This is a genomic window from Azospirillum agricola (assembly GCF_017876095.1).
In the GTDB taxonomy this organism is placed as follows: Bacteria; Pseudomonadota; Alphaproteobacteria; order Azospirillales; family Azospirillaceae; genus Azospirillum; species Azospirillum agricola.
The window spans coordinates 173,015-356,510 of the sequence record NZ_JAGINM010000007.1 but is presented as its reverse complement, the minus strand read 5'-3'; the positions used below and the strand labels follow the sequence as shown (position 1 = coordinate 356,510).

The following is a 183,496-nucleotide window of genomic DNA, read 5'->3' as shown; positions in this document are numbered from 1 at the left end:
TCTCGCGCAGATCCTCACCTGCGCGCCGCTCCGATGTCCCTGCTGTCGGTGCTGGCTCGTCCCGCACCGGCGGGAGTAGAACTGCCAAAGTAGTGCTAGCAGGACGCGGAAAAAGGGCTGTTCCTGGCAGGTCGGTCGTGATTCCCTTGGGTCGTTGAGAACGCGGCCTGTGAGGGGATGATGCGGGGTTCGGACGAACGCAGCGAGAGTCTGTTCAGCTACGTGAGCTGCGAGGCTCGGGTTCCGGCCGATCATCCGTTGCGGGCGATCCGGGCCATCGTGGACGAGGCGCTGGAGGTGATGTCGCCGGCATTCGAGGGGCTGTACTCCAAGATCGGGCGGCCGTCGATCCCGCCGGAAAAGCTGCTGCGGGCTTTGCTGCTCCAGGCCTTCCACTCGGTGCGCTCGGAACGCCAGCTTATGGAGCAGCTCGACTACAACCTGCTGTTCCGCTGGTTCGTCGGTTTGTCGATGGACGCCCCGGTGTGGGATGTTACCGTGTTCACCAAGAACCGCGAGCGCCTCCTGGCCGGCGATGTGGCGGCCAAGTTCCTGGCCACCGTGCTGGGCCAGCCGAAGGTCAAGGCGCTGCTGTCGGACGAGCATTTCTCGGTGGACGGCACGCTGATCGAAGCCTGGGCCTCGGTGAAGAGTTTCCGGCCCAAGGACGGCAGCGGCGAGCCGCCGGGGCCGGGGCGCAACGGCGACCGCGACTTCCATGGTGAGAAGCGGTCCAACGAGACCCATGCGTCGACCAGCGATCCCGAGGCCCGGCTGTACCGCAAGGGCAACCGGCGAAGCTCGCCTTCATGGGCCATGCGTTGATGGAGAACCGCCACGCCCTGGTGGTGGATGTCCGGCTCACCGCGGCCACCGGTCTGGCTGAACGCGAAGCGGCGGTTTCTTCCATGGTCGAGGCCATCCCCGGCCGCCACCGCATCACGGTGGGCGCCGACAAGGCTTACGATACCAAGGATTTCGTGGCGAACATGCGCGAGTTGGGCGCGGCCCCCCCATGTCGCGCAGAACACGAGCAACCGCCGTTCGGCGATCGATGGCCGGACCACCCATCACCCCGGCTACGCCGTCAGCCTAAGAATTCGCAAACGGATCGAGGAGGTCTTCGGCTGGATCAAGGGAGCCGGCTTGCGCAAAACGCGCCATCGCGGCACCGCCCACGTCGGTTGGATGTTCACCCTGACCGCCACCGCCTACAACCTGATCCGCCTGCCCAAGCTGCTGGCGGCGGCATAATCACGCCCGGAGTCCGCCTGAACGGCAGTTCCGGGAGCCTTGGAGCGCGAAAAGGCGCTCCATTCTGATAAAAACGGCCGTCGCAAACGCCATTTTCAAGCCTTAGCGGTGGAAAAGGCCAGAATATGTTCGTTTTTCCGCAGCCTGTTAAGGCTGTCGGCAACGCGGATCGGCATGGCGCAGCCGGATCAGGTCCGCCGTGGTCAACAGACGCTCGTCTATCCGGTGCAGCGATAGACCTGATTGCCGGCCGCGCGCAGGGCCTGGACGGCGCGATAGAGGGCGTCCGCCTCACGCTGGGGCTGCACCGGCCGGTGGCGCGCGGAACGCGGCGGATCGCCCAGTCCAGGCGAAGCTGCCGGTCGCGCCAGCGGCGTGACAGGGTGCCGGGCTGGACGGGCGTGGCTCACGCCCTCCCCTCGACGCTGGCGCCGAGCTGGGCGCGGACGGCAGCGATGGCCGTGGCTGGGATCTCGCAGTCCGGGCTGTCGGGCGGATCGCCCCAGAAGCTGTTCCAGCCCAGGCGGCCCCGGCTGAACCACTGGTCGAGCTGCTGGGCGAAGTCGCGGATTCGCATCGGGTGCAGGCGGGGGCAGCGCTCCGCGAGGATGGCTTCGATGGCCGCCCTCGACGGGGGGTACGCGCCCATCGTCGCCGGCTCCGGTGAACGTCCGCAGGCCTTGATCCGCGAATCGGGGACCGGCGGCATGGGCTCGTCCGTCCAGCGCTCCTGTGCCAGCCAGGTCGCCGGGTTGCAGGGCCGGGGTGCCTCTGGATGGGCCAGCCGCTCGCGGTAGCGGATCGCCCCGGCCAGCAGATCCTCCCGCGTCGCTCCACGCTTTCGGGCGGCGCGGTAGGCCCGCTCGGCGGCGGGCCGGCCGACCCGGTGCGGGTAGCGGCCGTACCACTCGGCGAAATCCGCCGCCAGCGACGACCGGTCGAGCGGCGGATCGTCCGGCGGCGGGGGGCTTTGGGGGGATTCTTGTCTTTCTGTAATCTGGATTCTGGAGTCTGTCGCGCGCAGAGGGCGTGACGTCACGGCCGGCGACGCGGCCTTCCCCGGTTCCCCGGCGGCGGTCTTGCGGGCGCGGTGGTCGCGCATCCGCTCGGCCCCGCTGTGGTCGCTCTTGAACTGGCGCTTGTCCCAGGCGCTGAGGCGGTCGCCGTCCAGCGTGACGCCCTGCATCGCGGCGCGGATCGCCGCGACGGCCGCCGCCGGCAGATCGAGCGCCGCGCCGATCAGGCGGTCGCTCCACCCCAGCAGCGTGCCGCGCGGCTCGATGCCCGAGGCGTGGCACAGCATGGCGGCCCAGACCGCCAGCACGGCGAACACCGGCTGGCCGCTGTCGGCGGCGACCAGCCGCCATTTCGGGTCCATGGTGGTCTCGTTGTAGAGGCGAACCCATCTCATGGCGCGCCCTCCCCCCACCAGCGGTCGGCCGATTCGGGCGATGGTCGCGCGGGGCCGTCGCGCGGAGTCGCGCGTGTCGGGCTGCGGTCTTGCGGTGCTCATGGCGCATACCTGTCCTATCCCCGGCGGCGGTCGGGCCAGCCGGCGGTGAAGCCGTTCCCTGCGGGCGCACGGGCGCGGCTTCACCGCCAGCGCGGTGAGGAACTGACATGGGCGAGGTCGAGCAAGCCGGCGCCGTTGTCCGCCTCGTCCAATGGAACCTGGAGGAGGCGCGGGCCGCCGAAAGCAGGGCTGCGCGGACGGCACTGCCCAAGCTTCACAAGCGCCTGCTTGAAACCGCCCACATGCATCGGGAGTGCGCCGAGTTGGCGCGAAAGGAGCTGCTGTGAAGAAGCCCACCGTCACCCTCACCCTTGCCGACTTCCTCGCCGGTCCCGGCGGCGATCTGCTCCACCGGCTTGGCCTCCCCTCCGACCGGCTGGCCAACTGCACCGGTTGGGCTGCCCTGCGGTCGCTGGCGGTGGCCCACAACGACAAGATGGACGGCGAGCTGTGGGATGTCGCCGAACAGCTCAACGTCGTGCTGTCCACCGGAGAGCGCGTGGTCTTGCACGCCCTGCTGGCGGCGCTCGATTTCAGCAATCTTGCCGACAAGCTGACCGGTGACGAAGGCGCTTGGCGCCTGCTTGATTTCGCCCACGGCGCCCACCGCGACGCCGTTGCGGCCGCGATCCTCCGCCAGGACTGAGGGGCTGGTCATGGCCCAAGCGTGGACCGGCCCCATCCCTCTTACCCGCTGCCAGTTGGAGGCGCTACAGGTCCTGCATGAACTGGTCGACGTGCAGGGCCTGCAGCCGACGTACCTGGAAATCGGCTGCGAGCTGGAGTTGGTTGGGAAAAGCGGCGTCAGCAGAGTGCTGCGCAGCCTGGAGGAAAAGGGCTGGATCGAACTGGCTGTCCGCCCGCCACGGATCCGCCTCCTTCTGCCGCCGCCCATGTTGCCGGACGTCGGCCTGGAGTTCGTGGGCCGGTTCGATGATGGCGCGCTTCAGGCCGCGTATCAGGCCAGCCTGACCGAGGGGGCGTGAGGAGGTGGCCACACTGCGCATAGCGGCCGATCCAGCGGTTTGCGAGAGCCTTTATGGGCTGGACCGCTCCGTCCGCGTGGCGACCGCCGCCACGCTGCTGGACGCGGATGAGAGCCACATCCGACAGCTCCTCCGAGAGGGGGAACTGGAAGGCCACCGACTCGGCAAGCGCGGCGTGCGCATTTCCGTGGCCTCGATCGAGGCTTACCGGCAGCGCGGCATCATCCAGCCGGCGACGAAGCGGTCGGCGCCGAAGGCTGCCAAGCCGGCGCCGGTGACGGCAGCCCATCGGGAAGCCCTTGCCGCCTTGCGGGAAATGGGGGTCCTGGCGCAGCCTGCGGTGACGAAACCCACAACGCGGCGGCGAGGATGACCGTTTACCTGAACAAGGCGCGTGGACGCTGGATGTACAACTTCGTCCGGAATGGCCAGCGGCATGCCGGCTATTGCGTCGATCCAGCGTCCGGCGAGCCGGCGAAAACCAAGACCGAGGCGAAGCGCATCGAGGAGGCGCTGAAGGTCGAGGCGTCCAAGGAGCAGCCGCGGGCACTTCCGCCCGGCGCCTGCACGCTGGCCCAGACCTTTGCCGCCTTCGCAACGCGCAAGCGTGGCGGGAAGAACTGGTCGAACGAAGCGGCCTACATTCGCGAGATGCTGACGTGGTTCGGCGCCGATGCCCCGGTGTCGGACCTCACCGAACAGCACATCTGGGAATACGTGGCGTGGTCGCGCGAGCAACCGGTCATGATCTATGTCGGCGGCTCGAAGAAGCGGGACCCCAACGCGGATCCGGCGGACCTGTACCGGCCCAGCAACCGGAAGCGCAAGGACTCGACCATCAACCGCTACCTCATCTGTCTCGGCGAAGCCCTGGGCTTGGCGCATGGGTTGAAGGACTCGGGCGGACGCCCGCTCCTCGCCGAGTTGCCCAAGGTTCCCCGGCTGGCCGAGCCGGAACACCTGCCCCGCCCCGTCTCCGACGACGACCTCCGGGCAATCATCGAGCGGGTTCCCCAGCACCTTGCCGACGGCGTCGTGCTGGCCCGCCTGATGGGCTTCCGGAAGGGCGAGGTGTTCAGCCTCACGATCGAGCAAATCGATTTCCAGAACCGCGGTGTCTGGCTGGAGGCCAGTTCCACGAAGGCCAACCGTGCCGAGTTCGTCACGGCCGGCACGGAAGCCATGGAGGTCTTGATCCGACTCGTCACCCAGGCGCGCGACTGGAAGCAGCGGCACCTTCTCACCTACCAGCGCGGGGAGAAGGGGAAGCGCCAGCCGGTGAAGAACCCGAAGCGGGCTTGGCAGACCGCCATGAAGGCCCTGGGGTTGCAGTATCGCTTCCACGACACCAAAGCGAGCTACGTGACCGCCGTGGCGCATGTAGCGACGGCGGCCGTCACCCAGCAGCTTGCCCGGCATCGGAGTTACGAGACCACCAAGCGATACCTGCGGGTGGCCGATGAAGCGGCCCGCAACGCGGTCGAGGCGATCCCGATGAAGGCGTTCGCCAACCCGGCAACCCCACGGACTCGCAAACAGGAGTCGCAAACAGCCACCGCCGATGCCTCGCCATCCACCCCGGAACAGGGCAAAGAAAAAGCCCTGGAACCGTTGGGTTCCAAGGCTTTTCCGATCCGTCCGGAACTGGTCGGAGCGACAGGATTTGAACCTGCGACCCCCAGACCCCCAGTCTGATGCGCTACCAGGCTGCGCTACGCTCCGTCAAACAAACCGCAGTATTCCTGTGGCTTGGTTCCGAACGGTTTGACCAGGAAGCTTTCCTGGTCGTGGCGGAGGGGATGGGATTCGAACCCACGATACGGTTTAACCCGTATGACGGTTTAGCAAACCGTTGCCTTCAGCCACTCGGCCACCCCTCCAACCCGGTCCGCATCCTTGCGGTGCGGCTGGCGTGGGTGGGTTTCTAGCGGCCCGACCGGCCCCTTGTCAACGCTTACAAACCATAAATTCAAAAGATTAGAACAGCCAAGAAAGTGAGATAAATCTGTATAAAATTTTAGTCATTTTTTAATCTCCACGGGCTAGAATGGAAGCATGAGCAACGAACCCTTCGGGTGAACCGCCTCACCCGCCTGCCGCGGAGGACACCATGACCCTGTCACGCCGGTGCGCCGAAACGCTGATCGATCTCGTCGAAATCAAGTTGAGTTGCCTGGAGGTCACCGACCGCGAGGACATGCGGGAAAAGGAACTCCTGATGCGTTGCGTGCAGGAATTGAACGCGGAACTTCGGGGCGAGAACGGAAGCGCCGCCGCCCTGGCCGCGCCCAAGCGCCGCGGCCGTCGGCCCAAACACCTGCAACTGCATGAACTGCACGCCGCCTGACCCGTCCGGCGCTCCGGACCGGCGGCCGATGATCCACCTCGGCAGGCCCGAAGGTCAGGGAGAGGCCGCCGCTACCACCGGCTGCGGCTGAGCGGCCGGCGCCTCGCGCGGCAGGAGCAGGGTGAAGCGGGTCCCCTGCCCCGGCCAGGAGCGCACCGACACAGTGCCCCCCAGCGGCCCGGTGACCGTGTTGAACACGATGTGCAGGCCGAGCCCCGAACCGCCCTGCCCGCGCTTGGTGGTGAAGAAGGGGTCGAACACCCTCGACAGATGCTCCGGCTCGATTCCGGCGCCGTCGTCCATGAAGTCGATCCGCACCCGGTCCGGGCCATCCGCCTGCCCGGCGATTCGGATCGTTCCCGTTCCGCCGTCGCCATAGGCGTGGACGATGGCGTTGATCACCAGATTGGTCAGAACCTGACCGAGCGCGCCGGGAAAGCTGTCCATCATCAGATCCTCGGTGCACTCGACCGTCACGGTCAGCCGGGTCCGCTTCAACCGGGGACGCAGCGAGAACAGGATCTCCGCGATGTAGCCGCGCAGGTCGAAGACCCGGCGGTCGCCGGAAGACTGGTCGACCGCCACCTGCTTGAAGCTCTGGACCAGCGAGGCGGCGCGGTCGATGTTCGCCATCATCAGCCGGGCGCTCTCGCCCAGCCCGTCGAGGAAATCGGTGAAATCGGATCGGCGCAGCGTCCCGCAGGTGAAGCGGTCCCGCAGCATCTGCGCCTGCTCGCCGATGTGGCTGGCGGCGGTCAGGGCGATGCCGATCGGGGTGTTGATCTCATGCGCCACACCGGCGACCAGTTGGCCCAGCGACGCCATCGTCTCGGCCTGGATCAGACTCTCCTGGGCGGCCCGCAGGTCGGTCAGCGCCCGCTCGGCATCCTCACGCGCGCGAATCGAGGAAGCCTCCGCCGTCTTGCGGTCGGTGATGTCATACAGCCAGGTCAGCAGCGCCGACTCGCCGTCCAACTCGATCATGTTCCAGGAGGACAGCACCCAGACCACGGCACCGTCCGGCCGGCGGAAGCGGATCTCGGCGTCACGGAACGGCCCCTCGCGGTCGAATCGGGCGATCAGCGCCGCGCGGTCGGACGGGTCGGCGTAAAGATCCGGGATCGGCGTCCGCATCAGTTCGGCACGGTCGCGACCCAGCAGATGAACGGACTGGGCATTGCAGAACAGCCAGCGCCCATCGCGGGTCGTCAGGTTCAGGCCGATGGGCGCCGCCTCCATGATCTTCAGCAGCCTCTCCTCGCTGGCGCGCAGGCGCTCGCTCTGCCGCCGCGATTCGGTGATGTCGCTCATGATCCCGGCGTAGCGGACCGCGCGCGCCTCGCCGTCACGAAAGGCCCGGCCCTTGGCGGCGATCCAGATCCAGCCGCCGCTTTCGTGCCGCATGCGGTATTCGTAGGCGTAGCTGCTGGTCTCGCCGCCGAGATGGGCGGCGATGTGGGCGAGAACCCGCTCGCGGTCGTCGGGGTGCAGACGCCGTTCCCAGAAATCGGCGGGCATCGGCGGGACATCGGCATAGCCGAGCATCGCGGGGAAGGTGTCCGACCACCAGCAGGTGCCGGCCACCAGATCGGCGTCCCAAACCGCCGCTCCGGTCGCCTCCAGCGCCATCTCCAGCCGCTCGCCGATGATACCGCGATGGACGGCGGCCTCGCGTTCGAGCAGCGCGCTGCCGGTGGAACGGTGTCCATGGCGCTGCCCCCGCCGCCAGCCCAGCGCGGCTCCCGAAACAGCGCCGAGGAGCATGCCGACGCCCAGCGCCGCCAGCGCGACGATCACCCCCTCGTCCGTCATGGCCCCTCCCCATCCGAGAGATAGTGGCCACAGCAGTCCGGAAAATCCAATCCCGCCGTTTGGCCGGACGGAATGCCCGCCCCAAGAAAAAAGCCTCTCCCGCGACGGGAGAGGCTTTCTCACAGGCTTGGCCGGACGGCGCGTGGCGTCGGCGGCGTCAGCCCTTCAGCTTGGCGGTCAGGATTTCGTTGACCAGGGCGGGATTCGCCTTGCCCTGGGTCGCCTTCATGACCTGGCCGACGAAGAAGCCGAACAGCTTGTCCTTGCCGCCGCGGAACTCGGCCACCTTGTCGGCGTTGGCGGCCATCACCGTGTCGATGGCGCCCTCGATGGCGCCGGTGTCGGTGACCTGCCGCAGCCCCTTCTTCTCGACGATGTCGGCGGCCTTTTCACCAGTCTCGAACATCGCCTCGAACACCTCCTTGGCGATGCGGCCGGAGATGGTGTTGTCGGCGATCAGGTCGATCAGGCCGCCGAGATTCTCGGCGCTGACCGGGCTGTCCTCGATCTCCTTGCCAGCCTTGTTCAGATAGCCGAACAGCTCGCCGGTGACCCAATTGGAGGCCAGTTTCGGGTCACGCCCCTTGGCGACCGCCTCGAAGTAATCGGCCTTGGCGCGTTCCGACACCAGCACGCCGGCGTCGTACACCGACAGCTTGTAGTCGTCGATGAAGCGCGCCTTCTTCTCGTCGGGCAACTCCGGCAAGGTGTTCCTGATCGCCTCGACCCAGTCGGCCTCCAGTTCAAGCGGCAGCAGGTCGGGGTCGGGGAAGTAGCGGTAGTCGTGCGCCTCCTCCTTCGACCGCATCGAGCGGGTCACGAACTTGGTCGTGTCCCACAGGCGGGTCTCCTGCTTGATCGTGCCGCCCTCCTCGATCACCTCGATCTGACGGCGCGCCTCGTACTCGATGGCGGCCTGGACGAAGCGGATGGAGTTGACGTTCTTGATCTCGCAGCGCGTGCCGAAGGGCGCGCCCGGCTTGCGCACCGACACGTTCACGTCGCAGCGCATGGAGCCCTCCTCCATGTTGCCGTCGCAGGTGCCGAGGTAGCGCAGGATCGAACGCAGCTTGCGCAGGTAGGCGCCGGCCTCCTCCGAGGTGCGCATGTCGGGTTCCGACACGATCTCCATCAGGGCGACGCCCGACCGGTTGAGGTCGATGTAGGTCTTGGCCGGGTGCTGGTCGTGCAGGGACTTGCCCGCGTCCTGCTCCAGATGCAGGCGGGTGATGCCGACGGTGCGGCTGGTGCCGTCGGGCAGGTCCAGCACGATCTCGCCGGTGCCGACGATCGGCTGGAGGAACTGGCTGATCTGGTAGCCCTGCGGCAGGTCGGCGTAGAAGTAGTTCTTGCGGTCGAACACCGAGTGCAGGTTGATCTGCGCTTTCAGTCCCAGCCCGGTGCGGACCGCCTGCTCGACGCAATACTCGTTGATGACCGGCAGCATGCCGGGGAACGCGGCGTCGACGAAGCTGACCTGGCTGTTGGGGGCCGCCCCGAACTCGGTGGCGGAGCCGGAAAACAGCTTCGCGTTCGAAATCACCTGGGCATGCACCTCAAGCCCGATCACGATTTCCCAATCGCCCGTTTCACCCTGGATGTACGACATCGTTCCGCTCTTCGACGTTCTGGCGCGGGGACGGCCGGACGGCGCCCGGCAGTCCCTTGGAATCCCACTCTTCTTCTAACGCCCTTTGCGCGGCGGCGCACGCTTTATCACGCCGGCCGGACGCTACCCCCATTGCGCGACAGCCCCGGAGACCTCCGTTAACCATCAGGCAAGCTTTCACCGCCACGCTGGACCCAGCAGCAAGGAGGTTCGGTCATGGCGGTGAAGACGGCGGCACGGACGGCGGCACGGTGGCTCGGCCTGGGCGCCCTGCTGACGATGGGCGCCGCCACGCACGGCTTCGCCGCCGACACGCCGGCCGCCATGGCGGTGGCGCACCCCGCCCCCCCGCCCGCCGCCGAGCGCGTTGCCAGCGAGTTCCCGGACGCGGCCCTCAGCCGCTCCGAGCAGGGCGGCGCCACCGTGCTGCGGGTCGACGGAATCATCACCGCCGGAGTCGAGCAGCGCTTCGCCGAAACCCTGCGCGGCCTGCCGGCCGGACGTCCGCTGGTGGTCGAACTGTCCAGCCCGGGCGGCTTCACCTCGGCCGGCTACAGGATGATCGACGCGGTGCTGGCCGAGCGGCAGTCGGGGCGCTCCATCGCCACGCGGGTGCGCGGCGGCGAATCCTGCGAGAGCATGTGCGTCGGCCTCTACCTCGCCGGCTATCCGCGCTACGCGGCGCCCAGCGCGGAGTTCATGGTGCACGCCCCGCGCATGGCGGAGAACGGCCGGATGACCATGCGCTCGACACAGACGATGGTGCAGCGGCTGGTGTCGCTCGGCGCCTCGCCGGTGTGGGTCGAACGGGTCAAGGCGGCCGGCGGCTTCTCCGGCACCCTCGACTACCGCGAGAAGGCCGACCGGCTGACCGCCGACGGCGCCAACATCGTCACCGAACTGACCCGCTGACACCGGCCGGAAGGGCCGCGCCCGCTCACGCCGCCGCGACCGCCTCCGGTGAGCGGCCGACGAGCCGCTCGTAGACCTGCGGATCGGTCGCCCCCTCCGTCCCGAACACCAGCACCCGCGCGTCGGGCGCCAGCCCGAGCGCGTGACGGACATCCTCGTGCGCGGCGGCGCAGAGCAGGCCGGCCAGACCGGCCACCCCCGATTCCCCGGCGACGATCGCCCGCCCGCCATGCTCGCCGTCGGCCAGCTTGCGCATGGTGCGGACGGCACCTTCGTCCGGAATGGTCAGGAAATCGTCGGCCCCGCGTTCCAGGATCGCCCAGGCCAACAGCGAGACCTCGCCGCAGGCCAGACCGGCCATGACGGTGTCGAGCCCGCCCTTTGACCGGGCCGGACGCCCCGCCAGCGCGCTCTGATACAGGCAATCGGCGTTGTGGGGCTCGACCACGACGAGGCGCGGGCGCTGGCGGCCCAGGCTCTCCCACAGATGGGCGCAGACGGCGGCGGGCAGACTGCCGACCCCGCCCTGGACGAAGACATGGGTCGGCCGCTCGCTGGCGGGAAGCTGCGAGAGCGCCTCCTCCACCATCACGCTGTAGCCCTGCATGACGTCGCGCGGGATGTCCATGTAGCCGGTGTAGGAGGTGTCGGACACCACGAACCAGCCGTTCGCCGCCGCGTCGGCCGCCGCGCGCCGCACCGCGTCGTCATAGGGGCCGTCCACCACCACCACCTTCGCGCCATAGGCGGCGATGGCCTCGCGCCGCCCGGCCGAACAGGCGGCGGGGACATAGATCACGCAGTTGCAGCCGAACACCTGGGCGCCCCAGGCGACCGAGCGGCCATGGTTGCCGTCGGTCGCCGTGGTCACGGTCAAGGCGCGCGTCACCTTGGCGTAGCGCCCGACCACCAGATCGAGCGCCGTCACCGGCACGCCGGGAACCCGCGCCGTCACCTCGCGCGCCATCAGCCGCAGCACGGCGTAGGCCCCGCCCAGCGCCTTGAAACTGCCGAGCGCGAAGCGGCCGCTTTCGTCCTTGTACCAGAGCCGGTCGATCCCGGCCTCGCGCGCCAGACCGGGCAGCGAGCGCAGCGGCGTCGGCGCGTAGCCGGGCCAGGCGCCGATCTCGGCCATCGCCTCATCGAAGGCGGCGCGGCTCAGGATCGCGCGTTCCGAGGGGCCGTAGGCACGCTCACGGTCGGCGTTGGGGTTGGAAACCAGGCGGGGGATGCAGGACGACAGGGCTTCGGGCATCGATTCGCTCTCCGGGCCGCCGGTTCGAAAACCTGCGGCCACGAGACCAGAAGCCACCGCCACCCGTCAAGACGGGTCGCGCGACGCAGACGTCGAACGCCGAGGACAAAGGGTCGCAAGGACCGGCCGCGCTCCACGAAAGGAACGGCTCAACGCTTCCACTCGCGGCTGGACTTGATGAAATCGGTCAGCGTCACGCCGATCTTGTCGTCGATGATCGCCACCTCGCCGCGGGCCACCAGCACGCCTTCCACATAGACGTCGGTCGGGTCCTTGAGCTGCCGGTCCAGTTCCACGACGGCGCCGCGGCCCAGCTTCAGCAGGTCGCGGACGCGGAGCATGGCTGTGCCGATCACGACCTTGATCTCCACCGGCGCGTCGCCGATGGCGAAGGACCCCGGATCCCCGTCGTTGGGGTCGGGGGCGCCGAGCAGGTCGTCGATGTTGGCCATGGAACGGTCCTCCGCCGCGCGAGCGGGCGCGGTCCTGTGACGAGCCCGCCACCCTACACCCGGCGGCGGCGGTGGGGCAACGCCGTCCCAACCGCGGCCTTGCGACAAGAATGGGCTTCCCCCACACTGGCGGCCACCGGGGCGGCGCCCACCCGTCCCTCCACGCGCGTTCCGTTGGCGAAACGACCGCGCCGGCCACCAGGGACTCTCCAAAGGGGAGCAGCGTCACGCCATGACCGACCAGACCACAACGCCCACAACCAGGACGCCCCTGCCCGCAACGCCGCTGGTCGATGCCGGCTGGCTGAAGGCCAAGCTCGGCACCCCCGGCCTCGTCGTGCTCGATGTCCGCACGCCGCCGGCCGGCGGCTTCGTTCCGGGATCGCTCCATTCCGACTACGCAACGGCCGGCTGGCGCGCCACCATCGGCGCCGGCCCCGGCATGCTGCCGGACGAGGCGGCGCTGGAACGGATGATCGGCGGGCTGGGCATCGGCAACGCCGACCATGTGGTGCTGGTCGCGGCCGGCGCGAACGCCGCCGACATGGGCAACGCCACCCGGGTCTACTGGACGTTCCGGACGCTGGGCCACGACGCCGTGTCGGTGCTCGACGGCGGCTTCAAGGCGTGGACCGCCGCCGGCAACCCGGTGGAGGCCGAGCCGGCGACCCGTCCGGCGACGACCTTCACCGCCGCCCCGCGTGGCGACCTGCGCGCCACCCTGCCCCAGGTCGAGGCCGCCGTCGCCGCCGGCACCACGCCGCTGCACGACGCCCGATCGGCCGAGCAGTTCGCCGGCAAGGCGAAGAGCCCGCAGGCGCGCGCCGCCGGCACCTTGCCCGGCGCGGTCAACATCGACAACGGCGCCTTCTATTCCGGAACCGACGGGCGCTTCGTGCCGGCCAGCACGGTGCGGGCGCTGGCCGACGAGGCCGGGCTGGGGTTGGACAACGCGCCGATCACCTTCTGCAACACCGGCCACCTTGCCTCGGTGTCGTGGTTCGCGCTGAGCGAGATCGCCGGCGTGGCCGGCGTGCGGCTCTACGACGGCTCCATGTCGGAGTGGAGCGCCGATCCGGCCCGGCCGCTCAAGAACGCCGGCTGACTCCTCACGCGGCGCGGCGGCGGCGCAGACGGGACAGGTCGGAGCGCCGCACCAGACCGAGCGCCAGCGCCGCGACCGCGTAGGCCACAATCCCGGCCACGGCCAGCAGCGCCAGCCCCGCCAGCCGCTCGAACAGGCCGTGCGCCGTCAGCCAGGGCGACAGCCGCTCCTGCACCAGCCACAGCACGCCCGCCATGACGGCGGCGGCGGCGGCCATGCGCGGCAGGTTGCGGAGCAGCCGCGCGTCGGCCTTGAACAGCCCGCGCCGGGTCAGCAGCCAGGCGAGCAACCCGGCGTTGACCCAGGCACCGACCGAGGTCGCCACCGCCAGCCCGACCTGAGCCAACGGGCCCATCAGCGCCAGCTTCAGCGCGACGTTGACCGCGACGGCGGCGAGCGCCACCCGCACCGGCGTCGCCGTGTCGTGGCGGGCGTAGAAGCCGCTGACGAGGCTGCGGATCACCACGAAGGCCGGCAGGCCGAGCGCGTAGGCCTGCAAGGTCGCGGCCGAGGCCGCCGCGTCGCTCGGCCCGAAGGCGCCGTGCTGGAACAGCACCGCGACGATCGGCAGCCCGGCGACCAGGAAGGCGACGGCGGCCGGCAGCGTCAGCACCAGCGAGAACTCGACCGCGCGGTTCTGGCTGTCGACCGCGCCGGCCTCGTCGCCGCCCTTGATGCGCTTGGCCATTTCCGGCAGCAGGACGGTGCCGACGGCGATGCCGATGACCCCCAGCGGCAGCTGGTTCAGCCGGTCGGCGTAATAGAGATAGGACACCGCCCCGGTCGGCAGGGCGGACGCGATCAGCGTGTCGGCGAACAGGCTGATCTGCGTCAGCCCCGACCCCAGCGCCGCCGGCCCCAGCACCGTCAGGAATCGCTTCACGTCGGCCGACCAGCGCGGCCGCGCCAGCCGCAGCCCCATCCCGGCCTTGCGCGCGTCCCAGGCCAGATAGGCGAACTGCGCGACGCCCGAGACGAAGACGCCCCAGGACAGCGCGTGCCCGGCGCTCGGCATCAGCGGGGTCGCCAGCACCAGCGCCGCGATCAGGCACAGGTTCATGACGATCGGCGCGGCGGCGGCGGCGCCGAAGCGGCTCATGCTGTTCAGCACCCCGCCATAGAGCGAGACCAGCGAGATGAACAGCAGGTAGGGGAAGGTGATGCTGGTGAACAGCACGGCCAGCCGGAACTTCTCCGGTTCGTCGGCGAATCCGGGGGCGAAGACCGTCATGAATTGTGGCATCACCGCCAGCACCGCCAGCAGGAACAGCAGCTGCACGACCAGCAGCAGCGCCATCACCTCCTCGGCGAAACGCTTGGCCGCCCCCTGCCCGTCCTGCACCAGCTTGGCCGAGAAGAGCGGCACGAAGGCCGAGTTGAAGGCCCCCTCGGCGAACAACGCGCGGAAGTGATTCGGCAGCCGGAAAGCGACGAAGAAGGCGTCGGCGACCGGACCGGCACCGAGCAGCGACGCGGTCAGCACGTCGCGCAGGAAGCCCAGCACCCGGCTGGCCAGCGTCAGGCCGCCGACGGACAGAATGTGACGGAACACGATTTCAGGGACCTTCGAGAAAAAACGCGGCCGGGAAAAACGCAGCGGCATCCTGGCGGCACCGCCGCTATCGTCATAGGATCACCGCCCTGTCCCGTCCAGCACAACGGATCCCGACCGATGCCGCAGTCCCACCCCCTGGCCCTGACCTACCTGGAAGCCGGCGAAGCCAACGGCGGCACGCCGCTCCTGGTCCTGCACGGCCTGTTCGGGTCGGCCCGCAACTGGCAGACGCTGGCCCGCCGCTTCGCCGAATCGCACCGGGTCTACGCGCTCGACCTGCGCAACCACGGCGGCGCGCCGTGGGCCGACGCCATGACCTACGAGGCGATGGCCGACGACGTGCTGCGCTTCCTCGACGACCGCGGATTCGCGCGGGCCGCCGTGGTCGGCCACTCGATGGGCGGCAAGGCGGCGATGACGCTGGCGCTGCGCCACCCCGGCCGGGTCGAGCGGCTGGTCGTCGCGGACATCGCGCCGGTCGCCTACAGCCACACCCACGCCCCCTTCGTCGCCGCCATGAAGGCCGCCAAGCTGGAAGGGCACAGCCGCCGGCAGGAGATCGAGGCGCAGCTGGTGGACGCCGTGCCGGAGGCGCCGCTGCGGTCCTTCCTGATGCAGAACCTCGTGCTGGAGGAGGGGAAGTTCGCGTGGCGGATCAACCTCGACGCCATCGGCAACGCGATGGGCGATCTGATCGGCTACCCGGACCTCGGCGACGCCCGGTACGACGGCCCCACCCTGTTCGTCGGCGGCACGAAGTCCGACTACATCCTGCCGGAGCATCACGAGGCCATCCGCCACCGCTTCCCCAAGGCCGAGATCGCCATGATCGAGGGCGCCGGCCACTGGCTGCACGCCGAACGGCCGGAGGAGTTCGCCCGGCTGGTCGAAGCCTTCGTCTGACGCGGCTTTCGTCCGAATAGGCGCTTTGGCGGAGAGATCCTCGCCCAAGCAGACCTTGCATCCCCCGGACTCCGGGGCTATCAAGCCAGCGCGCCCCAAAACGCGGCCCGAACCAACAGCGCGGCCGCTTTTTTCGCGAAGGATCGACCGACCATGAGCGCCATCACCGAGATTCACGCCCGCGAGATTCTGGACAGCCGCGGCAACCCGACCGTCGAAGTGGACGTCGCGCTGGAAAGCGGCGCCTTCGGCCGCGCCGCCGTCCCCTCGGGCGCCTCCACCGGCGCCCACGAGGCGGTCGAGCTGCGCGACGGCGACAAGGGCCGCTACGGCGGCAAGGGCGTGCTTAAGGCCGTCGAGGCGGTCAACGGTGAGCTGTACGACGCCCTCGCCGGCCTCGACGCCGCCGACCAGCGCGCCATCGACCTCGCCATGATCGAGGTGGACGGCACCGCGAACAAGGCCCGCCTCGGCGCCAACGCCATCCTCGGCGTGTCGCTGGCGGTCGCCAAGGCCTCGGCCGAGGAAGCCGGCCTGCCGCTCTACCGTTACGTCGGCGGCGCCTTCGCGTCGCTGCTGCCGGTGCCGATGATGAACATCATCAACGGCGGCGCCCACGCCGACAACCCGATCGACATCCAGGAATTCATGATCATGCCGGTGGGTGCGGAGACCGGCGCCGACGCCATCCGCATGGGCGCCGAGATCTTCCAGTCGCTGAAGAAGAAGCTGAAGGACGCCGGCCACAACACCAACGTCGGCGACGAGGGCGGCTTCGCCCCCAACATCGGCTCGACCGACGAGGCGCTCGGCTTCGTCATGAAGGCGATCGAGGCCGCCGGCTACAAGCCGGGCGACGACGTCATGCTGGCGCTCGACGCCGCCTCGACCGAGTTCTTCAAGAACGGCAAGTACGAGCTGGCCGGCGAGGGCAAGTCCCTGTCGCCGGAGCAGATGGTCGCCTACTGGTCCGATCTGGTCGGCCGCTACCCGATCATCTCGATCGAGGACGGCATGTCCGAGGACGACTGGGAAGGCTGGAAGGCGCTGACCGAGGCGATCGGCAAGAAGGTGCAGCTGGTCGGCGACGACCTGTTCGTCACCAACCCGGCGCGTCTGGCCGACGGCATCAGGAAGGGGGTCGCCAACTCCATCCTGGTGAAGGTCAACCAGATCGGCACCCTGTCGGAGACGCTGGAAGCCGTCGACATGGCGCACAAGGCCGGCTACACCGCCGTCCTGTCGCACCGTTCGGGCGAGACCGAGGACAGCACCATCGCCGATCTCGCCGTCGCCACCAACTGCGGCCAGATCAAGACCGGCTCGCTGAGCCGTTCGGACCGTCTCGCCAAGTACAACCAGCTGATCCGCATCGAGGAGCAGCTCGGCGTCGCCGCCCGCTTCGCCGGCCGCGGCATCCTGAAGGCGTAAGGTCTGGGGTGTGAGTGTGTGAAAAAGCCCCTCTCCGGTCCGCCGGAGAGGGGCTTTCTCGTTGGGCTTGCCGTGCGGTCCTTATTGCTCGTCCGCCAGCGCGCCGAGCATCTTGCGGATCGCCGTCATCTGGAAACCGCCCTTGCGGGCGAAGTCGTAGCCGGTGTAGGCAAACCAGTCCCAGCAGGCCTTGGGGTTGGAACTCGGCTTGGCCGTCGAATCGATCTGCGGGTAGAGCACGACGAGGTTGTTCACGTCGGCCCAGCGGTTGTAGTCGGTCTTGGTGGCGAAATGGTCGCCGATCAGGTTGGCCGGCATCTGGCAGCCGTGGAAGGCGACGTGGATTTTGCAGGTCTGGCCCTGCTGGCAGGCCTCGGGCACGTAGATGTAGCCGCTGGTCGCCATGCCGGTGCGGCTGGTGTCGCCGACGAACGGCGTCTGGTCGAACAACGCCACCTTCTTCGCCGCCTCGGGCGCGTTCGGCGTCCTGGTGTCCGGGTAGAGGTGCTTCAGGATGTCGCCGGCCTGATCATACTGGCAGTCGTTGATGTATTCGCTCTTCTGCCCTTCCTTCGGGATGAAGTCGCAGGCCGCGCCATAGCCGTCGGTGATGTAGGCGTGGGCCGCCTTGGGCAGCTTCACGTACTTGACGTTGGCGTCCGGCACGCCGACCGCCTTGTAGAACTGCGCCGTCGCCTCGGCGACCGGGCGGGTGACGGTCTTGTCGTTGTCGCCGTTGAACAGGTAGATGCGCGACTGGGCGAGGTTGGCCAGCGGGTCGATGTCCTTGGCCTTCTCGCGCGCCTGGGCGTTGGCGACCAGCGCCGGCACGTCGGGGGCGCCGAGCGAGGTGTCCATGCAGCGCTTCAGCGCGACGACGGCCGGGGCCAGCCCGCCGGGCGACACCTCGGCGCAGGCGTAGGGGCCGCCGGCGACGATGCCGGCGCCCTTCACGATGTCGGAATAGGCGACCTGGAACTGGCCGGCCATGTAGGCGCCCGACGAGATGCCCGACACCGTCGTCTGCGACAGGTCGATCTTCAGCTTCAGCTTCGCCAGGGAAAGCTCGGCCGCCTGGGCCGGCTGGACGGCGACCGGTTGAACGGCGAATACCAGCAGGCCGGCGACGGCCAAGCCGGACAAGAATCTTGCGCGTGTCGTCATGGGATTACCTCTGCCCTGCCAAGGTTTTCAACATCGCGTTGATCGCGGCGATCTGCGCCCCGCTCCTGGTCGCGTAATCCTGCCCCGTGGTGCCGCGCCAATCCCAGCAGCCGAGCGGATTTCCGGGTCGCCCCTCCGCCATCTGCGGGTACAGCACGATCAGATTGTTGTTGGCCGCCCATTGGTTGTAGCCGGCGACGGTGGTGACGGCGTCGCCGACGCTGGCGACCGACTGGCGGCAGCCGTGGAAGACGACATGAACCGCGCAGACCGCCCCGCCCGCGCAGGCCGGCGGCACATGGACATAGCCGGTGTCGGCCAGCCCGCTGCGGTCCGATCCGTCCGGCCCAAGGAAGGGGCTCTGGTCGAAGGGGACGGCCGCGCGCGGTTCGGAAACCGGCGGGTTGAGCCCGCCATAGACGTGCGAGAGGATCTGCCCGGCCTGGTCGTAGGTGCCGCAGGCGTTGACGTAGGGTGGCCGGTTGGCGTTGCAGTCGTTCGGCCCGCCGGAGGCGATGAAGCCGTGCCCGGCCTCGATCCCCTTCTCGTAGCGGATCTGGTTCGCCGGCACCTTAGCGGCGCGGTAGAAATCCTGCACCGCGTCGACCGCCGCCGTGCTGACGATCATGTCGTTGCGGCCGCTGAACAGGTAGACGCGCGCCGATTTCACGCCCTCCAGCGGATCGATCCGGCCCAGCCCGGCCAGCGGAACCGCCTGTTCGTACAGGGCCTGGGCCTGCGGCCAGAAGCCGTTCGCCTGCATGCAGGCGGCCGCCAGCAGCGGATTCTCCGCCGCGCACAGATAGGCGCCACCGGCCACCACCCCGACGCCGATCACCGAGGCGGAGTTCGCGACATGGAACTGCGTCGCCATGAACCCACCGGCCGACAGGCCCGACACCGAGGTCTTGGCCAGATCCACCCGGAAGGAGCCGAGCGGCGCGGGCTTGGCCGGCTGGGCAATGCCCGCGCCGGTCATGGCGAGAACGGCCATGACAACCAGAAACCACAGGATTGGCCGCTTGTGCGCCATAATCACGTATTCCCGCCACCCATTGCGCAGCGGAACGTAGCAAGATGACTGAAAAAGTCTACCTTAAAGAGATTTGTCCTGGGGGATAAATGAGCTTTGCGTGCCAATGAATGAAACCGCTCTCCACAGGGAGTGCGGTCATGAAAAAGGGCCGGCGAAGGCTTCTCCTCCACCGGCCCATTTCCCGCGGCCGAACGACCGCCAACACATCAGGAGCGCAGATACTCCAGGACCGTTTCCGGCGAGGACACGGTGTAGGGATCGCCGTTCTCGCCCGCGTCGTTGATGCCCGGTTCCTCGAACCACTTCTCGATGACGCCGTCCTTGACGACCATCGCGTAGCGCCAGGACCGCTGGCCGAAGCCGACGTGATCCTTGTTGATCAGCATGCCCATGCGACGGGTGAAGTGGCCCGAACCGTCGGGGATCAGCTTCACCTTCTTCAGGTTCAGGCTCTTGCCCCACTGGAACATGACGAAGGCGTCATTGACGCTGAGGCAATAGACCTCGTCGATGCCGAGATCCTTGAACTCCTCGTACATCCGCTCGAAGGCCGGGCATTGCTCGTTCGAGCAGGTCGGGGTGAAGGCGCCGGGCAGCGAGAACACCACGACGCGCTTGCCGGCGAACAGATCGTCGCTCGTCACATCCTGCCAGCGGAACGGATTCGGCCCGCCGACGCTCTCGTCGCGCACGCGGGTCTTGAACACGACCGAGGGAACCTTGCGCCCTTCCATGCTTCGTCTCCGACTCTCTCAAGATGGCGATGGCCGGCCGGGCGGTGCACGGCCGACGAGATGAAAACCGAAAGGCACGATACCCGTTTCGCACCTGTGCTCCAACCAGGGAGGCCCGCCTGCGCGGATCCGTCCCTCCATGCCGTCCCTCCTGCGGAATCCTCCCCGGACGCGCCCGGACTCCCGCTCCGGCGCCCCGCTCCTGTGGGATTAAGTGGTAAGTCCCGGTGGCAATCTTGTGACGGGCACTCTTCTTAAGGGTGCGTTTACCAAGATGGCGTCTTCTGTCCCTCGCCTGCATCCAGTGGGCACTGCGCCAAACGGTGACAATTGGAGGGCTCTTCATGCCTGCTACCGAAAAGACGACTTCGCGATCGACGGCTGACAAGGCCAAGAAGGAATCGATTTTCAATCGCCGTTATTTCTCAAGGATACTTGTTAGTGCCTTTGTCTTCAGCGCCGCCATCAATCTTCTGATGCTGGCGATGCCGCTCTATTCGTTGCAGGTGTTCAGCCGGGCGATCCCGTCGGGGAATTACGACACCTTGATCATGCTGACGGTCATCGTCGTCATTGCCCTGACGCTCAGCGCCGGATTGGAGATGGTCCGCTCCCGCCTGCTGGCCCGCGCCGGCAACGCGCTGGAGGTCAAGTGGCGCCGCCGCCTGACCGCCGAGGCGCTCGACTCCGCCGGCCGCGGCCGACCGGACTCGGCGCCGCTCGCCGACCTCATGGAGGTCAAGGGCGCCCTGTCCCGCCCCAGCCTGCCGGCCCTGATGGATCTGCCCTGGGCGCCGCTCTACGTGCTGGGCATCTACGTCATCCACCCGATGCTGGCCGCCATCCTGGTCGTCTCGATGCTGCTGATGGCGCTGATGGGCTGGATCGCCCATGTCGCGGTCAAGAGCTTCGCCGAGGACGGCAAGCAGCCCTCCAGCCGTGCCCAGAAGCTGTTCGACGCCCTGCTGACCAAGTCCGACACGGTGCGCGGCCTGCGCATGGGCGGTTCGGCCATGGATTCGGTGTCCCGCGACTTCCTGACCTCCAGCGCGCTCCAGGGTCTGGCGCATGAGCGGTCCGCCGCCATCGGCGCCGCCACCAAGTGGCTGCGCATGGTGCTCCAGATCGCCGTCACCGCCACCGGCGCCTGGCTGGTCATCGAGCAGCACCTGTCCTTCGGCGGCATGATCGCCACCTCGATGCTGGTCGGCCGCGGCCTCGCCCCGATCGAGCAGACCGCCGGCGCCTGGGGTGCCCTGATCCGCTCCTACCAGGCCACCAGCCGCCTGCTGCCGCTGCTGAAGCGCCTGTCCCGTGAGCCGGAGCGTCCCGCCGTGCCGGTCGAGAACGAGCGCCTCGTCGTCGAGAACCTGCTGTTCGTCTCCCCCCGCGATCAGAAGCCGGTGCTGCGCAGCGTGTCCCTGACGGTCGAGCCGGGCGAGACCATCTGCGTCGCCGGTCCGAACCGGGCGGGCAAGTCGATCCTGGCCCGCCTGCTGGCCGGCGTCGCCATCCCCTCGGCCGGCACCGTGCGCCTCGGCGGCCTGTCCGTCGCCACCTTGAGCCCCGAGACTCCCGAGCAGGGCATCGGCTACCTGCCCCAGCACGTCGACCTGCTGCCCGGCAGCATCGCCGACAACATCGCCCGCTTCGCCACCGCCAGCCGCGAGCAGGTCGAGGCCGCCGCCAAGGCCGTCGGCATCCACGAGTGGATCGAGACGCTGCCCGCCGGCTACGACACCGACGTCGCCGACCCGCTGTTCCCGATGACCGGCGCCTCGGCCCGCATGATCGGTCTGGCCCGCGCCGGCTTCGGCCAGCCGCCCCTGCTGGTCCTCGACGAGCCGGCCGCCGGCCTGGACGAGCTGGGCATGAAGTCGGTCCGCGAGTTCATCGCCGCCGCCAAGAAGCGCGGCGCCACCACCATCGTCTGCACCCATTCCCCGGCCTTCGTCGACCTGTCCGACCGCACCTACGTGCTGAAGAACGGCATGGCCATGGAGTTGCCGCGTCAGGACCAGCAGGCGCAGCAGGGCGTGAACTTCGCCCGTCTCCGCAACCTCGGCCCCGCGCCGGTCGGTGCGGCCATGGGGGCCGCCGGCTGAGCCGGCACCCCTTCCCCGCCCCAAGCCCCCTCCGGACGCCGAGCACAAGGATAGCGACATGACCACCCTGACCACGACCTTCCCGACCCCGCTCCAGCCGAACCAGACGCCGCACCAGCCGGAATCGAACCAGTCGAAGCCAACCCGCAAGTCGATGCAGATCACCTCGCTCCACGCGCTGCGGTCGATGGTGCCGGAGACCAGCATCGGCGGCCTGCTGACCGGCGGCTTCCTGGTCCTGGCGGTCGGTCTGGGCGGCATGACCGGCTGGGCGGCGATCGCTCCCCTGCACAGCGCCATCTCGGCGACCGGCGCGCTCGCCCCGGAGACCGGCCGCAAGGTCGTGAAGCACACCGAGGGCGGCCAGATCGGCGAGATCCTGGTCAAGGAAGGCGACCGGGTGAAGGCCGGCCAGGTCCTGATGCGGCTGGACAGCACCGAGGCGTTCACCCGCCTGGAGATGCTGAACGCCTCCTGGCTCGACACGCTGGCGCTGGAGGCCCGCCTCTCGGCCGAGCTGTTCGAGAAGGGCGCCATCGAGTGGCCGAAGGACCTGCTGGACCGCCGCGCCGGCACCCCCGCCGTCGACACCTCGATGCGCAACCAGGACACCCTGTTCCAGGTCCGCCGCTCGCAGCTCGAGACCGAGGCCAAGCTGAGCCAGGAGCGCGTCGCCTCGCTGGGCGACGAGGTCCGCAGCCTGGAACAGCAGCGCCAGTTCCTCGCCCGCGAGCTGAAGCTGTCCGAGGAGGACATGCGGATCACCCAGGGCCTGCTCGACCGCGGCAACGCCACCCGCACCAAGATGGTCGAGCAGCAGAAGGAGAACGCGCAGCTCCACTCCCGCGGCCATGAGCTGGAGGCCCGCATCTCGCAGGCCCGTCAGGCCGCCGTCGACGCCCAGGGCGATCTGGTGCGCCGCCGCAGCGACTTCCGCGAGAAGGTGCTGGTCGATCTGGAGAAGGCCCGCGGCGACGTGCAGAAGTACGCCGAGCAGATCCGCGACGCCCGCAACCGCCTCGACAACCGCGCCATCAAGGCCCCGGACGACGGCAACGTCGTGATGTACGGCCACCCGGCCGTCGGCGGCACCATCGCGGCCAACGAGCCGATCCTCGACATCGTTCCCGACAACCAGGCCCTGCTGGCCGAGATCAAGGTCCAGCCGAAGGACGTCAAGTCGCTGGCGGTCGATCTGCCGGTGAAGATCCAGCTCACCGCCTACGACAGCCGCGTCGTCGGTTCGCTCGACGGCACGGTGTCCTACGTCTCGGCCGACCGCGTGACCGATCCGATGACCCGGCAGGAGCATTATCTGGCCCGCGTCCGCCTGAAGGACTCCGACACCCATCAGGTCCACAACCTGAAGATCAAGGCCGGCATGCCGGTGGAGGCCCGCATCGTCCTGGCCCCGCGCACCCCGCTCGACTACCTGATCCAGCCGCTGAAGCAGTCCTACGTGAAGGCTTTCATCCAGGAATGATCCGGCGGTCCCCGTCCGCGGACGGGGGAGACGAGGAACGGCCATCGACCACAAAAAAGCCCCCCGTCCAGCCGGACGCGGGGCTTTTTTCTTACGCTTGAGCCAGTTTGCGCAAGTCCGCCTGGCCGCCCCTCAGCTGCGGCCCGGCTGGAGGTTCGGCTTGGGCGGAACGGACATGGGGGTCGGCAGCGGCTCCGGCATGGGGATGGCCTCGGTGGCGGCCTTGCGCTGGCGCGACGCCTCGCGGTCCTTCGCCAGCCGGTCCATCTCGGTCTGGCGCTGCGCCTCGGTGGTCAGGTCGGTCGGGCGCGGCGGAACCGTTCCGAGATTCGGATAGTCGGTGCGCTCGCCGGTCATCGCGCGGATGGGCGACGGATTGTCGCTGACCGGCGAGGGTTCGCCGGTGACGGAGCCGAGCAGGCCGGTGTCGAGCGCCCGCTCGCTGCATGCTGCAACGCCCAAAACCATAGGCGTAGCAACGAAAACCGCTCCCAACACGCGCCGAACCGCCGTGGTTTCGCGTCCACCCTTGGCCATCGCCCGCCCCTTGTCGCTTGCCGCATCGCCGCTCTTGTGCGGCGACGCGTGAAATGAAATCTTCACAGCAGCGGTGTATGAGGACTCTCACAACTTTCGCGCACCGCATCGCCGGGACGGCCGTCGCAGGTCGGTCCGGCGATTCTGGTACCGCTCCGCCTGTTGTATAGCCGCCCGCTCGCCCCTCCTGAAGCGCAAAACTCGCTTAAGACAAGAAGGACCGAACCCATGGCCGAGAATCAGGCCCCCGACGTCAAGCTTCCCGATCCGGTCGAGATGTCCCGCGCGATGTCCCGCATCGCCGAACAGAGCCAGCGGCTTGTCTCCGAGTTCCTGTCGCGTCAGGCCGCCGATGGCATCGGCTCCAAGAATGCCGGTCCGGATCCCATGGGCGTCGGCCACGCCTTCCTCGAGATGACCACCCGCATGATGGCCGACCCGGCCAAGCTGATGCAGGCGCAGATGTCGCTGTGGCAGGATTACCTGACGCTGTGGCAGCGTACGACGCAGCGCTTCTTCGGCCAGGACACCCAGCCGGTCATCGCCCCGGCCAAGGACGACCGCCGCTTCAAGGATTCGGCCTGGGACGAGAACACCCTGTTCGACTTCATCAAGCAGTCCTACCTGCTGAGCGCCCGGTGGATGCAGTCCACGGTGAACCAGGTGGACGGGCTCGACGACCACACCGCCAAGAAGGTGGATTTCTACACCCGCCAGTTCGTCGACGCGATGGCGCCCTCCAACTTCGTCATGACGAACCCGGAGGTTCTGCGCGCGACCATCGAGAGCGGCGGCGAGAATCTGGTCAAGGGCCTGGAGCATCTGCTGAAGGATCTGGAGCGCGGCAAGGGCGAGCTGCGCATCTCGATGACCGATTACGACGCCTTCCAGCTCGGCAAGAACATCGCGGTGACGCCGGGCAAGGTGGTCTTCCAGACCAGCCTGATGCAGCTGATCCAGTACACGCCGACCACGCCGGACGTGAACAAGCGCCCGCTGATGATCGTGCCGCCCTGGATCAACAAGTACTACATCCTCGACCTGCGCGAGAAGAACAGCTTCATCAAGTGGGCGGTCGACCAGGGCCACACCGTCTTCGTCCTGTCCTGGGTCAACCCGGACGAGACCTTGGCGGCCAAGGGCTTCGAGGACTACATGTTCGAGGGCCCGCTGGCCGCGCTCGACGCCATCAAGCAGGCGACCGGCGAGGACGACGTCAACGCCATCGGCTATTGCCTGGGTGGCACGCTGCTCGCCTCGACGCTCGCCTACATGGCGGTCAAGAAGGACAACCGCATCAAGTCGGTCACCTTCTTCACCACCATGCTGGACTTCACCGAGGCCGGCGAGCTGTCGATCTTCATCGACGAGGAGCAGCTGACCTACATCGAAGGCCAGATGGCCGAGCAGGGCTATCTCGACGGCGCCAAGATGGCGACCACCTTCAACATGCTGCGGGCCAACGACCTGATCTGGTCGTTCGTGGTGAACAACTACCTGCTGGGCAAGGATCCGTTCCCGTTCGACCTGCTCTACTGGAACGGCGACAGCACCCGCATGCCGGCGGCGATGCACAGCTTCTACCTGCGCAACATGTACCAGAAGAACCAGCTGGTGCAGCCGGGCGCGGTGACACTGGGCGGCGTGCCGATCGACCTGACCAAGGTCAAGGTCCCGACGATGTTCCTGTCGGCCCGCGAGGACCACATCGCGCCCTGGAAGAGCACCTACGCCGGCGCGCAGCAGTTCACCGGCCCGGTGAAGTTCGTGCTGGGCGCCTCGGGCCACATCGCCGGCGTCGTCAACCCGCCGGCGGCCAACAAGTACGGCTACTGGACCAACGACAAGCTGCCCAAGTCGCCCGACGAGTGGCTGGAGACGGCGACCCAGACCCCCGGTTCCTGGTGGACCGAGTGGAACCGCTGGGTGTCGGGCTTCGCCGACGGCAAGGTTCCCGCCCGCCAGCCCGGCGACGGCAAGCTGGCCGTGATCGAGGACGCGCCCGGCAGCTACGCCAAGGTCAAGAACGACTGAGGCTGACGCAGGTCCCTTCGCAGCCCCTCTCCCCTTGCGGGAGAGGGGCTGGTGTGAGGCGCGCGCACGGGCGGGGATCGCTCACAGGACGCGGTTTCTCGCCCGCTTGCCGCCCCCCTTCCTCCGGCAGGGTGCGTATCGCCGTTCCCGTCAGCCGCCGGCCGGTGCAAGGGCCGGTTCGACGCGGAGGGCATCCAGTTCGGTCCCGGACATGGCGGGGAAGCCGACCCCGTCCGGAGCGAGTGCCCAGCGGATGGCTTCGCCCAGCCGCTCCAGCGCCTCCCGGCTTTCGCGAAGCTCCTGCCCATGCGCCTGGAACTCGTGGGTCATGTGCTCCCAGACATCCAGGCGCATCCGCGCGCCCTGGTCGCGGGCCTCCCGCGCGAAGTCGCGGATCATGTCGACGAGGATCTCCTTGCCGCCAGCCTGAAGGTAAAGCGGCGCCAGCCCCCGCAAATCCTGGTGGATGGGGGAGAGTTCGACGTCGCCGAAGCCGCCCCCGCCCTTCAGCCAGTCCGCGAAACACAGGGTCATGTAGCCCTGCACGAGATCGTAGCGGTCGTTGCCGAACTGGCTGGCGCCGCGCCGTCCGACATCGGTCCACGGGCTGAGGCCGATCCCGATCGCCGGCTGCGGCAAGCCTGCCGCGCGCAACCCGACCAGCGTCATCAAGGTCAGGTGGCCGCCCGCGGAATCCCCGCACACAACGAGGCGGGACGGCTGGACGCCTTCGGAAAGCAGGAAACGGTAGGCCGCCAGCCCGTCCTCGATCTGCGCCGGATGCGGATGCTCGGGAGTCAGGCGGTAGTCGGGGGCGAAGACGGGGAACCCCAGCGTGTCGGCCAGCATGGCGATGAACCGGCGCGTCACGTCGGCGTAGAAGCTGTACCCGCCGCCATGGAAGTGCAGCAGCGTGGCCTCCCCCTTGCGGACGCGCGGGATGAACCAGTCGCCGCGTGGCTCGCCGGGACGGCTCGGATGGACATCCACGTCGGGAACACGGTCCAGGACGTGAACCAGGCTGTCGAAATAGGCGCGGGCTTCGGCGATGTCGCGAAGCGCGAAGGCGTGGTTGAACTGCGCCCGCCAGAACAGGTTGCTGATCTCGAACAGAGGACTCCATTCCGGCACCAGCGGCCTGCCGAGGGCGCGGCGGGCCAGCACATGGGCGGAAAGCAGGCTGATGGTGGCGAGGCTGCGGACTTTGTGGCGCAGGCGCCCCTGAAGTATCGTCTTGGCCATGTTCGGCTCCAGTGGTCGGATGACCACTTCTCCCTGGAGCCAGACCCGCCATATAGAACGGAAACGTCACCGGCGATGCCGCCCGCTGCCTCTCTGTCCGCTGCCTCCGCCCGCCTGCTGCTGCCCCGCCCTTCGCTCGCCGCCGGCATCTTCGCCGGTGTGGCGCGCGACACGCGCGCATCCACGCTGTCGGACGACCAGCGCTTCAACCATTACCCGGCGACGCCGATGTCGATGGTCTCGCTGATCTTCGAAGGCACGCTCCACATGGTGGAGGAGCACGGAGACGGCACCCCGCCGACCCTCGGCCCGCCCCTGCCGAGTCTGGTCCTGTCCGAACCGCAGCGCCACCCCGTCTCAAGCTGGTCGCCCGGACCGGTCCACGCCCTGTCGGTCGCCTTCTACCCGGAAGCCCTGGGTTCCCTTATCGGAATCGACGCCGAACGCCTCGTCGGCCGGGTCCTGCCGCTGGAGGGGGCCGTCGCCGGTCCGCTGCTGGCGGCTTTCCAGACCCTTCTCGGGATGGAGACGGACGTCGCGGCCTTCCATCGGCTGGAGGATCTGCTGGAGCCGCTGTGGTCCGATTCGCGTCCACATGGCAACGGACGGGCACCGCTGATGGCGGACTGGCTGCGCTCGCTGGCGGTGAGGGCGGCGCTGTCCGGTGCCGGCCGGGGCGTGCGGCAGGCCCAGCGCCGCATCAAGGGGTGGACCGGCCTGAGCCGTCGCGAGCTTCAGCTTTTCGCGCGTGTCGAGGAGGTGGCCGTCCACGCCGCACGGAACCGCGAGGCCGGGACGCTCGACCTCGCGGCGCTTGCCAACGATCTGGGGTTTTCCGACCAATCGCACATGGGCCGGGAGGTCCGCCGGCTCACCGGCCTCTCTCCGGGAAAGCTGACCGACCTCATGGCCACCCACGAGTCCTTCTGGCTCTACCGGCTGCTCGGCGAGAGCTTCGGGTGACGCGATCACACCCCCGGCGGGGTGATGCGCCAGATCGCCGCCGGATTCTGCGGATCGAGCCAGACATGCTGGAACTTGCCGATCCAGGTGAAGCGATGGCCGCTGAACAGATCCTCCACCTGGACATGGGCGCCGTCCGGCAGGCCCAGTTCCCACAGCGGCACCTCGATGGTCCCGCCATGGGCGTTGTGCGGATCGAGGTTGACCGCGATCAGAATCACGTTGTCCTTCGCCGCCGTCATCTTGCCGTAGAGCAGGATGTTGTCGTCGTAGGCGTTGTAGAACTTCAAGTTCGTGAAGCCGTGCAGCGCCGGGTTCTCCCGGCGGATGCGGTTGATCGCCGTCACGTAGTCGCGGATGTTGCCCGGCCGGTTCCAGTCCCAGTGGCGGATCTCGTACTTCTCTGAGTGGTTGTATTCCTGCTTGCCGGGATAGGCCTCCGCCTCGCACAGCAGATAGGGGCCGTAGAGCCCATAGACGCCGGCCAGCGTCGCCGCCAGCACCGCGCGGGACATATGGGCTGGGCGCCCGCCCTCGGTCAGGATCGGTGGCAGGATGTCCGGCGTGTTGGCGAAGAAGTTCGGCCGCATGTACTCCTTGGACGGCCCCTGGGTCAGCTCCGTCAGGTACTCCGTCAACTCCGCCTTGGTGTTGCGCCAGGTGAAGTAGCTGTAGGACTGGGTGTAGCCGACCTTGGCCAGCCGCTGCATCAGCTTGGGCCGGGTGAAGGCCTCGGCCAGGAACAGGGCGTCGGGGTAGCGGTCCTGCACCTCGCGGATCATCCATTCCCAGAAGGGGAAGGGTTTGGTGTGCGGGTTGTCGACGCGGAAGATGCGCACCCCCTCGCGGCACCACAGCAGCACGACGTCGCGCAGCGCGTACCACAGGTCCGGATAGGATTCGCGGTAGAAGCTGACGTTGACGATGTCCTGGTACTTCTTCGGCGGATTCTCGGCGTAGCGGATGGTGCCGTCCGGGCGCCAGTAGAACCAGTGCGGGTGCTCCTTCACCCAGGGGTGATCGGGAGAGCACTGCACCGCGAAGTCGAGCGCGATCTCCAGCCCATGCCGCTTGGCCTCGCGGACCAGCCGGCGGAAGCCCTCGAAATCGCCGATCGTCGGGTCGATGGCGTCGTGCCCGCCCTCCTCCGCGCCAATGGCGTAGGGCACGCCGGGATCGTCCGGACCGGGGTTCAGCGTGTTGTTCCTGCCCTTGCGGAAGGCCCGGCCGATCGGGTGGATCGGCGGGAAATACAGCACGTCGAAGCCCATGTCGCGGACCATCGGCAGCAGGGTCACGACGTCGTCGAAGGTTCCCGGCCGCGACGGATCCGGCGAGGCCGAGCGCGGGAAGATCTCGAACCAGGCCGAGAAGGCCCCGGCGGTGCGGTCGACATAGACCTCCAGCTCGCGCACGTAGCGCGACTTGTATTGCCGCTCGCCATAGCGCGCCATCGCCTGGCGCGGCTCGTCGGACAGCGCGTAGGCGACCAGCTCCGGTCCGGAGAGCCGCTGCATGCGGTCGACCACCACCCGCAGCGCGGCGCGGCCCTCGGCCTCGTTCAGCGTGATCGAATGCTCGATGAAGCGGCGGCCCTCGACCAGTTCCAGATCGACGTTCAGGCCGGCGTCGACCTTCTTCTTGAAATCGGCCCGCCAGCTTTCCCACACGTCGCGCCAAGCCTCGATGCTGTAGACATAGCGGGTGTTGCGGGTCAGCGGCACCCGGCCGACCCAGCGGTCGTTCTCGTGCAGGCGCATCGGAGCCTCGCGCCACTCCGTCTCGTCCACCGGCTTGTAGGTGACGACGGCGGCGAGCACGAAGGTGCCGTCGGTGAAGATGTCCGCCCACACCTCCATCAGGTCGCCGACCACGCGCTTCACCGCGAATCGGCCGCCGTCCAGCTCCGGATAGACGTTCTCGATCGTCATCCGGCCGGCGGCGATCCGGTCCATCCAGCCGCGTTCCTCGACGTCGTGCAGTTCGACGGGGCGCGCCTGCGCCGGCTGGGCGCGGAAGACACGCAGTTCCAGCGGGCGCAGGTTCAGCGGCGCGCCGGGCTCAAAGGGCAGCGGCGCGGCCTCGGGCGTCACGTCCTCGAAATCGCGGAAGCCGCCGCCGGTCGCCGCCAGCAGCGGACCGGGGTCGATGGCGTGCGGCCGGTTCTCGTCGGGGTTCAGCAGCAGAATGGCGGCCCCGTCCGGGCCGTCGGGGGCGGCGCCGTCCACCGTGCGCAGCAGGCCAAGCACCGGGCTGTGGGGTGCCGTGATCCGGCGCTGCGGCCCCTCGACGTTCAACGCCGGGGCCGCCGCCTTCATGGCGTTCACGGCACCGATGAAGCCGGTGAGATCCAGCTTCGGCTGCTCCCAGTCGGCCGGGCTGCTGTTCACCACGTCGAGCTTGCGGGTGAAGCCGTACTCGAAGCCGACCGGCATCATGATCCCGGTGGAGAAGCTGGCGGCGAACAGGTAGTGCATCTTCAGCTGGGCGGCGAGCCGGACATGGTCCTGGCTGCCGACCTCGGCGGCGAGCCGGTCGGTGTCGTGGCTCTCCGGGAAGGCGACCGACGGGGCGATCCAGCGGAACGCCTCATACTGGTCGAGCAGCCAGTCGGCCTTGAAGTCCCACCATTTGGCGCTGTTGAACAGGAAGTCGAAGCCGGCGCCGCACAGGTCGCGCACCTGCTCCACCGTGCAGCCCAGCGTCTCGGCGAAGAACTTGACCTCCGGGTTCCAGGAGCGGGCGGCGTCGATCAGGCTGCGCCACACCTCGGCCGGGACCTGATAGGCGGCGTCGCAGCGGAAGCCCTTCACGCCCAAGCCGATGCAATGGCGCAGATAGCCGCTCCAATACTCGACCAGCCCGGCGCGCGCCTCGGGCTTGCCGTAATCCAGCGTGGCGAGGTCGCCCCACACCGTCACCCGGCTGGTGTCGGCGGGATCGACGGCGCCGGGGCTGTGCAGGTCGCCGTCGGGCCCGCGCAGGTACCAGTCGGGATGCTGCCCGACCAGCAGCGCGTCGCGCGCGGTGTGGTTGATCACCAGATCCATCATCACCGACTGGCCGTGCTCGGCCGCCTGCCGGATGAAGCCGCGCAGCAACTCGTCATCGCTCTCGGTGGCGCCGCCGCGCAAGGCCTCGTGCAGCCGGTACGGGTCCTTGACCGCGTAGAGGCTGCCGGAGAATCCCGGCTGGTGGATCGGGTTCAGGAACACCCAGTCGAAGCCCATCCCCTGGATGCGCGGCAGATGGCCCGCCCAATCGCGCACCGGGCCGACCAGGGTCGGAAACAGGTTGTAGATGCGCGGTCCGGTCTCGGTCATGGAATCCCCTCGCGGATTGCCGCCGGTTTCGACCGTTGACAGTCCGCGCAACCCCATGTGGGATCGTCCCCATGTAGGATCGTCGTTGGACGGCAACCCGGCACCGGCGCGTGGCCCTCGCGGCTCAACCCCCGGGATCACGGAAGGTTCCCCGCCGTTCCTTACTCTGGAACACTCTCCCACTCCCGACAAGGACCCGCCATGGCCGACAAGCCCGCCAAAATCCAGAAAATCCGCCTCGACAAGCTGGATCAGACGGACACCCGGATCGACTCGGCCGAGGAGTACGAGAACCGGCTCGGCAAGCTCCAGAAGGAGCTGCTGCACATCCAGCAGACCTATTGGCACGAGAAGCGCCGCGCCATCGTCGTCTTCGAGGGCTGGGACGCCGGCGGCAAGGGCGGGGCCATCCGCCGGATGACCGAGCCGCTCGACCCGCGCGGCTTCCATGTCTGGCCGATCGCCGCCCCGACGGCGGAGGAGCAGAGCAAGCACTATCTCTACCGCTTCTGGACCAAGCTGCCGGCCGGGGGCACCTTCGCCATCTTCGACCGCTCCTGGTACGGCCGCGTGCTGGTCGAGCGGGTCGAGGGTCTGGCGACCAAGGAGCAGTGGAAACGCGCCTATGACGAGATCAACGAGTTCGAGCGGCTGCTGACCGACGACGGCGTGCGCATCGTCAAGCTGTTCCTGCACATCACGCCGGAGGAGCAGCTGGAGCGCTTCCGCGAACGGCTGAACAACCCCTACAAGCGCTGGAAGCTGACCGAGGAGGATCTGCGCAACCGCTCCAAATGGGACGACTACGTCAAGGCGACGGAGACGATGTTCGACAAGACCTCCACCCCGAACGCGCCCTGGACCGCGATCCCGGCGAACTCGAAATGGTTCGCGCGGCTGGCGGTGCTGGAGACCGTCACCAAGGCGCTGAAGGAGGGTGTGGACGTCAGCCCGCCGCCGATGAACGGCAACGTCGCCCGGATCGCGGCCAAGGTGCTGGGCGTGGAAACACCGCAGGGGGGCTGACGGGCGGCATCCCGCTCAATCCCGCCCCCACAGCCCCCGCTCCCCCAGATCCTCGCCGCGCTGGCGCTCCAGCGCCTGGGAGTAGCGGCGGAGCGCGTAGGACTCGGTCACGTAGCCGACGACGCGACGGTCGCCGGGGGCGGCCAGCACCGGCAGCGCCTCGACCTCCGCCGCGCAGAAGCGCCGCAGGGCGGTGCGCGCGTCGTCGCCGGGAAACAGGCCGAGGTCGGGATGACGCGCCAGATCCGCGACGGTCATGTCCTCGGCCGTGGCGTCCAGCTCCGGGTCGTGGGCCGCCGCCATGTCGATGATCCCGGCGTAGAACCCCTGCCCATCGACCGCGAACAGGATCTTCGAGGATCCCAGCGGGTGCAGCCGGCGCAGCGCGGCGACGCTGTGGCTGGCCAGCACCGTCTTGACGTCGCTGCGCATCAGCCGGACCACCGTCAACTCCGACAGCCAGCCGACGTCGTAGGCGCCACGGATCGGCACGCCGCGCAGGTGGAAGCGCCATGTGGCGAAGGAATAGCCGAAGGCGTGGCGGACGACGACGGTCGACACCACCACCCCGATCAGCACGCCGGACGCCGCCCACAGATCCTGCGTCGTCTCCAGCACCAGCAGAACCATGGTCACCGGCGCGCCGATCACCCCCGCCGCCACCGACCCCATGCCGACCAGCAGCAGCAGGCCGCGGTCCACGCCCAGACCCGGCGCCACCGTCTCGGCAAGGATCGCCAGCAGTCCGCCGAACAGCCCGCCGAGAAACAGCGAGGCGCTGAACAGCCCGCCACGGAACCCCGACCCAAGCGACAGCGCCGACGCCAGGATCTTCGCCACCAGCGTCAGCAGCAGGGCGAGCGCGCCGCCGGCCAGTTCCGGCGGCACGGCGCCCGGCCCGCTGCCCATCACCGCCGGCACCGCCAGCGCCAGCCCGCCGACGCCGAGGCCGCCCAGCGCCGGACCGAGCCAGCGCGGCACCTTCAGCCGGCGGAACGCCCATTCCGCGAAGGTCACCGCCTGCATGGCCAGGATGCTGAGCCAGCCGGCGAGGAAGCCGACCACGCCGCAGACCGCGTAATCCCAGCCCGCCACCACCACCGGCCGGCCGAGCGCCAGCGGAACCTCCGCGTCGGTCAGCAGCCCGGACGCCGCCACCGCCAGCACTGCCGCCGCTCCGACCGGGGCCAGCGCCGCCAGCGTGTAGCCGCCCAGCACCAGCTCGAAGGCGTAGAAGGCGCCGGCCAGCGGCGCGTGGTAGGCCGCCGCGATGGCGGCGGCCGCGCCGCAGCCCACCGTCGTCCGCAGATCCGCCCGCCGCAGCCGCAGCCGCTGCCCGACCGCCGAGGCCAGCCCGGCGCCGGCCTGGGTGTAGGCGGCCTCCATCCCGACCGAGGCGCCCGATCCGTTGGACAGGGTGGTCGTCACGGTCAGGCGCAAACTGTCGATCAGCGACATCTTGCCGCCGTAGAGCGCGTTGGCCTCCACCGCGTCAACGATGTCGCGCGGGCGCCAGCGGCGGATGAGCGTCACCAGAATTCCCAGCAGCAGGCCGCCCAGCGCCGGCACCGCCATCGCCCGCATGGGATCGAGCGCCGCCTGCCCCAGCTTTTCCCCCTCCGGCAGACCGAAGACGAGCGCCTGCAAAGCGATGACGCCCTCGTGCAGCGTTCCCACCGCGAGACCGATGACGCCGCCGAGCAGGGCCGACAGGAGGACGACCGCCAGCGCGCTGTCGCGCACGCTCCACCGCGCCAGCGAGGCCGGTTTGGGATCGAGGGTGGCGCAGAGGTCGGTTCCGGCGCGGGCGCCCTGCTCCATACCGCTCTCGAGGGCGCCGCTTTCCAGGGATGAGGCGTTGTCCGGCATACACCGGACATGGCGCTGCCCGGCGTTTCGTCAACCAATACGGTGGGAGAGCAGCCGTCAGGGCTTGGCCGGCGCGGAAGTGGCAGCCGGAGGTGTCTCCGGTGCCGGAGCGGGCGCCGCGGCGGGCGCGGCCGAAGCCGGAGCGGAGGATGCCGCTGCCGGTGCCGGTGCCGCCGCGGCGGTTCCCGCCTTGCGCAGCACCTGGGCCAGATTGTCGCGGACCTTGTCGGCCAGCGCGACGTCGGGCTCGCCCGCCTCGTGGAACAGCACGGTGAACAGGCGCCCCTGCGACAGCAGGAAGGTCAGCGAGACGTGCAGCGTCCCCTGCGGCATCGCGCAATCGACCGCGCCCGTGCGCAGGGTGACGGTTCCCGCCTGTTCGCTGGCGTTGAGCGAAATGGTGCCGGTGCCCTCGCAACGGCTCTTCATCGCCTCGGCGAAGGCGCCGGACAGTTCGTCCAGCTTGGCCCCGTCGCCGACCACGCGCTCGCGGATGCCGCCGACGATCGGGCCGAAACGCCACGCCACGTCGGCCGGGCGCTGGTCGGCCGGCACCTTGTCCATCGGCACCAGTTCGGCGTCGCGCACCCCGGCGGAGGCGAGCAGGCTGGCCAGCCCCTCCGGCAGGCGCGCCTGCGGCGGGACCGGCGGCTTCGTGCCGGTGGAGGTCTTGATCGGCGGCACGTTGCCGCCCTTGTCGACGCAGGTCTTCAGATCGGTCAGCACCTTCTTGGTGCCCTTCAGCGCGAAGGCGATGCGGTCGGACGCCGAGGCGACCACCAGCTCCTTGCCGTTCATCAGCGCGGTGACCAGCTCCTCGTCCTTGCCGTTGGAGACGACCAGCATGTCGGGCTGCGGCGCGATGGCGACGCGCTCGCGCTTCAGCTTGCCGTCGACCTCGACCTTGACCGGCCATTTCTCGCCGGGCGGAAGCTGGGCGCCGGGGATGCCGATGCCGATGTTGGTCTCGCCCTTCTGGCTCCGGGCGATCATCAGCACATGGCCCGAGGTGAAGCCGCCCTCGACCACGCAATAGGCGAACTTGCCGTCCTTGTCCTTGGCGGCGCCCCCCTCCCAGCCGTCCTCGAGCTCGGCCGGGCCGTCCTTGGGCGGCGCGGGCCTCGCCGGGGCGTTCGGCTGGCCGGCCGGGGCGCCGGATGGGCCAACCACCTCGGTCTCGGGCGCCGGAACGCCGTAATAGGCGGCGGGCGGCAGCGTCGGCTCGACCGGCACCAGCTCCGCCACCTGCACGCCCGCCGCCGACGGCACCGCCACGGAGAGAAGAAGAAGCGCGGAGAGCGGAGCGGCGAAACGGGCGGTCATGACGAGGTAATCCATAAGTCCGTTGTGGGCGCGAAGCTATCCGCGACCGCGCCGGTCCGCAAGGGCAACCGAGCCCCCCGACCGCAAAGGTCATACGCCGAAGAAGGCGTCGTGCAGCACCGCCTCCGTCAGGCTGGCGGACGGCCCGTCCCGGACGACCCTGCCCAGCCGCAGCAGCACGGCGCGCGGGGCGGCGGACAGGGCGCGGACGGCGCTCTGCTCGGCCAGCAGAACGGCGGTGCCCGACGCCGCTATGGCGCGGACGGCGGCGAAGACCTCGTCGGCCAGCTTGGGCGACAGGCCGAGCGAGGGCTCGTCGAGCAACAGCAGGCGCGGCCGCCCCATCATCGCCCGGCCAAGGCTGAGCATCTGCTGCTGGCCGCCGGACAGTCGCCACGCGCCCTCCCCGCTCTTGCGGGCGAGATCGGGGAAGAGGGCGAAGATCCGCTCGACATCGCGGGCGCGCTCGCGGCGGTCGTCGAGCCCGGCGACCTCCAGATTGTCGCGCACGCTCATGCCGGCGAAGACCCGCCGCCCCTCCGGCACGTAACCCAGCCCGAGCCGCACCCGCCGTTCGGTCGCCAGCCCGGCGAGGTCGATGCCGTCGAAGCGCACGCCTCCCCGCGCCGGCTCTCGCGTCGGAACGAGGCCGAGCAACGCCTTCAGCAGCGTCGACTTGCCGGCTCCGTTGGCGCCCAGCAGCGCCACCGTCTCGCCCGCCGCAACCGACAGCGAGACGGCCTCCAGCGCCGTGGCGCCGCCATAGGCGACGGACAGCCCCTCGACCGACAGCAGCGCGGTCATGGCGCTCCCCCGCCGAGATAGGCGGCGACCACGGCGGCGTCGCTCCGCACGCCCTCCGGCGGCCCTTCGTACAGCGTCCGCCCGCGGTCCAGGCAGACGACCCAGCCGGCCAGCGGCAGCAGGAATCCCATGTCATGCTCCACCACCAGCAAGGCCACGCCCTCCGCCGCCAGGGCGCGGAGGCGGGCGGCGAGATCGGCCTTCTCGGAATCGGTCAGCCCGGCCGCCGGCTCGTCGAGCAGCAGCACCGCCGGGCGCCGGGCCAGCGCCCGCGCCAACTCCACCCGCCGCCTCGACGCCGCCGGCAGATCGCGACACGGCCGTGCCGCAAGCTCGCCCACCCCCATGCGGTCGAGCGCCCAGCGGGCGTGCGACTCCGCCGCCGCGAGGTCGCGGTCGGACGCCAGCCGGGCGGCGGCCACCGCCTCCAGGGCCGTGGAGCCGTCCGGCAGGGCCGCCGCCTGGAAGCTGCGGGCCAGACCGGCGCGGGCCAGCCGGTCCGGGCGCGCGCCGGTGAGGGCTTGGCCGGCCAGCCATACCGTGCCGGCGTCGGGGCGCTCCAACCCGGAAATCAGGTTGATCAGCGTCGTCTTGCCCGACCCGTTGGGGCCGATCAGGCCGGTGATGGTGCCGGCCCGCAGGGTCAGCGACACGCCCTGCACCGCGTGGACGCCGCCGAAAGCCTTCGACAGCCCTTCGACCGACAGCGCCTCCCCGTCGCGCTTGCGACCGGGCGGGGGCTCCGTCGCGTCGGGGACGGGACGGGCACGGCGCGGGAACAGCCGCTCCAGCAGGCCGGTCAGCCCGTCGGGCGCCAGCAGGATGGTCAGCAGCAGCGCCGCGCCATAGACGATCAGGTAGCTGCGCTCCAGCGCGCGGAACCATTCCGGCAGATGGACCAGCAGCACGGCGCCCAGCACCGCGCCGGCCATCCGCCCGCGCCCGCCGACCACCGCGATGGTGAGGATGGAGACCATCACCGGGAACTCCAGCACCTCGGGCGACACCACCCGCTGGGTGTGCACGGCAAGCGCCCCGGCAGCACCGGCGAACAGCGCGCTGACGGCGAAGGCGGTCAACCGCAGCCGCCCGACGTCGAGGCCGAGCGTGGACGCCGCCATCGGGTCGTCGCGCACCAGCGTCAGCGCCCGTCCCAGCCGCCCGCGCGCCAGCCCCCAGCCGACGGCACCGCCCACCGCCACCATGGACCAGACCAGCGCCGCCATCGGCAACCCGCGCGGCACCGCCCAGCCGAACAGCACCACCCCCGGCACGCCGGGCAGCCCGTTGGCGCCGCCGGTCAACTCCGGTGCGTTGACCGCGAGCAGATGCAGGACCTGGGCGATGCCCAGCGTCGCCAGCGCGAAGTAATGCGATTCCAGCCGCAGCACCGCCAGCCCGACCGGCAGAGCCACCAGCAGAGGCACCAGCAGGGACAGCGGAAAGGTGACGGAAAAGCCCAGCCCGTAGCGGCTGCCGAGAATCCCGGTGACATAGGCGCCCAGCCCGAAGAAGGCACCCTGGGCGAGCGACAGCGCCCCGCCCAGCCCGAACAGGATCTGGAAGCCGAAGGCGGCCAGCGCGTACACCCCGGCGACGGTCAGCACCCGCAGCCCGTAGGGCGAGGCGAAGCCGACCGCGTGGACGAGCAGCGCCAGCGCGGCGAGGGCGAGGACGGCGTCGGCCAAGCGTCCGGAAAGCGAGGCGCGCATCTAGCGCTCCCTCCCCGCCCGGCTGCGTCCTCCCCCTCTCCCCCCCGGGGAGAGGGTCGGGGTGAGGGGGATGCGTGGCGTGGATTGTCGGGCCGGCGGGAACGTCGCGATCCATCCCGCAAGGACACCCCATGCCCCCCCCTCACCCCAGCCCTCTCCCCGGGGGGGAGAGGGGGCCGGTTCGCGGGGAAAAATCATGCCCAAATCGGCCTCACGCACGGCGGCGCACCGCTTCGCCGAACAGCCCTTGCGGACGGACCACCAGGATCACCAGCAGCGTCGCGTACAGCGCGCCCAGCGCCGCCGGGTAGGACAGCACCGACGACACCCCGACCTCGAACAGCGCGATCAGCAGCGCGCCGGCCACCGCCCCCGGCACCGAGCCCCAGCCGCCGACCGTCACCGCGATGTAGGCCTTCAGGATCAGATCGCCGCCCGCCGTCGGCGTGACGAAATAGCGGTTGGCGAGCAGCAGCCCGGCCGCCCCGGCGCAGGCCGCCCCGATGGCGAAGGTGGTGAGGATCATCGCCGTCACCGGCACGCCGCAGGCCCGCGCCATCTCCGGATCCTGCGCGGTGGCGCGCAGCCGCCGGCCGAGCTGCGTCCGCCCGAACACCCATTGCTGGGCACCGATCAGCAGGGCGGCGACGGCGACGATGGCGACCGACTGCTCAGCCACCGCGACCCCGCCGATCCGCCAGATGCCGTCGCCGAACAGCGGCGGCGCCACGCGCGGTTCCGGCCCGAACAGCACGGAGGCGCCATTCTGCAAAATGATGCCCACGGCGATGGTGCTGATGAACACCGACACCGGCGGGCGCCGACGCAGCGGCAGATAGGCCGCCGCCGCCAGCAGCAACCCCAGCCCGGCCATCAGCGCCAGCACCACCGGCAGCAGCACGATTCCCGGCAGCGGGATCAGCGGCGCCAGCGCCACCGCCAGCAGGCCGCCGGCCATCACCAGATCGCCCTGCGCGAAGTTCACCGCCGAGGTGGCGTTCAGCACCAGCACGAAGCCGAGCGCCACCAGCGCGTAGGCCGCCCCCAGCGCCACCCCGTTCAGCAGGAGCTGAAGCGCCGTCGCCACCCTACTTCACCACGCCCGCCACGTCGTCGTAGCGCTTGACCAGCGCCGGCACGCGGCTGGTGCCGTCGTAGCAGACGATCACCGCGGAATGGGCCATGTTGCCCTTGCCGTCCGACTTGTAGGTCATGGCGAGGCCGGCGTGGCTGCCGCCGGCCAATGCCTTGCGGATGTCGTCGGCTGTCGTCGCACCGTCCCGCACCGCCGCCAGCACCATCCTCATCCCGTCATACTGGCCGAGCGCGAAGGCGTCCGGCTCCTTGCCGAAGGCGGCGCGGTAGGAGGCGGTGAAGGCGTCCATCCCCGGCGACCCGCCGGAGATCGGCGACGCGGCGGTCTCCGCGCAGACTCCCTTCAGCTCGACCGGCTCCAGCAGCGCCGCCGTGCTCGGCTGGTGCATGGCGGAACCGGCGACGATGGGCAGGGTGACGCCGCTCGCCGCCGCCTGCTTCAGCAGCAGCGCGGTCGGCCCGGAATGCAGGTGCAGCACCAGCACGTCCGGCTTGGCGGCGAGCGCCTTGGTCAGCACCGGCAGCAGATCCTTGGCGGCCGGATCGACGCCCTCCTCGAACACCAGTTCCGCCCCCAGCGCCTTGAAGGCCGGCTCCAGATGGGCCTTGCCGCTCTGGCCGTAGGCGGTGGTCTGGTAGATCAGCGCCGGGCGCTTGCGGCCCAGTTCCTCCACCACGTAGCGGGCGTGGGCGGTCTTGGTCACGGCGTCGCCGGGGAAGAAGCGGAAGACCCAGGGGTTACCCTGCTCGGTGATCGAGGCGGTGCCCGACACGGTGACCAGCGGAAGCTTCAGCTCGGCCGCCAGCGGCAGCATCGCCAGCATCTGGGTGCCCAGCATGCTCGCCGCCACGGCGCCGACGTTGCCGTTGCCGGCCGCCCGCTCCAGCGCCGTGACCGCCGCCTCCGGCGAGGTGCCGGTGTCGATGACCTCGGTCTTCGCAGCCGCCTCCGTCAACGCCAGCACGGCGCCGTTGCGCTGGCTGGTGCCCTCCAGCGACAGGAAGCCGGTCAGCGGGACCAGCACCGGAAAGGACAGCGTCTCGGCCCGCGCCGGTAGCGCCGCCAGGAAACCGAGAGCAAGGAAAGCCGCGCGCCGCATGACCGAAAAACTCCTCCTGCACCGACGGGCGTGCCGGCGGGAGGAAGGCTGAACGGGACAACGGGGAGGCCGGTCGGAAGAAGGCCGGTCGGCCGGGTCGTTGGCGCGCTCGGCTCCCTTCGCCGGCATGACCCGGATCAGGTTCGATGGGTGTGGTCTCAGCCCGCCGTCAGACGGGCACCCCAGCCGTGAACGAGGGGCGAGAGTGTCGCCGCCCTCCCCGTCCTGTCAAGCGGTCCTGTCAGGCGCCGCGCCGCCGGTCCTTCATGGTTTCACGATGCAGGATGTAGAGCCCGCTGCCGATGATCACCATCGCGCCAGCCAGCACCGGCACGGTCGGCAGGTCGCCGAACACCAGATAGCCGAACAGGCTCGCCCAGACCATGCCGGTGTACTCGAAGGGCGCCACCACCGAGGGCGGCGCGCGGCGGAAGGCCTGGGTCATCAGCACCTGCGCCACCGCGCCCAACGCGCCGACCGTCGCCATCAGCCCCAGTTCCGTCGCCGAGGGCGGGATCCAGACGGGAACCGCCAGCACGCCGCTGACCACCGTCGTCGTCATCAGCAGGTAGATGACGATGGAGGCGGCGGTCTCGGTCCGCGACAGCCCGCGCACCGCCAGCGCCGCCAGCGCGTAGAACAGGGCGGCGCACAGCCCGACCAGCACCGGGACGACCGGCGCCCCGGTCGAGGGCTGGGCCATCACCACCACGCCGCCGAAGCCCACCAGCACCGCCGCCCAGCGCCGCCAGCCCACCGCCTCGCCCAGCAGCGGCCCCGACAGGGCGGTGATGAACAACGGCCCGGCGAAGCTGAGCACATAGACCTCGGCCAGCGGCAGATGCTTGAAGGCGTAGAAGAAGCAGCCCATCGACAGCAGCCCGGCGAAGGCCCGCCAGACATGCCCCCAGGGCCGCCGGGTCCTCAGCGCCGCCAGCCCGCCGCCGCGCGCCATCGTGTAGCCGCCGACCAGCAGCAGCGCCACAGCCGAACGCACGAACATCAACTGCGGCACCGGGTAGCTGGCCGACAGGAATTTGATGAGCGTGTCCATCGCCGCGAACAGCAGGATCGTCACCAGGAAGCAGCCGACGGCGTAGGGAACCGAATCGGCCTCGGCGGGCACCAGCTCGGCGCGTTTGACGGCTTCGGTCATCGATGGACTCGGCGGATGTGGGGAGATCGAAAGCTGCCCACATTATAGGCAAGCCGCATCGTCGCCCAATGCCGCAACCGCAGGTCAGCCCAGCGTCGCTCCCAGCCCCGTCAAGCCCGGCTTGTCACACCCGCTTGGCGATCAGCGGGCCGCGCGGCGGCGCGGTGTCGGCCACGGTGACGGCGCGCCGCAGGCGCGCCGCCGCCTCGTCGGCCTGCGCCTCCGTCCGCGCGTGGAGAATGGCGAGCGGCTGCGCGCTCGGCCCGCCCCCCGGCCCGACCTCCGTCCCCAGCCCGGCGACCGAATCGAGGCCGACCGCGAAGTCGATGGCGTCGGTCACCTTGGTGCGCCCGCCGCCCAACGCCACCACGGCCATGCCGACGGCCCGCGTGTCGATGGCCGCCACCCGCCCCGCCCGTTCGGCGAAGACCGGGCGCACCACCGGGGCGCGGTCGAGATGACGGTCCGGCCGCTCCAGCAGATCCGACGGCCCGCCCAGCGCCTGGACCATGCGGGCGAAGCGTTCGGCGGCGCGGCCGTCGCGCACGGAACGGTCGGCCAGCGCCCGGCCCGCCGCCGCGTCAGGCGCCAGCTTGGCCAGCGCCAGCAGCTCGCCGGCCAGCGCCACCGTCACCTCGTAGAGGCGCGGCTCGGCCGGCTCGCCGCGCAGGATGGCGAGGCACTCGCGCATCTCCAGCGCGTTGCCGGCACTGCGCCCCAGCACCTCGTTCATGTCGGTCAGCAGGGCCACCGCCGGCAGCTCGGCACCGACCGAGACGGTGACGATGCTCTCGGCCAGCGCCTCGGCGTCCTCGAACCGCTGCATGAAGGCGCCGGAGCCGAACTTCACGTCCATCACCAGCGCGTCGAGCCCGGCGGCGAGCTTCTTCGACAGGATCGAGGCGGTGATCAGGTCGAGCGATTCGACCGTCGCCGTCACGTCGCGGATGGCGTAGAGCCGCCGGTCGGCCGGGGCGATGTCGTCGGTGGCGCCGATCACGGCGCAGCCGACCTCCCTCACCACCCGGCGCAGCAGTTCGTTGTCGGGCTTGGCCCGGTAGCCGGGGATCGCCTCGAACTTGTCGAGCGTGCCGCCGGTGTGTCCCAGCCCACGCCCCGACACCATCGGCACGAATCCGCCGCAGGCCGCCAGCATCGGCGCCAGGATCAGGCTGACCTTGTCGCCGACCCCGCCGGTCGAATGCTTGTCGATCACCGGGCCGGGCAGGTTCAGCGAGCGCCATTCCATGACGGTGCCCGAATCGCGCATGGCGCGGGTCAGGGCGACGCGCTCGCCCAGATCCATGCCACGGAAGAACACCGCCATGGCGAAGGCCGCCGCCTGGCTTTCCGTCACCGACCCGTCGGTGATTCCGCGCACGAAGGCGGCGACGGTGGCGGCGTCGAGCGCCTGCCCGTCGCGCTTGGCCCGGACGATTTCCTGCGGCAGCATCGCTCAGTAACCCGCCACCGCCGCCGGGGCCACGCCATGGCCGGCCTCGGCCAGCAGAGCGTCGAGCAGGCTCGACGCGCCGAAGCGGAAGGTCTTCGGCGTCGCCCAGCCCTCCCCCAGGATCCCGTCGGCCAGCGCCAGGAACAGCGCCGCCCCGGCGGCGTCGCGGATGCCGCCGGCCGCCTTGAAGCCGACCTCCTTGCCCGATTCGTAGATGCTGTCGAGAATCACCGCCGCCGCCTCCGGCGTCGCCGCCGGCTGGGTCTTGCCGGTCGAGGTCTTCAGGAAGTCCGCCCCCGCCGCGATGGCGTCGCGCGCCGCCCAGGCCAGCAGGTCGGCGTCGGGGAAAGCCCCCGATTCGAGGATGACCTTCATCAGCGCTGCGCTGCCGCAGGCCTCGCGGCAGGCCTTCACCACGTTCATCGGCTGGGTGCGGGCGCCGTCGATGAAGGCGCGGTAGGGCAGCACCACGTCGATCTCGTCGGCCCCGTCGGCGACGGCGCGGCGTGCCTCGGCGGCGACCGCGGCGGCGTCGGCCTCGCCGGTCGGGAAATTGACCACGGTGGCGACCTTCACCGGGGTGCCCTCCAGCGCCTTGCGCGCGGTCGCGACGAAGCGCGGCCAGACGCAGACGGCGGCGACCGGCCCGACGGGGGTGACGGCGCGGGCGCACAGCGCCTCGACCGTGCGGTCGCTGTCGTCGCCGTTCAGGCTGGTGAGGTCGAGCATCCCGATGGCCCGGCGCGCCGTGGCGGCGTCGGACGGGGCGTTGGCGCAGGCGTCGAGCGCGCTTTGCAGGTCGGCAGGCAGCTTCATGACCGGGACCCGTCCTTTTCATGCAGGCGTTCAAGGAAACCGACCAGCAGCCGCTCCAGGTCGGAGGCGGCGGCCGAGGCGGCGCTCAGGGTCTGGTGATGGTCGACCGGGCCGTCGCCCAGCCCCACCCCCAGGTTGGTGATCACCGCGCAGCCGGCGACCCGCAGGCCGCAATGCCGCGCGACGATGCATTCGGGAACCGTCGACATGCCGACCGCGTCGGCGCCCAGCCGCTGCATCATCCGCACCTCGGCCGGAGTCTCGAAGGAAGGGCCGGGATAGGCGGCGTAGACCCCCTCCGCCAGATCGAGGCCGAGCGTGCCGGCCACGTCCCTCAGCAGGGCGCGGAGCTGTGGATCCCAGGCGTCGGTCATGCTGGGGAAGCGGTCGCCGAACGCCTCGTCGTTGGGGCCGGTCAGCGGATTGGCGCCCAGCAGGTTCAGATGGTCGCTGATGGCCATCAGCCGGCCCGGCCCGACATCGGTCCGCAGGGAACCGGCGGCGGCGGTCAGAACCAGCGTGTCGCAGCCGGCGAGCTTCAGCGCGCGGATCGCCGTCTTCAAGGCGTCGAAGCCATTGCCCTCGTAGGCGTGGACACGCCCCTGCATGCAGGCGACCTCGACTCCGCCGAGCGTGCCGACGACCAGCCGCCCGGCATGGCCGGCGACGCTGGGGACCGGAAAGCCGGCAATCTCGGTGTAGGGGATGGCGACGGAGCCGGCGATCCGGTCGGCGATGCCGCCCAGGCCGGACCCCAGCACGATGCCGACCCGCGGCCGGCGGCCGGAGGCGCGGTGGAGGATGTCCGCGGCGGCGCGGGCAGCGGTCATGATCGGCACTCCGGTCAGAAGGCTAAATTGGTGGGGCCGAACGAATGCGGCAACAGCGCCTCCAAAGTAAAGCTTCGGCGCAGACCAGCCGGGTCGCCGACATGGATCGGCGTGTCGGGAGCGGCGAACTCGCGGATGCGCTGCCGGCAACCGCCGCAGGGCGTGCAGAGTTCGTTGCCCGGTTCACCGCCGACCACGGCGATGGCGGCGATGCGCCGGTCGCCCGCCGCGACCATGGCGCCGATGGCCGACGCCTCGGCGCACTGCCCCTGCGGGTAGGCGGCGTTCTCGACGTTGGCGCCGACGAAGATGCGCCCCGACTCGCCACGGATGGCGGCGCCGACCTTGAAGTTGGAATAAGGGGCGTGGGCGTTGGCCCGCACCGCGCGGGCCGCCGCCATCAACTCATCGAAACCGTCCGCCATGGCTTCAGCGCTCCTTGACGTAGGGGATGCCGCTCGCCTTGGGGGCGATCGCCTTGCCGACGAAGCCCGCCAGCAGAAGCACGGTCAGAAGATAGGGAATGGCCTGGATGAATTGGACGGGAATAACGCCGATCCCCGGCAGGGGCACCCCTTGCAGCCGAACCTGCACCGCGTCGGTGAAGGCGAAGAGCAGGCAGGCGAACAGCGCCGGCCCCGGCCGCCATTTGCCGAAGATCAGCGCCGCCAGCGCCAGATAGCCCTTGCCCGCCGTCATGTCGCGAACGAAGCCCGCCCCGTGCCCGGTCGACAGATAGGCGCCGGCCATCCCGGTCAGCACCCCCGTCACGATCAGGGCCTGATAGCGCAGCCGCGTGACGGAAATGCCGGCGGTCTCGACCGCCGCCGGATTCTCGCCCACCGCCCGCAGCCGCAGCCCGAATCGCGAGCGGTACAGCACCCAGTGGGTCGCCGCCACCAGCGCCAGCGTCACCCAGATCAGGATGTTGGTGCCGTCGATCAGCTCGCGCCAGACGGCGCCCAGGACGGGAACGCCGGACAGCGCCTCCCCGCCCGGCAGTTCGACCGACGGCAGCCGCGCCGAGGAGGGCAGCTGCGGCGTCTGCCCGCCCTGCTGGAACCAGGCGTAGGCGAGCGACGGCGCCAGCCCGGCGACCAGGATGTTGATCGCCATGCCCGACACCACCTGGTTGCCATGGTGCGTGACGCAGGCGAAGCCGTGGACCAGCGCCAGCGCCACCCCGGCGGCGATGGCGGCCAGAAGGCCGAGCCAGGGGTTGCCGGTGGCCGAGGCGGCGGCGGCGGCGAAGAAGGCGCCGGCCAGCATCTTGCCCTCCAGCCCGATGTCCACCACCCCGGCCCGCTCGCAATAGAGCCCGGCGAAGGCCGCCAGCACCAGCGGGGTCGCCACCCGGATGGTGGCGCCGAGCAGTTGCAGGACCAGCAGGAGCGCGTCCTCCATGGCTCAGCCCCTTCCCGAATCGGCGGCGGGCGTGGCGCGGCGGCGGAACAGCGCCTCGATCGGCTGCTTGAACAGATTCTCCATGGCCCCGGCGAACAGGATGACGAGGCCCTGGATGACCATCACCAGCTCGCGGTTGATGGTCGGGTATTCGAAGGAGACCTGCCCGCCGCCCTGGGCCAGCACGCCGAACAGCAGCGCCGCCAGCACGATCCCGACCGGGTGGTTGCGCCCCATCAGCGCCACCGCGATGCCGACGAAGCCGACCCCGCCGGTGAAGTTCAGGATGATGCGGTGCTGCACGCCGAGGATCTCGTTGACGCCGACGAAGCCGGCGAGCGCGCCCGACAGCAGCATGGCGATGACGATGTTGCGCGACGGCGAGATGCCGGCGTAGACCGCCGCCCGCTCGTTGCGTCCGACGGTGCGCAGTTCGTAGCCCCAGCGGGTGTGGCGCAGGAAGATCTGGAACAGGACGCAGCAGGCCAGCGCCCACAGGAAGGACAGGTTCAGCGGCGAGGCCGGGATGGTCACGCCGACCCAGCCGAGCGCCCGCTCCATCGAGGGCAGCCACAGGCCGGGGTCGAACTCGCGGGTTTCCGGCGACTGGCTGCCCGGCCGGATCAGCACGTCGACCAGCAGCCAGGTCATCAGCGAGGCGGCGATGAAGTTGAACATGATCGTCGTGATGACGATGTGGCTGCCGCGCCTGGCCTGGAGCCACGCCGGCACGAAGGCCCAGGCCGCCCCGAACAGCGCCGAGGCGAGGATCGCCAGCAGAGCCACCACCGGCCAGGGCCAGCCGGTCAGCGCCAGAGCCACCAGGCCGGCGCCCAGGCCGCCGAGATAGGCCTGCCCCTCGCCACCGATGTTGAACAGCCCGCAATGGAAGGCGATGGCGACCGCCAGCCCGGTGAAGATGTAGTCGGTCGCGTAATAGAGCGTGTAGCCGATGGCCTCGGGGTAGCCGAGCGCCTCCGACAGCATCAGCGCCAGCACGTCGACCGGGTTCTCGCCGATGACCAGGATCACCAGCCCCGACAGCGCGAAGGCGACGGCGAGGTTCAGAATCGGCAGCAGCGCGTACCCGACCCAGCCCGGCACGGCGCCCGGCTGCCCCCATCCCGACCCGCTCGACCGCATGGCACCCCCGGACGTGAATCGCCGCCTTCGATCTTTAACCGCTGGCGTGCCGGATCACCAAGGAATTTCCGAGCCTTGGGAGACTGGGACGCGCGTCCGCCGAATCAGTCGGACGGCTTGTCGTCGATGTGGATCACCCCACCGCAATGCTTGCAATGGATGGCGTCGAAATCATGCCGGCTCAGCCCGCAGGCCGGGCATTCGACATGGGCCTTGTTGGGCCGGAACAGGCTCTGGGCGAATTTGAGGAAAAGCCCGACGCCCAGCAGCATGATCACCACCGACATCAGCCGGCCATGGGTGCCGACCAGCGTGATGTCGCCGAATCCGGTGGTCGTCAGCGTCGTCACGGTGAAGTACATGGCGTCGATGTAGGAGAGGATGCGGTCGTTCCGCCCGATCTGCGTGACGTACACGAAGGCGGACACCACGAAGACGAAGACGACGAGATTGACCACCGCCAGCATCATCTCGCCGCGCTCGGCGACCCAGCGGTTTCCCCGCCGCAGGTTGCGCAGCAGGGCGTAGGAGCGCAGCAGGCGCATCGCCCGCAGAACCCGGAGGAACGCATAGTCGGAGGTGAAGATCGGGGCGAGCATCGACAGGATCACGACCACGTCGGCCAGGGTCCAGACGCTCAGGAAGAAGCGCCGCCGGTTTCGCGCGACCCAGCCGCGCGCCAGCATATCCGTCAGAAGAAGGAAACCGAGGACGTAGTCGATCCAGAGAATCCAGCCCGACGGCGGCAGGAAGGTGGTGAAGAGGAAGAACAGCACCGTGGCGAGATCGAATCCCGCCATTCCCATGCGGAAACTGGTGTGGGCCTCGTAGAGGAAGCGGATTTTGGCCCGCAGCGACTTCAGCTTGAGAAGCCGATCGGTGTCCGACAGTGCGCCGGCTTCATCGGACATGCCCGCCCCCACAAAGCCCTTTCCAGCCGGCCCTCAGGACATGCGCGGAAACCGCGGCTCCGCCCGCTCGACACCGTTCACGCCCGTGCTCGGCACGGGCATCCACGGGCAAACCTCAAGCACCCACGTCATGATCGGGACAAGCCCGATCATGACGTGGGAAGGCGAATTGGCGGCCGTTCCGCCTCAAACCTCGGCGGAACCACCCGAAAGCCCGATCACTCCGGCGTGGAGGCCTCGCCATCGGCTTCCGGTGTGCCCATCATCGCGTCGGCGACGAGACCGGCGTTGCCGCGGATCTTCGCCTCGATGGCGTCGGCCATCTCGGGGTTGTTGCGCAGGAAGGTCTTTGCGTTCTCGCGGCCCTGGCCGATGCGCGTGCCCTCGTAGCTGAACCAGGCGCCCGACTTGTCCACCACGCCGGCCTGGATGCCGAGGTCGAGCAGTTCGCCCACCTTCGACACGCCCTCGCCATACATGATGTCGAACTCGACCACGCGGAACGGCGGGGCCATCTTGTTCTTCACCACCTTCACGCGGGTCTGGTTGCCGACCACGGTGTCGCGGTCCTTGATGGCGCCGATGCGGCGAATGTCGAGACGGACCGACGCGTAGAACTTCAGCGCGTTGCCGCCCGTCGTCGTCTCCGGGTTGCCGAACATCACGCCGATCTTCAAGCGGATCTGGTTGATGAAGATGACGAGGCAGTTCGACTTGGAGATCGAGCCGGTCAGCTTGCGCAGCGCCTGGCTCATCAGGCGGGCGTGCAGGCCGACGTGGCTGTCGCCCATCTCGCCTTCCAGCTCGGCGCGCGGCACCAGGGCCGCAACCGAATCGACCACCAGCACGTCGATGGCGCCGGAGCGCACCAGCGTGTCGGCGATCTCCAGCGCCTGCTCGCCGGCGTCGGGCTGCGAGATCAGCAGCTCGTCGATGTTGACGCCAAGCTTGCGGGCGTAGGACGGGTCGAGCGCGTGCTCGGCGTCGACGAAGGCGCAGGTTCCGCCGGCCTTCTGGGCCTGGGCGATGGCGTGCAGAGCCAGCGTGGTCTTGCCCGAGCTTTCCGGCCCGTAGATTTCGATGATGCGGCCCTTGGGCAGGCCGCCGATGCCCAGCGCGATGTCGAGGCCGAGGGAGCCGGTGGACACCACCTCCGTGTCGACCAGGTTCTCGCGGGCGCCGAGCTTCATGATCGAGCCCTTGCCGAACGCGCGTTCGATCTGGCTCAGAGCGGCGTCGAGCGCCTTCTGCTTGTCCATGGAATCCTTCTCGACCAAACGAAGCTGTGCGGACGACATGCCCGGTACCTCTCTCTTAGACCACAGGGTCAGCACTCTTGCAACGAGGCTGAATGTACTCTCTTCGTTCCCATTTGCAAGGGCCGATGTTCTCCTGACGTTCTCAAAAAGAGGCCGGGCGGAGACGAGCCGAAAACGATCACGCGCGGCGTCACCGGCCGTCGCGGATGACCTCCTTGACCTTGGAGGCAAGCTGCTTGAGGGAGAAGGGCTTGGGCAGGAAATGCGCGACATCGACGCCGTCGACATCGCCCAGCCGGTCCTCCGCATAGCCGGAAATGAAGATCACCCGCATCTCCGGCCGCAGCCGGCGGACATGGCGGGCCAGCGTCGGGCCGTCCATCTGCGGCATCACCACGTCGGTGATCAGCAGGTCGATGCGGGCGCCGTCGCTCTCGATCTGCTGCAACGCGGCCTCGCCGTTCTTGGCCTCCAGCACCTGATAGCCCTTGTTGCGCAGCGCGCGGGCGGAGAAGACGCGGACGGCGTCCTCGTCCTCGACCAGCAGGATGACGCCGGAGCCGGTCAGGTCGCTGCCGCGCCGCTCGCGCGGCTCGGCGGTGTCGACCGGCCGCACCTCGCCCTGGTGGCGGGGCAGCAGGATGGTGAAGGTCGTCCCCTCCCCCACCGCCGAATCGACCAGCACGAAGCCGCCGGTCTGCCGGACGATTCCGTACACGGTGGACAGCCCCAGCCCTGTGCCCGACCCGACCTCCTTGGTCGTGTAGAAGGGCTCGAAGATGCGTTGCAGATTCTCGCGCGCGATGCCGCAGCCGGTGTCGATCACCTCGATCGAGACGTAGGAGCCGGCGGGAACCGTCTCGTGCTCGCGCCGCTCGGGCTGGGCCAGGCTGTGGTTGGAGGTCACCACGGTCAGCCGCCCGCCGCCGCCCATCGCGTCGCGCGCGTTGACGACGAGGTTGATGATGACCTGCTCCAGCTGGTTCTGGTCCACCTTGACGAGGCCGAGGTCCCGCCCGTGGATCATCTTCAGCTCGATGTTCTCGCCGATCAGCCGGCGCAGCAGGTTGGCCAGCTCGGCCAGCACGTCGGTGACGTTGATGACGCGCGGCTGCAAGGTCTGCTGGCGCGAGAAGGCGAGGAGCTGGCGGACCAGATTGGCGGCGCGGTTGGCGTTCTGCTTGATCTGCACGATGTCGCTGAAGGACTGGTCGCCCGGCTTGTGGCGCAGCAGCAGCAGGTCGCAGAAGCCGATCATCGCGGTCAGCAGGTTGTTGAAGTCGTGCGCCACGCCGCCGGCGAGCTGGCCGACCGCCTGCATCTTCTGCGACTGGGCGAACTGGGCCTCCAGGCTCTTGCGCTCGGTCATGTCGATGAAATGCAGGATCAGCCCGGCGGCGCTCCCACCGCCGACACCGCCCAGGCGGCGGGCGTAGAGCTGAGCCGTCAGTTCCCGGCCGCCGGACAGGCGGACCTCCAGCGGAGCCGCCGGATCGTCGCCGCCCTGCACCGAGGCGAGCCGCGTCGCCACCGCCTCGCGCTCCGCCGGAACGATCAGCTCGGCCATCGGGCGGCCGATCACGCTGCCCGCCTCGCTGCCGATCAGGCCGAGGAAGGCCTGGTTGCATTCGGTCAGCCGCCCTTCCTCGTCGACCAGGGCGATGCCGATCGGCGCGTCCTCGAAGAAGCGCTGGAAGCGCTGTTCGGACAGGCGCAGGGCCTCCCGCCATTCATGCTCCGGCGTCAGGTCGCGCACGACGGAGCGGGTGTGGATCGATCCGCCGTCGTCCGCCACCACCACGCTCTGCGCCACCGAGGCCTGGAAGCGGCGCCCCTGGAAGCCGCGCATGCCGAGTTCACCGCGCTGCTCGGGCCCGCTCCCCTCGAACAGGTCGTAGGGCGCCGCCCCCTCCGGCGGCTCCTCCAGGATGTCGTGCAGCCGCCGGTCGCCGTCGGTCAGGTCGCCCGGTTCGCCGCCCAGCCATTTCGCCAGCGTGGCGTTGACGAACAGGAATTGCCCGTCCTGATCGACCGAGAAGAAGCCGACCGGCGCGTGCTCCATGAAGTCGGCGAGCTTCGACTGCTCGCGCAGCATCACCTGCTCCAGCTCGCGCCGCGCCGTGATGTCCTCGACCCGCCAATGGACGGAGCCGGGGAAGCCCTCGACCGGCTGCCCCTGCACCCGGCGCCATTCCGGGGGGCGCCCGTCCGGCCCCGGCACCGCCAGCTCGGCCGAGGCGGCGGCCCCGGCGTGCACGCGGTCGCGCAGCCGGCTGAACTCGCGGGCGCTGTCGGGATCGGCGGCGAACTGGCGCTCCAGCGCGTCGATCGGACGCTCGCCGGTCCGCTGGCCCGTCAGTTCCCGGAAGGCGGCGTTGACGAAGACGACCTTGCCGCGCTCGTCGCACAGGAGCTGGCCGGCCGGCAAGCCTTCCAGCGCGTTGCCGAGCAGCGCGCCGACCCGCGCCGAGCGGCGGGCCACGGTGAAGACCCGGCCGATCAGCAGCCCCACGCCCGCCGCCGCCGCGACGGCGCCGGCCCAGGTGACCGGCTCGCGGTCGATCAGCAGCCCGGCCGCCAGCGCCGCCAGTCCGGCCGGGGCCAGACCGTAATAGAGCAGGGCCGTCGCCAGCGCGCCGGAGGGCCGGTCCGGCGTGGCCCGGCCGCGGGCGGAACCGAGAAGGGAAGATGCGTCGTCCACCAAAACTCCAACGAACCGGACCGTCGAAGGGGAGGCCGGTTGCGCAGCGTGTCAGTTGCGCATCGCCCGCCCCTTCAGCTTGAAGACATAGGTAATGACTTCGGCGACCGCCCGATAGTGCTCGGAAGGAACCTCCTCGTCGATATCGCAAGCGGCATAGAGCGCACGGGCGAGGGGAGGATTCTCGATCACCGGAACCTTGTTGGCCTCGGCGATCTCGCGGATCTTGAAGGCGACCTGATCGACGCCCTTGGCCAGCACCATCGGCGCGCCCATCTGGGCCGGGTCGTATTTCAGCGCCACCGCGAAGTGGGTCGGGTTGGTCACCACCACGTCGGCGCCGGGCACCGCCGCCATCATGCGCTTGCGGGCGCGCTCGAACCGGATCTGGCGGATGCGGCCCTTGACGTGCGGATCGCCTTCGGACTGCTTGTGCTCGTCTTTTACCTCCTGCTTCGTCATCTTCATCTTCTTGTCGAACTGCATCCTTTGCCAGATGAAGTCGCCGCCGGCGATGAAGGTCAGCACCACCAGAACCCCGATCAGCAGACGGTAGGCCAGCCCGTCGATGTGCTGGAGCAGGGCCATCATCTCGATGCCGATGTAGTTCTCGATGCCCTTGAACATCGGTTGCAGCGCAAGATAGGCGACCCCGCCGACCACCGCCAGCTTGGCCAGACTCTTCGCCAGCTCGACGAGCTGGTTGGCCTTGAACATGTTGGCGATGCCGGGCAGCGGGTTCAGCTTCCCGAACTTCGGGGCGATGAGCTGCCAGGAGATATGGAAGCCGGTCTGCCCGATGGTCGACATCACCCCGGCGACCACGAAGAGCAGGATGGGGAGCCACAGCGCCCACAGGGAATCCATCATCGCCCGGTACAGCAGGGCGCCGACTCCGGCCCGGTCGAAGGTGATCTGGTCGAGATTCTCGAAATAATAGTTCAGGCGAAGGAACATGCCCTTCAGGGTGCCCGGCAGGATCGACACCAGCACGATCGTCATGGCGGCGACCATCAGCCAGTTCGCCACCTCGCGCGTCATCGCGTAGTTGCCCTGCTTGTGGGCCTCGTCGAGCTTCTTTTGTGTCGGGTCCTCTGTTTTGGAGGACTCGTCCGCATCTTCCGACACCGGCTTCTCCCTTGTCGGTCAGCGGGCCGTCACAGCGGCCGCAGGAAATCCACGAAGGTCGACTCGAAACGCGACAACCAGAACATCATCATCGCCGCCAGCGTCAAGGCGAACATCAGCAGGCCCAGCAGCACCTGGATCGAGGTGAAGAGCTGGAACACCTGGACCTGCGGCGCCAGCTTGTTCAGCAGCCCGAGCGCCAGGGCGAAGAGCAGGCCGATGATCAGGAAGGGCGCCGCCATCTGGGCGCCCAGCAGGAAGGTCTTCGACACCAGCTGCCCGATCACGTTCGCCATGTCGTCGATCGGAATCGCCGCCCCCGGCGCGAAGGTGGTGTAGCTGTCGACCACCGCCATGATCAGCAGATGATGCAGGTCGGTGACGAACAACAGCAGCAATCCCAGCCATCCCATCAGCGCGCCGGGCAGCGAGCCGCTGGTCGCCATTGCCGGATTGAAGATCTGGGCGTTGGACAGGCCGCTTTCCAGCGCGACGATGGTGCCGGCGACCTCCAGCGCCCCCATCAGCAGCCGCCCGACGGTGCCCAGGAAGATGCCGACGGTCATCTCCCCCATCACCAGCACGACGAGTTGGAAGGGGTTGTCCGGCATCGGAGGCAGCTGCGGCCGCAGGACCGGGGCGACGACCACGCTGATCGCCAGCGCGAGCAGGAGCCGCGTGCGCGCGGTCACGAAGGCGTCGCCCACCGTCGGCATGACGGTGAAGGCGGTGCCGACCCGGGCGAAGACGATCATCCAGACGAAGAGCTGCTCGCCGACCAGTTGCTGAAGGGCGTTCATCCGCCGGACGGCGCCGCGCCGGGGGTGAGGCCGGTGCCGGGCGTGAAGGGCGCGCCGCCGTTCTGGCCGGCGCCGACGCCGATGGCGACGATGCGGTCGGCGATCTCATGCTGGAAGAATTCGCTCAACTCGCCCAGCATGAAGGGCATCAGCAGGATCGACAGGGCGAAGACCACCAGCAGCTTCGGCACCATCGCCAGGGTCTGCTCGCTGATCTGGGTGACGGCCTGGAACACCGAGATCACCGTGCCGAGCAGCATCATGATGATGAGAATCGGTCCGGCCACGATCACCAGGGTGATGATCGAGGTGCGGCAGAGCTCGATGACTTCGGTTTCGTTCATGACGCGCGCCGGAGGCCGATGGGAAGGCCGGGACGGCCGTCACATCGGCATGCGAAGGATTTCCTGATAGGCGTTCAACACCTTGTCGCGCACCGCCGTCACGGTCTGGAGGGTGACTTCGGCGTTGGTGACCGCCTGGACCACGTCGTTCAGGTCGGCCTTGCCGATCGCGGCCTGCGCCGACATGGTCTCGCTTTTCTGCATCGTGCCGATGGCGCTGTGGGCCGCCTGCTCCAGCACCTCGCCGAAGGACGCGCCCTCGGTGGGTCCCAGGGCCTTCGGTCCGGTCGCGCGGGCGGCGGTGTTGGCATAGGCGGTGGCGGCACTCAGCGGGTTGACCATGATGGCGGTTCCGTAGTCTGGCGTTTACCGGTCCCGCGCGTCAGGTGCGCAGGATTTCGATGGTGCGCGTCAGCATCTGGCGCGCGGTGTCGATGGCGGACAGGTTGGCCTCGTAGCTGCGCTGGGCCTCGCGCATGTCCATCGCCTCGATCACGGAACTGACGTTGGGCAGCAAAACATAGCCGTCGGCGTCGGCCGAGGGGTGCGACGGATCGTAGCGGCGCTGGAAGTCGCCCTTGTCGACGTCGATCTTGCCGACGCGGACCTTCTCGACGTCCATCGTGCGGTCCAGCACATTCTGGAAGGTCACGACCTTGCGGCGGTAGGGAAGATCGCCCGGCGTCTCCGCCGTGGTGTTGGCGTTGGCCAGATTCTCCGAAATGACCTTCAGGCGCGTGCCCTGCGCCTTCATGCCCGAGGCGGAGACCGCCATCGATTGGTAGAGATCCATGCCGTACCCTCCTCAAACCTCAAACCCGCCCGCCGCAGCCGGGCCGGACACCCGTCAGCCGCCGGTGCGGATCGCCGACTTGATCATCATCACCTGCTTCTTATACAGGTTGGTCATGGTCTGATAATCCATCGAATTCTGGCTCATCCGCATCATCTGGTCTTCGAGGATGACGTTGTTGCCGTCCGGCGCCGTCTCGTAGGGATCGCGGACCTTCTGCTCCTGCGCCATGCCGCCGGGACCGCGCGTGCCGGCCAGATGCGAGGCGTTGGTCGCCGTCGGCGTCAGGCGGCGGCTGTCGCTCAGCGCGTCGCGGAAGGTGAAGGATTTCAGATCCTTGGTCTTGTATTCCGGGGTGTCGGCGTTGGCGATGTTCTGCGAGATGACCTCCTGGCGCTGGGTCAGCCAGTCCATCCTGCGCGACATCAGCTTGAAGAGGCCGAGATTTCCGAGGTCCATGGCCCACGTTCCGGATGAGGACGCCGTCCCGTCCGCGCCAGGATTGGGCGGATGAACCACGTCTCCAGCATGGTCGTCCTTTTGCGTTAACGAAAGATGAATCGGGCCGGTCGAACGCCCCGATGTACGGCCCGGCGGGGGCTCCGCGCGGAGGCCGGGGCGGACGTCGCGGGGTGCGGCGAACGCCCCGCCTTTACACTTCGTTAAGCCTGCCGGTCCAGGATGCCGGCATCGCCCGAGCCGAGCGCTCGGGGGCGTCGCTCCAGACTTTCCGGCAGGTATCCCCGCGTGCCCGCGCCTCCGCCCCAGACCGACCGCCCGCCCCCCCAGACGGATCGACCGGCGGACCGGCCGGCCGGCCGGGATCGGACCGCCCGCCGCCCGGTGGCGGTGGCGCTGAAATACGAGCTGGGCACCCAGTCGCTGCCGCGCATCGTCGCCACCGGAAAGGGCACGGTCGCCGAGCAGATCCTGGAGCTGGCCTTCGCCAACGGCGTGAAGGTGCGCGAGGACGCCGATCTGGTCGAGGTGCTGTCCGCCATCGAGGTCGACAGCGACATCCCGGTCGAGGCCATCGCCGCCGTCGCCGAAATCCTCGCCCATGTCTACCGCGCCAACGGCACCCTGCCGCCGGCGCCGACCGACGACGCCGACGAGGAGGCCAGCGTCCCTTGACCGAACCGTCCGCCCCTCTCCCCCTTCCCCCTCCCCCATCCGCCGCCGGCATCGCGGCGCTGGCCGACGCCCTGGCCGAAGCCCGCCGGGAGGCCGACTCCGGCGTGCTCATCGATCTGGCCGGCCTGGAGGAGCGGGTCGCCACCCTGTGCGCCGCCGCCGAGTCCCTGCCCCGCGCCGAGGCGCAGGCGCTGCTCGGTCCGCTGGGCGATCTGGTGGCGGCGCTCGATCCGCTGGCCGCCGCGCTGAGGACCCAGCACGCCACCCGCGACGCGGCGCTGGACGGGCGCGACGATCCGCACACCGCCCGCCAGCGCGCCGCCGCCGCCTATGGGCGCGGCCCGGCCACGCACTCCGCCGCGCACTCCGCCACCCCGCCCTCCCCCGTGTCCGACGACGAGCCGACCTGAGCCATGGATCTCGACCAGTACATCAAGTTCGTGATGGCGCTCCTGTTCGTCGTCCTGCTGATCGTCGCGGTGGCGTGGCTGATGCGGCGGATCGGACTCGGCGGCGTCACCGCCGGAACGATGCGCCACCGCCGCCTCGGCGTCGTCGAGGTGATGGCGCTGGACGCCAAGCGCCGGTTGGTTCTGGTCCGCCGCGACGACCGCGAGCACCTGATCCTGCTGAGCGCCACCGGCGACCTCGTGGTGGAAAGCGCGCCGGCCGCCGATTTCCACAGCACGCTGAGCGCGGCGGCGGCCCAGCCGGCCCCGCTCCCTCCGCGCGGCGGGGAGTCCGCGCCGTGAGCGCCCGCCGCCTTCTCGCCGCCGTGGCGCTGGCGCTGCTGGTCGGCGTCACCGCCGGGCTGTGCGCCGGGCCGGCGCTGGCCCAGAGCCTGACCTTCGACCTGGGCGACGCGGGCGGCACCGCGACCGGCCGCATCGTCCAGATGGTGGCGCTGATCACGGTGCTGTCGCTGGCCCCGTCGATCCTGATCATGATGACGGCCTTCACCCGCATCGTCATCGTGCTGTCCTTCCTGCGCAACGCGCTGGGCGTGCAGCAGGTGCCGCCGACGACGGTGATGATGTCGCTGGCGCTGTTCCTGACCTTCTTCGTCATGGCCCCGGTCTTCGAGCGCTCCTACACCCAGGGCATCCAGCCTCTGATCAACCAGGAGATCGACGAGGTCGAGGCGTTCCGCCGCACCGTCGGCCCCCTGCGCGAATTCATGCTGAATCACACCGGCGAGAAGGACCTGCGCCTGTTCATGGACATGGCGCGGCTCCAGAACGTGCAGGAGCCGGCCGACACCCCGCTGCATGTGCTGGTCCCGGCCTTCATGATCTCGGAGATCAAGCGCGGGTTCGAGATCGGCTTCCTGCTGTTCCTGCCCTTCCTGATCATCGACATGGTGGTGTCGTCGATCCTGATGGCGATGGGCATGATGATGCTGCCGCCGACCATGGTGGCGATTCCGTTCAAGATCATCTTCTTCGTTCTGGTCGACGGCTGGTACCTGATCGCCGGGTCGCTCGCCCGCAGTTTCGGGACGCTCTGAACCCGCCCGAACGGGGATTCCGCGCACTTCGTCGCAGCCGGCCGCCGGGAAGGGCGGGCTTCAAGGCCGCACTGGCGTTGCAGCGCGGAAACGCGTATGAGGGTGGCCATGGTCGCCGACACGCCGGATGGTTTTCCACGGCATCGGTCCCTTGGCTGAGGCATCGCCGTCCCACTCTCGGACCCTTTTCGGACCCTGCTCCATCCATGTCAGACACGACTTTGAAGGCCGCGACGCCCGACACGGGCAAGCTCGCGGGTCTCACGTTCGGTGCGCTCGGCGTCGTGTACGGCGACATCGGGACGAGCCCGCTCTACACGCTCAGGGAATGCTTCGGCGGCGAGCATGGCCTGCCGCTCACCCCCGCCAACATCATGGGCATCATGTCGCTGGTGTTCTGGGCGCTGGTCATCGTGGTGACGGTCAAATACGTGATCTTCGTCATGCGCGCCGACAACAAGGGCGAGGGCGGCATCCTGTCGCTGCTGGCGCTGGCCAGCACCCGGCGACCCGATTCCTCGGGCAAGCTGACGCTGCTGACGGCGCTCGGCCTGTTCGGCGCCTCGCTCTTCTACGGCGACGGCATGATCACGCCGGCGATGTCGGTGCTGTCGGCGGTGGAGGGGCTGGAGGTCGCGGAGCCGGCGCTGGGATCGGCGGTGGTGCCGGTGACGGTCGCCATCCTGATCGCGCTCTTCGCCATCCAGAGCCACGGCACCTCGCGGGTCGGCAGCCTGTTCGGCCCGATCATGCTGGCCTGGTTCACCACGCTCGGCATCCTCGGCCTGATCGAGGTGGTGCGGGAGCCGGCGATCCTGGTCGCCTTCGACCCGCGCTACGCCGCCAGCTTCTTCCTGGAGAACGGCACCGCCGGCTTCCTGGTGCTGGGGGCGGTGGTGCTGGCCGTGACCGGCGGCGAAGCGCTCTACGCCGACATGGGCCATTTCGGCCGGCGTCCCATCCAGATCGCCTGGCTGTTCATCGTCCTGCCGGCGCTCCTGCTGAACTATCTGGGCCAGTGCGCCCTGCTGCTGAGCGATCCCTCCGCGGTGCGCAGCCCCTTCTACCTGCTGGCGCCCGACTGGGGCCTCTACCCGATGATCGGGCTGTCGACCATGGCGGCGGTCATCGCCAGCCAGGCGGTGATCTCCGGCGTCTTCTCCCTGACCCGGCAGGCGGTGCAGCTCGGCCTGTGCCCGCGGCTGGACATCCGCCACACCTCCAACGAGGAGGAGGGGCAGATCTACATCCCGCGCGCCAACTGGGGCCTGTGCTTCGCGGTGATCGGGCTGGTCGTGGTCTTCCAGTCGTCGAGCCGGCTGGCCTCGGCCTACGGCATCGCCGTCACCGGCGACATGATCATCACCACCCTGCTCGCCCTGGTCGTCGCCCACCGCCGCTGGAACTGGAGCCTGCCGCTCTGCCTCGCCGTCGGCGGCGGCTTCCTGATGGTCGACCTGTCCTTCTTCGCCGCCAACGCGGTCAAGATCCCGCATGGCGGCTGGGTGCCGCTGGCCATCGCCGTGGTGACGGTCGGGCTGATGGCGACGTGGCGGCGTGGCCGCGCGGTGCTGAGCATCCGGCTGGCCGAGGAATCGCTGCCGCTCGACGCCTTCATCCGGCGGCAGGCCAAATCCACCGACATCCACCGGGTGAAGGGCACGGCGGTCTTCATGACTTCCAGTTCCAACACGGTGCCGATCGCCCTGCTGCACAACCTGAAGCACAATCAGGTGATGCACGAGCGCGTCGTCTTCGTGACCGTGGTGGTCGACGACGTGCCGCGCGTGCCGGCCAAGGACCGCGTGCTGGTCGAGGGGCTGGCGGAGGGCTTCTACCGCATCACCGTCCGCTACGGCTTCTCCCAGGAACCGAACATCCCGAAGGCGCTGCGCCTGTGCAAGGCGTTCGGGCTGGAGTTCGACGTGATGGCGACCTCCTTCTTCCTCGGGCGCGAGACGCTGATCCCGCAGATGAACTCGCAGATGGCGCTGTGGCGCGAGAAGCTGTTCGTCGTCATGTCCCGCACCTCGGTCAGCGCCACCGACTTCTTCAAGCTGCCGCCCAACCGCGTGGTCGAACTGGGCACCCAGGTCCAGCTCTGAACGGCGGCCGGGCCGCTACGCCAAATTGGCTACCACCTCAAGAACGAAGAGAATCGGCGCTTCAGCGCCGATTTCCGTGATCTGATTTCGGCGTCCCTCCGTAAATGTGATGTGTCTGCCAAGAGCAGACTCCAAATGCATGAGGGATCGCTATGAAGAAGGCTGCGACCGTGGCCCTCGCCACTCTTCTTTTTGCCGGCTCCGCTTTTGCGGCGATGGAAAAGACTGTCGGCGGGGCTCCTATGTATCCCACCAAGACCATTGTCGAGAACGCATCCCAGTCGAAGGACCACACCACGCTGGTTGCGGCCGTGAAGGCCGCCGGTCTGGTCGACACCCTCAACGGCAAGGGGCCCTTCACCGTCTTCGCCCCCACCAACGCCGCCTTCGACGCCCTGCCCAAGGGCACGGTGGACACGCTGCTGAAGCCGGAGAACAAGGGCCAGCTCACCAAGATCCTCACCTACCACGTCGTCCCCGGCACCCTGCGCGCCAAGGACCTCGCCGCCGACATCAAGAAGGGCAACGGCAAGGCGATGCTGAAGACGGTGGAGGGCGAGCAGATCACCGTCATGGAGCAGGGCGGCAAGGTCATGATCGCCGACGCGGCCGGCAACAAGGCCACCGTCACCATCGCCGACGTCGATCAGTCGAACGGCGTGGTCCATGTCATCGACAAGGTCCTGCTGCCGAAGTGACGGCGCGGTAACGGGGACTTTCGCGCCCCCCTTGCCCCAACCCCTCTCCCTCAGGGAGAGGGGTTTTTTCAGCTCGTCGGCTTGGCGGCGGTCTGTTTGCCGCGGTAGTTCTTCAGGAATTTCTGGAACATGTCGACCTCGGCCACCCGGCTGCGGATGGTGCTGACGTCGATCAGCCCCAGCGCCTGCTCCGGCCGGGTCAGCACGCGGAAGGCGTCCTCGTTGGGACCGCCCTTCATCGCCGGCTCGAAATCCTTGCGCATCTGGCTCAGTCCGGTGCCGTCGCCGGCCAGCGCCAGCGCCACGGCCCGGTTCAGCACGAGCTGCGAGGCGCCGGGGTCGAGAATCTGCCCGGCCGGCGGCGGCGGGCCGATCACCTTGTTCAGCGCCAGCGCGGCGGCGTCCCATTTCTGGCCGCGCCACGCGATGTCCACCCGCAGCAGGTTGGCGTTGGTGCTGTCGTCCTCGGCCAGCAGGCGCAACGCCTCGTCGCCGCGGTTCAGCTCGGCCATCGCCTTGGCCTGCATCAGCCGGCGTTCCGCCATCAGGTCGGCCGGGATGCCCGGCACGTTGGACAGCTCCAGCGCCTTCAGCGCCTCCTCCGGCTTGTTGTCGAGCAGCCGGATCGACGCCAGCCGCGTGCCGATGCGCGCCTTGTCCTGGCCGGCCAGCCGGTATTCGACCTGATGCTGCAACAGGTCGGCGGCGCGGTTCAGGAGGTCGACGGCGATCAGCCGCTCGGCGAGCTGGCGGATGATCTCGTCGCCGGCCTCGCCCACCGGGGTCAGCTCGCGGAACTGGTCGTAGAGCTGAAGCGCCTCCAGCGTCGGCAGCCGGGCGGCGCCGTCCTTGTAGAGGTCGGCGAAGATGCGCGACATGTCCTTGGTGATCGCCTCGGCGCGCGGGGTGTCGGCGACCAGGGCCGCCGTCTCCTTCATCGTGTTGAAGCCCTCGGCGTATTTGCCGCCGGCGATCAGCACCTCGCCCATGCGCGAGCGGATCTGCATCTCCAGGTCGTCGCCGCGCCAGGTGAAGGTCAGGCCGGCGAGCTGCTCGGCGGCGGCGGTCGGCGACATCCGGCCCTCCGCCAGCTCCAGGTTGGTCAGGGCCAGCCCGGCCTTGGCGCGGTAGAGCCGGTCGAGGCTCTGGTAGGATTGCTGGAGCTGCTCGCGGGCGCGGTCGGTCTCGCCGGTCTGGGCGTAGTAGAGGCCGCGCAGATACTGCACGTCCGGCCGTTCCTCGGCCTCCGGGCCGCTGCGCTCCAGCACGCGATCGATCAGGCGCTTGGCGTTGGTCGGATCCTGGGTCTCCAGCGCCGCCTCGGCCGCCCTCAGCCCGAGCTTGCCGATCATCGGGTCGGGATAGGAGTTCAGGATCCCCGAGGTCGCCTTGAAGCCGGCCATCGCCGCCGGCCAGTCGCGCTTCTCCGCCGCGATGGCGGCACGCCACAGCGCGGCCTCCGGGTTGCCGGCGAGGCTGGGCACGGTCAGGTCGGCCTCGCCGCCGGCGAGATCGCCGGTCAGCACGCGGGCCGCGCCGCGCAGGGCGCGGAACTCCGGCCAACCCTCCAGGTCGGGCTGGCCCTGCTGGAGCACGTCGAGCATGCCCAGCGTCTCCTGCCCGAAGCCGTTGGCGAAGTAGAAGCGCGCGAGGTCGAGCTGCGCCTTCGGCCGTTCCGATTCCGGAGCGTTGACGACGGCGAGCTGAAGCTCCTGCCGCGAATCGGTGTAATGGTCGAGGTCGCCGTGCTTCCAGGCCGGCAGGTTGAACAGCCGGCGCCCCTGGAGCTGCGGCTCCGCCACGCCCCTGGCGGACGAGGATCCGCCCGGCGAGCCACCCGTCCCCTGGGCCGTCGGCGACGGCTGCGGCATCTGCGGGAAGGGCGCGGCGGGCTGGCCGGCGGCCGGGTTGCCGGCGTCGGCGGCCGGCGACATGTGCAGCCCGCCGGCGGAGGTCAGCTCCACCCCTTCCTTCACCGGGCGGACGGTGACGTTGTCGGAGATCGGCCGCACCACCACGCCCTGGTAGGAAGGCATGACCTCCAGGTCCGGGTAGCGCCGGGACTCGGCCACGCCCAGGCCGGGGCCGGGCAGCGGCACCACCTGCACGCGGTCGCCGACGTCGGGGTCGGAGATCTGAACGACGTTCGCCGCGTCGGGCGCCCGCACCAGCAGCCGCGCGCCGAGCAGAAAGTCCGGCTCCGCATCGATCCGCAGGTCGTTGGCGCCGCTCATGTTCACCGGCCGGGCGGAGGATGTGACCGTCCAGGTCGTGCCCTTCCGTTCCACCGTCGGCCAGACCATCGGACCGATCTTGGTGCGGAAGGCGGTGCCGCCGGTCGCCGGGACCGGCTCGATCCGGCCCATCAACTCGGAACCCGGCCCGGAAACCTTCCCCGCCCCGATGGGCATCGGCCGGTCGAAGACGATGTAGAGCTGACCCGCGCGCGGGTAGACGGCGATCGACGCCGGGCCGCCCGTCTCGAAGGTCAGGGTCGGCCCCTTCGGGCCGGGCGCGGGCTGCGGCTTCGCCTCCTCCGCCGGAGGGGAGGCCGCCGAGGCGGTGGCCGCGTTGGACGCCACCGCCGAGCTGCCCGACCGCGCCGAGGCCACCGTCGGCGGCTCCTTGGGCGGCGGCGCCATCGGCGCGGCCGGAGCCGGGGGGGCCGGAACCGGAGCGGCTGCCGGCGGCGCGCCGGGGGATTGCGCCGGAACCGGATCGGGGCGCACCGTGGTGATGGTGCCGGCCGGGGTTTCGGCGACCGGCCCCTTGCGGGTCCCGGCGTTCAGCACGTCGAGGACGACGCTGCGGCCGGACTTGGAATCCCTGACCTCGGAATCCTGCGGCACCACGAAGGTGACGGCCAGCGCGCCGTTGGGCTGACGGAACTGCTCGATGTTGCGGACGTTGCGCAGGCTGGCCCTCGCCGCCTGCGCCAGATCGGCCGAGCCGCCCTTGTCGAAGGTCACGGTGACGGCGGCGCCGTCGCGCTTCACCGAATACTCGACCGGAGCCGGCCAGTCGAAGGTCACGCGGCTGGCTTCGGGCTGGTCGGCCACCCGCACCCCGACCCGGCCCGCCGACGCGACCGGCTTGTCGGGAGCGGGCTGGGTGGCGGCAGACCGGGTGGCGGCAGGCTGGGTGGCGGCGGGCTTGCCGTCGGCAGCCGGAGCCGACGCGGACGGAGCCGGCTGGCTGGTCGCGGCGGCGGCAGCCGGCGACAGGTCGACGGCGACCGACCGGCCGTTGCGGAAGCTCTTCAGCGTGACCGGACGCTTCAGGTCGAAGACGACGGTCTTGCCGTCCGCCTCCACCCGGCCGCCCGACAGGTAGTCGGGCAAGGCCGACACCGCGCGGTCGAGCGGGGCGTCGATCGGCTGGTCGAAGGCGATGAGCAGCCGGCCGTCCTCGACCCGCGCGCTGTATCCCACCGCCGTCGGCCAGTCGAAGACCATCCGGCCGAAATCCTTGTGGGCGGCGGCACGCACCGGAACGCTGGCGGCACCGGCGGAGGCGACCGGCACGGCCAGCAGCGCCACCGCAGCCGCAAAGCCGCAGAGCCAACGCCGTGTCCCGTATCCCGTCCGCCCCGTCACCTCAATCCGCTCCTTCCTCACGCACCACGATGTCCACCCGGACGCGCCCTCCGGCGGTTCCTGCGCCCGCCGCGCCTGGCGACGACGGCGTCTCCATCACCGCGCGGGCCACCAGATCGCGCTGGTAGCCGGTTTCCCGCAGGGCGGCGGACACCGCCACCGCGCGGGTCAGCGCCCGCTCCCAGGCGACACCGCCGGCCGGATCCTCGCGCTCGGCATGGCCGACCACCTCGATCCGGTTGCCGATGCGGCCGACCACGGCGCCCAGCAGAAACAGGATGCGCCGCCCCGGATCGGTGAAGAGGGCTCCCGTCTCGTCGAACATGCTCTCGCCCGGCAGACCGATGACCACCCGGTCGTCCTCCCGGCGGACCTCCACCGCAGCCAGTTCGGCGTTCGCCCCGATCTGGCCGCGCAGCAGCGCGCCCAGATAACCGAGGTCGATGGCCGCCCGCGCCTCCACCGCCTGCGCGTTGAAGGCCGCCCGCGGCTCGGCGGGCCGGTCCGACGGCGCCGTCGCGGTGGAACGCGCGGCGGGGATCGTCTCCGACAGCCCCTGGGTCAGCCGCACCCAACGCTGCGTTTCCGGCTCGCTCATCGAATACATCAGAACGAAGAAGGCGAGCATCAAGGAAATCAGGTCGGTGAAGCTGATCAGCCACATCGTCTTGCGATGCCCGCCCGGATCGTCCCCGACCCTCCCCGACCCGCCGACGCGCGGCACCCGGATCATGGCCGTCCTCCGCCCGGTTTCCCGGCCGCGGGAAGGCCGGCCGGTGCCGACGCGGCGCCCTTCCCGGCCGACGGCTCGTCGGACAGCCTCAGGGTGAACAACAGCCGGACGCCGCCAGGGTCACCACGCTCGATGCCGATCGTGACGTTTTGCGGCGGGGCGCCGCCGGCGATCAGCGCGCGGGCCAGCACGCCGCCGCGCGCCACCGGACCCGGCGGCTGGCTGGGCGTGCCGGTCGGGCCGATGCCGAGCAGCGCGTCCAGCTCCATCCGCTCGCCCTGCCGGGACTCCCGCAACGCGTCGACGACCCGGTCGATCAGCCCCTGGCGGTCCGGCCGCAGGGCCATGGTCCCGGCGACGAACAGGTCGTCGGCCGACAGCCGCACCTCCAGCAGGCGGCCGGGCGCCACCCTCTCGACCTTGGCGACGGCGACGGCGGTGGCGAACAGGGTGCCGACGCTGTCCAGCCGCTGCACCGCGAAGACAGTGCCGACCCGCGAGGCCACCGTCTCAGTTCCCTCGCGCAGGCGGGGATCGACCACGAAATCCGAAAAGCTCCTCTCCAGCGAGGCGGCGACCGCCTTGACCTTCCGCACCGTCTGCACCGACTGGGCGTTCAGCACGATGAAGAAGACCAGCAGCAGCAGGAACAGCGACAGCAGCAGCACGATGCTGCCGTTGTTGGGGTTGACGTGGGTGGCCGGACGGGCGCTCAGCAGGCTCCCGGGCGCGCCGGACCCGACGCGCGGGAGGGAGGGACCGGCGGAACCGGAACTGGGCTTGCCGGCCAGCATGGCGTCAATCGAAGCTCGCCAGCAGGCGGTCGATCTCGTCCTGGTCCATGGCGTTGCCCGGAAGCTGCGGGCCGTGCAGCAGCTTCTGGTCGGCCTCGGCGGAGTCGGCGGGAGCGGGGGCGGAACCCGCAACCGCCGGCTCCGGGTTGGCGGCGGCCTCCTCGGCGGCCAGCTTGGCCAGACGGGGGGCGTGGTTCTGGCGCACCTCGTTGCCGAAGGCGGCGACGATCATGTCGACCTTCGCCTCGATGTGCTTGAGGGTGCGAACCACCTTGGTGATCCGCTGCCCGGTGATGTCCTGGAAGTTGCAGGCCTCGTAGATCTTGGTGATCTGGTCGTTCAGCTTGGCGCCCGTCCCGGCGTCGGTCTGGCCGGCCACCGCGCCGATGGCGTCGCAGGCGTCGAAGATCGCGAAGGTCGCCTTTTCGGTGGCGCCCACCACCGCGTCCAGCTCGTCGGTCGCGCTGCGGATGTGCTCGTCGCGGATTTCCTCGGGCTGGAGCGCCGCAAGCTCCTGCTTGGCGTTCTCGATGAACCTGGCGAGGTCGACGACCTCCTTGTAGAGCCGCAGGTCGGTGGCCGAGATGTCGCCGTCCATGCTGCCGAGGATCGAGCGGACGATGTCCGTCACCTCGTCGCGCGTCAGGGGCTGGGCGGCTTCGGCGAAGGCGGCGTCGATGCGCTGTCTCAGGAGCTTCTGCTCCATCACGGACGACTGGGCGGAGAAGGTCATTGGCGTGTCCAGCGAGAGGGCGTGCCGGCGACGGTCACGATCGATTGATGCCGGAACCTCCCGAGTGCCGATCCGGAGCCGGAACTCCCGCGTTCCGACCGCACCCGTTCCGACCAGACCGGCGCTCACCGCCCCAGGATTCGTTCAAGCCATCTTAACCTAGATTGTGTCGGTTAAGAGGCCGTAAAGACGATGACGGGCAAGCAACAGAGGCGTGGATGAGTGTGGCACCGCCGCAACAGAGATCGCGGAGGGATGGCTTACAGCAGGCCGACGGTGATCGGCGCGCCGACCAGCGTGGCGGCGACCAGGATCAGCACGGTGACGGCGATCATCTTCTCCGTCGCCGACCAGCGCTGCCAGTCCTTCTTGAAGCTCTTCAGTTCGTCGGCCATGGTAATCCACCGCTTTGGCTAACAATCTAGATACCCGACAAAAATGCGCGCCGACCAGTTGATCTATGGTTAACGCGCAGCATAGGGTGAATCATTCCATCCACTGGCACAGAAATGCCACAGTCCCGCCCCTTGCCGGTGATACCAGCCAAAAGTCGGTAAAATCAGGTGGGTTTTCCATTCTCTGGCTGGACAAGAACGGCCACGCGCCCGGCTTGCCCCGAAAGGCATCTTTCGCCTACGGATGGCATTGCTTAGATACCACTCTCAAGGTCAAGCCGGAGGGAAGCGTCGATGGATGGCCAGCGTGTGGAAAGCCGGAACGGCAGCGGTCTGAAGATCGGGTTGGCGCTGGGCAGCGGCGCCGCGCGCGGCTGGGCGCACATCGGCGTCCTGCGCGCCCTGGAGGAGAGCGGGATCGAGCCCGACATCATCTGCGGCACGTCGATCGGCGCGGCGGTCGGGGCCGCCTACCTGACCGACCAGCTCGACGAGTTGCAGGCCTGGGCGCAGAAGATGGGCTGGCTCGGCATGCTGGGGATCATCGACCTGACCTTCCGGCGCGGTGGCCTCGTGGCGTCGGAGAAGGCGTTCGAGCGCTTCCACAACGAGCGCACCGACGTGCGGATCGAGGATCTGCCCCTGTCCTTCGCCTCGGTCGCCACCGACCTGTCGACGGGGCGCGAGATCTGGCTGCGCGACGGGCCGCTGCTGCCGGCGGTGCTCGCCTCGGCGGCGATGCCCGGCCTGTTCCCGGCGGTGCGGCACGAGGGGCGCTGGCTGGTCGACGGGGCGCTGGTCAATCCGGTGCCGGTGTCGCTGTGCCGGGCGCTGGGCGCCGACGTGGTCGTCGCGGTGAATCTGAACAGCGAGCTGTCGCCGCTCGGCCGCCCCAACGCCAAGGCGGAGGCCCGGCGCGAGCCGGTGACCGCCGGGGGCGACGCCATCTCCCCGACCTTCTCTCAGCTGACCGGGCAGATCTCCACATGGCTGGGGCGCAAGCCGAACCGGCGCACCCGCTTCCTGGCCGACCAGCTCGACCATTCCCGCGCCCAGGTCCCCAACGCGCTGGAGGTCATGGCCGGGTCGATCGACATCATGCAGGACCGCATCACCCGCTCGCGCCTGGCCGGCGAGCCGCCGGACGTGCTGATCGCCCCGCGCCTGGCCCACATCGGCATCCTGGAGTTCGACCGCGCCGCCGAGGCGGTGGAGATCGGCTACGCCGCCGCGTCGATGCTGCGGCCCTCCATCGAGTTGGCGCTGCGGCGGGCCTGATCGCCGCAGGAATTTTCGCGCACGCGCGTATCATCCGGTTTGGATGGATCCGCCGATCCGACCTTCCGCCCCCAAGCCCCCTCAAGCCCCCTCAAGACAAGGAACCCGCGCCGATGAGCGACGACGAGGCGGCCGCCAGCAGCGCCGCCGACATCCCCTCCTTCATCTCCGCACTCCTGACGTCGGGCACCGCCCATTGGGGGGCCGGCAACACGGTGCTGGGCAGCGCCTCGGTGGGCGGGGCGGTCGTTGTCACCTACGCCTTCATGACCAGCTCACGGCAGGCGTCGAGCGCCGACGCGACCGGCTTCGCGGCGATGAGCGCCACCCAACAGGCCGCCGTCCGGCAGGCGCTGGCGACCTGGAGCGCCGTCGCCAACGTCACCTTCGTCGAGACGACCGACGTCGCCGGCGCGACCATCACCTTCGCCACCAACCGGCAGCGCGGCCAGTCGGCCGCCTACACCTACTACCCCTCCACCAGTTCCACCGGCGGCGCCGTCTTCGTCGCGAACGACAGCGCCACCAACGCCAACCCGACGATCGCCAGCTACGGCTTCCTGACGCTGGTCCACGAGATCGGCCACGCGCTGGGCCTCAAGCACCCCGGCAACTACAACGCCGGCTTTTCGAACGGCGAGGACGGCCCCTACCTCTCCGCCGCCGAGGACAATTACGCCTTCACCGTAATGTCCTACCACAACAACGCGGCGCTGCCGTCGGGTGTCTATCCGACCGGTCCCGGCATCTACGACACCGCCGCGATCCAGTACCTGTACGGCGCCAACATGGCCGCGGCGCCCGGCAACGACAGCTACACGCTCGCCTCCAGCGCCTACGTCACGCTGTGGGATCCCAACGGCGTCAACACGCTGAACGGCGCCGCCCAGAACGCCGCGCTATCCATCGACCTGCGCGAGGGAACCTTCAGCAGCGTGGGCGGCGTGCTGTCGGTCGGGCTGGCCTACGGCACCCGCATCCAGAAGGCCGTCGGGGGAACCGGCAACGACAGCTTCACCGTCAACAGCCTGGGCAACCGCATCGATGGCGGGGCCGGCGACGACACCGTTTATCTCAGCGGCACGCGCGACCAGTACAGCATCCGGCTGACCTCGACGGGCGCCTATGTCGTCAGCGGGGTCGAGGGCAACGACGTCCTGACCGGCATCGAGCATCTCCGCTTCTCGGACAGCGGCATCGCGCTGACCGCCGCTGCCGCCGGCGGCTTCGACGCGCTGCGCTACCTGGCGTCCAACGCCGACCTGATGACCGCTTACGGCACCGACACCACGGCCGCCACCAACCATTACGTCGAACTGGGCGTCGTCGAGAGGCGCAGCCTGACCGGCTTCGACCCCTACAATTACCTCGCCGGCTACCACGACCTGATGGACGCGTTCGGCAGCGACGCCTCGGCGGCCACGCGCCATTACATCCAGCGCGGCCGCGCGGAGGGGCGCAGCGCCACGCTCTTCGACACGCTGTCCTACGAGGCCAGCAACCCCGACCTGATCCGCGCCTTCGGCACCGACACCGAGGCGGTCGAGCTGCATTACCTGACCTCCGGCCGCTATGAGGGGCGTTCGCTGGCCTCCTTCGACGCCGCGGCCTATCTGGCCAGCTACGCCGACCTGCGCTCCGCCTTCGGCAGCGACCTGACGGCGGCGACGCGCCACTATGTCCAGCACGGCTACGCGGAGGGCCGGACCGTCATCGCCTGACCGGCCATGGATACGGCCACCGCCCTCAGGCCGCCGGCCACATCCAGGTCAGCTCGTGCTTGTTGTGGTGGAGGTGCAGCACCCGCCCGCCGGGGATGGCGGCGAAGGCGCGCGCCGTCTCGTGATCGGTGTCGGCCTGGAACTTCAGGGTGCAGACGAAGCGCTTGGCCAAGCCGCTGTCCATCCAGTCGCGCACGAGCCGCAGCAGCCGCGTCGGGTAGCAGATCACGTCGCAGCACAGCCAGTCCACCGGCCCGACATCCTGAGGCTTCAGTCCGAAGGCGCTCTCCTGGCGGATCTCGACGCGCGGCAACCGGGCGATGGCCGGATCGAGCGGCGCCTTGTCGACGCTGACCACCGAGGCCCCCAGCTCGTGCAGCACCCAGGTCCAGCCGCCGGGGCAGGCGCCGAGGTCGAGGCAGCGGTCGCCCGGCCCCGGCTGCTCGCCGAACAGGGTCAGCGCCTCCCACAGCTTGAGATAGGCGCGGTTGGGCGGGGCGGTCCGGTTCTCGACGAAGGGCACCTCGCCGTGCCGGAAGGGGCTGGAGCAGCGCGCCGCCGCGACGATGGTGCTTTCGTCCAGCAGCGTCCAGGAGCCCAGCGGCGCCGTCGGCAACGGTGACGGGAAGACCACCGGCTTGGCCGAGACGTGCGGCAGGTTGTCCTGGATCAGCGCGGCGCGGCGGTGGTGGCGCTGCGACCACAGCGCCCAGTTCCGCTGGATGCCGCGTAGCGCCTTGGCGCCGCCCTTGATGGAGCCGATCTCGATCCGCACCGGATCGAACCAGATGTTCTGCGCCCAGGCGGCGGGCCGCGCCGGACCGTCGGCGAAGACCAGCCGGCCGTCCACCAAGGCGACGTCGCCCAGTTCCGCCACCAGATCGTCGACGAATCCGTCGGGCGCCAGATAGACCGTCTGCCCCAGGGGGGCAATGGACGGGCTGGCCGAAGGAAGGGCGGAGTCGGGCGCGGTGTCGGGAGTGTCTTGCATGCCCACGGGCTACCGCCGCCGCGCCGCGATTGCAAGCGCAAGAGAGAGGCGGCGCCACCGCCCACCCGTCCGATGGAGGTTGTGACAAAGGAGCGCACTCCGAAAGCGTGTGAGAGGCGTTCGCAATTGGTCGATTGACAACGATTCGCAGTATCAGTACATCTGAGCGCAGGAAACGACCCGCCGACAGCGGCGCCCGCCAAGGCGCCGCCCCGTCAACGACCGGTGCTGAGGGCTTATGTACGTTTGCATCTGCCACGCGTTGAACGACAAGAAAGTCAAGGCGGCCCTCAGCAACGGCGCAAAGACTCCCGCTTCTGTTTTTCGTCACTACGAATGCCAGGTCCAGTGCGGCAAATGCGTGCCGATGATGCGCGCGATGGCCAACGATCACCGCACCGCCCCCGCCAGCCATTGCGGCGCCTGCTCCGACCAGCACGATCACCATCACGACCATGCCCCGGTCAATGGTGATCTGGTTCCCGCCTATGGCGTCGCCGCGGAATAAACACCCCCTCCCCGTTCCCGTGCTTTTCACCCGTTCGTTCGGTTTCCAAGGCGCCTCGACTTTGAAAAGGAGAGGCCGGCTTCGCCTTTCGGCTGCGGCAAAATGGTCGCTGTCTATGATTTTTGGTTGGATTGACTAAAGCCCGGCCCTGAGGCACAAAACCTTCAACAAACGATAATCAAAACGTCAGGCGAATGGCGTACCAAGAGCCATACAAAACATGGACCGGGTAAAAAAAGCCGGCCAATGAGGAAACGCACATCAACCAAGAAGAACTCTTTGGGTTCGGGCTTTGCTTATCCCCTTCAAGGGATAGGCAGCCCGGCCGGCTTTCTTTTGGGCATAACGGCCATCCCCCATCGGGGATGTCCCCCCTGCGCTTCCGGCGCGTTTCTGCCGGACGCCAGCGTGGCTATGGTGCCGACCGGTTCACCCGACGAGTGTCACCGTTCAGGGAGAAGTTCATGAGCAGCCGCGAACGGCAAGCCTTCGACGCGCTCAGCCGCGATCTGGTCCTGCACGCCGCCGACCGCATGGAACGCCTGCGCTCCACCGTCGAACGCGCCGAGATCGAGGGGCGGGAAATGTGGGAGCGCACGCTCGACAGCCTGCGCGGGCTTCGCAACCGCGCCTCCGGCCACATCGAGGCCGCCCGCCGGGCCGATGACGACGCCTGGCCCTTCGCCCGTGCCCGCGCCGACCAGGCGATGCGGGAGCTGATGCACGCGCTCGACGACATCGACGGCCGTCTCCAAAGACTGGCCGCGTAGGAACTGGTTGCATCGCCACGGAAAGCGGGCCGGATCGGACAGCCGATCCGGCCCGCTTGTTCTCAGGCTCAGGTTTGTTCTCAGGCTCAGTTGACCTTCATCGGCACCCGGCGCTCGACCAGGGCCGAGGTCACCTCCTTGGCCTTGACCGGGTCCATCGCCGCCAGGATCGGCGCCGTCTTCTGTTCCTTCATCCGCTGGATGACCCCCAGCAGCACGGGCATGTCCAGTTCCTCGAAGATGCGGGCGGCCTCCTTGGGCTTCATCGTCTCGTAGATCTTCACGAGGCTCTCAAGCTGCGCCGACTGCTTCTCGTCGCCCTGGTTCATCAGCTTCTGGATGTCGGTGCGGACCTTCTCCATCTCCGCCACCTTCTGGTCGATCCGCTTCTCGGCGGCGGCCAGCAGGGCCTCGCGCTGCTCCATCTCCTTGGTGCGCTGTTCGATCTCGGCGCGGCGCTCGGCGAAATGCTTCAGCAGCTCCTGGTTGTCAATCGGGCCAAGCGGGGCCAGCGGCGCCATGCCGGCGGCGGGCGGCGGCGCCGGGTTCGAGCCGCCCTGGGCCGGCGGGCCGTCCTTCGGCGGGTTCGGGACGCTGGCCGTCTGGGGCGCGCCGGCCGGCTTGGTCGTCGCGGCGGGCGGCTTGGCCGGCGGGTTCTCGGCCAGCGACACCGGGAACTCCGGCAGCCGCACGTCGCGCGCGACGAGGCGCCACAGATCGCCGACCCGGACACCGAGCATCAGGACCGCGACGAAGATGGTCAGCGGCAGCAGGCGGAAACGGATCGCCTTCATGCGCGCGCGCAGACGCTCCCCGAGCGGACGCCGGACCGCCGCAGCCTTGCGTGGCTTCCCCTTCGCCTTGCTCTTGGCTCCGGCGCGGGGCGCGGTACGGGCGGCAGCGGCAGCGGCAGCGGCGGGCTGGCCGGACGGCTGGGCGGCGGCCGGCGGATTCGCCACGGAGGCGGAAACCCGCACCCCGGTCGGCGCGGCGCCGGCCGGCCGGATCACCACCCGTTCCTCCGCCCGCGCCGCGGTCGCGCCCGGCTGGGCCGTCGATTTCGCGGCCAGTTGGGCGGCGAACTCCGCGATGATCTTCTGCGCGTCGCTCATCCGATCCCCCTACCGGCGTTCTCGATCGCCTGGAGCAGTTCACGTTCGGCCCGCGACAGGCTCTCCCCGTCGCGGGTTATCGGGTCGCGGGCCAAGGGTTGCGGCTCGCGCGGTTCCGGGGCCACGGCGCGGCGCGGCGCAAGATCCAGCCGGACCGGCGGCGGCGCGTCGTCATGGTCGTCGTCGTGCGAGTCGAGCGGCACCGGGCGGGCCAGCTGGCGCGGGGCGAGCGCCGGCTTGACCGGGGTGCGCGCCATCGGGCCGCGCGCCGCCCCAGGACGCCCCTGGTCGCGCCCGCTGTCGCGCTCGGCGACGTTGCCCAGCCGGGTGGCCAGCGTGTCGGCGGCCTCGATCATGAAGTGCAGCTCGTCGCGCAGGGCCTGCGCCTTGGCGACGGTGCGCTGGAGATCCTCGCCGGTGTCGGCGGCGGTCTTCTTCAGCCCGCGCACGCCGGTGTCGGCCTTGGCCATCGCGTCGTTCAGCCCCTGGATCAGTTCGGCCATCTCGCCGCGGCTCTCGCGCAGCTTGACGATCTGCTTGTTGAGGATGATCGCGTAGGCGATCGTCGCCGCCAGCAGGCCGACGATGACCAGATCCAGGATCAGGGAGATCATTGGACTCACAGCCGCATGACCTCCTGTTTGGGAAGTTCCTTTTCCAGCCGCACCGCGATGTGGCCGCCCTTGCGGCCCATGCGGCCCTGGAACATCGAGACGTCGCCGCAGCGCAGCTCGATGGCGCCGTCGGGCGTGGCGTTCAGCAGGATGCGGGTGCCGACGCGCCAGTTCAGCACGTCGTGCAGCGTCATCGTCACCTCGTCGAGCACGGCCGACAGATCGACGTCCGTCACCATCAGCTCCGACGCCAAGTGGGTTTCCCAGATCGAGTCACGGCCGAACTTCTCGCCCATGAACATCTGGAGCAGCAGTTCGCGGACCGGCTCCAGCGTCGCGTAGGGGATCATCAGCTCCAGCCGGCCGCCGCGATCCTCCATGTCGATGCGCAGCTTGACCAGCACCGCCGCGTTGGCGGGGCGCGCGATGGTGGCGAAGCGCGGGTTGGTCTCCAGCCGGTCGAAGCGGAAGGTCACCGGCGACAGCGGGTCGAAGGCGGCGGAGAGGTCGGACAGCACCACATGGACCATGCGCTCGACAAGGTTGCGCTCGATGGTGGTGTAGGGGCGGCCCTCGATGCGCATCGCGGCCGTGCCGCGCCGGCCGCCGAGCAGCACGTCGACGATCGAGTATATCAGCGCCGAGTCCACGACCATCAGGCCGTAATTGTCCCATTCCTCCGCCTTGAAGACCGAAAGCATCGCCGGCAGCGGGATGGAGTTCAGGTAGTCGCCGAAACGCACCGAGGAAATCTGGTCGAGGCTGACCTCGACATTGTCGGAGGTGAAGTTGCGCAAGCTTGTCGACATCATGCGGACGAGGCGGTCGAAGACCACCTCCAGCATGGGCAGGCGTTCGTAGTTGACCAGCGCCGAGTTGACCAGCGCCATGATGCCGGAGTTGTCGCCGTCTCCGGCCCCGCCCTGGTCGAAGCCGAGCAGGCTGTCGATCTCGTCCTGGTTCAGGACGCGGGTGGACCCGCCGCCGCCGCCCATGTCGCCGACGTCGCCGCTGTCCTCCGCCAGCGCCGCCCATTCGGCGGCAAGGCGTTCCTCTTCGCTCAGCTCCTCGGTGTCGCTCATGGCCCGCGTCCCCGCCGTTACTGGACCAGCATTTCTTTGAACAGCACGTCCTTCACCTTCACCGGATGGGCGGCGGCGGTGATGCGCATCAGCAGCTCCTGCCGCAGACGGTACATGCCGGCCGACCCGCGCAGATCCTCCAGCCGCAACTCGCGCAGGTAAACCTGGAAATTGTCGATGATGCGCGGCAGCACATGTTCAACCGCCGAGACGTCCTCCGGTTTCGACAGCTGGATCGAAATCTTGATCTTCAGGAAGGCGGGCCGCTTGCCGGCGCTGTTCAGGTTCACCAGCATGTCGGGCAGGTCGTAGAAGACCGGGGCCGCGTGCGGGTCGGGCTGCGCGGGTTCGGCGGGGTGCGCCTCCTCCGCGTGCTCCTCGGTCTTGCCGAGCAGACTGTCCAGCAGGCCGGAGAAATACACCCCCGCCCCGGCGCCGATCAGCAGCACCAGCGGGAGAATGACGAACAGCACCAGCTTCTTGCCGCTGAATTTCTTTCGCGGCAGTCCGTCGGTCGAAAGTTCGCCGGCATCGGCTTCGGCGGCCATGGGGATCCTGGGTGGCTTCGGGGGCGGGGAGGATCCCGCCGACCGGCCAAAGTTATCTTTGGGATAGTTAATAAGTCCTTTCGACACCCCTGCGGGGCATCTCCCCGCAAGGAATTCAGCGGCTCTGTGCCCGAAACGGCACGCTTTTTGATTGGTGGCGCCCGGACCTCCGTGTCCGGAAAACGGGATGGGCTCAGGCCGCCGGCTTTCCAGGATCGTCATGCCCGTGCTTGTCGTGGGCAAAACCGCCGGCGCGTGCGCGTGCTCGCGGATGACGGCCCGGCTCAAGGCCGGGCATGACGATCCCGGAAGGGAAAGCAGGCACCCTCCCCCGACGCCCGGATTCCGTCCTCACACCCGCATGGCCCGGCGCCATGGCGGGAACGGGAGAGTCTTGCCCGGCGGAACCCGGCAGGAACGGTCCCGCCCCGGCAGTTTCTGCCCGGCATCCCCTGCCCCGCCCGGCCGGAACGCCATCGCCTTGCCGGGAATCCAGGGAAACTGCCGTCTCCGCAAGGTTGGCACGCTGCCTGCAATACCCCTTTTCGCCGGTCGGATGTCGGCCCGACCCCGTGTGAAGGATGAGGCAAGATGGAAAATTCGATCTACGTCGCTCTGTCGCGCCAGCTCACCCTGCGGCGGCAGCTTGATGTGACGTCGAACAACATCGCGAACATGAACACGACCGGCTACAAGAACCAGCGCATGCTGTTCACCGAGTTCATGGAAAAGCCGGCTCTCCACGAGCGCGTCAGCTTCGTCCAGGACCGTGCCGTGGTCCGCGATCTCTCGGTCGGGGCGATGACCCAGACCGGAAACCCGATGGATCTGGCGCTGACCGGCAACGGATACTTCACCGTCGATACCGCCAGCGGCCCGCGCTACACCCGCGCCGGCAACTTCCGCCTGAACGACCAGCGCCAGATGGTCGACGGCGGCGGCCTGCCGGTGCTGGCCGACAACGGCCAGCCCATCGTGCTGCCCGCCGGCACCTCGGACGTGAAGGTCAGCGGCGACGGCACCGTCTCCACCGAACTCGGCCCGGTCGGCAAGCTGAACATCGTCACCTTCAAGAACGAGCAGCTGATGACCGAAGTCGGCTCCGGCCTCTACGTCTCCGACGAGGAGCCGCAGCCGGCCCCGGCGGACACCAAGGTGGCACAAGGCTTGCTTGAGGGTAGCAACGTGAAGCCCGTCGTGGAGATGACGCAGATGATCGAGGTCCAGCGCAGCTACATGTCGGCGCAGCGCGTCATCGACAACGAGCACGAGCGCATCCGCTCGATGATCCAGAAGCTGGGCCGCTCGGCCTGAGCCCCGCCCGAAGACGAGAGGAAACAGACCCATGCGCAGCCTCGCCATCGGCGCCACCGGCATGATCGCCCAGCAGCTCAACGTCGAGACGATCTCGAACAACATCGCGAACGCCACGACCACCGGCTTCAAGAAGCAGCGGGCCGAGTTCCAGGATCTGCTCTACCAGAATTTCCGCCGCATCGGCTCGACCTCCTCGGACGCCGGCACCGTCGTGCCGACCGGCGTGCAGATCGGCGCCGGCGTCCGCGTCGCCGCCGTGGCCCGCGTGCTGGAACAGGGCAACCTGAACATCACCGACAACAAGCTGGACGTCGCCATCAACGGCTCGGGTTATTTCCAGGTGACGCTGCCCAGCGGCGACACCAGCTACACCCGCGCCGGCAACTTCAAGCTGTCGCCCGAGGGCGTGGTCGTCACCGCCGACGGCTACCCGATCCAGCCGAACATCACCATCCCGAACAACGCCGTCGACGTGGCGATCAACCCGTCGGGCGAGGTGCTGGTGAAGCTGGACGGCCAGACCGCCACGCAGAATGTCGGCCAGATCCAGCTCGCCACCTTCGCCAACGCCGCCGGCCTGGAGGCCATCGGCGACAATCTGTTCCTGGAAACGGGCGCCTCGGGCCAGGCGGTCACCGCCAACCCCGGCAACCCCGGCTTCGGCCGGCTGACCCAGGGGGCGCTGGAGACCTCCAACGTCAACGTGGTGCAGGAAATCACGACGCTGATCACCGCGCAGCGGGCGTACGAGATGAACTCCAAGATCATCAAGACGACCGACGAGATGATGCAGCAAGCCAGCCAGATGAAGTAACGCCGCCAGCCAGTTCCCTCGTCTGGCCCTCCTGTTCCGGGAACCGCCGCCATGAAGCGCACCCTCTCCATCCTCCTCCTCGGCACCGCCCTGCTGGCCGCCCCCGGCGCCGCATTCGCGGCCACCATGGGAGCCCCCGCCATGGGAGCCCCCGCCGGCGCCGGGCCGGACACGCCGCCGCCGTCCGTGGTCTACGGCACCCCGCATGTGGAGGCCGTCCTGTCCGACGCGCTGTCCCGTGTGGTGACGGTCGGCCGGTTGCAGATGGAACTGGACAGCCGCGCCATCGAACTGCGCGCGCCCCAGGGCGCCGGCGGCCTCACGGTGGAGAACCTCTATTACAACCCGGTGCAGGGCCGTTTCGCGGCGGAGATCGTGGTGTCGAACACCCAGCCGGCGGTTCGCCTGCCGGTCGCCGGCCGCGCCTTCGGCGTGGTCCAGGTGCCGGTGCTGGCCCGCCGGGTGGTCCCCGGCGACGTCATCGGCCCGGGCGACGTCGACTGGCAGGACGTCCGCGCCGACCAGACCAGCAGCGACACCGCCGCCACCGACGCCCAGCTCATCGGCATGACGCCCCGGCGCGGCGTCCCGACCAACCAGCCGGTGCGGCTGCGCGACCTCCAGTCGCCGCGCATGATCGACAAGGGCGCGCTCGTCACCATCACGCTGGCGACCGAGAGCATGTCGCTGACCACCCAGGGCAAGGCCCTCCAGGACGGCGGCCGCGGCGAAGTGATCCGCGTCGTCAACACCCAGTCCAACCGCATCGTCGAAGCGACGGTCGCGGGTCACAATCTCGTCGCCGTGGCAAAGCCCGGCACCATCGCGAAGTAAGGAGAAAGCTCCCATGCCCGCCATCCAGACCGCCGCCGGGACCGTCACCAAGGCCGCCTTCCGCTTCGCGATGATCGCCGCCGCCGCCGCTTCGCTGACCGCCTGCAACGCCGCCTCGCGCATCAGCGACATCGGCAAGGCGCCGGAACTGAGCCAGATCCAGGACCCGCAGGCCAAGCCGGGCTACCAGCCGGTCAGCCTGCCGATGCCGACCCCGCTGCCGACCGAGCGCAACCCGAATTCACTGTGGCGGACCGGCGCCAAGGCCTTCTTCAAGGATCAGCGCGCGGGCAAGGTCGGCGACCTGCTGACGGTCAACATCTCCATCGACGACCAGGCCAAGCTGGCCAACGAGAGCAAGCGGTCGCGCGCCAACGGCGAGAAGGCCGGCATGCCCAACCTGTTCGGGCTGGAGGCCGGCACGCTGAGCCGCGTCCTGCCGGCCGGCGCCAGCGCCTCCAACCTCGTCGACCTGAACAGCAGCACGACGAACGACGGCAAGGGCTCGGTGGACCGCAACGAGAAGATCGAACTGAAGGTGGCGGCTCTGATCACGCAGACCCTGCCCAACGGCAACCTCGTCATCCAGGGCCGCCAGGAAGTGCGCGTGAACTACGAGGTGCGCGACCTCCAGATCACCGGCGTGATCCGGCCCGAGGACATCACCGCCCAAAACACCGTCAGCTACGAAAAGATCGCCGAGGCCCGCATCTCCTACGGCGGCCGCGGCCAGATCACCGACGTGCAGCAGCCGCGCTACGGCCAGCAGCTCTTCGACATCATCATGCCGTTCTGACGACGCTCAGGCGTCGAATCGGGAATTTTCCCAATGGAACCAACCAGGAAGGAGGCTTCGGCCTCCTTCCTGCCGTTGCAAGCCGGTCCCAGGCGCTTCCTGATCCCCAGCCATTTTCGAGCGCTGCAAAATATTCCGTGCAACAGGGACGCGACAAGGCATCCCTTGCCGTTTCGCGTCCTGTTCCCGGCAGTTCCTGCCGATAAGGAAAACTCCGCGCGCAGGGCCGGGGCTGGTGCGATCGGAAGAGAATTCGGTTGATGGGCGGTTCACCCGGCCTTGCGGATGGCCCCGCTGAAACAGGGAAGGTCGGCCAGCACGAGACCGGCCGAAGCGTCCGGCAGTTCCTGCATCCGCGTCGCGGCGGCGATCGTCACGCAGGCGGTCGTCACGGAGGCCGTGGCCCTGGGCTTTCGCACGGAGAAGACGGCAGGCCATCACAGGTTAATGACGGATCCCGCAACTCGTGGTCTTTCACACAAGCCGAAGCTCCCAGGCTTTGAGCACTCCCGCGCGCTCAATGACGGATGAGGCCAAGCCGTGAAGTCACTGAAGGGTACGACCGTTCTGGTCCTTGAGCACAACGCGATTTTGCGTCTTGGCGTCGAAGCATTGATCGAGTCGTGGGAAGCCGAGGTTGTTTCCGGGGACAACTTCGAAGATATTCTTAAGGTTGTGGAGGAGGCGCATCTGCGCCCGTCCGTTATGCTGCTTCCGCCGACGGACCACCAAGTCACAGCCGACCGGCTGGCACGCCGTTTGGAGACCGATCTTGGATACCGGGTTCCCTGGATTGGGATCACCGCGGATTTCAGCCTGCTGCAACGCTGGCGGGCTGGGGAGTTCGGTGGAACGCTTCTGGAAATGCCCTGCTCACCGGAGACGCTGCACGCGGCGTTGCTGGATGCGCTGCGAAAAGAATGATGGCCCAAGTGGTCCGCACCACCTCGCCGCGGCGCCACATCGTACAGCAACCGGACAATGGTGGTGTCCCGCACCCGGAACAATAGCGCGCCCAGGGAAAAGGTGGGTTGACACGCGAAGTGGCGGGAGTTCGATACTCCCGCCAAATCAAGCGCTAAGCCTTTGATATTTTGGTGATCCGGGTGGGATTCGAACCCACGGCCACATGATTAAAAGTCACGTGCTCTACCAACTGAGCTACCGGATCGGAACTCATGCGAGACGGGAAAACCGGAAGAAAACCGGCCTCCCGCTCGGGTGGGCGCACCATAGGGAGACGCGCCGGGAAGGTCAACCATCGTGTTCACGATGGCATTCAAGAAATCGGCGCGCTCCGGCAAACCGACCGAACAACCTCACGAAAGAGTCTGGACCTTGCTGGAATCGCCGTCGCTCCCGGCATCCAGAGCGAAACGCTGGGTCAGACGTTCGGCCACGCGCGGCGAGACGAAATGGCGGATGTCGCCGCCCAGACGCCCGATCTCCTTCACGAAGCGTGAGGAGATGAACTGGTGCTTTTCCGACGACATCAGGAAGATCGTCTCGACCTTCGGATTCAGCCGCGCGTTCATCCCCGCCATCTGGAACTCGTACTCGAAGTCCGAGACGGCGCGCAGGCCCCGGATTATGACGCTGGCGTTCATTTCGATGGCGAAATGCATCAGCAGCGTATCGAAGGCACGGACCTCGATGCTGGCGCCGTGGTTCACACCCGCCACATCCTCCCGCACCATCTCCACCCGCTCGTCGGTCGAGTAGAGGGGGCCCTTGCCGGCGTTGCGGGCGACGCCGATGATCAGGTGATCGACCTGACGGGCCGCCCGCTGGATGATGTCCATGTGGCCGTTGGTGATCGGGTCGAAGGTGCCGGGATAGACACCGACCCGACGCTTGCCGCTGGTCTCGGACACGCTGCTCACCATGGGAGTTCCCCTCTCCGCCCTGCCGTTACTCGTTCGATTCACCGGCGGAACCGCCGGCGCCGTCGGTCTGACCATCCGGAGCGCCATCCATCGACGCGTCGATGTCGCCGCCCTGGCCGTTCTCCGCCTCGTCCTCGGCGATGGAGGCCACAGACACCACCCGCTCCTCCGCCCCCACGCGGAACAGCGTGACGCCCAGCGTCTTTCGGCCCGCCACCCGCACGTCGTGCAGCGGCATGCGGATCACCTGACCGCCGTTGGTCACCATCATCACCTGATGGCTCGCCTCCACCGGGAAGGTGGCGACGATCGAGCCGTTGCGCTCGCCCATCTCCATGTTCCAGATGCCCTGGCCGCCACGGCCGGCCACCCGGTATTCGTAGGAGGAGGAGCGCTTGCCGTACCCCTTGTCCGACACGGTCAGGATGTACTGCTCGCGCCGCTTCAACTCCTCATAGCGCTCCGGCGACAGGGTGACCGCCTCGGCCGAAACCTCCTCGGCCTCGGGGGCCGCCTCGCCCTCCATCTCGACGCCTTCCTCGCGGCGCATCTTGAAGAAGGCGGCGCGCTCCTCCGCCGACGCCTCGACGTGGTCGAGCATCGACATGGAGACGACCTCGTCCCCGTCGGCCAGCTTGATGCCGCGCACGCCGGTCGAGGTGCGGCCGGCGAAAACGCGCACGTCGTCGACCTGGAAGCGGATGCATTTGCCGCCGCTGGTCGCCAGCAGCACGTCGTCGGTCTCGGAGCAGGTGCGCACCGCGATCAGCCGTTCGCCCTCCTCCTCCAGCTTCATGGCGATCAGGCCGTTGGAGCGGATGTTGGCGAAGTCGGACATGCGGTTGCGCCGCACGTTGCCCCTCGACGTCGCGAAGACGACGTGCAGGTCGGCCCAGGTCGCCTCGTCCTCGGGCAGCGGCAGCACGGTGGTGATGGTCTCGCCGTCGATCAGCGGCAGCAAATTCACGAAGGCCTTGCCGCGCGCCTGCGGGTTGCCGAGCGGCAGCCGGTAGACCTTCAGCTTGTAGACCATGCCGCGGTTCGAGAAGAGCAGCAGCGGCGTGTGGGTGTTGGCGACGAACAGGTCGCTGACCGCGTCCTCCGCCTTCATCGACATGCCGGCCCGGCCCTTGCCGCCGCGCTTCTGCGACCGGTAGGTCGAGAGCGGCACCCGCTTCACGTAGCCCGACTGGCTGACGGTGACGACCATGTCCTCGCGCTGGATCAGGTCCTCGATGTCGGCCTCGAACTCCAGCTCCTGGATCTCGGTGCGGCGCGGGTTGCCGAAGCGCTCCTTCATCTCGACGAGTTCGTCGCGCAGGATGCCCAGCAGCTTCGGCCGGTTGGCGAGCGTCGCCAGGAAATCGGCGATCTGGTCGGTGACGTCCGTCAGTTCGGCGCCGATCTTGTCGCGCTCCAGCCCGGTCAGCCGGTGCAGGCGCAGATCGAGGATGGCGCGGGCCTGCTGGTCGGACAGGCGGTAGGTGCCTTGCTCGCTGACGCCGCGGCCCGGCTCGTCGATCAGCTCGATCAGCGGGCCGACGTCGTGCACCGGCCACTCGCGCTCCATGATGGTCTCGCGCGCCCACACCGGATCGGGGGCGCTGCGGATCAGCTGGATCATCGCGTCGAGGTTGGCGACGGCGACGGCGAGGCCGACCAAGGTGTGCGCCCGCTCGCGCGCCTTGCCCAGCAGGAACTCGGTCCGCCGGGTGATGACCTGCTCGCGGAACTGGACGAAGGCCTCGATGATCTGCTTGAGATTCAACAGTTCGGGGCGCCCGCCGCGCAGCGCCAGCATGTTGACGCCGAACGAGGTCTGGAGCTGGGTGTGGCGGAACAGCTGGGCCAGCACCACCTCGGGCACCGCGTCGCGCTTCAGCTCGACCACCACGCGCACGCCGTCGCGGTCGGATTCGTCGCGCAGGTCGGCGATGCCCTCGATGGTCTTGTCGTTGACGACCTCGCCGATGCGCTCCATCAGCTTGGCCTTGTTGACCTGATAGGGAATCTCGGTGGCGACGATGGCGAAGCGGTCCTTGCGGATCTCCTCGATGTCGGTCTTCGCGCGCAGCACGACCGAGCCGCGCCCGGTCTGCAAGCCCGAACGGCTGCCCGAACGGCCGAGGATCAGGCCGCCCGTCGGAAAGTCGGGACCGGGCACATGCTCCATCAGCTCGTCGAGCGTGATGTCGTTGTCGTCGATGTAGGCGCAGCAGGCGTCGATCACCTCGCCCAGATTGTGGGGCGGGATGTTGGTCGCCATGCCGACGGCGATGCCGCCGGCGCCGTTGACCAGGATGTTGGGGAAGCGCGCCGGGACGACCGTCGGCTCGCGGCCCGAATCGTCGTAGCTCGCCTGGAAGTCGATGGTGTCCTTGTCGATGTCGTCGAGCAGCGCCTCGGCCGACTTGGCGAGCCGCGCCTCGGTGTAGCGCATCGCCGCCGCCGGGTCGCCGTCCATCGAGCCGAAGTTGCCCTGGCCGTCGATCAGCGGCAGCCGCATCGAGAAGTCCTGCGCCATGCGGACCATGGCGTCGTAGATCGCGCTGTCGCCGTGCGGGTGGTATTTACCCATCACGTCGCCGACGATGCGCGCCGACTTCTTGTAGGGCTTGGTCGAGTCGTACCCGCCCTCCTTCATCGCGTAGAGGATGCGCCGATGAACCGGCTTCAGCCCGTCGCGGACGTCGGGCAGAGCGCGGCTCACGATCACGCTCATCGCGTAGTCGAGATACGATTTCCGCATCTCGTCTTCGATGTTGATCGGCGCGATGTCGGAGGCGGGAGGAAGGGGCGCGTTGCTCAAGCAGGGACACTCATTCTTCGGTCGGCGCCGCCGCGGGACCGCGATGGCGCTGGCCCTGCGGGCCGAAGGTTAACACCTGGAAATATACCAGCTTTCGCATATGCACACAACGCCTGGGGCCGTTTTCCGGCGCCGGGGAGCACCCCGGCCGGTCAGCGGCGGCTCAGATGCGCGAAGCGCAGCGAAAGAACGCTGACGGATACCACACTGGCGATCAGAATGCCCTCGAAAAGCCCGCGCGCGCCCCGATCCAGCCCGAACACGAGCAGGGCGGACACGGGAATCATCACCACGGCGTAGGACACGAAATGCAGCGCCGTCGGCACCCAGGCGTCGTGACGGCCGCGCAGCGCGTTGGCCATCACCGTCTGCCCGCCGTCGGCGATCAGGATCCAGGCGCCGAAGGCGATCAGCGGCGCCACGGCGGCCAGCAGGTTCTCGTCGGTGGTGTAGATGGCGCCGATGGTCTCGGGCAGCAGCCGGTAGAGCACGCCGACCACCGCCAGGATGGCGCTGGTGACGGCCAGACCGGTCCAGCCGGCCATCGCCATGTCGCGGCGGTCGCCTTGCCCGTAGGCGACACCGACCCGAACCGCCGTCGCCGAGGCCAGCCCGACCGCCGCCATGAAGGGCAGCGCGATCAGGTTCAGCCCGACCGTGTAGGCGCCGAGCGCGAGCGGCGAGATCATGCCGGCGAACAGCCCGAGCGCCGCGAAGGCGCCGCTCTCGACGCCGATGCTGGTCCCGGCGGCGTAGCCGAGATGACGCTGTTTCGCCGCGCCCGACCACCAGTCCTTCACCGGAACGCGGACGTGCCAGCGGGCGTGGTCGCTCATCCACCAGGCGTAGGCGACCAGCCCGATCCCCATCGCCCAGCGCACGGCCGTTGTCGCCCAGGCCGACCCGACCGCCCCCATGGCGGGAAAGCCGAGATGCCCCCAGACCAGCGCCCAGGCCAACAGCCCGTTGACGATGTTGCCCAGCACCATCGCCACCATGCCGGGGATCGGCCGCTTGATGCCCTCCAGGAAGAAGCCGGTGGTGATGTAGAGCATCATCCCCGGCGAGCCGAGCCCGAGCACGGCGAGCACGGCCCCGCCGCCCCGCGCCAGATCCTCGGTCTGGCCGCCCAGCCGGAACAGCGGCGCCCCCAGCAGCGAGATCAGCGCGAAGAGCACGCCCAGCAGCAGGGCGTAGGGAATCGAGCGGCGCCACGCCCGCCCGCACTCCGCCTCGTTCCCGGCGCCCAGCGCGTGGGCGGTGATCATCACCGTGCCCATCAGCAGCCCGACGCCGGTGCCGACCATGATGTTGGCCGGCAGATGCGCCAACCCGTAATAGGCCAGCTCCTGCGCGGCGTAGCGGCCGACGATCGCGGTGTCGACCGCCATCATCACCATCAGCCCGGCGCGCGAGACGATGACCGGGGCCGCCAGCCGCAGCAGTTCGCCGACATGGCCGCGCAGGCGCTCGGACTGGGACAGGGCGACGGAGGTCATGATGGTCACACGCGGTCTGTTGACGGGTGGCGGCTGAACGGGCGGTGATCGAAAACTGGGCAGGCTGTCGAAAAGCCGGTCATCTTGACCGCCCGGCGTACCGCGTCAAGAGCGCTGAGCCGCACCGAATGGACGGTTGCGCTCCACGCATGGCGCCGTGGAACCAAGCCCGTCCGCGCGCCGTTGAACAGACGAACCCCCTGCCCGCTCCATCCGCTCGCAAAGGAGACGACCATGCCCCGTGCAACGACCCGTGCGATTCAGCTTCCCGTGCGTGAGGTGGTGCTCATCAGCTTCGTCGTCGCCTTCGCGGCCCTGCTCACGGGCTGCAACACCGTCGAGGGGGCCGGGCAGGACATCAAGGCCGGCGGGCGGGCGATCGAACGTTCCGCCGAGTGAACGGCTCCGGCGATCGCGTTGGATGACCGCCAGAACCGAGCCGACCAGAGCCAGAGCCAAGGAGAGACAGCCCATGCCCGACCCGCAGAAGCCGGCCAACCCCGGCGAGATCCCGGCGCCGGCCACCCCGTCCACGCCGCAGCCCGATCGGCCGACAACCCCCGAGCCCTATCCGGTGCCACCCAACCCGGATGTCCCCCCGGAAATGCCGCCGCCGGCCGACGAGCCGATGCCCGGCATGCCGAACCCGACCACCGCGTGAGAAGCACCCCGCCCCTCCCTGACGAACGTTGGGGAGGGGCGAATTCCAAAACAAACCTCGACATGAACAAGTATTGATGTCACAGAAAAATCACAGATAGCCTATTTCTCAAGAGAAATAATTTCGAATTCAGAACCATTTTAATATCACAGATCATTAAAAATGGGTTGATATGTGATATTACTCAAATGCCGAGAGTATTGCCTCCTTTTCCTATTTCTCCCTCCCCCTCGATTGCGGTTAATATTCCGTTAACGCAATCGAGGAGACGCGCTATGTCGACCTTCTGGGGAAAAGCCACCAACGACACCATCACCGGCACGGCGAACGGCGACCTCATCCACGGAATGGATGGTCATGACCGACTCGATGGCGGTGCCGGCAACGATCTGATGTATGGCGAGCGCGGCAACGATTCGCTGATCGGCGGCCTCGGCAACGACTCGCTGCACGGCGGCGACGGCAACGACTGGCTGGGCGACCCCTACGGCAACGAAGCCGGCGACGACATGATGTGGGGCGACCAGGGCAACGACCAGCTGTTCGGCGGGGCGGGCAACGACTGGCTCGACGGCGGCATCATGAACGACACCATCAAGGGCGGCCGCGGCAACGACACCATGATCGGCGGCGCCGGCGACGACTACCTGATCGACACGCTGCGCGACGACGGCAGCGACGTGTTCCAGCCCGGCACCGGCAACGACACGATGGTCAGCTACATGGACGGCACGCTCGACCGCTTCATCATGGAACAGGCAGCCGGCGGCTTCGGCAACGACCAGATCCAGTATTTCGAGAAGGGGATCGACCGCATCGAGTTCAGCGGCTACACCGCGTCGCAGATGACCATGACGACGTCCGGAAGCTCGACGATCTTCTCCTTCTACGACGGCTCGCATCTGACCGTGGACCAGACCGGCTTGTCCGCCGGGCATGACTTCTTCTTCGTGTAGTCCAAAGGCAACCTGACGGCGGGAGGCGGAGGGCGATGGCCCATCCTCCGCCTCCCGCCTCTCTTTGGGAGACCTCCTTCGGAGTGGCACGGCCAACCTCCCGCCTCCGCTGTTGCCTAGTCCAAGCGGACCCCCAATCCGCGCGCCACCAGCAGCGAGGCCCGATCCCATGAACCGCTCCCCGAAACGCTCCGTCCTCACCCTTCTGTCGGCCGGCGCGGTGCTGGCGCTGGGCGCCTGCGCCCAGACCGGCCCGGCGACGACGGCGCAGGACGTCTCCACCCTGTCGCCCCTGCAACTGGTCGGGCTGAGCGTGCAGTCGGCCGACGGGACGCGCACGCTGGGCAGCGTCGACGATCTCGTGGTGACTCCGGACAACCGGATCCAGCAGGTCATCGTCGGCACGGGCTCGCCGATGTACCCGACCGCGCGCAAGACCACGGTCAACACCGCCGATCTGCGCTACGCCCCCAACCGGCAGGCGGTGATCCTCGTCGGCATGACGCCCACCCAGTTCGCCGCCCTGCCGATGACCGACAGCACCGACCGCATGATCTCCATGGGCAGCGGCACCGCCACGGGCAACCCGTACCTGCCGCGAACGGGGCTGGAGCCGACCAACTGGACCGGCGCCACCACCCTCCCCCGTTGACCTCGTCCCGCCGCCCGCCTCAGCCGTCGCCGCGCAGCACCGTGCAGCTCAGCGCCAGCACCTCGGCCGCCTTGTCGAGATCGTCGGCGCGCACCAGCACGTAGTCGGTGTCGTAGGTCGACATTGCGAAGATCGGCACATGCGCCTGCGCCAGCGGCACGGCGATGCGCGCCAGGACACCGAACAGCGAGACGTCGAGCGGGCCTTCGACCTTGAAGGCCCGCCAGCCGCGTTCGGCCTTCACGTCCTCCGGCACGCGGTCCTCGCGGCAGAGGATCGACAGCCCTTCCCCCGTCCGCGTCGCCCCGACCAGCGGGTCGCTCCAGTCGAGCCAGGAGGGCAGCCCCTGGCCCGGCGGCACCTGCGCCACCGCCAGCCGGCCGGGCAACACCGAGAGGGTCAGCCCGCCGTGGTCGCGCGGCGCCAGCGCGGCGGTCAGCGTCGCCTCGTCCACCTCGAAGGGCTTCAGGATGCGTTGGGCACGGGCGGCCAGCGACGGCACATCCGACCGCAGCGCGCGGCCCAGCATCTCCGCCGCGGTCGCGCGCAGATCGCCGTCCTGGTCGGCGAGATCGACGACCGCCTGCAAGGCGCTGGTCTGGACGATGCGGCTCGGGCTGTTCTCGAACCAGTCGGCCAGCAGGATGGCGGCGCGGTGGCGCTGCCCGCCGTCCAGCGTCAGGCGCGGCAGGATCCGCGCGATGTGCCAGCGCACCTCGGCCTGCTCGATGGCGACGGCGTCGGTCAGCAGAGGCTCGGCGTAGGGATCGAGCCACGCCCCGTTGCCGCGCGACATCCGCTCCAGCGAATCCGCCGCGCGCATGCGCACGCTGGGATCGCCGTCGAACAGACAGGCGAACAGTTCCGGCAGCTTGGCCGGATTGGCCGCGACGTCCGCCGCGACGGAGGGGGCGTCGCCCTCCACCCGGCGGTCGCCTCGGGCAAGACGGGCGGCGATGGACAGACGGGCCTCCATCGGCACACGGCCGCCCACCCTAACCTTCCCCCGCCGGGCGGGGTGGGAGCATCGCGGCCCGAACCGGAACCATCATCCTATCGCCGCCCCGGCAGATGGCGGCCGAAGCGCGAGCCCGCCTTCAGCGCGGTCGGGCGCGGCGGCGGGGGTGGAGGCGGCGGGGGCGGCGTGTCGGCGCGCGGGACGCCGCCGCCGGCCGCCATCTCGGCCAGATCCTTGACCAGCTTCTGGACGCTGCGGACGCGGGCCTGCGGATCGGGCCATTCGCGGCTGTAGACCAGCTTGTGGTCGGGCCGCAGCTTCATCAGCGTCAGGTGGCCGGCGATGTAGGTCAGCAGCTTGGCCGGCTCGGCGAAGACATTGTCGTGGAAGGTCAGCACCAGCCCCTTCGGCCCGGCGTCGACCCGCTCGACGTTGGCCTGCTTGCACAGCCGCTTGATGGTGACGACGTCGAGCAGGTTGTCGACCTCCTCCGGCAGCTTGCCGAAGCGGTCGATCAGTTCCGCCGCGAAGCCGTCGACCTCGGCGCGGTCCACCAGATCGGCGATGCGGCGGTAGAGCGACAGCCGCACCGTCAGGTCGGGCACATAGCTTTCCGGGATCAGCACCGGCGTGCCGAGGTTGATCTGCGGCACCCACTCCTGCGCGGCCGCCGCCGCGATGGCGCCCTCCTGCATGGCGGCCCGCGCGTTGGCGACCGCCTCCTCCAGCATCTGCTGGTACAGTTCGACGCCGACCTCGCGCACCTGCCCCGACTGTTCCTCGCCCAGCAGGTTGCCGGCGCCCCGGATGTCCATGTCGTGGCTGGCGAGCTGGAAGCCGGCTCCCAGGCTGTCGAGCGTCTCGATGACGTGAAGCCGCTGCTGCGCCGTCGCGTTCAGCGGTTTGTTGGCGGCGTAGGTCAGGTAGGCGTAACCGCGCTTCTTCGAGCGGCCGACGCGTCCCCGGATCTGGTAGAGCTGGGCCAGCCCGAACAGGTCGGCGCGGTGGACGATCAGCGTGTTGGCGTTGGGGATGTCCAGCCCGCTCTCGATGATGTTGGTGGCGAGCAGCAGGTCGAACTTGCCTTCGTCGAAGGCGGTCATCACGTCTTCCAGCTCGCTGGCCGCCATCTGGCCGTGCGCCATGACCATCTTGACCTCGGGCACCAGCTCGCGCACCCGCTCGGCGACGCGGGCCAGATCCTCGATGCGCGGGCAGACGTAGAAGGTCTGGCCGCCCCGGTAATGCTCGCGCAGGATCGCCTCGCGGATCACCACCCCGTCATAGGGCAGCACGAAGGTCCGCACCGCCAGACGGTCGACCGGCGGTGTCGCGATCAGCGACAGCTCGCGCACGCCCGACAGCGCCATTTGCAGCGTGCGCGGAATCGGCGTCGCGGTCAGCGTCAGGACATGGATGTCGGCGCGCAGTTCCTTCAGGCGCTCCTTCTGCTTGACGCCGAAATGCTGCTCCTCGTCGACGATCACCATGCCGAGCCGCTTGAAGTCGAGCGTCTTGGCCAGCAGCGCGTGGGTGCCGACGACGATGTCGGCGGTGCCCTCGGCCAGTTCCTTCTTGACCAGCGTCTGCTCGCGCGCCGTCACCATGCGGGAAAGCTGCACCACCCGCACCGGCAGCCCGTTGAACCGGGTGGCGAAGGTCTTGAAATGCTGGCGCGCCAGCAGCGTCGTCGGCACCACGACGGCGACCTGCTTGCCGCTCATCGCCACCATGAAGGCGGCGCGCAGCGCCACCTCGGTCTTGCCGAAGCCGACGTCGCCGCAGACCAGACGGTCCATCGGCCGGCCGCTGCCGAGATCGGTGAAGATGTCCTCGATCGCCTTCAACTGGTCGTCGGTCTCGGGGTATGGGAAGCGCGCCGCGAACTCCTGATAGACGCCCTCCGGGGTCAGCACCGGGTCGGCCTTCTTCAGCATGCGCTCGGCGGCGATCTTCAGCAGGGCTTCCGCCATGTCCTTCAGGCGCTTCTTGACCCGCGCCTTGCGGCCCTGCCAGCCGGCGCCGCCCAGCTTGTCGAGCTGGACGTTGGCGTCCTCCGAGCCGTAGCGCGACAGCACCTCGATGTTCTCGACCGGGACGTAGAGCTTGTCGCCGCCCTCGTAGACGATGCGCAGGCAGTCGTGCGGCGCGCCGGTGACCTCCAGAGTCTCCAGCCCGTCGTAACGGCCGATGCCGTGGTCCATGTGGACGACGACGTCGCCCTCGTGCAGCGCCGAATGCTCGGCGATGAAGTTGGCGGCCTTGCGCTTCTTCTTGGCCGGACGGACGAGGCGGTCGCCGAGGATGTCCTGCTCGGTGATCACCGCCAGATCGGCCGCGGTGAAGCCATGCTCCATCCCCAGCACGATGGTGCCGATCACGCCACGGTCGAAGCGGCGGACATCCTCCATGCTGTCGGCCGGCTCCAGCCCCGGAATGCCGTGGTCGGCCAGCACGTTGGACAGTCGGTCGCGCGAACCGGCCGAATAGCCGGCGACCAGAACCCGCCGCCCGTCGGCGCGCAGAGCCCGGATGTGGTCCTTCACCGCGTCGAAGACGTTGACGTCGGGGCGGTTGCGCTCCTCGGCGAAGTCGTGGCCGCGCTTGCCGCCCGCGTCAACCGTGCCCTTGATGCCCGGCGGCGTGGCGAAGACCTGCAACTGCGCCACCGCCCGCTGGCTCAGCAGCACGTCCCAGCTTCCGGAATCGAGGAACAGCGAGCGGACCGGCACCGGCTTGTAGACCGGCGCGCCCGTCCGCTTCTCGATCGCCATCATCCCTTCGCGGGAGCTGTGGAAATCCTCGATCTGGGTGAGGCGGGCGTCGCGCGCCTCCACCGCCTGATGGTCGAGGCTGACGATGCCGCGCGGCAGGTAGTCGAAGACCGTGTCCATGCTTTCGTGGAACAGCGGCAGCCAATGCTCCATCCCACCATAGGAGCGCCCGGCGGAGATCGCCTCGTAGAGCGGATCGTCATTGGTGACCGCCCCGAACAGCTCGCGGTAGCCGGAGCGGAAGCGGGCGATCCCGGCCTCGTCGAGGAAGACCTCCGACATCGGCTTCAGCTCGACCTTGTCGCGCTTCTCGGTGGTGCGCTGGCTCATCGGGTCGAAGGCGCGCACCCCCTCCAGCTCGTCGCCGAACAGGTCGAGGCGCAGCGGCTCGTCGGTGCCGGGCGGGAACAGGTCGACGATGCCGCCGCGGATGGCGAACTCGCCCGGCTCGCGCACCGTCTGGGCGCGGGTGTAGCCGTTGCCGGCAAGGTAGCGCTGGAGCTTCTCCAGGTCGATGCGGTCGCGCAACTTGGCCTGGAAGGTCGCGTCCTTGAAGGCGGAGCGGGGCGGCACCTTCTGCACCGCCGCGTTGACCGTGGTCAGCACCAGCAGCGGCGCCAGCCCGTCGCGGTGGCCGGCCGCCGCCTGCCGGGCGATCAGCCGGGTGAGCGCGTCGATCCGCTTGGCGACGATGCCGCCGTTGGGCGACACCCGGTCGTAGGGCAGGCAGTCCCAGGCCGGGAGCGTCAGCACCTCCAGCCCCGGCGCGAAGAAGGCCAGCGCCTCGGCCAGCAGGGCGGCGCGCGTGTCGTCGAGCGCAACGTGCAGCAGCCCGTAGGCCCCGGCTTTCTTCGCAAGCTCGGCGAGGACGCGGGCGTCCTGCCCTTCCGGCGCGCCGCCGATCAGGAGACGGCCGGCGCGGCCGGGCTGGAGATCGAAACTGACCAAGGGACATGCCTTCGCGAACGGGTGGGACGGGCGCCCCGGAGCGTCAGGAACCCTGGCGCGGGGTGTAGCGGAACGCGGTCAACAGCCGCATGACGTCGTTGTCATGCTCGGCCGGCACCGGCTCGCGCCCGGACATCCAGTTGTAGAGATCGGGATCGCTCAGTTCCAGCAGAGCCTCGTAACGGTCGAGCATGCCACTGTCGAAGCCGCCGACATGGGCGTCGGCGAAGCTGCCGATCAGCAGATCCATCTCGCGCATGCCGCGATGCCAGGAACGGAAGCGCAGCCGCTTGCGGCGGTCGTCGATGGATTCGCCGGTGGATTTCACGGCGGATGGCGCCGTCTGGTCAGCGTGCTCGGTCATCGTCTCTCAACATCGAAAGCCCCTCGGCCACCGGCGGAGGGGGAACCATTCAGGAACCCCATCCTGCACGGGCGGCATCGGGGATGCAACCGCTCGCGCGCGGCTTGACCGAAGGGCCATTCCGACCATATAGGAAGCGACCCCGGCGGGGACGACCCCGCCGCCCAAAAGGGGAGATCACGCGCGGGGACGGCCCTGCCTTCCGACCAGAAGGAGGCGCCGTCATGGCGTGGATCGTACTTGCGTTGGCCGGCCTGCTGGAAATCGGCTGGGCCATCGGCCTCAAGCACACCGAAGGCTTCACCCGCCTGTGGCCCAGCGTCTGGACCGCGGCGGCCATGCTGGGCAGCATCGGCCTGCTCGGCGTCGCCCTGAAGACGCTGCCGCTCGGCACCGCCTACGCCGTATGGACCGGGATCGGCACGGTCGGCACCGCCATCCTCGGCATGGCGCTGTTCGGCGAACCGGCGGGTGCGGCGCGCCTGCTCTGCATCGCCGCCATCATCGGCGGAATTGCCGGACTGAAGCTGCTGCACGGCTGAAAACCGTGCAAAGCAACCGCTCTCTCACTTCATCCGTCATGCCCGGCCTTGTGCCGGATCTCCACGCGCAACCTTGAAGCACGCACGTGGATGCCCGTGCCAGGCACGGGCATGACGGAAAACAGGAGCGTCACCTCAGGGGGCCTCGACCACCTCGAAATCATGGGTGATCGTCGCGGTCTGCCCGAGCATGATCGAGGCCGAGCAGTATTTCTCCGCCGACAGGGCGATGGCGCGCCCCACCTTCGCCGGGTCGAGATTGCGGCCGGTCACCGTGAAATGCATGTGGATCCTGGTGAAGACCTTCGGATCGGTGTCGGCGCGCTCGGCCTCGATGGCGGCAACGCAGTCGGTGATGGCCTGACGGCCCTTCTCCAGGATCATCACCACGTCGAAGCAGGAGCAGCCGCCCATGCCGATCAGCAGCATCTCCATCGGGCGGACGCCCAGATTGCGGCCCCCGGCCTCCGGCGCGCCGTCCATCACCACCGCGTGGCCGCTGCCGGATTCGCCGACGAACATCTTGCCGTCCACCCAGGTGACGCGCGCCTTCATGACCCTGCTCTCCGCAAACCGGTTGTCGTTCCGGCTGCGAAGCTAGGCGCCCGGCCGCATCGGCGCAAGCGCGGCGCCGCTGCGGCCGTGCTTTCCCCTTGCCGCTCCGTGAGTGCCGGTATATTCCAAACGGTAGGGTCCGCTGGCCCCACCCGCACCCCTGCCCTTTCCCGAACGGAGGAGCACCGATGCGCCGCATCCTGTCCGCAGCGTCCCTCGCCCTGCCGCTGGCCGCCGCCACGCTCGGCCCCGGTTCCGCGCATGCGCAGGATGACAGCTTCACCGAGCGGGCGGTCGTCTCCTGCCTAAGCGGGGCCACGGTCAGCGGGCTGACCTCGGGGCTGGTGCTGATGCCGCTGGTCAACAGCGGGGTCGGCACCTCCGTCGCGGTGTCCGCCGTCGCGCTGTCCGCCGGGGTCGGCTGCGGCGCCGGTCTGGCCTTCACCACAGCCTCCACCGGCTACAGCTGGGTCTACCGCAACGTGACCAAGGCGCCGGCCGAAGCGACCTCGGCACCATCCCCCGCCATGCGCGAGCGCACCGCACCGAACCCCATGCTGCACGCCGCGCGGTGACGCTCGCCGACGTGGTAGGACGCCCACCCCATCGGTGAATCCGGAAGAGTTCGGAACCGATCAACCGATTCGTTGCGTTCCCCGGTGCAGTTCCAGCCTGTTCCGGAGACCGTGCCATGCCCCGCCCCGCCATCGACCGTCCGGCCCTCGCCGTCCTGCTGCTGACGGGACTTCTGGCAAGCGCCACCCTGTCCCCCGCCCACGCCAATACCGGCGGCGAAAACGGCGCCAGCGGCCTGCCGGCCGATTTCCCGACCCTGTCGAGCGAACCGGTGCTCGCCCAGCGCCAGGCGATGGGGTGCAGCGTGGTCGGTTTGGGGCTGACCGGTCTGGCGCTGGCGTCGGGGGTGGCCGGAACCGGCGGCGTGGGCGGGCCGGTGGTCGGCCAGATCCTCACCTATTTCGGCGCCGGCTGCACCATGGGTGTCTTCATCGCCACCGCCTTCCCGACGGGCGACGTGGGCGGGACCACCACGCCGGCCCAGGCGCGGCCCGTGGTTCCGCAGCCCGACCCGGCGGTGCAGAAACTCCGCCTCCGGCTGGAGGCGGCGGCGCTCATCCCATGATGGTGCGCCGCTCGTTCGACGCCGGGGGAGACGGCGGGGAGGACGGCGGCGGGGCGGCACCGGGGCCGGGAGCGGTTGGAGCGGAGCCGGCAGGCTCCTGCCACCACCAGCCCTCGGTCAGCCACGACCACGTCGCGGAATAGCCGCTCCAGAACCAATCCGCCCAACCCTGCCCCGGACGCAGACCGTCGAGCGTGCGGTCGCTCCACTCCTTGACCGGCTTCAGCCATTCCTCGGCGGTGTCGAGCCGCCTGCCGAGCTTTTCCAGATCGGCCTTCTGCTCGGCGATCTGGGCCGAGATCTGCTCTTGCAGGCCGATCAGCCGGTCCATGAAACCGCCGGGCCTGTCACCCTCGGCGGCGGCGCCGCGCAGGCCGGCGATGTCGTCGCGCAGGGCGCCGATCGCCGATTCCAACGCCTGCTGCCGCTCCGCGACGCCCCGCGCGGCGGCGCTCTCCTCGACCCGCTTGCGGATGTCGGCCAGCGCCGCATCCATCTTGTCGAGCCGCTCGCGCAACGCTTCACCCACCGGATCGGCGGCCGCCGGCGACACGGCGGGAACCGCCGGGGAGGGCGCCGGGGGCAGCGGGTCGGCGGCGACCGGCCGCAGCAGATCGGCGAAGACGTAGCCGCTGCGGCCATCCTCGCGCGTCACCGCGTACCAGGGCGCGTCGGCGACCTTGCCCGTCACCTTCAGCCGCACCCCGGACTCGATCAGGGCGATGCGGGCGCCCTGCTGGCTCGGCTGCTGGCGCAGGTTGGTGCGGCCGACCGTCACGTAATCGCCGGAGACCGGCTGGAGCTGCACGGCTGCGGGCCGCGCCGTCTGCGCCGCCGTTTGGGCCGAAACGGGGCCGGACGCCCCGCCCAGCCCGATCGCCAGGGCCAGGGCGGCAACCCGCAAGCGGGGAGACGGAACAGAATGGCTCATCGGGCGTCCGCTTCCTCGCTCACAAAATCCGCCTCGCGCATCAGGCGGTCGATCTCGGCCTCCTCCTTCAGCAACTGGCGGTCCAGTTCGCCGTTGACCGGCCGGCTGCTCCACAGCGCGTCGGCGTAGAAGGTGTCGTACCAGTCCTGCAACGCGTTCACGCCGATGTCCAGCGCCACGCTGCCCATCAGCGTGGCGGCGACCACCGCCGAGGTGAGAGAAAACGGCCCCATCTGCGTGCGTTCCCTTCCCTGCGGCGGTCAGTAGGTTTCGACGGCGAGGTCGCCGGTCTCGCTGAGCAGCCGCTCCAGCGCCGGCTGCCCGAAGCGGTAGAACAGCACCGGCGTGGTCAGCGTGTCCAGCATGGTCGAACTGATCAGCCCGCCGAAGATCACCAGCGCCACCGGATGCAGGATTTCTCCGCCCGGCGCGTCCGACACGATCAGCAGCGGGATCAGCGCCAGCCCGGCCGACAGGGCCGTCATCATCACCGGCATCAGCCGCTCGTCGCAGCCCCGCACCACCAACTCGCGGCCCGCCGGCATGTTGTCGTGCAGGGCGAGATTGATGAAGTGGCTGATCTTGAGCACGCCGTTGCGCACGGCGACGCCGGCCACGGCGATGAAGCCGATCATGGCGGCGAGACTCAGATCCTCGCCGAACATCCACAGGGCGGCGACGCTGCCGATCAGCGCCAGCGGGATGTTGCCCATGACGATGGCGGTGAACACCACCGAGCGGTAGCGCTGGTACAGCACCAGGAAGATCATCGCCGCCGACAGCAGAGCCAGCCCGGCCATGACTCCCCGGCTGTCCTCCTCCTGGCGGAAGCTGCCCTCCAGGTTGGTGGTGTAGCCCTGGGGCAGCGGCGTCGCCGCGATGGCCGCGCGCATCTTCGCCACGATGGCCGAGAGGTCCGACCCGTCGGTGTTGGCGGTGACGGCGATGCGGCGCAGCCCGTTCTCGCGCAGGATCTGGTTGGGGCCGTCGGTGTTGACCACCGCCGCGATGGAGGAGAGCGGCACGTAGCCGGCCGGCGTCTCCATGCGGAGCTGCGACAGCGCCTCCATCGAGCGGTCGGCGTCGGCCAGCTTGATCAGCACGTCGAAGCGCTTGCCGTCGTCGATCACCTGCGACACCACCCGCCCGTTGGACAGGCTCTCCAGCGCCTGGGTCATCGCCGCGGGGGTCACGCCGAACAGCTTGGCCCGGGCGTAATCCATGGTGATGCGGATCTGGGGCACGCGCACCTGCTGCTCGACCATCAGATCGACCAGACCGGGGACCTCCTTGAAGCGCTGGTGGAAGGTCTCGGCCAGCACCCGCAGCGTGCCCAGGTCGTCGCCGTAGATCTTCAGCACGATGGCGCCGCGCACGCCGTTCTGGGCGACCTGCATGCGCGAGGTCAGGAACTGGGTGACGGTCAGGTCGACCGGCAGGATCGACAGGCGGTGGCGCAGATCCTCGATGATCTCGGCCCGGCTGCGCGCGCCGAGCGCGATGCGGACCGGGAACTCGCTGGCGCTCACCGGATCGGCGTCCTCGTCGTTCTCGTTCCGCCCGGTGCGCCGCGAGACGCTGACCACCTCCGGCACCTGGAGGATCAGCCGCTCCGCCATCTGGCCGATGCGCACCGAATCGTTCAGCGAGATGCCCGGCTTGTTGAGAAGCTGCACATAGAGCGTCCCTTCGTTGAAGGGCGGCAGGAAGGAGCGCGGCAGGAAGGGCATCGACAGGGCGGCCAGCGCCACCAGACCGGCGGCGATCCCCATCAGCAGCTTCTGGTGATCCAGCGCCCAGCCGAGCGCCCGGCGGTTGGCCGCCTTCATCGCCAGCACCGGCTTGCCGTGGTAGGAGTCGCCGAGGGACTTCATCCCCGGCAGGAAGTAGGAGCACAGCACCGGCGTCAGCGTCATCGACACGACGAGGCTGGCGAAGATCGAGATGATGTAGGCCAGACCCAGCGGGCCGAACAGGCGGCCCTGCTCGCCCGGCATGGCGAACAGCGGCAGGAAGACCAGCAGGATGATCATCGTCGCGTAGACGATGCCAGACCGCACCTCCTGCGAGGCGTCGGCGATCACCGTCAGCGACGGGCGCGGCAGCGGGCGCTGCCGGTTCTCGCTCAGCCGGCGCAGGATGTTCTCGACGTTGACCACCGAATCGTCGACGAGCTGGCCGATGCCGATGGCGATGCCGCCCAGCGTCATGGTGTTGATGGTGGCGCCGAGCAGATGGAAGGTGATGACCGTCACCAGCAGCGAGACCGGGATCGACAGCATGGCGATCACCGTGGTCTGCACGTTCATCAGGAAGGCGGCCAGCACGATGATGACGATGATGATGGCGTCGCGCAGCACATGCTTGACGGTGTCGATGGAGTCGGTGACCAGCTCCGCCTGGCTGTAGGAGATCTGGTCGGCCCGCACCCCGCGCGGCAGGCTGGGCCCCAGCGTCTTCATCAGCGCCTCGACCGCGGCGGCGGTGTCCACCGTGTTGGCGCTGGGATGCTTCAACACCGACAGAAGCACCGCCGGGCGCCCGTTGAAGGCGCCGTCGCCGCGCTTCACCTTCGGCGCGAAGCCGACCTCGCCGAGCTGGCTCAGCACCACCGGCCGGTCCTCGCGGTAGGCGACGACGAGGCTGCGGATGTCCTCCAGGCTGCGGCTGCGGCTGACGTTGCGGATGATGACTTCGGAGTTGTGCAGGTCGTTGAAGCCGCCGCTGCTGTTGGCGCCGAAGGCGTTCAGGGCCTGCTCGACCTTGGCGATGCTGATGTCCAGCGTCCGCATCGCGCCCAGGTCGGGGGTGAAGCGGAACTGCCGGACGTCGCCGCCCACCGTGTAGACCTGCGACACGCCCTCCACCGCCATCAGCCGGGGGCGGATGGTCCAGTCGGCCAGTTCGCGCAACGCCATCAGGTCGCCGGATTCGGTGGTCAGCGCGATCTGGAGGATCAGGCCGGCGACCGACGACATCGGCGCCATCTGCGGCGTCAGCCCTTCCGGCAGCCGGTCGCGCGCCATGGCGATGCGCTCGCCGACGAGCTGGCGGTTGCGGTAGGGGTCGGTCCCCCACTGGAATTCGGCGTAGATCAGCGAGAAGCCGGGGCTCGACACGCTGCGCACGCGCGACACGCCGGGCATTCCGTTCAGCAGCGTCTCCAGCGGGAAAGTGACGAGCTGCTCGACCTCCTCGGGCGCCAGGCCGCCGGCCTCGGTCACCACGGTGACGACCGGCTGGTGCAGTTCCGGCAGCAGCGCCACCGGCATGTCGCGGCCGATCAGGACGCCCCAGACACTCAGGAGCGCGGTCAGGACGAGCACCGGAACGCGGTGGCGGAGGCAGAAACCGACGAGCGCCTGGAACATGGATGATCCGCCCCGTCAGGCCGCGCCGGCAATCGCCGAAGGCGCGGTCCGCCGGCGACGGCCGCGCCACGCGAGCCCGGCGATGCCGGCCAGGGCGGCGGTGCCGAGCGCCAGCCACAGGGGCCGCAAACGCCCTTCGGAATGGGCCGGCGCGGGCGGTGGCGTCACCACCAGTTCCGCCGCCGTCTGGCCGGCGCCGAGCGCGCTCCGGACCGAGACGGTCAGCGGCGTGTGGCCGATCGCCGGCAGGAAGGGTCCGGCGCGGTAGAGGCCGGGGGCGGTCTCGGTCAGGGTCAGATCGATCTTCGGCCCCTTGACCGTCACCTGCCCGCCCGGCACCGGGGCGTTGTCGCCGAGCCGGTCGAGGAAGGCGTAGAGCTGCTGGTTCGCCGCGATCAGGACGATCCCGACGGACCCGACCGAGACGGCGACCCGGGGCGCCTCCCGCTCCTCCGTCGCGCCCGCCCGCGCCTCGACCGCCGGAAGGGAGGCCACGAGGGCCAGGGCCGCCAGCGCGTGCGGAGCGAAGCGGCGGATGCGGCCGGAAACAATGCGAGCCATGGCGTTCCTCCTCCCTGTCCTGTCGGTCATTGCAGTTGAACCAGAAGCCGCGTGCCGCGCGTGACGATCTGCGCGCCGGGCGACAGCCCGGCGGTGACCAGCACGCTGCGGCCGTCGATGGCCTCGGTCTTCACGGTGCGCGGCACGAAGATCTCCGGCGCCACATGCTCCCAGACCTCCTCCAGGCCGCTGGCGCCGACCACCACCGAATCATGCGGGATGATGATGCCGGCGCGGGATTTCTGGGTGCTGCGGATGGCGACGGTCACCGGGCGGCCGACCCGCAGCCCCTCGATGGGCTTCTCGATGCGGAACATCAGCGGCACCGCCTGCTGCTGCATGGCGAGGCCGCTGCCGACGAAACCGATGTCGAGCGCCTGCCCCTCCGGCGTCAGCGCCACGGCGGCGTCGACGGCGGCGGCGGTCTTGGCGACGTCGGGATCGGCGGCGATGGCTTCGATCCACAAGCGGTTGGGGTTGACGATCTCGAAGATCTTCTCGCCGGGATGGACGATGCGCCCGTTGATCGCGTTGGAGACCGAGATCACCCCGTCGGTCGAGGCGCGCAGCGCCTCCTGCGTCTGCAACATCGGCAGCAGCGCGGCGCGCTCGCGGCGCAGCCCCTCCAGCCGCATCTCCGACTGGATCACCTTGCCGTCGCGGAAGGGCACGAACCAGAACTGCTTCATCAGTTCCAGATTCTCCGCGGTGATGCGGATCTCGTTGGTCAGCCGCGCCACCTCGCGCCGCACCTGGGTGCGGTCGACGACGCCGACGGCGGGCGTGACGTAGCCGAGGATCTGGCCCTGCTTGACCTCCTCGCCCAGCACCGGCAGGCCGGTCTTGGGCGGCTCGATGCGGCCGATGAGGCTGGCCTCGACGTCGCCATGGGCGTTGGGATCGGGAACGATGCGGCCCGGCAGGCGGGCCGACAGCGCGGCCTCCCCGGTTTCCACCTTCTGCGTGCGCAGATCGAACAGCCGCTGCAACGGCTTGGGCACGAAGAAGGAGCCGTCCGGCCGCCGCCGCGCCTTGTCGAGCACGAGGTCGGCGAAGAGCTTCGGATCGAGCGGGGCCGCCTCCGGCTCGGCCGCCGCCAGGGCCGGCGGCGGCCGGACGTCAACGGGAACCGGAGGCAGGGCCGAAGCGCTGCCCCCCTGCGCGGGCGGCGCCGGCTGCGGCGGCGGAACCGTCTGGGAGGCGGGTTGCGCGGCCGGCGGCTGGGGAAGCGGCGGCTGCGGAAGCGGCGCCGCATTCATCCGCGGCCCACCGATGCGGCCATCCATTCCAGGCGGATCGGGTTCGCTGACTCCGGGGATGGCCACCGGGGTCCCGTTCGCGCCGAAGACGTAGGCCACCTCCCAGGCGAACTGGTTGACCGTCTGCCCGGCGGAGCGGACCGGACCGGCGATCATGCCGGGCACGCCCGCCAGCGCGGACGCGCCGCTCGCGGCGAATCCGACGCCGGTGTCGACGGCTTTCAAGGCCGCCCGCTGAAGCTCGTCGAGGACGCCGGCGGTCTCCGCCGGCTCCGGAAGCGTCCGGCCGCCCGACAGGACCGTCGGATCGGCGTCGTCGACAGCCGGACGCGACCACCAGGCGGCCTGAACGGCATCGGCGCATGTCAGCGCCGTCAATGCCACGGTCACCCGCAAGGCCGCTCGTCTCAACCGCATCGCACGGGGTCTCCCTGGCGTCCCGCCGGCGTCGCACGCGCCGGCCCATCGGCTTCATCCCGAAGGATTAATCCTTCGGGGAAAGCATGCACGGATAATCATTGATAGGAAAGATCGGAATAGTCATGGAAAAGGCCGGCGAACACTTGATCACAGGTCGTTATCGCCGGAAACCATCGAGCCGCGGCAAGTGACGTGCCGACTCTATTGTTGATCGCCACCATAAGGTGCACCCGGCGTGGCGACGCCGGCGCACTGGGCCTCGCGGATGCGGGTGTAGAGGCCGCGCTCCAACGCGTAGGCGTCGAGGTTGGGATCGCCGACGAAGCCCTCGATGAAGCCGTCGTCCAGGTAGCGCACCATGCCGTCGCCGGTCCGGTACACCATGTAGGTGGACAGCCCGAGCGCCGAATAGGTGCCGACCATCGTGGCCGACCGCCCCAGCAGATCGCGCCCGGTCGTCGGCCCCAGGAAGGGCAGCACCATGTAGGGTCCCGACCTCAGCCCCCAGTGGCACAGGACGTTGCCGAGATCGTCCTGCCGGCTTTTCAGCGCGAAGCGCGAGGCGGCGACGTCGTACCAGCCGCCCAGCCCGACCGTCGTGTTGACGAGGAAGCGGCCCGCCGATGTCCCGGCGTTGGGAAAATCGGCGCGCAAGGTGCTGCTGATTGCGGTCCAGGGCTCCCGCAGATTGGCGAAGACGTTGGAGATGCCGGCCCGCGTGCCGGCCGGAAGACCGCTGGCGTAGGCCTGCCGCAACGGCTCCAGCGCGCTGGAATTGAACCCGTTGTTGAAGGCGAACACCGCGCGGTTGTAGCCCTCCCACGGATCGAAGGCCGTCAGGTCGAGCGCCGCCGCGGGGCGGGCGGCCATGAGGCCCGCCGCGAGCGGCGCCAGCAACGGGACGGCGAGAGCCAGTGCGCGAACAGCCTTCATGCCCGGTCCCCCCGACAATCCGTCCGGCGCGGAATCCGCCGGAACGCAACGCACCGCGACTTTACCGGCTTCGCGCGCCGCGCGAAAGCCGGTCGCTCAAAAGTCATACACGCATCGTTGGACGTCCAGCCGGTTGCGGGGGTAGAGTGCGTTTTCCGTCCCTGCCCTCCCCCCGCGCGCCCGACGGCGCGCATCGAGGGCGCACCGGAAGGGCGCACGCGAAGACCCGCCATGCTGACGATTCCCGGATACATCGTTCGCCTTCTGGCGGCCATGCTCGTCATCTTCGGCACCTACAACCCCTCGGGCTATTCCTATTACCACTGGCTCCAGGTCGATTTCGGCGACTGGGCGTTCAAGCTGTTCGTCGGACTGCTGCTGATGGTCACCATCTATCTCCAGGCCAACGCCCTGTGGCGGTCGATGCGGCTGGTCGGCAGCGTCTCGCTGACCCTGGTCATCGTCACCGCGGTCTGGTTCGCCTCCGACCTCGGGCTGATCGACCTCAGCGACGGCACGGAACTGACGCTGGCGATCCAGATCGGCCTCACCGCCCTGCTCGGCACCGGCTTCAGCTGGTCGCACATCCGCTACCGCCTGAGCGGCCAGGTGGATTCGGAGAACATCACGCAATGAGCATCGCCCCTGCGCACACGCCCGACCGGATCGGCCGGGCATGAAGGGGCTGGGCCTCGTCACACGGGCGCTGAGCTGCTTCCTGCTGGTCTTCGCGACCTGGAACCCGCTCGGCTACTCCTACATCCACTGGCTGTTCAGCGCCGACGGCTCCCACCTGTCCGCCAAGGCGCTGGCCGGCGCCTTCCTGCTCGGCTGCTACATCGTCTATCTGCGGGTGACGTGGCTGGCCCTGCGGGTGTGGCGGACGCTGGTGATCCTCGGCGTCATGCTGACCGGCTATCTGGCGATGCGGCGCGCCGGGATGCTCGACCCCGACGCGCCCTTCTGGTCCAGCTACGTCGTGCTGATCCTCACCGGAACGGTGCTGACCATCGGAATCTGCTGGGCGCACGTCAAGCGGCGGATGACCGGGCAGTCCCAGGTGCTCAGCCCGCCGCCCTGACGGCCATCCTCCCGAGGGAGCCCGGAGCGCCCCCGGCGGGGCGCTCCCCGTGGGTCAGCCGGCGACCGCCCCGGTCACCACCGGCGTCACGGACTTCAGGTTGTCACGGTACTCGGTGCGCTCCGGAACCCGGTCCACCGCCCGCTGGAACATCTCGCGCGCGTCGGCCTGCTTGCCCTGGTCGCGCAGCAGCTTGCCCCAGGCGTTGTAGAGGTCGGCGAAGTTCGGGTCGGCCTGCTCGGCGCGGCGGAACATCGTCACCGCCTCTTCCGGACGGCCGGTGGCGGCCAACGACACGCCCCACTGGGTGTAGGCGTGCGGGTAGCGGGTGCGCTTCTCGGCATCGGCGGCGAGAACCTCCTTGTACTTGCCGATGGCCTCCTCATGCTTGCCCAGCGCGGCCAGAGCCAGCCCGGTGTTGTAGATCGGGTTGACGAAATCCGCGCGCATCAGCTTGGCTTCGTTGAACTTTTCGATCGCCTCCTCCGGCTTGCCCTGTTGCAGCAGGACCAGACCGTTCAGGTTGACGGCCCAATGGCGGTCCTCCTTGGGCATGACGATCATGCAGTTGCGCAGTTCGCGCAGCGTGTCGGCGTAGTCCTTGCCGCCGGCGTCGCGCGTCGTCTCGTAGTAATAGGAGGCGACGATGTAGGGATCGATGAAGCGCGCCACGTCGATGGCGATCGGACGGATCAGCTCCTCCGGGCGCGGCCCCTGGGCGGACACCGAGATGGCCCGGCCCTTCTTGCGGTCCTCGCCGCGCACGGTGAACTCGTAGCCATGCTCCAGCTTCACCACCTCGCCGCCGAAGGTGTAGGTGACGAGGCCCATGATCTCCTGCGTCGCCTTGATCGGCTTGAGGAACTCGAACTGCTCGGCGACGACCTTGACCGCGGTCTCGTCGTCGGTCAGCCCGACCTTCTGCTGCTCCTTGGCGGTGCGGGCGGCGCGGTTGACGGCGCGGACCTCGCTGGCAAGGCGGGAGGCGACCACCTTGGGCGTGAAGCCCTCCTCCTCCACCGAAACGGGAACGTCGATCTCACGAAAGAGAATTGCGCTCCCCTCGAAAAAAACCGAATAGCCGAGCAGCGCCGAGAGCGCGAACACAGGCAAGGTCAAAATCCCGAAATCCATCGCCAACCCCCAGCCGGACAGTTGTTTTCAACATTAGCGTGAAATCGGACTCTGAATTGCCCGTCACGCTTCCCCGAATCTTGCAGAACGCTCAGCAAAACTACCGCTGTTCCTGGCCTCTGTCGATAACGCTCCGTTCCGGACAGTTCAGATTCAAACCATCGCCCGTCACGACCCCTTGGTCCGGCCGGTGAAGCCGTGCTGGCCGTTGCTGCCGGTCGGCGGCGACCGGCGGCGACGCCGGAACAGGCCGAGCACCCCGTAACGAAACTCCTGCAACAATAGAATCGCAACCGCGATGGACCAGAAATTCAGCCGGTTGAGCAGCCACAGCCCGGCATGGGCGGCGTAGACGGTCAGCCCGGCGGCCAGCACCGCCATCAGCAGGTCGAGCAGGAAGGCCAGCAGCATCGGGCCGCGCATCCCCGACGCCACCGTCAGGCCGACATCGACGGCGAACAGGGTGCCGACCAGCATCGCCACGACGCCGTAGTTCAGGCGGGCGTCGTCGGTCAGCAGAACCTCGAACAGCCGGTGGGGCGCGTCGCCCATCCGCTGCGCGACCAGTTCGGCGAACTCGACGATCGACAGGTCCCAGGGCCCGCCGTCGGCGAAGATGGCGGCGAAGGTGAGGCTGCCCGGCTGCCACAGCGCCGCCAGCATGCAGGCGCCCAGCGCCAGGCCGCAGAAGGTCGCCAGCGCCGGCCGCCAGGACCCGTAGGGGTGGTGCAGGTGGGCCGCGTCGCTGATGCGGACCCACAGCGAAAAAGGCAGCACCAGCGCCACCGGCAGCGCCAGAAGAAGAAAAACCGATTGCAGAAGAGACAAGACGTCCATGCGGCCCGGTCCGGTCGAGCGTCAGGAAAAGCGGCCGAGAACGCGACGCCGCCGGGGCGCCGCCGGACTCAGACCTCGACGTTCTTGTACCAGCGCTTGGAACGCAGCAGGCCGGCGCGGCGCGGCTCGTAACCGTTGTCGATCATGATGCGCTTGACCTGCCGCTTGGACTCCTCCTCGCCGATGGCGTCGTTGGAGAAGTCGCGCAGGATGGCGGAGGTTTGCAGGAACTGGTCCTTGCTGATCTTGCCCTTCTTGCCGGCATGGCGGTCGAGGACCTGGCGGATGCGCAGCCCGGTCTCGCTCTCGAAGACGAAATCCTCGTCGGCCGCCACCGTGCGCAGCAGGCCGCGGGCGTCGTCGAGCGACAGCTCGTAGCGGGTCACGCCCTCTTCCAGGATGCGCCGTTCCGTTTCACGGCTGATGAACTTGCTGGTCAGACCGTTGAGCTTGACGAGATCGGCAAAGCGCTTGCGCGCGTCGTCGTTGGCGGACATGGAGCTTCCTTGCAGAAACGAAAACCGACGGAACGATAAGAAACGAACTCGACGGTCGGCGTGGTCGCCTCGCGGCCCCTACCCCCTCCGACGTACCTCATTTACCTTCGGCACTCATTGACCTGTCAAGGCATGAGAGGCCCGCAAAGGCATGAAAGGCTGTGAGATCTTCACGTCGGAACGGGAGAACGGCGGCCTTGCGGCCAAGCCCGCGTCCGGACACCGGGGCAGGCCCCCGCGAGGGGATCCCCCGCCGGTCGGCCGGACGCTCTGCAAGCGGTCGGAAACGGTCAGGCCGCCTCGCGCGCCAGACGGCGGGCGTTGGCACGGACCTTGCGGTAGGCCGGGTTGATGCCGGCGGCGGTCAGGGTGGCGGCGGCCTCGACCAGACGCAGGCTGGCGTGGATTCCGGCGTCCACCGCCTCGGCGATGGCGCGCTGCTGGATGCCGGCGAGGTCGGCCGGCGAGCGGCAGGCGCTGAGCCCCCCGAACACCGCGGTCGCCGCCTGCGCCTGCTTGGCCAGCATCGTCATCCAGGCGTTGGAGAATTCACCGAGCCCGGTGGCGACGGCGTGGAAGGCCTCGACCGAGGCCTCCACCTTCTCCGACCCCATGCGGATGAACTCCGGGTTGGCGAAGTCGATCGGGTTTCCTATGGCGGCCGCCATCATGGCGGTGCGGTAGCCGATGGTCTGCGCGGCGGCGACCCCCATCTCGCCGCTGCGCATGCCCGTCTTGGCGAGGTGACCGGCCACGGCGCACAGGCGCTCCGCGGGATGATCCTTGCCGGTTCTGTAGACTGCCATTCCTCAACACCTCGCTGGATATCGTTGCCGGAGCCTCAACGCTGCACTGCAACATAGGTTCCGGCACGATCTTTACGCCTCGGCGAGCGCGCGGTCGAGATCTTCCACGATGTCCTGCGGATCCTCCAGCCCGACCGACAGGCGCAGCAGGCCCGGCAGGATCTTCGCCGACGCCTTCTCCTCGTCGGTCAGCTTGCAGTGGGTGGTGGTCGCCGGATGGGTGACGAGGCTCTTCGAATCGCCGAGATTGTTGGAGATCATCACCATGCGCAGGCCGTTCAGCGTGTTGAACGCCTCGGCCTTGCCGCCCTTCAGGAAGATCGACAGCATGTTGCCGCCGCCGGTCATCTGCTTGCGCACCAGATCGTGCTGCGGGTGGCTGGCGAGCAGCGGGTAGAGCACGCGCTCCACCTTCGGGTGCGTCTCCAGGAACTGGGCGACCTGGAAGGCGGCGGCCGACTGCGCCTGGACCCGCAGCTCCAGCGTCTCCATCCCCTTCAGCAGCAGCCAGGCGTTGAAGGGCGACAACGTCGGCCCGGTGTGGCGCAGGAAGGGGTGGATGACCTCGGCGCCGTATTTGGCATCCTTGGCCAGGATGACGCCGCCCAGGCAGCGGCCCTGCCCGTCGATGTGCTTGGTCGCCGAATAGATGACGACATCGGCGCCGAACTCGAACGGGCGCTGGAGAACCGGGGTGGCGAAGGCGTTGTCGACCACCACCACGGCGCCGGCCTTGTGCGCCAGATCGCAGACGGCGGCGAGGTCGACGACCTCCAGCCCCGGATTCGACGGGGTTTCCAGGAACACCGCCTTGGCCGGCCTGGACAGCGCCTCCTCCCAGGCCGACAGGTCGGTGCCGTCGACGAACACCGCCTCGATGCCGAAGCGCGGGCAGAGTTCCTTGACGATCCAGTAGCAGGAGATGAACAGCGAACGCGGCGCGACCACACGGTCGCCGGCGCGCAGGCCGCTCATCAGCGCCCCATGCACGGCCGCCATGCCGCTGGCGGTGGCGCAGGCCCAGCCGGCGCCCTCGTACTCGGCCAGCCGGTCCTCGAACATCGCGGTGGTCGGGTTGCGGAAACGGCCGTAGACGTGGCGGGCGCCGTCGTTGGCGAAGGCGTGCTCCGCCTCCTCGGCCGAGCCGTAGACGAAACCGGAGGTCTGGTACAGGGCCTCGCAGGTCTCGTCGAAGGACGAGCGGCGGGTGCCGCCATGGACCAGCTTGGACCGGGGCCGCAGCCCCGAGACGTTCGGATTGCGATGATCGGTGCGCGACACGACGCGACTCTCCCCTCGAATGCCGCCGGTGGGGCGAAGCCGGCCACAAACGAAAAAACGCCCCGACCGATCGGGTCGAGGCGCGGACGCGGCTCGGACCTTTTTAGCGGATTGTTTTACGTGGCCCGCAAGCCGGTCGACCAAATCACCACGTGAATCCGCTTGTACGTCCGGCGGCGGCGACCGTCAAGGGCGTTCAGGATGATGGGCCGGGGCGCTTCGTCCATAAGTCGGATATGCACAGTCTTTTTGATGTGGATACTGACGATCCGGCACCCCAGCAGCCGCCGGTGGCCCCCGTGGCCCCCGGCCTTTCCGGAGACCCTCGCGAGACCATGGCAGTGATCAGACCCACGATGGACCAGCGCCCTTCGCCACCTCGCCCCGCCGGCCTTGGCCGGGGGCGCACCGCCCTGCTCACCGGCGCGGCGATGCTGGGCTTCGCCGCCAACTCCATCCTCTGCCGGCTGGCCCTGATCCAGACGACGATCGACCCCGCCGTCTTCACGGCCGTCCGAATCGCCGCCCGCGCCGCGGCGGTCCAGCTCAGCGTTCCGGTCATCACCGTGCTGGGCGCCGCCGCGACGCTGGGCGAGGGAATCGGTCTGGTCCTGGCCGTATCGTCGGCCGCCGTGCTCGGGGGAATCGCCCTGGTCATCGCCGGCCGCCGCCGCGTCTGACGGCGGGAGGCGCGCCGGTCACGCCTGCGCGTCCCCCGGCTCCCGCTTCAGGAAGCCCTTGAGGTCGGCGACGCTCGCCCCGCCCAGTCCCTGCGCCAGCCCGCCGAACACCGCCGCCCCGCCGGCCACCAGCAGCGCCAGGGCGCCGAATCGCACGAGCGTCGCCGGGTGGGCGAGCCACGGCGCCAGCACGGCGCCGCCCGCCGCCAGCGCCACCCCCATGCCCGCCGCCGCCGCGACGATTCGCGGAGTCCGCCGGATCAGCCGCTCGTCGAGCGCCAGCCGGCCACGCCGGTGCAGCGCCAGCGCCAGCAGCCCGACGTCCAGCCAGGCCGTCAGCCCGGTGGCGAGCGCGATGCCGACATGCCCGAGCGCCGGCAGCAGCGCCAGCGCCAGCAGCGCGGTGGCGACCGTCACCACGATGGCGACGCGCACCGGGGTCGCGGTGTCGTGGCGGGCGAAGAAGGCGGCGTTCAGCGACTTCACGATCACATAGGCCGGGATGCCGACCGCGTAGGCGGCGAGCGCCAGCGCGGTCGCGTGCGTCTCCGCCGGTCCGAAGGCGCCGCGCTCGAACAGCACGGCGACGATCGGGCCGCCCGACACCCCGAGCGCCACCGCCGCCGGCAGGCCGACCAGCAGACTGAACTCCAGGGCGCGGCTCAGGTAATGGCGCACCATCCGCTCGTCGCCGGCCGCCGCATGGCGGGCCAGCACCGGCAGCAGCGCGGTGCCGATGGCGATGCCGATGACGCCGAGCGGCATCTGGTTCAGCCGGTCGGCGTAATAGAGGAAGGACACCGCCCCGGACGGCAGCAGGGAGGCCAGCACGATGTTGAGGAACAGGTTGATCTGCATGACCCCGGCCCCCAGCGCCCCCGGCCCGATCAGCCGGAACAGCCGCCGCATCCCCTCGCTGATCCGGGGCGCCCGCAGCCGCAGCACGACGCCGGCGGCGCGGCAGGCCCAGGCCATCCAGACGAGTTGGACCACGCCCGACAGCGTGACCGCCGCCGCCATCGCCGTCCCCGGCTCCAGCCCCATCCGGGGGGCGACCAGCAGGGCGGCGACCAGCGTCAGGTTGAAGGCGATGGGCGCCGCCGCGAAGGGACCGAAACGGTCCAGCGCGTTGAGGATCCCCCCGAGCAGGGCGACCAGCGAGATCAGCATCAGATAGGGAAAGGTCAGCCGCGCCATGTCGACCGCCAACGCGAACTTCGCCGGCTCGTCGCCGAAGCCGGGCGCCAGCCCGTGCATCAGCCAGGGCATCGCGGCGATGGCGGCCAGCGTGAAGGGCAGCAGCGCCGCGATCAGCACGGCCAGCGCCTCCTCGGCGAAGCGGACGGCGGCGCGGCGCCCGCGCGTCTGGAGTTCCGCCGCGAAGAGCGGGACGAAGGCAACCCCGAACGCCCCCTCGGCGAACAGGCGGCGGAACAGGTTGGGCAGCTTGAGCGCGACGAAGAAGGCGTCGGCCACCGGCCCCGCCCCGAGCACCGACGCGGTCAGGATGTCGCGGGCGAAGCCGGCGAGCCGGCTCAGCAGGGTCAGGCCGCCGACGGTGGCGATGGCGCGGGCGAAGCTCATGCGGCGCGGTATAGCGGGCTCGCCGGGCCCGGCAAAGCCCTCCTTTCGCCCGACTTGCGCGGAAGTGGAAAATATCCCGGACGGCGCCACCCTGGAACGAGTATGGGCGTTGCTTCGGCACGTCCATTGCTGCATGCTGGCCGCCGTTCGCCAACCTGCCGTCCCGGTTCCGGTGACGGCGATGGCCGCTTCGGATCGCGCTTGCCGGCGGGAGAGGGTGTGAGACGGGCTGTCAGGTTCCTGCTGAAGATCGAAGGCCGGCTCGTCCTGCCGGCGCTCGCGGTGGCGCTGGGACTCGCCGCCCTGTGGTGGATCCTCATCGACCGAATCGGCCGCGAGGAGCGGCTGCTCGACCTGACCGCCCGGCAGAAGACCACCGTCATGGCCCGGCTGGTCGAGGAGCACGCGGTCGCCACCTTCCGCCGGGTGGACGATCTGCTGTTCGATCTGGTGGCCCACGCCGACCAGAACCGCGCGATGCAGCTCCCTTCCCGCCGCGCCTTCGAGGAGGGGCTGGTGATGGGCGTGCGCGTCTACGACGCCAAAGGGCTGCTGACCATGGAGTCGGGCCGCTCGGCCTTCCGCGCCGCGATCACCGGACGGGACGAGTTCGAGACGCAGCGGGCATCGGGACGGCGCCGGGTGGTCATCGGCACGCCCTATCTGGCGCCCGACAGCAACGACCTGCTGATCCCCGTCTCGCGCCGCCTGGAAACCCCGTCCGGCGCCTTCGCCGGCGTCGCGGTGGCCGACGTCCCGGTGGCGGCCTTCCTGCATTTCTACCGCGTGCTCGGCCTGCCGGCGGAGGCGAGCGTGGCGCTGCTGCGCACCGACGGAACCATGCTCGCCCGCCACGACATGGCCGAGCAGGTGGCCGGACGCGGCTTCGCCTCCGATTCCTGGCGCCGCATGGTCAGCCGGCCGGACGGCAATCTGCGGACGGTCAGCAGCCTGGACGGGGTGGAGCGCATCCTCGCCCACCGCAGCGCGCAGGACTACGCGCTGGTCGCCGTCGTCGGCGAATCCGTGGAATCGGTGTTCGGCCCCTGGCGTGACAACGCGCGGCTCTACATCGGCTGGGCCATCGCCACCACGGCGGTCATCCTGCTGTTCACCGCCGGCTTCGTGATCGAGCTGCAATGGCGCCGCCGCGCCGACCGCGCGCTGCGCATCCGCGACCGCGCCATCGCCTGGAGCGGCGACGGCGTCCTGATCGCCGACGCCACCCGGCCGGGCATGCCCATCGTCTACGGCAACCCGGCGCTGGAGCGGCTGATGGGGCTGGCCCATCACAGCCTTCCCGGCCATGGCGCGCTGTGGGCGCTGGAGCGGGCGGTCGCCGACCCGGCGCTGCTGGCCCCCCTGCGCGACGCCATCCTCGTCGGGCGCGACGCCCGCGTCGAGTTCGAACGGCCCGGCGGTCCGGGAGGCGCGCGCGTCTGCCTGGAGCTGCGCGCCTCGCCGGTGCGCGACGACGACGGCCGGCTGGTCAACCTGATCGCCACCGTGCGCGACATCTCCGAGCACAAGCGGGCGCAGGACGCGTTGAGCGAGGCGCGGCGCGAGGCCGACCGCGCCAACATCGCCAAGTCCAAGTTCCTGGCCGCCGCCAGCCACGACCTGCGCCAGCCGGTGCAGTCGCTGATGCTGCTGATGGAGGTGCTGTCGGTCCGCGCCGCCGACGCGGCGACCCGCAACGTGCTGAACACCATGGACCGGGCGCTGGGCGCCCTGAAGATGCTGCTGGACGGGCTGCTCGACGTCTCGCGGCTGGAGGCGGGGGCGGTGACCCCGGCGCCGGAGGTCTTCGCCGTCGCCGACCTGCTGGAGCGGGTCTCGGCCAACAGCCGGCCGGTCGCCATCCGCAAGGGGCTGCTGTTCCACATCGTCCCTTGCCACGCCCACGTCCGCAGCGACCCGATGCTGCTCGGCCGCATTCTCCAGAATTTGGCGGAGAACGCCCTGCGCTACACCGACCGGGGCCGCATCCTGATCGGCTGCCGCCGGCGCGGCGGCGTCCTGCGGATCGAGGTGTGGGACACCGGCATCGGCATCCCGCCCGACCAGCAGGAGGACATCTTCCAGGAGTTCGTGCAGGTCGGCAACGCCGGCCGCAACCGCGACCAGGGGCTGGGGCTCGGGCTGGCGGTGGTGCGCCGTCTGTCGGCGATGCTCGGCCATCCGGTGAGCCTGCGCTCGGTTCCGGGCCGGGGCTCCGTCTTCATGGTCGAGGTGCCGCTGGCCGACGCGCCCCGCACGGTCTCCGAACGGGACGCCGACCCGCCGGAGCCGCCGCCCGCCGCCACCGTGCTGGTGGTCGAGGATGACGAGATCGTCCGCGAGGGCCTGCGGGCGATGCTGGCCGCGTGGGGATACCGGGTGCTGGCCGCCGAATCCTGCGCCGAGGCGCTGGAACTAGTCCGCCATGGCCCGCCACCCGACGTGATCGTCGCCGATTACCGGCTGCGCGACGGCCGCACGGGAACCGAGGCGATCCGCGAGATCCGTCTGGCGCTCGGCCGCATCCTGCCGGGAATCCTGGTGACCGGCGACACCGCCCCCGCCCGCGCGCAGGAGGCCGAGGCCGGCGATTTCCAGGTCATGCACAAGCCGGTGATGGCCGGCGACCTGCAACGGGCCGTCGCCGAGGCGATGGAGCCGCTCCGCCGGAACGGCCCGCGCCCGGTCTGACCCTGCATCCGGTTCCTACTCCGCGCCGGGAGCCCGCCGGGGCAGACGCAGGGTGAAGACGGCGCCCTCCCCCGGAGCGCTGCGCACCGTCAACTGCCCGCCCAGCGTCTGCGTCGCCAGGTTGTAGGCGATGTGCAGCCCGAGCCCGACACAGCCCGCGTGCCGGGCGGTGGTGAAGAACGGGTCGTAGATCTTGGGCAGGTCGCCGTCGAGGATCCCCTGCCCGTCGTCGGCGTGCACCACCTCGATCCAGTCGTCGTCGATGGCCCGGATGTCGATGGCGATGCGGCCGCTCCGCTCCGGCCGGAAGGCATGGGTCAGGGCGTTGCGCACCAGATGGGTCAGCACGCGGGCGAAGGCGCCGGGATAGCTTTCCAGTTGCAGCGCCTCCGGGCAGGTCAGCACCACCCGGTGACCGGAGGAGCCGATCTGCGTGTGCAGGCTCAGCAGCACGTCCTCGGTGTATTCGCGCAGGTAGAAGGTGCGGCGCTCGTCGCCGGTCTGGTCGGCGGACACTTGCTTGAACATGTGGACGAGCGCCGCGATGCGCTCGGTGTTGCCGACCAGGAGCTGCCCCGCCTCCTGCGCCACCTCCAGGAAGCCGGAGAGCGCCGAGCGGGTCAGCGCGTTGGCGCCGAACTGGCGGCGGACATCCTCGGCCCGGCTCAGCAGATGCGAGGCGGTGGTCAGGGCGACGCCGACCGGCCCGTTCACCTCGTGCGCCACCCCGGCGACGAGCTGGCCGAGCGATGCCATCTTCTCCGTCTGCACCAGGCTGTCCTGCGCGGCCTGGAGTTCGCCATAGGCCTGCTCGATCCGGGTCTTGGCGGCGCGCAGCGCCTCGGCCGCCTGCGCCCGCTCGGTGGTGTCGAGCATCACGCCGAACACATGGGTCAGCCGTCCGTCGAGGTCGAAGCGCGGCGCGCAGGAGGAGGAGACGTAGCGGACGTCGCCGGCCCGGTCGATCACCCGGTACTCGACATAGACGCGCCGGGAGTTGCCGATGACGCTTTCCAGCATGTTGCCGAACGAGCGCCGGTCGTCCGGATGCAGGATGCCCAGCAGATTGTCGAAGGTCGGCAGGAAATCGCGCGGATCCTGGCCGCAGACGTCGAACGCCTCGGCGTTCCACACGAGATCGCCGCTGTGGATCCCGTATTCCCAATAGCCGAGATGGCCGGTGCGGTAGGCCTCCTCCAGCCGCTGCTTGGCCGCTTCGAGCTGGGCGGCGGCCTCCGCCCGCTCCGTGCTGTCCATCAGCACGCCGAAGACATGGGTCAGCCGCCCGTCGCGGTCAAAGCGCGGCGCGCAGGAGGAGGAGACACAGCGGGTCCGCCCCTCCCCGTCCCGCACGCGGTATTCGGCGTAGACGCGGACCGGATGCCCGACGACGCCCTCCAGCATGTTGCCGAAGGACAGCCGGTCGTCCGGGTGGAGGATGTCCAGCAGGGCGTCGAAGCCGGCGTCGAAGCGGTCCCGCCCATGGCCGAGCACGGCGAGGGCGGTGTCGTCCAGCAGCAGCGCGCCGGACTGGATGCCATATTCCCAATAGCCCAGCTTGGCGGTCCGGCAGGCCTCCTCCAGCCGGGCCGTCGCCAGTTCCAGGCCATGCTCGGTGCGCCGCTGGTCGGTGACGTCCTGGAGGATGGCGATCCAGGGCGGACCGCCGACGCGGACCGACAGGTCGCGCTCGCGCCCATCGCGCGCGGTCAGGCGAAGCTCGCGCGCCTCGCCCGGCCGGGCCTCGTCCAGCGCGTCGGCAAGGCCATCGGCCGTCCGGTAGAGCGCGGCGAAGAGACGGTTGCCGCGCAGCCGGCCGGCGGAGTCGCGCCGCAGGGCCGGCAGTGGCAGCGCATCGAACAGCGCGGCGTCCGTCGCCTCCGGCTCAGCGCCCGCCTCCGCCGAATCACCCGCCACCGCCATCGCCGTCTCCGCGCGCGTCTGCCGCATCATCCGCCCCGTCAGCAGATTAGACGAGCACCCCGCCCGCGCCTACGCCGAATTGTAAGCGCCCGCTCAGGGAATGAGCGCGTCGAGATCGAAATCCCGCGCGAAAGCGACCATCGCGCCGCAGGCGGCGGTCGAGTTCACCCGCAGCACGCCGTTACCGACCACGGTCGGGAACTTGCTCTTCTGAAGGACCTGCTGCGCCTTTTCCAGGTCGGCGACGCGGACCACCATCCCGGCGAGGAAGGGGCGCGGAGTCGCGAAGGCCGGGTCGCTGGTCCAGGCCCAGTGCAGGCGGTCGGGGGAGGCCACCAGCAGCGGCACGTTGCCGGTGTCCACCACGCGGGCCGACCCGCGCTCGACGACCGGGGCGCCGAACAGACGGGCGTAGGCCCCGGCCGTCGCGTCCGGATCGTCGGCGGCGACCACGAGGGCGGCCAGCCCGGTGGCGCCGTTGGCGTGGTCCAGGCTGTCGGGCCGCCAGACGATGTCGGGGGTGTGATGCTGGCACAGGAAGACGCGCCCGCCGGGGGTGGCCCGCGGGTCGATCTGGGTGATGGTGAAGCGGGCGGCGCGGGCGCCGCCGGGCAGTTCGACCGGACGGCCGAAATCGACCGCCTCCTCCGCCGAAAAGCCGGCGGCGGCAAGCGGATCGCGGGCGGCGCGCGCGTCGGCGGTCTTCAGCGCCACGGCGGCGATGCCCTCGCGCTTCAGAAGGAAATCGGCGTAATGGGCGTTGGCCGGACGCTTTTCCTCGATGCCCAGCAGCTCGACATAGGTGTCGTCCCGGAACATCAGGGTGTGGTTGGCCGATTTCAGCTCGGTGTGATGGCCGCGCGGCGTCACGGTGAAGCCGAGCCGGCCGTAGGCGTCGCGCGCCGCGTCGAGATCGCGGACGGCGACGACCAGATGATCCAGTCCGGTGATTCCGTTGATGCTCATGGCGGCCCCGCTTCCTGGCTTGTCCTTGGTCGGGTCAGCGATAGAGCAGCCGTCCCGCCCCGGCAAGAGGCTTCGGAGCGCCGGGCGACGGGCCGGGAGACACTCCCCGGCCCGCCTCGATCACCCCTGGCGGATCACAGCGCCTGCTCAAGCTCCGGCACCGCCTTGAAGAGGTCGGCGACGAGGCCGTAATCGGCGACCTGGAAGATGGGCGCTTCCTCGTCCTTGTTGATGGCGACGATGACCTTGCTGTCCTTCATGCCGGCGAGGTGCTGGATGGCACCGGAAATGCCGACGGCGATGTACAGCTCGGGCGCCACGATCTTGCCGGTTTGCCCGACTTGGTAATCGTTCGGCACGAAGCCCGCGTCCACGGCGGCGCGCGAGGCGCCGACGGCGGCGCCCAGCTTGTCGGCCAGCGCCTCCAGCAGCGGGAAGTTCTCGCCCGACTGCATGCCGCGCCCGCCCGACACCACCACGCGGGCGGCGGTCAGCTCGGGACGCTCCGACTTGGTCAGCTCGGCCGAGACGAAACGCGACAGGCCGGCGGCCCCGGCGCCCGACACCGGCTCGACCGACGCCGAACCGCCGGTCGCGGCGGCGGTCTCGAAGGCGGTGGTCCGCACGGTGACGACCTTCACCGCGTCCTTCGACTGGACGGTGGCGATGGCGTTGCCGGCGTAGATCGGCCGCTCGAACGTGTCGGCCGAGACCACCCCGGTGATGTCCGAGATGGCGGCGACGTCGAGCAGGGCCGCGACGCGCGGAGCCAAGTTCTTGCCCACCGAGGTGGCGCCGGCCAGCACATGGCCGTAGCCGCCCTTGGCGGTGGCGACGACCAGCGGGGCGACGTCCTCGGGGAGTTGGTGCTCGTAAGCCGAATCGTCGGCCAGCAGGACCTTGGCGACGCCGGCGACCTTGGAGGCGGCCTCGGCGGCGGCCTGGGCCCCCTTGCCGGCGACCAGGACGTGGATGTCGCCGCCGATCGTGCCGGCGGCGGTGACGGCGTTCAGCGTGGCGGGCTTGAGCGTCGCGTTGTCGTGTTCGGCGACGACGAGAATGTTGGCCATGGTCAGATCATCCCCTCTCAGATCACCCGGGCTTCGGTCTTCAGCTTGTCGACCAGGGTCGCCACGTCGGCCACCTTGACGCCGGCCTTGCGCCTGGCCGGCTCGACCACCGTCAGCGTCGTCAGGCGCGGGGCGACATCGACGCCCAGGCTGTCCGGGGTGACGGTCTCCAGCGGCTTCTTCTTCGCCTTCATGATGTTGGGCAGCGAGGCGTAGCGCGGCTCGTTCAGCCGCAGGTCGGCGGTCACGATGGCCGGCAGCGTGAGGTCCACCGTCTCCAGCCCGCCGTCGATCTCGCGGGTCACCGCGACCGAGCCCTCGCCCGGCACGACCTTCGAGGCGAAGGTGCCCTGGCCCCAGCCGAGCAGCGCCGCCAGCATCTGGCCGGTCTGGTTGCAGTCGTCGTCGATCGCCTGCTTGCCGAGGATGACCAGCTGCGGCCCTTCCTTCTCGACCAGCGCCTTGAGCACCTTGGCGACGGCCAGCGGCTGGGTCTCGGCGTCGGTCTGCACCAGGATGGCGCGGTCGGCCCCCATGGCGAGCGCGGTGCGCAGCGTCTCCTGCGCCTGGGCCGGGCCGACCGACACGGCGACGATCTCGCTCGCCTTGCCGGCTTCCTTGAGGCGAACCGCTTCCTCGACGGCGATCTCGTCGAAGGGGTTCATGCTCATCTTCACGTTGGCGGTCTCGACGCCGCTGCCGTCCGCCTTCACGCGGATCTTGACGTTGTAGTCGACCACCCGCTTAACGGGCACCAGGATCCTCATGGCGCGCTCTCCTTCCTTGGATTGTTTTTTCGTATCGTACTGGCCGTATCGCACTGGTCAGGCGGCGGCGGACAGCGGCTGTCCGCGCCACGCGGCGACGGATTCGGGCATCGGCGGCGATTCGCCCGTCTCGCCCACGGCGGCCATCACCTCGGCCGGCGGCACGATGCGGCCACGCGCCAGGAAGGCGCCCTGCACCACCGCCAGCGCGGCGGTGCCGGAGGCGGTCTCCATGCGATGCTCGATGAAGATGTACTTGTCGTCCCAGCACAGGACGCGGGTGAGCAGGGTGAAGCGCTGGAACGGCTTCAGCGACCGGCGGAAACGGACGTTCGCGGCGCCGACCACCGGCTGCCAGCGGTTGCGCAGGACCGCGCGCCCCAGCCCGCCCCGGATGACCAGATCCGTCCGCCCGAGATCCATCAGGCTGAAATAGCGGGCGTTGGTCATGTGCATGTTGAGGTCGAGGTCGGTCGGCCAGACCCGGAACCTCAGCGGCACCTCGTCCAGAAGCCCCGTCCGGCGGCCACGCAGGACCGCGACCAGCGCTCCCGCCACCACGGCGACCAAGCGGAAGATCAGGTTCATGCCCGTCCTCCGCGCGTCGTCCGTTGTTTCATCATGCTCCGTTCCTCCCCCGGTGTCGGCCGACGACCGGGCGGCGCGGCGCCGTCCCGGTTCAGGCGTCCTTGGCGGCCTTGCGCTCCGCCAGGATGGTGGTGACTTGGTCCTCGATCTCCTTCAACTCCGCGACGGTGGTTTCCAGATCCTCGCGCTGCTGCGCCAGATCCTTCAACCGCTTCTGCACCCGCTTCAGCAGCGTCTTCTGCTGCTCGACGCCGCCGTCGACGTTGTAGAGGTCGAGGTATTCGCGGATTTCCGCCAGAGAGAAGCCAAGCCGCTTGCCGCGCAGGATCAGCTTCAGCCGGGCGCGGTCGCGCTTGGTGTAGACCCGGTTGTTGCCGACACGGTTGGGCGCCAGCAACCCCTTGACCTCGTAGAAGCGGAGAGCCCGCGGGGTGATTCCCAGCTCTTCCGCAAGCTGGTTGACCGTGTAGAGCTGTTCCATCCCTGGAATGACCTTTTTGTTCACGCCCGCCATGCCTGGGCCGCCACTGGGCCGCCACGCTTGGACCGGCTTCCGGCCGGTCCGCCGTTCGTAACACAGGCGCCGCGGCGTGATAAGGCTTCCCTTTACGTCTCCGTCAACAGGATGACTTGGCGTCAACCTACGGTCTTACCGGCCGCCTCGGCCACAAGCTCCTTCTTCGACAGCTTGCCGACGGCGGTCTTCGGCAACTCGGCGCGGAACTCGATGGCGGTCGGCATCTCGATGCGCGAGATCTTGTCGCGCAGGAAATCCTTGAGCTGCTCGGCCGTCAGTTCGGCCCCCGGCTTCAACTGGACGAAGGCCTTCGGCGTCTGGCCGCGATACTCGTCGGCCAAGCCGATGACGCAGACGGCGACCACGTCGGGGTGCTGGTAGATCGCCTCCTCGATCATGCGCGGATACACGTTGTAGCCGCTGCAAATGATGAGATCCTTCAACCGGTCGAGCAGAAAGACGTAACCGTCCCCGTCCATCGTCCCGACGTCGCCGGTGAACAGGAAGCCGTCGACGATGGTTCGGTCGGTCTCCTCGGCGCGGCCCCAATAGCCGGCCATGACGTTCGGCCCGGAGATCGCGACCTGCCCCTTCTCGCCAACGCCGAGCACCCGGGAGGGATCCTCCAGCCCGCGGATCTCGATGGTGATGCCCGGCAGCGGCAGGCCGATGGACCCCTCCTTGTTGGTGCCGGTCAGCGGGTTGGCGGCGCAGACCGGCGAGGCCTCCGACAGGCCGTAGCCCTCGATCAGCACGCAGCCGGTCGCCTGCTCGAACTGGCGCTTCAGTTCCATCGGCAGCGGCGCCCCGCCGGAGATGCAGTAGCGGATCGAGGTCAGTGCGTAGCGCCCGACCTGCGGGTGGCTCAGCAGCGCCTTGTACATGGTGGGCACGCCGGGCACGAGGGTCGGCTTGCGCCTGGCGATGGTCTTCAGCACCTGCTCGGTCTCGAAGCGCGGCAGCATGACCAGCTCCGCCCCGGCCGCCAGCCCCATGTTGAGGATCACCGTCATGGCGAAGACGTGGAAGAAGGGCAGCACCGCCAGCATCCGCTCCTGCCCCAGCGCCATGCCGGGGAACCACGCCGCCACCTGCCGGGCGTTGGCCAGCAGATTGTGATGGGTCAGCATGGCGCCCTTGGGCACGCCGGTGGTGCCGCCGGTGTATTGCAGCACGGCGACGTCGCGCAGCGCGTCGATGCGCACCGGCCTCACCGCGCCGTCGTTGGCGAGCAGCGCGTCGAAATCGACGTGGCGCCGGTCCCAGGCGATGGGAGCGACCTCGCTGCGCTTCAGCACGCGGAACAGCACGCCCTTGACCGTCGGCAGGATGGTCGGCATGCGGCAGACGACGACGGTCTTCAGCCGGGTGCGCTCCAGCATCAGGGCGACGCGCGGGTAGATCTGCTTCAGATCGAGCGTGACCATGATGTCGGTCTGCGAATCCTCGATCTGATGCTCCAGCTCGCGCTCGACGTAGAGCGGGTTGTAGTTCACCACCGTGCCGCCGGCCTTCAGCACCCCGTAATAGGCGATCACGTAGGTCGGCGAGTTCGGCAGGCACAGCCCGACCCGCACGCCCGAGCCGACGCCCATGTCCTGGAAGCCGCGCGCGGCGCGGTTCACCAGTTCCAGCACCTCGGCGTAGCTGTAGCGCCGCCCGAGGAAATCCAGGCAGGGCCGGTCGGCGTAGCGCTTGGCGGCGTCCTCGAAGAGCTGGTGCAGCGGGGTCGGCGCAAAGCTCTGGTCCCAGGCGATGTCGGCTGGATAATGGGCGAGCCACGGGCGGTTCACCGTGGCTCCGGAGGCAAACAGGTCGGTGGATGGGACGGATTGCGCAAGCGGTTCGGGCATCGGTTTCGCTCCCCTTGGCGACGGACGGTTCCCGGATCGTCGCCGCGTCGGTTGTCCCGCCGGCCGCCTGGAACGCTTTCGTTATGACATTGACGTATACGTAAACTTTGCCTACTGTCAAGAGCAGTCGCACGGACAATTTCGGAAGGAAGCTTTCATGGTCGACGACATCCTGAACGAGATGCGCAACCGCGCCACGACGCTGCGCAGCCTGAACGCCTCGGTGCGCTTCCTGCTGGGCAAGGACGGCCAGGTGATCCGGGTGGACGCCCGCACCAACCCGGTGAGCATCACCCAGGACGACGCCGAGGCCGACTGCACCATCCGCATCTCGCCGGAGAATCTGGCCAAGCTGATCGACGGCCGCCTGAACCCGATGCTGGCCTTCACCATGGGCAAGCTGAAGGTCGAGGGCTCGATGGGCATCGCCATGAAGCTGGCCCAGCTCCTCGACGAATAAGCGGCCGCCAAGAGCCGCTTTCGACACCCGTTCCAGACACCGGCCAGACATTGGGAGGAAACCATGACGACGATCGCGCGCCGCGCCACCCTGACGGCCGCCCTGCTGCTGCCGCTGCTGTCCGCCGCCCCCCTGGCCGGCGCCAGCGCCGCCGGGGCGGCCCGGAGCCAGACCTACCAGATCCTGATGGGCGAGGACCCCATCGGCACCGAACAGGTGACGGTGGAGCCGCAGGGCGACCGCACCAGGGTGACGGTCACCGCGACCACGCGGGTGAAGGTGCTGTTCGTCAACTTCCGCTACGACCACAAGCGGGAGGAACTGTGGAAGGGCAACGCGCTGGAGTCGATGCGCGCCACCACCGACGACGACGGCACGCCCCATTCCCTGGAGATGGTCCGCAAGGGCAATGGCTTCGCCCTGACCGTCGACGGCAAGACATCGGAGCTTCCGGCCGGCGCCCTGCCCCTGACCCTGTGGACCCCGGAGGTGTTGAAGCACCCGCAACTGATCTCCGTCATCGACGGGGCGCCCTACGGCGTGAGGACGCGGGCGGTCGGGAGCGAGACCGTCGAGGCCGGCGGCCGCAAGGTCGAGGCCCAGCATCACCGCATCGAAGGCGACGTCGAGCGCGACCTGTGGTTCGCCGCCGACGGGACGCTGCTGAAGACGCGCTTCAAACGCAGCGGCTATGATATCACCTACGTTCTGAAGTGATTTCCCATGAGGACGTGATGCCCATCTTCGTGTTCCCCGACGATCCGATCTGGAACGAGGAGGCCGACGCCGTTGAATTCGCGGTCGAGGTCGGGGAATACCAGGGCCGCGTCCTCGTGACCCGCCGCGTGCTCCAGGGCATCGTCGGCCACCGCCCGCAGCCGGACGAGGCGGTCCAGCAGGTCTGCATGAACCGTCAGCTGTTCGATCGAGCCGTCGAGCAGCGCATCACCGATCGCAAGCTCGACCCCGACGCCAACGTCCACCTGACCGGCCGGGACATCGCGCGGGCGGCGCGGTAAGGCTTTCCCGCTCGGCCCGGCTGAACTTGCCCGTGGGCAAAACACGCCGGGGCGGACGGCCGCCCGGCGTGGCGGGATCCGCAGGATACGGCTGGTTTCCAAAAAGGGAGGCGTGGCTTGCTTCTTGCTTGCGGTCGATGGCAATGGCGCACGCCGCAGAACCGCAAGGGGAACCCAGATGCAGATTCTCGATCAACGCCCGTCCACCGGTCTGGCCGGCCTTCTGGATAGGAGCAAGACGGCGGGCACGGGCCTACCAACCGATGCCAACCGCTTTTCGGACCTGCTGTCGGCCACGCAGGGCAACGCCGCCGCGCCGGAACCGGCCACCAAGACGGACGCCGCCCAGGAGGACGCCGAAACCATCGCGCGGATGCAGAAGGAGCTGGACGCCTACAAGCGGGAACGCGACGAGGTCGTCCGGAACCGGACCAGCGTGCCGCCGGCGTTCCAGATCGCCCTGCCCGCTACCGCCGAGGGCTACACGCCCTTCGTGACCCCCGACCAGCAGGCGCTGCTCGACCGCATCACGGACAGCTACATCGGGCGGCCGCAGCGGGATTTCGAAAAGATGTGGGAGGAGCTGGACGCAAACGGCGTCGGACCGGAGCAATTGGCGCGCACCGCGAAATATTTCGTCGGCCCCGACGGCGGCGTGGTCAGCCGCGCGGTGGCGATGGGCGGCGGACCGTCCACGAAACCGGCCAGCACCGCCTGGATGGCGTCCGCCCTCTGATCGCGGACGCCGGCTCCCCATCGGCCCGGCACCTCACCCGAGGCCGCCGGGCGGCGAGGCCCCTTACGCGACCCCCGCGTAGCGCCCGCGGAAATACAGCAGCGGGTTGCCGTCCTCGCGCGACCGCAGCCGGCGCACGCGCCCCACGATGATCACATGGTCGCCGCCGTCGAACAGATGGGCGCGGTCGCATTCCAGCGTCGCGAGGCAGTCCGACAGGATCGGCACGCCGGTGTCCCAGGTCTCGACCGCCACCTCGCTCCAGCGCTCCTGGAGATCCCGGCGGGAGAAGCGCGCCGACAGGGCCTCCTGATGGTCCGCCAGGATGTTGACCGCGAAGGACGGCGCCGTGGTGAAGGCGGCGAAGGACGCCGAGGCGCGCCCCAGGCAGAACTGCACCAGCGGCGGGTCGAGCGACACCGACGAGAAGGAGTTCACCGTCACGCCGACCGGCTGGCCATCGGGTTCGAGCGCGGTGATGACGGCGATGCCAGTGGCGAAGCAGCCCAGCGCGCTGCGGAACGCACGGGAATCGATCGGTTGGTCGGCGATCGGTCGGTCGGTGGTCATGGCGGCCTTTTTTTGGGGCTCGACGGTGTGGTGAGCCCTGGGGAGTAACCCAGCGGAACGGTGGGCGCAAGCGCTTCCCCATGCCGGAGAAAGGCTTTAAGACGATTTTAAGGAAGGTGAGGCAACCTTCTGCGGCGGCAAGTGGCCATGCGCGAGGCGGTGCCGCGCCCGGCAGATAACCCGGCCCATCGCTCCATCTTCGACGGACAGCATGAGCGCGACCCCCGGCGGCGGCGAACGCCCGATCATCATCAAGAAGAAGAAGGGCGGGCACGGCGGCCATCATGGCGGCGCGTGGAAGGTGGCCTACGCCGACTTCGTGACCGCGATGATGGCCTTCTTCCTGCTGCTGTGGCTGCTGAACGTCACCACCTCGGACCAGCGCAAGGGCATCGCCGACTATTTCTCCCCCGTCTCGGTCAGCCGCGAGCAGTCGGGCTCGGGCGGCATGCTGGGCGGCAAGACCATCACCGTGCCGGGCGCGCAGATTTCCCCCTCCTCGCCGATGTCGGCCGACGTGCCGGTCTCCGGCCCGCCCGGCTACTCCTCGCAGGAGACGGAGGATTCCGACGACCCGACCGAGGCCGCCGTCGGCCCCGGCGAGGGCACCGGCCCCGGCCGCGAGGGCCAGACCGGCGCCAACGCCTCGATGAGCGCCGCTGCCAGCGCCTCCCCGAGCGCCACAGAGCAGAAGGGCAGCGAATCCCGCGCCGACTACCAGCGCCGCATGGAGGAGATGGCCAAGCAGCTCGGCATCCCCGGCCAGAAGCCCGGCGAAAAGCTCTCCGACTTCGGCGAGCGGGTGAAGGAGGCGAGCGAGCATCTCCAGGACGCCCAGCAGGAGGCCAAGCAGTTCCAGCAGGCCGCCAGCGAGATCCGCCAGGCCATCCAGTCGGTGCCGGAGCTGGAGCCGCTGGCCCAGAACCTGATGATCGACCAGACGCCGGAGGGCCTGCGCATCCAGATCGTCGACCAGGACCGCGTGTCGATGTTCCCCGGCGGCTCCGGCCAGATGTACCCGCAGACCCGCCAGCTCGTGCAGCAGGTCGCCAAGGCGCTGGTCAAGCTGCCGAACAAGCTGTCGATCAGCGGCCACACCGACGGCACCCCCTTCCCCGCCGGATCGGGCCGCGACAACTGGGATCTGTCGAGCGAACGCGCCAACGCCACCCGCCGCGCGCTGATCGCCGGCGGGATCGACGAGGCGCGAATCCAGGACGTCGTCGGCAAGGCCGACCGCGACCCGCTGGCACCCGACCAGCCGGGCAGCCCGCGCAACCGCCGCATCAGCATGGTGCTGCTGCGCGAATCCCAGGCGGTCCCGGCCGCCGGCGGTGCCTCGGCCGCGTCCGCTGCGCCCGCCGCGACCAAAGCCTCACCGACACCGGCACCTAGGCGCTAAATTCTTTCGCAGTACCAGCCGAATTCTTGCTTTGCCCGTAGGCCGAGCAAGGAAACGCGTGTTTGCCCCTGTTCAAAGCGCGCGGCGATGCGTCATACTTGCTGCACAATCCGATGCCGCGGGGACGATGCCGCCCGGCGGCCGATGAATGGTCCGATACCAAGCGCGGGGGAGTCTGTGAGCGTACCCGAGGGCAAACCGTCAGACCTTTTGTCATCCTATGATCCCGGCCTGTATTTCGACGAACTGTTCGGAAGCATGGATTTGCCGGCCGAACACACGGCGCTGATACGGCAACGACTGTCGGGACTGGATTTCGATGAATTGCGCCGCCGGGCGCAGGATGTGGAGCGGGAACTCTACAATCTCGGCATCACCTTCATCGTCTACTCCGACAAGGACGCGGTCGACCGCATCCTCCCCTTCGACACCATTCCCCGCGTCATCTCGGCCAAGGAATGGGCGCATCTGGAAGCCGGGGTCACCCAGCGCGTCACCGCGCTCAACCTGTTCCTCCACGACATCTACCACGACCAGAAGATCCTCAAGGACGGCGTGATCCCGCGCGACCTGGTCGAGGGAAACCACAATTTCCGCCCGCAGATGATCGGGCTGGACGTTCCGTTCAACACCTACATCCACATCATGGGCACCGATCTGGTGCGCGACCGCCAGGGCACCTTCCGGGTGCTGGAGGACAACGGCCGGGTCCCGTCCGGCGTGTCCTACGTGGTCGAGAACCGCCACATGATGCAGCGGGTCTTCCCCGACCTGATGCAGGACATCGGCATCCGCCCGGTCGACAATTACGGCCACAAGCTGCTGGACGCGATGATGGAGATCGCGCCGCAGGGGGTGAGCGATCCGCAGGTGGCGCTGCTGTCGCCGGGCACCTACAACTCGGCCTATTTCGAGCACATATTCCTCGCCCGCGAGATGGGCGTGCCGCTGGTCGAGGGCCGCGATCTGGTGGTCGAGAACGACCGCGTCTACATGAAGACGACCAACGGCCTGGCGCCGTTGCACTCGATCTACCGGCGGCTCGACGACGCCTTCCTCGACCCGCGCGCCTTCAACCCGGACAGCCTGCTCGGCGTGCCCGGCATCCTGGAGGCCTACCGCAAGGGCAACGTGGCGCTCGCCAACGCCATCGGCACCGGGGTGGCCGACGACAAGGCGGTCTACTGCTACGTGCCGCGGATGATCAAATACTACCTGGACCAGGACCCGATCATCCCCAACGTCGACACCCGCATCTGCCGCGAGCCCGACGCCCTGCAATACACGCTCGACCATCTGGCCGAGCTGGTGGTCAAGCCGGTCGGCGAGGCCGGCGGCTACGGCATCACCATCGGTCCGCGCGCCAGCAAGGCCGAGCTGGAGGATTGCCGCGCCAAGCTGCTGGCCGACCCGTCCAACTACATCAGCCAGCCGGTGGTCGATCTGTCGGTCTGCCCGACCGTCACCGAGGACGGCATCGAGCCGCGCCACGTCGACCTGCGCCCCTTCGCCATCACCGCGAGGAACACCTGGGTTCTGCCCGGCGGCCTGTCGCGCGTCGCGCTGAAGAAGGGCACGCTGATCGTCAATTCGTCCCAGGGCGGCGGCTCGAAGGACACCTGGGTCTTGGAAGGTGCGGCATGAACCTGCTCGCCCGCTACGCCGAAAACATCTTCTGGATGGCCCGCTACATGGAGCGGGCCGAGAATCTCGCCCGCATCCTGGATGTGCACGAGAGCTTCGCACGCGACACGCGCGGGGCGACCAACTGGTTCTCGATCGTCCAGCTGAACGCGGACGAGAAGGACTTCTTCAGCCGCCACGACCGCCCGACGGCCACCGCGGTCATCCATTACTACATGTTCGACACGCAGAACCAGAATTCGCTGCTGTCGATGCTGCGGATGGCGCGGGAGAACGCGCGGACCCTGCGCCCCTGGATCTCGACCGAGATGTGGACGCAGATCAACGTGTTCCACAACAAGCTGCTGGAGATGTCGGCCAAGGGCATCGCCACCCAGAACCTGTCCAAGGTCTGCACCTGGATCAAGGAGGAGTGCCAGACCCACGCCGGCATCACCGAGGGCACCTTCTACCGCGACCAGGGCTGGTACTTCTACCAGATGGGCAAATACATCGAGCGGGCCGACCAGACGACGCGCCTGCTCGACATCAAGTACCACACCCTGCTGCCCTCGCCGGTGGAGGTCGGATCGACGCTGGACGTCAGCCAATGGACCACGGTGCTGCGCTCGACCGCCGGCTACCACGCCTTCCGGCGGGTCTACCCGCGCGGCATGTCGCCGACGACGGTCGCCGGCTTCATGCTGTTCAACGAGGGCTTCCCGCGCTCGGTCGTCATGTGCGTCCGCCAGATCGACGGGCTGCTGACCCGGATGCGCTCGCGCTACGACCTGCGCGGCGGCTCGAACGCCATGGAGCGGGTGGACGAGCTGCTGGCGGCCCTGCTGTCGCGGCCGATCGAATCGGTGCTGCGTGACGGGCTGCACGAGTATCTCGACTGGATCCAGTTGCAGCTCAACGTCGTCACCACCGAGATCGCCCAGGCCTTTTTTGGTATGGACGCGCCTCTGGCTGTTCAGAGCCAGTCGCAGTAAGCTGACCGGCGGGGGCCCCGAGCCCCCGCACCCTTCCCGCCCCTTCCCACCCGTTGGGGCGCCCGTCGAGGCAACACCTGTCAGCATGTCGGTCATCCAGCCGCCGCAACGCCCCTTGCAGCAATTCTTCCGGTCGGGGCCGATGCCCTGCCCCTACCTGCCGGGCCGTGTCGAGCGCAAGCTGTTCACCCGCCTGGTCGGCCCCTACGCGACCGAGGTGAACTCCACCCTGTCGCGCGCCGGCTTCCGCCGCAGCCACGACATCGTCTACCGCCCGGTCTGCCCGAACTGCCAGGCCTGCGTGCCGGTGCGGGTGCCGGTCGCCGAGTTCGCCCCGACACGCTCGCAGCGGCGGGTGATCAAGCTGAACCAGGATGTCCGGCTGATCGAGCGCCCGGCCTACGCGACCTCGGAGCAGTACCGGCTGTTCGCCCAGTACCAGAACTCCCGCCACGGCGAATCCGACATGGCGCGGATGGCGATGGGCGACTTCGCCGCGATGGTCGACGAGGGCCGCGCCGACACCAGCCTGCTGGAGGCGCGCGACGCCGAGAACCGGCTGATCGGCTGCATGCTGACCGACCGGCTGGCCGACGGCTTCTCCGCCGTCTACAGCTTCTACGACGCGACGCAGGACCGCCGCAGCCTGGGCACCCACATGATCCTCGGCCTGATCGAGCGGGCGCGGATGGCGGGCATGCCCTATGTCTATCTCGGCTACTGGATCGCCGACAGCCGCAAGATGGCCTACAAGGCGCGCTTCCACCCGCTGGAGGCGCTGGGTCCCGAAGGCTGGCACCGCCGCCCCCGCATCGACGACGACGAGGGCTGAGGACAGGCAGGATCGCCCGTCCCTGCGGACGTGTCCCGGATCAAGTCCGGGCATGACGAAACGGAAAGGCGCCGGCGTCGCCACCGGCTTCCTCCCCGTTCTTCAAAACCTGCCGCTCATGCCGCCTTGATGCGGACGATGAAGTTCTCGACGTCGTGGCGCAGGGTTTCGGCCTGCCGCGACAACTCGCCGGCGGCACCCAGAACCTGACCGGCGGCGCTCCCCGCCTCGCCCGCCGCCTGGGTGACCTGGATGATGCTGCCGGTCACCTCCTGCGTGCCGCAGGCGGCCTGCTGGACGCTGCGGGAGATTTCGTTGGTCGCCGCCGACTGCTCCTCGATGGCGGCGGCGATTCCGGTGGTGATGTCGTTGATGCTGCCGATGGTCTCGCCGATGCCGGCGATCGCCTGCACCACGCCCTGGGTCGTCTGCTGGATGGCGCTGATCTGCGACGCGATCTCCTCGGTGGCCTTCGCCGTCTGACCGGCGAGGCTCTTGACCTCCGACGCGACGACGGCAAAACCCTTGCCGGCCTCGCCGGCGCGGGCGGCCTCGATGGTCGCGTTCAGCGCCAGCAGGTTGGTCTGGCTGGCGATGTCGGTGATCAGCCCGACGACCTCGCCGATCTTCTGCGCGGCTTCCGACAGGCTGCGCACCGTCTCGCTGGTCCGCGCCGCCTCGCCCACCGCCTTGCCGGCGATGTCGGCCGAACGGATCACCTGGCCGCCGATCTCGCGGATCGAACTGGCCATCTCCTCGGTCGCGGTGGCGACCGTCTGCACGTTGGCGCTGGTCTGTTCGGCGGCCGATGCCACGACGTTGGCCTGGGCGTTGGTCTGCTCGGCCATCGCCGACATGCTGTGGGCGGTGGCGTCCAGTTCCGACGCGGCGGCGGCGACGGTGCGGAGCGCCGTGGAGGCCGACGCGTCGAACTCGACGACCATGCGGTCGATGGCCTCGGCACGGCGCTGCTTGGCCTGCTGCTCGGCAACCTGGATGGCGGCGAGGCGGTCGGCCTCGATCAGGCCGTCCTTGAAGACCTGGACGGCGCGCGCCATGGCACCGATCTCATCCTTCCGCTCGGTGCCGTCGATCGCCACGCCCATGTCATGGTCCGCCAGCCGCCCCATCACCCCGGTCATCGTCTGCACCGGACGGGCCACGGTGACGACGATCATCCAGCCCGCCGCGATGCAGCCGGCGACAACCGCCACCAACGCACCGATGATCCACAGGCGGCTGGAGAGGTAGATCGCCTCGCCGGCGTTGGCCGCCCGGATGGCCTCCCGCTGGTTGTAGCTGATCAGTTCCTCGAGGATCGCCTTCGACTTGCGGTGCTCGTCGCGCGACGCCCCGCGAAAGATTACCCCGGCCTTCTCGTTGTCGTTCTTGCGGGACAGCGGCAGGAGCTGCTGCGTGCTGATCGCAAGGTAATGGTTCCACGAGGCGTTGAACTTGCGGAAGGTTTCCGTTTCCCAGCCGGGAGTCAGCAGCCTCTCGTAAGCCTTGATCTTCTCGGCGATGGAGCGGGCGGTCTCTTCCAGCGTGCGGTCCTCGGTCGCGATCTCCTCGGGCGTCGTCGCCATCACATGGGCGCCCTCGACCACCCGGTAGAAGTCGAAGGCGATGTTGAGGCCGGCGATCGCCGTCGCCGAGGGCAGCCAATTGTCGCGGATGGCCGCAGCCTCGTCGTTGACCACCGACAGGCGGTTGACGGCGAAGCCGCCAAGAGCGACGGCGCACAGCAGCACGACCGAGAAGGCCCCGATCGCCTTCTGTTTCACCGATGCGTTCGACAACCAGGACATCTTCCGCCACTCCCTTATTCTTGCCCGGTCCCGTCGGCGGCCGGCTCTCGATGCGGAAACCGCGATCCGACGGCGGGAAAAGAGCGTCCGATCCGCTCATGAGGGCGTGGAAAGCAAGGGCTGTGCCGCAGTCCAGCGATGGTTCAGTCGCAACAATTTTGGCATGTTCAACAATACCTTGGAGGCACCACTCGCCAGGTTGGGCAATCAAGCCCGCTGCTTCACGCCTGGACAAATGGGATCCTTTCGGAATCTGCCTCGCGAAATGCAAAAACGAACCCGCCAGCTCACATCTAGGTGATTCCACGTAGCTCCTTCGTATCCCTTGCAAGCATCTGACCGGAAATGGATATTCCTGCCCAAACTGATCTTTTGGTGTACCCTCTTTCCGCGGGACGTCGCTTCGCGGCGCGGACACGCGGCAGCAACAAAAGGAAACGGGCCGGCTCGACCGCGCCCCTGCAACAGGGAGGCTTCTCCGTTGGGAGTCCTGCTCAAAATCAGCGGGCTGATCGATGCCGTGAATGACGGCATCGGCAAACTCGTCTATTGGCTGGTGCTCGTCGCCGTGATCGTCAGTTCCGGCAACGCGGTGATCCGATACACGTTCAACACAAGCTCCAACGCCTGGCTGGAGCTGCAATGGTATCTGTTCTCGGCGGTGTTTCTGCTGTGCGCGGGCTACACGTTCCTGCGCAACGAGCACATCCGCATCGACGTCGTGCTCGGCCGCTTTTCCAAGCGGGTGCAGGCGGCGGTCGACGTCTTCGGGATCCTGTTCTTCATGCTCCCGATGGCGGTCCTGATCATGGTCCTGTCCTGGCCGATGTTCAAGGACAGCTTCCTCACCAACGAGATGTCGAGCGACGCCGGCGGGCTGATCCGCTGGCCCGCCAAGCTCCTGGTTCCGGTCGGTTTCTTCCTGCTGACCGCGCAAGGGGTGTCCGAACTGATCAAGCGCATCGCCTTCCTCGCCGGCGTCATCGACGAGCCGGGCGAGAAGATGCACGGCCACTCTTAAGCACCGGGAGCCACACAGGATGCTCGCTTTCATAGCCGAGAATTTGGCGCCGGTGATGTTCGGCGCCCTGGTTCTGTTTCTTCTGATGGGGTTTCCGGTCGCCTTCGCGCTGGCGGCCAACGGCCTGGTCTTCGGCCTGATCGGCATCGAGCTGGGGCTGCTGACCCCGGCGCTGATGCAGGCGCTGCCGGAACGCGTGTTCGGCATCATGCGCAACGACACGCTGCTGGCGATTCCCTTCTTCACCTTCATGGGCCTGATCCTTGAACGGTCGGGCATGGCCGAGGATCTGCTCGACACCATCGGCCAGCTCTTCGGCCCGATCCGCGGCGGCCTCGCCTTCGCGGTCATCTTCGTCGGCGCGCTGCTGGCGGCGACCACCGGCGTGGTGGCGGCCTCCGTCATCTCGATGGGCCTGATCTCGCTGCCGATCATGCTGCGCTACGGCTACGACCGGCGGATCGCCAGCGGCGTCATCGCCGCGTCGGGCACGCTGGCGCAGATCATCCCGCCCTCGCTGGTGCTGATCGTGCTGGCCGACCAGCTCGGCCGCTCGGTCGGCGACATGTACGCCGGCGCGCTGATCCCCGGCCTCGTGCTGACCGGCCTCTACGCCGGTTACATCATCCTCACCGCCATCATCCGTCCGGAAGCCGTCCCAGCCCTGCCGATGGAGGCGCGGACGCTGCAAGGCGCCAAGCTGTTCCTGCGCGTCATCACCACGCTGGTGCCGCCGCTGGTGCTGATCTTCCTGGTGCTCGGCACCATCTTCCTCGGCATCGCCACCCCGACCGAGGGCGGCGCCATGGGTGCCTCCGGCGCCATCCTGCTGGCGCTCGCCAAGAGGAAGCTCGGCTGGGCGCTGCTGCGCCAGGCGATGGATTCGACGGCGAAGCTGTCCTCCTTCGTGCTGTTCATCCTGATCGGCTCGACCGTGTTCGGCCTCGTCTTCCGCGCGGTCAACGGCGACCTGTGGGTCGAGCATCTGCTGACCGGCCTGCCCGGCGGCCAGCTCGGCTTCCTGATCGTCTGCAACGTCCTGGTCTTCATCCTCGCCTTCTTCCTGGACTTCTTCGAGCTGGCCTTCATCATCGTGCCGCTGCTGGGGCCGGTGGCGGACAAGCTGGGCATCGACCTGATCTGGTTCGGCGTCCTGCTCGGCGTCAACATGCAGACCAGCTTCATGCACCCGCCCTTCGGCTTCGCGCTGTTCTTCCTGCGCAGCGTGGCGCCGAAGACCGACTACATCGACAAGATCACCGGCAAGCTGACCGCAAAGGTCACCACCGGCCAGATCTACTGGGGCGCGGTTCCCTTCGTCATCATCCAGCTGATCATGGTGGCGCTGGTCATCGCCTTCCCCAGCCTGGTCGACGCCGGCCTGGATCGCGGACCGGCCATCGATCTCGACAAGGTGAAGATCGAGATCCCGTCCTTCGAGGACAACGCCCCCCCGCCCTTCCCCGGGCAGGAGGACGACCCGAACAACGACATCATGAAGCAGTTTCAACAGAAGTGACGCGTCACGGAGATGATGCGAAGGAGGGGCCGGAGTTTTCCGGCCCCTTCTTCTTTGGCAGGAAGCTCTTGAAGGGCGGCCACGAAAAAAGGCCCCGCGCGCGCGGGGCCTTTTTCCGATCTCCTTGCACCACGGACCTTCCAACGGCGGCACGCCCGTGCTCGGCACAGGCATCCATGGGCAAGCTTCAAGTTTCCGCGTGGATGACCGGGCAGAGCCCGGTCATGACGATCGATACGGAAAAAGCACCGCCTATTTCTTCGAAGCCAGCGGGCCAGCGGCGTAGACGAAGCGGTCGAAGCTGTATTCCGCGACGCGGAACCACAGATACTCCTCCTCGCGGAATTTGCGCCACTGCTCGTAGATCTTGCGGAACTTCTCGTTCTTGGCCGCCTCTTCCTCGTAGGTCTCGATGGCGGCCTGGTAGCAGGCCTGCATGACCTCGTTCGGGAAGGGGCGGAGCTGCGTCCCGGCGGCGACCAGACGCTTCAGCGCCAGCATGTTCTGGACATCGTACTTGCCCAGCATATCGAGCGTCGCGTCGGAGCAGGCCGCCTCCAGCGCCGCCTTGTAATGCTTCGGCAGCGCATCGTACTGCGCCTGGTTGACCATCATCGACACCTGCGGGCCGCCTTCCCACCAGCCCGGATAGTAGTAGTACTTGGCGACCTTCTGGAAGCCGAGCTTCTCATCGTCGTAGGGACCGACGAACTCGGCGCTGTCGATGGTGCCCTTCTCCAGCGCCGGGTAGATGTCGCCGCCGCCGATCTGCTGCGGGACGACGCCCAGCTTGGCCATGATCGTGCCGGCGTAGCCGCCGATGCGGAACTTCAGGCCCTTCAGATCCTCGACGGTCTTGATCTCCTTGCGGAACCAGCCGCCCATCTGGGTGCCGGTGTTGCCGGCGCAGAACTGGACGATGTTGTGGCCGGCGAAGAACTCGCGCATCAGCTCCTTGCCGCCGCCATGGGTCATCCAGGCGTTCTGCTGGCGGGCGTTCAGGCCGAAGGGCATCGCCGCGTCGAAGCAGAAGGTCGGATCCTTGCCGACATAGTAATAGGAGACGGTGTGGCCGCACTCGATGGTGTTGTCCTTCACCGCGTCCAGCACCTGGAGCGCCGGAACGATCTCGCCGCCGGCGAAGACGCGGATCTGGAACTTGCCCTCGGTGATTTCGGCGACCCGCTTGGCGACGAACTCGGCACCGCCGTAGATGGTGTCCAGGCTCTTGGGAAAGCTGGAGGCGCAGCGCCACTTGATCTCGGGGTTGCTTTGCGCGATGGCCGGCGCGGCCAGCGTGCTGGCGGCGACGCCCACACCGGCGGAGGTCAGAAAAGCCCGACGTTTCATGGAGAAGACTCCCTTGTTCATTTTCTGTTTTGAGTTTTTTCAGCGTGTCCGCACCCCATCGTGCCGCCCGGTTCCGGAGCGGCCCGAAGGAACGGGCAAGGAAAGCGGGAAAATCGGGGTGCGTGGCTGATCGTTCCGGACGGTGCGGCCGCTCCACCCCAGCTTTCTTTCGCTGATCGGATTATGCAGGAACCGGATGGTCCCGATCAAGGCCCAACGAAAAATGCGTGTATTTCGTCAGGGGGTTACCGGCGCGGGACGGCCCCGCGCCGATGGGGACGCCGCTCAGGTGAAACGGTTCTGCTTGGGGAAACCGTTGGGCGGCATCTTGCCCACGCCGGCACGGTTGTCGAGCCAGGCGGTCAGGTCGGTGACGCGGAAGACCCGCTCGCCCTGCTTCCAGGTCAGACCGTCGGCGAAAGCGAAGGTCTTCACATCGGCAATGCTGGCGTCCTTGTACTTTTGGAGCTGCACACCCTTGCCGCGGGTCATCACCGGCACCTGGACCAGCGGGAAGACCAGAAGCTTGCGGTTGTTGCCGATCACCGCCAGATGGTCGCCATTGACCGGGTGGCAGATGCGCGCGCTGCGGCCGTCCTCCAGGTTCAGCACCTGCTTGCCGCTGCGGGTCTGGGCCAGCACCTCGGTCTCCTCGACCTGGAAGCCGCGCCCGTCGTCGGAGGCGACCAGCAGCGTGCGGCCGGGCTGGTGGCGGAACAGGTCGACGATCTCGGCGTCGTTGCCGAGCTCGATCATCAGCCGCACCGGCTCGCCGAAGCCGCGGCCGCGCGGCAGCTTGTCGACCCCCACCGTGAAGAACTTGCCGTTGCTGGCGAAGACCAGCAGCTTGTCGGTCGTCTCGCAGGGAATGACGAAGCCCTTGGAATCGCCGTCCTTGTACTTCACGTCCTCGGCGTCGGCGTCGGTCAGATGGCCGCGCACCGCGCGGATCCAGCCCTTCGCGGAGCAGATCACCGTCACCGGCTCGCGCTCCACCGTCGCCTCCAGCGGCACCTCGATGAGCGCCGGAGCGTCGGCGACGTCGGTACGCCGCTTGCCGAGCGGACCATTGCCGAACTTCTTCTTGATCTCGGCGATGCCCTCGGCGATGCGCTTCCAGCGCAAGGACTCGTCGCCCAGCAGCTCGAGCAGGCCGTTCTTCTCGGCGGTCAGCGCGTCGTGCTCGCGCCGGATCTCCATCTCCTCCAGCTTGCGCAGGTTGCGCAGCCGCATGTTGAGGATGGCGTCGGCCTGCACGTCGGTCAGCGAGAAGGCGCGGATCAGCTCCTGCTTGGGCTCGTCCTCCTCGCGGATGATGCGGATGACCTCATCGAGATTCAGGTAGGCGACCAGATAGCCGCCGAGAATCTCCAGCCGGTGGTCGATCTGGCGCAGCCGATGGTTCGAGCGGCGGACCAGCACCTCGTGCCGGTGGTCGAGGAAGGCCTGGAGCACCTCGCGCAGGTTCATCACGCGCGGCACATGGTCGGCGCCCAGAACGTTCATGTTCAGCGCGAAGCGGATCTCCAGATCCGTCGCCTGGAACAGCGAGGCCATCAGGACCTCGGGATCGACGTTCCGGTTCTTCGGCACCAGCACCAGGCGGATGTCCTCGGCCGATTCGTCGCGGACATCCTCCAGCAGGACCAGCTTCTTGTTGGCCAGCAGCTCGGCAATCTTCTCGATCAGCCGGGCCTTCTGCACCTGGTAGGGGATCTCGGTGACGACGATCTGCCAGGTCCCCTGCCCCATCCGCTCCACCGTCCAGCGGGCGCGCAGGCGGAAGGCGCCGCGCCCGGTGCGGTAGGATTCGACGATGCTGGCCCGCGATTCGACCAGCAGGCCGCCGGTCGGGAAATCGGGACCGGGCATGAAGCCGACCAGCGTCTCGATGGAGGCGTCGCGGTGCTTGATCAGATGGCGCAGCGCGTCGCAGATCTCGCCGACATTGTGCGGCGGGATGTTGGTCGCCATGCCGACGGCGATGCCGCTCGACCCGTTGGCCAGCAGGTTGGGGAAGTTGGCCGGCAGGACCGCCGGCTCGTCGCCGTCGCCGTCGTAGGTCGGGCGCAGGTCGACGGCGTCCTCGTCGATGCCGTCCAGCAGGGCCTTGGCGACCTCGGTCAGCCGCGCCTCGGTGTAGCGCATGGCCGCGGCGCTGTCGCCGTCGATGTTGCCGAAATTGCCCTGCCCGTCGATCAGCGGGTAGCGCACGGCGAAGCTCTGCGCCAGACGCACCAGCGCGTCGTAGACCGACGTGTCGCCGTGCGGGTGGAACTTGCCGATGACGTCGCCGACGACGCGGGCCGACTTCTTGGGCGGCGTCGTCGGTTCCAGCCGGAGCTGGCTCATGGCGAACAGCAGGCGGCGGTGCACCGGCTTCAGCCCGTCGCGCACGTCGGGCAGCGAGCGGGACATGATGGTCGACAGCGCGTAGCTGAGATAGCGCTCGCCGAGCGCGTCGGCAAGCGGCTTCTCCAGGATGTCGAGGGCGGGATCTTGCGGCTTCATGCCGCCTGTCTACCAGTTCTAGCGCGGGCGCGCTACCGCGTTCGCGTAACGTTCTCTTAATCGCTCGCGGGCGGGCGGCAGCGGTCCGTTCAGCAGATGGCGCTCCAGGAAATGCCCGGTCAGACGCAGGCCATGCTCGACCTCGGCGGGCCCTCCCCCGCCCCGCCCGGCCAGGAAATCGGGCAGCGGCAGCAGCCGGTCGCGGTAGGGTTCGCCGACCGAGGCGGTGACGGCGCGGCCGGTGCGCGGGCTGACATAGGCAAGGTAGTCGTTGGCACCCGACACCGCGCAACGGTCGAGATCCAGCCCGAAGCCAAGCTCGGCCAGCAGCCCGATCTCCCACCGCACATAGGCTTCGGCCCAGGCCGGCGCGTCGAGCAGTCCGAACAGCGCCAGAAGCCCGTCGAACAGCGCCGGGTGGGGGTCATGCTCGGGGGCGGCCGCTTCCACCAGGGCGCAGGCGCTGGCCAGCGCCGCCAGCGCCGCCGGGTCGTCGAAGAAGGCGGCGGCGTAGCCCCGGACCGGCTCCAGCGTGAAGTGGCCGAGATGCTCGGCCAGCCGGCCCCGCCAACGCGCGGCGACCAGCGTTCCGGGTTCCAGCGCGCCCCGCAGGCGGGGAGAGCGTCCGCCCATGACCAGCCCGGCGTGCCGCCCGTGCTCGCGGGTCAGCAACGTCGCGACGGCCGATCCCTCGCCCTGCGGGCGGGACGACAGAAGGATGCCCTGATCGGACCATTCCATGAACACAGCTCTATCAGGCGGGGCGATTTGTCGCCACCCCGGCTTTTGCAGGGGCGAGGCTTGACTTGCGCAACCATCGACGTATACGCCAAGCCCTCTTCATTGTTCCTTCACCAAGCCGTCCCTAGGATGGCATCATCCTTGAGCAACGGTGGGCCTCCCCGCCACACGCCGAGAGGTTCGACGAGGGGGTTTTGGGCAGCAACATCGATCGATATCTCCTGGCGGAAAAGGCCGGCTCCGAAGGCGTGTGGGATTGGGACCTGCGCAGCGACACGCTGTACCTCTCCCCCCGCTTCAAGGAGTTCCTCGGCCTGCCGTCCGGCGACCTGAACCGGCCCAACGACTGGCTGTCGCTGGTGCACGCCGAGGATGTCGATTGGCTGCACGCCTCCTTCGAGGCCCAGATGGTCGGGCTGTCGGTGCCGTTCCAGATCGAGCACCGGGTGCGCCGCGCCGATTCCGCCAAGGCGGGCGAGGCGCGCTGGCGCTGGCTGGTCTGCCGCGGCATGGCGGTGATGGACGATTCCGGCGAGCCGGTCCGGCTGGTCGGTTCGGTCTCCGACATCACCGACCGCAAGACCGCCGAGCAGGAGCTGCGCCGCAGCGAGGAGCGCTACGCGCTCGCCGCCGCCGCCAGCAACGACGGGCTCTACGACTGGGATCTCGTCACCGACCGGGTCTATTACTCGCCGCGCTGGGCGTCGCTGCTCGGCTTCGCCGCCGGTGAGCTGAGCGACAGCCCGCAGGAATGGCTGGGCCGCATCCACCCGGCCGACCGCAGCGTCATGCTCGACGCGCTGGAGGCGCTGGGAAGGCCCGGCGACGCCGCCTTCCAGGTCGAGTACCGCATGCGCACCGCCGACGGCGCCACCCGCTGGATGGCCTGCCGCGGCATCGCCGTGCTCGACCCCGCCGGCACGCCGATCCGGCTGGTCGGCAGCCAGGCCGACGTCACCGACCGCAAGACCGCCGAGCAGCGCCTGCGCCAGAGCGAGGAGCGCTACGCGCTCGCCGCCGCCGGGGCCGCCGACGGGCTGTGGGACTGGCAGGTCGACAGCGGGGAGATCTATTACTCGCCGCGCTGGAAGGCGATGCTCGGCTACGGCGAGGCCGAGATTTCCGGCACCATCGCCGAGTGGTTCGACCGGGTGACGCCCAGCGACCTCGACGGGCTGCGCAGCGCCATCAACCTGCATCTGACCGGCGAGCGCAACCATCTCCAGCACGAGTTCCGCATCCGCCGCGCCGACGGCGACGAGGCCTGGATGCTGGTGCGCGGGCTGGCGGTGCGCAACGAGCAGGGGTCGGCCGTCCGCATCGCCGGCTCGATGACCGACATCACCGCCCGCAAGAAGGCGGAGCAGCAGTTGCTGTTCGACGCCTTCCACGACCCGATGACCGGCCTGCCCAACCGCACCCTGATGCTCGACCGCATCGGGCAGGCGCTGGACCGCAACAAGCGGACCGGCGCGCGGCAGTTCGCCACCATCCTGATCGACCTCGACCGCTTCAAGTCGATCAACGACGCGCTCGGCACCACCACCGGCGACCGGCTGCTGCGGATCATCGCCAAGCGGCTCGACAACAGCCGCCGCATCGGCGACACGCTGGCCCGGCTGTCGGCCGACGAGTTCGCCATCCTGCTCGACGACATCGACGACGCCGGCGACGCGCTGGGCGCGGCGGAGCGCATGGCGCAGGCGATCTCCCGCCCGGTGAACCTGGACGGCCACGACATCGTGCTGACCGCCTCGATCGGCATCGCGCTGAGCGCCACCGGCTACGAGAAGCCGGAGGACATGCTGCGCGACGCCAGCCTCGCCATGTACCGCGCCAAGTCGGGCGGGCGCGCGCGCATCGACGTGTTCGACGGCAACCTGCGCCGGCAGGCGATGGCGGTGATGCGGACCGAGGCCGACCTGCGCACCGCGCTGGAGCAGGACCAGCTCTGCCTGCACTACCAGCCCATCGTGTCGCTGAAGACGGGGGTCATCGCCGGCTTCGAGGCGCTGATGCGCTGGAACCACCCGGATCGCGGGCTCGTTCCGCCGATGGAGTTCATCCCGCTGGCCGAGGAGTCCGGGCTGATCCTGCCGATGGGCCGCTGGGCGCTGGAGGAGGCGACCCGTCAGCTCGTGGCGTGGCAGCGGCAGTTCCCGCGCCCGACCCCGCTGTTCATGAGCGTCAACGTCTCCCCACGCCAGTTCCGCGACGACGACCTCGCCGGGGTGGTGGAGGATCTGCTGGAACGGACCGCCATCCCGCCGTCGAGCCTGAAGCTGGAGCTGACCGAAAGCCTGCTGATGCAGGATCCGGACAAGTGCCGCGAGGTGATGCGGCGGATCCGCGCCATGGACGTGCGGCTGTCGATCGACGATTTCGGGACCGGCTATTCCTCTCTGGCCTACCTGCACAGCTTCCCGGTCGACACGCTCAAGATCGACCGCACCTTCGTCAAGGCGCTGTCGTCGGGCGAGGGCAACGCCGCCATCGTGCAGGTCATCGCCACCCTGGCGACCATCCTCAACATGGACGTGGTCGCCGAAGGGGTTGAATCCGAGAGCGAGGCGGAGTATCTGCGCGACATCATGTGCCAGTACGCGCAGGGCTACCACTTCGCCCGCCCCACCCCGGCCGCCGCCGCCGAGCGTCTGCTGGTGGCCGAGACCGAACGCGCGCTGGCCTCCTAGGCAACCCGCTTTACCCAAGGAGAACCCCCGCATGTCCGACCGCAGTTGCGGCGAATGCACCCTGTGCTGCAAGCTGATGGGGGTGCCGGAGCTGAAGAAGCCCTCCGCCAAATGGTGCGCCTCCTGCGACCAGGGCAAGGGCTGCTCGATCTACGAGGAACGCCCGCAGTCCTGCCGGAACTTCCAGTGCTTCTGGCTGATGGACGAGAATTTCCCGGACGAGTTCCGACCCGACCGCATCCACGCGCTGGCCGCCTTCAACGACGTTAAGAACAGCTGCGTGCTCCACGTCGACCCGGCCAAGCCGCGCGCCATGGGCAGCCGCGAGGTGCGGGCCCTGACCGACGCGCTGCTGAAGGTCTATGAGAAGGTGTTCTTCCTGTGCGGCAAGGAAAGCGCGATGTTGCAGCGGTGATGGTGGGGTGCGGCACCACGTGCCCCCACCCTAACCCTCCCCCGCTTCGCAGGGGAGGGAACTCCGCCGCACTCCGACGAAGCTTCCGCACAGTCCCCCTCCCCCGCCCAGCGGGGGAGGGCCGGGGTGGGGTCAAGTCACCCCATCCCCTGAACCAGCCTCACGACGCCCCGAAATCCAGCCCCCAGGCCGAATAGCGCTCGGGATCGTCGACCCAGCCCTCGCGCACCTTGACGAACAGGATCAGGTGGACGCGGCGCTCCAGCATCTTCTGCAACTCGCCGCGCGCCGACTGGCCCAGCGACTTGATGCGCTGGCCGCCCTTGCCGAGCACGATGGCCTTCTGGCTTTCGCGCTGGACGAAGATGACCTGCGAGATCTTCACCGACCCGTCGTCGAACTCCTCCCAGGTCTCGGTCTCGACCGTCGCCGAATAGGGAAGTTCCTGGTGCAGTTGCAGGAACAGCTTTTCGCGCGTGATCTCCGCCGCCAGCAGGCGCATCGGCATGTCGGAGATCTGGTCCTCCGGGAAATGCCAGGGACCCTCGGGCAGCCGTTCGGCCAGGAACTTCCTCAGATGGGCGACGCCGTCCTCGGTCGAGGCCGACACCATGAAGATGTCGGTGAACACGCCGCTCTGCTGGAACTCGTCGGCGATGCCGAGCAGCACGTCGCGCTTCACCAGATCGATCTTGTTGAGGATCAGGATGGCCTGCCGGCCCTGCTCCTTCAACCGGGCGACGATGCTGCGGGTGTCGTCGTCGATGCCGCGGCGCGACACGTCGTAGAGCACGCCGATGACATCGGCGTCGTCGGCCCCCTGCCACGCCGCCGCGACCATGGCGCGGTCGAGCCGGCGCTTGGGCTTGAAGATGCCGGGCGTGTCGACGAAGATCAGCTGGCTGTCGCCCTCGATGGTGATGCCGAGCACGCGGGTGCGCGTCGTCTGCACCTTGGGGCTGACGATCGACACCTTGCTGCCGATCATCGCGTTCAGCAGCGTCGATTTGCCGGCGTTGGGGGCGCCGACCAGCGCCACGAAGCCGCAGCGCGGGTGCTCCGGCATGGAGACGAGCGGCGGCAGTTCGATGCCGGCGCCCTGCACCGTCCCGTCCTCCTCGCCGTCCTCGTCTTCAGCGCCGTCCTCGGAGCCCTCTGCGGCTTCCTCTGCGGCGTCCTCGAAATCCTCATCCTCGAACGAATCGTCGATGTCGTCGCGACCGTCAGTCATCGACCTGCACTCCCACCTGGCGCAACAACGCGTTGGCCGCCTTCTTCTCCGCGACGCGCTTCGAGGGGCCGGTGCCGGTGACCGGCTCCATCCCCGCGACGCGCACCGCAACCACGAACACCGGCTCGTGCGCCGGGCCGCTGCGTTCGACCAGCTCGTAGCTGGGCAGCGGCTTGCCGCGCCCCTGCGCCCATTCCTGCAAGGTCGTCTTCGAATCGAGCGGCGGCGGGGCCGCCTTCTCGATGTGATCCGCCAGCGCGCCCCGGACGAAGCGGGTCACCGCCTCCAGCCCGCCGTCGAGATAGAGCGCGCCGAGCACGGCCTCGCAAGCGTCGCCCAGGATGGTGCGGTTGGCGCGCCCGCCGCTCTGCGCCTCGGCTGGCGACAGGCGCAGATAGGCGCCGAGCCCGATGGCGTCGGCGACCCGGCCCAGCGACTCGCGGCGCACCAGCGCGGCGTGACGCTTGGCCAGCGCCCCCTCGCGGTCCTGCGGGTAATGCTCCAGCAGCCATTCCGCGACGACGAGCCCGACCACGCGGTCGCCCAGGAACTCCAGCCGCTCGTAGGCGATGCCGGGGCCGTTGTGCGACTTGCGGCCGTTGCGCTCCAGCCCCATCAGGCTGGGGTGGGTCACCGCATCCTGCAACAGCCCCAGATTGGCGAATTCGTGGCCGAGCGACCGGGCGAGCAACGCCACGTCCGCCGATTCCTCCGTGTGCTTTCCATGACCGGCGTCCGCAACGTTCTGCGTGGACGCCGTCCGATCCTCTGTCAATTACCGGACTCCGCTGAACAGGCGGCTGAACCGGAGATCCACCGGCCAGCGCCACACCTCGAAGAAGCGGGTGCCTTCGTCGAGGGAGAAGAAAAGGAATTCGGCGCGACCGACCAGATTTTCCACCGGCACGAACCCGACCTGGGCCGGCACCCGGCTGTCCAGCGAGTTGTCGCGGTTGTCGCCCATCATGAAGACATGGTTCTCGGGCACCTTGTAGGCCGGCGTGTTGTCGAGCGGGCCGTTGTCCGACTCCTCGATGATCCGGTGGGTGCGGCCGTTGGGCAGCGTCTCGGCGTACTGGGCGGTGCGCACCGTGCGGCCGAGCCCGTCCTGCGAGACGTAATCCTCGATGCGCTCGCGCTTCACCGGCTGGCCGTTGATGTGCAGCACGCCGCCGATCATCTGGATCGTGTCGCCGGGCAGGCCGATGACGCGCTTGATGTAGTCGGTCTTGTTGTCGCGCGGCAGCTTGAACACCGCCACGTCGCCGCGCTCCGGCAGGCCGCCGAAGATGCGCCCCTCGAACAGCGGCACGCCGAAGGAGACGGTGTGCTTGCTGTAGCCGTAGGAGAATTTCGAGACGAACAGATAGTCGCCGATCAGCAGCGTCGGGATCATCGACCCGGACGGGATGTTGAACGGCTCGAAGGCGAAGGTGCGCACGCCGAAGGCGATCAGCACGGCGTAGAGCACCGTCTTCACCGTCTCGGCGAAGCCGGAGTCCTTGGGCTTGGCGGAGGTCGCCGTGTCCTTCTGGAAAGTCATGCTGGGTTCGCCGTGTCGGTGGGAAGGGTCGTCGCCGTCTCGGGTTCGGCGCTGATGATGACGAAGGCTTCCGCCATCGGATACTCGTCGGTCAGGGTCACATGGATGCGGGCCCGCATGCCGGGCGGCGTGATCGCCTGGAGCCGTTCCAGCGCGCCGCCGGTGAGGATCATGGTCGGCTGCCCGGACGGCAGGTTGACCACCCCCATGTCGCGCCAGAACACCCCGTCGCGGAAACCGGTGCCGAGCGCCTTGGAACACGCCTCCTTGGCGGCGAAGCGCTTGGCGTAGCTCGACGCCCGCGCGCTGTGACGCCCGGCTGAGCCGGCGCGACGCTCCGACTTCGCCTGCTCGACCTCGGTGAAAATGCGCTCGATGAAGCGCGCGCCGAAGCGTTCCAGCGATTTCTCGACGCGGCGGATGTCGATCAGATCGTTGCCGATGCCGAGGATCAGGCCTGGAATCATGCCGGCTCCCATCATCATGGGCGGGCCGCCTTCATCGCCCCGCGCATGCGGGCGATGGCGTTGGTCAGCCCGACGAAGATCGCCTCGCCGATCAGGAAATGGCCGATGTTCAGCTCGACGATGGTCGGAATCGCGGCGACCGGCCCGACCGTGGCGTAGCTCAACCCGTGCCCGGCGTGGCACTCCAGCCCGATGGCCTCGGCGTGGGCGGCGGCGCGGACGATGCGCTCCAGCTCGCGGGCCCGCGCCTCCGGGGTCTCGGCGTCGCAATAGGCGCCGGTGTGCAGTTCCACCACCGGGGCGCCGAGCGCCTTCGCGGCATCGAGCTGCGCCGGCTCGGGGTCGATGAACAGGGAGACGCGGATGCCGGCGCCGCCCAGCTCGCCGATCGGGCGCGCCAGGGCGGCGGTGTTGCCGATCACGTCGAGCCCGCCCTCGGTCGTCACCTCGGTGCGCTTCTCCGGAACGAGGCAGGCGGCGTGCGGCTTGTGGCGCAGCGCGATGCCCAGCATCTCGTCGGTCGCCGCCATCTCGAAATTCAGCGGGCGGCTGATCTCGGCCACCAGCCGTTCGATGTCGCGGTCGGTGATGTGGCGCCGGTCCTCGCGCAGATGGGCGGTGATGCCGTCGGCACCGGCCTCGATGGCGAGCAGCGCCGCGCGCACGGGGTCGGGATGCGCCCCCCCGCGCGCGTTGCGGACGGTCGCCACATGGTCGATGTTCACGCCGAGGCGCAGGAAACGGGACATCAAAGCACTCCAAACGGCCCCTACCATCACGGGCCGGCCGTTGCGGGACACCGGGCGATTCCGTCTATATAGCGGTGACGGGGCGTCGCGTCACGCCCGATGCGGCCGTTTCCGCCCATTGCCGACGGGGATATCGGACAGCGCCGGCCGGCGCGCGGGCGTCAGCGCCCCCGCGCCCGCTCCACCGAATGGATGACCGGGGTCGCGCGCAGGGCCGCCATGATGTTGGTCAGGTGCTTGGCGTCCTTCACGTCGATGTCGATCAGCAGCTCGAAATAGTCGGTGCTGCGGTTGGTGATCTTCTGGTGGATGATGTTGCCCTGGTTCTTGCCGATCACGGTGAACAGCGTGCCGAGCGAGCCCTGCTCGTTGCCGATGACCACGGTGATGCGGCCGACATGCTCTTCCGGCGTGTCCTGGCCGCTTTCCCAGGAGACGTCGATCCAGCGCTCCGGCGATTCGTGGAAGCTCTCCAGCGTCTCGCAGTCGATGGTGTGGATGGTGACGCCCTTGCCGGTGGTGACGATGCCGACGATGCGGTCGCCCGGCAGCGGGTGGCAGCAGCGGGCGTAATGCACCGCCATGCCGGGGATCAGGCCGCGGATCGGCAGCGGGGATTCCTTGCCGCGCGCCTTGGCCTTGGCCTTCTGGGTCTGCGCCGCCTTCTCGTCCAGGTCGCGCAGCGCCGGCTGGGCGTTCTGCGCCTTGTGGCCGGGGAAGACGGCGTGGAAGACCTCGCGCACGGTGTGCAGGCCGGAACCGACGCCGGCCATCAGATCATCCACCGTCGGTTGCTGGAAGATCTTGATGGCCGCTTCCAGCGACTTTTCCGAGAACTCGTAGCCTTCCGACTTGAACTGCCGCATCAGCATGCCGCGCCCCAGTTCGACATACTGGGCGCGCTGCTGGGTGCGCAGGAACTTGCGGATGCGGGCCCGCGCCTTGCCGGTGACGACGAAGCGCTCCCAGCCGGGAACCGGGGTCTGCGCCTTGGAGGTGACGATGTCGACCTGGTCACCGTTCTGCAACTGCGTGCGCAGCGGCAGCATCCGGCCGTTGATCTTGGCGCCGACGCAATGGTCGCCGACCTGCGAGTGGACGGCGTAGGCGAAATCGACCGGGGTCGCCCCGCGCGGCAGCGCGATCAGGTCGCCCTTCGGCGTGAAGCAGAAGACCTGGTCCTGGAAGAGTTCGAGCTTGGTGTGCTCCAGGAACTCTTCCGGCTTCTGCGCGTGCTCCAGGATGTCGAGCAGTTCGCGCAGCCAGCGGTATTCGCCGCCCGTCGTGCGCGGCTGGTGATCCTGCTTGTAGGCCCAGTGGGCGGCGACGCCCAGCTCGGCGATCTCGTGCATGTCCTTGGTGCGGATCTGCACCTCGATCCGGTTGCGGCCGGGACCGATCACGCCGGTGTGCAGGCTGCGGTAGCCGTTGGGCTTCGGCGTCGAGATGTAGTCCTTGAAGCGCCCCGGCACCACCGGGTAATGGGCGTGGACGACACCCAGCGCCTGATAGCACTCCCCCACCGTGTTGACGGTGATGCGGAAGGCCATGATGTCGGAGAGCTGTTCGAAGCTGACATTCTTGCGCTGGAGCTTGCGCCAGATCGAATAGGCCGACTTCTCGCGCCCCGAGACGGGAACGTCGGGCAGCCCCTCCTCCGCCAGCACGTCGCGCAGCTCGGTGATGATGGTCTGGACGCGGCTCTCGCCCTCGGTGCGCAGGCGGGCGAGCTGGGCCAGGATGCTGTCGCGGGCGTCGGGATTCAGCTCGGCGAAGGCGAGGTCGTCCAACTCGTCCTTGATCTTGTGCATGCCGATGCGCTCGGCGAGCGGCGAGTAGATCTCGATCGTCTCGCGGGCGATGCGCTTGCGCTTTTCCGGCTTCTTCAGGTGGAAGAGCGTGCGCATGTTGTGGAGCCGGTCGGCCAGCTTCACCAGGAGGACGCGGATGTCCTCCGACATGGCGATGACCAGCTTGCGGAAATTCTCCGCCTGCTTGGCCTGCTCGCTGTGCAGTTCCAGGCGCGACAGCTTGGTGACGCCGTCGACCAGCCGGGCGATCTCCTTGCCGAACACCCGCTCGATGTCCTCGAGCGTGGCGACCGTGTCCTCGACCGTGTCGTGAAGCAGGGCCGTGGCGATGGTGCCGGCGTCCAGCTTCATCTGGGTGAGGATGCCGGCGACTTCCAAGGGATGCAGGAAGTAGGGGTCGCCGGACGCGCGCGTCTGCGACCCGTGCGCCTTCATGGAGAAGACGTAGGCGCGGTTGAGGAGATCCTCGTCCGCCGAGGGATCATACGCCTTGACGCGCTCGACAAGCTCGTACTGCCGGATCATGCGGCCCGACCCGACGCGCGCGGCGTCCCCTCTTCGTGAAAAACTCCGGGTGGCCGGATGCCCCCCGCCCTAGCGGCCCGATCGTCGTCCAGGATCAGATGTCCCCGTCGCCATCCTCGGTCATGCTGAAGCCGGCGCCCGGCTCGGCATCCATGTCGGCGGCGACGTCATCGCCCTCGTCGAGCTCCTCGCCGTCGCTCTCGCTCATGCCGTCCTCGTCGCCCAGCGAGTTGTTGCCGCGCGCCGCCCAGTCGTTCTCGCCGGCCATCAGCTCGACGATTTCCTCCTCGGGCTCGTCGGGCTCGACATGCTTCTGGTGGCCCTTGATCAGGGCGTTCTTGAGATAGTCGAGCGACACCGTCTCGTCCGCGATCTCGCGGAGCGCCACGACTGGGTTCTTGTCGTTGTCGCGGTCGATGGACAGCGGGGCGCCGGAAGCCACCTCACGGGCGCGCTGAGCGGCCATCATCACCAGCTCGAAACGGTTCGGAACCTTCAGGACGCAATCTTCAACGGTAACGCGGGCCATGCCAAACGAACTCCGGCTTCAGAGGAGGTCCTTGACTGTATAGACCCGGCCCGGTCGGCGCAAGCGCGAACAGGACATTTCACGGCTTCCGCGCAGGAGAAAAGCCGCTGGCCCCGTATTAGGGACATCACCCCTTGTCGGGGCGGTCAGCATGCACTAATTTCACAACAGGGATATAGCGATATTCTATTTTCGACCATATATTCCAAGCGCTCACGAAAGGATTACGACATTGGAACGCAGCACAACATTGCCGCGCGACGTCAGCAAATTGTTCTACAAGGAAGAACGTCTCGCCCTGTTCATTGATGGGGCCAATCTTTACGCCGCGGCGCGATCACTCGGCTTCGACATAGACTACAAAAGATTGCGCGATGGTTTCGCCGGCGAGGGAAGGTTGGTTCGCGCCTTCTATTATACCGCATTGGTTGAAGACCAGGAGTACTCGCCAATCCGTCCGCTGGTCGATTGGCTGGACTACAACGGCTACACCATGGTGACCAAGCCGACCAAGGAGTTCACCGACGCGTCGGGCCGGCGCAAGATCAAAGGCAACATGGACATCGAGCTGGCCATCGACGTCATGGAGATCGCCGACCGCGTCGACCACATCCTGCTCTTCTCGGGCGACGGCGATTTCCGCCGGCTGGTCGAGGCGGTGCAGCGCAAGGGCGTGCGCGTCAGCGTGATCAGCACGGTCCGCTCGCAGCCGCCGATGGTCGCCGACGAACTGCGCCGGCAGGCCGACAACTTCATCGAGTTGCAGGATCTGGCGCCCTTCATCGCGCGGCAGCATCACCACCGCGAGCCGCCCGCCGCCAGCTACCACGACCATCACCCCCAGCACAACGCGCCGTCGATGTACGACCCCGACGACCACAGCTGAGCGCCGGGCATCCATTCCCACTCGTCCTGCCCGGCCTCGCGCCGGGCATCCGCGACCGCCTGCGATGGCGATGCCGGGGGAAACCCGGCCATGCTGGTCGGGCGGCGTCGGCCCGTCGAGCGGCGTCGGACTGAGGCGCAGGCCGCCTTTTATGCCCCAGCGCGCCGGTTGCGCGCCATCCGGTCGGCCGTCCTCATCGCTTCGATCAGACTGACCGCGCCGGCCTTCCCCGTGCCGGCGATGTCGAGCGCCGTGCCGTGGTCGGGCGAGGTGCGGACGAAGGGAAGACCAAGCGTGATGTTCACGCCGCTGTCGAAATCGACCGTCTTCAGCGGAATCAGCGCCTGGTCGTGGTACATGCACAGCGCCGCGTCGAAACCCGACCGCGCCGCCGCGTGGAACAGGGTGTCGGACGGGCGCGGCCCGACGACCCCGATCCCCTCGGCGCGCAGGGCGGCGACCGCCGGCTCGATGACGTCGATCTCCTCGCGCCCCATCGCCCCGCCCTCCCCCGCGTGCGGGTTCAGGGCCGCCACCGCCAGACGCGGACGGGCGATGCCGAAGTCGCGAACCAGCGCCGCCGCCGTCACCCGCCCGGCGTGGACGATGGCGGAGGCGCTCAACCGCTCCACCGCCTCGCGCAGCGAGACGTGGATGGTGACCGGGACGACGCGCAGATCCGCCGCGGCCAGCATCATGATCGGCTCGTCCGCCAGCCCGGCGAGATGCGCCAGATATTCGGTGTGGCCGGGATGCCGGAAGCCGGCGGCGTAGAGCGCCGATTTCTGGATGGGGTTGGTGACGACCGCCGACGCCTCCCCGGCCCGGACCAAGGCGACCGCCCGGTCGATGCTGGCGATCACGGCGGCGCCGTTCGCCGGATCCGGACGGCCGGCCACGACCGGCGCCGCCAGCGCGACCGGCAACACCGGCAATGCGTTGTCGAAGAGCGCGACCGCCTCGGCGGCCGACGCGACGGCGCGCACCGGCACGTTCAGCCCCAGCCGGGCGGCCAGGGCCGCCAGCCGCGCCGGATCGTCGAGAAGGACGAAGGGAGGAAGCCCGGTGTCGCGGCGCGACTCCCAGGCCTTCAGCGTGATGTCCCCGCCGATTCCCGCCGGCTCGCCCATGGTGACGGCCAGCGGCGGTCCATCGGGCGGGCGGCGGTCCGGCGGGGCGCCCATCAGACGCGCACCTCGATGAAGGCCGAGCGGCGCAGGTCGCGCAGATAGCGGCGGGCCAGCAGGTCGGCGCGCTCGTTCATCAGGTCATGCTCGACCTCCTCGCGGCCCGGCAGCTTGGCCTCCTTGACGGGAGTCGGCGCCGGCGGGGGGGGAGCCGGCTGGGCCTCCGGCGGCGGCTGGATCATCGGCACATCCCGCTTGCAGACGATCAGGATGACGGCGGCGGCCGGGCTCAGCAGCACCGGGCTCGGCTGGCCGAGCGGGATGCCGACGGCGAGCTGCTGGAGGCCGGGCGGCAGGTCCTTGACCCGCAAGGTGCCCATGTCGCCGGATTCCGGGACGCCGGTGGCCTTGGCCTTGGCCTCGAAATCGGTGCAGCTCTTGATCGTCTTGCGCAGCTTCTCGGCGGCGTCCTTGACCGACTTCGCGTCTTCCTTGGAAGCGATCGGCATGACGATCTGCTTCATGTTGACCGACGCCCTGGCGATGTCCGGGCGCGGCTGCGGGCGCGGCGGCGGCGGCGGAGCGGCCTGCATCTCGCCGCCGGTGCTGCCGAAGGGGCGCTGCCCGCGCACCAGCAGGATGTGGTAGCCGGTCGCCGTGCGGACCGGCGGCGACAGCTGGCCGGGACGCATGGTCGCCAGCGCGCGGTCGATTTCGGCCGACATCTCGCCGGTGCGGACCCAGCCCAGGTCGCCACCCGACGCGGCGCCGGCCGACTGCGAGAACTGCCGGGCCAGCGCCGGGAAATTGCCGCCCCGCCGGACCTCCTCGAGCAGACGGTCGGCGGTGCGGCGCACCTCGTCCTCCTGGTCGGGGGTGTCGACCGCCAGGAAGATCTCGGCCAGCAGATACTCGGGCTTGCCGATGTTGGCCTTCAGCCGCTCCATCGCGGCGTCGACCTCCTCCTCGCCGATCACGACCTCCTGGCGGACGCGGCGGCTCATCACCCGCTGCCACGCCAGCAGCGCGCGGACCTGCTCGCTCAGGGTCGAGACCGGGATGCCCTGGTTCTTGAGCATCGTCTCGAGCTGCGGACGGCTGATGCGGTTCTGCTCGGCGATGCGCTTGATCGCCTCGTCGATCTCGTTCTGGGAGATGGAGACCCCCGACCGCTTGGCCTCCTGGAGCTGAAGCCGCTCGTCCACCAGCTGGCGGATCACCTGCGGGGTCAGCCGCTGCCGCGTCTCCTGGCTTTCCTGGGTGCCGGTGTTGAGCAGGGCCAGCCGGATGCGCGCGTTGACGTCGGAGTACGAGATCACCTCGTCGTTGACGACGGCGGCGATGCGCTCGCCGCCCGGCGTCGCGGCCGCACTGCCCTGGGTCTTCGCGGCGGGCGGCTTGGTCGTCTGCGCCATGGCGGGAAGGGCCAGGACGGCACAGGCGGTCGCCACGGCAAAGGCCGACCGGACGGCTCGCAAACTCGGCATGGTGCTCCAGCTCCAAAAACAGGTTGCCCGTTCATACGGCCGGGTTAGGGCCTCTGCAAACGAAATCCTATGCCCTCTGTCCGGGGCGGAATTGTGGCGTTTCGTCCCAGGACGCCCCCGGGGACGCCCCCGGGGATGCCGGGAGGCGGGGCATCAGCCGTCCTCGAGATGCAGCAGGGCCGCCGTGCCCAGCAGCAGGCTGATGCCCGCCGGGCTCCAGGCCGCCATCAGGATCGGAATGGTCTCCGACATGCCGAAGGTCCGCACCACGTCGGTGGTGACGAACAGGACGAAGCCGGTCAGCACCCCGCCGGTGACCATCGCCATGGTGCCGCCGCGCCGGGGCAGCCGCAGCGAGAAGGCGGCGGCGAACAGGACCATCGCCAGGAACAGGAAGGGCTGCGACAGCAGCGACTGGTAATGCAGCCGGTGCCGCACCGCCGGGAATCCGGTGGTCTCCAGCGTGTGGATGAAGCGCGGCAGATCCCAGAAGGAGATGGTCTCGGGCGGGGCGAAGCTCTCCTCGATGGTCGCCATGTCCATCTCGGTCGGGATGGTGTAGGTCGCCAGCGTCTCCGGATCCTTCTTGGCCCGGTTCAGCACGGCGTCATGCAGCTCCCACCGTTTGTCCTTCAGGATGGCGCCCGGCGCATCGACCCGTCCCAGGTAGTTCTGGTCGGCGTCGAACAGGAAGACGATCACGTTCGTCATCTCGAACGTCACCGGGTTGACCAGCTCCGCGTGGATGAAGAACTGCTCCTTCTCGCTGCTCTGCCGCAGCCACAGGCCGGAGCGCGAGATGTTCAGCGTGTTGGACTTCATCTTCAGGTAGCGGTCCTGAAGCTGGTCGTACTTGGCGATGAAGACGGCGCCGACCGGGTTGATCACCGTCACCTTGACCACCCCGATGGCGGCGGCGGCGATCAGCACCGGCATCAGGAACTGCCAGGCCGACACGCCGACCGCGCGGGCGACCACCAGCTCGGCGCTGCGGGTCAGGCGCCAGAAGGTGAACATGCCGGCGAACAGGATGACGAAGGGGAAGATCTGCTGGCCGATCTCCGGCAGCTTCAGCAGCGCCATCTGCACGACGAGGCCGAAGGTGACGTTCGGCTTGGTGCCCGCGCGGCGCAGCAGCTCGACGACGTCGAGCAGCAGCACGATCGACAGCAGGATCACCATCAGCAGGCAGAACCACAGGATGAACTGGCGGCCGATGTAGCGGGAGAGCGTGGGCGAGGAATACATGCGATCCGGTCTCCGGAACCGTCCGGGGCCGGGGCCCGTCGCGGCTTGTCCGGGCTTCTGTACCGCCGTTGCGCCGGGATGACAACCTCGGCGCTCCCCGGCGCTTTCCCCCGGCCGCGGCCGCCGGCCGCCCGGCCCCTTCCCCTCCTCCCCGTTTTCCGACTGGACTTCCCCGTTCCGTCCTTCACACTGCGTGTCGGGTGGTTTCCGGTGGAGGGACGGTCGATGACGAACCCGACAGTCGCAATCCGCAAGGCGCGCGCCGCCGACGCGCCTGGCATGGCCTGCGTCCATGTGCAGAGCTGGCGCTCCACCTACCCCGGCCTGATCCCGGACTCCTTCCTGGTCGGCCTGTCGGAACCGGCCTCGGCGGCCCGCTGGCGGTCGGTGGTCGAGACGCAGGGCTCCGGCCAGAGCGCCCTCGTCGCCGTCGATGCGGCCGGCGCCGTCGTGGGCATCGCCGCCTTCGGCACGCGGCGCGGCGCGATCGACGGCTATGACGGCGAGTTCTACGCGCTCTACCTGCTGGAGGAGGCGAAGGGACTGGGGATCGGCCGCCGGCTGATGGCCGCGATGGCCGAACGGCTTCTGGCCGCCGGGCTGCGCTCCGCCTTCGTCTGGTGCCTGCGCGACAACCCCTCCCGCTGGTTCTATGAACGGCTGGGCGGCGTGCGCGTCGCCGAACGGCCGATCCGCTTCGCCGGAGCGCCCCTGGTGGAGATCGCCTATGGCTGGCGCGACCTGGCCCCGCTTGCACGCTTGTCGGCGGGACCGGAGGTGGGGTAGACACGGGACTTGAGTCCCCCGCATCAGGATTCGACGATGTCGACCGCTTCCGTTACCGCCGCTCACGCCCTCTCCAACGAGCGCGTCCTCATTCTCGATTTCGGGTCGCAGGTGACCCAGCTGATCGCGCGCCGCGTGCGCGAGAGCGGCGTCTACTGCGAGATCCACCCCTTCGGCATGAGCGAGGAGCGCATCCGCGCCTACGCGCCCAAGGCGGTGATTCTGTCCGGCAGCCCGGCCTCCGTCACCGAGGAGAACGGCCCTCGCGCCCCGCAGGCGGTGTTCGACCTCGGCGTGCCGGTGCTGGGCATCTGCTATGGCCAGCAGACCATGTGCCACCAGCTCGGCGGCGCCGTCTCCGGTTCCGACCATCGCGAGTTCGGCCGCGCCTTCATCGAGATCAAGGAGCCCTGCGCCCTGTTCGACGGGCTGTGGGAATTGGGCTCGCGCGAGCAGGTGTGGATGAGCCACGGCGACCGCGTCACGGCGATTCCCCCCGGTTTCCGCGCGGTGGCGGTCAGCGACGGCGCGCCCTTCGCCGTCATCGCCGACGACACCCGCCATTTCTACGGCGTTCAGTTCCACCCGGAGGTCGTCCACACCCCGCACGGCGCGCAGCTTCTGGCGAACTTCGTCCACGGCGTCGCCGGGATCAAGGGCGACTGGACGATGGCCGCCTTCAAGCAGCAGGCCATCGAGAAGATCCGCGCCCAGGTCGGCACGGGCAAGGTGATCTGCGGCCTGTCGGGCGGCGTCGATTCCTCGGTGGCGGCGGTGCTGATCCACGAGGCGATCGGCGACCAGCTGACCTGCATCTTCGTGGACACCGGCCTGATGCGGGCCGGCGAGGCGGACGAGGTCGTCACCCTGTTCCGCGACCACTACAACATCCCGCTGGTCCACCGCGAGGCGTCCGACCTGTTCCTCGGCAAGCTGGCCGGCGTCACCGACCCGGAGCAGAAGCGCAAGATCATCGGCGGCCTGTTCATCGAGGTCTTCGACGAGGAGAGCCACAAGATCGGCGGCGCCGAGTTCCTGGCCCAGGGCACCCTCTACCCCGACGTGATCGAAAGCGTCTCCTTCACCGGCGGCCCGTCGGTGACGATCAAGTCGCACCACAACGTCGGCGGCCTGCCGGAGCGGATGAAGCTGAAGCTGGTCGAGCCGCTGCGCGAGCTGTTCAAGGACGAGGTCCGGGCGCTCGGCCGCGAGCTTGGCCTGCCGGCCGCCTTCATCGGCCGCCACCCCTTCCCCGGTCCGGGGCTGGCGATCCGCATCCCCGGTGACATCACCCCGGAGAAGCTTGAGATCCTGCGCAAGGCCGATACGGTCTATCTGGAGGAGATCCGCAACGCCGGCCTGTACGACGCGATCTGGCAGGCCTTCGCGGTGCTGCTGCCGGTGCGCACGGTGGGCGTGATGGGCGACGGCCGCACCTACGACCATGTGCTCGCGCTGCGCGCGGTGACCTCGACCGACGGCATGACGGCCGACTGGTACCAGTTCCCGCACGAGTTCCTGGCGCGGGTGTCGAACCGCATCGTCAACGAGGTGCGCGGCGTCAACCGCGTCGTCTACGACATCACGTCGAAGCCGCCCGGCACCATCGAGTGGGAGTGAGGGGTACGGGATACCCTGGAGAGATCCGGAGGGGAATGGAATAGGGGAAAGAGAGGGCTGGGGGATAATTCGCCGATTGTCCGATGTGCATCGTCAATTGATCCCGCTCTCTTCTTCCAAATGGCTGATTTTTACGGATGCCGTCCAGGGACTCGACCGGTGGAAACATCCTGCCGGCCGATACCGCGCTCGAACCCGCCGGAGCGTCGTGAGAGCGGTCGCTTACGGTGCGTTGTCCGGCCCGGCCGCCAGTGAATGGGCGAACAGGCCGGCGGCGCCCAGACCGATCCCCGCCCAGAAGATGTCCGACGCGCGCTGCGCCAGCGTGAACAACGCGTCGCCACACAGCGGATAGCTGCACAGCCCGGCCCTGGAAACCAAGCAGGGTGCGACGTCGGCGAGAGAGAGGCCGAGCTGCGGGCCGGTCATCGTCTGATAGAGATGTCCCCAGGCGGCCAACGCCGCCACGAACAGAGCGGCACCGCCCGCCAGCAGGACCTTCGTCACGCTCACCACCGCAGCAACCCCTTCTGCCAAGCGAGCAGACGGTCGCGCGCCCGAAACAGCAGCGCGATCATGCCGGAGCACAGCACCGCCATGATCAGCAGCGCGGCGTACATGTTGCCGTAGGCGGCCCAGCCCTGCGACCATTGCAGGTACCAACCCAGCCCGGCCTTAACCCCCAGCATCTCGGCGACGATCAGCACGACGAAGGCGTAGGTCAGTCCCATGAAGGCGCCGACGAAGACATGCGGCATCGCCGCCGGGACCGCCACCTTCAGCACCAGGAAGCGGTTGGAGGCCCCCAGCGTACGGGCGATGTCGTAATAGCTGCTGTTGACCGACGCCACCCCCGACCAGGTCAGCACCGCCACCGGCACGCCCGACGACAGCGCGATCAGGAACACGCCGGCCTCGAAGGTGGTCGGAAAGACGAACAGCGTGATCGGCAGCCACGCCGTCGCCGGCACCGGCCCGATCAGCCGCAGCACCGGGTGGATCCAGTAGGCGGCGAGCTGCGACCAGCCGATGGCGACGCCCACCGCGAAGCCGGCCGCGAAGCCGACGCTGATTCCCGACAGCAGCAACCTTCCCGAATGCAGGATGCACTCCAGCAGCCGGTCGCCGTCGTCGATGTAGGCGTCGAGCAGCGCCTGAGGCGGGGCGAAGAAGGGGCGCGGCAGCCAGCCGAACTTGGCGACCGCCGCCTCCCACAGCGCGAACACCAGCCCGAGCGCTACCAGCCAGGGACCGGCCCGGCGCAGCCGCGCCGGCAGCCGCCAGAATGGCGGTGGCCGGCCACCGCCCAGCGCAGCCGCCAGCAGCAACGCCGCGACGGCGGCCTCGCCCCAGCCCAGCCACGCCGTGCTCTCCCACCGGTAGAGATCCGGCCAACCGAGCGTGACGGCGGCCGACACCGCCCAGGCCGACGCCGCCAGGATGCCAATCCGCCAGAGGCCCTCCGCCGGCGCCGGGACCGCGATTCCCATATCCGTGGCGTCGCTCATCGCCGCCCCTCCTGTCCGTCAGGCGAAGACGTTCGCCGAGATCTGCTCGGCGAAGGCCTTGGCATCGGTGGACTGCCGCAGCACCCGCACCAGCTTCAGGTCGTCGATGGCCGTCACCAGCTCCCGCTGCAACGCCTCGCCGACCGGGTGGTGGTGGTAGGCCAGCGAAGCGAGTTGCTCGCTCAGATCCTCGAAGCTGATCTTCGGCTTGAAGGCGTCCAGGTAGTAGCGGGCGATCTCGTTCGGGTGCTGGGCGGTGTATTGATGGACCTCGGCGACGGCCTCGACCAACGCGCGGACCGCCGGCTTGTCGGTCTTCAGCAGGCTGGCGGTGGCGCCGACGACGCAGCAGACGCGGTGCTCGTAATGGCCGGTCTGGTTGGAGGCCAGCTCGACGAACCCCTCCTTGCGGAAGCGGAACGCCTCGGGGTCGTAATGGGCGATCGCCTGCGCCTCGCCCTTCGACACCGCCAGCGACAGCAGGTCGCCGGGGAAGACCTTCCAATCGACGTCCTTCTCCGGGTCGAGGCCGGCGCGCGCCAGCGTGATCACGAAGGCCTCCTTGGCCGGGCTGGTCAGGGCGGCGACGGCGATGGTCTTGCCCTTCAGGTCCTTGACGTCGGCGATACCGCTCTGCGCGGTGGTCAGCAGGCGCATGCAGCCGCCATGGGTGCCGGCCACCAGCTTGACGTCGAAGCCCTGCTCCAGCGGCTTCAGCCAGCCTTGCAGCAGGCCGATGCCGGCGTCCGCCTTGCCGGTGGCGATCAGCGTCAGCAGTTCGGTGTGCGAGGCCGAGAAGTTCTGAAGCTCGATGTTCAGGCCGTGCTTGGCAAAGATGCCGGTCTGCTGGCCGAAGGCGAGCGGCGCGTGGCAGGAGGAGCTTTGGCTCCAGGCGAGCTTCAGGGTGCGGAGATTGCCCTTGGGCGCCGCGCTCTGCGCGAAGGAGCGCGAGCCGGCAACGCCGAGCGACAGGCCGGCGCCGGCGATGCCAGCGGTGCGCAACAGGGTTCGGCGGGAGAAGGACGGAGTGGACATGGTTGGAATTTCCCCAACAAGCGATGAAGGACCGGGATGGATTCTGTCTAGGCCGCCAAGCCGGCGCGCTCCCGCCAGTCGGCCAGTCGGCCAAGGGCGTCGTGCAGCAGCGGCGGGGGCTTGGCGAAGCAGAGGCGGATCAGCGCGTTCATGTCGCGCTCGGCGTAGAAGCTGCTGACCGGCACGGCGGCGACGCCGGATTCGGCGACCAGCCGGCGGCGGAAGGCGAAATCGTCGCCCTCGCGGTCGCCATCGCCATTGAGGTCGCGGATGTCGACACACAGGAAATAGGTGCTGGCGCAATCGAGCACCCGGAAGCCGAGGTCGATCTGCCCGCCGGGGCCCGGATCGGCATCCCCAACGACTCGACCAACGCCACCCGCGCCCTTCCGGCTCCACCTCCGGCGGATGGCGAGGCGGGACGGGATCCACGCCTCGCCACCCGCCGGCGCCCCGTCAGAAGTCGTAACCGCCGCCACCGGCACCGGCCGGCACCGGCGGCGCCTTCGGTTCCGGACGCTCGACGATCAGCGCTTCGGTGGTGATCAGCAGGCCGGCGACCGACGCCGCGTCCTGCAAGGCGATGCGCACGACCTTGGCCGGGTCGATGATGCCGGCCTTCAGCAGGTCGGTGAAGGTGCCGGTCTGCGCGTCGTAGCCGAAGGCGGTGTCGCCGCTGTCGAGCAGCTTGCCGACGACGACGGAACCGTCGGCCCCGGCGTTCTCGACGATCTGGCGCACCGGCGCCTGCAAGGCGCGGCGGACGATGTCGATGCCGACCCGCTCGTCGTCGTTGGCCGGAACCACCGCGTCGATGGCGCGGGCGGCGTAGAGCAGCGTCACGCCGCCGCCGGGCACGATGCCCTCGGCGATGGCGGCGCGGGTGGCGTGGACGGCGTCGTCGACGCGGTCCTTGCGCTCCTTGACCTCGACCTCGGTCGAGCCGCCGACGCGGATCACCGCGACGCCGCCCGACAGCTTGGCCAGACGCTCCTGCAGCTTCTCGCGGTCGTAGTCCGAGGTCGTCTCCTCGATCTGCGCGCGGATCTGGGCGATGCGGGAGTCGATCGCCTCGCGGCCGCCGGCGCCGTCGATCACCGTCGTCTCGTCCTTGGCGATCACCACCCGCTTGGCGGTGCCGAGGTCGGCCAGCGTGACGTTCTCCAGCTTGATGCCGATGTCCTCGCTGATGACCTGTCCGCTGGTGAGGACGGCGATGTCCTCCAGGATCGCCTTGCGGCGGTCGCCGAAGCCGGGCGCCTTCACCGCGGCGATCTTCAGGCCGCCGCGCAGCTTGTTGACGACCAGGGTGGCCAGCGCCTCGCCCTCGACGTCCTCGGCGATGATCAGCAGCGGACGGGACGACTGGACGACGGCCTCCAGCACCGGCAGCAGCGGCTGCAGGCTGGACAGCTTCTTGTCATGGATCAGGATGTAGGGGCTGTCGAGGTCGGCGACCAGCTTCTCGGCGTTGGTGACGAAGTAGGGCGACAGGTAGCCGCGGTCGAACTGGAGGCCCTCGACCACGTTCAGCTCGGTCTCCAGGCTCTTGGCCTCCTCCACCGTGATGACGCCGTCGTTGCCGACCTTGGCCACCGCCTCGGCGATGATGTCGCCGATGGCGCGCTCGCCATTGGCCGAGATGGTGCCGACCTGCGCCACCTCGTCGTTGGTGGAGATGGTCTTGGCCCGCGCCTTGACGTCGGCGATCACCGCGGCGACGGCGCGGTCGATGCCGCGCTTGAGGTCCAGCGGGTTCAGGCCGGCGGCGACGGCCTTGGCGCCCTCGCGGACGATGGCCTGGGCGAGAACGGTCGCGGTGGTGGTGCCGTCGCCGGCGAGGTCGGCGGTCTTCGAGGCGACCTCGCGCACCAGCTGGGCGCCGAGATTCTCGAACTTGTCGGCCAGCTCGATCTCCTTGGCGACCGTCACGCCGTCCTTGGTGATGCGGGGGGCGCCGAACGACTTCTCGATCACGACGTTGCGGCCCTTCGGGCCCAGCGTGACCTTCACGGCGTTGGCAAGGGTATCGACGCCGCGCAGGATGCGGTCGCGGGCCTCGGCGGAAAACTTGACGTCCTTGGCGGCCATGGTGATGTCCCGGTGTTTCGAGTTTCTTGGTGTGGATTCAGGCGGAAGCGGCCGGTTCAGGCCGCCTCGATGACGCCGACGATGTCGGATTCCTTGATGACCAGCAGATCCTCGCCCTGGACCTTGATCTCGGTGCCCGACCATTTGCCGAACACAACGCGGTCGCCGACCTTCACGTCCAGCGGGTGGACACGGCCCTGCTCGTCGCGCGTGCCGGGACCGACGGCGATCACCTCGGCCTCCTGCGGCTTCTCCTTGGCGGTGTCGGGGATGATGATCCCACCCTTCGACTTCTCCTCCTGCGCCACGCGGCGGACGACGACACGGTCGTGCAACGGACGGAACGGCATTCCTGGAAACTCCTCGTTCAAACACAGTGTGGCCTGAGCATAGCCGCCTTTTTTTCCTACTGTAAAGATAGTATTATAAATCCAAATATAACAATATTTATAGGTTTAATTCCATGCCCGCCCCATTCCCGCCCCCGCCCGACCGCGCGCCTTCGTGGCGCGTCCTCCCCGAAACGCCGACCTGGATCCCTGGATGACGCACGGCGCGGCGGCGGTCGCGGTCGCCGGCTGGGTGACGCAGGTCTGCGGGATTCCGCTGTGGGCCTACGCGCTGCTCTGCGTCTATCCCGGCTTCGCGCTGGCGCTGGTCCGCTCCTTCGCCGAGCACCGCGCCGCCGAGAACAGTGACCACCGCGCCGCCATCGTCGAACGCTCGCCGCTGTTCGGGCTGCTGTTCCCGCACAACAATCTGCACGTCGTCCACCATCTGCGGCCCGACCTGCCCTGGTACGCGATCCCCGCCTCTTACCGCGCCCACCGTCCGGCGTTGGTCGCGCGCAACGGCGGGCTGGTCTATCGCGGCTACACCGAGGTGGCGCGGCGCTTCCTGTTCACCCCGCACCACCAGCCGCCGCACCCCTTCACCCATTGATCAGGTGAAGCGACCCATCACGCGAAACGAAGCGTCTGCCCGATGCCCAGCCGGGCGGCCTTCTCCAGCGGCGCGTGACCGAGCGCGATGTCGCTGAGGCTGAGGCCGCGTCGCCAGAACAGGATGGTCTCATCGTCGCTTTCGCGCCCCGGCCGCAACCCGGCGACGATCTGGCCGAGTTCGGCGTGCAGGTTCTCCTCGCTCAGCCGGCCGTTGTCGACATGGGGCGCAGCGCGCCGAAGGGCAGGCCCTTGCGGCACTGGCCCCAATCATCGACCACCATCTTGTCCATGATGTCGGTGAGCGACAGCTCGACCGCGCTCATGGTGCCGTGGGGCACGAGCAGCACCCCCTTGGCGATCCAGTCGGTCTTCAGCAGCGGCGCCGGTTCCGGCAGGCGCGAGGCCTCGACGACGATGTCGGCGCCGCGCACGCAGGATTCCCAATCCTCCGTCGCCACCACCGGCTTGCCGAGGTCGCGCGACAGCCGCTCGGCGAAGCCGTTGCGGCTCTCGGGGCGGCGCGAGTGGACGCGGATCTCGTCGAAGTCGAACAGCCGGTCGAGCAGCCGGCGCGCCTGCCCGCCGCCGATCTGGTGCGGGTGCTTGTCCAGCACCAACTCCGGCAGCCCGACCCGCCGCAGCAGGTCGAGCACGCCGGACCACGCCGCCCGCTCCGCCACGCCATGGATGCGCAGCGGCTCGGCAGCAGGTTGCGGATGGTCATGCGCGGCGACAAGGCGGCGGCCGGATCCTGGACGATCATCTGGGCGTCGCGGCGGAACGGCTTGGCTGCGATCGCCGGCGGGGCGCTGGAAACCATCGGGGTGTGAAGGCCGTGTCCGCCCCGGCGGCGCCCCGGTCCCGCCGGGGCGCCTTCCGTTACCGTGACGCCACCGGACGCGATGCCAGCAGACGCGGCAAGGCCAACCCGGCCCAGACGCCGGCGAGGGCGAAGGCGCCGAACACCCAGCCGGACAGGGCGCCGGCCATGGTGCCGGACAGCAGCGTGCCGATGGTGCAGCCCAGCCCGGTCATCGCCCCCCACCCCAGCAGCAGCCCGCCGCCGAGCCCGCGCGCCGCGTCCCGCGGCGTCGGCTTGCGCGGCGCGAACTGCCCGCTGGCGAGCGACGCCGCGAAGGCGCCGGCCACCAGCCCGGCGACCAGCAGGCCGTTCGGCGTCAGCCAACTGTCGGCCGGAGCGGTGGCGCAGCCGGCGAAGCCGTCCAGCCCCTCCAGCCGGGCGGGCACCAGCCCGGCTTCGGTCCCGAGCGACCGGGCGCCCGACCCGAGCGCCGAGGTCACCCCCAGCGGCTTCAGCCGCAGCACCACCAGGAAGCCGATGACGCCGACGCCGAGCCCGCCGAGCCAAAAGGGCCAGCGCCCCGTGAACCAGGAGCGCAGCAGCCCGGCCAGCGTGTCGGCGCCATCCGCCGCCACGGGGGCGGCCGGCCTCCGCGACCGCCACAGCAGCGCCGCCAGCCCGCCGAGCAGCGCCAGTTGCAGCGCCAGCGACCCGCCATAGCCGAGATGATGCGGCAGCCAGACGACGGGCGCCGCGCTGACGGCCTCCAGATACAGCGTGTTCCAGCTCATGAAGCCCAGGACGAAGCCGCCGGCGGTGCCGAGCAGCGCGAAGGGCGCCACCGGCGACCCCTCGGCCAGGCGGTAGAGATGCGCGCTGACGCAGGATCCCGACACCGCCATTCCCAGCCCGAAGGCCAGGCCGGCCACCGCCAGCACCCAGCTCACCGGGCCGATGTGGGCGTCCGGCGGCAGGCGCGGCGGCAGCGGGTTCGGCAGCCAGGATCCGAAGATCACGTGATAGCCGACCGTGCCGACCGCCAGCGCCAGCAGGATCGCCAGCAGCCCCGCCGGGTCGCGCCGCTCGACGAAGTCGCGCGTGTGGCAGAGGAAGCAGAAGCGCGAGCGCTGCAGCACCACCCCCAGCACGCCCCCCAGCACCAGCGCGAAGGCGAGCGACGAGCCCGCCCCCGGCGTCGCGGCAACGAGATGGGCCGCGCCGACGAGCGCCCCGACGATGGCCAGCGGAAGCAGCACCCGCCCGGCCACCGCCGCCGCGCGGGGGCGGGGGCGGTGGCCGGGGACGGCCCGCTGGGCCGCCCCTCCTCCCCCGACAACCTCTTCCCGGACGGACGGGGTCATTCGGGATGCCGTCACTTGGCGGCCCAGACCGTGCCGGCCGGGTTGCTCACCGGCACGCCGACCGCGTTGCCGTACTCGGTCCACGACCCGTCATAGTTCTTCACCGTGTAGCCGAGCAGCTTGGCAAGCGCGAACCAAGTGTGGCTCGACCGCTCGCCGATGCGGCAATAGGTGATGATCGGCTTGGAGCCGTCGATGCCGGCCGCGGCGTAGAGCGCCTTCAGCTCCTCGACCGGCTTGAAGGTGCCGTCGGCCTCGTTGACGGCCTTGCCCCACGGCACGTTGACCGCGCCCGGGACATGGCCGGCGCGGATCGACAGCTCCTGGATGCCCTGGGGAGCGAAGATCTTGCCCTGGAACTCGTCCGGCGAACGGATGTCGACCAGCTTGGCGTCGCTCTTGCCGTCCGCCACCGCGACCACGTCGCCGAGCCGGGCGCGCAGGGTCGCGTTCACCGACGCGACGGTGTAGCCGGTCGGCTTCACCTCGGCCGGCTTGTTGGAGAGCGCGCGGTTCTCGGCCTCCCACTTCTTGCGGCCGCCGTCCAGCAGCTTGACGTTCTGCACGCCGTAGATGTCGAACACCCAGGCGCCCCAGGCGGCGAACCAATTGTTGGTGTCGCCGTAGAGAATCACCGTGCTGTCCTTGTCGACGCCGGCCTTCGACAGCAGCGCCTGGAACTGGTCCTTGCCGACGATGTCGCGCCGCACCGTGTCGTTGAGATCGGTGTGCCACGAGAAATTCACGGCGCCCGGAATGTGCCCGCGCTCGTAGACCCCCGGATTCACGCTGACCTCGATGACCCGGACCTTCGGGTCGTTCAGGTTCCTGTCGAGCCAGTCGGTGGTGACCAGCGGGCCGCCCGGCGCGGCGGCGACGGCCGACCCCAGGGTCAGGGTCACGGCGAGAGCACCAAAGGCGGCGGCGGTGAGGGAGCGCGTCATGGTCGGTCGCATGGTCGGTTGGACTCCTCGGTTCGTCATCGGTGCGGCAGGGGAAATCGGACACGGGACGGCAAGAGGCCGCATTGGCAATGTGAAATACCATTATAGCCTATTTTTTTAATAGGAATTATGCAAGCGCCAACTTGAGTGCCTGCGGGAGGATTGCGGACCTGTTGGGAAACCATGGTTTCGGCGGGTTGGATGGTCCGTCGGCACGCATCGGCCAACGCCCGAAAGCCGCCTGCCGATGGATGCTTCCACAGAGAGTTCGCGTGTGATCGGAAACGCCGGAAGATTCTGACGGGATCATTCAACAGCCCCGTTGACCAATTCCTATTGAATCTGTAGCCTTAAATAGAAACAGACAGACAGGTTTGTATAGACATGCCAGCGCCGCTGCTTTCCGTCCATGGGCTCGGCCACCGCTACCGGCACCACGCCGAGCCTGTGCTGCAGGATGTCGGCTTCCAGGTCGCGGCCGGCGAGGCGGTGGCGGTGGTCGGGCGCAGCGGTTGCGGCAAGTCCACGCTGCTGCATCTGCTGGCCGGGCTGGCGCGGCCGACGGCCGGCGCGGTCCACATCCATGGCGAACCGGTGCGCGGGCCGTCCGCCCGCTGGGTGGTGATGTTCCAGCAGCCGTTGCTCTACCCCTGGATGACCGCCTTCGAGAACGCCGCCCTCGGCCCGCGCTTCGCCGGCCGCCTGCGCGATTCCGCGGCGGCGGTCGGCGAGCTGCTCGCCCTGGTCAAGATGGCCGATTGCGCCGGCACCAACGTGCAGCGCCTGTCCGGCGGGCAGCGGCAGCGGGTGGCGCTGGCCCGCTCGCTGGCCGCCCAGCCTGAGATCCTGATGCTGGACGAGCCCTTCTCGGCGCTCGACGCCTTCACGCGCCGCGCCCTCCAGGTCGAGGTGCGGGCGATCACCAAGCGGCTCGGCATCACCCTGCTGCTGGTCACCCACGACATCGACGAGGCGGTGCTGATGGCCGACCGCGCCCTGGTGATGGACGCGCGGCCGGGCCGCATCCGCGCCGACCTCGCCTTCCACCATCTGCCGGACGAGCGCGGCATCGACGATCCGGCGGTGCAGTTCGAGCGTGGTCGCCTGCTGGCCGCGCTGGGCGAAACCACGGAACCGCCGCAGCCCGGCGATTTTCACCAAATCTGACCCGAGGACGACGACCGATGTGCCAGAACTGCGACGACTGGAGCCTGCACCACCACCCTCTTCCCTCCGAGGGCTTGCCCGAGGGGCCTCTGTCCCGAACCCCCGTCCCCCAAACCCCCGTCTCCCGACGGCGCACGCTGGACCTGATGGCGGCCGGCGGGCTGGCGGCGCTGCTCGCCGGGCTGCCGGCGGGCAGGGCCCGCGCCGCGCCGGATGAGAAGCTGCGCATCGGCTACCTGCCGATCACCGACGCCACCGCCCTGCTGGTCGCCCACGCCAAGGGCTTCTACAAGGACGAGGGGCTGGACGTCGAGGAGCCGCAATTGCTGCGCGGCTGGTCGCCGCTGGTCGAATCCTTCGCCGCCGGCAAGTTCAACCTCGTCCACCTGCTGAAGCCGATCCCGCTGTGGATGCGCTACAACAACAGCGTCCCGGTCAAGATCATGGCCTGGGCCCACACCAACGGCTCCGGTCTGGTCGTCGGCAAGGACAGCGGCGTCGGGAGCTTCAAGGATCTGGCCGGCAAGCAGGTCGCCGTCCCCTATTGGTACTCGATGCACAACATCGTGCTGCAAATGGCACTGCGCGCCGCCGGGGTGAAGGCGGTCATCCGAGGCGAGGGCGAGCCGCTGGCCGCCGACGAGTGCAACCTGCAGGTCCTGGCGCCGCCCGACATGCCCCCGGCGCTCGCCGCCAGGAAGATCCACGCCTACATCGTCGCCGAGCCGTTCAACGCGGTGGGCGAGCTGAAGGCGGGCGGCAGGATCCTGCGCTTCACCGGCGACATCTGGAAGAACCACCCCTGCTGCGTCGTCTGCATGCACGAGGCCGACACCACGCAGCGCCCGGAATGGACGCAAGCCGTGCTGAACGCCATCGTCCGCGCCGAGATCTACGCCTCGCAGAACAAGACGGAGGTCGCTCGTCTGCTGTCGCGCGACGGCAAGGGCTATCTGCCGATGCCGGCCGACGTGGTCGGGCGCGCCATGACCTTCTACGACGAGGCCGCCTACGCTCAGCCCAAGGCGATTCGGAACAAGGCGGCCTGGGGCAACGGGCGGATCGATTTCCAGCCCTGGCCCTATCCCAGCGCAACCAAGCTGATCGTCCAGGCGCTGGGCGAGACCGTGGTGGCCGGCGACCGGAGCTTCCTCGCCACACTCGACCCGGAGTTCGTCGCCAAGGATCTGGTGGATTACCGCTTCGTCCGCGCCGCGCTGGAGAAATTCCCGGACTGGCGCAGGGACCCCAGCGTCAACGCCGACAACCCGTTCGAGCGCGCCGAGCTGGTGGCGCTGTGACGGCAGCCAGGCGCAGGCGCCAAGCGTTGGCCGGCGTCCTCTGGCCGGTGCTGGGCTGCGCCGTCGTGCTGGCGGTCTGGTGGCTGGCCGGCTGGCGCATCGCGGCCAACCCGGACACCGCCAACTTCGCCGGCTTCGCGCCGGGGCCGACCTTGCGGCGGCTGGCCGATCTGGTGGCGCGCGGCGAGCTGTGGCGCAGCGCCGGCCCCAGCCTGGCGCGGGTCGGGCAAGGCATGGCGGTGGCCGTCGCGCTGGGGGTGCCGCTCGGCGTGCTGGTCGGCGGCAGCAAGGCGGTGCGCGCCGCCACCCACATCCCGTTCCAGTTCCTGCGCATGGTGTCGCCGCTGGCCTGGATGCCGATCGCGGTGTTGAGCTTCGCCAGCTGGGACGGCGCCATCGTCTTCCTGATCGCGGCGGCGGCGGTCTGGCCGGTCACCTTCGCCACCGCCAACGGCCTCGCCAAGATCGACCCGGACTGGTTCAAGGTCGCCCGCAACCTCGGCGCCGGGCCGGTGCAGACGCTGCGCGTCGTCGTCCTGCCGGCCATCGCGCGCGACGTGCTGACCGGAATCCGGCTGGCGCTGGGCGTCGCCTGGATCGTGCTGGTCCCGGCCGAGTATCTGGGGGTCACGAGCGGCCTCGGCTACGCCATCAACGACGCCCGCGACACGCTGGAATACGACCGGCTGGCGGCCATGGTGCTGGTCATCGGGACGCTGGGCTTCGCGCTGGACGGGCTGTGCCTGGGGGCGATCCGCCGCTTCGGCTGGGATCACGAGCGATGATCGCAATGGTCCGCGATCACCAGTCGGGCGATGCGCCCCGCCGCATCGGCCGCCGCGGGGTCGCCGGCGATCAACGCCGCGATGATCGCCCCGTCGATCAGGATCGCCATCTCGCCCAGCAGCGCGTCGGGGCGCCGGCAGCCCGTCTGGACGATGATCCCCTTCAGGAGGGCGCCGACCTTGCCCTTGTGCTCCATCGCGATGGCGCGGATGGCGGGGTCGCCCTTGGGGTATTCGGCCACCGCGTTCATGATGGCGCAGCCGGTGTAGTCGCCACGCTCGAACCAGTCGCGCAGAGCGGGGAACACGCCGTCGAGCCGCTCGCGCGGCGTCGGGCCGGCGGCGCCGAGCGCACCGGCGAACCACGCGCACCAGTCGTCGCTTTCCCGCCGCAGCACCGTCTCGATCAGCCCTTCCTTCGAGCCGAACTGGTTGTAGAGCGTCATCTTGGCGGTCCCGGCCTCGGCCAGGATGCGGTCGATGCCGGTGGCGTGGATGCCGTCGCGGCAGAACAGCCGGCGCGCCGCCTCGACGATGCGCTCGGCGGGCTTGACGCCCTCATTGGCGCCCTCATTGGCGCCCCTGCCCGGCTGTTCGGCCTTTTTCCGTTCGGCCATTCCTCACCCCCTCCCGCCGGTCCCGGAGCGGCGCTCGCGCGCCCGCTCCTAGAAAGACCTGTATGTCCATTTTTCCCGCAAAGACAAGGAGAAACCCGATGACGCAGACCGACCAGAAGCCCGGCATCCAACACCCCCGCACCGCCGTCACCGGCTGCCTCGCCCCCATCGACAAGGCGGGGCTGGAGACGCTGGCCGCCGTCGGCAAGGCCAACCCCGACGTGGTGAAGACGGTGAAGTGCCGCACGGTGGCCGAGGGCCGCTTCCGCCACGCCAACTTCATCCGCAACCTGCCGCCCCACATCGTCGACGAGCCGCCGCAGCTGCTGGGCGACGACACCGCCCCCAACCCGTCCGAAGCCGCGCTGGCCGCGTTGGGCTCCTGTCTGGCGGTCGGCATCCACGCCAACGCCATCGCCCAGGGCATCGTCATCGCCAAGCTGGAACTGGAGCTGGAAGGCGACATCAACATCACCGCCGTCTGGGGCACCGGCGATCTGGCCGAGACCAAGCCGGTCGGCTTCACCGAGGTCCGCGCCAAGGTCGTGCTGGAGGCCGACGCCCCGCGCGAACGCCTGGACGCGCTGGTCGCCCACGCGACGGCGTGGTCGCCGGTCGCCAACACCTTCATCCGGCCGGTCGGGCTGTCGGTCGCCCTGGCCCGTTGAGGAGGAGACCGACATGGGACGGACACCGATGGACTGGTCGCCGCTCCGCGACCTGATCCGCAGCGATCTGGCGCCCTTGGTGGACGCCATCGACCAGGACGGCCTGTATCCCGAGGCGGCGCTGCGCCGCTTCGGCGACGCCAGCCTGTTCGCCCGGCACGTCACCGGCGATCCCGGCGACGGCTTGTGGGACGCCATCGCCGGCATGGCGGCGGTCGGCGAGAGCTGCCTGTCCACCGCCTTCGCGGTCTGGTGCCAGGACGCCTGCGGCTGGTATCTGGCCAACAGCGCCAACACCGGCCTGCGCGACGCCCTGCTGCCCGAGGTCGCGTCCGGCCGGCAACTGGGCGGCACCGGGTTGTCCAACCCGATGAAGGCCTACGCCGGCATCGAGCCGGTGCGGCTGACCGGGGAGCGCGTGTCCGGCGGCTATGTGGTGACGGGCGCCCTGCCCTGGGTGTCCAACCTGGGCGACGGGCATGTCTTCGGAGCCGTCTTCGCGGTGCCGGGACGCGCGGGCAACGTCATGGCGCTGCTGCGCTGCGGGCAGGAGGGGGTGAGCATCGCCCAGCGCAGCCATTTCTGCGCGCTGGAGGGAACCCGCACCGTCGCCGTAATGGTCAAGCGCGCCTTCGTCGCCGACGAGCATGTCCTGGCCGACCCGGCCGAGCCCTTCCTCGCCACGATCACCCCCGGCTTCATCCTGTTGCAGGCGGGCATGGCGCTCGGCCTGATCCGGGGCGCGGTCGCGGCGATGCGCGAGTCCGACGCCGGCCAAGCCGCCATCAACGCCTATCTGCCCGAGCGCCCGGAGCTGTTCGAGGAGGCGCTGGCCGGGCTGGAGGCCACAATCGCCGCACTGGCGGCGACGCCCCACCGCAACACCCCCGACCACATGCGCACGCTTCTGGAGGCCCGGCTGGCGGCGGCGGAATGGAGCCTGCGTGCCGCCAACGCCGTCATGCTGCACGCGGGCGCCCGCGGCTACCTGCGCAACGCGACGGCGCAGCGGCGCCTGCGCGAGGCGTATTTCGTCGCCATCGTCACGCCATCGATCAAGCATCTTCGCAAGGAGCTGAGCGAGATCGACCAGGGGCGCGGCAGCATGCGGCTGTGGAAGGCGGTGGCGGCGTCCTGAGCGATGACCGAAGCGAGGGCCGGAGCGCGCCGTGATGCTCTTGCGGTCGAGCGCTTTGCCGACGTCCTCGGTCTTGCCGCCGTCCGGCACGAAGGGCCGCACGGCCAGCCCTCCCATGCGCGGTGCCCGTCCGCCAGGATGCGCGCGCCAGCCGTGCGCGTCATCCTTTGATCGAATACAGCGGAATCAAACAATGAACAAAAAAATATAGTTCATATTAATTATTCAACTATTCATTAATGCAAAACTACTTTACAAACAGATTTGTATGGCCGATCTTGTGGAAACGAGCGTGAGAGCGGGTTCCTTGCGGGGAACGTCCGCCCGTCGCGGCCAAGGGCACTCGCAACGTTTGACCTTGGGATCGCCGGCACGGGTTTGTGGAATGGGCCCGCTACCAGCTGGAGCGGCACGACCCGCCATCCTGTTCGACGCCGATGTCCGGCACGCCGTTGCCCCACGGCGAAAGCGACCGCTGAAACTCCCCGAAGGGGATAAAGCCATGTCCGATCTTGGGAAGAGATTGCAGAGCCTGCGGGAAACGCATGGACTGTCGCAGCGCGCCCTGGCAAGGCGCTCGGGCATCAGCAACGCGTTGATCTCTCTGATCGAAAAGGACAAGACGAGCCCGTCCATCGCGTCCCTGGAAAAGATTCTCGACAGCTTCCCGATCGGGCTGGCCGATTTTTTCGCGATCCCGGCCGGTTCACGCCCACCCTCCTCGCGTATGGATCACGGCGGACCGAGAACGGCGGCGACGACGTCCGATCCGCGTGACGGAGCGGGGCCGGAGGTCTAGCGGCCGGTCTTCCGCTCCGCCCCGTACCAAGGCATCAGGCGGCGGACGCCCAGGTCGAACAGGGCATCGGCCGTGAAGCCCATGACACCCAAGGCCAGCAGGCCGACGAACATCTGGTCCACCCGGAACACCAGCTGCGAGAGCTGGATCAGATAGCCCACGCCACGCATGGCGCCGGCCAGTTCCGCCGCCACCAGGATGACCAGGGCGACCGACAGGCTGACCCGTAGTCCGGCGACGATGAAGGGCAGAGCCGCCGGCAGCACCACATGCAGCAGCAGGCGCCATCCGCCGGCCCCCAGGCTGGCGGCCGCGCGCGCGAACAGCGGGTTGACGTCGCGCACCCCGATGAAGCTGTTGACCCAGACCGGAAAGAACACGCCCCAGGCGATCAGGAAGATCTTCGACGCCTCGCCGATGCCGAACCAGAAGATCGCCAGCGGCACGAAGGCCAGGGACGGGATCGCCCGGAACATCTGGACCAGCGGGTTCAGCACCCCGTGCAGGCGGGGCAGCCGCGCCATCGCGACCCCCAGCAGGATTCCCAGCGCCGCCCCCGCCGTGAACCCGGCCGCCGCCCGCCACAGGCTGGCCGCGAGATGGCCCGGCAGTTCGCCGTCGGCCAGCATCGCCCAGGCCGAGGCGAAGACGGTGCTCGGAGCCGGAATGATGTGCGGGTTGACAAGCCCGGCCCGGCTGCCGCCTTCCCAGCCGCCGAAGAACGCCAGGACACCCAGAAGGCCGAGCGCGAGCGGGTGGTCGAAAGGACGGAGAAAGCGCGGCATGGGGCGTGTCCGGTCTAATCCGCGACGCTCAGGCCGATGGCCTGGGTCAGGCGTTCGTAGAGTGCGTTGAAGGCCGGCGCGGTGCGCCGGCGTGGGTAGGGCAGATCGACCGGGATGTCCTCGGCGATCCGTCCGGGGTTGGGCGACATCACCAGGATGCGGGTGCCGAGCGCGATGGCTTCCGCGATGTTGTGGGTCACGAACAGGATCGTCCTGGCCTCGCGCGCGCGGATCGCCAGGATCTGGGCCTGGAGCGCGCCCCGCGTCATCGCGTCGAGCGCCGCGAACGGCTCGTCCATCAGCAGCAGCGCCGGCTCGGTCGCCAGGGCGTGGGCGATGGCGACGCGCTGCTTCATTCCGCCGGACAGCTCGAAGGGGTAGCGGTCGCCCGCGCCCTCCAGCCCGACCAGCGCCAGACACTCCTCGGCCAACCGCCGCCGCTCGCGCGCCGGCCGGCCGGCCATGCGTGGCCCGAACGCGACGTTGCCCCGCGCGGTCAGCCACGGAAACAGCGAATAATCCTGGAACACCACGCCGCGCTCGGGGCTCGGCCCGCCGACGACGACGCCGCCGACGCGGATCTCGCCCTCGGACGGGGCGAGGAAGCCGGCGATCAGGTTCAGCAGCGTGGTCTTGCCGCAACCGCTCGGCCCCAGCAGGCAGACGAATTCGTCCGCGCCGATGGTCAGGGAGACGCCGGACAGCGCCGCCGTCTCCCGCCCCAGCGCGGAGCGGTAGCGATGCCCGACCCGGTCGCAGACGATGAGGGGCTCGGGCGGCGTGGTCACGGCGCCCGAGCCGCCCGCAGCGGGCCGGGGACCACGACGGCCGCGAAGTCCGGCACGGCGGCGTCGGGCCGCGCCAGGCCGCTGGCGACGGCCCAGCGCCCCTGTCGGTCCAGCTCGCGGATCAGATCGTCGCGCTCCAGCGTCACCCGGAAATCCAGCGTCGGCCAAATCCGCCGCGCCACCTCGGGGTCGAGCTTGATCCGCTCCGAGATCAGGGCGATGGCGGCTTCCGGATCACGGGCGATGGACTGCGAGGCGGCGGTCAGCGCCCTCAGCGCCTTGGCCAGCAGCTCCGGCTTCTGGTCGATGGTGGATTGCAGCGCGATGATGCTGGCGAAGGATTTGTAGAGGCCCGGCGTGCGGATGACGTGGAAGCGGTCCGGCCCGAGTTTCAGCGCCTGCGACAGATGCGGTTCGCCCCACACGAAACCATCGATGGAGCCGTTGGCGAGGCTGGTCACCATCTCCGGCGGGTTCATGCTGATCGGGGCGATGTCGGCCAGCGTCAGCCCGGCGGCGTCGAGCAGCTTGTGCAGGTAGTACTGGGCGTTGGTGCCCTGGGCGAAGGCGATCCGGCGGCCCTTGAGGTCGCGGATGCTCCCCACCTCCTTGACCGCCGCGAGCTCGAACGGCTCCATGCCGTTGACGGTCGCGATGATGCGGATCGGCAGACCGGCCAGCGCGGCGAGCGCCACCGGGGTTTCCGACGCGGTGCCGATCAGCACCCGCCCGCCCGCCACCGCGTCGAGCACCAGCCGGCCGCTGGCGAAGGGGATGACGGTGGGGGTCAGTCCCTCCCGTTGCCACAGCTTCTGCTGGTCGGCGACGATCAGCGGCCCCCAGCTGATGTGGATGCCCTCGCCGATGGCGATGTCCTCGGCAGCGACAGCGGGAGGGCCCGCCGCGAGCAGGCCGGAAGCGGTCAGCAGGGCGCCGGCCAGCGCCCGCAGGCGTCGGAGAACAGGCGGGCGGCGAGTCGATGGGGGCGCGGTCATGGAGCGCGGTTCCCTTCCTGAAAAGTATGGGGGATGGTTCACCGGATGCTCGTCACCGGATGTCCGGGCGCCTGTCGTGCCAGGGGCGCGCCCGCTCCAACTGTCCGGCGAGGCTGTAGAGCAGCGCGTCCTCGCCCAGCCGGGTGGCGATCTGCACGCCGATCGGCAGGTTGTCGGCGTTCCAGTGCAGCGGCACCGACGCGGCGGGCACGCCCGTGCAGTTGTACAGCGAGGTGAAGGCGCTGTAGCGCCGCAGCCCCTCGTAATAGGCATCGAGATCCGTGCCGCGGGTGTCCACCGTGTCGAGCGGCAGCGGCGGCGCGGCGAAGGTGCTGGTCAGCAGCACGTCGTAACGCTGGAAGAAGCCGCCCAGCGCCCGCGCCAGCCGGTGGATCGTCCACACCGAGCGCGCGAGATCCTCGCCCGTGTAGTCCCGCGCCTCCTGCGCCCACAGCCAGGTGATCGGCTCGACGTCCTCGGCGATCACGGGGCGGCCAAGCTGCTCGCCGCGCAGGCGCAGCACGTTGGCGATGTTGGACGCCACGATGATGCGGGTCGCGCGCTTCATGGCCTCGGCGTCGATGGCGGGACGCGCCTCCTCCACCTCGTGGCCGAGATCGGCGAGCAGCGCGGCCGCCGCGCGCACCGCCTCGGCGCAATCGGGGTGGATGGCGCCGCCGCCATGGTCGGTGGTCTGGAAGGCGATGCGCAGGCGCGGCGGCTCCCGCGTCACCGCGTCGAGGAAGCGCCCGGAAAAGGCCGGGGCGGCGTAGGGATCGCCCGGTTCCGCGCCGTGGGTGGCGTCGAGCAGCGCCGCGCTGTCGCGCACCGAGCGGGTGATCGCGTGATGGACCGACAGGCCGTTCCACCCCTCGCCGTTGTCGGGGCCGAAGGGGTTGCGGGCACGGGTCGGCTTCACCCCGAACACGCCGCAGTTCGACGACGGGATGCGGATGGAGCCGCCGCCGTCGGTGCCGTGCACGGCGGGAACCAGCCCGGCGGCGACCGCCGCCGCCGCGCCGCCGCTCGATCCGCCGGCGCTGAGCGACAGATTCCACGGGTTGCGCGTCGGCCCGAAGGCCGAGGGCGCCGTCTCGCAGGCCAGCCCCAGCTCGGCGGTGTTGGTGTAGCCAAGCACGACCAGCCCGGCCGCCCGGTAGCGCGCGGTGATGGTGGAATCATGGTCGGCGACGTTGTCCAGCCACAGCCGGCCGCCGTTGCTGGTCCGCTGGCCCTTGTAGAGGATGTTCAGATCCTTCAGCAGGAACGGCACCCCGGCCAGCGGGCCGGACAGGTCCGGCGACGCCGCCACCCGCCGGGCCTCGTCGTAGAGGGTGTGGACGACCGCGTTGATCGCCGGGTTGATCAGCTCGATGCGCCGGATCGCCTCCTCGATCAGTTCCAGCGGGCTGATCGCCCGGTCGCGCACCAGCTCGGCCAGCCCGATGGCGTCGTAGCGTTCGTATTCGGGGAAAAGCGACATGATCGGCGGTGTCTCCTGCGCGTCGGCATCGGTGGACGGAGCAACCGCGACGGCGGGAGCCCCACCCTGCCGTCTATCCCTCATGTGGGATTTTTTTGATTCCCTATTTATGAACTATGGAAGTTCAAATCTGCACAGCCGCCTCCCGACCGAAGCCCTACAGTCCCGCTTCGAACAGCGCGACGAGGTGGTCGATCACCGCGCGGACGCGCGGCACCTCCTTCATGTCGCGATGCAGGACCAGCCAGAGTTCCCGCGTCAGCGGCGGCCCCGCCATCGCCACGCGCTCCAGATCCCCTTCCCCCGCCGCCAGCCAGAGCGGCAGCAGCGCCGCGCCGAAACCGGCCCTGGCCGCCGCCAGCTGCGCCTGCACGCTGTTGGAGCGGAAGGAGACGCGCCGGCCGCCGCCGTGGCGGGCCAGCCACGCCGCCTCGGGCAGGTCGGCCAGCCCCTCGTCGTAGCCGATCAGCGCGTCCGGGGCGCCGGGGATGGCGAACAGGCCGTAGGCGACCGTGGACAGGCGGCGCGTGATCAGGTCGCCATGCTCGGGCCGCGCCATGCGGATCGCCAGATCGGCCTCGCGCCGCGCCAGGCTGAGCGCGCGGTTGTCCACCGTCACCTCCAGGTCGATGCCGGGATGACGGGCGTGGAACGGCCCCAGCCGGGGCACCAGGAAGCGGTCGGTCAGGGCCTGGGTCGCCGTCAGCCGCACGGTGCCGGTCAGCCCCTCCTCCCGACCGCCACGGCGCAGGATGGCGAGCGCGCGCTCGTCCATGCCGTCGGCCAGCCCGAAGACCGCCTCGCCGTCGGCCGTCAGGGCGTAGCCGTCGGCCCGCCGCTCCACCAGGATGCGGCCGAGGTCGGCCTCCAGCGCGGCGACGCGGCGGCCGACCGTGGCGTGGCTGATCCGCAGGCCCCGCGCCGCCGCCGACAGGCTGCCGGTGCGCGCCAACTCCAAAAAGATCCGCACATCGTCCCAATTGAGCGAGGCTGTCTGTTTTTGAACGGTCATCGCGCAAACCTGACGGATGGCCGGACGGACCCGAACGCGGCAGACTGACTCATCACTTTCCCTCTCCTCCGGAGTGTCCGATGTCCGAACCGAAGACCCTGCTGGCCCTGGCCGGCGCCCCGCAGACGCCCAGCCCGCTCGACAAGGCCGCCCTTGTGCTGATCGACGCCCAGCGCGAATACACCGAGGGCGCCCTGCCGCTGTCCGGCGTCGAGGCCGCCGTCGCCGAGGCCGGACGGCTGCTGGCCCTGGCCCGCAAGGCCGGCGTGCCGGTGTTCCACGTCGTCCACCACGGCAAGCCGGGCGGCGCGCTGTTCAACCCGGAGGGACCGTTCTCCGCCATCGTCCCGGCGCTGATCCCGCATGACGGCGAGACGGTCGTCGTGAAGGGCCTGCCCAACGCCTTCGCCGGCACCGACCTCGACGCGCGGATCCGCGCCACCGGCCGGACCGAGCTGATCGTCGCCGGCTTCCAGACCCACATGTGCGTCAGCAGCACGGTGCGCGCCGCGCTCGATCTCGGCTGGCGCACGACGGTGGTCGACGCCGCCAGCGCGACGCGCGACCTGCCGGGTCCCCAGGGCGGTGCCAGCGATGGCGGCGGCACCGTCCCCGCCGAGGCGCTGCACCGGGCGACGCTGGCCGCGCTCGCCGACCGCTTCGCGGTGGTGGTGAGGGACAGCGGCGCCTGGGCCTGACGTCCCGCTCGCTTCCACGCTCATTGCGCCCACGCTCATTGCCCCCACACGGCCTGCACCGCGTCGCGCATCGCCTGGATCGCCGGCTCCTGCTCCTTCCTGGAGGGAAGGATGAAATGGAGGTGGCTTTCCAGGCCCTCCCCCGGCCACAGGGCGACCTCGCCCGCCGCCTCGGCCGCCAACGCCTGGTCCTCGCGCAGCAGGGCGAGCCCCAGCCCGTCCATCACCAGCGCCTTCAGCGCGCTCTCCTGGTCGACCTCGACGACGGTGCGGGGAACCGCGCCGTGCCGCGCGAAGGCACGGGCGGCGATCCGATGGAAGCTGCATCGCGGTGGCGTGCCGATCCACGGCAGCGCGGCGAGGTCGCTCCAGCCCGCACCCTCGATGCCCCCGCGCCATGCGACCGGACCGACGATGCGCAGCCGCACCGCGGCGATGCGGACATGGCGGAGCGCGGTGTCCGGCCGCTCCTCGAGGACGAACCCCGCCTCCAGACGCCCGTCGAGCACCCGCTCGACCACCTCGGCGGAGACATGGTGCGACACCTGGACCGTCAATCCGGGGTGTGCGCCGCGCAGACGCGACAGCAGCAGGCCCAGGCGCAGCGCCACCGGGTCGCCGGCGATGCCGAGAGCCACCGGCCCCGCCACGTCGCCCCGCAAGCTCCGGGCGTGGTTGACCAGGGCCTTGGCCGCCGCCAGGGTGCGCTCGGCATCCTCCAGCAGCAGGTTTCCCTCCCGTGTCAGCTGCATGCCCTTGGTCGTGCGCTCGAACAGCGCGGTGCCGAGCTCATCCTCCAGGACTTTGATGTGGCCGCTGACGGCGGGCTGGCTCAGCAGGAGCAGCTGCGCGGCGCGCGTCAGGCTGCCCTCGCGGGCCACGATGGTGAACGTCTTCAAATGATGGAGTTCCATGAACGCCTCCGTGAACGCCTTGCATGGGCACGGAGCCGAACCGCGTGGCCAAGCGGTTCCGACCGGCGCCGCAGCGGAAATCGGCAATCCCAAGCTGTGTGACCGTCACTCATCGCCTTTTTCCGGGCCCCGGACCGGGTGAGTCACCCGCCCCTCCCACCGGAGCGCGGCAATCTACCGACCAAAAATATTATTTAGCAAGATATGACACAAAAATATATGATTGATGCCTATATTTTACATTCTTATTTCGCCCTATTGACTGACCTCGGAAGCGCCGAGAGGCGGGCACAGCCACTTCCAGCCGTCTGCTCTGCACCGTAAAGTGCAATCCGCGGTGCACGTAAATTTTACAAACAACACACAAATGAATTCTTAGAATTTTCATTCCAAGCCGAGACTCCAGAGGGGTTCTTTCAAAAACTGCATTAAATTTTCATTGTTTCTCTGACTCATCAATTTGACCGAGGTTTGGCTTCAGAATTTTCTATTGGACAATCGGCAAGCCAAAGCCCGTTATTCCTATAAATAAAATATGAATAAAAAAAGAAAAACACCAAAAATTCGTTGAAACTGGCCGCATCCGATGCGGACCAACCAAGAGCGAGCTTCACCCCATGTCCGAACCGACCGACCAATCCCCCCTCCAATTCACCGCCCAACCCGCCGCCCGGCCTGCGGTCGAGACGCCGCTTGCGGACGCCCTTCTGGCGGCGAGCGCCAGCACCCGCGCGTCGTTCCACGCCCTGCCGGTCGGCCGCCGCGCGTCGATCCGGACCTCGCCGCTCGCCTCCTCGTTCGACGCGCTGTTCGGCAGCGGGCTGTACAGCGAGACGACGATCACCGCACCGCCGCTCGACACCTTCTTCTTCCCGCACCGCTCGCTCGCCCGGGCCGAGGAGCTGGCCGCCCGCGCGTTCGGCGCCACCGGCACGCTGTTCGTCACGGTGGGGACGACCGCGTCGAACCAGATCGCGCTGGAGGCCCTGGTCACCAAGCCCGACGCCCGCGTGCTGGCCGACAAGGGCACCCACCAGTCGATCCATTTCGCCCTGTCGGACAAGCACGCGGCGGTCGACTACATCGAGCCGCGCGTGTTCTGCGAGCATTCCGAACGCGCGGCCCTGGCGCTGTCCGACATCCTCGACCGCGCGGCCGCGGCCGAGCGGGCCGGCACGCCCTACGACCTGCTGGTCCTGAACGGCCAGTCCTACGACGGCGTCGTCTACGACATCCCGGCGATCCTGGCCGCGCTCGCCGAGGCCAGCCCGTCCCTGACCAACATCTTCATCGACGAGGCCTGGGGCGCCTGGAGCTACTTCCACGAGACCACGCGGGTCCGCACGGCGCTGCACGCGCGCAGCGCCGCCCCGGCGCTCGAACGCTTCAACGTCGTCGCCACCCACTCCGCCCACAAGTCGCTGAGCGCGCTGCGCCAAGCGTCGCTCATCCATTACAGCGGCGATCCGGCCCTGGGGGAGCAGCTGCGGCTGGCGCGCTACCGCCACCACACCACCTCGCCCAACTACCAGATTCTCGCCTCGCTCGACCTCGCGCGCGCCCAGATGGAGCTGGAGGGCGACGCGCTGGTCGAACGTTCCCTGCGCCTGTCCCGCCTGATCGCCGACACCGTCGCCGCCGATCCGGACCTCGGGGCCTTCTCGGTCAACGACGCCGCCCTTCCCGCCGCGCTGGCCGGGCACGTCGCCATCGACCCGACCAAGCTGTCGCTGCGGGTGTCGGGCCTGTCGATCGGCGCCCCGGAACTGCGCGAGCGCCTCTACAGCCAGCACGCCCTCTACGTGAACCGCTGCACGCCGACCTCGCTGCTGCTGAACATCCACATCGGCGTGCTGGAGGAGGACGTGCTGGCCCTGCTCGACGCCCTGCGGACGATCCAGCAAGGCCTGCGCCCGCCGCCGGCGGAGCGGCGCATCTCGACCTCCTTCATCATCCCCTACCCGCCGGGCGTGCCGATCATCGTCCCCGGCGAGGAGATCGGAAGCGACACGCTGCGCCGGATCGAGGCCGTGCAGTCGGCCGGGGCCCGCATCTACACCATCGAAAACCGCGCACGATAAGGGACGAGCCATGATTCCCCTTGCCCGAATCGAGGAAATCGCCGCCTCGCGGCCCGACCACGCCGCCGTCATCGCCGGCCGCACGGTGCTGAGCTGGAACCAGTACGCCACCGCCGTGCGCGACGCCGCCGAGGGGCTGGCCGGCGCCGTCGCCATCGACGAGCTGCGGACGATCGCCTTCCTCTCGCACAACCGGGCGGAACTGGTGGTCGCCGCCTCGGCCGCCGCCACCCTGAAGAGCACGCTGTGCGGGCTGGATTACTCGCTGACGCAGGAGGCGCTGGCCGATCTGCTCGACCGCATCGAGGCGGATTGCCTGATCGTGTCGTCGGCCTTCCTGGCCGACCGCGGCCTGAACGCCCGCGCCCTGGCGGGTGGGCGGCCGGTCATCGACCTCGACAACCAGCTTCCCGGCGCCACCGGCTACGCCGCCTTCCAGGGGCTGTCGGCCGGCCGGCGCCCGCCCAACCCGCCGGCCCGGCCGTTCCGCGCGATCTCCTTCACCTCGGGCACCTCCGGGCGGCCCAAGCCGGTGATCCGCAACGGGTCGTTCGACGCCCGGCGCTTCGCCTACTTCACCGCGCGCTACGGCTTCTCCTCGGCCGACCGGCACCTCGCCACCATCCCCTTCTACCACGCGGCGGGCGGCGGCTGGGCGCGGCTGTTCCTGCAACTGGGCGCCACGCTGGTGCTGGCCCCGCCCGACGACGCCGTCGAGGCGGCCGAGCTGATCCGCCGCGAATGGATCACGTCGAGCACGATGACCCCGCCGATCCTGTCCGGCGTGCTGCGCCACGTCGCCCAGAACCGCGCGCGCGTCACCCCCAACCAGCTCCGCTTCGTGCTGGTCGGCGGCAAGCATTTCCCCGCGCCGGCCAAGCAGGAGGCGCTCCAGGTCCTCGGCCCCGTCGTCTACGAGTATTACGGCACCACCGAGACGGGCGTGAACACCATCGCCGAGCCGGCGGATCTGCTGACCCACCCGGCCAGCGTCGGCCGGGTCTATGACGGCAACCGCATCCTGATCCTCGACCCCGAACGCCGTCCGGTGCCGGCCGGCATCGTCGGGTCGGTGGCGATCGCCAGCTACATGAACATGGACGGCTATCTCGGCGCCGCCGCCAACAAGGTGCAGATCGACGGCGAGCGCTACCTCGTCACCTCGGAGGCCGGCTATCTCGACGAGGACGGGCGGCTGTTCCTGCTGAACCGCTCGCAGGGCGCCGACAGCGTCAACCTCTACGCGCTGGAGAACGCGATCCGCCAGATCCGCGGCGTCGACGACGTGGCGCTGGTCCGCAGCGCCGGCCCCGGCCCGGTGGCCGTCCATTGCGCCGTGGTGCTGAAGGCCTCCGCCCCGGTCCCGGCCGGGGAGATCGAGGCGCGCGTCGCCGACATCGTCCGGCGCGAGCGCGTCGCGCTGGCCCGCTTCGAGCTGCTGGACCAGATCCCCTACAGCCCCTCCGGCAAGGTCCGGGCGGCGGAGCTGGAGAGCGCCATCGGCCAGGCGGGCGCGCGGGCGGCCAAGACGGCGGCGGCCCCGCCCAAACCGGCGAAAGCCGGCGGGAAGGCCGGCGGGAAGGCGGATGGCGTGCTGCTCGGCATCGCCCTGCTGGCGCTGACCGCCGTCTCCTGGGGCGGCATGTTCCCGGTCGCCAAGGCGGCGCTGGCCAGCATCGACGGCTTCCACCTGACGCTGCTGCGCTACGGGCTGGCCTCGGTCATCCTGCTGGGCATCCTCGCCAAGGTCGAGGGGCTGCGCGCCTTCGCCCTGGAGGGCCACGGCGGCAAGCTGTTCTTCTACGGCTCCATGGGCTTCGCCGGCTTCAGCATCCTGGCCTTCGTCGGGCTGGCCAATTCCAAGGCCGAGCACGGCGCCATCATCATGGCGCTGATGCCGCTGATCACCGTCCTGCTGACCTGGGCGATCAAGGGCGTGAAGCCCGGCCGCGTCACCTTCCTGTGCATCGCGGCGGCGCTCGCCGGGGTGGCGCTGGTGGTCACGCGGGGCAGCCTGTCGGCGCTCGGCGGCGGCGCCCTGCTGCCCGACCTGCTGATCCTTGCCGGGGCGGCGAGCTGGGTGGTCTACACCCTGGGGGCGGCCTCGGTTCCCGGCTGGTCGACGCTGCGCTACACCGCGCTCAGCGCGGCGCTCGGCACCGTCACCATCGTCGCGGTGACGGCGCTCGCCACGGTGAGCGGCTTCATCACGGTGCCGACGCCGGATACGGTGTGGTCGGTGCGCGGCGAGATCGCCTATCTCGTGCTGATCGCCGCCGTGCTCGCCGTGTTCAGCTGGAACATCGGCATCAAGCTGCTCGGCCCGATCAACGGGGTGCTGTTCATCAACCTCGTGCCGATCACCGCCTTCGCCATCGGCCTCGCCCAGGGCCGGGAGTTCGGACAGGCCGAGCTGGCGGGAGCCGGCCTGACCATCGGCGCCCTGATCGTCAACAACCTGAACAGCCGCGGCCTCTTCCGCGTCCAGTGGCCGGCCCCGGCCAAGCCGGTCGGCTTCGCCCGGACGGTGACGGAAACCCCGTAAGCCCGCCGGATCGGCGGCTGTTCAGCCCTGAACAGCCGTCGTTCGGATTTGTGCGGTCGCTCATTTCCTATTTCATAAGTATGATTTCGTTCATCGATTTGACGGGAAATTTCTGGAATGCTTATCCTCCGTTCCTTCGCTTCCTGTCCAGCCAACCCCGGCGCGCCGGCCTGACGGCCGCGCGGCTCGCCCGGCACACCCCGCCGGCCCACCCATCATTCCCTCGGGAGACCATCATGGATCGCCGCACCTTCCTGGGTGCGATGGCCGGACTCGTGCCGGCCGCCGCCTTCGCCCAGACCACGACCGTGCCCGGCACGGCCTTGCAAGGCACGGCCTCAAGCCCCCGCTCGCTTTCCATCGGGGCGATCTCGGCGCCGAACTCGCTCGACCCGCATTTCTACCAGTCGCCCACCAACAACCAGACCCTGCGGCAGATCTTCGATCCGCTGGTGACCGAGGACGCCGAGGGCCGGGTCCGGCCGCTGCTGGCGCAGTCCTGGCGGGCGGTGGACGAGCTGACCTGGGAGTTCAAGCTGCGGCCCGGCATCCGCTTTCACGACGGCACGCCGCTCACCCCCGACGACATCGCCTTCACGGTGGAGCGGGTGCCGGACGTCCCCAACAGTCCGGGCTCCTTCGTGCCCTACGTCCGCAACATCGCGGCGGTGGAGCCGATCGACGCCACCACCTTCCGCATCCGCACCAAGACACCCAACCCCTATCTCGACCGCGACTTCACCAACCTCTACATCCTGTCGCGCAAGATCCACACGGGTGCGGCGACGACGGACTTTACATCCGGCAAGCTGGCGGTCGGCACCGGTGCCTTCCGCTACGCCGGCTTCACCGTCGGCCAGCAGATCGAGCTTGAGCGCAACCCGGATTTCTGGGGCACGCCGACCGGCTGGAACCGGGTGCGCACCCGCTTCATCCCCGACGCCGGCGCCCGCGTCGCCGGGCTGCTGTCGGGGGATCTCGACCTGATCGACGGCGTGCCGGTGCAGGACGTCGCCCACCTCGCGGCCGACCCGCGCCTCGCGATCTTCAGCGTCGCCAGCGCCACCAGCGTCTACCTGTTCCCCGACGCCAGCCGCGACCAGTCGCCCTTCGTCACCGACCGCGCCGGCAAGCCGCTCGACCGCAACCCGCTGAAGGACGTCCGGGTGCGCCAGGCCCTGTCGCTGGCGATCGACCGCAAGGGGATCGTCGAGAAGCTGCTGCTCGGCCAGGGCACCGCCGCCGACCAGTTCGCGCCGCCGCCGGCCCCCGACCGGCTGCCCGGCCGTCCCACCCCCACCGCCGACCCGGCACGGGCCAGGCAGCTTCTCGCCGAGGCGGGCTATCCCGACGGCTTCGGCCTGACCATCCACGGGCCGAGCGGCTTCTTCACCAGCGATGTCGCGGTGTTGCAGGCGGTGGCGCAGGGCTTCTCGCGCATCGGCGTCGACACCAAGGTCGAGACGCTGCCCATCGCCAGCTTCTTCTCCCGCGCGACCAACCGCGAGTTCGCCCTGTTCATGACCACCTACGCCACCACCAACAGCGCCGAGCTGTTGCGCCAGGTGGCGCTGACCAAGAACCCCGACACCGGCGCCGGCCCGTTCAACCGTCAGCATTATTCGAACCCGAAGCTCGACGCCCCGCTGCTGGAGGCGCTGCGCACCTTCGACGGCGAGCGCCGCGTCGGCCTGATCCGCGAGGCGCTGGCGGCGCTGGACGAGGACGCCGGCATCATCCCGGTCTTCTACCCCCGCTTCAACTGGGCGGGCCGCAAGACCCACGTCCGCTTCATCCCCGGCAACGCCTTCGGCCACACCAACGCCGTCTTCACCGAGCCGGTCTAGGATTCCCCGTCATGCTTCCATGGGTGTTGCGGCGCTCGTTCCAGGCCGGGCTGGTGGTGCTGGCGATGACGCTTCTCGTCTTCGCCGGGCTGCACGTCGCCGGCAACCCGGTGGACATCCTGGTGCCGCCCGACGCCGACGCGGCCGAGCGCGCGCGCATCGCGGCGGTCTTCGGCCTGGACCGCCCCTTGTGGCGGCAGTATCTGCTGTTCCTCGAACGGGCGGTCCAGGGCGATCTCGGGCGCAGCTTCATCCACAACCGGCCCGCCCTGTCGCTGGTCTTCGAGCGGCTGCCGGCGACCCTGGAGCTGTCGGTGCTGGCGTTGCTGCTCGCCGCCGGTTTCGGGATTTCCCTGGGGCTGTTCGCCGGCCTGCGCCCGCAGACGCTCCCCTCCCGGCTGATCATGGCCGGCAGCGTGGTGGGCCTGAGCCTGCCGACCTTCTGGGTCGGGCTGATGCTGGTGGTGGCCTTCTCGGTCCGGCTCGG

172 protein-coding genes, 3 tRNA genes, 2 pseudogenes and 2 riboswitches (1 of these 179 only partly in view) are annotated in these 183,496 nt (G+C 69.1%); of the genes and pseudogenes, 71 read left to right on the top strand and 106 right to left on the bottom strand.

The genetic code is table 11. From position 1 onward, the window contains the following. The first annotated feature begins 180 nt into the window (after window positions 1-180). A pseudogene (locus tag J2847_RS13300) lies at window positions 181-1,254 on the top strand (IS5 family transposase). Window positions 1,255-1,293: 39 nt separating this feature from the next. Continuing rightward, window positions 1,294-1,491: a hypothetical protein gene (locus J2847_RS13295; RefSeq protein WP_209779412.1), complete on the top strand. Its 198-nt coding sequence runs from the start codon at window positions 1,294-1,296 to the stop codon at window positions 1,489-1,491. 169 nt (window positions 1,492-1,660) lie between these two features. Here J2847_RS13295 and J2847_RS13290 read toward each other — a convergent pair whose 3' ends face one another. Next, on the bottom strand, window positions 1,661-2,665 hold the full coding sequence (locus J2847_RS13290; protein ID WP_209779411.1) for a hypothetical protein: 1,005 nt from the start codon (window positions 2,663-2,665) through the stop codon (window positions 1,661-1,663). A 209-nt stretch (window positions 2,666-2,874) separates the two neighbouring features. Between J2847_RS13290 and J2847_RS13285 the strand changes: the two genes are divergently transcribed. Genes J2847_RS13285 through J2847_RS34920 form a run of 5 tightly spaced genes read left to right on the top strand, consistent with a single transcriptional unit; the run spans window position 2,875 to window position 5,448 of the window. Beyond that, window positions 2,875-3,054: a hypothetical protein gene (locus J2847_RS13285; protein WP_209779410.1), complete on the top strand. Its 180-nt coding sequence runs from the start codon at window positions 2,875-2,877 to the stop codon at window positions 3,052-3,054. Next, window positions 3,051-3,413 (top strand): hypothetical protein, encoded by a 363-nt coding sequence (locus J2847_RS13280; RefSeq protein ID WP_209779409.1) that lies wholly within the window; start codon window positions 3,051-3,053, stop codon window positions 3,411-3,413. Before J2847_RS13285 ends, J2847_RS13280 begins: the two co-directional genes overlap by 4 nt. A 10-nt stretch (window positions 3,414-3,423) precedes the next feature. Further along, the gene (locus J2847_RS13275; protein ID WP_209779408.1) at window positions 3,424-3,753 is read left to right on the top strand and encodes a LexA family protein; all 330 of its coding nucleotides are present in this window, start codon (window positions 3,424-3,426) and stop codon (window positions 3,751-3,753) included. A 4-nt stretch (window positions 3,754-3,757) separates the two neighbouring features. Beyond that, complete coding sequence (locus J2847_RS34925; protein WP_209779407.1) at window positions 3,758-4,126, top strand: helix-turn-helix domain-containing protein; 369 nt, start codon at window positions 3,758-3,760, stop codon at window positions 4,124-4,126. Beyond that, window positions 4,123-5,448 carry a tyrosine-type recombinase/integrase gene (locus J2847_RS34920; RefSeq protein ID WP_209779431.1) on the top strand — a complete coding sequence of 442 codons (1,326 nt, stop codon included), beginning with the start codon at window positions 4,123-4,125 and terminating at the stop codon, window positions 5,446-5,448. The genes J2847_RS34925 and J2847_RS34920 overlap by 4 nt, the downstream gene beginning before the upstream one ends. Here the strand turns inward: J2847_RS34920 and J2847_RS13260 are convergent. Together J2847_RS13260 and J2847_RS13255 are read right to left on the bottom strand one after the other, a co-directional pair. Then, window positions 5,399-5,475 (bottom strand) — tRNA-Pro (locus tag J2847_RS13260). The two genes, J2847_RS34920 and J2847_RS13260, sit on opposite strands and share 50 nt — an antisense overlap. Window positions 5,476-5,541: 66 nt before the next feature. Further along, window positions 5,542-5,633: transfer RNA gene (locus tag J2847_RS13255), tRNA-Ser, on the bottom strand. Window positions 5,634-5,863: 230 nt separating this feature from the next. Here J2847_RS13255 and J2847_RS13250 point away from each other — a divergent pair. After that, window positions 5,864-6,100 carry a hypothetical protein gene (locus tag J2847_RS13250; protein ID WP_085556878.1) on the top strand — a complete coding sequence of 79 codons (237 nt, stop codon included), beginning with the start codon at window positions 5,864-5,866 and terminating at the stop codon, window positions 6,098-6,100. Window positions 6,101-6,154: 54 nt separating this feature from the next. On the opposite strand, the gene J2847_RS13245 is transcribed toward J2847_RS13250, so the two are convergent. Both J2847_RS13245 and gatB read right to left on the bottom strand, forming a co-directional pair. Then, window positions 6,155-7,912, bottom strand: a complete 1,758-nt coding sequence (locus J2847_RS13245; protein WP_209779406.1) for a PAS domain-containing sensor histidine kinase — start codon at window positions 7,910-7,912, stop codon at window positions 6,155-6,157. Between the two features lie 157 nt (window positions 7,913-8,069). Beyond that, a complete protein-coding gene (gene gatB, locus J2847_RS13240; RefSeq protein ID WP_209779405.1) occupies window positions 8,070-9,521 on the bottom strand; it encodes an Asp-tRNA(Asn)/Glu-tRNA(Gln) amidotransferase subunit GatB in 1,452 nt (483 codons plus the stop codon). A gap of 216 nt (window positions 9,522-9,737) precedes the next feature. Here gatB and J2847_RS13235 point away from each other — a divergent pair, with 216 nt between their 5' ends. After that, window positions 9,738-10,433 (top strand): Clp protease/crotonase-like domain-containing protein, encoded by a 696-nt coding sequence (locus J2847_RS13235; RefSeq protein WP_209779404.1) that lies wholly within the window; start codon window positions 9,738-9,740, stop codon window positions 10,431-10,433. Window positions 10,434-10,458: 25 nt separating this feature from the next. On the opposite strand, the gene J2847_RS13230 is transcribed toward J2847_RS13235, so the two are convergent. Continuing rightward, window positions 10,459-11,688 (bottom strand): diaminopropionate ammonia-lyase, encoded by a 1,230-nt coding sequence (locus J2847_RS13230; RefSeq protein WP_209779403.1) that lies wholly within the window; start codon window positions 11,686-11,688, stop codon window positions 10,459-10,461. A gap of 149 nt (window positions 11,689-11,837) precedes the next feature. Beyond that, on the bottom strand, window positions 11,838-12,140 hold the full coding sequence (gene fliN / locus J2847_RS13225; RefSeq protein ID WP_085556883.1) for a flagellar motor switch protein FliN: 303 nt from the start codon (window positions 12,138-12,140) through the stop codon (window positions 11,838-11,840). A gap of 232 nt (window positions 12,141-12,372) precedes the next feature. Here fliN and J2847_RS13220 point away from each other — a divergent pair, with 232 nt between their 5' ends. After that, on the top strand, window positions 12,373-13,245 hold the full coding sequence (locus tag J2847_RS13220; RefSeq protein WP_209779402.1) for a sulfurtransferase: 873 nt from the start codon (window positions 12,373-12,375) through the stop codon (window positions 13,243-13,245). Window positions 13,246-13,249: 4 nt separating this feature from the next. On the opposite strand, the gene murJ (J2847_RS13215) is transcribed toward J2847_RS13220, so the two are convergent. Continuing rightward, a complete protein-coding gene (gene murJ, locus J2847_RS13215; protein WP_209779401.1) occupies window positions 13,250-14,797 on the bottom strand; it encodes a murein biosynthesis integral membrane protein MurJ in 1,548 nt (515 codons plus the stop codon). Window positions 14,798-14,917: 120 nt separating this feature from the next. Between murJ (J2847_RS13215) and J2847_RS13210 the strand changes: the two genes are divergently transcribed. Both J2847_RS13210 and eno read left to right on the top strand, forming a co-directional pair. Beyond that, window positions 14,918-15,703, top strand: a complete 786-nt coding sequence (locus tag J2847_RS13210) for an alpha/beta fold hydrolase (protein ID WP_209779400.1) — start codon at window positions 14,918-14,920, stop codon at window positions 15,701-15,703. A gap of 153 nt (window positions 15,704-15,856) precedes the next feature. Then, window positions 15,857-17,134 (top strand): phosphopyruvate hydratase, encoded by a 1,278-nt coding sequence (eno, locus tag J2847_RS13205; protein ID WP_209779399.1) that lies wholly within the window; start codon window positions 15,857-15,859, stop codon window positions 17,132-17,134. A gap of 81 nt (window positions 17,135-17,215) precedes the next feature. On the opposite strand, the gene J2847_RS13200 is transcribed toward eno, so the two are convergent. The 3 genes from J2847_RS13200 to J2847_RS13190 form a co-directional block, all read right to left on the bottom strand. After that, window positions 17,216-18,298, bottom strand: a complete 1,083-nt coding sequence (locus J2847_RS13200; RefSeq protein WP_209779398.1) for an extracellular catalytic domain type 2 short-chain-length polyhydroxyalkanoate depolymerase — start codon at window positions 18,296-18,298, stop codon at window positions 17,216-17,218. A gap of 4 nt (window positions 18,299-18,302) precedes the next feature. Then, the gene (locus J2847_RS13195) at window positions 18,303-19,292 is read right to left on the bottom strand and encodes an extracellular catalytic domain type 2 short-chain-length polyhydroxyalkanoate depolymerase (protein WP_233474490.1); all 990 of its coding nucleotides are present in this window, start codon (window positions 19,290-19,292) and stop codon (window positions 18,303-18,305) included. Window positions 19,293-19,540: 248 nt separating this feature from the next. Continuing rightward, window positions 19,541-20,068, bottom strand: a complete 528-nt coding sequence (locus tag J2847_RS13190) for a peroxiredoxin (protein ID WP_085556889.1) — start codon at window positions 20,066-20,068, stop codon at window positions 19,541-19,543. Window positions 20,069-20,544: 476 nt separating this feature from the next. On the opposite strand from J2847_RS13190, the gene J2847_RS13185 reads away from it, so the two are divergent. Next, complete coding sequence (locus J2847_RS13185; RefSeq protein ID WP_209779396.1) at window positions 20,545-22,173, top strand: type I secretion system permease/ATPase; 1,629 nt, start codon at window positions 20,545-20,547, stop codon at window positions 22,171-22,173. 58 nt (window positions 22,174-22,231) lie between these two features. Continuing rightward, on the top strand, window positions 22,232-23,656 hold the full coding sequence (locus J2847_RS13180) for an HlyD family type I secretion periplasmic adaptor subunit (RefSeq protein WP_209779395.1): 1,425 nt from the start codon (window positions 22,232-22,234) through the stop codon (window positions 23,654-23,656). Window positions 23,657-23,788: 132 nt separating this feature from the next. Here the strand turns inward: J2847_RS13180 and J2847_RS13175 are convergent, their stop codons facing one another. Continuing rightward, on the bottom strand, window positions 23,789-24,124 hold the full coding sequence (locus tag J2847_RS13175; RefSeq protein WP_233474489.1) for a hypothetical protein: 336 nt from the start codon (window positions 24,122-24,124) through the stop codon (window positions 23,789-23,791). Between the two features lie 297 nt (window positions 24,125-24,421). Here J2847_RS13175 and phaC point away from each other — a divergent pair, with 297 nt between their 5' ends. Then, on the top strand, window positions 24,422-26,227 hold the full coding sequence (gene phaC, locus J2847_RS13170; RefSeq protein WP_085556893.1) for a class I poly(R)-hydroxyalkanoic acid synthase: 1,806 nt from the start codon (window positions 24,422-24,424) through the stop codon (window positions 26,225-26,227). Window positions 26,228-26,377: 150 nt separating this feature from the next. On the opposite strand, the gene J2847_RS13165 is transcribed toward phaC, so the two are convergent. Next, window positions 26,378-27,469 (bottom strand): alpha/beta hydrolase, encoded by a 1,092-nt coding sequence (locus tag J2847_RS13165; RefSeq protein WP_209779393.1) that lies wholly within the window; start codon window positions 27,467-27,469, stop codon window positions 26,378-26,380. 75 nt (window positions 27,470-27,544) lie between these two features. On the opposite strand from J2847_RS13165, the gene J2847_RS13160 reads away from it, so the two are divergent. After that, a complete protein-coding gene (locus tag J2847_RS13160; RefSeq protein ID WP_209779392.1) occupies window positions 27,545-28,432 on the top strand; it encodes an AraC family transcriptional regulator in 888 nt (295 codons plus the stop codon). Window positions 28,433-28,437: 5 nt separating this feature from the next. Here the strand turns inward: J2847_RS13160 and J2847_RS13155 are convergent, their stop codons facing one another. Further along, window positions 28,438-31,755, bottom strand: a complete 3,318-nt coding sequence (locus tag J2847_RS13155) for a maltotransferase domain-containing protein (RefSeq protein WP_209779391.1) — start codon at window positions 31,753-31,755, stop codon at window positions 28,438-28,440. A 201-nt stretch (window positions 31,756-31,956) separates the two neighbouring features. On the opposite strand from J2847_RS13155, the gene J2847_RS13150 reads away from it, so the two are divergent. Continuing rightward, the gene (locus J2847_RS13150; RefSeq protein ID WP_209779390.1) at window positions 31,957-32,781 is read left to right on the top strand and encodes a polyphosphate kinase 2 family protein; all 825 of its coding nucleotides are present in this window, start codon (window positions 31,957-31,959) and stop codon (window positions 32,779-32,781) included. Between the two features lie 15 nt (window positions 32,782-32,796). On the opposite strand, the gene J2847_RS13145 is transcribed toward J2847_RS13150, so the two are convergent. The 22 genes from J2847_RS13145 to flgB all read right to left on the bottom strand — a co-directional run bounded on the left by J2847_RS13145 (window position 32,797) and on the right by flgB (window position 55,881). Next, complete coding sequence (locus tag J2847_RS13145) at window positions 32,797-34,602, bottom strand: chloride channel protein (protein ID WP_233474488.1); 1,806 nt, start codon at window positions 34,600-34,602, stop codon at window positions 32,797-32,799. 105 nt (window positions 34,603-34,707) lie between these two features. Beyond that, window positions 34,708-35,973 carry a hypothetical protein gene (locus J2847_RS13140; RefSeq protein WP_233474487.1) on the bottom strand — a complete coding sequence of 422 codons (1,266 nt, stop codon included), beginning with the start codon at window positions 35,971-35,973 and terminating at the stop codon, window positions 34,708-34,710. A 90-nt stretch (window positions 35,974-36,063) separates the two neighbouring features. Continuing rightward, entirely contained in the window at window positions 36,064-36,777 is a 714-nt protein-coding gene (locus J2847_RS13135) for an ABC transporter ATP-binding protein (RefSeq protein ID WP_209779387.1), read from the bottom strand. Further along, entirely contained in the window at window positions 36,774-38,489 is a 1,716-nt protein-coding gene (locus tag J2847_RS13130; protein WP_209779386.1) for a branched-chain amino acid ABC transporter ATP-binding protein/permease, read from the bottom strand. The genes J2847_RS13135 and J2847_RS13130 overlap by 4 nt, the downstream gene beginning before the upstream one ends. A gap of 211 nt (window positions 38,490-38,700) precedes the next feature. Continuing rightward, window positions 38,701-39,576, bottom strand: coding sequence for a branched-chain amino acid ABC transporter permease (locus tag J2847_RS13125; protein ID WP_209779385.1), 876 nt, complete (start codon window positions 39,574-39,576; stop codon window positions 38,701-38,703). Window position 39,577: 1 nt separating this feature from the next. Further along, window positions 39,578-40,684: an ABC transporter substrate-binding protein gene (locus tag J2847_RS13120; RefSeq protein ID WP_209779384.1), complete on the bottom strand. Its 1,107-nt coding sequence runs from the start codon at window positions 40,682-40,684 to the stop codon at window positions 39,578-39,580. Between the two features lie 97 nt (window positions 40,685-40,781). Further along, window positions 40,782-40,879: riboswitch (TPP riboswitch) on the bottom strand. 46 nt (window positions 40,880-40,925) lie between these two features. Then, window positions 40,926-41,840 carry a DMT family transporter gene (locus J2847_RS13115; RefSeq protein WP_209779383.1) on the bottom strand — a complete coding sequence of 305 codons (915 nt, stop codon included), beginning with the start codon at window positions 41,838-41,840 and terminating at the stop codon, window positions 40,926-40,928. A 124-nt stretch (window positions 41,841-41,964) separates the two neighbouring features. Next, window positions 41,965-43,293 carry a thymidine phosphorylase gene (gene deoA, locus J2847_RS13110; protein ID WP_209779382.1) on the bottom strand — a complete coding sequence of 443 codons (1,329 nt, stop codon included), beginning with the start codon at window positions 43,291-43,293 and terminating at the stop codon, window positions 41,965-41,967. 3 nt (window positions 43,294-43,296) lie between these two features. Continuing rightward, the gene (gene deoC / locus J2847_RS13105; protein WP_209779381.1) at window positions 43,297-44,109 is read right to left on the bottom strand and encodes a deoxyribose-phosphate aldolase; all 813 of its coding nucleotides are present in this window, start codon (window positions 44,107-44,109) and stop codon (window positions 43,297-43,299) included. Continuing rightward, the gene (locus tag J2847_RS13100) at window positions 44,106-44,939 is read right to left on the bottom strand and encodes a purine-nucleoside phosphorylase (protein WP_209779380.1); all 834 of its coding nucleotides are present in this window, start codon (window positions 44,937-44,939) and stop codon (window positions 44,106-44,108) included. The genes deoC and J2847_RS13100 overlap by 4 nt, the downstream gene beginning before the upstream one ends. Before the next feature lie 14 nt (window positions 44,940-44,953). Beyond that, a complete protein-coding gene (cdd, locus tag J2847_RS13095) occupies window positions 44,954-45,364 on the bottom strand; it encodes a cytidine deaminase (protein WP_209779379.1) in 411 nt (136 codons plus the stop codon). A 4-nt stretch (window positions 45,365-45,368) separates the two neighbouring features. After that, on the bottom strand, window positions 45,369-46,343 hold the full coding sequence (locus J2847_RS13090) for an ABC transporter permease (RefSeq protein WP_209779378.1): 975 nt from the start codon (window positions 46,341-46,343) through the stop codon (window positions 45,369-45,371). 3 nt (window positions 46,344-46,346) lie between these two features. Beyond that, window positions 46,347-47,486 (bottom strand): ABC transporter permease, encoded by a 1,140-nt coding sequence (locus J2847_RS13085; protein WP_209779377.1) that lies wholly within the window; start codon window positions 47,484-47,486, stop codon window positions 46,347-46,349. Between the two features lie 104 nt (window positions 47,487-47,590). Beyond that, the gene (locus J2847_RS13080; RefSeq protein ID WP_209779376.1) at window positions 47,591-48,397 is read right to left on the bottom strand and encodes an ion transporter; all 807 of its coding nucleotides are present in this window, start codon (window positions 48,395-48,397) and stop codon (window positions 47,591-47,593) included. A 218-nt stretch (window positions 48,398-48,615) separates the two neighbouring features. Continuing rightward, on the bottom strand, window positions 48,616-49,695 hold the full coding sequence (recA, locus tag J2847_RS13075) for a recombinase RecA (RefSeq protein ID WP_209779375.1): 1,080 nt from the start codon (window positions 49,693-49,695) through the stop codon (window positions 48,616-48,618). A 151-nt stretch (window positions 49,696-49,846) separates the two neighbouring features. Then, window positions 49,847-52,357 (bottom strand): PAS domain-containing hybrid sensor histidine kinase/response regulator, encoded by a 2,511-nt coding sequence (locus J2847_RS13070; protein WP_209779374.1) that lies wholly within the window; start codon window positions 52,355-52,357, stop codon window positions 49,847-49,849. A gap of 51 nt (window positions 52,358-52,408) precedes the next feature. After that, window positions 52,409-53,485 carry a flagellar biosynthesis protein FlhB gene (flhB, locus tag J2847_RS13065; protein ID WP_209779373.1) on the bottom strand — a complete coding sequence of 359 codons (1,077 nt, stop codon included), beginning with the start codon at window positions 53,483-53,485 and terminating at the stop codon, window positions 52,409-52,411. 29 nt (window positions 53,486-53,514) lie between these two features. Further along, window positions 53,515-54,285, bottom strand: a complete 771-nt coding sequence (gene fliR, locus J2847_RS13060; protein ID WP_209779372.1) for a flagellar biosynthetic protein FliR — start codon at window positions 54,283-54,285, stop codon at window positions 53,515-53,517. Next, window positions 54,282-54,629, bottom strand: coding sequence for a flagellar biosynthetic protein FliQ (locus tag J2847_RS13055; RefSeq protein ID WP_209779371.1), 348 nt, complete (start codon window positions 54,627-54,629; stop codon window positions 54,282-54,284). Before J2847_RS13055 ends, fliR begins: the two co-directional genes overlap by 4 nt. A 39-nt stretch (window positions 54,630-54,668) precedes the next feature. After that, the gene (gene fliE / locus J2847_RS13050) at window positions 54,669-54,971 is read right to left on the bottom strand and encodes a flagellar hook-basal body complex protein FliE (protein ID WP_085556916.1); all 303 of its coding nucleotides are present in this window, start codon (window positions 54,969-54,971) and stop codon (window positions 54,669-54,671) included. 40 nt (window positions 54,972-55,011) lie between these two features. After that, complete coding sequence (flgC, locus tag J2847_RS13045) at window positions 55,012-55,422, bottom strand: flagellar basal body rod protein FlgC (protein ID WP_209779370.1); 411 nt, start codon at window positions 55,420-55,422, stop codon at window positions 55,012-55,014. A gap of 54 nt (window positions 55,423-55,476) precedes the next feature. After that, window positions 55,477-55,881, bottom strand: coding sequence for a flagellar basal body rod protein FlgB (flgB, locus tag J2847_RS13040; protein ID WP_085556918.1), 405 nt, complete (start codon window positions 55,879-55,881; stop codon window positions 55,477-55,479). A gap of 288 nt (window positions 55,882-56,169) precedes the next feature. On the opposite strand from flgB, the gene J2847_RS13035 reads away from it, so the two are divergent. From J2847_RS13035 to J2847_RS13010, 6 genes are all read left to right on the top strand, one after another. Continuing rightward, on the top strand, window positions 56,170-56,556 hold the full coding sequence (locus tag J2847_RS13035) for an EscU/YscU/HrcU family type III secretion system export apparatus switch protein (protein WP_411800572.1): 387 nt from the start codon (window positions 56,170-56,172) through the stop codon (window positions 56,554-56,556). Continuing rightward, window positions 56,553-56,966: a hypothetical protein gene (locus J2847_RS13030; RefSeq protein ID WP_209779369.1), complete on the top strand. Its 414-nt coding sequence runs from the start codon at window positions 56,553-56,555 to the stop codon at window positions 56,964-56,966. The genes J2847_RS13035 and J2847_RS13030 overlap by 4 nt, the downstream gene beginning before the upstream one ends. 3 nt (window positions 56,967-56,969) lie before the next feature. Continuing rightward, the gene (locus tag J2847_RS13025) at window positions 56,970-57,308 is read left to right on the top strand and encodes a FliO/MopB family protein (RefSeq protein ID WP_209779368.1); all 339 of its coding nucleotides are present in this window, start codon (window positions 56,970-56,972) and stop codon (window positions 57,306-57,308) included. Beyond that, entirely contained in the window at window positions 57,305-58,063 is a 759-nt protein-coding gene (fliP, locus tag J2847_RS13020; protein WP_085556922.1) for a flagellar type III secretion system pore protein FliP, read from the top strand. Before J2847_RS13025 ends, fliP begins: the two co-directional genes overlap by 4 nt. A gap of 206 nt (window positions 58,064-58,269) precedes the next feature. Beyond that, window positions 58,270-60,168, top strand: a complete 1,899-nt coding sequence (locus tag J2847_RS13015) for a potassium transporter Kup (protein WP_209779367.1) — start codon at window positions 58,270-58,272, stop codon at window positions 60,166-60,168. Window positions 60,169-60,410: 242 nt separating this feature from the next. Then, window positions 60,411-60,866 carry a fasciclin domain-containing protein gene (locus J2847_RS13010; RefSeq protein WP_325169400.1) on the top strand — a complete coding sequence of 152 codons (456 nt, stop codon included), beginning with the start codon at window positions 60,411-60,413 and terminating at the stop codon, window positions 60,864-60,866. A 68-nt stretch (window positions 60,867-60,934) separates the two neighbouring features. Here J2847_RS13010 and J2847_RS13005 read toward each other — a convergent pair whose 3' ends face one another. From J2847_RS13005 to J2847_RS34610, 5 genes are all read right to left on the bottom strand, one after another. Beyond that, complete coding sequence (locus tag J2847_RS13005) at window positions 60,935-64,462, bottom strand: tetratricopeptide repeat protein (protein WP_209779365.1); 3,528 nt, start codon at window positions 64,460-64,462, stop codon at window positions 60,935-60,937. A gap of 1 nt (window position 64,463) precedes the next feature. Next, entirely contained in the window at window positions 64,464-65,195 is a 732-nt protein-coding gene (locus tag J2847_RS13000) for an OmpA/MotB family protein (RefSeq protein WP_209779364.1), read from the bottom strand. Then, a complete protein-coding gene (locus J2847_RS12995) occupies window positions 65,192-65,989 on the bottom strand; it encodes a hypothetical protein (protein WP_233474486.1) in 798 nt (265 codons plus the stop codon). Before J2847_RS12995 ends, J2847_RS13000 begins: the two co-directional genes overlap by 4 nt. Before the next feature lie 4 nt (window positions 65,990-65,993). Next, window positions 65,994-66,722, bottom strand: a complete 729-nt coding sequence (locus J2847_RS12990) for a protein phosphatase CheZ (protein ID WP_209779363.1) — start codon at window positions 66,720-66,722, stop codon at window positions 65,994-65,996. Window positions 66,723-66,982: 260 nt separating this feature from the next. Beyond that, on the bottom strand, window positions 66,983-67,117 hold the full coding sequence (locus J2847_RS34610) for a hypothetical protein (RefSeq protein ID WP_263300997.1): 135 nt from the start codon (window positions 67,115-67,117) through the stop codon (window positions 66,983-66,985). A gap of 294 nt (window positions 67,118-67,411) precedes the next feature. Here J2847_RS34610 and rssA point away from each other — a divergent pair, with 294 nt between their 5' ends. Together rssA and J2847_RS12980 are read left to right on the top strand one after the other, a co-directional pair. Beyond that, window positions 67,412-68,395 (top strand): patatin-like phospholipase RssA, encoded by a 984-nt coding sequence (rssA, locus tag J2847_RS12985; protein ID WP_209779362.1) that lies wholly within the window; start codon window positions 67,412-67,414, stop codon window positions 68,393-68,395. Between the two features lie 113 nt (window positions 68,396-68,508). After that, a complete protein-coding gene (locus J2847_RS12980; protein WP_209779361.1) occupies window positions 68,509-70,116 on the top strand; it encodes a matrixin family metalloprotease in 1,608 nt (535 codons plus the stop codon). Window positions 70,117-70,141: 25 nt separating this feature from the next. Here J2847_RS12980 and J2847_RS12975 read toward each other — a convergent pair whose 3' ends face one another. After that, on the bottom strand, window positions 70,142-71,107 hold the full coding sequence (locus J2847_RS12975; RefSeq protein WP_209779360.1) for an SAM-dependent methyltransferase: 966 nt from the start codon (window positions 71,105-71,107) through the stop codon (window positions 70,142-70,144). A 238-nt stretch (window positions 71,108-71,345) separates the two neighbouring features. On the opposite strand from J2847_RS12975, the pseudogene J2847_RS34915 reads away from it, so the two are divergent. The 3 genes and pseudogenes from J2847_RS34915 to J2847_RS12965 all read left to right on the top strand — a co-directional run. Further along, window positions 71,346-71,429: pseudogene (locus tag J2847_RS34915) on the top strand ((2Fe-2S)-binding protein); the annotation flags it as partial. A gap of 57 nt (window positions 71,430-71,486) precedes the next feature. Then, window positions 71,487-71,615 carry a hypothetical protein gene (locus J2847_RS34600; protein WP_263301179.1) on the top strand — a complete coding sequence of 43 codons (129 nt, stop codon included), beginning with the start codon at window positions 71,487-71,489 and terminating at the stop codon, window positions 71,613-71,615. 464 nt (window positions 71,616-72,079) lie between these two features. After that, a complete protein-coding gene (locus J2847_RS12965) occupies window positions 72,080-72,385 on the top strand; it encodes a hypothetical protein (RefSeq protein ID WP_085556931.1) in 306 nt (101 codons plus the stop codon). 86 nt (window positions 72,386-72,471) lie between these two features. Here the strand turns inward: J2847_RS12965 and J2847_RS12960 are convergent, their stop codons facing one another. From J2847_RS12960 to J2847_RS12945, 4 genes are read right to left on the bottom strand one after another with little or no spacing between them, the layout of a single operon-like run. Beyond that, window positions 72,472-73,497, bottom strand: a complete 1,026-nt coding sequence (locus J2847_RS12960; protein WP_209779359.1) for a MotE family protein — start codon at window positions 73,495-73,497, stop codon at window positions 72,472-72,474. After that, window positions 73,494-74,111 carry a DUF6468 domain-containing protein gene (locus tag J2847_RS12955; RefSeq protein ID WP_211114711.1) on the bottom strand — a complete coding sequence of 206 codons (618 nt, stop codon included), beginning with the start codon at window positions 74,109-74,111 and terminating at the stop codon, window positions 73,494-73,496. The genes J2847_RS12960 and J2847_RS12955 overlap by 4 nt, the downstream gene beginning before the upstream one ends. A gap of 5 nt (window positions 74,112-74,116) precedes the next feature. Beyond that, window positions 74,117-75,193 (bottom strand): flagellar motor switch protein FliM, encoded by a 1,077-nt coding sequence (fliM, locus tag J2847_RS12950; protein WP_085556933.1) that lies wholly within the window; start codon window positions 75,191-75,193, stop codon window positions 74,117-74,119. A gap of 17 nt (window positions 75,194-75,210) precedes the next feature. Then, window positions 75,211-75,741 (bottom strand): flagellar basal body-associated FliL family protein, encoded by a 531-nt coding sequence (locus J2847_RS12945; RefSeq protein WP_209779357.1) that lies wholly within the window; start codon window positions 75,739-75,741, stop codon window positions 75,211-75,213. A 591-nt stretch (window positions 75,742-76,332) separates the two neighbouring features. On the opposite strand from J2847_RS12945, the gene flgF reads away from it, so the two are divergent. The 4 genes from flgF to flgH are packed head-to-tail and all read left to right on the top strand — an operon-like array spanning window position 76,333 to window position 79,502. Next, window positions 76,333-77,055, top strand: a complete 723-nt coding sequence (flgF, locus tag J2847_RS12940; RefSeq protein WP_085556935.1) for a flagellar basal-body rod protein FlgF — start codon at window positions 76,333-76,335, stop codon at window positions 77,053-77,055. A 31-nt stretch (window positions 77,056-77,086) separates the two neighbouring features. Further along, a complete protein-coding gene (gene flgG / locus J2847_RS12935) occupies window positions 77,087-77,872 on the top strand; it encodes a flagellar basal-body rod protein FlgG (protein ID WP_209779356.1) in 786 nt (261 codons plus the stop codon). Between the two features lie 51 nt (window positions 77,873-77,923). After that, window positions 77,924-78,706 carry a flagellar basal body P-ring formation chaperone FlgA gene (flgA, locus tag J2847_RS12930; RefSeq protein WP_209779355.1) on the top strand — a complete coding sequence of 261 codons (783 nt, stop codon included), beginning with the start codon at window positions 77,924-77,926 and terminating at the stop codon, window positions 78,704-78,706. 13 nt (window positions 78,707-78,719) lie between these two features. Next, the gene (gene flgH / locus J2847_RS12925) at window positions 78,720-79,502 is read left to right on the top strand and encodes a flagellar basal body L-ring protein FlgH (protein ID WP_209779354.1); all 783 of its coding nucleotides are present in this window, start codon (window positions 78,720-78,722) and stop codon (window positions 79,500-79,502) included. A 269-nt stretch (window positions 79,503-79,771) separates the two neighbouring features. On the opposite strand, the gene J2847_RS34595 is transcribed toward flgH, so the two are convergent. Next, window positions 79,772-79,894, bottom strand: a complete 123-nt coding sequence (locus J2847_RS34595) for a hypothetical protein (RefSeq protein ID WP_267912522.1) — start codon at window positions 79,892-79,894, stop codon at window positions 79,772-79,774. Window positions 79,895-80,042: 148 nt separating this feature from the next. Here J2847_RS34595 and J2847_RS12920 point away from each other — a divergent pair, with 148 nt between their 5' ends. Continuing rightward, the gene (locus tag J2847_RS12920; RefSeq protein ID WP_209779353.1) at window positions 80,043-80,426 is read left to right on the top strand and encodes a hypothetical protein; all 384 of its coding nucleotides are present in this window, start codon (window positions 80,043-80,045) and stop codon (window positions 80,424-80,426) included. 171 nt (window positions 80,427-80,597) lie between these two features. On the opposite strand, the gene J2847_RS12915 is transcribed toward J2847_RS12920, so the two are convergent. The 4 genes from J2847_RS12915 to J2847_RS12900 all read right to left on the bottom strand — a co-directional run bounded on the left by J2847_RS12915 (window position 80,598) and on the right by J2847_RS12900 (window position 85,696). Next, window positions 80,598-80,673 (bottom strand) — tRNA-Lys (locus J2847_RS12915). A gap of 148 nt (window positions 80,674-80,821) precedes the next feature. Beyond that, window positions 80,822-81,388, bottom strand: coding sequence for a pantetheine-phosphate adenylyltransferase (gene coaD / locus J2847_RS12910; protein WP_209779352.1), 567 nt, complete (start codon window positions 81,386-81,388; stop codon window positions 80,822-80,824). A 25-nt stretch (window positions 81,389-81,413) separates the two neighbouring features. Further along, entirely contained in the window at window positions 81,414-84,197 is a 2,784-nt protein-coding gene (gene gyrA, locus J2847_RS12905) for a DNA gyrase subunit A (RefSeq protein WP_209779351.1), read from the bottom strand. A 152-nt stretch (window positions 84,198-84,349) separates the two neighbouring features. Continuing rightward, window positions 84,350-85,696 (bottom strand): MATE family efflux transporter, encoded by a 1,347-nt coding sequence (locus J2847_RS12900; protein ID WP_209779350.1) that lies wholly within the window; start codon window positions 85,694-85,696, stop codon window positions 84,350-84,352. A 234-nt stretch (window positions 85,697-85,930) separates the two neighbouring features. Here J2847_RS12900 and J2847_RS12895 point away from each other — a divergent pair, with 234 nt between their 5' ends. The 4 genes from J2847_RS12895 (at window position 85,931) to J2847_RS12880 (ending at window position 87,965) form a co-directional block, all read left to right on the top strand. Beyond that, a complete protein-coding gene (locus J2847_RS12895) occupies window positions 85,931-86,095 on the top strand; it encodes an entericidin A/B family lipoprotein (RefSeq protein ID WP_085557375.1) in 165 nt (54 codons plus the stop codon). Between the two features lie 73 nt (window positions 86,096-86,168). Beyond that, complete coding sequence (locus J2847_RS12890; protein WP_209779349.1) at window positions 86,169-86,357, top strand: hypothetical protein; 189 nt, start codon at window positions 86,169-86,171, stop codon at window positions 86,355-86,357. Between the two features lie 275 nt (window positions 86,358-86,632). Further along, a complete protein-coding gene (locus tag J2847_RS12885) occupies window positions 86,633-87,313 on the top strand; it encodes a calcium-binding protein (RefSeq protein WP_209779348.1) in 681 nt (226 codons plus the stop codon). A 169-nt stretch (window positions 87,314-87,482) separates the two neighbouring features. After that, window positions 87,483-87,965, top strand: coding sequence for a PRC-barrel domain containing protein (locus tag J2847_RS12880; RefSeq protein WP_209779347.1), 483 nt, complete (start codon window positions 87,483-87,485; stop codon window positions 87,963-87,965). Between the two features lie 19 nt (window positions 87,966-87,984). Here the strand turns inward: J2847_RS12880 and J2847_RS12875 are convergent, their stop codons facing one another. From J2847_RS12875 to J2847_RS12865, 3 genes are read right to left on the bottom strand one after another with little or no spacing between them, the layout of a single operon-like run. Further along, on the bottom strand, window positions 87,985-88,959 hold the full coding sequence (locus J2847_RS12875; RefSeq protein ID WP_325169398.1) for an ACT domain-containing protein: 975 nt from the start codon (window positions 88,957-88,959) through the stop codon (window positions 87,985-87,987). A 59-nt stretch (window positions 88,960-89,018) separates the two neighbouring features. Next, window positions 89,019-92,645: a transcription-repair coupling factor gene (mfd, locus tag J2847_RS12870; protein WP_209779346.1), complete on the bottom strand. Its 3,627-nt coding sequence runs from the start codon at window positions 92,643-92,645 to the stop codon at window positions 89,019-89,021. Between the two features lie 43 nt (window positions 92,646-92,688). Beyond that, window positions 92,689-93,009, bottom strand: a complete 321-nt coding sequence (locus tag J2847_RS12865; RefSeq protein WP_085556974.1) for an FAD assembly factor SdhE — start codon at window positions 93,007-93,009, stop codon at window positions 92,689-92,691. 224 nt (window positions 93,010-93,233) lie between these two features. On the opposite strand from J2847_RS12865, the gene sugE reads away from it, so the two are divergent. Further along, a complete protein-coding gene (sugE, locus tag J2847_RS12860) occupies window positions 93,234-93,551 on the top strand; it encodes a quaternary ammonium compound efflux SMR transporter SugE (RefSeq protein WP_209779345.1) in 318 nt (105 codons plus the stop codon). Window positions 93,552-93,686: 135 nt separating this feature from the next. Here the strand turns inward: sugE and J2847_RS12855 are convergent, their stop codons facing one another. Beyond that, on the bottom strand, window positions 93,687-94,106 hold the full coding sequence (locus J2847_RS12855; protein ID WP_209779344.1) for an OsmC family protein: 420 nt from the start codon (window positions 94,104-94,106) through the stop codon (window positions 93,687-93,689). A 188-nt stretch (window positions 94,107-94,294) separates the two neighbouring features. Between J2847_RS12855 and J2847_RS12850 the strand changes: the two genes are divergently transcribed. After that, complete coding sequence (locus J2847_RS12850) at window positions 94,295-94,681, top strand: hypothetical protein (protein ID WP_209779343.1); 387 nt, start codon at window positions 94,295-94,297, stop codon at window positions 94,679-94,681. A gap of 116 nt (window positions 94,682-94,797) precedes the next feature. Next, window positions 94,798-95,247: a hypothetical protein gene (locus tag J2847_RS12845; RefSeq protein WP_209779342.1), complete on the top strand. Its 450-nt coding sequence runs from the start codon at window positions 94,798-94,800 to the stop codon at window positions 95,245-95,247. Here the strand turns inward: J2847_RS12845 and J2847_RS12840 are convergent. The 6 genes from J2847_RS12840 to J2847_RS12815 all read right to left on the bottom strand — a co-directional run bounded on the left by J2847_RS12840 (window position 95,237) and on the right by J2847_RS12815 (window position 102,722). Next, window positions 95,237-96,178, bottom strand: coding sequence for an SH3 domain-containing protein (locus tag J2847_RS12840; RefSeq protein ID WP_209779341.1), 942 nt, complete (start codon window positions 96,176-96,178; stop codon window positions 95,237-95,239). The two genes, J2847_RS12845 and J2847_RS12840, sit on opposite strands and share 11 nt — an antisense overlap. Beyond that, window positions 96,175-96,411: a hypothetical protein gene (locus tag J2847_RS12835; RefSeq protein WP_209779340.1), complete on the bottom strand. Its 237-nt coding sequence runs from the start codon at window positions 96,409-96,411 to the stop codon at window positions 96,175-96,177. Before J2847_RS12835 ends, J2847_RS12840 begins: the two co-directional genes overlap by 4 nt. A 27-nt stretch (window positions 96,412-96,438) precedes the next feature. Beyond that, the gene (locus J2847_RS12830) at window positions 96,439-99,549 is read right to left on the bottom strand and encodes an efflux RND transporter permease subunit (RefSeq protein WP_209779339.1); all 3,111 of its coding nucleotides are present in this window, start codon (window positions 99,547-99,549) and stop codon (window positions 96,439-96,441) included. Between the two features lie 15 nt (window positions 99,550-99,564). Continuing rightward, window positions 99,565-100,110, bottom strand: a complete 546-nt coding sequence (locus J2847_RS12825; protein WP_209779338.1) for a hypothetical protein — start codon at window positions 100,108-100,110, stop codon at window positions 99,565-99,567. A 26-nt stretch (window positions 100,111-100,136) separates the two neighbouring features. After that, a complete protein-coding gene (locus tag J2847_RS12820) occupies window positions 100,137-101,786 on the bottom strand; it encodes an efflux RND transporter periplasmic adaptor subunit (RefSeq protein WP_209779337.1) in 1,650 nt (549 codons plus the stop codon). A gap of 204 nt (window positions 101,787-101,990) precedes the next feature. Continuing rightward, window positions 101,991-102,722 carry an MlaA family lipoprotein gene (locus tag J2847_RS12815; protein WP_209779336.1) on the bottom strand — a complete coding sequence of 244 codons (732 nt, stop codon included), beginning with the start codon at window positions 102,720-102,722 and terminating at the stop codon, window positions 101,991-101,993. A 231-nt stretch (window positions 102,723-102,953) separates the two neighbouring features. On the opposite strand from J2847_RS12815, the gene J2847_RS12810 reads away from it, so the two are divergent. Both J2847_RS12810 and J2847_RS12805 read left to right on the top strand, forming a co-directional pair. After that, window positions 102,954-103,358, top strand: coding sequence for a DUF6524 family protein (locus tag J2847_RS12810; RefSeq protein WP_085556985.1), 405 nt, complete (start codon window positions 102,954-102,956; stop codon window positions 103,356-103,358). Window positions 103,359-103,398: 40 nt separating this feature from the next. Beyond that, complete coding sequence (locus J2847_RS12805; protein ID WP_085556986.1) at window positions 103,399-103,803, top strand: DUF6524 family protein; 405 nt, start codon at window positions 103,399-103,401, stop codon at window positions 103,801-103,803. 54 nt (window positions 103,804-103,857) lie between these two features. Here J2847_RS12805 and J2847_RS12800 read toward each other — a convergent pair whose 3' ends face one another. The 5 genes from J2847_RS12800 to metZ all read right to left on the bottom strand — a co-directional run bounded on the left by J2847_RS12800 (window position 103,858) and on the right by metZ (window position 108,358). Next, window positions 103,858-104,910, bottom strand: a complete 1,053-nt coding sequence (locus J2847_RS12800; RefSeq protein ID WP_325169402.1) for a tetratricopeptide repeat protein — start codon at window positions 104,908-104,910, stop codon at window positions 103,858-103,860. Between the two features lie 195 nt (window positions 104,911-105,105). Further along, entirely contained in the window at window positions 105,106-105,774 is a 669-nt protein-coding gene (locus tag J2847_RS12795) for a hypothetical protein (protein WP_209779334.1), read from the bottom strand. Window positions 105,775-105,842: 68 nt separating this feature from the next. Further along, on the bottom strand, window positions 105,843-106,271 hold the full coding sequence (locus J2847_RS12790; RefSeq protein ID WP_085556989.1) for a hypothetical protein: 429 nt from the start codon (window positions 106,269-106,271) through the stop codon (window positions 105,843-105,845). A 290-nt stretch (window positions 106,272-106,561) separates the two neighbouring features. Continuing rightward, on the bottom strand, window positions 106,562-107,077 hold the full coding sequence (locus J2847_RS12785) for a phasin family protein (RefSeq protein WP_209779333.1): 516 nt from the start codon (window positions 107,075-107,077) through the stop codon (window positions 106,562-106,564). A gap of 72 nt (window positions 107,078-107,149) precedes the next feature. Beyond that, window positions 107,150-108,358, bottom strand: coding sequence for an O-succinylhomoserine sulfhydrylase (gene metZ, locus J2847_RS12780; protein ID WP_209779332.1), 1,209 nt, complete (start codon window positions 108,356-108,358; stop codon window positions 107,150-107,152). 82 nt (window positions 108,359-108,440) lie between these two features. Beyond that, a riboswitch (SAM riboswitch) is annotated at window positions 108,441-108,520 on the bottom strand. 194 nt (window positions 108,521-108,714) lie between these two features. Between metZ and J2847_RS12775 the strand changes: the two genes are divergently transcribed. Beyond that, window positions 108,715-109,038, top strand: a complete 324-nt coding sequence (locus J2847_RS12775; RefSeq protein ID WP_209779331.1) for a hypothetical protein — start codon at window positions 108,715-108,717, stop codon at window positions 109,036-109,038. A gap of 18 nt (window positions 109,039-109,056) precedes the next feature. Here the strand turns inward: J2847_RS12775 and murJ (J2847_RS12770) are convergent, their stop codons facing one another. Further along, window positions 109,057-110,622 carry a murein biosynthesis integral membrane protein MurJ gene (murJ, locus tag J2847_RS12770; RefSeq protein WP_209779330.1) on the bottom strand — a complete coding sequence of 522 codons (1,566 nt, stop codon included), beginning with the start codon at window positions 110,620-110,622 and terminating at the stop codon, window positions 109,057-109,059. Window positions 110,623-110,841: 219 nt separating this feature from the next. Here murJ (J2847_RS12770) and J2847_RS12765 point away from each other — a divergent pair, with 219 nt between their 5' ends. Then, window positions 110,842-113,313: an ATP-binding protein gene (locus J2847_RS12765; protein WP_325169397.1), complete on the top strand. Its 2,472-nt coding sequence runs from the start codon at window positions 110,842-110,844 to the stop codon at window positions 113,311-113,313. A gap of 15 nt (window positions 113,314-113,328) precedes the next feature. On the opposite strand, the gene J2847_RS12760 is transcribed toward J2847_RS12765, so the two are convergent. The 7 genes from J2847_RS12760 to J2847_RS12730 all read right to left on the bottom strand — a co-directional run bounded on the left by J2847_RS12760 (window position 113,329) and on the right by J2847_RS12730 (window position 120,997). Then, the gene (locus tag J2847_RS12760) at window positions 113,329-115,266 is read right to left on the bottom strand and encodes a PAS domain-containing protein (RefSeq protein WP_233474485.1); all 1,938 of its coding nucleotides are present in this window, start codon (window positions 115,264-115,266) and stop codon (window positions 113,329-113,331) included. Window positions 115,267-115,329: 63 nt separating this feature from the next. Beyond that, window positions 115,330-116,202: a VOC family protein gene (locus J2847_RS12755; protein WP_209779328.1), complete on the bottom strand. Its 873-nt coding sequence runs from the start codon at window positions 116,200-116,202 to the stop codon at window positions 115,330-115,332. A 134-nt stretch (window positions 116,203-116,336) separates the two neighbouring features. Further along, a complete protein-coding gene (locus tag J2847_RS12750; RefSeq protein WP_209779327.1) occupies window positions 116,337-117,272 on the bottom strand; it encodes an electron transfer flavoprotein subunit alpha/FixB family protein in 936 nt (311 codons plus the stop codon). A gap of 17 nt (window positions 117,273-117,289) precedes the next feature. After that, window positions 117,290-118,039: an electron transfer flavoprotein subunit beta/FixA family protein gene (locus J2847_RS12745; protein WP_209779326.1), complete on the bottom strand. Its 750-nt coding sequence runs from the start codon at window positions 118,037-118,039 to the stop codon at window positions 117,290-117,292. Between the two features lie 57 nt (window positions 118,040-118,096). Continuing rightward, complete coding sequence (locus tag J2847_RS12740; RefSeq protein ID WP_085556998.1) at window positions 118,097-118,627, bottom strand: thioesterase family protein; 531 nt, start codon at window positions 118,625-118,627, stop codon at window positions 118,097-118,099. A gap of 91 nt (window positions 118,628-118,718) precedes the next feature. Beyond that, window positions 118,719-119,108 carry a MerR family transcriptional regulator gene (locus tag J2847_RS12735; protein WP_209779325.1) on the bottom strand — a complete coding sequence of 130 codons (390 nt, stop codon included), beginning with the start codon at window positions 119,106-119,108 and terminating at the stop codon, window positions 118,719-118,721. A 155-nt stretch (window positions 119,109-119,263) separates the two neighbouring features. Next, window positions 119,264-120,997, bottom strand: a complete 1,734-nt coding sequence (locus J2847_RS12730; protein WP_209779324.1) for a long-chain-fatty-acid--CoA ligase — start codon at window positions 120,995-120,997, stop codon at window positions 119,264-119,266. Between the two features lie 157 nt (window positions 120,998-121,154). Here J2847_RS12730 and J2847_RS12725 point away from each other — a divergent pair, with 157 nt between their 5' ends. The 4 genes from J2847_RS12725 to J2847_RS12710 all read left to right on the top strand — a co-directional run bounded on the left by J2847_RS12725 (window position 121,155) and on the right by J2847_RS12710 (window position 123,212). Further along, window positions 121,155-121,457 (top strand): SCP2 sterol-binding domain-containing protein, encoded by a 303-nt coding sequence (locus J2847_RS12725; RefSeq protein ID WP_209779323.1) that lies wholly within the window; start codon window positions 121,155-121,157, stop codon window positions 121,455-121,457. 63 nt (window positions 121,458-121,520) lie between these two features. Next, entirely contained in the window at window positions 121,521-122,174 is a 654-nt protein-coding gene (locus J2847_RS12720; protein WP_209779322.1) for a DUF6134 family protein, read from the top strand. A 17-nt stretch (window positions 122,175-122,191) separates the two neighbouring features. After that, window positions 122,192-122,476, top strand: coding sequence for a DUF1488 family protein (locus J2847_RS12715; protein WP_209779321.1), 285 nt, complete (start codon window positions 122,192-122,194; stop codon window positions 122,474-122,476). Between the two features lie 178 nt (window positions 122,477-122,654). After that, the gene (locus J2847_RS12710; RefSeq protein WP_209779320.1) at window positions 122,655-123,212 is read left to right on the top strand and encodes a hypothetical protein; all 558 of its coding nucleotides are present in this window, start codon (window positions 122,655-122,657) and stop codon (window positions 123,210-123,212) included. A 63-nt stretch (window positions 123,213-123,275) separates the two neighbouring features. Here J2847_RS12710 and J2847_RS12705 read toward each other — a convergent pair whose 3' ends face one another. Next, window positions 123,276-123,782 carry a flavin reductase family protein gene (locus J2847_RS12705; RefSeq protein WP_209779319.1) on the bottom strand — a complete coding sequence of 169 codons (507 nt, stop codon included), beginning with the start codon at window positions 123,780-123,782 and terminating at the stop codon, window positions 123,276-123,278. 211 nt (window positions 123,783-123,993) lie between these two features. Here J2847_RS12705 and J2847_RS12700 point away from each other — a divergent pair, with 211 nt between their 5' ends. The 4 genes from J2847_RS12700 to J2847_RS12685 all read left to right on the top strand — a co-directional run bounded on the left by J2847_RS12700 (window position 123,994) and on the right by J2847_RS12685 (window position 128,634). Continuing rightward, a complete protein-coding gene (locus J2847_RS12700; protein WP_209779318.1) occupies window positions 123,994-125,184 on the top strand; it encodes a flagellar motor protein MotB in 1,191 nt (396 codons plus the stop codon). Window positions 125,185-125,442: 258 nt separating this feature from the next. Further along, a complete protein-coding gene (locus tag J2847_RS12695; protein ID WP_233474484.1) occupies window positions 125,443-126,828 on the top strand; it encodes a circularly permuted type 2 ATP-grasp protein in 1,386 nt (461 codons plus the stop codon). Next, a complete protein-coding gene (locus tag J2847_RS12690) occupies window positions 126,825-127,802 on the top strand; it encodes an alpha-E domain-containing protein (RefSeq protein ID WP_209779316.1) in 978 nt (325 codons plus the stop codon). The genes J2847_RS12695 and J2847_RS12690 overlap by 4 nt, the downstream gene beginning before the upstream one ends. 85 nt (window positions 127,803-127,887) lie before the next feature. Continuing rightward, complete coding sequence (locus J2847_RS12685; protein WP_209779315.1) at window positions 127,888-128,634, top strand: arginyltransferase; 747 nt, start codon at window positions 127,888-127,890, stop codon at window positions 128,632-128,634. 116 nt (window positions 128,635-128,750) lie between these two features. On the opposite strand, the gene J2847_RS12680 is transcribed toward J2847_RS12685, so the two are convergent. After that, window positions 128,751-130,442: a HAMP domain-containing methyl-accepting chemotaxis protein gene (locus tag J2847_RS12680; RefSeq protein WP_209779314.1), complete on the bottom strand. Its 1,692-nt coding sequence runs from the start codon at window positions 130,440-130,442 to the stop codon at window positions 128,751-128,753. Between the two features lie 481 nt (window positions 130,443-130,923). Between J2847_RS12680 and J2847_RS12675 the strand changes: the two genes are divergently transcribed. Then, on the top strand, window positions 130,924-131,463 hold the full coding sequence (locus J2847_RS12675; RefSeq protein ID WP_209779313.1) for a TRAP transporter small permease subunit: 540 nt from the start codon (window positions 130,924-130,926) through the stop codon (window positions 131,461-131,463). Between the two features lie 19 nt (window positions 131,464-131,482). Next, entirely contained in the window at window positions 131,483-132,982 is a 1,500-nt protein-coding gene (locus tag J2847_RS12670) for a TRAP transporter large permease (RefSeq protein WP_209779312.1), read from the top strand. A gap of 252 nt (window positions 132,983-133,234) precedes the next feature. On the opposite strand, the gene J2847_RS12665 is transcribed toward J2847_RS12670, so the two are convergent. The 3 genes from J2847_RS12665 to recO form a co-directional block, all read right to left on the bottom strand. Further along, window positions 133,235-134,332, bottom strand: a complete 1,098-nt coding sequence (locus J2847_RS12665; protein ID WP_085557377.1) for a TRAP transporter substrate-binding protein — start codon at window positions 134,330-134,332, stop codon at window positions 133,235-133,237. A gap of 285 nt (window positions 134,333-134,617) precedes the next feature. Continuing rightward, window positions 134,618-136,843 (bottom strand): DNA topoisomerase IV subunit A, encoded by a 2,226-nt coding sequence (gene parC, locus J2847_RS12660; protein WP_209779311.1) that lies wholly within the window; start codon window positions 136,841-136,843, stop codon window positions 134,618-134,620. Between the two features lie 18 nt (window positions 136,844-136,861). Continuing rightward, complete coding sequence (recO, locus tag J2847_RS12655; protein ID WP_209779310.1) at window positions 136,862-137,584, bottom strand: DNA repair protein RecO; 723 nt, start codon at window positions 137,582-137,584, stop codon at window positions 136,862-136,864. Between the two features lie 194 nt (window positions 137,585-137,778). On the opposite strand from recO, the gene J2847_RS12650 reads away from it, so the two are divergent. After that, window positions 137,779-140,277: a sensor domain-containing protein gene (locus J2847_RS12650; protein WP_209779309.1), complete on the top strand. Its 2,499-nt coding sequence runs from the start codon at window positions 137,779-137,781 to the stop codon at window positions 140,275-140,277. Between the two features lie 31 nt (window positions 140,278-140,308). After that, a complete protein-coding gene (locus J2847_RS12645) occupies window positions 140,309-140,692 on the top strand; it encodes a hypothetical protein (RefSeq protein ID WP_209779308.1) in 384 nt (127 codons plus the stop codon). Window positions 140,693-140,852: 160 nt separating this feature from the next. On the opposite strand, the gene era is transcribed toward J2847_RS12645, so the two are convergent. The 7 genes from era to rpoZ all read right to left on the bottom strand — a co-directional run bounded on the left by era (window position 140,853) and on the right by rpoZ (window position 147,547). Beyond that, complete coding sequence (gene era, locus J2847_RS12640) at window positions 140,853-141,758, bottom strand: GTPase Era (RefSeq protein WP_209779427.1); 906 nt, start codon at window positions 141,756-141,758, stop codon at window positions 140,853-140,855. Between the two features lie 157 nt (window positions 141,759-141,915). Continuing rightward, window positions 141,916-142,620 carry a ribonuclease III gene (gene rnc, locus J2847_RS12635; RefSeq protein WP_223677919.1) on the bottom strand — a complete coding sequence of 235 codons (705 nt, stop codon included), beginning with the start codon at window positions 142,618-142,620 and terminating at the stop codon, window positions 141,916-141,918. A 78-nt stretch (window positions 142,621-142,698) separates the two neighbouring features. After that, entirely contained in the window at window positions 142,699-143,466 is a 768-nt protein-coding gene (gene lepB, locus J2847_RS12630) for a signal peptidase I (protein ID WP_209779306.1), read from the bottom strand. Next, a complete protein-coding gene (gene acpS, locus J2847_RS12625; protein WP_411800571.1) occupies window positions 143,463-143,951 on the bottom strand; it encodes a holo-ACP synthase in 489 nt (162 codons plus the stop codon). The genes lepB and acpS overlap by 4 nt, the downstream gene beginning before the upstream one ends. Then, window positions 143,948-144,682, bottom strand: coding sequence for a pyridoxine 5'-phosphate synthase (locus tag J2847_RS12620; RefSeq protein ID WP_209779305.1), 735 nt, complete (start codon window positions 144,680-144,682; stop codon window positions 143,948-143,950). Before J2847_RS12620 ends, acpS begins: the two co-directional genes overlap by 4 nt. Before the next feature lie 161 nt (window positions 144,683-144,843). After that, on the bottom strand, window positions 144,844-147,018 hold the full coding sequence (locus tag J2847_RS12615; protein WP_209779304.1) for a RelA/SpoT family protein: 2,175 nt from the start codon (window positions 147,016-147,018) through the stop codon (window positions 144,844-144,846). A 94-nt stretch (window positions 147,019-147,112) separates the two neighbouring features. Further along, on the bottom strand, window positions 147,113-147,547 hold the full coding sequence (rpoZ, locus tag J2847_RS12610; RefSeq protein ID WP_085557021.1) for a DNA-directed RNA polymerase subunit omega: 435 nt from the start codon (window positions 147,545-147,547) through the stop codon (window positions 147,113-147,115). A gap of 232 nt (window positions 147,548-147,779) precedes the next feature. Here rpoZ and J2847_RS12605 point away from each other — a divergent pair, with 232 nt between their 5' ends. After that, on the top strand, window positions 147,780-148,433 hold the full coding sequence (locus J2847_RS12605) for a LabA-like NYN domain-containing protein (RefSeq protein WP_396022000.1): 654 nt from the start codon (window positions 147,780-147,782) through the stop codon (window positions 148,431-148,433). A gap of 149 nt (window positions 148,434-148,582) precedes the next feature. On the opposite strand, the gene pdxA is transcribed toward J2847_RS12605, so the two are convergent. The 3 genes from pdxA to lptG form a co-directional block, all read right to left on the bottom strand. Beyond that, a complete protein-coding gene (gene pdxA, locus J2847_RS12600; RefSeq protein ID WP_209779303.1) occupies window positions 148,583-149,617 on the bottom strand; it encodes a 4-hydroxythreonine-4-phosphate dehydrogenase PdxA in 1,035 nt (344 codons plus the stop codon). After that, complete coding sequence (locus J2847_RS12595) at window positions 149,617-151,047, bottom strand: peptidylprolyl isomerase (protein ID WP_209779302.1); 1,431 nt, start codon at window positions 151,045-151,047, stop codon at window positions 149,617-149,619. The genes pdxA and J2847_RS12595 overlap by 1 nt, the downstream gene beginning before the upstream one ends. 153 nt (window positions 151,048-151,200) lie before the next feature. Next, window positions 151,201-152,295: an LPS export ABC transporter permease LptG gene (lptG, locus tag J2847_RS12590; RefSeq protein ID WP_085557024.1), complete on the bottom strand. Its 1,095-nt coding sequence runs from the start codon at window positions 152,293-152,295 to the stop codon at window positions 151,201-151,203. A 225-nt stretch (window positions 152,296-152,520) separates the two neighbouring features. Between lptG and J2847_RS12585 the strand changes: the two genes are divergently transcribed. After that, a complete protein-coding gene (locus tag J2847_RS12585; protein ID WP_209779301.1) occupies window positions 152,521-153,081 on the top strand; it encodes a GNAT family N-acetyltransferase in 561 nt (186 codons plus the stop codon). Between the two features lie 36 nt (window positions 153,082-153,117). Beyond that, window positions 153,118-154,701: a glutamine-hydrolyzing GMP synthase gene (gene guaA / locus J2847_RS12580; RefSeq protein ID WP_209779300.1), complete on the top strand. Its 1,584-nt coding sequence runs from the start codon at window positions 153,118-153,120 to the stop codon at window positions 154,699-154,701. A gap of 222 nt (window positions 154,702-154,923) precedes the next feature. Here the strand turns inward: guaA and J2847_RS12575 are convergent, their stop codons facing one another. The 6 genes from J2847_RS12575 to J2847_RS12550 all read right to left on the bottom strand — a co-directional run bounded on the left by J2847_RS12575 (window position 154,924) and on the right by J2847_RS12550 (window position 159,685). Then, window positions 154,924-155,214: a hypothetical protein gene (locus J2847_RS12575; protein WP_209779299.1), complete on the bottom strand. Its 291-nt coding sequence runs from the start codon at window positions 155,212-155,214 to the stop codon at window positions 154,924-154,926. Beyond that, window positions 155,211-156,209 (bottom strand): ABC transporter permease, encoded by a 999-nt coding sequence (locus J2847_RS12570; protein WP_233474483.1) that lies wholly within the window; start codon window positions 156,207-156,209, stop codon window positions 155,211-155,213. The genes J2847_RS12575 and J2847_RS12570 overlap by 4 nt, the downstream gene beginning before the upstream one ends. Before the next feature lie 18 nt (window positions 156,210-156,227). After that, window positions 156,228-157,244 (bottom strand): ABC transporter substrate-binding protein, encoded by a 1,017-nt coding sequence (locus J2847_RS12565; protein ID WP_209779298.1) that lies wholly within the window; start codon window positions 157,242-157,244, stop codon window positions 156,228-156,230. Between the two features lie 47 nt (window positions 157,245-157,291). Then, the gene (locus J2847_RS12560; RefSeq protein ID WP_233474482.1) at window positions 157,292-157,555 is read right to left on the bottom strand and encodes a hypothetical protein; all 264 of its coding nucleotides are present in this window, start codon (window positions 157,553-157,555) and stop codon (window positions 157,292-157,294) included. 145 nt (window positions 157,556-157,700) lie between these two features. Further along, window positions 157,701-159,335 (bottom strand): chaperonin GroEL, encoded by a 1,635-nt coding sequence (groL, locus tag J2847_RS12555; RefSeq protein WP_209779297.1) that lies wholly within the window; start codon window positions 159,333-159,335, stop codon window positions 157,701-157,703. Window positions 159,336-159,391: 56 nt separating this feature from the next. Continuing rightward, window positions 159,392-159,685 carry a co-chaperone GroES gene (locus J2847_RS12550; protein ID WP_209779296.1) on the bottom strand — a complete coding sequence of 98 codons (294 nt, stop codon included), beginning with the start codon at window positions 159,683-159,685 and terminating at the stop codon, window positions 159,392-159,394. A 124-nt stretch (window positions 159,686-159,809) separates the two neighbouring features. On the opposite strand from J2847_RS12550, the gene J2847_RS12545 reads away from it, so the two are divergent. Next, on the top strand, window positions 159,810-160,277 hold the full coding sequence (locus J2847_RS12545; RefSeq protein WP_325169401.1) for a fatty acid desaturase: 468 nt from the start codon (window positions 159,810-159,812) through the stop codon (window positions 160,275-160,277). 17 nt (window positions 160,278-160,294) lie between these two features. Here J2847_RS12545 and J2847_RS34590 read toward each other — a convergent pair whose 3' ends face one another. The 4 genes from J2847_RS34590 to J2847_RS12525 all read right to left on the bottom strand — a co-directional run bounded on the left by J2847_RS34590 (window position 160,295) and on the right by J2847_RS12525 (window position 163,398). Further along, entirely contained in the window at window positions 160,295-160,537 is a 243-nt protein-coding gene (locus J2847_RS34590; protein ID WP_209779295.1) for a hypothetical protein, read from the bottom strand. Next, window positions 160,480-160,959 carry a hypothetical protein gene (locus tag J2847_RS34125; RefSeq protein WP_209779294.1) on the bottom strand — a complete coding sequence of 160 codons (480 nt, stop codon included), beginning with the start codon at window positions 160,957-160,959 and terminating at the stop codon, window positions 160,480-160,482. Before J2847_RS34125 ends, J2847_RS34590 begins: the two co-directional genes overlap by 58 nt. A 199-nt stretch (window positions 160,960-161,158) precedes the next feature. Beyond that, window positions 161,159-162,442 carry a YeeE/YedE family protein gene (locus J2847_RS12530; RefSeq protein WP_209779293.1) on the bottom strand — a complete coding sequence of 428 codons (1,284 nt, stop codon included), beginning with the start codon at window positions 162,440-162,442 and terminating at the stop codon, window positions 161,159-161,161. 11 nt (window positions 162,443-162,453) lie between these two features. Next, window positions 162,454-163,398 carry a sulfurtransferase gene (locus J2847_RS12525; protein ID WP_211114709.1) on the bottom strand — a complete coding sequence of 315 codons (945 nt, stop codon included), beginning with the start codon at window positions 163,396-163,398 and terminating at the stop codon, window positions 162,454-162,456. Window positions 163,399-163,770: 372 nt separating this feature from the next. Between J2847_RS12525 and J2847_RS12520 the strand changes: the two genes are divergently transcribed. From J2847_RS12520 to J2847_RS12510, 3 genes are read left to right on the top strand one after another with little or no spacing between them, the layout of a single operon-like run. Beyond that, a complete protein-coding gene (locus tag J2847_RS12520; protein WP_209779292.1) occupies window positions 163,771-164,553 on the top strand; it encodes an ABC transporter ATP-binding protein in 783 nt (260 codons plus the stop codon). A gap of 17 nt (window positions 164,554-164,570) precedes the next feature. Further along, complete coding sequence (locus J2847_RS12515) at window positions 164,571-165,854, top strand: ABC transporter substrate-binding protein (protein WP_209779291.1); 1,284 nt, start codon at window positions 164,571-164,573, stop codon at window positions 165,852-165,854. Window positions 165,855-165,880: 26 nt separating this feature from the next. Beyond that, the gene (locus J2847_RS12510) at window positions 165,881-166,639 is read left to right on the top strand and encodes an ABC transporter permease (protein WP_209779290.1); all 759 of its coding nucleotides are present in this window, start codon (window positions 165,881-165,883) and stop codon (window positions 166,637-166,639) included. Here the strand turns inward: J2847_RS12510 and J2847_RS12505 are convergent. Then, window positions 166,627-167,256 carry a TetR/AcrR family transcriptional regulator gene (locus J2847_RS12505; protein ID WP_209779289.1) on the bottom strand — a complete coding sequence of 210 codons (630 nt, stop codon included), beginning with the start codon at window positions 167,254-167,256 and terminating at the stop codon, window positions 166,627-166,629. The two genes, J2847_RS12510 and J2847_RS12505, sit on opposite strands and share 13 nt — an antisense overlap. A gap of 98 nt (window positions 167,257-167,354) precedes the next feature. On the opposite strand from J2847_RS12505, the gene J2847_RS12500 reads away from it, so the two are divergent. The 3 genes from J2847_RS12500 (at window position 167,355) to J2847_RS12490 (ending at window position 169,861) form a co-directional block, all read left to right on the top strand. Beyond that, the gene (locus J2847_RS12500; RefSeq protein WP_209779288.1) at window positions 167,355-167,924 is read left to right on the top strand and encodes an OsmC family protein; all 570 of its coding nucleotides are present in this window, start codon (window positions 167,355-167,357) and stop codon (window positions 167,922-167,924) included. Window positions 167,925-167,937: 13 nt separating this feature from the next. Beyond that, window positions 167,938-169,062, top strand: a complete 1,125-nt coding sequence (locus tag J2847_RS12495; protein ID WP_209779287.1) for an acyl-CoA dehydrogenase family protein — start codon at window positions 167,938-167,940, stop codon at window positions 169,060-169,062. A 502-nt stretch (window positions 169,063-169,564) separates the two neighbouring features. Continuing rightward, window positions 169,565-169,861 (top strand): helix-turn-helix domain-containing protein, encoded by a 297-nt coding sequence (locus J2847_RS12490; protein ID WP_209779286.1) that lies wholly within the window; start codon window positions 169,565-169,567, stop codon window positions 169,859-169,861. Here J2847_RS12490 and J2847_RS12485 read toward each other — a convergent pair. The 5 genes from J2847_RS12485 to J2847_RS12465 all read right to left on the bottom strand — a co-directional run bounded on the left by J2847_RS12485 (window position 169,858) and on the right by J2847_RS12465 (window position 174,924). Then, complete coding sequence (locus J2847_RS12485; RefSeq protein WP_209779285.1) at window positions 169,858-170,646, bottom strand: ABC transporter permease; 789 nt, start codon at window positions 170,644-170,646, stop codon at window positions 169,858-169,860. The two genes, J2847_RS12490 and J2847_RS12485, sit on opposite strands and share 4 nt — an antisense overlap. A 14-nt stretch (window positions 170,647-170,660) precedes the next feature. Then, on the bottom strand, window positions 170,661-171,434 hold the full coding sequence (locus J2847_RS12480; RefSeq protein WP_209779284.1) for an ABC transporter ATP-binding protein: 774 nt from the start codon (window positions 171,432-171,434) through the stop codon (window positions 170,661-170,663). After that, the gene (locus J2847_RS12475; protein ID WP_209779283.1) at window positions 171,431-172,429 is read right to left on the bottom strand and encodes an ABC transporter substrate-binding protein; all 999 of its coding nucleotides are present in this window, start codon (window positions 172,427-172,429) and stop codon (window positions 171,431-171,433) included. Before J2847_RS12475 ends, J2847_RS12480 begins: the two co-directional genes overlap by 4 nt. Window positions 172,430-172,481: 52 nt before the next feature. Continuing rightward, window positions 172,482-173,912, bottom strand: a complete 1,431-nt coding sequence (locus tag J2847_RS12470) for an amidase (protein WP_209779282.1) — start codon at window positions 173,910-173,912, stop codon at window positions 172,482-172,484. Between the two features lie 157 nt (window positions 173,913-174,069). Further along, window positions 174,070-174,924, bottom strand: coding sequence for a LysR family transcriptional regulator (locus tag J2847_RS12465; protein ID WP_209779281.1), 855 nt, complete (start codon window positions 174,922-174,924; stop codon window positions 174,070-174,072). Window positions 174,925-175,004: 80 nt separating this feature from the next. Between J2847_RS12465 and J2847_RS12460 the strand changes: the two genes are divergently transcribed. After that, complete coding sequence (locus J2847_RS12460; protein ID WP_209779280.1) at window positions 175,005-175,622, top strand: cysteine hydrolase family protein; 618 nt, start codon at window positions 175,005-175,007, stop codon at window positions 175,620-175,622. Window positions 175,623-175,657: 35 nt separating this feature from the next. Here J2847_RS12460 and J2847_RS12455 read toward each other — a convergent pair whose 3' ends face one another. Then, on the bottom strand, window positions 175,658-176,536 hold the full coding sequence (locus J2847_RS12455) for a LysR family transcriptional regulator (RefSeq protein WP_209779279.1): 879 nt from the start codon (window positions 176,534-176,536) through the stop codon (window positions 175,658-175,660). A 617-nt stretch (window positions 176,537-177,153) separates the two neighbouring features. Here J2847_RS12455 and J2847_RS12450 point away from each other — a divergent pair. The 4 genes from J2847_RS12450 to J2847_RS12435 all read left to right on the top strand — a co-directional run. Continuing rightward, the gene (locus tag J2847_RS12450) at window positions 177,154-178,617 is read left to right on the top strand and encodes an Orn/Lys/Arg family decarboxylase (protein WP_209779278.1); all 1,464 of its coding nucleotides are present in this window, start codon (window positions 177,154-177,156) and stop codon (window positions 178,615-178,617) included. Window positions 178,618-178,627: 10 nt separating this feature from the next. Then, window positions 178,628-181,162 (top strand): AMP-binding protein, encoded by a 2,535-nt coding sequence (locus J2847_RS12445; RefSeq protein WP_209779277.1) that lies wholly within the window; start codon window positions 178,628-178,630, stop codon window positions 181,160-181,162. Window positions 181,163-181,398: 236 nt separating this feature from the next. Beyond that, window positions 181,399-183,009 carry an ABC transporter substrate-binding protein gene (locus J2847_RS12440; RefSeq protein WP_209779276.1) on the top strand — a complete coding sequence of 537 codons (1,611 nt, stop codon included), beginning with the start codon at window positions 181,399-181,401 and terminating at the stop codon, window positions 183,007-183,009. Between the two features lie 11 nt (window positions 183,010-183,020). Continuing rightward, on the top strand, window positions 183,021-183,496 hold the 5' portion of the coding sequence (locus J2847_RS12435; RefSeq protein WP_209779275.1) for an ABC transporter permease. 526 nt of this gene lie beyond the right edge of the window; the window shows 476 of its 1,002 coding nt (coding positions 1-476); the start codon lies at window positions 183,021-183,023; its stop codon lies off the right edge, out of view.

What these genes read in the sequence shown, in the direction of transcription:
- J2847_RS13290 (WP_209779411.1), bottom strand. Translation starts at nt 2,665, where the DNA reads ATGAGATGGGTTCGCCTCTACAACGAGACCACCATGGACCCGAAATGG.
- J2847_RS13285 (WP_209779410.1), top strand. Translation starts at nt 2,875, where the DNA reads ATGGGCGAGGTCGAGCAAGCCGGCGCCGTTGTCCGCCTCGTCCAATGG.
- J2847_RS13275 (WP_209779408.1), top strand. Translation starts at nt 3,424, where the DNA reads ATGGCCCAAGCGTGGACCGGCCCCATCCCTCTTACCCGCTGCCAGTTG.
- J2847_RS34920 (WP_209779431.1), top strand. Translation starts at nt 4,123, where the DNA reads ATGACCGTTTACCTGAACAAGGCGCGTGGACGCTGGATGTACAACTTC.
- J2847_RS13250 (WP_085556878.1), top strand. Translation starts at nt 5,864, where the DNA reads ATGACCCTGTCACGCCGGTGCGCCGAAACGCTGATCGATCTCGTCGAA.
- J2847_RS13245 (WP_209779406.1), bottom strand. Translation starts at nt 7,912, where the DNA reads ATGACGGACGAGGGGGTGATCGTCGCGCTGGCGGCGCTGGGCGTCGGC.
- gatB (WP_209779405.1), bottom strand. Translation starts at nt 9,521, where the DNA reads ATGTCGTACATCCAGGGTGAAACGGGCGATTGGGAAATCGTGATCGGG.
- J2847_RS13235 (WP_209779404.1), top strand. Translation starts at nt 9,738, where the DNA reads ATGGCGGTGAAGACGGCGGCACGGACGGCGGCACGGTGGCTCGGCCTG.
- J2847_RS13230 (WP_209779403.1), bottom strand. Translation starts at nt 11,688, where the DNA reads ATGCCCGAAGCCCTGTCGTCCTGCATCCCCCGCCTGGTTTCCAACCCC.
- fliN (WP_085556883.1), bottom strand. Translation starts at nt 12,140, where the DNA reads ATGGCCAACATCGACGACCTGCTCGGCGCCCCCGACCCCAACGACGGG.
- J2847_RS13220 (WP_209779402.1), top strand. Translation starts at nt 12,373, where the DNA reads ATGACCGACCAGACCACAACGCCCACAACCAGGACGCCCCTGCCCGCA.
- J2847_RS13210 (WP_209779400.1), top strand. Translation starts at nt 14,918, where the DNA reads ATGCCGCAGTCCCACCCCCTGGCCCTGACCTACCTGGAAGCCGGCGAA.
- eno (WP_209779399.1), top strand. Translation starts at nt 15,857, where the DNA reads ATGAGCGCCATCACCGAGATTCACGCCCGCGAGATTCTGGACAGCCGC.
- J2847_RS13200 (WP_209779398.1), bottom strand. Translation starts at nt 18,298, where the DNA reads ATGACGACACGCGCAAGATTCTTGTCCGGCTTGGCCGTCGCCGGCCTG.
- J2847_RS13195 (WP_233474490.1), bottom strand. Translation starts at nt 19,292, where the DNA reads ATGGCCGTTCTCGCCATGACCGGCGCGGGCATTGCCCAGCCGGCCAAG.
- J2847_RS13190 (WP_085556889.1), bottom strand. Translation starts at nt 20,068, where the DNA reads ATGGAAGGGCGCAAGGTTCCCTCGGTCGTGTTCAAGACCCGCGTGCGC.
- J2847_RS13185 (WP_209779396.1), top strand. Translation starts at nt 20,545, where the DNA reads ATGCTGGCGATGCCGCTCTATTCGTTGCAGGTGTTCAGCCGGGCGATC.
- J2847_RS13180 (WP_209779395.1), top strand. Translation starts at nt 22,232, where the DNA reads ATGACCACCCTGACCACGACCTTCCCGACCCCGCTCCAGCCGAACCAG.
- J2847_RS13175 (WP_233474489.1), bottom strand. Translation starts at nt 24,124, where the DNA reads ATGGTTTTGGGCGTTGCAGCATGCAGCGAGCGGGCGCTCGACACCGGC.
- phaC (WP_085556893.1), top strand. Translation starts at nt 24,422, where the DNA reads ATGGCCGAGAATCAGGCCCCCGACGTCAAGCTTCCCGATCCGGTCGAG.
- J2847_RS13165 (WP_209779393.1), bottom strand. Translation starts at nt 27,469, where the DNA reads ATGGCCAAGACGATACTTCAGGGGCGCCTGCGCCACAAAGTCCGCAGC.
- J2847_RS13160 (WP_209779392.1), top strand. Translation starts at nt 27,545, where the DNA reads ATGCCGCCCGCTGCCTCTCTGTCCGCTGCCTCCGCCCGCCTGCTGCTG.
- J2847_RS13155 (WP_209779391.1), bottom strand. Translation starts at nt 31,755, where the DNA reads ATGACCGAGACCGGACCGCGCATCTACAACCTGTTTCCGACCCTGGTC.
- J2847_RS13150 (WP_209779390.1), top strand. Translation starts at nt 31,957, where the DNA reads ATGGCCGACAAGCCCGCCAAAATCCAGAAAATCCGCCTCGACAAGCTG.
- J2847_RS13145 (WP_233474488.1), bottom strand. Translation starts at nt 34,602, where the DNA reads ATGGAGCAGGGCGCCCGCGCCGGAACCGACCTCTGCGCCACCCTCGAT.
- J2847_RS13140 (WP_233474487.1), bottom strand. Translation starts at nt 35,973, where the DNA reads ATGACCGCCCGTTTCGCCGCTCCGCTCTCCGCGCTTCTTCTTCTCTCC.
- J2847_RS13135 (WP_209779387.1), bottom strand. Translation starts at nt 36,777, where the DNA reads ATGACCGCGCTGCTGTCGGTCGAGGGGCTGTCCGTCGCCTATGGCGGC.
- J2847_RS13130 (WP_209779386.1), bottom strand. Translation starts at nt 38,489, where the DNA reads ATGCGCGCCTCGCTTTCCGGACGCTTGGCCGACGCCGTCCTCGCCCTC.
- J2847_RS13120 (WP_209779384.1), bottom strand. Translation starts at nt 40,684, where the DNA reads ATGCGGCGCGCGGCTTTCCTTGCTCTCGGTTTCCTGGCGGCGCTACCG.
- J2847_RS13115 (WP_209779383.1), bottom strand. Translation starts at nt 41,840, where the DNA reads ATGACCGAAGCCGTCAAACGCGCCGAGCTGGTGCCCGCCGAGGCCGAT.
- deoA (WP_209779382.1), bottom strand. Translation starts at nt 43,293, where the DNA reads ATGCTGCCGCAGGAAATCGTCCGGGCCAAGCGCGACGGGCAGGCGCTC.
- deoC (WP_209779381.1), bottom strand. Translation starts at nt 44,109, where the DNA reads ATGAAGCTGCCTGCCGACCTGCAAAGCGCGCTCGACGCCTGCGCCAAC.
- J2847_RS13100 (WP_209779380.1), bottom strand. Translation starts at nt 44,939, where the DNA reads ATGACCGCTGCCCGCGCCGCCGCGGACATCCTCCACCGCGCCTCCGGC.
- cdd (WP_209779379.1), bottom strand. Translation starts at nt 45,364, where the DNA reads ATGGCGGACGGTTTCGATGAGTTGATGGCGGCGGCCCGCGCGGTGCGG.
- J2847_RS13090 (WP_209779378.1), bottom strand. Translation starts at nt 46,343, where the DNA reads ATGGAGGACGCGCTCCTGCTGGTCCTGCAACTGCTCGGCGCCACCATC.
- J2847_RS13085 (WP_209779377.1), bottom strand. Translation starts at nt 47,486, where the DNA reads ATGCGGTCGAGCGGGTCGGGATGGGGGCAGCCGGGCGCCGTGCCGGGC.
- J2847_RS13080 (WP_209779376.1), bottom strand. Translation starts at nt 48,397, where the DNA reads ATGTCCGATGAAGCCGGCGCACTGTCGGACACCGATCGGCTTCTCAAG.
- recA (WP_209779375.1), bottom strand. Translation starts at nt 49,695, where the DNA reads ATGTCGTCCGCACAGCTTCGTTTGGTCGAGAAGGATTCCATGGACAAG.
- fliR (WP_209779372.1), bottom strand. Translation starts at nt 54,285, where the DNA reads ATGAACGCCCTTCAGCAACTGGTCGGCGAGCAGCTCTTCGTCTGGATG.
- J2847_RS13055 (WP_209779371.1), bottom strand. Translation starts at nt 54,629, where the DNA reads ATGAACGAAACCGAAGTCATCGAGCTCTGCCGCACCTCGATCATCACC.
- fliE (WP_085556916.1), bottom strand. Translation starts at nt 54,971, where the DNA reads ATGGTCAACCCGCTGAGTGCCGCCACCGCCTATGCCAACACCGCCGCC.
- flgC (WP_209779370.1), bottom strand. Translation starts at nt 55,422, where the DNA reads ATGGATCTCTACCAATCGATGGCGGTCTCCGCCTCGGGCATGAAGGCG.
- flgB (WP_085556918.1), bottom strand. Translation starts at nt 55,881, where the DNA reads ATGGACCTCGGAAATCTCGGCCTCTTCAAGCTGATGTCGCGCAGGATG.
- J2847_RS13025 (WP_209779368.1), top strand. Translation starts at nt 56,970, where the DNA reads ATGGATCTCGACCAGTACATCAAGTTCGTGATGGCGCTCCTGTTCGTC.
- J2847_RS13015 (WP_209779367.1), top strand. Translation starts at nt 58,270, where the DNA reads ATGTCAGACACGACTTTGAAGGCCGCGACGCCCGACACGGGCAAGCTC.
- J2847_RS13010 (WP_325169400.1), top strand. Translation starts at nt 60,411, where the DNA reads ATGTATCCCACCAAGACCATTGTCGAGAACGCATCCCAGTCGAAGGAC.
- J2847_RS13000 (WP_209779364.1), bottom strand. Translation starts at nt 65,195, where the DNA reads ATGATCCGGGTGCCGCGCGTCGGCGGGTCGGGGAGGGTCGGGGACGAT.
- J2847_RS12995 (WP_233474486.1), bottom strand. Translation starts at nt 65,989, where the DNA reads ATGCTGGCCGGCAAGCCCAGTTCCGGTTCCGCCGGTCCCTCCCTCCCG.
- J2847_RS12990 (WP_209779363.1), bottom strand. Translation starts at nt 66,722, where the DNA reads ATGACCTTCTCCGCCCAGTCGTCCGTGATGGAGCAGAAGCTCCTGAGA.
- J2847_RS34610 (WP_263300997.1), bottom strand. Translation starts at nt 67,117, where the DNA reads ATGGCCGACGAACTGAAGAGCTTCAAGAAGGACTGGCAGCGCTGGTCG.
- rssA (WP_209779362.1), top strand. Translation starts at nt 67,412, where the DNA reads ATGGATGGCCAGCGTGTGGAAAGCCGGAACGGCAGCGGTCTGAAGATC.
- J2847_RS12980 (WP_209779361.1), top strand. Translation starts at nt 68,509, where the DNA reads ATGAGCGACGACGAGGCGGCCGCCAGCAGCGCCGCCGACATCCCCTCC.
- J2847_RS12975 (WP_209779360.1), bottom strand. Translation starts at nt 71,107, where the DNA reads ATGCAAGACACTCCCGACACCGCGCCCGACTCCGCCCTTCCTTCGGCC.
- J2847_RS34600 (WP_263301179.1), top strand. Translation starts at nt 71,487, where the DNA reads ATGGCCAACGATCACCGCACCGCCCCCGCCAGCCATTGCGGCGCCTGC.
- J2847_RS12965 (WP_085556931.1), top strand. Translation starts at nt 72,080, where the DNA reads ATGAGCAGCCGCGAACGGCAAGCCTTCGACGCGCTCAGCCGCGATCTG.
- J2847_RS12960 (WP_209779359.1), bottom strand. Translation starts at nt 73,497, where the DNA reads ATGAGCGACGCGCAGAAGATCATCGCGGAGTTCGCCGCCCAACTGGCC.
- J2847_RS12955 (WP_211114711.1), bottom strand. Translation starts at nt 74,111, where the DNA reads ATGATCTCCCTGATCCTGGATCTGGTCATCGTCGGCCTGCTGGCGGCG.
- fliM (WP_085556933.1), bottom strand. Translation starts at nt 75,193, where the DNA reads ATGAGCGACACCGAGGAGCTGAGCGAAGAGGAACGCCTTGCCGCCGAA.
- J2847_RS12945 (WP_209779357.1), bottom strand. Translation starts at nt 75,741, where the DNA reads ATGGCCGCCGAAGCCGATGCCGGCGAACTTTCGACCGACGGACTGCCG.
- flgF (WP_085556935.1), top strand. Translation starts at nt 76,333, where the DNA reads ATGGAAAATTCGATCTACGTCGCTCTGTCGCGCCAGCTCACCCTGCGG.
- flgG (WP_209779356.1), top strand. Translation starts at nt 77,087, where the DNA reads ATGCGCAGCCTCGCCATCGGCGCCACCGGCATGATCGCCCAGCAGCTC.
- flgA (WP_209779355.1), top strand. Translation starts at nt 77,924, where the DNA reads ATGAAGCGCACCCTCTCCATCCTCCTCCTCGGCACCGCCCTGCTGGCC.
- flgH (WP_209779354.1), top strand. Translation starts at nt 78,720, where the DNA reads ATGCCCGCCATCCAGACCGCCGCCGGGACCGTCACCAAGGCCGCCTTC.
- coaD (WP_209779352.1), bottom strand. Translation starts at nt 81,388, where the DNA reads ATGGTGAGCAGCGTGTCCGAGACCAGCGGCAAGCGTCGGGTCGGTGTC.
- J2847_RS12900 (WP_209779350.1), bottom strand. Translation starts at nt 85,696, where the DNA reads ATGACCTCCGTCGCCCTGTCCCAGTCCGAGCGCCTGCGCGGCCATGTC.
- J2847_RS12895 (WP_085557375.1), top strand. Translation starts at nt 85,931, where the DNA reads ATGCCCCGTGCAACGACCCGTGCGATTCAGCTTCCCGTGCGTGAGGTG.
- J2847_RS12890 (WP_209779349.1), top strand. Translation starts at nt 86,169, where the DNA reads ATGCCCGACCCGCAGAAGCCGGCCAACCCCGGCGAGATCCCGGCGCCG.
- J2847_RS12885 (WP_209779348.1), top strand. Translation starts at nt 86,633, where the DNA reads ATGTCGACCTTCTGGGGAAAAGCCACCAACGACACCATCACCGGCACG.
- J2847_RS12880 (WP_209779347.1), top strand. Translation starts at nt 87,483, where the DNA reads ATGAACCGCTCCCCGAAACGCTCCGTCCTCACCCTTCTGTCGGCCGGC.
- J2847_RS12865 (WP_085556974.1), bottom strand. Translation starts at nt 93,009, where the DNA reads ATGACCGAGCACGCTGACCAGACGGCGCCATCCGCCGTGAAATCCACC.
- sugE (WP_209779345.1), top strand. Translation starts at nt 93,234, where the DNA reads ATGGCGTGGATCGTACTTGCGTTGGCCGGCCTGCTGGAAATCGGCTGG.
- J2847_RS12855 (WP_209779344.1), bottom strand. Translation starts at nt 94,106, where the DNA reads ATGAAGGCGCGCGTCACCTGGGTGGACGGCAAGATGTTCGTCGGCGAA.
- J2847_RS12850 (WP_209779343.1), top strand. Translation starts at nt 94,295, where the DNA reads ATGCGCCGCATCCTGTCCGCAGCGTCCCTCGCCCTGCCGCTGGCCGCC.
- J2847_RS12845 (WP_209779342.1), top strand. Translation starts at nt 94,798, where the DNA reads ATGCCCCGCCCCGCCATCGACCGTCCGGCCCTCGCCGTCCTGCTGCTG.
- J2847_RS12840 (WP_209779341.1), bottom strand. Translation starts at nt 96,178, where the DNA reads ATGAGCCATTCTGTTCCGTCTCCCCGCTTGCGGGTTGCCGCCCTGGCC.
- J2847_RS12835 (WP_209779340.1), bottom strand. Translation starts at nt 96,411, where the DNA reads ATGGGGCCGTTTTCTCTCACCTCGGCGGTGGTCGCCGCCACGCTGATG.
- J2847_RS12830 (WP_209779339.1), bottom strand. Translation starts at nt 99,549, where the DNA reads ATGTTCCAGGCGCTCGTCGGTTTCTGCCTCCGCCACCGCGTTCCGGTG.
- J2847_RS12825 (WP_209779338.1), bottom strand. Translation starts at nt 100,110, where the DNA reads ATGGCTCGCATTGTTTCCGGCCGCATCCGCCGCTTCGCTCCGCACGCG.
- J2847_RS12820 (WP_209779337.1), bottom strand. Translation starts at nt 101,786, where the DNA reads ATGCGGTTGAGACGAGCGGCCTTGCGGGTGACCGTGGCATTGACGGCG.
- J2847_RS12815 (WP_209779336.1), bottom strand. Translation starts at nt 102,722, where the DNA reads ATGAAGGCTGTTCGCGCACTGGCTCTCGCCGTCCCGTTGCTGGCGCCG.
- J2847_RS12810 (WP_085556985.1), top strand. Translation starts at nt 102,954, where the DNA reads ATGCTGACGATTCCCGGATACATCGTTCGCCTTCTGGCGGCCATGCTC.
- J2847_RS12805 (WP_085556986.1), top strand. Translation starts at nt 103,399, where the DNA reads ATGAAGGGGCTGGGCCTCGTCACACGGGCGCTGAGCTGCTTCCTGCTG.
- J2847_RS12795 (WP_209779334.1), bottom strand. Translation starts at nt 105,774, where the DNA reads ATGGACGTCTTGTCTCTTCTGCAATCGGTTTTTCTTCTTCTGGCGCTG.
- J2847_RS12790 (WP_085556989.1), bottom strand. Translation starts at nt 106,271, where the DNA reads ATGTCCGCCAACGACGACGCGCGCAAGCGCTTTGCCGATCTCGTCAAG.
- J2847_RS12785 (WP_209779333.1), bottom strand. Translation starts at nt 107,077, where the DNA reads ATGGCAGTCTACAGAACCGGCAAGGATCATCCCGCGGAGCGCCTGTGC.
- J2847_RS12775 (WP_209779331.1), top strand. Translation starts at nt 108,715, where the DNA reads ATGGACCAGCGCCCTTCGCCACCTCGCCCCGCCGGCCTTGGCCGGGGG.
- murJ (WP_209779330.1), bottom strand. Translation starts at nt 110,622, where the DNA reads ATGAGCTTCGCCCGCGCCATCGCCACCGTCGGCGGCCTGACCCTGCTG.
- J2847_RS12760 (WP_233474485.1), bottom strand. Translation starts at nt 115,266, where the DNA reads ATGATGCGGCAGACGCGCGCGGAGACGGCGATGGCGGTGGCGGGTGAT.
- J2847_RS12755 (WP_209779328.1), bottom strand. Translation starts at nt 116,202, where the DNA reads ATGAGCATCAACGGAATCACCGGACTGGATCATCTGGTCGTCGCCGTC.
- J2847_RS12750 (WP_209779327.1), bottom strand. Translation starts at nt 117,272, where the DNA reads ATGGCCAACATTCTCGTCGTCGCCGAACACGACAACGCGACGCTCAAG.
- J2847_RS12745 (WP_209779326.1), bottom strand. Translation starts at nt 118,039, where the DNA reads ATGAGGATCCTGGTGCCCGTTAAGCGGGTGGTCGACTACAACGTCAAG.
- J2847_RS12740 (WP_085556998.1), bottom strand. Translation starts at nt 118,627, where the DNA reads ATGAACCTGATCTTCCGCTTGGTCGCCGTGGTGGCGGGAGCGCTGGTC.
- J2847_RS12735 (WP_209779325.1), bottom strand. Translation starts at nt 119,108, where the DNA reads ATGGAACAGCTCTACACGGTCAACCAGCTTGCGGAAGAGCTGGGAATC.
- J2847_RS12730 (WP_209779324.1), bottom strand. Translation starts at nt 120,997, where the DNA reads ATGCCCGAACCGCTTGCGCAATCCGTCCCATCCACCGACCTGTTTGCC.
- J2847_RS12725 (WP_209779323.1), top strand. Translation starts at nt 121,155, where the DNA reads ATGGTCGACGACATCCTGAACGAGATGCGCAACCGCGCCACGACGCTG.
- J2847_RS12720 (WP_209779322.1), top strand. Translation starts at nt 121,521, where the DNA reads ATGACGACGATCGCGCGCCGCGCCACCCTGACGGCCGCCCTGCTGCTG.
- J2847_RS12715 (WP_209779321.1), top strand. Translation starts at nt 122,192, where the DNA reads ATGCCCATCTTCGTGTTCCCCGACGATCCGATCTGGAACGAGGAGGCC.
- J2847_RS12710 (WP_209779320.1), top strand. Translation starts at nt 122,655, where the DNA reads ATGCAGATTCTCGATCAACGCCCGTCCACCGGTCTGGCCGGCCTTCTG.
- J2847_RS12705 (WP_209779319.1), bottom strand. Translation starts at nt 123,782, where the DNA reads ATGACCACCGACCGACCGATCGCCGACCAACCGATCGATTCCCGTGCG.
- J2847_RS12700 (WP_209779318.1), top strand. Translation starts at nt 123,994, where the DNA reads ATGAGCGCGACCCCCGGCGGCGGCGAACGCCCGATCATCATCAAGAAG.
- J2847_RS12695 (WP_233474484.1), top strand. Translation starts at nt 125,443, where the DNA reads ATGGATTTGCCGGCCGAACACACGGCGCTGATACGGCAACGACTGTCG.
- J2847_RS12690 (WP_209779316.1), top strand. Translation starts at nt 126,825, where the DNA reads ATGAACCTGCTCGCCCGCTACGCCGAAAACATCTTCTGGATGGCCCGC.
- J2847_RS12685 (WP_209779315.1), top strand. Translation starts at nt 127,888, where the DNA reads ATGTCGGTCATCCAGCCGCCGCAACGCCCCTTGCAGCAATTCTTCCGG.
- J2847_RS12680 (WP_209779314.1), bottom strand. Translation starts at nt 130,442, where the DNA reads ATGTCCTGGTTGTCGAACGCATCGGTGAAACAGAAGGCGATCGGGGCC.
- J2847_RS12670 (WP_209779312.1), top strand. Translation starts at nt 131,483, where the DNA reads ATGCTCGCTTTCATAGCCGAGAATTTGGCGCCGGTGATGTTCGGCGCC.
- J2847_RS12665 (WP_085557377.1), bottom strand. Translation starts at nt 134,332, where the DNA reads ATGAAACGTCGGGCTTTTCTGACCTCCGCCGGTGTGGGCGTCGCCGCC.
- parC (WP_209779311.1), bottom strand. Translation starts at nt 136,843, where the DNA reads ATGAAGCCGCAAGATCCCGCCCTCGACATCCTGGAGAAGCCGCTTGCC.
- recO (WP_209779310.1), bottom strand. Translation starts at nt 137,584, where the DNA reads ATGGAATGGTCCGATCAGGGCATCCTTCTGTCGTCCCGCCCGCAGGGC.
- J2847_RS12645 (WP_209779308.1), top strand. Translation starts at nt 140,309, where the DNA reads ATGTCCGACCGCAGTTGCGGCGAATGCACCCTGTGCTGCAAGCTGATG.
- era (WP_209779427.1), bottom strand. Translation starts at nt 141,758, where the DNA reads ATGCCGGAGCACCCGCGCTGCGGCTTCGTGGCGCTGGTCGGCGCCCCC.
- lepB (WP_209779306.1), bottom strand. Translation starts at nt 143,466, where the DNA reads ATGACTTTCCAGAAGGACACGGCGACCTCCGCCAAGCCCAAGGACTCC.
- acpS (WP_411800571.1), bottom strand. Translation starts at nt 143,951, where the DNA reads ATGATGATGGGAGCCGGCATGATTCCAGGCCTGATCCTCGGCATCGGC.
- J2847_RS12620 (WP_209779305.1), bottom strand. Translation starts at nt 144,682, where the DNA reads ATGTCCCGTTTCCTGCGCCTCGGCGTGAACATCGACCATGTGGCGACC.
- J2847_RS12615 (WP_209779304.1), bottom strand. Translation starts at nt 147,018, where the DNA reads ATGATCCGGCAGTACGAGCTTGTCGAGCGCGTCAAGGCGTATGATCCC.
- rpoZ (WP_085557021.1), bottom strand. Translation starts at nt 147,547, where the DNA reads ATGGCCCGCGTTACCGTTGAAGATTGCGTCCTGAAGGTTCCGAACCGT.
- pdxA (WP_209779303.1), bottom strand. Translation starts at nt 149,617, where the DNA reads ATGGGCGCCCCGCCGGACCGCCGCCCGCCCGATGGACCGCCGCTGGCC.
- J2847_RS12595 (WP_209779302.1), bottom strand. Translation starts at nt 151,047, where the DNA reads ATGCCGAGTTTGCGAGCCGTCCGGTCGGCCTTTGCCGTGGCGACCGCC.
- lptG (WP_085557024.1), bottom strand. Translation starts at nt 152,295, where the DNA reads ATGTATTCCTCGCCCACGCTCTCCCGCTACATCGGCCGCCAGTTCATC.
- J2847_RS12585 (WP_209779301.1), top strand. Translation starts at nt 152,521, where the DNA reads ATGACGAACCCGACAGTCGCAATCCGCAAGGCGCGCGCCGCCGACGCG.
- guaA (WP_209779300.1), top strand. Translation starts at nt 153,118, where the DNA reads ATGTCGACCGCTTCCGTTACCGCCGCTCACGCCCTCTCCAACGAGCGC.
- J2847_RS12570 (WP_233474483.1), bottom strand. Translation starts at nt 156,209, where the DNA reads ATGAGCGACGCCACGGATATGGGAATCGCGGTCCCGGCGCCGGCGGAG.
- J2847_RS12565 (WP_209779298.1), bottom strand. Translation starts at nt 157,244, where the DNA reads ATGTCCACTCCGTCCTTCTCCCGCCGAACCCTGTTGCGCACCGCTGGC.
- groL (WP_209779297.1), bottom strand. Translation starts at nt 159,335, where the DNA reads ATGGCCGCCAAGGACGTCAAGTTTTCCGCCGAGGCCCGCGACCGCATC.
- J2847_RS12550 (WP_209779296.1), bottom strand. Translation starts at nt 159,685, where the DNA reads ATGCCGTTCCGTCCGTTGCACGACCGTGTCGTCGTCCGCCGCGTGGCG.
- J2847_RS12530 (WP_209779293.1), bottom strand. Translation starts at nt 162,442, where the DNA reads ATGACCCCGTCCGTCCGGGAAGAGGTTGTCGGGGGAGGAGGGGCGGCC.
- J2847_RS12525 (WP_211114709.1), bottom strand. Translation starts at nt 163,398, where the DNA reads ATGCGACCGACCATGACGCGCTCCCTCACCGCCGCCGCCTTTGGTGCT.
- J2847_RS12520 (WP_209779292.1), top strand. Translation starts at nt 163,771, where the DNA reads ATGCCAGCGCCGCTGCTTTCCGTCCATGGGCTCGGCCACCGCTACCGG.
- J2847_RS12515 (WP_209779291.1), top strand. Translation starts at nt 164,571, where the DNA reads ATGTGCCAGAACTGCGACGACTGGAGCCTGCACCACCACCCTCTTCCC.
- J2847_RS12505 (WP_209779289.1), bottom strand. Translation starts at nt 167,256, where the DNA reads ATGGCCGAACGGAAAAAGGCCGAACAGCCGGGCAGGGGCGCCAATGAG.
- J2847_RS12500 (WP_209779288.1), top strand. Translation starts at nt 167,355, where the DNA reads ATGACGCAGACCGACCAGAAGCCCGGCATCCAACACCCCCGCACCGCC.
- J2847_RS12495 (WP_209779287.1), top strand. Translation starts at nt 167,938, where the DNA reads ATGGGACGGACACCGATGGACTGGTCGCCGCTCCGCGACCTGATCCGC.
- J2847_RS12490 (WP_209779286.1), top strand. Translation starts at nt 169,565, where the DNA reads ATGTCCGATCTTGGGAAGAGATTGCAGAGCCTGCGGGAAACGCATGGA.
- J2847_RS12485 (WP_209779285.1), bottom strand. Translation starts at nt 170,646, where the DNA reads ATGCCGCGCTTTCTCCGTCCTTTCGACCACCCGCTCGCGCTCGGCCTT.
- J2847_RS12475 (WP_209779283.1), bottom strand. Translation starts at nt 172,429, where the DNA reads ATGACCGCGCCCCCATCGACTCGCCGCCCGCCTGTTCTCCGACGCCTG.
- J2847_RS12470 (WP_209779282.1), bottom strand. Translation starts at nt 173,912, where the DNA reads ATGTCGCTTTTCCCCGAATACGAACGCTACGACGCCATCGGGCTGGCC.
- J2847_RS12465 (WP_209779281.1), bottom strand. Translation starts at nt 174,924, where the DNA reads ATGACCGTTCAAAAACAGACAGCCTCGCTCAATTGGGACGATGTGCGG.
- J2847_RS12460 (WP_209779280.1), top strand. Translation starts at nt 175,005, where the DNA reads ATGTCCGAACCGAAGACCCTGCTGGCCCTGGCCGGCGCCCCGCAGACG.
- J2847_RS12455 (WP_209779279.1), bottom strand. Translation starts at nt 176,536, where the DNA reads ATGGAACTCCATCATTTGAAGACGTTCACCATCGTGGCCCGCGAGGGC.
- J2847_RS12450 (WP_209779278.1), top strand. Translation starts at nt 177,154, where the DNA reads ATGTCCGAACCGACCGACCAATCCCCCCTCCAATTCACCGCCCAACCC.
- J2847_RS12445 (WP_209779277.1), top strand. Translation starts at nt 178,628, where the DNA reads ATGATTCCCCTTGCCCGAATCGAGGAAATCGCCGCCTCGCGGCCCGAC.
- J2847_RS12440 (WP_209779276.1), top strand. Translation starts at nt 181,399, where the DNA reads ATGGATCGCCGCACCTTCCTGGGTGCGATGGCCGGACTCGTGCCGGCC.